Annotated in this window: 218 protein-coding genes, 4 tRNA genes, 1 other RNA gene, 2 pseudogenes and 1 other annotated feature (1 of these 226 only partly in view); of the genes and pseudogenes, 50 read left to right on the top strand and 175 right to left on the bottom strand. The window is 50.5% G+C overall.

Features of this window, described 5'->3' with window-relative positions; translation table 11 throughout:
• The 3 genes from GNP95_RS07790 to GNP95_RS07800 form a co-directional block, all read right to left on the bottom strand.
• A protein-coding gene (locus GNP95_RS07790) for a DNA repair helicase XPB (RefSeq protein WP_155610293.1) crosses the window boundary here: on the bottom strand, nt 1-1,070 show its 5' portion. It extends 664 nt beyond the left edge of the window; 1,070 of the gene's 1,734 nt are visible here — the first part of the coding sequence; the start codon lies at nt 1,068-1,070; its stop codon lies off the left edge, out of view.
• Between the two features lie 101 nt (nt 1,071-1,171).
• Nucleotides 1,172-1,594 (bottom strand): CBS domain-containing protein, encoded by a 423-nt coding sequence (locus GNP95_RS07795; RefSeq protein WP_155610294.1) that lies wholly within the window; start codon nt 1,592-1,594, stop codon nt 1,172-1,174.
• A gap of 55 nt (nt 1,595-1,649) precedes the next feature.
• Nucleotides 1,650-2,819: an amidohydrolase gene (locus tag GNP95_RS07800; RefSeq protein ID WP_155610295.1), complete on the bottom strand. Its 1,170-nt coding sequence runs from the start codon at nt 2,817-2,819 to the stop codon at nt 1,650-1,652.
• Between the two features lie 221 nt (nt 2,820-3,040).
• On the opposite strand from GNP95_RS07800, the gene GNP95_RS07805 reads away from it, so the two are divergent.
• The gene (locus tag GNP95_RS07805) at nt 3,041-3,382 is read left to right on the top strand and encodes a YugN family protein (protein WP_155610296.1); all 342 of its coding nucleotides are present in this window, start codon (nt 3,041-3,043) and stop codon (nt 3,380-3,382) included.
• A gap of 10 nt (nt 3,383-3,392) precedes the next feature.
• Entirely contained in the window at nt 3,393-4,637 is a 1,245-nt protein-coding gene (ftsW, locus tag GNP95_RS07810; protein ID WP_155610297.1) for a putative lipid II flippase FtsW, read from the top strand.
• A 109-nt stretch (nt 4,638-4,746) separates the two neighbouring features.
• Here ftsW and GNP95_RS07815 read toward each other — a convergent pair whose 3' ends face one another.
• Entirely contained in the window at nt 4,747-5,109 is a 363-nt protein-coding gene (locus tag GNP95_RS07815; protein WP_155610298.1) for an Asp23/Gls24 family envelope stress response protein, read from the bottom strand.
• A gap of 152 nt (nt 5,110-5,261) precedes the next feature.
• Between GNP95_RS07815 and cax the strand changes: the two genes are divergently transcribed.
• The gene (gene cax, locus GNP95_RS07820) at nt 5,262-6,383 is read left to right on the top strand and encodes a calcium/proton exchanger (protein WP_155610299.1); all 1,122 of its coding nucleotides are present in this window, start codon (nt 5,262-5,264) and stop codon (nt 6,381-6,383) included.
• A 115-nt stretch (nt 6,384-6,498) separates the two neighbouring features.
• Here cax and GNP95_RS07825 read toward each other — a convergent pair whose 3' ends face one another.
• The 5 genes from GNP95_RS07825 to GNP95_RS07845 all read right to left on the bottom strand — a co-directional run bounded on the left by GNP95_RS07825 (nt 6,499) and on the right by GNP95_RS07845 (nt 11,520).
• On the bottom strand, nt 6,499-6,786 hold the full coding sequence (locus tag GNP95_RS07825; RefSeq protein ID WP_055107555.1) for an Fpa/YlaN family protein: 288 nt from the start codon (nt 6,784-6,786) through the stop codon (nt 6,499-6,501).
• Nucleotides 6,787-7,004: 218 nt separating this feature from the next.
• The gene (locus GNP95_RS07830; RefSeq protein ID WP_155610300.1) at nt 7,005-7,250 is read right to left on the bottom strand and encodes an HPr family phosphocarrier protein; all 246 of its coding nucleotides are present in this window, start codon (nt 7,248-7,250) and stop codon (nt 7,005-7,007) included.
• 83 nt (nt 7,251-7,333) lie between these two features.
• A complete protein-coding gene (locus GNP95_RS07835) occupies nt 7,334-8,449 on the bottom strand; it encodes an aminopeptidase (RefSeq protein WP_155610301.1) in 1,116 nt (371 codons plus the stop codon).
• Nucleotides 8,450-8,606: 157 nt separating this feature from the next.
• Nucleotides 8,607-9,446, bottom strand: a complete 840-nt coding sequence (locus GNP95_RS07840) for a hypothetical protein (protein WP_155610302.1) — start codon at nt 9,444-9,446, stop codon at nt 8,607-8,609.
• A 130-nt stretch (nt 9,447-9,576) separates the two neighbouring features.
• Nucleotides 9,577-11,520 (bottom strand): sensor domain-containing diguanylate cyclase, encoded by a 1,944-nt coding sequence (locus tag GNP95_RS07845; RefSeq protein WP_155610303.1) that lies wholly within the window; start codon nt 11,518-11,520, stop codon nt 9,577-9,579.
• 499 nt (nt 11,521-12,019) lie between these two features.
• On the opposite strand from GNP95_RS07845, the gene rpsD reads away from it, so the two are divergent.
• The 3 genes from rpsD to GNP95_RS07860 all read left to right on the top strand — a co-directional run bounded on the left by rpsD (nt 12,020) and on the right by GNP95_RS07860 (nt 16,428).
• Nucleotides 12,020-12,619, top strand: a complete 600-nt coding sequence (rpsD, locus tag GNP95_RS07850) for a 30S ribosomal protein S4 (RefSeq protein WP_155610304.1) — start codon at nt 12,020-12,022, stop codon at nt 12,617-12,619.
• 219 nt (nt 12,620-12,838) lie between these two features.
• Complete coding sequence (locus GNP95_RS07855; RefSeq protein ID WP_155610305.1) at nt 12,839-15,910, top strand: transglycosylase domain-containing protein; 3,072 nt, start codon at nt 12,839-12,841, stop codon at nt 15,908-15,910.
• A gap of 146 nt (nt 15,911-16,056) precedes the next feature.
• Nucleotides 16,057-16,428, top strand: a complete 372-nt coding sequence (locus GNP95_RS07860; RefSeq protein WP_155610306.1) for a hypothetical protein — start codon at nt 16,057-16,059, stop codon at nt 16,426-16,428.
• 38 nt (nt 16,429-16,466) lie between these two features.
• Here the strand turns inward: GNP95_RS07860 and GNP95_RS07865 are convergent, their stop codons facing one another.
• Both GNP95_RS07865 and GNP95_RS07870 read right to left on the bottom strand, forming a co-directional pair.
• The gene (locus GNP95_RS07865; RefSeq protein ID WP_155610307.1) at nt 16,467-18,284 is read right to left on the bottom strand and encodes a sensor histidine kinase; all 1,818 of its coding nucleotides are present in this window, start codon (nt 18,282-18,284) and stop codon (nt 16,467-16,469) included.
• A gap of 2 nt (nt 18,285-18,286) precedes the next feature.
• Nucleotides 18,287-19,018, bottom strand: a complete 732-nt coding sequence (locus GNP95_RS07870; protein ID WP_155610308.1) for a response regulator transcription factor — start codon at nt 19,016-19,018, stop codon at nt 18,287-18,289.
• Between the two features lie 206 nt (nt 19,019-19,224).
• Here GNP95_RS07870 and GNP95_RS07875 point away from each other — a divergent pair, with 206 nt between their 5' ends.
• Complete coding sequence (locus GNP95_RS07875; protein WP_155610309.1) at nt 19,225-20,190, top strand: M23 family metallopeptidase; 966 nt, start codon at nt 19,225-19,227, stop codon at nt 20,188-20,190.
• A gap of 87 nt (nt 20,191-20,277) precedes the next feature.
• On the opposite strand, the gene acsA is transcribed toward GNP95_RS07875, so the two are convergent.
• Entirely contained in the window at nt 20,278-22,002 is a 1,725-nt protein-coding gene (acsA, locus tag GNP95_RS07880) for an acetate--CoA ligase (protein ID WP_155610310.1), read from the bottom strand.
• A gap of 316 nt (nt 22,003-22,318) precedes the next feature.
• Here acsA and GNP95_RS07885 point away from each other — a divergent pair, with 316 nt between their 5' ends.
• Nucleotides 22,319-22,951, top strand: a complete 633-nt coding sequence (locus GNP95_RS07885) for a GNAT family N-acetyltransferase (RefSeq protein ID WP_155610311.1) — start codon at nt 22,319-22,321, stop codon at nt 22,949-22,951.
• Nucleotides 22,952-22,994: 43 nt separating this feature from the next.
• A complete protein-coding gene (locus tag GNP95_RS07890) occupies nt 22,995-24,176 on the top strand; it encodes an acetoin utilization protein AcuC (protein ID WP_155610312.1) in 1,182 nt (393 codons plus the stop codon).
• On the opposite strand, the gene GNP95_RS07895 is transcribed toward GNP95_RS07890, so the two are convergent.
• From GNP95_RS07895 to GNP95_RS07910, 4 genes are all read right to left on the bottom strand, one after another.
• Nucleotides 24,177-24,884 (bottom strand): 5'-methylthioadenosine/adenosylhomocysteine nucleosidase, encoded by a 708-nt coding sequence (locus GNP95_RS07895; RefSeq protein WP_155610313.1) that lies wholly within the window; start codon nt 24,882-24,884, stop codon nt 24,177-24,179.
• Between the two features lie 127 nt (nt 24,885-25,011).
• Complete coding sequence (gene ccpA / locus GNP95_RS07900) at nt 25,012-26,016, bottom strand: catabolite control protein A (RefSeq protein ID WP_055107543.1); 1,005 nt, start codon at nt 26,014-26,016, stop codon at nt 25,012-25,014.
• Nucleotides 26,017-26,123: 107 nt separating this feature from the next.
• Nucleotides 26,124-26,468 carry a bacillithiol system redox-active protein YtxJ gene (ytxJ, locus tag GNP95_RS07905; RefSeq protein WP_155610314.1) on the bottom strand — a complete coding sequence of 115 codons (345 nt, stop codon included), beginning with the start codon at nt 26,466-26,468 and terminating at the stop codon, nt 26,124-26,126.
• A 114-nt stretch (nt 26,469-26,582) separates the two neighbouring features.
• Nucleotides 26,583-27,026 carry a hypothetical protein gene (locus GNP95_RS07910; RefSeq protein ID WP_330163308.1) on the bottom strand — a complete coding sequence of 148 codons (444 nt, stop codon included), beginning with the start codon at nt 27,024-27,026 and terminating at the stop codon, nt 26,583-26,585.
• Between the two features lie 245 nt (nt 27,027-27,271).
• Here GNP95_RS07910 and GNP95_RS07915 point away from each other — a divergent pair, with 245 nt between their 5' ends.
• A complete protein-coding gene (locus GNP95_RS07915) occupies nt 27,272-27,799 on the top strand; it encodes a type 1 glutamine amidotransferase domain-containing protein (RefSeq protein ID WP_330163347.1) in 528 nt (175 codons plus the stop codon).
• A 91-nt stretch (nt 27,800-27,890) separates the two neighbouring features.
• On the opposite strand, the gene ptsP is transcribed toward GNP95_RS07915, so the two are convergent.
• The 6 genes from ptsP to GNP95_RS07945 form a co-directional block, all read right to left on the bottom strand.
• The gene (ptsP, locus tag GNP95_RS07920) at nt 27,891-29,627 is read right to left on the bottom strand and encodes a phosphoenolpyruvate--protein phosphotransferase (RefSeq protein ID WP_155610316.1); all 1,737 of its coding nucleotides are present in this window, start codon (nt 29,625-29,627) and stop codon (nt 27,891-27,893) included.
• 188 nt (nt 29,628-29,815) lie between these two features.
• A complete protein-coding gene (locus GNP95_RS07925; RefSeq protein WP_155610317.1) occupies nt 29,816-30,247 on the bottom strand; it encodes a CoA-binding protein in 432 nt (143 codons plus the stop codon).
• Between the two features lie 48 nt (nt 30,248-30,295).
• Entirely contained in the window at nt 30,296-31,585 is a 1,290-nt protein-coding gene (gene aroA, locus GNP95_RS07930; RefSeq protein WP_155610318.1) for a 3-phosphoshikimate 1-carboxyvinyltransferase, read from the bottom strand.
• 34 nt (nt 31,586-31,619) lie between these two features.
• The gene (locus tag GNP95_RS07935) at nt 31,620-32,132 is read right to left on the bottom strand and encodes a shikimate kinase (protein ID WP_230873725.1); all 513 of its coding nucleotides are present in this window, start codon (nt 32,130-32,132) and stop codon (nt 31,620-31,622) included.
• Nucleotides 32,133-32,278: 146 nt separating this feature from the next.
• A complete protein-coding gene (gene gndA, locus GNP95_RS07940; RefSeq protein ID WP_155610319.1) occupies nt 32,279-33,688 on the bottom strand; it encodes an NADP-dependent phosphogluconate dehydrogenase in 1,410 nt (469 codons plus the stop codon).
• Nucleotides 33,689-33,854: 166 nt separating this feature from the next.
• Nucleotides 33,855-34,451, bottom strand: coding sequence for a hypothetical protein (locus tag GNP95_RS07945; protein ID WP_330163309.1), 597 nt, complete (start codon nt 34,449-34,451; stop codon nt 33,855-33,857).
• A gap of 179 nt (nt 34,452-34,630) precedes the next feature.
• Between GNP95_RS07945 and GNP95_RS07950 the strand changes: the two genes are divergently transcribed.
• A complete protein-coding gene (locus GNP95_RS07950) occupies nt 34,631-35,254 on the top strand; it encodes a DUF1054 domain-containing protein (RefSeq protein ID WP_155610320.1) in 624 nt (207 codons plus the stop codon).
• 20 nt (nt 35,255-35,274) lie between these two features.
• Here GNP95_RS07950 and GNP95_RS07955 read toward each other — a convergent pair whose 3' ends face one another.
• Nucleotides 35,275-36,543, bottom strand: coding sequence for an MFS transporter (locus GNP95_RS07955; protein ID WP_330163310.1), 1,269 nt, complete (start codon nt 36,541-36,543; stop codon nt 35,275-35,277).
• Nucleotides 36,544-36,731: 188 nt separating this feature from the next.
• Here GNP95_RS07955 and GNP95_RS07960 point away from each other — a divergent pair, with 188 nt between their 5' ends.
• Complete coding sequence (locus GNP95_RS07960) at nt 36,732-38,207, top strand: aminotransferase class I/II-fold pyridoxal phosphate-dependent enzyme (protein WP_155610321.1); 1,476 nt, start codon at nt 36,732-36,734, stop codon at nt 38,205-38,207.
• A gap of 97 nt (nt 38,208-38,304) precedes the next feature.
• Here the strand turns inward: GNP95_RS07960 and GNP95_RS07965 are convergent, their stop codons facing one another.
• A complete protein-coding gene (locus GNP95_RS07965; protein ID WP_055107530.1) occupies nt 38,305-38,622 on the bottom strand; it encodes a DUF1292 domain-containing protein in 318 nt (105 codons plus the stop codon).
• Between the two features lie 126 nt (nt 38,623-38,748).
• Nucleotides 38,749-39,306, bottom strand: a complete 558-nt coding sequence (locus GNP95_RS07970) for a copper amine oxidase (protein WP_155610833.1) — start codon at nt 39,304-39,306, stop codon at nt 38,749-38,751.
• A gap of 184 nt (nt 39,307-39,490) precedes the next feature.
• Here GNP95_RS07970 and GNP95_RS07975 point away from each other — a divergent pair, with 184 nt between their 5' ends.
• On the top strand, nt 39,491-40,225 hold the full coding sequence (locus tag GNP95_RS07975) for an MBL fold metallo-hydrolase (RefSeq protein ID WP_155610322.1): 735 nt from the start codon (nt 39,491-39,493) through the stop codon (nt 40,223-40,225).
• A gap of 67 nt (nt 40,226-40,292) precedes the next feature.
• Here the strand turns inward: GNP95_RS07975 and GNP95_RS07980 are convergent, their stop codons facing one another.
• The 3 genes from GNP95_RS07980 to GNP95_RS07990 form a co-directional block, all read right to left on the bottom strand.
• Nucleotides 40,293-40,532, bottom strand: a complete 240-nt coding sequence (locus GNP95_RS07980) for a DUF3892 domain-containing protein (RefSeq protein ID WP_155610323.1) — start codon at nt 40,530-40,532, stop codon at nt 40,293-40,295.
• 89 nt (nt 40,533-40,621) lie between these two features.
• Nucleotides 40,622-41,068, bottom strand: coding sequence for a GNAT family N-acetyltransferase (locus GNP95_RS07985; RefSeq protein WP_155610324.1), 447 nt, complete (start codon nt 41,066-41,068; stop codon nt 40,622-40,624).
• 444 nt (nt 41,069-41,512) lie between these two features.
• On the bottom strand, nt 41,513-41,779 hold the full coding sequence (locus GNP95_RS07990; protein WP_155610325.1) for a hypothetical protein: 267 nt from the start codon (nt 41,777-41,779) through the stop codon (nt 41,513-41,515).
• Nucleotides 41,780-41,961: 182 nt separating this feature from the next.
• On the opposite strand from GNP95_RS07990, the gene GNP95_RS07995 reads away from it, so the two are divergent.
• Nucleotides 41,962-42,034, top strand: a tRNA-Val gene (locus GNP95_RS07995).
• A 193-nt stretch (nt 42,035-42,227) separates the two neighbouring features.
• Here the strand turns inward: GNP95_RS07995 and GNP95_RS08000 are convergent.
• The 10 genes from GNP95_RS08000 to GNP95_RS25715 all read right to left on the bottom strand — a co-directional run bounded on the left by GNP95_RS08000 (nt 42,228) and on the right by GNP95_RS25715 (nt 48,794).
• Entirely contained in the window at nt 42,228-42,803 is a 576-nt protein-coding gene (locus GNP95_RS08000; protein WP_155610326.1) for a hypothetical protein, read from the bottom strand.
• A gap of 21 nt (nt 42,804-42,824) precedes the next feature.
• Nucleotides 42,825-43,739 (bottom strand): DUF6731 family protein, encoded by a 915-nt coding sequence (locus GNP95_RS08005; RefSeq protein ID WP_155610327.1) that lies wholly within the window; start codon nt 43,737-43,739, stop codon nt 42,825-42,827.
• Between the two features lie 237 nt (nt 43,740-43,976).
• Complete coding sequence (locus GNP95_RS08010; RefSeq protein WP_155610328.1) at nt 43,977-44,687, bottom strand: N-acetylmuramoyl-L-alanine amidase family protein; 711 nt, start codon at nt 44,685-44,687, stop codon at nt 43,977-43,979.
• Nucleotides 44,684-45,004 carry a hypothetical protein gene (locus tag GNP95_RS08015; protein ID WP_155610329.1) on the bottom strand — a complete coding sequence of 107 codons (321 nt, stop codon included), beginning with the start codon at nt 45,002-45,004 and terminating at the stop codon, nt 44,684-44,686. Before GNP95_RS08015 ends, GNP95_RS08010 begins: the two co-directional genes overlap by 4 nt.
• 21 nt (nt 45,005-45,025) lie before the next feature.
• The gene (locus tag GNP95_RS08020) at nt 45,026-45,304 is read right to left on the bottom strand and encodes a hypothetical protein (RefSeq protein ID WP_155610330.1); all 279 of its coding nucleotides are present in this window, start codon (nt 45,302-45,304) and stop codon (nt 45,026-45,028) included.
• Nucleotides 45,305-45,353: 49 nt separating this feature from the next.
• Nucleotides 45,354-45,503 (bottom strand): XkdX family protein, encoded by a 150-nt coding sequence (locus tag GNP95_RS08025; protein ID WP_230873726.1) that lies wholly within the window; start codon nt 45,501-45,503, stop codon nt 45,354-45,356.
• The gene (locus GNP95_RS25705; protein WP_196427104.1) at nt 45,496-45,729 is read right to left on the bottom strand and encodes a hypothetical protein; all 234 of its coding nucleotides are present in this window, start codon (nt 45,727-45,729) and stop codon (nt 45,496-45,498) included. Before GNP95_RS25705 ends, GNP95_RS08025 begins: the two co-directional genes overlap by 8 nt.
• An 80-nt stretch (nt 45,730-45,809) precedes the next feature.
• Complete coding sequence (locus tag GNP95_RS25710; protein WP_196427105.1) at nt 45,810-46,004, bottom strand: hypothetical protein; 195 nt, start codon at nt 46,002-46,004, stop codon at nt 45,810-45,812.
• A 5-nt stretch (nt 46,005-46,009) separates the two neighbouring features.
• Nucleotides 46,010-48,613 (bottom strand): hypothetical protein, encoded by a 2,604-nt coding sequence (locus tag GNP95_RS08035; RefSeq protein ID WP_155610331.1) that lies wholly within the window; start codon nt 48,611-48,613, stop codon nt 46,010-46,012.
• Nucleotides 48,579-48,794, bottom strand: coding sequence for a hypothetical protein (locus GNP95_RS25715; protein WP_196427106.1), 216 nt, complete (start codon nt 48,792-48,794; stop codon nt 48,579-48,581). The genes GNP95_RS08035 and GNP95_RS25715 overlap by 35 nt, the downstream gene beginning before the upstream one ends.
• A 100-nt stretch (nt 48,795-48,894) precedes the next feature.
• Here GNP95_RS25715 and GNP95_RS08040 point away from each other — a divergent pair, with 100 nt between their 5' ends.
• A complete protein-coding gene (locus GNP95_RS08040; RefSeq protein ID WP_155610332.1) occupies nt 48,895-49,734 on the top strand; it encodes a DUF4393 domain-containing protein in 840 nt (279 codons plus the stop codon).
• Here the strand turns inward: GNP95_RS08040 and GNP95_RS08045 are convergent.
• The 5 genes and pseudogenes from GNP95_RS08045 to GNP95_RS08065 all read right to left on the bottom strand — a co-directional run bounded on the left by GNP95_RS08045 (nt 49,691) and on the right by GNP95_RS08065 (nt 52,825).
• A complete protein-coding gene (locus GNP95_RS08045) occupies nt 49,691-49,915 on the bottom strand; it encodes a hypothetical protein (protein WP_155610333.1) in 225 nt (74 codons plus the stop codon). The two genes, GNP95_RS08040 and GNP95_RS08045, sit on opposite strands and share 44 nt — an antisense overlap.
• Before the next feature lie 66 nt (nt 49,916-49,981).
• Entirely contained in the window at nt 49,982-50,749 is a 768-nt protein-coding gene (locus tag GNP95_RS08050) for a stalk domain-containing protein (RefSeq protein ID WP_155610334.1), read from the bottom strand.
• 63 nt (nt 50,750-50,812) lie between these two features.
• Nucleotides 50,813-51,271: a copper amine oxidase gene (locus tag GNP95_RS08055; protein WP_155610335.1), complete on the bottom strand. Its 459-nt coding sequence runs from the start codon at nt 51,269-51,271 to the stop codon at nt 50,813-50,815.
• A 452-nt stretch (nt 51,272-51,723) separates the two neighbouring features.
• Nucleotides 51,724-51,982, bottom strand: a pseudogene (locus GNP95_RS08060) (tyrosine-type recombinase/integrase); the annotation flags it as partial.
• 156 nt (nt 51,983-52,138) lie between these two features.
• Entirely contained in the window at nt 52,139-52,825 is a 687-nt protein-coding gene (locus GNP95_RS08065) for an MBL fold metallo-hydrolase (protein ID WP_155610336.1), read from the bottom strand.
• Between the two features lie 488 nt (nt 52,826-53,313).
• On the opposite strand from GNP95_RS08065, the gene GNP95_RS08070 reads away from it, so the two are divergent.
• Complete coding sequence (locus GNP95_RS08070) at nt 53,314-54,450, top strand: response regulator (protein ID WP_155610337.1); 1,137 nt, start codon at nt 53,314-53,316, stop codon at nt 54,448-54,450.
• A gap of 43 nt (nt 54,451-54,493) precedes the next feature.
• On the opposite strand, the gene GNP95_RS08075 is transcribed toward GNP95_RS08070, so the two are convergent.
• Nucleotides 54,494-56,512: a bifunctional diguanylate cyclase/phosphodiesterase gene (locus tag GNP95_RS08075; RefSeq protein WP_155610338.1), complete on the bottom strand. Its 2,019-nt coding sequence runs from the start codon at nt 56,510-56,512 to the stop codon at nt 54,494-54,496.
• 143 nt (nt 56,513-56,655) lie between these two features.
• Between GNP95_RS08075 and GNP95_RS08080 the strand changes: the two genes are divergently transcribed.
• The 3 genes from GNP95_RS08080 (at nt 56,656) to GNP95_RS08090 (ending at nt 59,278) form a co-directional block, all read left to right on the top strand.
• Nucleotides 56,656-57,321 carry a flagellar brake protein gene (locus tag GNP95_RS08080; protein ID WP_196427107.1) on the top strand — a complete coding sequence of 222 codons (666 nt, stop codon included), beginning with the start codon at nt 56,656-56,658 and terminating at the stop codon, nt 57,319-57,321.
• Between the two features lie 136 nt (nt 57,322-57,457).
• Nucleotides 57,458-58,534: a hypothetical protein gene (locus tag GNP95_RS08085; protein WP_230873727.1), complete on the top strand. Its 1,077-nt coding sequence runs from the start codon at nt 57,458-57,460 to the stop codon at nt 58,532-58,534.
• A 3-nt stretch (nt 58,535-58,537) separates the two neighbouring features.
• Nucleotides 58,538-59,278: a hypothetical protein gene (locus GNP95_RS08090; protein ID WP_155610341.1), complete on the top strand. Its 741-nt coding sequence runs from the start codon at nt 58,538-58,540 to the stop codon at nt 59,276-59,278.
• A gap of 53 nt (nt 59,279-59,331) precedes the next feature.
• On the opposite strand, the gene GNP95_RS08095 is transcribed toward GNP95_RS08090, so the two are convergent.
• Nucleotides 59,332-59,493, bottom strand: a complete 162-nt coding sequence (locus GNP95_RS08095) for a hypothetical protein (protein WP_154674770.1) — start codon at nt 59,491-59,493, stop codon at nt 59,332-59,334.
• A gap of 192 nt (nt 59,494-59,685) precedes the next feature.
• On the opposite strand from GNP95_RS08095, the gene GNP95_RS08100 reads away from it, so the two are divergent.
• From GNP95_RS08100 to GNP95_RS08105, 3 genes are all read left to right on the top strand, one after another.
• Nucleotides 59,686-60,465, top strand: a complete 780-nt coding sequence (locus GNP95_RS08100) for a polysaccharide deacetylase family protein (RefSeq protein WP_155610342.1) — start codon at nt 59,686-59,688, stop codon at nt 60,463-60,465.
• Nucleotides 60,466-60,588 carry a hypothetical protein gene (locus GNP95_RS26415; protein ID WP_269058948.1) on the top strand — a complete coding sequence of 41 codons (123 nt, stop codon included), beginning with the start codon at nt 60,466-60,468 and terminating at the stop codon, nt 60,586-60,588.
• A 192-nt stretch (nt 60,589-60,780) separates the two neighbouring features.
• Complete coding sequence (locus tag GNP95_RS08105; RefSeq protein WP_155610343.1) at nt 60,781-61,323, top strand: DoxX family protein; 543 nt, start codon at nt 60,781-60,783, stop codon at nt 61,321-61,323.
• A 97-nt stretch (nt 61,324-61,420) separates the two neighbouring features.
• On the opposite strand, the gene GNP95_RS08110 is transcribed toward GNP95_RS08105, so the two are convergent.
• Nucleotides 61,421-62,116, bottom strand: a complete 696-nt coding sequence (locus GNP95_RS08110; protein WP_155610344.1) for a PIG-L deacetylase family protein — start codon at nt 62,114-62,116, stop codon at nt 61,421-61,423.
• Between the two features lie 120 nt (nt 62,117-62,236).
• Here GNP95_RS08110 and trhO point away from each other — a divergent pair, with 120 nt between their 5' ends.
• A complete protein-coding gene (gene trhO, locus GNP95_RS08115; protein WP_155610345.1) occupies nt 62,237-63,130 on the top strand; it encodes an oxygen-dependent tRNA uridine(34) hydroxylase TrhO in 894 nt (297 codons plus the stop codon).
• 25 nt (nt 63,131-63,155) lie between these two features.
• Complete coding sequence (locus GNP95_RS08120; RefSeq protein ID WP_155610346.1) at nt 63,156-63,788, top strand: helix-turn-helix transcriptional regulator; 633 nt, start codon at nt 63,156-63,158, stop codon at nt 63,786-63,788.
• A gap of 100 nt (nt 63,789-63,888) precedes the next feature.
• Here the strand turns inward: GNP95_RS08120 and GNP95_RS08125 are convergent, their stop codons facing one another.
• Nucleotides 63,889-64,146 carry a YuzB family protein gene (locus GNP95_RS08125; protein ID WP_213590318.1) on the bottom strand — a complete coding sequence of 86 codons (258 nt, stop codon included), beginning with the start codon at nt 64,144-64,146 and terminating at the stop codon, nt 63,889-63,891.
• Nucleotides 64,147-64,340: 194 nt separating this feature from the next.
• Here GNP95_RS08125 and GNP95_RS08130 point away from each other — a divergent pair, with 194 nt between their 5' ends.
• Entirely contained in the window at nt 64,341-64,958 is a 618-nt protein-coding gene (locus tag GNP95_RS08130; RefSeq protein ID WP_155610347.1) for a superoxide dismutase, read from the top strand.
• Between the two features lie 90 nt (nt 64,959-65,048).
• On the opposite strand, the gene GNP95_RS08135 is transcribed toward GNP95_RS08130, so the two are convergent.
• Complete coding sequence (locus GNP95_RS08135) at nt 65,049-66,083, bottom strand: LacI family DNA-binding transcriptional regulator (protein WP_155610348.1); 1,035 nt, start codon at nt 66,081-66,083, stop codon at nt 65,049-65,051.
• A 112-nt stretch (nt 66,084-66,195) separates the two neighbouring features.
• Here GNP95_RS08135 and GNP95_RS08140 point away from each other — a divergent pair, with 112 nt between their 5' ends.
• Complete coding sequence (locus tag GNP95_RS08140) at nt 66,196-67,110, top strand: ROK family protein (protein WP_330163348.1); 915 nt, start codon at nt 66,196-66,198, stop codon at nt 67,108-67,110.
• Between the two features lie 31 nt (nt 67,111-67,141).
• On the top strand, nt 67,142-68,089 hold the full coding sequence (gene manA / locus GNP95_RS08145) for a mannose-6-phosphate isomerase, class I (protein ID WP_155610350.1): 948 nt from the start codon (nt 67,142-67,144) through the stop codon (nt 68,087-68,089).
• A gap of 92 nt (nt 68,090-68,181) precedes the next feature.
• Here manA and GNP95_RS08150 read toward each other — a convergent pair whose 3' ends face one another.
• The 6 genes from GNP95_RS08150 to GNP95_RS08175 form a co-directional block, all read right to left on the bottom strand.
• The gene (locus GNP95_RS08150) at nt 68,182-68,709 is read right to left on the bottom strand and encodes a DinB family protein (RefSeq protein WP_155610351.1); all 528 of its coding nucleotides are present in this window, start codon (nt 68,707-68,709) and stop codon (nt 68,182-68,184) included.
• A gap of 30 nt (nt 68,710-68,739) precedes the next feature.
• Complete coding sequence (locus GNP95_RS08155; protein ID WP_155610352.1) at nt 68,740-68,952, bottom strand: DUF3006 domain-containing protein; 213 nt, start codon at nt 68,950-68,952, stop codon at nt 68,740-68,742.
• A gap of 8 nt (nt 68,953-68,960) precedes the next feature.
• Nucleotides 68,961-69,860: a ComEC/Rec2 family competence protein gene (locus tag GNP95_RS08160; protein ID WP_155610353.1), complete on the bottom strand. Its 900-nt coding sequence runs from the start codon at nt 69,858-69,860 to the stop codon at nt 68,961-68,963.
• 206 nt (nt 69,861-70,066) lie between these two features.
• Nucleotides 70,067-72,295 (bottom strand): hypothetical protein, encoded by a 2,229-nt coding sequence (locus GNP95_RS08165; RefSeq protein ID WP_155610354.1) that lies wholly within the window; start codon nt 72,293-72,295, stop codon nt 70,067-70,069.
• Nucleotides 72,296-72,422: 127 nt separating this feature from the next.
• Nucleotides 72,423-73,097, bottom strand: a complete 675-nt coding sequence (locus GNP95_RS08170) for a uracil-DNA glycosylase (RefSeq protein WP_330163349.1) — start codon at nt 73,095-73,097, stop codon at nt 72,423-72,425.
• 151 nt (nt 73,098-73,248) lie between these two features.
• Nucleotides 73,249-73,334 (bottom strand) — tRNA-Leu (locus GNP95_RS08175).
• A gap of 225 nt (nt 73,335-73,559) precedes the next feature.
• Here GNP95_RS08175 and GNP95_RS25720 point away from each other — a divergent pair.
• The 5 genes from GNP95_RS25720 (at nt 73,560) to GNP95_RS08190 (ending at nt 75,918) form a co-directional block, all read left to right on the top strand.
• Nucleotides 73,560-73,709, top strand: a complete 150-nt coding sequence (locus tag GNP95_RS25720; protein WP_196427143.1) for a hypothetical protein — start codon at nt 73,560-73,562, stop codon at nt 73,707-73,709.
• A gap of 28 nt (nt 73,710-73,737) precedes the next feature.
• Complete coding sequence (locus tag GNP95_RS08180; protein ID WP_155610356.1) at nt 73,738-73,959, top strand: DUF2905 domain-containing protein; 222 nt, start codon at nt 73,738-73,740, stop codon at nt 73,957-73,959.
• 84 nt (nt 73,960-74,043) lie between these two features.
• Complete coding sequence (locus GNP95_RS08185) at nt 74,044-75,114, top strand: hypothetical protein (protein WP_155610357.1); 1,071 nt, start codon at nt 74,044-74,046, stop codon at nt 75,112-75,114.
• A 12-nt stretch (nt 75,115-75,126) separates the two neighbouring features.
• Nucleotides 75,127-75,288 carry a hypothetical protein gene (locus GNP95_RS25725; RefSeq protein ID WP_196427108.1) on the top strand — a complete coding sequence of 54 codons (162 nt, stop codon included), beginning with the start codon at nt 75,127-75,129 and terminating at the stop codon, nt 75,286-75,288.
• Between the two features lie 69 nt (nt 75,289-75,357).
• Nucleotides 75,358-75,918 carry a 5' nucleotidase, NT5C type gene (locus tag GNP95_RS08190; RefSeq protein ID WP_155610358.1) on the top strand — a complete coding sequence of 187 codons (561 nt, stop codon included), beginning with the start codon at nt 75,358-75,360 and terminating at the stop codon, nt 75,916-75,918.
• A gap of 30 nt (nt 75,919-75,948) precedes the next feature.
• On the opposite strand, the gene GNP95_RS26720 is transcribed toward GNP95_RS08190, so the two are convergent.
• Complete coding sequence (locus tag GNP95_RS26720) at nt 75,949-76,428, bottom strand: ASCH domain-containing protein (RefSeq protein WP_413773739.1); 480 nt, start codon at nt 76,426-76,428, stop codon at nt 75,949-75,951.
• Between the two features lie 106 nt (nt 76,429-76,534).
• Here GNP95_RS26720 and GNP95_RS08200 point away from each other — a divergent pair, with 106 nt between their 5' ends.
• Nucleotides 76,535-76,831 (top strand): phosphatidylinositol kinase, encoded by a 297-nt coding sequence (locus tag GNP95_RS08200; protein ID WP_155610360.1) that lies wholly within the window; start codon nt 76,535-76,537, stop codon nt 76,829-76,831.
• A 576-nt stretch (nt 76,832-77,407) separates the two neighbouring features.
• Here GNP95_RS08200 and GNP95_RS08205 read toward each other — a convergent pair.
• From GNP95_RS08205 to GNP95_RS08235, 8 genes are all read right to left on the bottom strand, one after another.
• Nucleotides 77,408-77,481 (bottom strand) — tRNA-Ile (locus tag GNP95_RS08205).
• 20 nt (nt 77,482-77,501) lie between these two features.
• A tRNA-Met gene (locus GNP95_RS08210) sits at nt 77,502-77,575 on the bottom strand.
• Between the two features lie 69 nt (nt 77,576-77,644).
• Complete coding sequence (locus GNP95_RS25730) at nt 77,645-77,809, bottom strand: hypothetical protein (protein ID WP_196427109.1); 165 nt, start codon at nt 77,807-77,809, stop codon at nt 77,645-77,647.
• Nucleotides 77,810-77,920: 111 nt separating this feature from the next.
• Nucleotides 77,921-79,423: an ABC transporter substrate-binding protein gene (locus GNP95_RS08215; protein ID WP_155610361.1), complete on the bottom strand. Its 1,503-nt coding sequence runs from the start codon at nt 79,421-79,423 to the stop codon at nt 77,921-77,923.
• Nucleotides 79,420-80,313 carry an ABC transporter ATP-binding protein gene (locus GNP95_RS08220; RefSeq protein ID WP_155610836.1) on the bottom strand — a complete coding sequence of 298 codons (894 nt, stop codon included), beginning with the start codon at nt 80,311-80,313 and terminating at the stop codon, nt 79,420-79,422. Before GNP95_RS08220 ends, GNP95_RS08215 begins: the two co-directional genes overlap by 4 nt.
• Before the next feature lie 7 nt (nt 80,314-80,320).
• Nucleotides 80,321-83,218, bottom strand: a complete 2,898-nt coding sequence (locus GNP95_RS08225) for an ABC transporter permease (RefSeq protein WP_155610362.1) — start codon at nt 83,216-83,218, stop codon at nt 80,321-80,323.
• Nucleotides 83,218-84,324 carry an efflux RND transporter periplasmic adaptor subunit gene (locus GNP95_RS08230; RefSeq protein WP_155610363.1) on the bottom strand — a complete coding sequence of 369 codons (1,107 nt, stop codon included), beginning with the start codon at nt 84,322-84,324 and terminating at the stop codon, nt 83,218-83,220. Before GNP95_RS08230 ends, GNP95_RS08225 begins: the two co-directional genes overlap by 1 nt.
• Complete coding sequence (locus GNP95_RS08235) at nt 84,287-85,150, bottom strand: ABC transporter ATP-binding protein (RefSeq protein ID WP_155610364.1); 864 nt, start codon at nt 85,148-85,150, stop codon at nt 84,287-84,289. The genes GNP95_RS08230 and GNP95_RS08235 overlap by 38 nt, the downstream gene beginning before the upstream one ends.
• A gap of 259 nt (nt 85,151-85,409) precedes the next feature.
• On the opposite strand from GNP95_RS08235, the gene GNP95_RS08240 reads away from it, so the two are divergent.
• A complete protein-coding gene (locus GNP95_RS08240) occupies nt 85,410-87,029 on the top strand; it encodes an S-layer homology domain-containing protein (protein ID WP_230873728.1) in 1,620 nt (539 codons plus the stop codon).
• A gap of 57 nt (nt 87,030-87,086) precedes the next feature.
• Here the strand turns inward: GNP95_RS08240 and GNP95_RS08245 are convergent.
• Nucleotides 87,087-87,525, bottom strand: a pseudogene (locus GNP95_RS08245) (orotate phosphoribosyltransferase); the annotation flags it as partial.
• Between the two features lie 277 nt (nt 87,526-87,802).
• On the opposite strand from GNP95_RS08245, the gene GNP95_RS08250 reads away from it, so the two are divergent.
• Nucleotides 87,803-88,414, top strand: a complete 612-nt coding sequence (locus GNP95_RS08250; RefSeq protein ID WP_155610365.1) for a hypothetical protein — start codon at nt 87,803-87,805, stop codon at nt 88,412-88,414.
• A 122-nt stretch (nt 88,415-88,536) separates the two neighbouring features.
• Entirely contained in the window at nt 88,537-88,773 is a 237-nt protein-coding gene (locus GNP95_RS08255) for a hypothetical protein (protein ID WP_155610366.1), read from the top strand.
• A gap of 291 nt (nt 88,774-89,064) precedes the next feature.
• Here the strand turns inward: GNP95_RS08255 and pyrE are convergent, their stop codons facing one another.
• The 10 genes from pyrE to lspA all read right to left on the bottom strand — a co-directional run bounded on the left by pyrE (nt 89,065) and on the right by lspA (nt 101,114).
• Nucleotides 89,065-89,703: an orotate phosphoribosyltransferase gene (gene pyrE, locus GNP95_RS08260; RefSeq protein WP_155610367.1), complete on the bottom strand. Its 639-nt coding sequence runs from the start codon at nt 89,701-89,703 to the stop codon at nt 89,065-89,067.
• Nucleotides 89,697-90,434, bottom strand: coding sequence for an orotidine-5'-phosphate decarboxylase (gene pyrF, locus GNP95_RS08265; RefSeq protein WP_155610368.1), 738 nt, complete (start codon nt 90,432-90,434; stop codon nt 89,697-89,699). The genes pyrE and pyrF overlap by 7 nt, the downstream gene beginning before the upstream one ends.
• 85 nt (nt 90,435-90,519) lie before the next feature.
• On the bottom strand, nt 90,520-93,732 hold the full coding sequence (carB, locus tag GNP95_RS08270; RefSeq protein ID WP_155610369.1) for a carbamoyl-phosphate synthase large subunit: 3,213 nt from the start codon (nt 93,730-93,732) through the stop codon (nt 90,520-90,522).
• Between the two features lies 1 nt (nt 93,733).
• Nucleotides 93,734-94,870: a glutamine-hydrolyzing carbamoyl-phosphate synthase small subunit gene (carA, locus tag GNP95_RS08275; RefSeq protein WP_155610370.1), complete on the bottom strand. Its 1,137-nt coding sequence runs from the start codon at nt 94,868-94,870 to the stop codon at nt 93,734-93,736.
• Between the two features lie 86 nt (nt 94,871-94,956).
• Complete coding sequence (locus tag GNP95_RS08280; RefSeq protein WP_155610371.1) at nt 94,957-96,240, bottom strand: dihydroorotase; 1,284 nt, start codon at nt 96,238-96,240, stop codon at nt 94,957-94,959.
• Nucleotides 96,241-96,319: 79 nt separating this feature from the next.
• Entirely contained in the window at nt 96,320-97,234 is a 915-nt protein-coding gene (locus GNP95_RS08285; RefSeq protein ID WP_155610372.1) for an aspartate carbamoyltransferase catalytic subunit, read from the bottom strand.
• 1 nt (nt 97,235) lies between these two features.
• Complete coding sequence (gene pyrR, locus GNP95_RS08290; protein WP_155610373.1) at nt 97,236-97,778, bottom strand: bifunctional pyr operon transcriptional regulator/uracil phosphoribosyltransferase PyrR; 543 nt, start codon at nt 97,776-97,778, stop codon at nt 97,236-97,238.
• A gap of 399 nt (nt 97,779-98,177) precedes the next feature.
• Nucleotides 98,178-99,446 (bottom strand): LL-diaminopimelate aminotransferase, encoded by a 1,269-nt coding sequence (locus GNP95_RS08295; RefSeq protein WP_155610374.1) that lies wholly within the window; start codon nt 99,444-99,446, stop codon nt 98,178-98,180.
• A 226-nt stretch (nt 99,447-99,672) separates the two neighbouring features.
• Nucleotides 99,673-100,578: an RluA family pseudouridine synthase gene (locus GNP95_RS08300; protein WP_230873747.1), complete on the bottom strand. Its 906-nt coding sequence runs from the start codon at nt 100,576-100,578 to the stop codon at nt 99,673-99,675.
• Nucleotides 100,579-100,616: 38 nt separating this feature from the next.
• Nucleotides 100,617-101,114 (bottom strand): signal peptidase II, encoded by a 498-nt coding sequence (gene lspA, locus GNP95_RS08305; protein WP_155610376.1) that lies wholly within the window; start codon nt 101,112-101,114, stop codon nt 100,617-100,619.
• A 209-nt stretch (nt 101,115-101,323) separates the two neighbouring features.
• On the opposite strand from lspA, the gene GNP95_RS08310 reads away from it, so the two are divergent.
• Nucleotides 101,324-102,067: a TraR/DksA C4-type zinc finger protein gene (locus GNP95_RS08310; RefSeq protein WP_155610377.1), complete on the top strand. Its 744-nt coding sequence runs from the start codon at nt 101,324-101,326 to the stop codon at nt 102,065-102,067.
• Between the two features lie 18 nt (nt 102,068-102,085).
• Here the strand turns inward: GNP95_RS08310 and GNP95_RS08315 are convergent, their stop codons facing one another.
• The 38 genes from GNP95_RS08315 to GNP95_RS08500 form a co-directional block, all read right to left on the bottom strand.
• Entirely contained in the window at nt 102,086-102,430 is a 345-nt protein-coding gene (locus GNP95_RS08315; protein WP_155610378.1) for a DUF5665 domain-containing protein, read from the bottom strand.
• Nucleotides 102,431-102,589: 159 nt separating this feature from the next.
• Nucleotides 102,590-105,685, bottom strand: coding sequence for an isoleucine--tRNA ligase (ileS, locus tag GNP95_RS08320; protein ID WP_155610379.1), 3,096 nt, complete (start codon nt 105,683-105,685; stop codon nt 102,590-102,592).
• A 91-nt stretch (nt 105,686-105,776) separates the two neighbouring features.
• Nucleotides 105,777-106,057: a binding site (T-box leader), on the bottom strand.
• A 66-nt stretch (nt 106,058-106,123) separates the two neighbouring features.
• Entirely contained in the window at nt 106,124-106,642 is a 519-nt protein-coding gene (locus GNP95_RS08325) for a DivIVA domain-containing protein (protein WP_155610380.1), read from the bottom strand.
• A 104-nt stretch (nt 106,643-106,746) separates the two neighbouring features.
• Nucleotides 106,747-107,529: a YlmH family RNA-binding protein gene (locus GNP95_RS08330; protein ID WP_155610381.1), complete on the bottom strand. Its 783-nt coding sequence runs from the start codon at nt 107,527-107,529 to the stop codon at nt 106,747-106,749.
• A 9-nt stretch (nt 107,530-107,538) separates the two neighbouring features.
• Nucleotides 107,539-107,811, bottom strand: a complete 273-nt coding sequence (locus GNP95_RS08335; RefSeq protein WP_155610382.1) for a YggT family protein — start codon at nt 107,809-107,811, stop codon at nt 107,539-107,541.
• Between the two features lie 7 nt (nt 107,812-107,818).
• Nucleotides 107,819-108,268 carry a cell division protein SepF gene (locus GNP95_RS08340; RefSeq protein WP_155610383.1) on the bottom strand — a complete coding sequence of 150 codons (450 nt, stop codon included), beginning with the start codon at nt 108,266-108,268 and terminating at the stop codon, nt 107,819-107,821.
• Nucleotides 108,268-108,960, bottom strand: coding sequence for a YggS family pyridoxal phosphate-dependent enzyme (locus GNP95_RS08345; RefSeq protein ID WP_155610384.1), 693 nt, complete (start codon nt 108,958-108,960; stop codon nt 108,268-108,270). The genes GNP95_RS08340 and GNP95_RS08345 overlap by 1 nt, the downstream gene beginning before the upstream one ends.
• 8 nt (nt 108,961-108,968) lie before the next feature.
• A complete protein-coding gene (pgeF, locus tag GNP95_RS08350) occupies nt 108,969-109,817 on the bottom strand; it encodes a peptidoglycan editing factor PgeF (protein WP_155610385.1) in 849 nt (282 codons plus the stop codon).
• Between the two features lie 105 nt (nt 109,818-109,922).
• Entirely contained in the window at nt 109,923-110,231 is a 309-nt protein-coding gene (locus tag GNP95_RS08355) for a YlmC/YmxH family sporulation protein (protein WP_155610386.1), read from the bottom strand.
• 135 nt (nt 110,232-110,366) lie between these two features.
• On the bottom strand, nt 110,367-111,149 hold the full coding sequence (sigG, locus tag GNP95_RS08360) for an RNA polymerase sporulation sigma factor SigG (protein ID WP_155610387.1): 783 nt from the start codon (nt 111,147-111,149) through the stop codon (nt 110,367-110,369).
• 78 nt (nt 111,150-111,227) lie between these two features.
• Nucleotides 111,228-111,950 carry an RNA polymerase sporulation sigma factor SigE gene (gene sigE / locus GNP95_RS08365; protein WP_155610388.1) on the bottom strand — a complete coding sequence of 241 codons (723 nt, stop codon included), beginning with the start codon at nt 111,948-111,950 and terminating at the stop codon, nt 111,228-111,230.
• Nucleotides 111,951-111,966: 16 nt separating this feature from the next.
• A complete protein-coding gene (gene spoIIGA / locus GNP95_RS08370) occupies nt 111,967-112,932 on the bottom strand; it encodes a sigma-E processing peptidase SpoIIGA (protein WP_330163314.1) in 966 nt (321 codons plus the stop codon).
• Between the two features lie 218 nt (nt 112,933-113,150).
• The gene (gene ftsZ, locus GNP95_RS08375) at nt 113,151-114,263 is read right to left on the bottom strand and encodes a cell division protein FtsZ (RefSeq protein ID WP_155610389.1); all 1,113 of its coding nucleotides are present in this window, start codon (nt 114,261-114,263) and stop codon (nt 113,151-113,153) included.
• Nucleotides 114,264-114,313: 50 nt separating this feature from the next.
• Nucleotides 114,314-115,567 (bottom strand): cell division protein FtsA, encoded by a 1,254-nt coding sequence (gene ftsA, locus GNP95_RS08380; RefSeq protein ID WP_155610390.1) that lies wholly within the window; start codon nt 115,565-115,567, stop codon nt 114,314-114,316.
• Nucleotides 115,568-115,811: 244 nt separating this feature from the next.
• On the bottom strand, nt 115,812-116,567 hold the full coding sequence (locus GNP95_RS08385; protein WP_155610391.1) for a cell division protein FtsQ/DivIB: 756 nt from the start codon (nt 116,565-116,567) through the stop codon (nt 115,812-115,814).
• A 72-nt stretch (nt 116,568-116,639) separates the two neighbouring features.
• Nucleotides 116,640-117,920 (bottom strand): UDP-N-acetylglucosamine 1-carboxyvinyltransferase, encoded by a 1,281-nt coding sequence (gene murA / locus GNP95_RS08390; protein WP_155610392.1) that lies wholly within the window; start codon nt 117,918-117,920, stop codon nt 116,640-116,642.
• 16 nt (nt 117,921-117,936) lie between these two features.
• Complete coding sequence (gene murB / locus GNP95_RS08395; protein WP_155610393.1) at nt 117,937-118,842, bottom strand: UDP-N-acetylmuramate dehydrogenase; 906 nt, start codon at nt 118,840-118,842, stop codon at nt 117,937-117,939.
• 218 nt (nt 118,843-119,060) lie between these two features.
• Complete coding sequence (gene murG, locus GNP95_RS08400) at nt 119,061-120,179, bottom strand: undecaprenyldiphospho-muramoylpentapeptide beta-N-acetylglucosaminyltransferase (protein WP_155610394.1); 1,119 nt, start codon at nt 120,177-120,179, stop codon at nt 119,061-119,063.
• Between the two features lie 6 nt (nt 120,180-120,185).
• Nucleotides 120,186-121,283, bottom strand: a complete 1,098-nt coding sequence (spoVE, locus tag GNP95_RS08405) for a stage V sporulation protein E (RefSeq protein ID WP_155610395.1) — start codon at nt 121,281-121,283, stop codon at nt 120,186-120,188.
• A gap of 49 nt (nt 121,284-121,332) precedes the next feature.
• Nucleotides 121,333-122,757 (bottom strand): UDP-N-acetylmuramoyl-L-alanine--D-glutamate ligase, encoded by a 1,425-nt coding sequence (gene murD / locus GNP95_RS08410; RefSeq protein WP_155610839.1) that lies wholly within the window; start codon nt 122,755-122,757, stop codon nt 121,333-121,335.
• 4 nt (nt 122,758-122,761) lie between these two features.
• Nucleotides 122,762-123,727: a phospho-N-acetylmuramoyl-pentapeptide-transferase gene (gene mraY, locus GNP95_RS08415; RefSeq protein WP_155610396.1), complete on the bottom strand. Its 966-nt coding sequence runs from the start codon at nt 123,725-123,727 to the stop codon at nt 122,762-122,764.
• 26 nt (nt 123,728-123,753) lie between these two features.
• Nucleotides 123,754-125,151 carry a UDP-N-acetylmuramoyl-tripeptide--D-alanyl-D-alanine ligase gene (locus GNP95_RS08420; RefSeq protein WP_330163351.1) on the bottom strand — a complete coding sequence of 466 codons (1,398 nt, stop codon included), beginning with the start codon at nt 125,149-125,151 and terminating at the stop codon, nt 123,754-123,756.
• Nucleotides 125,151-126,641, bottom strand: coding sequence for a UDP-N-acetylmuramoyl-L-alanyl-D-glutamate--2,6-diaminopimelate ligase (locus GNP95_RS08425; RefSeq protein WP_155610397.1), 1,491 nt, complete (start codon nt 126,639-126,641; stop codon nt 125,151-125,153). The genes GNP95_RS08420 and GNP95_RS08425 overlap by 1 nt, the downstream gene beginning before the upstream one ends.
• A gap of 83 nt (nt 126,642-126,724) precedes the next feature.
• Nucleotides 126,725-128,674, bottom strand: coding sequence for a stage V sporulation protein D (locus tag GNP95_RS08430; protein WP_155610398.1), 1,950 nt, complete (start codon nt 128,672-128,674; stop codon nt 126,725-126,727).
• Between the two features lie 82 nt (nt 128,675-128,756).
• On the bottom strand, nt 128,757-131,003 hold the full coding sequence (locus tag GNP95_RS08435; protein WP_155610399.1) for a penicillin-binding transpeptidase domain-containing protein: 2,247 nt from the start codon (nt 131,001-131,003) through the stop codon (nt 128,757-128,759).
• Between the two features lie 21 nt (nt 131,004-131,024).
• Complete coding sequence (locus tag GNP95_RS08440; RefSeq protein WP_155610400.1) at nt 131,025-131,453, bottom strand: hypothetical protein; 429 nt, start codon at nt 131,451-131,453, stop codon at nt 131,025-131,027.
• Between the two features lie 22 nt (nt 131,454-131,475).
• Nucleotides 131,476-132,429 (bottom strand): 16S rRNA (cytosine(1402)-N(4))-methyltransferase RsmH, encoded by a 954-nt coding sequence (gene rsmH / locus GNP95_RS08445; RefSeq protein WP_155610401.1) that lies wholly within the window; start codon nt 132,427-132,429, stop codon nt 131,476-131,478.
• 20 nt (nt 132,430-132,449) lie between these two features.
• Complete coding sequence (mraZ, locus tag GNP95_RS08450) at nt 132,450-132,887, bottom strand: division/cell wall cluster transcriptional repressor MraZ (protein ID WP_155610402.1); 438 nt, start codon at nt 132,885-132,887, stop codon at nt 132,450-132,452.
• A 304-nt stretch (nt 132,888-133,191) separates the two neighbouring features.
• Nucleotides 133,192-134,460 (bottom strand): adenosylhomocysteinase, encoded by a 1,269-nt coding sequence (locus GNP95_RS08455; protein ID WP_155610403.1) that lies wholly within the window; start codon nt 134,458-134,460, stop codon nt 133,192-133,194.
• Between the two features lie 54 nt (nt 134,461-134,514).
• A complete protein-coding gene (gene bshC, locus GNP95_RS08460; protein ID WP_155610841.1) occupies nt 134,515-136,155 on the bottom strand; it encodes a bacillithiol biosynthesis cysteine-adding enzyme BshC in 1,641 nt (546 codons plus the stop codon).
• Between the two features lie 146 nt (nt 136,156-136,301).
• On the bottom strand, nt 136,302-137,237 hold the full coding sequence (locus GNP95_RS08465) for an ABC transporter ATP-binding protein (RefSeq protein WP_196427110.1): 936 nt from the start codon (nt 137,235-137,237) through the stop codon (nt 136,302-136,304).
• A complete protein-coding gene (locus GNP95_RS08470) occupies nt 137,234-138,229 on the bottom strand; it encodes an ABC transporter ATP-binding protein (RefSeq protein ID WP_155610404.1) in 996 nt (331 codons plus the stop codon). The genes GNP95_RS08465 and GNP95_RS08470 overlap by 4 nt, the downstream gene beginning before the upstream one ends.
• Nucleotides 138,230-138,240: 11 nt before the next feature.
• Nucleotides 138,241-139,191 carry an ABC transporter permease gene (locus GNP95_RS08475; protein WP_155610405.1) on the bottom strand — a complete coding sequence of 317 codons (951 nt, stop codon included), beginning with the start codon at nt 139,189-139,191 and terminating at the stop codon, nt 138,241-138,243.
• A 3-nt stretch (nt 139,192-139,194) separates the two neighbouring features.
• Nucleotides 139,195-140,127 (bottom strand): ABC transporter permease, encoded by a 933-nt coding sequence (locus GNP95_RS08480; protein WP_155610406.1) that lies wholly within the window; start codon nt 140,125-140,127, stop codon nt 139,195-139,197.
• Between the two features lie 180 nt (nt 140,128-140,307).
• A complete protein-coding gene (locus GNP95_RS08485) occupies nt 140,308-142,008 on the bottom strand; it encodes a peptide ABC transporter substrate-binding protein (RefSeq protein ID WP_155610407.1) in 1,701 nt (566 codons plus the stop codon).
• A gap of 248 nt (nt 142,009-142,256) precedes the next feature.
• The gene (locus tag GNP95_RS08490; RefSeq protein ID WP_155610408.1) at nt 142,257-142,640 is read right to left on the bottom strand and encodes a DUF3397 domain-containing protein; all 384 of its coding nucleotides are present in this window, start codon (nt 142,638-142,640) and stop codon (nt 142,257-142,259) included.
• Nucleotides 142,641-142,707: 67 nt separating this feature from the next.
• Nucleotides 142,708-143,661: a ketopantoate reductase family protein gene (locus GNP95_RS08495; RefSeq protein ID WP_155610409.1), complete on the bottom strand. Its 954-nt coding sequence runs from the start codon at nt 143,659-143,661 to the stop codon at nt 142,708-142,710.
• Between the two features lie 116 nt (nt 143,662-143,777).
• Nucleotides 143,778-144,431 (bottom strand): RsfA family transcriptional regulator, encoded by a 654-nt coding sequence (locus GNP95_RS08500; protein WP_155610410.1) that lies wholly within the window; start codon nt 144,429-144,431, stop codon nt 143,778-143,780.
• A gap of 347 nt (nt 144,432-144,778) precedes the next feature.
• Here GNP95_RS08500 and GNP95_RS08505 point away from each other — a divergent pair, with 347 nt between their 5' ends.
• Nucleotides 144,779-145,015 carry a DUF2626 family protein gene (locus GNP95_RS08505; RefSeq protein ID WP_110932156.1) on the top strand — a complete coding sequence of 79 codons (237 nt, stop codon included), beginning with the start codon at nt 144,779-144,781 and terminating at the stop codon, nt 145,013-145,015.
• Nucleotides 145,016-145,160: 145 nt separating this feature from the next.
• Nucleotides 145,161-146,252 carry a coiled-coil domain-containing protein gene (locus GNP95_RS08510; RefSeq protein WP_155610411.1) on the top strand — a complete coding sequence of 364 codons (1,092 nt, stop codon included), beginning with the start codon at nt 145,161-145,163 and terminating at the stop codon, nt 146,250-146,252.
• A 22-nt stretch (nt 146,253-146,274) separates the two neighbouring features.
• Here the strand turns inward: GNP95_RS08510 and GNP95_RS08515 are convergent, their stop codons facing one another.
• On the bottom strand, nt 146,275-147,543 hold the full coding sequence (locus GNP95_RS08515) for a sugar ABC transporter substrate-binding protein (protein WP_155610412.1): 1,269 nt from the start codon (nt 147,541-147,543) through the stop codon (nt 146,275-146,277).
• Nucleotides 147,544-147,706: 163 nt separating this feature from the next.
• Complete coding sequence (locus tag GNP95_RS08520) at nt 147,707-149,038, bottom strand: PhoH family protein (protein WP_330163315.1); 1,332 nt, start codon at nt 149,036-149,038, stop codon at nt 147,707-147,709.
• 109 nt (nt 149,039-149,147) lie between these two features.
• Between GNP95_RS08520 and GNP95_RS08525 the strand changes: the two genes are divergently transcribed.
• The gene (locus GNP95_RS08525) at nt 149,148-149,801 is read left to right on the top strand and encodes a YhcN/YlaJ family sporulation lipoprotein (protein WP_155610413.1); all 654 of its coding nucleotides are present in this window, start codon (nt 149,148-149,150) and stop codon (nt 149,799-149,801) included.
• A 40-nt stretch (nt 149,802-149,841) separates the two neighbouring features.
• On the opposite strand, the gene GNP95_RS08530 is transcribed toward GNP95_RS08525, so the two are convergent.
• From GNP95_RS08530 to GNP95_RS08555, 6 genes are all read right to left on the bottom strand, one after another.
• Nucleotides 149,842-150,294, bottom strand: coding sequence for a pyridoxamine 5'-phosphate oxidase family protein (locus GNP95_RS08530; protein ID WP_155610414.1), 453 nt, complete (start codon nt 150,292-150,294; stop codon nt 149,842-149,844).
• Between the two features lie 70 nt (nt 150,295-150,364).
• Nucleotides 150,365-151,453 carry an LCP family protein gene (locus tag GNP95_RS08535; protein WP_155610415.1) on the bottom strand — a complete coding sequence of 363 codons (1,089 nt, stop codon included), beginning with the start codon at nt 151,451-151,453 and terminating at the stop codon, nt 150,365-150,367.
• A 102-nt stretch (nt 151,454-151,555) separates the two neighbouring features.
• Nucleotides 151,556-151,870: a YlaH-like family protein gene (locus tag GNP95_RS08540; protein ID WP_155610845.1), complete on the bottom strand. Its 315-nt coding sequence runs from the start codon at nt 151,868-151,870 to the stop codon at nt 151,556-151,558.
• 61 nt (nt 151,871-151,931) lie between these two features.
• Nucleotides 151,932-153,773, bottom strand: coding sequence for a translational GTPase TypA (gene typA, locus GNP95_RS08545; RefSeq protein ID WP_155610416.1), 1,842 nt, complete (start codon nt 153,771-153,773; stop codon nt 151,932-151,934).
• 156 nt (nt 153,774-153,929) lie between these two features.
• Complete coding sequence (locus GNP95_RS08550) at nt 153,930-154,439, bottom strand: hypothetical protein (protein ID WP_330163316.1); 510 nt, start codon at nt 154,437-154,439, stop codon at nt 153,930-153,932.
• A gap of 87 nt (nt 154,440-154,526) precedes the next feature.
• Entirely contained in the window at nt 154,527-155,180 is a 654-nt protein-coding gene (locus GNP95_RS08555) for a TerC family protein (RefSeq protein ID WP_155610417.1), read from the bottom strand.
• Between the two features lie 125 nt (nt 155,181-155,305).
• Between GNP95_RS08555 and GNP95_RS08560 the strand changes: the two genes are divergently transcribed.
• The gene (locus GNP95_RS08560; protein ID WP_155610418.1) at nt 155,306-156,034 is read left to right on the top strand and encodes a TerC family protein; all 729 of its coding nucleotides are present in this window, start codon (nt 155,306-155,308) and stop codon (nt 156,032-156,034) included.
• 98 nt (nt 156,035-156,132) lie between these two features.
• On the opposite strand, the gene thiI is transcribed toward GNP95_RS08560, so the two are convergent.
• The 5 genes from thiI to GNP95_RS08585 all read right to left on the bottom strand — a co-directional run bounded on the left by thiI (nt 156,133) and on the right by GNP95_RS08585 (nt 160,266).
• Nucleotides 156,133-157,365 carry a tRNA uracil 4-sulfurtransferase ThiI gene (thiI, locus tag GNP95_RS08565; protein WP_155610847.1) on the bottom strand — a complete coding sequence of 411 codons (1,233 nt, stop codon included), beginning with the start codon at nt 157,363-157,365 and terminating at the stop codon, nt 156,133-156,135.
• A gap of 4 nt (nt 157,366-157,369) precedes the next feature.
• Entirely contained in the window at nt 157,370-158,521 is a 1,152-nt protein-coding gene (locus GNP95_RS08570) for a cysteine desulfurase family protein (RefSeq protein ID WP_155610419.1), read from the bottom strand.
• Nucleotides 158,522-158,695: 174 nt separating this feature from the next.
• Complete coding sequence (locus GNP95_RS08575) at nt 158,696-159,439, bottom strand: lytic transglycosylase domain-containing protein (protein ID WP_155610420.1); 744 nt, start codon at nt 159,437-159,439, stop codon at nt 158,696-158,698.
• 160 nt (nt 159,440-159,599) lie between these two features.
• Nucleotides 159,600-159,998, bottom strand: coding sequence for a hypothetical protein (locus tag GNP95_RS08580; protein WP_196427111.1), 399 nt, complete (start codon nt 159,996-159,998; stop codon nt 159,600-159,602).
• Between the two features lie 40 nt (nt 159,999-160,038).
• Nucleotides 160,039-160,266, bottom strand: a complete 228-nt coding sequence (locus tag GNP95_RS08585; protein ID WP_155610421.1) for a DUF1540 domain-containing protein — start codon at nt 160,264-160,266, stop codon at nt 160,039-160,041.
• A gap of 146 nt (nt 160,267-160,412) precedes the next feature.
• Between GNP95_RS08585 and GNP95_RS08590 the strand changes: the two genes are divergently transcribed.
• Together GNP95_RS08590 and GNP95_RS08595 are read left to right on the top strand one after the other, a co-directional pair.
• Nucleotides 160,413-162,338, top strand: coding sequence for a S8 family peptidase (locus GNP95_RS08590; protein ID WP_155610422.1), 1,926 nt, complete (start codon nt 160,413-160,415; stop codon nt 162,336-162,338).
• Between the two features lie 264 nt (nt 162,339-162,602).
• Nucleotides 162,603-163,631, top strand: a complete 1,029-nt coding sequence (locus GNP95_RS08595; protein WP_155610423.1) for a hypothetical protein — start codon at nt 162,603-162,605, stop codon at nt 163,629-163,631.
• Nucleotides 163,632-163,898: 267 nt separating this feature from the next.
• Here GNP95_RS08595 and rnpB read toward each other — a convergent pair.
• The 26 genes from rnpB to GNP95_RS08725 all read right to left on the bottom strand — a co-directional run bounded on the left by rnpB (nt 163,899) and on the right by GNP95_RS08725 (nt 197,946).
• Nucleotides 163,899-164,309: RNase P RNA component class A (gene rnpB / locus GNP95_RS08600), an RNA gene on the bottom strand.
• A gap of 98 nt (nt 164,310-164,407) precedes the next feature.
• Complete coding sequence (locus GNP95_RS08605; protein ID WP_155610424.1) at nt 164,408-165,523, bottom strand: Nif3-like dinuclear metal center hexameric protein; 1,116 nt, start codon at nt 165,521-165,523, stop codon at nt 164,408-164,410.
• Nucleotides 165,499-166,278, bottom strand: a complete 780-nt coding sequence (locus GNP95_RS08610) for a tRNA (adenine(22)-N(1))-methyltransferase (protein ID WP_155610425.1) — start codon at nt 166,276-166,278, stop codon at nt 165,499-165,501. Before GNP95_RS08610 ends, GNP95_RS08605 begins: the two co-directional genes overlap by 25 nt.
• A gap of 188 nt (nt 166,279-166,466) precedes the next feature.
• A complete protein-coding gene (rpoD, locus tag GNP95_RS08615; RefSeq protein WP_155610426.1) occupies nt 166,467-167,594 on the bottom strand; it encodes an RNA polymerase sigma factor RpoD in 1,128 nt (375 codons plus the stop codon).
• A gap of 45 nt (nt 167,595-167,639) precedes the next feature.
• Nucleotides 167,640-169,460, bottom strand: coding sequence for a DNA primase (gene dnaG / locus GNP95_RS08620; RefSeq protein ID WP_155610427.1), 1,821 nt, complete (start codon nt 169,458-169,460; stop codon nt 167,640-167,642).
• 43 nt (nt 169,461-169,503) lie between these two features.
• Nucleotides 169,504-169,965, bottom strand: a complete 462-nt coding sequence (locus tag GNP95_RS08625) for a YaiI/YqxD family protein (RefSeq protein WP_155610428.1) — start codon at nt 169,963-169,965, stop codon at nt 169,504-169,506.
• 33 nt (nt 169,966-169,998) lie between these two features.
• Complete coding sequence (gene glyS, locus GNP95_RS08630; protein ID WP_155610429.1) at nt 169,999-172,074, bottom strand: glycine--tRNA ligase subunit beta; 2,076 nt, start codon at nt 172,072-172,074, stop codon at nt 169,999-170,001.
• Entirely contained in the window at nt 172,067-172,954 is an 888-nt protein-coding gene (glyQ, locus tag GNP95_RS08635; protein WP_155610430.1) for a glycine--tRNA ligase subunit alpha, read from the bottom strand. Before glyQ ends, glyS begins: the two co-directional genes overlap by 8 nt.
• Nucleotides 172,955-173,316: 362 nt before the next feature.
• A complete protein-coding gene (gene recO, locus GNP95_RS08640) occupies nt 173,317-174,066 on the bottom strand; it encodes a DNA repair protein RecO (protein ID WP_155610431.1) in 750 nt (249 codons plus the stop codon).
• Nucleotides 174,067-174,087: 21 nt separating this feature from the next.
• Nucleotides 174,088-174,240 carry a YqzL family protein gene (locus GNP95_RS08645; RefSeq protein ID WP_155610432.1) on the bottom strand — a complete coding sequence of 51 codons (153 nt, stop codon included), beginning with the start codon at nt 174,238-174,240 and terminating at the stop codon, nt 174,088-174,090.
• Nucleotides 174,241-174,334: 94 nt separating this feature from the next.
• Nucleotides 174,335-175,237 carry a GTPase Era gene (gene era / locus GNP95_RS08650; protein WP_155610433.1) on the bottom strand — a complete coding sequence of 301 codons (903 nt, stop codon included), beginning with the start codon at nt 175,235-175,237 and terminating at the stop codon, nt 174,335-174,337.
• 33 nt (nt 175,238-175,270) lie between these two features.
• The gene (locus tag GNP95_RS08655; protein WP_155610434.1) at nt 175,271-175,678 is read right to left on the bottom strand and encodes a cytidine deaminase; all 408 of its coding nucleotides are present in this window, start codon (nt 175,676-175,678) and stop codon (nt 175,271-175,273) included.
• 62 nt (nt 175,679-175,740) lie between these two features.
• A complete protein-coding gene (locus GNP95_RS08660; RefSeq protein WP_155610435.1) occupies nt 175,741-176,112 on the bottom strand; it encodes a diacylglycerol kinase family protein in 372 nt (123 codons plus the stop codon).
• Nucleotides 176,112-176,609: an rRNA maturation RNase YbeY gene (ybeY, locus tag GNP95_RS08665; protein ID WP_155610436.1), complete on the bottom strand. Its 498-nt coding sequence runs from the start codon at nt 176,607-176,609 to the stop codon at nt 176,112-176,114. Before ybeY ends, GNP95_RS08660 begins: the two co-directional genes overlap by 1 nt.
• Before the next feature lie 29 nt (nt 176,610-176,638).
• Complete coding sequence (locus tag GNP95_RS08670) at nt 176,639-178,870, bottom strand: HD family phosphohydrolase (protein WP_155610437.1); 2,232 nt, start codon at nt 178,868-178,870, stop codon at nt 176,639-176,641.
• Between the two features lie 52 nt (nt 178,871-178,922).
• Complete coding sequence (locus tag GNP95_RS08675; RefSeq protein ID WP_155610438.1) at nt 178,923-179,894, bottom strand: PhoH family protein; 972 nt, start codon at nt 179,892-179,894, stop codon at nt 178,923-178,925.
• Nucleotides 179,895-179,900: 6 nt separating this feature from the next.
• On the bottom strand, nt 179,901-181,082 hold the full coding sequence (yqfD, locus tag GNP95_RS08680) for a sporulation protein YqfD (protein ID WP_330163317.1): 1,182 nt from the start codon (nt 181,080-181,082) through the stop codon (nt 179,901-179,903).
• Between the two features lie 5 nt (nt 181,083-181,087).
• A complete protein-coding gene (gene yqfC / locus GNP95_RS08685; protein WP_155610439.1) occupies nt 181,088-181,375 on the bottom strand; it encodes a sporulation protein YqfC in 288 nt (95 codons plus the stop codon).
• Between the two features lie 1,139 nt (nt 181,376-182,514).
• Nucleotides 182,515-182,958, bottom strand: coding sequence for a GatB/YqeY domain-containing protein (locus tag GNP95_RS08690; protein WP_055107420.1), 444 nt, complete (start codon nt 182,956-182,958; stop codon nt 182,515-182,517).
• Nucleotides 182,959-182,973: 15 nt separating this feature from the next.
• Complete coding sequence (gene rpsU, locus GNP95_RS08695) at nt 182,974-183,147, bottom strand: 30S ribosomal protein S21 (protein ID WP_005547957.1); 174 nt, start codon at nt 183,145-183,147, stop codon at nt 182,974-182,976.
• A gap of 130 nt (nt 183,148-183,277) precedes the next feature.
• A complete protein-coding gene (locus GNP95_RS08700) occupies nt 183,278-183,643 on the bottom strand; it encodes a histidine triad nucleotide-binding protein (protein ID WP_155610441.1) in 366 nt (121 codons plus the stop codon).
• A 299-nt stretch (nt 183,644-183,942) separates the two neighbouring features.
• Nucleotides 183,943-187,428: an AAA family ATPase gene (locus GNP95_RS08705; protein WP_155610442.1), complete on the bottom strand. Its 3,486-nt coding sequence runs from the start codon at nt 187,426-187,428 to the stop codon at nt 183,943-183,945.
• A complete protein-coding gene (locus GNP95_RS08710; RefSeq protein ID WP_155610443.1) occupies nt 187,425-188,609 on the bottom strand; it encodes an exonuclease SbcCD subunit D in 1,185 nt (394 codons plus the stop codon). The genes GNP95_RS08705 and GNP95_RS08710 overlap by 4 nt, the downstream gene beginning before the upstream one ends.
• A gap of 25 nt (nt 188,610-188,634) precedes the next feature.
• A complete protein-coding gene (gene addA / locus GNP95_RS08715) occupies nt 188,635-192,792 on the bottom strand; it encodes a helicase-exonuclease AddAB subunit AddA (RefSeq protein WP_155610444.1) in 4,158 nt (1,385 codons plus the stop codon).
• Nucleotides 192,789-196,313 (bottom strand): helicase-exonuclease AddAB subunit AddB, encoded by a 3,525-nt coding sequence (gene addB / locus GNP95_RS08720; protein ID WP_155610445.1) that lies wholly within the window; start codon nt 196,311-196,313, stop codon nt 192,789-192,791. Before addB ends, addA begins: the two co-directional genes overlap by 4 nt.
• Nucleotides 196,314-196,575: 262 nt before the next feature.
• Entirely contained in the window at nt 196,576-197,946 is a 1,371-nt protein-coding gene (locus GNP95_RS08725; RefSeq protein ID WP_330163318.1) for a class I SAM-dependent rRNA methyltransferase, read from the bottom strand.
• Nucleotides 197,947-198,103: 157 nt separating this feature from the next.
• Between GNP95_RS08725 and GNP95_RS08730 the strand changes: the two genes are divergently transcribed.
• The gene (locus GNP95_RS08730) at nt 198,104-199,144 is read left to right on the top strand and encodes a Na/Pi cotransporter family protein (RefSeq protein WP_155610446.1); all 1,041 of its coding nucleotides are present in this window, start codon (nt 198,104-198,106) and stop codon (nt 199,142-199,144) included.
• Here GNP95_RS08730 and GNP95_RS08735 read toward each other — a convergent pair.
• The 7 genes from GNP95_RS08735 to GNP95_RS08765 form a co-directional block, all read right to left on the bottom strand.
• Nucleotides 199,141-199,572, bottom strand: a complete 432-nt coding sequence (locus GNP95_RS08735; protein WP_155610447.1) for an NUDIX hydrolase — start codon at nt 199,570-199,572, stop codon at nt 199,141-199,143. The two genes, GNP95_RS08730 and GNP95_RS08735, sit on opposite strands and share 4 nt — an antisense overlap.
• Before the next feature lie 160 nt (nt 199,573-199,732).
• Nucleotides 199,733-201,073, bottom strand: coding sequence for a tRNA (N(6)-L-threonylcarbamoyladenosine(37)-C(2))-methylthiotransferase MtaB (gene mtaB, locus GNP95_RS08740; RefSeq protein ID WP_155610448.1), 1,341 nt, complete (start codon nt 201,071-201,073; stop codon nt 199,733-199,735).
• 3 nt (nt 201,074-201,076) lie between these two features.
• Nucleotides 201,077-201,841: a 16S rRNA (uracil(1498)-N(3))-methyltransferase gene (locus GNP95_RS08745; protein ID WP_155610449.1), complete on the bottom strand. Its 765-nt coding sequence runs from the start codon at nt 201,839-201,841 to the stop codon at nt 201,077-201,079.
• A 91-nt stretch (nt 201,842-201,932) separates the two neighbouring features.
• Nucleotides 201,933-202,616, bottom strand: a complete 684-nt coding sequence (locus tag GNP95_RS08750; RefSeq protein ID WP_155610450.1) for a site-2 protease family protein — start codon at nt 202,614-202,616, stop codon at nt 201,933-201,935.
• Between the two features lie 6 nt (nt 202,617-202,622).
• Nucleotides 202,623-203,591, bottom strand: a complete 969-nt coding sequence (gene prmA, locus GNP95_RS08755; protein WP_155610451.1) for a 50S ribosomal protein L11 methyltransferase — start codon at nt 203,589-203,591, stop codon at nt 202,623-202,625.
• A 265-nt stretch (nt 203,592-203,856) separates the two neighbouring features.
• Complete coding sequence (locus GNP95_RS08760; RefSeq protein WP_155610452.1) at nt 203,857-204,027, bottom strand: YfhD family protein; 171 nt, start codon at nt 204,025-204,027, stop codon at nt 203,857-203,859.
• Nucleotides 204,028-204,059: 32 nt separating this feature from the next.
• The gene (locus GNP95_RS08765) at nt 204,060-204,428 is read right to left on the bottom strand and encodes a hypothetical protein (RefSeq protein WP_330163319.1); all 369 of its coding nucleotides are present in this window, start codon (nt 204,426-204,428) and stop codon (nt 204,060-204,062) included.
• Nucleotides 204,429-204,620: 192 nt separating this feature from the next.
• Between GNP95_RS08765 and GNP95_RS08770 the strand changes: the two genes are divergently transcribed.
• Both GNP95_RS08770 and GNP95_RS08775 read left to right on the top strand, forming a co-directional pair.
• The gene (locus GNP95_RS08770) at nt 204,621-205,076 is read left to right on the top strand and encodes a hypothetical protein (protein ID WP_155610454.1); all 456 of its coding nucleotides are present in this window, start codon (nt 204,621-204,623) and stop codon (nt 205,074-205,076) included.
• Between the two features lie 3 nt (nt 205,077-205,079).
• A complete protein-coding gene (locus tag GNP95_RS08775) occupies nt 205,080-205,358 on the top strand; it encodes a YxcD family protein (protein ID WP_155610455.1) in 279 nt (92 codons plus the stop codon).
• Nucleotides 205,359-205,488: 130 nt separating this feature from the next.
• On the opposite strand, the gene GNP95_RS08780 is transcribed toward GNP95_RS08775, so the two are convergent.
• The 13 genes from GNP95_RS08780 to GNP95_RS08845 all read right to left on the bottom strand — a co-directional run bounded on the left by GNP95_RS08780 (nt 205,489) and on the right by GNP95_RS08845 (nt 221,338).
• Nucleotides 205,489-206,604 (bottom strand): slipin family protein, encoded by a 1,116-nt coding sequence (locus tag GNP95_RS08780; protein WP_155610456.1) that lies wholly within the window; start codon nt 206,602-206,604, stop codon nt 205,489-205,491.
• 614 nt (nt 206,605-207,218) lie between these two features.
• The gene (dnaJ, locus tag GNP95_RS08790) at nt 207,219-208,337 is read right to left on the bottom strand and encodes a molecular chaperone DnaJ (RefSeq protein WP_155610458.1); all 1,119 of its coding nucleotides are present in this window, start codon (nt 208,335-208,337) and stop codon (nt 207,219-207,221) included.
• 151 nt (nt 208,338-208,488) lie between these two features.
• Nucleotides 208,489-210,336: a molecular chaperone DnaK gene (gene dnaK / locus GNP95_RS08795; protein ID WP_155610459.1), complete on the bottom strand. Its 1,848-nt coding sequence runs from the start codon at nt 210,334-210,336 to the stop codon at nt 208,489-208,491.
• Between the two features lie 47 nt (nt 210,337-210,383).
• A complete protein-coding gene (gene grpE / locus GNP95_RS08800) occupies nt 210,384-210,941 on the bottom strand; it encodes a nucleotide exchange factor GrpE (RefSeq protein ID WP_155610851.1) in 558 nt (185 codons plus the stop codon).
• Nucleotides 210,942-211,053: 112 nt separating this feature from the next.
• Nucleotides 211,054-212,088 (bottom strand): heat-inducible transcriptional repressor HrcA, encoded by a 1,035-nt coding sequence (gene hrcA, locus GNP95_RS08805; protein ID WP_155610460.1) that lies wholly within the window; start codon nt 212,086-212,088, stop codon nt 211,054-211,056.
• 106 nt (nt 212,089-212,194) lie between these two features.
• On the bottom strand, nt 212,195-212,662 hold the full coding sequence (locus GNP95_RS08810) for an N-acetyltransferase (RefSeq protein WP_155610461.1): 468 nt from the start codon (nt 212,660-212,662) through the stop codon (nt 212,195-212,197).
• A gap of 71 nt (nt 212,663-212,733) precedes the next feature.
• Nucleotides 212,734-213,939 (bottom strand): radical SAM family heme chaperone HemW, encoded by a 1,206-nt coding sequence (gene hemW / locus GNP95_RS08815; protein ID WP_330163352.1) that lies wholly within the window; start codon nt 213,937-213,939, stop codon nt 212,734-212,736.
• Nucleotides 213,940-214,072: 133 nt separating this feature from the next.
• On the bottom strand, nt 214,073-215,890 hold the full coding sequence (lepA, locus tag GNP95_RS08820; protein ID WP_155610462.1) for a translation elongation factor 4: 1,818 nt from the start codon (nt 215,888-215,890) through the stop codon (nt 214,073-214,075).
• A gap of 181 nt (nt 215,891-216,071) precedes the next feature.
• Nucleotides 216,072-217,031, bottom strand: coding sequence for an acetylxylan esterase (locus tag GNP95_RS08825; RefSeq protein WP_155610463.1), 960 nt, complete (start codon nt 217,029-217,031; stop codon nt 216,072-216,074).
• 92 nt (nt 217,032-217,123) lie between these two features.
• A complete protein-coding gene (locus GNP95_RS08830) occupies nt 217,124-218,146 on the bottom strand; it encodes a glycoside hydrolase family 130 protein (RefSeq protein ID WP_155610464.1) in 1,023 nt (340 codons plus the stop codon).
• A 35-nt stretch (nt 218,147-218,181) separates the two neighbouring features.
• Entirely contained in the window at nt 218,182-219,015 is an 834-nt protein-coding gene (locus tag GNP95_RS08835; RefSeq protein ID WP_330163320.1) for a carbohydrate ABC transporter permease, read from the bottom strand.
• 2 nt (nt 219,016-219,017) lie between these two features.
• Nucleotides 219,018-219,893, bottom strand: a complete 876-nt coding sequence (locus GNP95_RS08840) for a carbohydrate ABC transporter permease (protein ID WP_283925242.1) — start codon at nt 219,891-219,893, stop codon at nt 219,018-219,020.
• Between the two features lie 107 nt (nt 219,894-220,000).
• Nucleotides 220,001-221,338 (bottom strand): ABC transporter substrate-binding protein, encoded by a 1,338-nt coding sequence (locus tag GNP95_RS08845; RefSeq protein WP_330163321.1) that lies wholly within the window; start codon nt 221,336-221,338, stop codon nt 220,001-220,003.
• Nucleotides 221,339-221,699: 361 nt separating this feature from the next.
• Between GNP95_RS08845 and GNP95_RS08850 the strand changes: the two genes are divergently transcribed.
• From GNP95_RS08850 to GNP95_RS08865, 4 genes are all read left to right on the top strand, one after another.
• Nucleotides 221,700-222,734 carry a substrate-binding domain-containing protein gene (locus GNP95_RS08850; protein ID WP_155610466.1) on the top strand — a complete coding sequence of 345 codons (1,035 nt, stop codon included), beginning with the start codon at nt 221,700-221,702 and terminating at the stop codon, nt 222,732-222,734.
• A 198-nt stretch (nt 222,735-222,932) separates the two neighbouring features.
• Nucleotides 222,933-223,886 (top strand): glycoside hydrolase family 113, encoded by a 954-nt coding sequence (locus GNP95_RS08855; protein ID WP_155610467.1) that lies wholly within the window; start codon nt 222,933-222,935, stop codon nt 223,884-223,886.
• Between the two features lie 3 nt (nt 223,887-223,889).
• On the top strand, nt 223,890-225,101 hold the full coding sequence (locus tag GNP95_RS08860) for an AGE family epimerase/isomerase (RefSeq protein WP_155610468.1): 1,212 nt from the start codon (nt 223,890-223,892) through the stop codon (nt 225,099-225,101).
• A gap of 18 nt (nt 225,102-225,119) precedes the next feature.
• On the top strand, nt 225,120-226,307 hold the full coding sequence (locus GNP95_RS08865) for a glycoside hydrolase family 130 protein (RefSeq protein WP_155610469.1): 1,188 nt from the start codon (nt 225,120-225,122) through the stop codon (nt 226,305-226,307).
• Between the two features lie 92 nt (nt 226,308-226,399).
• Here the strand turns inward: GNP95_RS08865 and GNP95_RS08870 are convergent, their stop codons facing one another.
• The 4 genes from GNP95_RS08870 to gpr form a co-directional block, all read right to left on the bottom strand.
• On the bottom strand, nt 226,400-227,485 hold the full coding sequence (locus tag GNP95_RS08870; protein WP_196427112.1) for a LacI family DNA-binding transcriptional regulator: 1,086 nt from the start codon (nt 227,483-227,485) through the stop codon (nt 226,400-226,402).
• A gap of 130 nt (nt 227,486-227,615) precedes the next feature.
• A complete protein-coding gene (locus GNP95_RS08875) occupies nt 227,616-228,014 on the bottom strand; it encodes a hypothetical protein (RefSeq protein WP_155610470.1) in 399 nt (132 codons plus the stop codon).
• A gap of 22 nt (nt 228,015-228,036) precedes the next feature.
• Nucleotides 228,037-229,329 (bottom strand): stage II sporulation protein P, encoded by a 1,293-nt coding sequence (locus tag GNP95_RS08880; RefSeq protein WP_155610471.1) that lies wholly within the window; start codon nt 229,327-229,329, stop codon nt 228,037-228,039.
• Nucleotides 229,330-229,573: 244 nt separating this feature from the next.
• A complete protein-coding gene (gene gpr, locus GNP95_RS08885; protein ID WP_155610472.1) occupies nt 229,574-230,587 on the bottom strand; it encodes a GPR endopeptidase in 1,014 nt (337 codons plus the stop codon).
• Nucleotides 230,588-230,686 lie beyond the last annotated feature (99 nt).

Consider the following 230,686-nt stretch of genomic DNA (forward strand, 5'->3'; position numbering starts at 1 on the left):
TCCCGCTCGCAGCCGTCTTCCCGGACGAGCGTAGCCGTCAGCCCGAGGCGCCGGGTCGCTTGAATATCAGCCGTAGCCCGGAATACGGGAGCCGGGAGCAGGTGCACCTCATCATAAATGATCAGTCCCCAGTCTCTTTCGTTGAATAAGCGCATATGCTGAAAATCGCCGTCTTTTTTCGTGCGGTGGGTTAAAATTTGATACGTTGAAACGGTAACCGGACGTACCTGCTTCTTATCGCCGGAATATTCCCCGATCTGTTCGGACGTCAGCGTCGTCTTCTGGCAAATCTCAGTTATCCATTGCCGTACGGAGGTGACATTCGAGGTCAGGATCAGCGTTTCGCATTGCAAGCGCTCCAGTGCGGCAAGCCCTACTATCGTCTTTCCAGCCCCGCACGGCAGCACGATCACTCCGCTTCCGCCATGACTCGCCTGCCCTTCGGCCGGATTCACCCGGCCGGCAAACGCCTCAACGCCTGCTGCCTGGTAATCCCTCAGTGCAAATGGTTGGCCATCCCCAATCACGCTCCTTAGAGCGACCGGCAATGTATGTCCGCGATGGTACCCCGCTTCATCGGTGATGGGATAACCCAGGCGTGCCGCCTCCTGCTTCAGCAGGCCGCGAAACACCGCTGGAAAGCACAGCCGGAAGCCGTCCCGCTGCAGCCTGAAAGAAGCCAGCGACGGTTCCCTCTCCAGCTCATCCAGCAGGGCCGGGTTCGAGCGACGCTGCTCAATATAGAGCATGCCTGGGGCACCGTCTGTTTGAATTAAAGCCAGAGAGCCGTAGCGAGACATCCACATGCGGATGTCGGAAAGCACCTTGCCCGGCACCTCCCATCTCGACAGGCAGCGGAGCATCTCCACAACATCGTCCGCCGTTTGGCCACCCGCTGCAGCATTCCATAAAGACAGCGGCGTAATTCGGTATGTATGAAACATGGCCGGACTTTTGACGAGTTCTGCAAAAAGAGCCAGCTTGTTTTTGGCCTGTTCGAAACCGGGATGCCCCTTCTCCAGAAGAACCGTAAAATCACGCTGCACGATGCAAGCTCCCATTCCGTTCATCCATTAAAGCCTCCTTATTCCTTCCAAAAGTCTGTAATATGGAAAAGAAGAAGCCCGCAAGCATGATGCGAACCTCTTCTCTTAAATTGACCTTAGCATGACTAGTGGACTTGGTGGGAAATATCGCTCAGCGCGTCGCCGGCTTCATCGGCAAAATTGTTGCGTACAGCCATATCTCCAATCGACACGATCCCGATGAGCCGTTCTCCTTCCGTAACCGGCAGGCGGCGAATTTGCTGCTCCGCCATCATATCCGCAGCCTCGTCAACCGGCGTGTCCGGCGATGCGCAGCGGATGCCCCGTGTCATAACCGTCTCTACGGCTGTAGATCCCGGATGCTTCTCCGCAATCGCCCGAATGACGAGATCACGGTCGGTAATCACTCCGATCAGCCGGTCTCCATTTTCGACGACGGGAATGAAGCCCGTATCATTGTTTTTCATTTTTACCGCAACCTCATAGATATTGTCCTTTGGCGATACGGTAACTACTTGGTCAGTCATGATATCTTTTACTTTTCTCATTGCCATCCCTCCATCATCTAGATTTCCTAGGAGGGAGCCATATTATGCATGGCCCTTAAATGCTGCTTTCTTGGTAAGCTTCCGCCATCGCGATCAAGAGGCTTGCCGCATGCAGCATCGCTTTTTCATCGATATCAAATTTTGGATGGTGATGCGGATAGATCGCATTCTTCTGCGGATTTCCGGCTCCTACAAGCATGAAGCAGCCGGGAACCCGCTGCAAATAGTAAGCAAAATCCTCGGCAGGCATAATTTGCGGTGAGAGCTCGCTCGACAGCCCGGTCTCCCGCTCCGCAACCTCCCGAAACCTCTCATACTCCTCCGGATGATTGACCAGGCTCGGATAGCCGGTCATATAATCGATCGTTACGCCCGCCCCGTAGGCCTGTGCCGTCCCTTCAGTCAACCGCTCGATCCGTTCGCGGATTATCCTGCGGGTCTCCTCCTGGAAGCAGCGGACCGTACCGGCCAGGCGGCATGTGTCGGCAATAACATTCTGAGCCGTCCCCCCGTGAATAGAGCCGATCGTTACGACAGCGGGATCCAGCGGGTTGACTGAACGGCTGACGACACTCTGCAGCTGGAGAACAAGCGCCGCTCCGGCAACAACGCTGTCCACCGCGGCATGCGGCATGCCGCCATGGCCGCCGCGGCCTGACAGCTCGATGAAGAATTCGTCGGTCGAGGCCATCATCGGCCCGGGCCGGCTGGCCGCCGCGCCTACCGGGATCGGCGTCCATAAATGCACGCCGTAAATCACGTCCACGCCGTCCAGCGCCCCTGCCTCAATCATGGATAGTGCCCCGCCCGGACAGACCTCCTCCGCCGGCTGAAAGATGAGCCGGATTTCGCCCTGAAGCGTCTCTCTCCGGGTGCTGAAATATTCGGCAACCCCGAGCAGAACGGCCGTATGGCCGTCATGTCCACAGGCATGCATAACGCCGGGAACCAAAGAAGCATATTCGCACGTCTTCTCGTCCTGAATCGGCAGTGCATCCATATCGGCACGCAGCGCAACCGACTTCCCCGGCAAATGGCCGCGAATGGTGCCTACAACTCCGTTCCCTCCGATCCCGACCGCTGCATCAATGCCCAGCTTCTTTAGCTCATCAGCGATGTATGCCGCCGTTTTCTGTTCCTTGAACGACAATTCCGGGTGGCGGTGCAAATACCGTCTCCGCTCCACCATAGCCGGAAACAACGATTTTAGCGTTTCCTCTCTCATGGACTTCCACTTCCTTCTTCGTCAATCACGCATCAAACTGCCGGCAGCATGCCCGCCGACATACGATATGTATTATTGTAGCAGAAAAATCAGCGCCCTCAATATAGGGCATATCACCATAAACGGCGTCCCTTCACCCTTTTGAAGCGTTTCCTATGCTTGCACAAGTGGTGGAAACATAATATCATGGGAGAAGAACTTTTAAGGAGGCATTTTACACGATGATTCTCGAAAATACCGGTTTGAACGGATTAAAGAGCGACTTGTCCTATCTGGACGAATCCGCAGAGAAAGTCGGGTTTATTCGCTGGCAATGGGAATATTACCGGGCTACATACGATTACAAAATAGAAGCAAATGATAACGAGTACTTCCTTCGCATTAACACGCGGGCTGTAGAGGGCAAATTGGAGCGTCCGGACACGGTTCTGGAAATTGAAGCGGTCTATATCGGACGGGCTACATTCCCGCACGGGCTGGAATACGAATCGGAAATCCCGTCATTCGTACAAAAGACGGCCAACCTTAAGCTAGCCGAACTGAAGCAGCTTCTAGAGGCATAAGGAATTTGGCATGAGAGACAGCAAATCAGAGCCCAAACGCGGAGCTCCCGATTTTCAACTGCTCATCCTCACCTTGTTATTGGTTGGCTTCGGGATCGTCATGGTTTTCAGTTCCAGCTCCAGCATTACTTTGGTAAGCGAAAAATTTGGTTATGATTTGATGTACTTTACGAAACGTCAAATAGCTTTCGGAGGAGTCGGCCTGATCCTCATGTTCATTACGATGAACATTCCTTATAACAAATTCAAGAAGCTTTTTGTTCCGGTTTTTATTGTAACTATTATTATGCTGATGCTTGTTCCATTTTTAGCTGACGATATCTTTGGGGCAAGAAGCTGGTTTATGATCTTCGGCCTGGGCGTTCAACCTACCGAGCTGGCCAAGATTGCTACGATCCTTTATCTGGCTGCTCTGATTTCAAAGAAAGGGGATCGCTTTCGGGATTTAAGAACAGGCTATATTCCCGTGATGGTCATCGTCGGCTTTGTGGCTGGTCTTATCATGATGCAGCCCGATTTTGGCTCATGCATGATTCTGGTCGCTACCGCAGGCCTGATTATATTTGCCGGCGGAGCAAATTTGAAACATATTTTAGGTTCTATCGCTTTGCTTATCCTAGGAGCCAGCATCGTACTCGGTGCCGGCGCCCTTTTAGAGCAAATTAATCCAAGCGAGAAACAAGCAGGCAGCAATTATAAAGTAGGACGAATTACATCATTCATTAACCCTTGGGAAGATCCGCAGCACACAGGCTATAACATTATTCATTCCTTAACCGCGCTAGGACATGGCGGCTTAACAGGAGCAGGATTCGGCCAAGGCATTCAGAAGCTGCATTATTTGCCCAACTCGTACAATGACTTTATCTTTTCCGTCATCGGCGAAGAGTTCGGGTTTATCGGCAGCATCATTTTCCTATTGTTATACATCTATTTTATATGGAGGGGACTGCTGGTCTCACTCCGCTGCTCCAGTACGTTCGGCTTGCTGACCGGCGTCGGGATTATGGGGCTTATCGCCATCCAGGCCTTCGTTAATATCGGAGGCGTAACGCGGACGATTCCCATTACCGGCGTAACCCTGCCATTCATCAGTTACGGCGGCTCCTCCCTGCTGGTCATGATGGGAGCAATGGGCATTGTCCTCAGCATCTCGCGCGACTCCTCCCTGCCTGCAAAGCAGGAACGAACCAAATCGGTCGTTGTAAAGGATCCATCGTATGAGCTGAGCCATCCGAGACGCCGCCATTTATAGCAAGAAAGAAAGAAAGAAAGAAGACTACGGGCTCCCCGTAGTCTTCTTTCTTTCTTGCCGGTTCGGTTCTGAAATTCTCGAACGATCTATGTACCGTCACGCTGCACGATCAGATTTCATCATCCTTGAATGCAACGCCTTCAACTTTCACATTGACTTCCACGGTTTTAAGTCCTGTCATGCTTTCGACCGCTTCACGAACATTTTGCTGAAGCATCCGGCACACCTCGTGAATCGGCGTCTCGTACAGCACAATAATACGGAGATCAATTGCCGCTTCCAACTGACCGACTTCTACGGTGACGCCCTTTTGCACATTTTTGCCGCTTAACCGCTTTGCCCAGCCTTCGGACAAGCCGCCAGACATAGCCGCAATTCCCGGCGTTTCCAGGGCCGCCATCCCGGCGATTTTTGCAACGACGTCGTCTGAAATTCGAATAAGCCCATTATCTAACTGTAATTGTTCGGTCATGGTCAATTCCTCCTTCAACCTCATTATATTTATTGTAATTCCTATGCTGCTGTAAAGCAAATGTGGAATATTCTTTTGTGGTGTATCGTTTTTATTTTACCCAAATTGGTTATATTGAGTTTGATATATTCACGCAAAGCCGAGGTGCCAATATGCGAAAATATGTATCGCCAAGCCTGTTGATCATTTTCTTTATTTTAAGCGCCGCAGGGCATTACGCACACTGGCCGGCCACCCTGCAGTTTATCATTTCCGCCGTTGCTGTCATCTTTGTTGCCGGATTTCTGGGAAAAGCGACCGAAAGCGTAGCTCATTATGCCGGACAGCGCCTGGGCGGATTTCTTAACGCAACCTTCGGGAACGCTGCGGAGCTGATTATCGGCATTCTGCTCGTTCGCGAAGGATTATTCGACATGGTCAAAGCGAGCATTACCGGCTCGATTATCGGAAATCTGCTGCTTGTCCTCGGTTTAAGCCTGTTCGCTGGCGGATTAAAGCATAAAATACAACGGTACAACGTATCGCTGGCGGGCATGAACGGCTCGTTGATGATCGTGGCGATTATCGCCTTGTTTGTACCGGCTATTTTCCTGCAGACGCATGTCCTCCATGAAGAGGACCGGACCGCGCTTAGCCTCGTCGTCGCCGGAATCCTCATCGCTTCCTATTTGCTATGGCTCGTCTTCTCCATGATTACGCATAAGGATTATTTGGCCGATGTCACGGAAGCCGGCAAAAGAGCGGACAATGGAGCTGCCGCCGAATCAGACGGCATCGCCCTGGCCACCGCAGGAGGCTCGCATGAATTGCCGCCCGCATGGTCCAAAGGCAAATCGGTCACGTATCTCGTCCTGGCAACGGTCATGGTCGCTTTCGTCAGCGAATGGCTCGTAGGAACATTGGATACGTTCACAGAGCGTTTCGGTCTTAGCGAAATATTTGTCGGTGCCTTCGTTGTCGCTATCGTCGGGAATGCGGCAGAACACAGCGCAGCCATTTTACTCGCCATGAAAAATAAGATCGGCGCCTCCGTAGAAATCGCCGTGGGCAGCAGTCTGCAAATCGCTTTGTTCGTTGCTCCGGTGCTGATTTTTATCAGTCACCTCTTCGGCCGGCCGATGGACATCGTGTTCACCGTAATTGAGCTTGCGGCCATTGGCGTGTCCGTCTTCATCGCCAAATCGATTACTCAGGACGGACAGACGAACTGGTATGAGGGCCTGCTCCTGATTGCTGTCTATGCGATTCTGGGGGTCTCGTTCTACCTCGTATAACGCCGTAAGATCGTCAGGTCGGCCACACAGCGATACAAACAAAGAAAGCGTACATCCCGGCGATCACACGGATTGTACGCTTTCTGTGGTATGTAAGCCTGTTTCTATTAACAGGCTACTCTTTATTATTCATCGCTTCGTATAACAGGGCCAAATTCCGCTCGAGCTTGTTCAAAATTTGTTTGCCTGTTGACTCTTGAATGAGCCCGACACGAACCGCGTAGTCAACCTGTCTGGAGAAACCATACATCTGGGTATCCAATACTTCCTCATAGAGAGGGCAGTAACGCGTAGCCAGGTTCTCCATCTGCACTTCGATCAGCTTCTGTATTTTATCCGCATCTTCCTGCAGAAGATTTAATGCTTTCAGATTCAGTTGCTCCTGCAAATCAGATGAAGTCATGTTTCTTCCCCCCTATGTCCCTAAAGTCGATCACTCATCTACTCTATTCTTAATATTAGACGAAATCGAAAGCCAATACAAGAACCTCTCTAAATAATCCCTTTCCCAAGTCTCCCCAATTGGGTATGACGTTTCGCACATCCCGGAATGATACTTCTAAATATGTTCAAAAAAGCACCCTTGCCTGTATCGGCAAGAGTGCTTCTTCGAATGAGCAATTATTCGGCAACTACCTTCACATTCAAGCCGTGCTTTGCAAACACTTCAGATACGGCAGCCTTCGCAGCGTCTGCATCTGGTCCGTGAACATGAAGCTCATAGCTTTGCGTGTTTACCAGCGTTGTGAAGAGACCCAAAATACTTTTTACATCGATGTACTTATTATCTGCTTGAAGAACGATGGATGATGAAAATTTGCTCGCGGTTTGAGCAATTTCAACTACCGCTTGATTGTTGTTCGCCATTTCGAATCCCTCCGCGTCTAACTTTGGAATAAATATATTACCATGATACATTGAATCCGCTTCCCTAGCAAGGTATATTCTCTCTATTTCAGGTTCTCCGGATTCAACGCCTCCAGCTCAGGCACTACAAATATTCCGTCTTTGCGGATGAGCACGTCATCGAAATAAATTTCCCCGCCGCCGTACTCTGGACGTTGGATAAGCACCAGATCCCAATGAATGGAGGATTTGTTCCCGTTAAATGCCTCTTCATAAGCCTGGCCCGGCGTAAAATGAAGGCTGCCGGCAATCTTCTCGTCGAACAGAATATCCTTCATCGGGTGCAAAATGTACGGATTGAAGCCGATCGCAAACTCGCCAATATATCGTGATCCTCCGTCCGTATCGAGGATTTTGTTAAGGTTTTCCGTATCGTTGCTCGTTGCCTCTACGATTTTTCCATTCTCGAAGCGGAACTTGATATTCTCGAACGTAATCCCGTTATACAAAGTAGGCGTGTTATAGCTGATCGTACCGTTTACCGAATCTCTGACTGGCGCCGTATATACTTCGCCGTCCGGGATGTTGCGCTCTCCCGAACATTTGATGGCGCCGATTCCTTTAATGGAGAAGGACAAATCAGTACCAGGGCCGGTAATCCGGACTTTATCCGTGCGCTTCATTAAATCGGCTAATGCATCCTGCGCCCGATCCATTTTAGCGTAATCCAAATTGCATACATCGAAATAGAAGTTCTCGAAGGCTTCGGTGCTCGTGTTCGCCAATTGCGCCATGCTGGCGTTCGGATAACGAAGGACGACCCATTTCGTATGCTTTACCCGCTGCTCGCTATGTACAGGATGGGAATAAAGCGAATTGTACAGCTTCATTTTCTCCTCAGGGACATCGGACAACTCGTTCACATTCGCGCCGGCCCGGATACCGATATAACAATCCATCTGTTTCATCCGGTTAAGGTCAATTTCTGCCCAGGTTTTCATCTGTTCCTCGTTTGCATATTTGAACAGCGAACGCTGCACTGTCCGGTCAGTCAGCTCCACAAAGGCATTCCCTCCCTTCCTGCCAACCTCTTCGACGATCGCGATCAGCAAATCCCTTTCATTGCCGATCATCTCTACAAGCACGTTTTCTCCCGGTTGAACGTTAACTGAATAGCCCACCAAATTTTCCGCCAATTTCTGTATTCTTGGATCTCGCATACAGACTTACGCCTCCTCTAATTTAGATAAGCAGCATTCCCATCTTGACAGGAAAGCTGCTCCGTTAGTTGAACGCTGGTTAATTCGTTTTCTATTGTAGCACGGTCTGCCGGTCTCTTCCAAGAGATTAGGAGATATTCGGAAAATAACCAGCTTGCTATTTATAATCAGCAAATCGGTTATCTGTACGCAGCATCTCCTGCTGCGGAGCACCTTGCGGGCTTAAATACGCTATTCTCGATTCAGAGGTCAGGCGCATCGGAAGCCCTGTCTTCGAATTGAGGGTCAGATGGTATACGGCTTGAATCTCAGCTTGATTCAGCATTTCGGCAAGCTGTTTATTTCCCGCATTCCAGATCTGCTCCGACTGGCTGGCCAGCTTCGCCCGTTCCGCATTCGGCAGCTTGGCAAGCTTGCTTTCCCATTTCTGCCTTACCTGCTTCATCTCTTCCTCCAGCTCACTGCCAATCAAAGCCTGTGCATCCGCGGCATCAAGTTCAATCCGCAGCACCTTCGTTCCTCTGGCTGCCCCGCTCTCCAGCTTGATCGATTTCCGGGCATTGCGGATATGCTCCAGCTGTTCCAGCGGGTTAAGCCGTGCGAGCCCCTTGCCCAGCGACTCTTCGTCAGAAACAATATGCCAGCGCCGTCCCTGCGCCACAAGCTTCGTTTCATATTTTTCCCCCGGGCGCGTCCCCGATGCCAGCAGGCTTCCCTTGCTGCCGGACGCCCCTTCCGCAATGACGGTCCGCATGGTCAAGCGGTGATGGTCATCCAGCCTGCCGCTATAGCTTAAATTTTGCTCCAGTACCCCCTGCTCTCCGCGCCATAATGCCGCTTTGCCCTGAAAGGTCAAAGCATCAACGCCGGCCAGGCCAGACCACGCGTGATTAAACCATTGCTCGCCGGTTCGCGCCTCCTGCAGGCGGCAGGACGACATCAACACTGCAGCCATCAAGCAAAAAATCGCTAAGATGAACCTGTGAAGCAGACCCATGATGCTGATTCCTCCCTTAGGATAAAGCCTGTTAGCTGTAGGCTGTCCCTGCCCAAAAAAACTATGCGTCAGCACAGCAAAAAACTGCCTCACGACGTGAGACAGTTATCATGAAACAGCACTATATTATTTAACCAGCCTGCGTTTGATTTCTGCCGTTATTTTTCGCTTTGTACAGCGCCATATCCGCCTGGTAGAACAATGATTCAACACTGATCCTGTCATCATCCCGGGTCCACTCGGCAATGCCGCACGACACAGTCACCTTCGGCTCGGTCTCCTGTTCTACGCGCAAACGAATCATCTCCGCGATTTGCAGCCCGTGCTCCATGCTCGCTCCCGGCAAGTACAAGGCAAGCTCTTCCCCGCCCCAACGGGCAGCGATATCCGTCTTGCGTATCGTGCTCCTGATAATCGAACATACCTGCTTTAGGATCTTGTCTCCGGTTTGATGCCCGTACGTGTCATTGATCCCCTTAAACTGATCGATATCGACGACAATCAATGAGCCGTTGGTGTCCTTCTTCTGAAACTCCTGAATCGTATCATCCAAATAATGCCGCGCATACAGTCCTGTGAGCATGTCCCGATTGGCCATTCTACGTACTTCCGCATGCAGAGAAGCATTAGCGATGGCTAGGCCGATATGGGAAGCCAGCACCTGCAGCAGCTTGTAATTTTCATAAGAGAAAAACCGTTCTTCCCGGTGGGACAGCATAATAACGCCATTCACCTCTCCCCTGACGATTAAAGGAGCGGCAATCAGGGAGCGGGAGTCCGTGATCTCCATCATTTTAGAAGAAAACTTGCCATAGGCCTTGTAATCTGACAGAATAATCGGCTCTTGCGTCGAGTAGACCAACCCGCTAAAGCCGTAATCCTTCGGAAAAAACTCCTTGGACAACGACGGCACATTGCTGGACATGATTTCGAAATGCTCGTTTTCTTTGGTGATTTGCGAGATGCAGCAAAATTCGGCTTTAAAAATCGACAGCAGCTCTTCCGTTGCGAATTTAAAAACCTCTTTGGGACGGAGACTTTGATTGAGCCGTTTAGTCAATTCATTGATGAGCCGCAGCTCGCTGATCAACAGATTGGATTGCTCGTACAGCTTCGCGTTCTCGAAGGCAGTCCCCGCCGTATCGGCCAGCATGCTGATGAGCTGTAAATCGATTTCCTCTACCTGATCCTTAGGCAGCAGCAAATGAAACACCCCGTAAACGCCCTGCTTGCCAATGAGGGGAACCGCAATTTCTATGTAAGGCTCGCCCTCTGTACTCTGCAGCTCTTTGCGCAGCATCCTGCCTTCCATAAAAGCCCTAACGCAGATATGCTCCTGCTCTCCGTGCAGCAGAAGCGACTTGACCCTCGGATCGCGGCTGACGTGATCCTGTGACATGAGCAGCTCGACCTTCGCATCTGGATACATGCCGGCAATTCTCTCGAACACTTCCGACAAAATGGAATCGACGTCGATTTTGCCATGCAGCTTCTGAACGACCTGGAACAAAATGGAGCGACGATGCTCCTCGCGTTTGGTCTGTCTCTGAATGCTCAGCAAATCAAGCACGAACCAGGAATGGAATCTCTTATAGAAGCAGGCCCGGAAATAATGGGCGTTCATTTTTGCCAATATGAGCGAAGCATCAGCACTTATGCCTTCATCCAGCACGCAGCCGAACACGGCGAACAATTGCCCGTTACTCCGCGTTAAGACCGGTACGGCAATGCAGCTGAAGCATTCGAAGGAACGGACGGCACATTCGAGGCTTTGTACGGTGGCGGCGATCGTCTCGGCCACGAGCTCCGGGATCGGCATGTCCGCATCGATGATCGTCCCGGTATGATTGGCCACAAACCACCATCCCCCGTCAAGTTCAAGCAATCCGGAAATCTCCTGCTTCCAATCCGCGTAGCCTTTCTGTATGAACGGTTCAATATATGAGTAATCATGCTCTGTTATATCGAGTTGTTCCAGCCAACTCATATGCTCACTTGCTTCCTCAAATAGCACAGACAGCGAAGAATTCGGAATTGTATCTATCATCGGGTCGTCTCTTGATTGTTTGGCCATAGGAAAACTCCTTTTCGTCGCACTTGGAATACGGCGATTTATTGGTAACCTAAGCTATTCAACTCTGTCCATGTATAACAGCTGATCATGTTCGTCTCGTCCGTCCAGTCAGTTTCGCTCCTGCGATTCTTTTTTGTGACTATATGTTTATTTTACTATCTTCCGTCCCTTTTTGCATTAATTTTACTCTATTCTGCCACACTTTTTTAGGCCGAAAGCCCTATCGACATAAACCACGGTTTTTAACGCTTTTCATACAAAAAACCCATCTTGACTTTATTCGATGATTTCATATAATATATATTGTTGAAGAAGACTGGATAGGTCTTTGATTGGGGCGTAACGCATGCGAGCACCCTCTGGATTTTGTTGCTGTCGGGACAGCGGCTGAACTTTCCTGACAGATAAGCGTAATTATCTCTATCCTTCGCTTACTAAACAAAGTCCGCGCAAGTAGAACCCTAGCGAAAATTTCAAATTAAAGGAGTCTACCTATACAATGGCACGTTACACTGGTCCTAAATTTAAACTTAGCCGCCGTCTTGGCATTTCCTTGAGCGGCACTGGAAAAGAATTGAAGCGCCCGTTCCCTCCGGGGCAACATGGTCCAACCCAACGGAGAAAAATCAGCAACTACGGTATGCAGCTTCAAGAAAAACAAAAGCTTCGCCACATGTATGGTCTTGGCGAAAAGCAATTCCGCACTTTGTTCAACAAAGCTCAAAAAATGAGCGGTATCGCGGGTGAGAACTTCATGTTCCTCCTCGAGACTCGTTTGGACAACTTGGTATACCGTCTGGGCTTTGCCAATTCCCGTGCAGGCGCACGTCAATTGGTATCCCACGGACACGTTACCGTTAACGGCAAAAAGGTTGACATCGCTTCTTACTCCGTAAGCACTGGCGACGTAATCGGTCTTCGCGAAAGAAGCCGCGGTCTTTCTTCTATTAAGGAAGCCCTGGAGAACCGCACTCACGTTCCTGCTTACCTTGAGTTCAACGACCAAGCGCTGGAAGGCAAATTCATCCGTTTGCCAGAGCGTTCCGAGTTGTCCCAAGACATTGACGAGAAGCAAATCGTCGAGTTCTACAACCGTTAATAAGCTTCACAAAACCGACTCGTCCGCAAGGATCGGGTCGGTTTTTTTATTTTCTGCAGAGCAATGCATTTTAGCAAGTTATAAAATACATACTTTTTACAAGTCCAGAACGGTGATTCTCAGGCCAGAATCATTTTTTTCTGTGCGGCCAATCTTTGAAAGAGCATTCAAATCCCTTAATTTATGCTATAATGTTGCTGTTAAAAAGGAGGATATTTCATGGCTCGCGATAACGATACAAGCTCCAACAAAAAGCAACAGAAGAACAAGGCAAAAGCGCCAAAACGCTCGAAATGGCGCTGGGTCTGGATGACGCTGGGCTGGCTGACCCTGTTCGGATTCGCTGCCGTTCTCTTTGCCGGAGGCGCCGTATTCGGGTACGTCACCTCGATCGTGAAGGATGACCCCGTGCGGTCCCGTGCCGATATAGAAGCGAAAATCAATCATAACGAGATGACAGGCTTCGCCTATTTCCGCGACGGCTCAGGCATCGGCCAGCTTCGTTCGGAAGAAGACCGGCGGCCGGTCAGTTATGATGAAATTCCTGCTTCCGTCATAGATGCGGTAATCGCTATCGAGGACAACAACTTCTACCGCCATATCGGCGTCGATTTCAATGGAACAATGCGTGCGGTCAAACAACGGCTTCTGAAGGAGGATGTACAGACCGGGGGCAGCACACTGACTCAGCAGCTGGCCAGACGCGTATTTCTGAGCCTCGACAAAACCGCTAACCGGAAGGTGAAGGAAATTTTTCTTGCTGTACGTCTGGAACGCTTTCTCTCCAAACCTGAAATCATTACAGCTTATTTGAATAAGGTTCCTTTTGGCAACGGCTCAAACGGATATCAGGTCTACGGCATCAAAGCTGCCGCCAAGGGGATATTCAACGTCACCAACCTAAACGAGCTCAATATTGCCCAGACGGCTTATCTGGCGGGGCTGCCTCAGCTTCCTTCCTCCTATTCCGCCTTTAACGGCAAGGGTGAGTTCAACGAAGAAGCATTTGCGCGCGCCATCAAGCGGCAGCAGCTCGTGCTGTCCCGCATGCTGGAAGAAAGCAAGATTACCAGAGAGCAGTATGACGAGGCTTTAGCCTTTGACATTAAAGGCTCTTTGGCAGCACAAACAAAAAAAGCTTACGAGACCTATCCTTATCTAATGCTGGAAACCGAACGTCAGGGCGCTCTCGTCATCGCCATGATGAATAATCCGGAGATGACCAAAGAGGAGCTGCTGGGCAATCCGCAGCTGCTCGAAGAAGCGCGGCAGCAGCTTCTGACGGGAGGCTACCGGGTATACACGACCATCGATAAGCAAGTGTACAATGCCATGCATAAGGTGTCGGAGAACGCTGACAATTTCAGTCCTTACAGCGAGAAGAAAGGGCTTGAGCAAGTCGCTGCCATCATGCTCGACAACCGTTCTGGAGCCATTCTCGGCATGATTGAAGGCCGGGACTTCTATACGGAGCAAATGAACTATGCTACACAAATGAAAAGGCAGCCCGGCTCCACAATGAAGCCGATCGCCGCCTATCTGCCGGCAATGGAACTCGGTCTGATCCAGCCGGCCAGCATCATCGATGATTCGCCGATTATTTTGCGGGATTACTCCAAGGGCTATCATATTCCGGTAAATTCAAGCGGCGGGTATAAAGGCTTGGTTACAGCAAGGACCGCGCTGAATGAATCGCGAAACGTACCGGCGCTGAAGGTGTTTAATCAAACTGTAGGCATCGAGCAGGCCTGGGAGTTCACCAAGAAGCTCGGCATTACCACATTGGTCGAGGATGACTACGGGGCGCAGACTGGCGTCCTTGGAGGCCTTAAATACGGCGTCACTGTTGAGGAGCTTACGAACGCGTATAGCACAATCGCCAATGGCGGAGAATTCACCGATGCCTACATGATCGAGAAAATCACCGATTTTAAAGGCAATGTCGTCTATAAGCATCAGGTAGATCCTGAACCGGTCTTTTCCAAACAGACCGCCTATCTGATGACAGATATGCTTCGCACGGTCATTACCGACGGAACAGCCAGATCACTCAAAAGTGACTTCAAAAGCTATGGAAAAATCCCGATTGTCGGTAAAACGGGCTCTACGCAAAATTATGCGGACGTATGGTTTATGGGGTATACTCCCGACGTGTCGCTAGGCGTCTGGATCGGTTATAAAGAACCGGTTAATACGCTGTCTAATGCAGGCAAGTCGAGAGCTCGCTCCATCTGGGCCAAAGTGATGAATGAAGTGACCGACAGCAAGCCGGAGCTGTTTCAAACGAAACAATTTGAGAAGCCGGACGGCATCGTAACCAAAACCGTCTCAGGCTATAGCGGCAAGCTGCCGACTGCCCTTACACAGCAGGCCGGAAAAGTGGTTACGGACATGTTTAACGCGAAATACGTGCCTACCGAGCCTGATGACGTGCTCGTTCGGACGAAATATATTACGTATGAAGGCGTGAACTATATTCCGCATGACACGACCCCCTCCGACATGGTGCTGGAGAAAGTCGTCATGAAGCGCGAGAAGCCGATTAAGGAGCTTGTCGACGAGCTTCAAAAGGCCTTTTCCGGCATGAAAGGCGGTCATAAACCGCTTAGCTTCTATATGCCGAAGGATGCTGGCGAAGATGCTCCAACCAAGCTGGATCCAAGGGAAGACGATGGCAAAGATCCATCACCGCCAAGTGATATCCATCTGACTGCGGCAGGCGGCGCAGCGAAAATATCTTTTGCCAAAAATCCAGAAAATGATGTCGTCGGCTATCGCCTGTACCGGTCGGAAGGCGGAGCTGCCTTCAAGGGAACAGGGAAAGTCGTGCTGACGGGTCAAGACACCTTGTTCACGGAATCGGGCTCCGGAGGGAATTACGCCTACTACATCACAGCGGTAGACGTTGCTGGAAGAGAATCCGCGCCAAGCGCGATCGTCAGCTTCGATAGCTGGAGTGGCATTCATAATCCAGATGGCTCGGATCAGGAGTCATTGCCGGATATTGATTTGGATAATTTAGCCCCGCCTAACGCACCAGGGCAAGTTGGTGTGCAGCTCAACGATCAGGAAATTACGGTATCCTGGGCAGCCAATGCGTCCGAGGAACATATTACGAAATACCAGATCTATTTATCGGATACAGCAGATGGAGTGTATTCCAGACTAGGCTCGACCCCAGCCACGCATTTCTCGTTTAAAACGGATGCTCCAAGCGGTTGGGTCAGGGTCACGGCGATCAATGGGCTGGGAGAATCCTCGCCTTCAGGTTCGGTGCAGTTCAAGAAATAACCGCGAACACCAAAAGCTTCCATGGAACATTTCGTTCCGATGGAAGCTTTTTTCTATGAAACTTGATTTTGTTTGTTTTCAATGGGATTTATGTCCAAGCAGCCGAATTTTGAGATTCATATACTGTTCGCGAAGGAGGTGACAGCATGAGTAAAGCAATGATCTCTCAAGCCGTTTTTCCAAGACTTCGCTTGTTTCGAGAGGAGAATTTCAGAGGACGCAGATTCGTCGTTCGCGGTAATGTCGGAATACGGAACCTAGAGCGGACATTTGGCGACATCGAGAGCCTGCGCTTCTTCTCTCCGAACGCGGGGGCTACCTTAGTTCTGTTCTCCCGTACGAATTTCAGAGGAAGATTCCGGGTTTTTCGGGGCTTAACCAATATCGCCGATTTAGACGACATTATTGCAGGCAGCGAGCCAGAATCGATCATCAGCTCCAATAGGCGTCTAAGCCTGGCGGAAATTCGGGCGATTCGCAGAACAGGCATTTTGCCTAACGGCTTCAGATCTATCTAATATCCTCGAGGCCTCCGGGACATTCGGCTAGATCGTACTTAGATCTGCCGGATGTCCTCTCTTATTCCGCTGAAGCTTGCCGTAATTAATGTTCCCTGCCCCACCGCACTTCGCACCTCAACCGTCCCCCCATGCGCTTCGGCGATTTCTTTAGCTATCGCCATGCCTAGTCCACTGCCTGACGTTATGCGATCCGTGGGCGTTCCCCGATAATACCGTTGAAACAAACTGTTTAAGGTAGCCTCATCCATGCCGTTACCGTTATCTTCGAAATGTAGGGTGAAGCCGGATCCAGGGCCTTTCTGCAACTGAATTTTCAATTGCGTCCCTGGCGGGTTATGCAGCATGGCGTTGACCATAATATTATCCATCATTCGGCGAAATGCAAGAGGATCTACATGATAATAAATATCCTCGGAGGAAGAAATCCATTCGCATTCATACGGCGACCAGGCAGGATCCTCCGCAATGCGCGCAACGGCTTCCCCCGCCACCACGTTCACATTGCGGTATTCCAGATGCAGCGCATCAGAGGCATGCTTGAGGCGATAAAGCAAATTTAAATCCTGAATCAGGCCATCCATATATTCTGCCTTTTCCACCATGATTGCCGCAAAGTCCGTAACTTCCTCTCTGTCCCACTCGTACTGCCCGGATCGCAGCAGTTGGGCATAACCGTATATGGAGGAAAGCGGCGTCTTCAGGTCATGGGACAGGCCGGCAATCCATTCTTCCCGCATACGCTCATTCTGCCCACGTTCCAACTCATGCTGCTCCAGCTGCTGAGATAATTCCTCAACAGAATAAACGACTTCAGCATACGCTTTATACCTGTGCTTCAGGCGGCCGGAACGCCGTCTGCTGCTCGGTCTGCCATGCCGGTCGGCCGGCTCCTTGTAATACCGCTGCGCAAGTTGCTCCAGCCATCGCATTACATGAAGCATTGGCAGCCCGATTCTATTCCCCTGCCACAATGCCAATCCGCCGCAAGCAAGCAATAGGATCAGCACGAGACTGCCGAACCCGTACATTATGAGCTGACTGTCACTAGTGACAGTAGGGCCAAACGGTGTTAAGCCGATGCCAGGAGCAGCATCATATGGAGCATGAATCAGCCACATCCTTCCGCTGTCCTTCTCCGTTCTCATTTCCGTGCGCATGCCATAGCGTTCCGGGTATTGCCATCTTAATACGAGCTCCTGCGGAGAGTATTGATGCGGGACGCCTGAAGGCAGACGGTACGACAATAGCTCTTTTCCCTCAGCACTCAGCAGCTGTATGCCGGCCTTATATTCCTCCAGGGAGTATCTAATCTCCTCGGGCCATACGATGGTTCCAGAGGCCGACTCAGTTTGCCGCGCCTCCCTGATTAAATGTTCAAACGCCGCACCTCCCTCGGCTAGTACAGACGCCGCCGTGTCCAGCGGCTCCTTGACGCCATACAGAAGCGTAACCATTTCTCCTTCAATAGGGCGAATCAATATATAGAGCCGATAAGGAAATGGCTGTTGACGGTTAAAGTAGTCGATCAGTTCACCAGGCTTATATATTCCGGGAACATCCGGGGGTGTAAAATAGGCGCTCGTTGCCTCCCCATCCTCATTTAGCACTTGAAGCCAGCCGCCATTAGCTTCCACCTGCTTCAGCAGCCTGGGCGAAATGTGCGGAGAGCCGTCCTCACGGACCGAATAAGCGTCCATGATGGATTCCAGCGCCACGCGGGAGAAATTCCGCTTTAAATCCAGTTCCGTCATTTTTTCTGCGATCCAAAGAAACATCATCACAATGCAAATTGCCGTAATAACTCCGACAGTCAACCACTGTCTGATGAACATCCAGACAAAACGGCGGCGCATGGTCACGGTTCTGCTCCTCTGCGGACCAGCTTATAGCCCAGTCCCCGCACAGTCAGCAAAAATTCTGGTTTGGCAGGATTCCGCTCAATCCGCTCTCGTATACGGTGAATATGTACCATAACTGTGTTGTCATCCCTGAACGCAGACTCGCCCCAAACCCGTTCATAAAGCTCGTCTTTTGAAAATACACGATTAGGATGGCGGCATAAAAATAAAAGCAGCTGAAAGACTTGGGCCGGGCAGTCAACAGCACTACCGTTTACCGTAAGCTCCTTGGCGGTCCCATCCACAATGAAGTAGCCAAAATCATATATTTCTTGAATACTCGCCCTCTTTGCAGGCAGAGATCCTGGCGATCCGGATCCAGTGGTCCTTCTAAGATGAACCTTCAGTCGAGCGATGACCTCAAGAGGATTGAACGGCTTAATGATATAATCATCCCCTCCTATCGCGAAGCCAGTCAGCTTGTCCAAATCTGTCGAACGGGCCGTCAAGAACAGGATCGGCGCAGCTGTCCATTCGCGAATGAATGGGGCTGCCTCGAAGCCGCTCTTACCCGGCAGCATCACGTCTAAGATAATAAGATCGTATGATTTGGAGCGGCAGGCCTCTATGGCCTCCTCTGCGCTCTCGACGGAGTCTACTTCGGTATAGCCTTCCTTGGCCAATACCGTCTGCAGCAATTTAAGAATTGCCTTCTCGTCATCCACCAGCAGGATTTGGGGCTGGCTCATTCTTTAGTCCTCCCTGTGCTTCCATATAGTTGTGCTCATTGTAACATATCCTTGCTGTCTCATGGCTTCTGGAACCTTAACAGCACCTTAACAGAAGCATAATAAATTTAAGCAGCTGTTAATCCCCTGTTTTTCTAGCGTTCAACTCCGGCGGCTATAATTACAGACAAAGAGATCAACTCGATGTAGAACAGGAGAGACGCCATATGAAAGCAAAATTGTTAATTTGCGCAGTAGCATTATTCATTTTCACAGGGTGCAGCCTGCCAGATTCACAAAATTCACAATCATCAAAGGATACCCAGCCATCCCCCGATATCCTGGATAGTATCGATCTGCTCCCCCAGGCTTTGCAGAACGAACATTATAAGCAGGTGTACAACACGCTTAGCCCCGATTTTCAAAGCCAAGTAACCATCCAGCAAATCAAAGAGCTGTCGCAATCTTTCTTTGGGGCTAATGATACGTTTGTGATGCAATCAAAGATAGCAGTCAACGGCATGACGGACTATGTATGGATCGATCCTTCCTCCAGCAAAGGAATTTCCGCTGTAACAGACCAGAACGGAGTCATATGGGGGCTGCAAATTGTAAATCTGTCCTCTTATCCCGCAGCGGATAATGATTACACCAAGCAAGAATACAGTTTACCGTTTACAGGGGAATGGCTAACCTTCTGGGGCGGCAGCAACGTGCTCTTCAATTATCACTACGCTTACGAGACCCAGCGCTATGCTTACGATTTCATCGTCGTTGAGGAAGGCGGCAGCTATGAAGGGGACCCGGCGGAAAATGAAAGCTTCCATGCTTTCGGAGAGGAGGTGCTGGCTCCAGCGGACGGCATCATCATGGAGGTCGTGAACGATGTGGAGGATAATGCCCCTGTCGGCACCATGAACGAGCAGCAGGCCGCCGGTAACTACATTATCATCAACCATCAAGGGGAGTACAGTATTTTGGCGCATTTCAAACAAGGATCGATCAGCGTGCAGGAGGGGCAAAAGGTCAAACGAGGCCAGACGCTTGGACTGGCCGGCAATTCCGGAAATTCCAGCGAAGCGCATATTCATTTCCAGGTGTCCGATCAACCAAGTCTGGGGAAGGGCAAATCGATTCGCATAAAATTTAAAAACGATCTTGACCCCATCAAGGGGCAATTCGTTGAAGGCTGACTACGAGAAAAACGCCGGGGCTGACATGGTTCATCCCGGCGTTTTTCTTGTATTAAATGAATATCGCTTCATGCCTAAAGCGTGTTATCAATCCTCAATCGTCGACAGATCCCCGGTTGGAAGATTCAGCTCCCAGGCCTTGAGCACGCGGCGCATGATTTTACCGGAGCGCGTCTTCGGCAGCTTATCCTTGAACTCGATTTCGCGTGGTGCCGCATGAGCCGACAGCCCTTCCTTCACGAAGCGGGCGATGTCTGCCTTCAGCTCCTCTGAAGGCTCGTATCCATCCAGCAGCGAAATGAACGCTTTGATGATTTCTCCCCGCGTCGGGTCAGGCTTGCCGATTACGCCCGCTTCCGCAACGGCCGGATGCTCCAGCAGCTTGCTCTCCACCTCAAATGGGCCGATTCGCTCCCCGGAGGAATTGATGACGTCGTCAATCCGGCCCTGGAACCAGAAATAGCCGTCTTCGTCCATATAAGCCGTGTCGCCGGAAATGTACCACCCCGGAACCCGGAAATACTCCTCATATTTTGGAGCGTTGTTCCAGATTAACCGCATCATGGCCGGCCAAGGTGTACGGATGGCCAGATTTCCCATCCGGTTAGGCGGCAGAATCTTGCCGTTATCGTCGATAATCGCGGCTTCGATGCCCGGAACCGGCTTGCCCATGGAGCCCGGCTTCAGCGGCATCGATGGGTAGTTGCAGATCAGTTGTCCGCCGGTTTCCGTCATCCACCATGTATCATGAATGCGCAGCCCGTATACTCTGTGTCCCCAGCGTACGACCTCAGGATTCAGCGGCTCGCCGACGGATAGGACATGTCTCAGCGAAGACAGATCGTATTGGCCGATGATGTCTTCCCCTGCTCCCATCAACATCCGGAATGCCGTCGGCGCACTGTACCAGACTGTTACTTTGTTCTGCTGAATCGTATCATACCAGTCACCGGGACTGAAGCGTCCTCCGCGCACAACATTCGTAACCCCAAGCAGCCAAGGTGCGAATATCCCGTAGGAGGTCCCCGTCACCCAGCCCGGATCGGCCGTACACCAGTAAATATCGCCTTCCTTCAGATCCAGAACAACCCTGCCTGTATGATAATGCTGAATCATCGCGTTATGAACGTGGTATACACCCTTAGGTTTTCCCGTAGAACCCGATGTATAGTGCAGGATCATCCCGTCCTCGCGGTCGACCCATTGGATTTCGGTCTCCGGTGCGGCCTTCTCCAGCTCGGCCAGCAGGTCGATCAGCCCCGCTTCCTGCGGAAGATCCTCGCCGACCAGGAACACATGCTTCAGCTCGGGCAGCTCGTTCCGCTTGACGCGATGCAGCAGCGCAGGCGTCGTGACGATGGCTACCGCGCCGCTGTCCTCCAGCCGGTCCTTGACCGCCGTTTCCATAAAAGCTTCGAAGAGCGGCCCTACGACCGCACCTACCTTGAGTGTACCGAGTACGGAGATATACAGCTCAGGGCTTCTCGGCATAAAGACGAAAACACGGTCGCCCTTACCAATGCCATAGCTGCGCAGTACATTCGCAAATTTGTTGGACAGCGTACTCAGTTCTTCATACGTATAGGATTCATTCCTGTTCGAATCACTGAACAGCAGAGCCGTACGGCTGCCTTTTCCCGCATCCACGTGGCGGTCGATCGCTTCATAAGCCATATTGACGCGGCCCGTATCATACCAGGAGAATTGCTTCTCCACTTCGGCCCAATCGAATTTGGCGTAAGCCTCCTCATAGTTCCCCAAATTGGACGAGGGGGCTACCTCCGAAATAATCTCACCTTGCAGCTGACTCATTGTTTCATCCTCCCTTGAATCTGTCTTTAAGCACCCATTAATAAGCAAATTCAAATCATGAAAACGGATACACGTCGGCGGATTTCATAGTGCGGATTAATGCTGTCAACCTAATGGCATAGTTTGAAGCGGTATCCACTTGTTCATGAGGGCCAGTGTGTAATTAGTCATGCAGTGTGCAGCGGGATGTCAAGAGTTAATTATGAATGTTTTATGTCGGAATACATTATATCACACGCTTTTATGAGGGGCTATACTTTTCAAATTTTCATTTTTCTGTTATAAGTGAGGGGAACGAGCAAAGGAGGCGGCGAAAATGGAACATCGGAAAACGCATATCCGCCATACCGTATCTAGTGGAGGCCGCGAAATCGTCATTGAGGGCCCGGTTTCGCCGGAGCTCCTGCAGCACTTTCAAATGCATGAGGAACTCGATGCTTTTCGCAGACCCAAGGACCAGCATGAGGCGTTGATCGAAATCGCGGGACTCCCGGAAGGACGCATTATCATCGCAAGGGAGCAGGACACAATCGTCGGTTACGTCACGTTTCATTATCCGGATGAAATGGAACGCTGGTCTCAGGGAAATATGCCCGATCTCATTGAACTGGGGGCGATTGAGGTAGCCAACGACTACCGCTCGCTAGGACTCGGCTCGAAAATGATCCGGACAGCATTCGAGCAGGAGCAGATGGAGCGCTACATCGTATTTACGACCGAATATTACTGGCATTGGGATTTGAAAAGCAGCGGACTTAGCGTATGGGACTACCGGAAAATGATGGAGCGGCTCATGAAAACGGTCGATATGGTCTGGTACGCTACCGATGACCCGGAAATTTGCTCCCATCCGGCAAACTGCCTGATGGTCCGCATCGGAAAAGATGTCCCGCTGGAATCTGAAGAGCAATTTGACCGCATTCGCTTTCAGCAGCGGTTCATGTATTAATGCTCATGCAGATGATGACACAAGAGCAAGGAGAGTGGCGCCCATGACTGGAAGCGCTTTATTGATTCATCACGATAAAGCCATGAATTATCATTTTCACGACAGCCATCCTTTTCATCCCCTCCGGCTTAGATTAACGCTCGATCTTCTTGCCGAAGCGGGTGCGCTAGCCCCTACAGCGATGCTGACGTCGCGGCCGGCCACAGAAGAAGAGCTGCTGCAGGTTCACCAGCCGGCTTATATAGAGGCTGTAAAAGCGCTAAGCACAAATCCAGGTCCTGATTGGCTGGAGCGGGCAGCGCAGTACGGGCTGGACGACGACGATACGCCCTTCTTCCCAGGCATGCATGAGGCTGCTGCCTATGTTGCCGGGGGCTCGATTACGGCCTGCGAGGCGGTCATGTCCGGACGCTGCGATCATGCCCTGCATCTGGGCGGCGGCCTGCATCACGCCCTCTCTGCTAAAGCAGCGGGCTTCTGCGTCTACAATGACGTCTCCGTGGCTATCGCCTATGTTCGGCAGCGCTACCAGGCACGTGTGCTTTATATCGATACGGACGTGCACCATGGTGACGGGGTGCAGTGGAGCTTCTATTCCGATCCTGAAGTATGCACCTATTCCATCCACGAGACCGGAAAGTATTTATTCCCGGGAACTGGCTTCGTGCAAGAGAGGGGCGAGCACCAGGGCTATGGAACCTGCGTCAACATTCCACTTCAGCCGTATACGGAGGATGCCTCCTGGATGGAATGCTTCGAGCAGTCGATCCTCCGCTTGACGGAATATTTCAAACCGGATCTTATCATCAGCCAGCATGGCTGCGATGCGCATGCGCTCGACCCGCTCTCTCATATGCAGTGCAGCATGGCCATCTATAACGAAATGCCCGCCATCATACACAGCCTGGCCCATACGTACTGCAGCGGGCGCTGGGTTGCCGTAGGCGGCGGCGGATATGACATCTGGCGCGTCGTTCCCCGGGCATGGAGCCTGCTGTGGCTGGAGATGACCGATCACCCGCTAAAGCGTTCCCTGGAGCAGCGTCCCCGCACCCGGCTCCCCCAAACGTGGATTGAGCGTTGGCAGGAACAGAGCTCGGTAAGCCTTCCGGCCGAATGGCTCGATGATTTGACCCATTGGGAAGGGATTCCCCGCAGGGCCGAAATCACGGCAAAAAACCGCGAGAGCCTCGCGGTTGCGCTGCAGGATTTCCCTGAAATCTAATTAACGGTTCAGGCCGGCGACCATCTCGTTTAAAATTTCAAACGAATGCCGGGCAGCGAGCACCGTAAATTCGGCGAAATTGACGTCCGCCGTACCATCGGCCTTGTCGGACATCGAGCGGAGAATGACGTAAGGCACTCCATTCATATGGCATACTTGGGCTACAGCCGCCCCTTCCATCTCCACGCAGGCGCCGTCCATCGTCTCGTGAAGCTCGCGGACATAATCATAATCGGAAATGAACTGGTCGCCAGACAGCACCTTGCCTACGATAAAGTTGTTGTCCTCGCACAGTTTGGAGCAGGCCTCTTCCGCCAGACGGATCAATTTCTTGTCTGCCTGAAAATCCGAAACGTCCTGATAAGGAATCATGCCGCGGGCAAAGCCGAGCGGAGTAACGTCCATGTCATGCTGCTGGCATGAAGAGGAAATCACGATATCCCCGATGTTAAGCTCGGGGTGAACCGCACCTGCCACTCCTGTAAACAGTATCGTGTCAGCTCCGAACCGATCCACCAGCACCTGCGTCGTTGCAGCGGCATTGACTTTGCCGACGCCCGACTTGCATACGACAACCTCTTTGCCGTGCAGCTGTCCGGTCACAAAGCTGATTCCGGCATGTATGACCGTGTTCTGCCCCTCTACCTGCTCCAGCAGCAGAGCGATTTCTTCATCCATGGCGCCCATCAGCCCGATTGTTGCGGCCATAACGATCTCCTCCTCTTTTTTTCCCCTAAAAAAAGCTCCTGAGCAGGAGCTTTTTCCGTATAACCTTTTTCATATATTTGTCTTTAATCTTCTTCTCTATCTATAATTGATGAATCAGTCCAGCCGATTATACATGGCTGACCGACAAGCGAAGAATCGTTTCATGCGGCAAAATGACCTTCGAGCTCTCCACAGTCTCTTTCTTCATCAATTTCGTCAACAGACGCATCGCTACCGCACCAAGGTCGTACATCGGCTGTGCCACCGTAGTCAGCTGCGGCCGAACCATCGAAGCCATGCGAATGTTGTCCACACTAATAATAGAGAAATCCTCCGGCACTTTGAGACCTTCGTCCTGAATGCTGTGGATCGCTCCAATCGCCATTTCATCCGTGGCGGCAAAGATTGCCGTCGGGCGCTTCTTAAGACCCAGGAAATACTTCATCGCTTCGACACCGGATTCGTAGCGGTAGTTGCCAATCCGCACCAGATCCTCCTGGTACTGAATGCCCGCAGTTTCGAGCGCGCGCTTGTAACCCTGGAACCGCGCATATCCGTTAGCCGGATCCTGCAGCGTTCCACTGATCATGGCAATCTCGCGATGGCCATGGCGAATCAGCGTGCTGACGGCATCGAAGGCAGCAGCCTCATGATCGATATCAACGGAAGGAATTGTCCCGTTCTCATCGCTCGTCGCACACAACACAACCGGAACAGAGGAGGTCTGGAAAGCCTGCATATGCTCTTCCGTCACTGCTCCGCCCATAAAGAGAAGCCCGTCCACCTGCTTCTCGAGCAGCGTGTTGATGACGCGGATTTCCTTCTCCTTCTTCTTGTCCGCATTACATAAAATAATGTTATAGTGGTACATGTTAGCGATGTCTTCAATACCCCGGGCGATTTCAGCGAAAATTGAATTTGAGATGTCCGGAATGACTACGCCAACCGTAGTCGTCTTCTTGCTCGCAAGGCCTCTTGCAACCGCATTCGGACGATATCCCAATCGTTCAATTGCTTCGTATACTTTTTTCCGGGTTTGCGGTTTCACATTGGGGTTGTTGTTGACAACCCTTGAAACCGTGGCCATTGAGACGCCTGCTTCACGTGCCACATCATAAATGGTAACCGTCACATTCTTCTCTCCATTGCCAATAGATTTTCACTCATTCATCCCGTAATTTTCAAGCTCCAATTAGGTTTATGATACGACAAAATTTTACTTTGTGCAATGTTCGCGCTTCATTCGGCTAGAATTCCCTCTAGGGCTTCTAAAGTTATGTCGGAATGGGAAGTGTGCCAAACGGCTTGTCCGTTTTTGACCAGTATGGCTTGAGGGGATTCATGCTTCACTCCAAGGCGCTCGGCAGCCGCATCGGCGACGGCCCTGTCTTCGACAACGTATATCACACCGTAGTTTACAGCTTCGTTGGGATTATGATTTAAGTATGCATCGAATTCCCGGTGTGCTCCCGAACTGATGGGGCAACGGGTACTATGTTTGAATAACAAAAACGGCCTGTGCGCTGAATCTTCCATAGCCTGGGCAAGCTCTTCTATGGAAGTTATTCTTTTCAAAGCAGCCATAATATATCCATCCCCTTTTTCCGACAAGGCATACTTAACATTACTCTTTTGTTATCTTAACAAAAAAAAGACGTTAAACACAACTCATTGCAGTACTTTTGCCAGGAACCGCCCTTAATTTGTTCTTGAAAACTGACTGTTATTTACAAAGTCAGATATTTGAGCCAATCTTTTGGAAATGTCCTCCATCCAATCCTGGTCTTCCATTCCTTTGGCGCATCCATACACATCCAGCAGCAGGTTGATGCGCTCCTTGCATTTCTGGTCGAGAAGCGATTCAAAAGATGGTGACTCGGTCTCGCTCCATGTCCGGTAAATGCCGTACATTACGTCTGCCAGTTCGCTCACTTCATTAAAAAGCACGAGCCCCTGCTCCCGGCTCGCCTTCAGTTCCGCCAGCAAAGCAAGCAGATCCGGTTTTATGGCTGGAAGCACCTCGTAATGACTGCATTGCTCGCATTCGAATACCGGTACTCTGTCAATCTCGATAATCCCTTCAAAAATGAGCACTCTAAAATCGAGGCTCATTTCTTGCCCGCAATGACACAGCTTGCGCACAGTACCACCTCTTCTTACAAATCATTTTCAATTTACTTTTACTTGCCCGCCGTCCGTTGAATGATGTATTCGACCCTTAAGGGATATTCTCCTTTTCGGGGATGTAAATGCTTGTAATTTCCTTGACTGGCAAGGAATCTCGCCTAGGCTGCGGCGATGGCCATATGAAAAATAACTTTATTTTTGATACAATTAAAATATCGAAAACGATTTTCGTCAAGACCGATCGAGAACAGGAGGCGTCCATATTGAGACTTACTGGTAAAAGAGTTATCGCTTTAGTAGATGAGGAATTCGAGGATTTGGAGCTGTGGTACCCGATTTATCGGGTTCGCGAGGAAGGTGCCGAGGTTCATCTCGTCGGACCGGAGAAAGGCAAAAAATACATCGGCAAGTACGGCGTGCCTGCCGAAGCGGAATATAGCTTCGAGGAAATCGATGCCAAAAACTACGACGGCATCCTCGTTCCGGGCGGCTGGGCCCCGGACAAGCTGCGCCGTTATGACAAGGTGCTGGAAATGATCAAAGAACTTCATGCGGCCAAGAAGCCGATTGGCCAAATCTGCCACGCCGGCTGGGTGCTGATATCCGCTAAAATTCTACAGGGCGTTACAGTTACGTCGACGCCGGGAATCCGCGACGATATGGAAAACGCAGGCGCGATTTGGAAGGATGAAGCCGTCGTCGTGGACGGGCATATCATCTCAGCCCGCCGTCCGCCGGATCTGCCGCCGTACGGCAAAGCATTCGTCGATGCGCTGGCGAAAGCGTAACCCATTCCCCTGACCCTAAAGTGCTGCTGAAGACAAAAAAGAACCGCAAGGGAAGGAGCCCGCTGCTCTCCCTATGCGGTTCTTCTTGTATTTAATGGTTCTGCCACACACAGCTTTCGGCAAAACGCGTCAGCTCTGCCTCCACCTCGGCGCCGGTCGCAAGCCGGAAGCAGTTCGCCCCGGCTTCCCGCCCGGCGGAAGCTTCGGCATTCAATATCCGGTGCTTCACTCTTAACAGCGATTGCGGGGACATGCTCAGATCGCGGACGCCCAGATATAGCCAGATCGGGATAGCTTTCTCGTCTCCGGCAAGTTCTCCGCAGACACTGACCGGAATCCCCGCGTCCTGCGCCGCCGTAATCGCCTGGCGCAGCAGGCGAAGCACCGCAGGATGAAATGGCTGGTACATATGGGCGATCGTCTCGTTCATCCGGTCGACAGCCAGAACGTACTGCACCAGATCATTCGTGCCAATGCTGAAGAAATCAGCTTCCTTGGCCAAAAGATCGGCGATCGCTGCCGCAGCCGGTACTTCAATCATGACGCCGACCGGTATGCCGTCGTCGTAGGCGATGCCGCGCTGGTCGAGATCGGACTTGGCCTCGGCCAAAATTTGCTTCGCCTGGCGCACCTCCTCCAGCGAGGAAATCATCGGCAGCATGATTTTCAAGCTTCCGTAGGCGCTGGCACGAAGGATGGCGGTCAGCTGGGTTTTGAACATTTCTTTGCTGTTCAAGCTGATGCGGATGGCCCGGTAACCGAGGAAGGGGTTATCCTCCTCCGGCAGCTCGAAATATTCCAGCTGCTTATCTCCGCCAATGTCGAGCGTGCGAATCACGACGGAATAGCGGCCTGCCTTCTCGGCAACCTGCCGGTAAATATCGAACTGCTCATCTTCCGATGGAAAGCTGGGACGATCCATATAGAGGAACTCCGTGCGGAACAATCCCGCACCTTCGGCGCCGTAATGAAGCACCTGCTCCAAATCCTTGACGGAGCTGATATTGCCCGCCAGCCGAAAGCGGACGCCGTCCCGTGTAATAGCTTCGACCGTTGCCAGCAGCTGCAGCTGCTCCTTGCGCTTCCGCTGGATTTCGGCCAATTCCGTGTAGCGGTCTATAATTTCCTGATCAGGTTCAACATAAATAAGTCCTTCGTCGCCGTCAACGACAAGCATATCGCCCGTCTTCAGCGGCGTTCCAAGCTTCTGCTCCAGTCCGGACACAAGGGGAATCCCTAGAGCCCGGGCCATAATCGCCGAATGCGAGGTCTTGCCCCCAGCCATCGTAACCATGCCCAGCACATTATCTGGATTCATATGTACAAGCTGGGAAGGCGACAATTCCTTGGCCACCAATATATAGGGCTGGGTATCGGCCGGCAGCGTAATGTCGGGCGTACCGAGCAAATGCTTCAGCAAGCGATTGCCGACATCCTTGATATCAAGCGCCCGCTCCTTCATGTACTCATCATCAAGCAAATCAAACATGGTGACAAAATGATCCGTTGCTTCTTTGACGGCAACTTCCGCCGCCTTGTACTGACGTTCGATGATCCCGCGGATTTCGCTCATGAATACGGGATCCTCCAAAATGGCCAAATGGGCGTCAAAAATGCTCGACTCCTCAACCCCTACCGCTTCCTTGACTTCATTTTTCATCACTTCGATTTCCGTCTTGGATGTACGTATGCCTTCATACAGTCTCTCAAACTCTGCGGCCAAATCCACCTTATCCATCTGGCGGTCCGGCAAATCCCATTCCCAGGCAGGCAGCACGAATGCCTTGCCGATGGCTACGCCCGCTGCTGCAGCGACGCCCTGTATCATGTTTAGACCCCCTATATCCTGCTCTGTTATAGGATACATCTCTCTATAATATTTATCTTTATTCACGAAGTAATTCGGGTTCGCACTATTATGGTAATCCTAGGCTTGCAAATTTGTCAAAGGAAATTAAACCTGTCCAGCTAAAACAAAAAAGAGGACCCGCAGAATTCAGGTCCTCTCCTTAGGGATTATTGCCGGCTCTTGCCGAGCAATATGCTGTCCTCTACCTTGATACACCGGTCCATGATCACCTTCAGGCCGCCCTGCTCGGCGATCTGCGCCGCCTCCTCGCTGATGATTCCCTGCTGGAGCCACAGCACCTTGGCACGGGCCGCAACCGCTTCACGGGCCACCTCCGGCGTATGTTCGCTGCGCCGAAATACGTTTACGATGTCGATCGGCTCAGGAACGTCCGCCAAAGAAGCATACACCTGTTCGCCGAGAATCTGCCCGCTTACCGCCGGGTTCACTGGAATAATGCGGTAACCGTTGCTTTGCATCGCTTGGGCTACCATGTAGGACGTGCGGTCCGGCTTGTCGGACAGCCCGACGACGGCGATATTGCCCGCATGCTCCAAAATTTCCTTGATTTCCTCGCGGCTGGGATTTTCAAAAGCCATGGCTGAATCCTCCTCTCGAATTTCCATAGTATGCCCTGCTCTATCTTGTTATACCCATTCTACCTGAGCGCCAAGCGCCTTCATATGATCGAAAAATTGCGGATACGATTTGGCGACGTGATGGGCGTCCTTGATGACCAGCGGCTCGCGGCAGCGCAGGCCGACAATAGTCAAAGCCATAATGACGCGGTGATCGTAGTGGGCGTTGATCTCGACGCCCCCCTCAAGCCCGCTTGGACGGCCGTGCACGATGATCTCGGCCTGGCGCTCCTCTACGTTCGCGCCGGCTTTCCTCAGCTCGTTCAAATAATCCGTAATCCGATCGCATTCCTTGTACCTTAAATTCTCTACGTTATAGAAACGGGACGTTCCTTCGGCAAACACTGCAGCGGCCACCATAGCCAGCACCGCATCGGTCGCTGCATCACCATCGAACTCTACCGGACGCAGGCGGCCATTGCCTTGAACGTGAACTGTATCGTTCACATGGGTCAGCGGTACGTCCATCATTTGCAGGACATCCACAACCGCGCGCTCGCCCTGTTTGCTGCGCTCGGCGAGACGATGCACCTTCACATCGGACTTCGTTACCGCAGCTGCCGCCAGAATGGCCGCCGAGCCCGGATAATCGCCCTGAACCGTGTAGGTCTTCGCCTGATAGCTCTGGCGGCCAGGAACCTTGAAGCTCATGTAATCGTCGCTGGCATGGATGATGATTCCCGCCTGCTCCAGCACTTCCAGCGTTTGGCCGACAACGACCTTCGATTTCAAATCGTCCAGCACTTCAATTTCGCTGTCCTCCTCCAGCAGAGGGGTCAGGAACAAGAGGGCGCTCAAATACTGCGAGCTGACCGCGCCAGATACGGTGATCTTGCCGCCCTTCGGATTGCCGCCGCGAATAGTGATCGGCAGCCGTCCTTCCTGATGGTCGACCTCGACGCCAAGCTGCTTCAGAGCCGTAATCAAATCGTCATGCGGACGTTTGCCCAGGGAATCAGGATAAGTGTTAACGAAGGTCACCTCAGGACACAGCGCGGCGATGCCCATCAGAAACCGCAGTACGGCTCCGGCGTTGCCTACGTTCAATTCCTTAACATCCTTCGGCTTCCGGCCAAAGCCCGTAATGACGATTTTCTCCTCATCCTCCTCCAGCACCGCCCCAAGGTCGGCAATACAGCGGCGCATAGCATCGCTGTCCTCGCTGTGCGCAGGATAGTATATGGTGCTCGTCCCTTCGGCTAGCGCGGCAACGAGCAGATAGCGCGTTGTATAATTTTTTGATGATAGCGCCCCGATTTCGCCGCTAAGCTCGGGCGTTGGTCTAACGATAACGTCCATTTATATTCTCCTTTTTCATCAAATGTTATTTTGATTAACCGCGGTAATGCATTAAAATCTCAGACGCTAAGACGTCCGGAGTTTTACCCGTGGTATCGATTTTGACGTGAGCGAAATCATAAGCATGCTTGCGCTCTTCCAGGAGGACGGTCAGTCTCTCCCTCGCCCCTCCGGCAAGCAGCGGCCTGCCCGGATCCTCGCCAACGCGCCTCAGGATGCTCTCCAGATCGGCGGTAAGGGCAACAACCCAGCCCTTTTCCAGCATGGTGGAGCGGTTCACTTCGCGCAGGACGGCCCCGCCGCCAGTCGCCAGCACTACCCCGCCTTCTTGCAGAACCCGGCTCAGCAATGCCGACTCCATATCCCGGAAGTAGGGCTCGCCGTAATTGGCAAACAATTCGGGAATTGTGCACTTCGCCTCCTCTTCGATCTGTTGATCGAGATCGATCAGGCGATAGCCGGCCATTTCGGCAAGAACGGCTCCTACCGTCGACTTGCCTGTGCCCATCATTCCTACCAGTATAATATTGTTTCTCTTTCCACTCAATATTTCACCTACTTTATTCCTGTGCTGATGGCAAACTTTTTCATATCATAACACAGGAGCCTGCATTTCGGCACATCTCATCGCTAAATATTCAAAAAAAGGCGCCAAAGAGCAACACCGCTCTTGACGCCTTATGAATCAGTTGATTAGAACCATTGATGATGGAATACGCCTTCTTTGTCGACGCGTTTGAACGTATGCGCCCCAAAGTAGTCGCGCTGCGCTTGCAGCAGGTTGGCTGGCAGGCGCTCCGTACGGTAGCTGTCGTAGTAGGACAATGCGCTGGAGAAGCCCGGAACCGGAATGCCGCGGGAGACCGCTGCCGAGATCACTTGGCGCCATGCATCCTGATATGTTTCCACGATGTTCTTGAAGTAAGGATCGAGAAGCAAGTTCTTCAGGCCAGGATCACGGTCGTAAGCTTCCTTGATGTTATGCAGGAACTGGGAACGGATAATGCAGCCGCCGCGGAAAATCATCGCGATGTTGCCGTATTTCAAATCCCAGCCATACTCGTCGGAAGCTGCTCTCATTTGTGCAAAGCCTTGAGCGTAGGATACGATCTTGCTGGCGAACAGCGCTTTGCGAACATTTTCAATGAACTCCTGTTTGTCGCCGTCAAAAGAGCTGGCAGCCGGACCGCTCAAAATTTTGCTTGCGGCAACGCGCTCTTCCTTCATCGCGGACAAGAAGCGGGAGAATACAGATTCTGTAATCATGGACAACGGCACGCCAAGGTCAAGAGCGCTTTGGCTTGTCCATTTGCCTGTTCCCTTCTGTCCGGCAGCGTCTAGAATGACATCGACCATCGGTTTGCCGGTCTCTTTATCGTATTGCGAGAAGATGTCCGCAGTAATCTCGATCAAGTAGCTGTCCAGTTCGCCTTTGTTCCACTCGGTGAAAATTTCATGCAGTTCCTTGGCATCCAAGCCAAGCACGTCCTTGAGCAGGTGGTAGGCTTCGCCGATCAGCTGCATATCGCCATACTCAATTCCGTTATGCACCATCTTGACATAGTGGCCTGCACCGTCTGGACCGATATATGTACAGCATGGATCGCCGTTCACTTTAGCGGAAATGGCCGTAAGAATCGGCTCGACTAATTTATATGCACTTTCCTGGCCGCCAGGCATGATCGAAGGGCCGTTCAGTGCGCCTTCCTCACCGCCGGATACTCCTGTGCCGATAAAGCGGAAGCCTTTGGCTTCAAGCTCTTTGCTGCGGCGCTGCGTATCCGGGAAGTAGGCATTGCCTCCATCGATAATGATATCGCCTTGATCCAGGTAAGGAAGGAGCTGCTCGATCGTTGCGTCGGTAGCTGGACCTGCTTGTACCATGATCAGGATTTTACGGGGAACTTCCAGGGAGTTGACAAATTCTTCAACCGAGAATGTACCAACCACGTTTTTGCCCTTCGCTTCGTTCGCGAGCATATCGTGAGTCTTCTCAGGGGAGCGGTTATACACCGAGACGGTGAACCCTCTGCTTTCAATATTTAGGGCAAGGTTCTTACCCATAACGGCAAGGCCGATAACGCCAATTTGTTGTTTCGACATGGTCTCCATCCTTTGCATTCTATATTTTTTTCAATAATATCATTTTAACTCTTTGAAGTACAGAAGTGAACCCCTTCATCCAACTCTCATTTTATATTTAAAAACGGCCCTTCCCCTAATCCGAAAGAGCCGTTTCAATCCTTGTTTGATATTCGCATTGTCTCTGTTACCACTCCAGTTGGATTAATTGAATACGAAGCTTGCGCAGCTTCTCTTTGCAGTCCTCGATCAGCTTTTCGTCGCCGGATTTCATAGCATCATACAAATGATCCAGTTCTTCGTCCAGCTTCTTCTGCAGGCTCTCGATCTGCTGCTCCGCTGATTGCGAGGCCAGCAGCTCCGCGACTTGCTCCATGTCAAGCATGGGGCCTTTTTGAAAAATAACCCGATGCTCCATCCCGGTAATTTCCACCAAACGGATGACCTCGCCAAACAAGATGCTCTCGATTAATATTTGCCGGTCTTTGAACCGTTTGACGACCGCATGGCCGCGCAAGTCCCCGATCAGCTTCTCGAACCATTCCGCCAGCTTGGCATCCTTAATGACATAATCGCCTGCCAGCTTGTATCCTTTCGCGAGACGCTGAAAACGCAACTTGGTCAATTTGCGTCCAGTGCGTACGGAAATAATAAAGATCGATTCGTTCTCACTCCAGTACAGCGAATATCCGTCCTGAATCAGATCGCGAATCAGCTGCTGAATGTGCCGGCGGTCGAAACGGAGTTCCAGATTGCAGTATTCTACCTCGTAACTTTTATTCACGGCACTCCCTCCTTACCTTATCTTATACTTCATCTTATGTAGAGGTAACTTGGATTATTGATTATTTTTACCCGCTATAGGCCCATTGTGAAGCAGAATGGGCTGAAAAAGTGTTATACTGCGAGTAACGGCCGATAGTGGCCCATAGAAAAACAAGCTTTCTGCTGGAGGTTACCATGATGAATTTTACCGGCTTTCACAGCCAAGATTTCGATAGCTTGACCGTACCAGGGCTTGAGCCGCGGATGGAAGCGATCATCGCGAATATCCGCCCCAAGCTCGAAACGCTTGGAGGAACGCTTGCTCCTTACTTGTCGGCCCTGTGCGGTGAAGAGATGTTCCCGCATGTCGCGAAGCACGCGAGACGGACAATCAATCCGCCCGAGGATACGTGGATTGCCTGGAGCAGCAGCAAACGCGGCTACAAAGCGCTGCCGCATTTTCAGGTAGGGATGTTCTCCACCCATCTGTTCATCATTTTTGCGGTTATTTATGAAAGCCCGAACAAGGAAACGATCGCCCGGTATTTGGAGAAGCATACAGCCAAAGTAGACAAGCTTGTGCCGGCTGATTTCTACTGGTCGACCGACCATATGAAGCCTGAGGGGACGCTCCACGGGGAGATGAATAAGGAGGCCCTGCTGCAAATGGCCGGCAAGCTCAAAACCGTGAAAAAATCCGAGCTGCTGTGCGGACTGCGCCTCGATCGCGATCACCCCCTTCTTCAAGATGGCGAGGGGCTTACCCATAAGATCGAACAAACCTTCGAGACGTTACTGCCGCTCTACAAAGGATCCTTCTAAAACGTAAAACAGCCTTCCCCTTACACTCGGGGAAGGCTGCTTTTATGCCGGGATATGATAATATGGACAAAGAACAGGATGCCCATCACAATGGCGCTAGCCATAAACGGCGCTGAAGGGCCGAGCATGTCCCACATTTTGCCGGAGACGATCGGTCCTACGACCATCCCTGATCCCTGCACTGTTAAGAACAGGCCCCACACGGTCCCCTTCTCCCCCTCGGGAAGCATATGAGAGATCATCGTATCCCATGTCGGCAAAATGCACGCATAGCTGATCCCGATGAGAATGACGAGGATCCAGACGAGAGAAATGGAGCGGGTTACGGCAAACAGCCCGATCGCTACGGAAGAGAGCGCGAAGCCGATATGCAAAAACCATTTTGTCCCGAAACGGTCCACCAGCCGGCCGATCGGAATTAGGCCGATCACAGTGATCCCCCCTCCGGTAACGAGCAGGGCGCTGAAGGCTTCCGGTGATAAATCAAGCTCTGTCCGCACGTACAAGGTGATGACCGGGGTCAGCAGCCCAATCGCGAAGGTCTGCAGGAAAAGCGCCGGGAACAATAACCGGCTGACATGGAGATTCTCTTTAATATGGCGGATCGATTGGCGGACATTGTTGAGCACTCCCTTGATTCCGCCTTCCCAAGGAGAAGGCTCCTCCGATGGTTGTCCCGCCGCATCCGGCCTGCTCTTCATCTTGCTTTTCCCCGGCAGGAACAAAGACACAATGACCACGATTCCCATCAAAGCAAGCAGAACCCAGAAGACCGGCCGATACGAGCCGTCCACGAAAAAATTAATAATGACCGGGCCTAAGCCTGTCCCGCCTAAGCTGGAGATTTGAATGACGCCCATCGCTGTGCCGAAATTGTTATTCTCGCGCGTAACGGCGGAGATGCCCATCAGAACGCATGGCCATAGCGGAGCGGTGCCGATGCCGATCAGCGCGCACCCCAGGACAATCATGCCCACTTTATCCGCCATGGCGATGATCAGGACGGCAAAAAACGTCAGCAAGAGCCCCAGCATCATCGTCAGCCTGAAACCGACCCGCTCAATGAACCAGCCAGCCGGGCTGCGAAACACGTTGTCGCCGATATACTGAAGCGAGAAGGATAATCCGATTGCGAACGCGCTAAGATGCAGTACATCCCCCATGTACACAGGTAAAATTGATACGATTAATGCTCCCTTTACGAACTCCACCAGGAACATAATGATCCATAGGCTAATGAAAGTCGGAGTCAGCAGTTTCTTGCTTACGAGTTTGGTCGTTATTTCCACAGTCGTTCTCCCTTATCTTCTCTTTATAATCGTAAAGTTATTTCTAGTTTATCCTTTTGGGACGGTAAGTTACACCCGGATCCGAGATTATCTGCATCTTGCGTCCAATCTTTACTTGCAATCCATTCTCTTTTTGCTATACTCAACTTTGTTTAAAAATTTTGCATGGAAAGGCAGGGATGGCCTTCATGGATCATCAAGTCACACCGCTGTTTACCGCGCTCAAGAAGCACGCGGCCGGCAATCCCGTTCAATTTCATATTCCCGGGCACAAAAAAGGGCTTGGTACCGATAAAGAATTTCGAGAATTCATAGGTGATAATGCCCTCTCGATCGATTTGATCAACATTGCACCGCTCGATGACCTGCACCAGCCTACAGGCGTCATCGAAGAAGCGCAGAAGCTGGCAGCAGACGCGTTCGGCGCCGATTACACGTATTTCTCCGTTCAGGGCACAAGCGGCGCGATTATGACGATGATCCTGTCCATTTGCTCCCCCGGCGACAAAATCATCGTGCCGAGGAACGTACACAAATCCGTCATGTCGGCCATTATTTTCGCTGGCGCCAAGCCGGTCTTCGTCTCCCCTGCACAGGACGAGAACCTGGGGATCGATCACGGCATTACCACTTCTTCCGTAAGAAGGGCGCTGAAGCGCCATCCAGATGCCAAAGCGGTAGTGGTTATCAACCCGACCTATTTTGGCGTCTGCGCCAATTTGAAGGAAATCGTCGACCTTGCCCACAGCTTCAATGTCCCTGTGCTCGTGGACGAAGCGCACGGCGTGCACATTCATTTCCATGAGGAGCTTCCGATGTCGGCGATGGAGGCCGGCGCCGATATGGCCGCGACAAGCGTGCACAAGCTGGGCGGATCGATGACACAGAGTTCCGTGCTGAATCTGAACGTAAAGAACGGATATGTCAACCCGCAGCGCGTTCAGACGATTATCAGCATGCTGACTACGACGTCGACTTCATATGTGCTGCTTGCTTCGCTGGACACGGCAAGAAGGAATCTTGCGCTTAACGGGCGGAAAATGATACAGCGTGCACTGGACATGGCGCATCATGCCCGGCATGAAATCAATAAAATCGAAGGCTTGTACTGCTTTGGGCGGGAGATTCTCGGCAGCGAAGCTGCCTACGATCATGACCCGACCAAGCTGACGATTCACGTCCGCCATCTGGGGATCACCGGCTATGAGACGGAGAACTGGCTGAGAGATAACTATAACATCGAGGTAGAGCTCAGCGACATGTACAACATTCTGTGCTTCATTACCCCGGGTGATACGGAAGAAACCGTAGAAACGCTGCTCACGGCGCTGCGCGAATTGTCTAAAATGTACTATAAAGAAAATAATGCCAACGAGCTAATCGTAAAAATACCGGAAATTCCTCAGCTCTCGCTTATTCCGCGTGATGCGTTCTATGCAGATACTGAGGTCGTTCCTTTTAAAGAATCGGCAGGCCGCATCATTGCCGAGTTCATCTATGTGTACCCGCCGGGCATTCCGATTCTCCTCCCTGGAGAAGTCATATCCCAGGACAATATCGACTATATCGTCGATCATGTGGAGGTAGGGCTTCCCGTAAAGGGACCGGAAGACCGGTACATCAATCAGGTGAAAGTCATCGTCGAAGCCGACCCGATTTTCTGATGATTGAAACTTATCATCGAGGCGTGCATATCCAAAGAAGCTCCCCTAGGCGGGGAGCTTCTCTTCAGTTCAGGTCATGGATCTATAGACAAGCATGCTACACTTCATCTTGACCGGAGACCAGCTCGTTGTAAGCAGCCTCCACTTGACGCCATTCGTCCTCATCTTCAATGTTGTAAAGAACCATTTCCTCGTTCTCTTCTTCCAGACGAAGGATGATTCCGTCCGCTTCCGGATTGTTCCGCTCAAGCAATAGCGCATATACTTTCTCGGCTACGTCGAACGTTTCGACGAGAACCATTTCCACGTCGTTGCCTTCTTCGTCCGTCAGCGTGAGCACAAACTCCTCGTGCTCATGGTCATGATCGTGTCCGCAGCCGCACGCTTCGCCGTGTTCATGCTTGTGATCGCTCATTGAAATACCTCGCTTTGAATGTTTTGTTGGTTTGTTTGGATGAACCTGTCAGTTTCCTCTCGTATCGTATCATTTTTTTACGGGGCAGGTCAATTCAGTAACGAGGCATTCCAGAGCAAAAATGAATTATTTCAGCACATTGATGCTTTTCTCCGACACGAGGACGAAATCGGAGTTGCCGGCCGCCGGCTTCATGTAGAAACCAAGCGTATATTGGCCCGCGGTTTTGAAATCATACGTATAATCGTCAGTGACGAAATAAAAGTTGCTGCCGGTATCTTTAACATCTTTGGTCTGAATCGTTCTGGAGGTGCCGTCCGGTGCCGTAATCGCAACTCTAATGGCGGATATTTCCGTCCTCAGATTGTCGATTTGCGAGAATACGCTGAACTTAAGCTTGCCGGTCTTCTCGATATCGGAGAACACATCCTTGCCTTTAAATAAGAAAATATGCACGTTAGGCTTATAATAATTAACCTTTTTCGTTGCTTCGTCATATTCGACCAGTCCCTCGAGCTCCCGGACCGGGACATAAGTTTTGCCATCGATCACATAACCGCCATCTTCCACTTCACGGCCGTCCATATACAGCTTTACTTTCTGCGTTGCTGAATCTGCAAACAGCATGGATCCGCCCGCAAGGGAGAATGCCAACACTAGTACCGCTACTCTTCTCCAATTCAAGTTCATCAATAGCCCTCCAATTGATTCATGTTGATGTTAATGTATACTCCTGCAAACGGCCCAAGTTGCGGTATTTTCTGCAATTCACTCTTATTTTTTGCGAGAATGCAAGAGCTCCTTTCTCTCATGAAAGAAATCGTGTAAATTAGAAATGTATGCCAAAAACGTTAAGGAGGGAATCCTTTTGTCGCTTCGCCTTCAGATGCTTGGTACAGGCGGCGCTTTTGCCAAGCAATATTTCAATAACAACGGACTATTGTATGCAGACAACTTTACGCTGCTGATCGATTGCGGAATTACGGCTCCGCTGGCGCTTCACCGGATCGGCAAGCCGATGGAGGCCATCGACGCCGTTCTGATCACCCATATTCATGGCGACCATGTCGGCGGATTGGAGGAATATGCTTTCCGCATGAAATACGGCCATGGACGAAAGCCTGTGCTTTACGTTCCCGAGCTGCTGGCAGAGCCGCTATGGGAGAACACGCTGAAAGGCGGACTGGGTCAGGACGGCATCGAAAAGCTGGAGGACGCCTTCCACGTCCATCTCCTTCGCGAGGGGCAAACCTCGGAGCTAGCGCCAGGCCTCACGCTTGAAATCATTCGCACCCCTCATATTCCTGGGAAGAACAGCTACTCTTTATACTTGAACGGTGAAATTTTTTACAGTGCGGATATGATCTTTCAGCCCGAACTGCTGAAGGAGCTCGTATATCGGCGCGGCTGCCGCAAAATTCTCCATGAAGTGCAGTTGACAGGACCGGGTCAGGTTCACACCACTCTGGCAGAGCTTCTGACCTTGCCTGCGGACATCCGGACGAAAATCTCGCTGATGCACTACGGCGATGAAATGGAAAGCTATATCGGCCAGACGCTCGAGATGGATTTCCTTCTCCAGCATGAAATCTATCAGTTATAGGGATAGCTTCTCACGATACGACAAAGCCGCCTTGGGAATCCTTCCCAGGGCGGCTTCTGTGCATCTTCTATTCGAATGTGGGCAGCGCGTCCAAATTGTTGGTTGGATCTCCGTCCGCATCGCCGCGGATATACATCTCGCCGTCTTTTCCCTTGAATATGTTCACGCCCGCAATGGCACCGGCATTTACCTCACTCAGCGCATCCTCATAGTTCAATATACGGCCACTGGAGGTTTTGAACCGGGTCAGGTTGCCGTCCCCGTTTCTTTGAACCGCGATAAAAGTCTCTCTGCTGTCAACAGCCATCCTTCATCACATCTCCTTAATCTACTGAGATTCCCAGCAGGGATGCCTATAGTGTTGCCTGCTTCGGCCATTTATATGAGGGGTGATGCTTATAACGGCTTTTCCATGCGTACGTGCAATATGCCTGCGTCATAAAACGGTTCCGTGGAAATCGTCTCATAACCCAGCTTGGCGTAGAAGCCCTCGGCCTGGCACTGCGCATCAAGAACGGACTTCGTCAGTCCAAGCTCTCTGGCCCGCTCTTCCATGGCGAGCAGCAGTATTTTGCCCACGCCTTTCGATCGGAATGGCTTCCGGACCGCAATCCGCTGCATTTTGGCGCTGTTATCTTTATAGTACGTAATTCTTCCCGTTGCCGCAGCCGCGCCTTCCATCTCGATCAGCACATGAACGGCGTCCGGGCTGATCACATCATATTCATCGATTTCCAGATCGATCGGCACCTTCTGCTCCTCTACGAAAACTTCCTTGCGAATGTTCAAACATTTCTCCAATTGCTCTTCCGAATTAACGGCTATAATTACAGCAGCAGCCATTGATACCCCTCCCATGTTGCTTTATTACTCTGCAAACTGCATCATTATACAAAAAAAAGCTTTTCGTGTATAGTTGTAAAGTAACTACTACGCTTCTATATAAGTTGAACAATTGAAATGAATGTAGGGCAAGTACGTAAAATGTTCCTACGATCGCTGTTGCTCCCGGATTTCTTAGATTATATAGATTCATAAAAGGAAGAAATCCAGTCACAAAGGCGACCACTGACGTTTCTTCGGAATCATTTTTCTCCCTCGCCATGCATCCATTCTTCAGTTCATCTTATATATATGAACATCTACCCCGGAAGGAGTCACTACACCATGGTCACGTTGACGATTGTCGCAGCAGTACTAGTATCCGTCATACTTATCGTTCCCATGTTCTACACCATCAAAAAAGGGTATTCCCGGAAATGGGAGGATGACTGAGTTAAACCCTTCTCACGGGGGCGTGATGACCTCTTTCGAGTAGACGTGCTCCCGTACAGATTTGCCGTATACCTTGTCGCGTACGGATTGGCCGAACCAGGAAGGAAGCTGCTGCTGCCGCTGCATCGTCTCTTTACTCGGCTCCAGTCCGCATCCGCTGCCCAGCAGCAGAAGGCTGGCCGCGCCGACGGCGAGAACGATTTTACAAATAGCTTTACGGGGGAATCGCGCTGCTGTCGTTAGCTTGTTGTGCTGCACATTGTTCATCCTTTCTGTCATGTTCCTCAGTGCTTTGGCTTTGGCTATGGCATTGTGCCTGCTAACTTCATTTTCGTCTGCATCCGCACCCTTTATACGCCAGAAAGGCTCCTATCTGTGAACTCTCTAATTATATTTAAAAAAGGGTTTGACAGAGTTCGCTTAACCTGGTATGATATTTCTTGTCTTCACTAATTGAATCTGATCTGTTAGCTCAGCTGGGAGAGCACCATCTTGACAGGGTGGGGGTCAGTGGTTCGAGCCCACTACAGATCATAGCCGAGAGCCCTTGTGTATCAAGGGCTTTTTCTTTTTTCATCATTCTCTCCATCCGAGCTTTTGAAGGCATTGGGGACAAAGTGGGGACAAAAGGCTTGGATTAGGTATCTTATTGGACTGAAATGGACTTATTTCTACACACAAAAAAAAGACCTCCGTCGAATTTACGTTTCGGAGGTCTTTATAATATTTAAGATAAATTTTTATCACCCGTTTCTATTTCAGTAAGAGTCTGGTTCGATATCAACGCCTTATCTTCTTTCTTTTTAACCGGTATGTTATATGTGATTTTCTTTTGTTTATTTTCTTTGTTTTTATCATCGCCACTATCTAAATCAGATTTAAAAAGAATCTTCATTAATAATGAGATAATCCTGTAAGAAGAAAACAAAAACAGTGACAAAGAAAACATCCAGATAAAGAATATGATTCTTACAAAAGGTCGAATATCATCAATTAAAACATGCATAATTGTTGAAAAAATAATAACAATAAAACCACTACCGATAGATTCAAAAAAGTAAGATTTGAGCAAAACATCTTGTTTTTCATCATATATTCTTTTCATTATACTTGAACCCTGGATCGTGATTAGAATACCAAGTAAAGCAGATAAAAAACCTAAAATAATTGACCCAAATGTTATTACTGAATCAAGGACCTTGTCAAACTTAGGTAATTCATAAGTGAAGCCTAAAAGGAGAGCTGCCAGTACAATAATACAACAAAAACACCATGGAATAATAAAATAGAACTTACTGTTCATAATCTGCAGCCCTCCAATTAATTAGCTTAAATAACCTGTTATTTCACTTTGCCTATTGTTATTTTCCGGATGGTAAATCTGCCACATCGCTTCGGCCAATGAATAATGATTTAGTGATCCTCTCGTTTCTAACCGAAATGTAGCGTAATCATGTGCTTTACTATCAAACAGATCAATAACTTCTACTGGAGCGTCATCGTGATCTTTTACTGCCAGCTCCGCTTTGGTGAATAAACTCTGATGTTGCTCGATATCGTCAATTGTTGCACTAACTGTTTCTTCATCCAAATTTAAATCCTTTAATTGCCCTACAGTGATTGTTATTTGGGCATTTATACCATTGTACTTTCCAAAAGAATCAACAATTTTAGCAAGTGGCGATTTTAATGATGCTATAATTCCTTGGTCAAGTGCTTTGTGAACATTAGCCAACCGTAAATTTAACCTTCTATAAATAGCAGGCTTCCTCGCAAGCGTAAAGGAATTCGGAACCGCGATAGGACGTAAATACACTCGCTCGTCTTGATCTATCCACAAAAGATTTATGTAATCCTCAATCCCGCTAGGCCCCAAGCTAAATTTGTTTCTTTGTAACATTAAGACATGATTGGATTGATCATATAGTGCTGACACTTCCTCACCTAGAAATTCATCGTCTTCTAACTCAAATGGTTCTACATTTGTATCTAATTTTGCCTTTGAAGGAATATTAGTGGCCCGCAATCTTACAAAATGTAAAAAATGAAAATTAAAGTCCGTATCCAAATAAGCTTCCTCTAATCGTGCTCTCTCTGATCTGTAATCTTTAGCTCTTTTTTCTAGTGACATCGACGAAACATGACTCATCCATTGTTTTAAATCAAAAAGAGACTCCTTTCCAAATTTATTCTTGATCCATACTTGATAGTACTCGAACTTTACTCTTCTATAACTCATGTAAACCCCTCCTTACTTTACCTATATTTCTACAAGAGGGTGATATTTCCTTTTAAGGAATTTATAAATACTCGATTGCGCCCATATAAGAACACATGTTCCTATTTAATCATAACATACTCATACAAGAATTACCAGAAAAAAAGAGCCTCGCCAGCAAAATGCCAGCAGAGCTCTTTTCACCGATGCTATCGGATTGCATATCAGGGGTGCTGATATGTAACCACATTATACCATTTACTTAATCAACCTTCCAAGTATAGTCCCCAGTGTCCCGACATCGACCGGATCGGTTGCCTTCCAGTCCGGACTGATTTCCGCATTCTTGATCAGCCATTCCCGGCCCTTCTCTTTCCAAGCTGGCGCTTTACTGCCGTCTGTCACGGGAGCCGACTCTTTTCGTTTCAGCCCCAAGTATTTAGCGATCCCGGACACATGGCCGGCTATGATCGCGTCGATGACCTCTGTCCGCTTAAGCCTGGCCGAGTCGGCCGCAACATCAATGAACAGGTTCTCCGTCAACACAGCCGGCATTTTACTTTCTCGGACCATGTGCAAGTTCTTAGTCTTCTTACCTCGATCTATGACGCCATAAGGCTTAAGCGCGGCCATGATCTCGCCATGCAGCACATTCTGAAATGATGTACTCGCAGTTGAAGCATTAGTATAACGGAACGTCTCATAGCCGCCAGCACCGCCGCCAGCATTGCAGTGGATACTAACCAGGAGGTCGGCGCCAGCTGCGTTGGCTTTGTCAGTGCGCTCCTTAAGCGTCAAATAAATGTCTGTGCTACGGGAGAACAACACCTGAACGCCGTCATACTGCGATTCTAGCTGCCTCTTAACACCAAGGGACACCGCAAGCACGATGTCTTTTTCCTTCAGGGCGTTAGCCACAGCTCCCGGATCCTTGCCGCCATGACCGGCATCAATCCATACCTTTTTCATTGCTCGCCAGCTCCTTTCTTTTCCCCTGGAGGATTTAACGCCTTGTTCTGCATCTGACCGGCTGCAGCCGCCACCAGGAAGGCGTTGGCTAGTGCTAGAGCATAGACGCGCCAATCCACTACTGCAGAGCTATCGACGGCTAGTTGAGCCATAATCAGCACAATCCAGGCGACAACAACAGCTAATAAATCGGTGGGTAATTTGGGGGCTATCTCGTCAATAAGCCCTTTTGTATACTGCACTACGAAGTAAACAAGCAAAGAAGCCCCGGCCATAGTCCCCAGGGCTTCCCACGTAAAAAGCTGTCCTGTTTCCATTTGAAATCATTCCTCTCAATATTATTCTTCCAAGCGATCAATTCGCTTGTGCGCCTGCTTGGTCGACTCTTCTACCCGCGTCACGCGTTCGGATACAGTCTCTAAGCGTTGCCCTTGCATCCGCACGTCAACCCTAATGTCATCAACGCCGCGTTTGATATATTCGACGTCTGTCTGCAGGGTAGCTCCTGCCCCCGCTTCTCGTGCTGCGTCTTGACGTATTGTTCGAGTGCGGCTTATCCAACCGAGTGCTATACCGCTAACTGCTGTGATGATAGAGATGATAATCGTGAACTCCATTCATTTCCTCCAATCAAAATAGCCCCCGGAAATCCCCGAGGGCCGCGCCTTATTTGTACTTGTTGCCGGTGATGGCCTTAAACTCCGTCGTGTTGATCACACCAAATTGAACGTAGAGCCGGAGCTGCGCTTCACTGACCCATTTGTACTTGTAAAAGTAGATCAGGCGGTCATATTCGCTATTAAACATTCTACTCATCGCCTCCTCCTCTATTTGTAACATCAAGGAGCTTCAGCTCCAGCGCTACCATCGATTTGCCCAATGCCTCGTACTGCGTAGATAAGTCACGAATCAGCAACTCCTGAGCAACAACCTGAGCGCCCAGTGTGGTGTTTTGCTGCTTAAGCTCTAATACCTCCAACTCGCGCCGAACTGACTCAGCAGCCAGCACCCTCTTCGAAGTGATTACATCCTCAGGCTCCATAAGCTGTTCAATTTCTTTTGCCGTTATGTCTTCAGTCCAGTAGGCTGTAGGTTCCAGGGAGTTGTCCTTGCCCCACGCCGCTAGATCAAAACGCGGACGAGACCCTGCGGCACCGGCACACCGACGACGTAACCGGCAACCTCGGGCAATTCACCGTCTAGTTCCTCCGGCTCCGGCAACGGTACATAAAAAGGGACGACACCCGAAAAGGCATCGTCCACTAATTCGACCCCCTGATAGAGGCCGTCTGTATTTACTTTAGGTACTGCTTTCAAACTTCTCACCCTTTCGCTAAATACGACCCTCTAAAGATCAGAATCGCATTGTAATAAGTACCGTTACCACTTGTCCCGATGCGCACTAAACCATCGGTAGTAAACTCAATAAGTCCCGACGCATTCGCCGATCCGTTGGCAGAGTAGCACTTAATCTTTTGCATAATATCAGGCTTGTAGCCGTCAGGCATTGACGCTATTTGTGTTCCTGTTGCAACGGCACCCGATCTAATAACGGCTTCAAAATTTACCCTACCTGACGCGTCTTTATAATACCTAAATGTCGGATTTTCTGCTGAGTGTCTAGCCCATCCGTTTAAGAGCGGGGATTCAATCCACCCGGGTGCATCTTTCTCGGCTTTCTTCTGCTCAACTACACTTACCCGCTGTAATGCTTCGGCCACTCCTGCAGTCAGATCGCTGATCTGTGCTTTTTCGTTCGCTGCCAGACTGCCTGTGATCGGGACGATGGGCGACTTGTCCAGTTTGGTATAGGTGAAGGAATAAGCTGCTGATTGAACGTAATTCGCGTTCAAAATGTATGCTTGCTCCGTTCCCCAGGCCCCGATTACCGATTCTTTAACCCATTTATAATCAAGACGAGAGTTTCGATATATCGCTTTTATGGCTGCAGCCATATTGGACAACGACGTCCCAACACCCATATTATTGATTATCCAGTTTGTATTGGCGTGCTGCTTCGGTTTCACACTCTCACGCAACACAATCCCCGTGCCAACTTCAACCATGTTATCCCCTTCGGCAAGCGTCAGGCTGCCTTCCACCATAACTGGTTCGACGGTTTCTTTGGCGAGACGGTATAAAAGATTGTATAGCGCCTGATTCGGGGCTTGAGATGTCGGCAAAGTAGCGGTATCTGCTACCCCCGTCTTGCCCACTATCTTCCAGTATTTTGTCCCGCCGCTCCAAGGTACAGAACCATCCTGATTACACATCGTCCATCCCCAAAAATACGCTTTAATTTCATATTGTGTCGGGTTATGACTGTCCGCCCAACCACTGTCGGTGTTGGCTATAGAGATTTCTAATATGCTAGCTCCCGGAGATATAAAATATTGATCCCCTCCAGTATAAGCATCGATAACTCGTGCCAATTGAGTACCATTAAATTTTGATACATATACATTTTCAGTTAGCCCAGACATAACCGTATAAATCTTTTTAAACCCAATATCAAAGCCAGGCATTAAGTTCCAAGACATCCCACCATCCAGCACAACCTTTTTCCATTTCGCAAGCTTTAAATATTGCCCATCCTGTTCAAATAGTACGTCCGGATCGCTGCCGTATTCTGGATTCGCGTGTAATTCCGTTTGAAAGGCAAGCATTGATTTTTGTTGAGGCTGAAACGGTTTGGGTTTGGTGCCGATTGTTAACATTGGGCTCGATAATGTGAATGTACCTATCGGGTAGTTCGGTGATTCTGGTGATTCTCCGTTTTCTAGTGTCAAGAACACCGTCATGTACGCAGTTCCCGCTGGTGCTGTAAACGTACCTTCAAAGTGCCTTACATTGTCTATTCTAACTTTGGACGAATCCAAGAAGTAAACAAATGCACCTTTACGAGCCTGCCCCTCCCAGCCGGTGCCTTCTACAGAAAATGAGTAAGTCAACCCTTCAAAAGCTGTTATGGTGCAGGTTATATGACGCGATGCTACGCTACCGTCACTAGTTCCCGAAACGCGATAATCCCCATCAATTTTTAACAACATGGTAGATGGCTGGTCCCATTCGTAAACCGGAGGCAGCAAATTTCTAGATGTGGCAATCGCATACGGATTCTCGACGCCGATTAGTCCGATCCGGCCTTGCGTGCTGATCTCTGTCTTGCCTCGTATCTCGTCCAACTTAAAGCGTGCGCCCTTAGCAGCGTTGACCATCTGTAAACCAGGCTGCAAGGTAACATCGGCAGCCTCCGCTGCATCCAGACGGTCCTCCAGATCTGTTATAGCCGCAGCGTGCTCATCTAGCAGCTCGCCATGGGTGATGATCTCCGCAAGCTGGGCAGCTGACAGCAAACCGCCTACGGTTAGTGTGGCTGTGGGAATCGGGTCTGCTCCGTGTTCGGTGTGGGTTATGCCGTGCGCCCCTGGAGCGGCCGACCCGGTAGCCGTTACGGTAATCTCGCCAGTATTCGGGTTAGTAGTTACTGTTATCCCAATCCCGCCGACGATATAAAACTGAGAGGACGGATCCGCTGCCTCGATATCATTCACCTTGGCAAAGGCGTTCTGGTTAACCTGGGCGCCCGTTTCGATGCTGCCTAGCTTGTCGTGATCAGCCTGGGTAACGCGCACCTCCTGATCGGCAATGTGCGCAGCCAATTCGGTAGAAGTACTACCGTCGGCCTTCGCGTCCCATTCAGCCTTTTGGGCCGATGTAACGTGAATATCCGTATTCGCTAAGTGGCCGTCCCAGCTTACTTTTTTTGCCCCCGTTACATGGACGTCTGTATTTGCGATATGGCTATTGGCGGTTGATTTATTCGCATCCATTTCCTGTTGGACTTTATCGAATCCAGCATCGATTGTTCTAAAATCCTGACTAATGTCCTTACTTGCAGTTAGGTTTGCGTACCGGTTCGCCATGAGGGTCAACTCCTTTCAGTTGCTTAATCCCGATACTGACTTCATCCTTAATGCCTTCCAGAATAGATTCACGTTCAATAGGGGGATAAAGAGAGAGTATGGCCTGAATTACTTGGGTAATCTCCGGTACGGGCCTATTCGGATCAAGCTCAGCCTTGAGTACATTTTGTATTTGAGCCAAGGGTAATCACCTACCTTGTTGAAATAAGAGGGAAAACCTCCCTAATTGTCGAAGATATAGGCGGTCAGGCCTATCATCGTTAAAAAGGAGGTTTTCATAATTGAGTTTAGAAGATATTGTTAATGTAACTAAAGCTGCAAAGGATGCAGGAGTCCCCGTTGATAAATTAGCCTACAACGCCTTAGAAAAGCCTACAACTGAATTAGGAGAAGGACTTGGAAATTTATTTTGGTTAGTATTTTCCCCTATACATGCTGCTAGAGCTTCCCTAGAGCCTAGAATAAAGCAGTTCAGGCAAAATCTCGAAAATAAGCTATCAACTATTCCTCCAGAAAATCTGGTTGAGTCACCACTGAATATTGCAGGGCCTGCTCTTGAAGCAGCCAAATACTACATAGAGCATGAAAGTATAAGAGAGATGTTTGCTAAACTGATAGCATCTTCAATGGATAATCGAATTCAAAATAGGGCTCACCCTTCTTTCATTGAAATTATTAAACAGTTATCACCCTTCGATGCTGAAAATCTACAATTTTTGTTTGATAACCAAGGTAAATTCGGGATTATCAATATAGATGTAGATACTAAGCATCCCGCTACTAAGAGGCGAGGGAGTACGACTGTCGCCTTTAATACTCTGCCTTTTCCAAAACTCGATGCTACAAACCAAAGCTCTTATCTTGCTTCAATCGAGAATTTAGAGCGCCTTAAGATAATTGAAATAACTTATGAGAGGTATTATCTTGAAGATTTAAAGTATAAAATTTTTGAAACCCACCAATTTTGTCAAGCGGTAAGGGACATGATCGGAAGTGCTGTAATGAGTGATGGCTCTGAAATAATTAGTATTCAAGATAAAAAGGGCATTTGGGAATTCACCTCCTTTGGTAAAAACTTTACCCGATGTTGTCTTGGATTACGCTCAGACTCGCCTCTCTAAACGCTTCTTTGTAGTCGTTAAGTACGCGATCCAATTCCATGGAAAAATTAGCGCCCATTAGCTCAACTGCTTGAGTCACATGTTTTTTGGTCATAGCTAAATCGGATTCAAGCAGTTGAATTCTTTCCTGCAAAGGTTTTGTAGCTTCAGAAATCATGAGTAACACCTGTTGTTCATCCATTCCATCTTCACCCTTTCAAGGCATAATAAAAGGCCCCGCTGATCAGCGAGACCTGATTTATGGTTATTATTTTGTTTTGAACCAAACCCCACCAGTTCCGTCATACTTTCTCTCAAACACAACCAGTGGCGATTCATCATTCTTCTTAACTTGGAAAACTACCCATCCTTCACTAGACGACCCAACGTAAATACTAGCATCGAGTTTTGGTTCAGGCGGGACAACCGACGGATACTCATAAGCAGTTCCCGAAGTAGAAACCAGCGTAAAATCACCACCCCAGAGGCGAACGGCAGCATCTGGTTTAGCATTTCTAGAAATTGTAACTTTAGCTTTGATCAGCAAATATTCGTGTCCAGCATCTGGCTCGCTATTGAACATATTAGCCTCTTTTATCATTTGCCAGGCTTGCTCACCTCGAATGACTTGCGAGATATTTACACTGCCGCCGTAATCACTAATAATGTCCTTCACAGTAAACGGAAGCGTTGTTCCGATTTCCGCCGGATTAGATCTACTATTTGTACTCGGCTTCGTATTTTCAGTAGCTTCTTGACTAGGAACACTTGGAGTATTAGGAATAGTAGCATTCCCAGCACTGTTGATCGTAATCGTACTCGAAGCACTATCATACGATACTGTTGCACCTAACATTTCCGATACTGCTCGCAAAGGTACGTATGTTGTGTTGTTAATTGTTTTCACTTCTGCTGTTGCCACCTTGCCATTAACAATTAACTTCAGCTTCCCTGCTCCGTAAGCTCCAGCGGCAAATGACGATAGGGCTATCGCAGCAACACTCAAAGACAATAATAGCTTATACCTTTTAGTCACCTAATCCCCTCATTCCTTAAAATATAGGAATATAGTACCATGATTTGGTAGATAGGTTAAGGATTAATTTTCCAGTGCTTGCAAAGCTTCGTTTATCAGTTCAAGCTCTTTGGTGTATTTCTGAATGTCGGCGGCTTTATAAGTAGCTAAGTTCTTCTCGGCTGACTCTATAGTTTTTTGAGTCAATTCTCCGCCGCTCGAAGCTTTTAACTGATCAATCCCTGCCTTGATCTCGTCTCTTTCAGATTTGAGCAGTTTTAAAGTATCGTTTTCCAAACCCGCCTTAATCTTTTCAAGCGATGCTTTGGGTTGCCCTATATAAGGATTGTCTATTGATTCAGATCCAGAACCAACAATAGGCTGTGCATCGTCAGTAGTAACATAAATTGTCTTTCCACTCACCTGTATATCAGCCCCTAGCGCATCAGACAGGGCGCGAACTGGGGCATTAGTTCTGCCATCAATTACCGCGCCTTTATCTTCTTGCGTTTTTCCATTTACTATTAGCGTCGATTTGGGCACGCCCGGTTGTCAACGACTAGCGATATTTACGTGCACGTTACCAAAAAAGTAAAGAAACGTACCGCGGGCAAATTTGATAAGTTTGCACGATAAAATGATTAATCTAATACTTGCTTTTAACTCGGCTGACTCTGGGGACAAAGTGGGGACTGAATGTAAGCCTATGTATAGAATTGAGTCCAAATGAGAACAACATGCGAACACTCTAAACCCTTGATCTTACTGGGTTTTGTGAAATTGTTCCATTTAAAATACTAGGCCCATCGCCTTTGACAGGGTGGGGGTCAGTGGTTCGAGCCCACTACAGATCATACTTAAGAACCCTTACAATTGTAAGGGTTCTTTGTTTTCTCAGTGCTTTTTCCGGCATGACAAATAAGCCATATTGATTCAAATGGTCAAAAGGGTCTTATTGGGGTCATTGCATCAAAATCTTCGAACCTCTGATTAGCTCAAATAACCTCCTCTACTTCTTCCTCAAATAGCATTTTACCAAACATAATCGCCGTTACTCGGAAGTAAATGAGAATAGGTATCTAAGCTAATTCTTACGTCAGCATGACCCAACTGCTCACTAACGATCTTCGGATTGACTCCTTGTAGTAGGAATGTAGCATGGGTATGTCTTGTATCATGGAATCGAATTTTGGGAAGTCCCAGCATTTTGATCTGAGCGTTGAAAACTCTCCTGATATTGCTTTTGTTTGTGGGATTCGCTTCTTATGCATTTCCAAATATTCCAAATATGAGGATGATTACGGTCAGTAAGAATGTACCCAAATAAAAAAACTAACTCCTCTTTATATTTTATCGAGGAATTAGGCTTTTGATCTGCAACATTCGCTCCCGATTACAGAAAACAAAATACTATAAGATAAATTTGCCACCATGGTAACAGTAATAAGTGTCTGCTTCGAGTTCTTTGATCTTTGTCAGAGACTGTTCTGCCTTATCAATGTCTAAGCAAAAATACGGATTAGCTATAACTAATTCTTGATTTTCTATTACGGATGCATCACCTGTGATTACACTTTTCAAACTCGGAAAATATAATGAAATATGTCCCGACGTATGTCCTGGTGTTGCTATTACTTTACATTTGTTATCTAATATCCTATCACCATCATGTACCTTTTCATCAATTGGTACATGTTTTAAATTCCTTAGTTGCTGTACAAACCATTCTCCAAACTCTTTTTCTTCATCCGACATGGTTGCTAGCATCTTTTCAGCTTGAACTAAGCGTTCTGACTTCGCTTCACCACTAATATATTTTGATTCAACTTCACTAGCTATGATGTTAATCCAAGAAAATTTTTCTTTAAAATTATATAAAGAGCCTATATGATCATCATCATAATGAGTAATAATTATGTTTTTCAGGTTTTTCATTTCATAGCCATTTTTCAAAATTTCATTTTCGATTAAAGTTAAGAAGTTTGTATACCCCGTATCGACTAAAGTTAGTTCATTATTCAATACGATTAAACTAGGGAAAATCCAATTTGTCTGTCCATTGAACTCAAATTCAATTGGTAGCTCTATTATCTCCATTTTCTCCCTCCATACTGGTTATTTACTGTTTATATTTTTATCAAAAATTGTTCAATTATTTGGCCCGGTTGTTGAAAATCGATCTTGTAAATTATACTTCATAAGTTAATTTTAACACATACCCATAGCGTAAGTTCTCACTAATCCGAACCCATATTAGTTCTGAGATATAACGTTAAACCAAGCCTGCCATGTAATTTTTGAACTTGATCCTTTAACTGTTCGTTCTCTTCTTCTAGTGCCTTTATACGGCTAAGCTCGATTATCTCAATTCCCTATTGCTGAATAGTAAAGAATAGCAGTAAGGTTAATCATAGATTAAAATTCGACAAAAAACCTCCCTACACTGCAGGATCTTCCATATCCTGCCGATATTTCTTCCAGTAAAGAGACAATTTGTTCAGAGATTGTATAGATTCATGGTCTATAGTATTTATTTGGAATTGTTAGATTGTTACAGATGTTATTACACATGTAGGGAGAGCGCGATGAAAGTTATTCTTCTGGATGATGATAGAATTGCACTGGACTATTTGGAACAACAGCTGCAGCAGATTCCCGGAATTGAAATTGCGGGGAAGTTTACAGATCCGGCAGCAGTCAGGAAAGAAATCATTAATCAGCCGGTCGACCTGGTTTTTCTCGATACCCAGCTGCCCGATGTGGATGGGATTCAGCTGGCGGAGGAAATTTTACAAATCAAACCTGATTTAAAAATCGTGTTTGTGACAGGCTACGAGGCTTATGCGGTAAAAGCCTTTGAGCTGAATGCGCTGGATTATTTGCTCAAACCTGTGAAATCGGAAAGATTGATGAATACGCTCCAGCGGATTGACTGGTCGCAGACGGCGTTTGATTTGGACCGGCTGGCGCAGCAGAATCAATCACTGCAAATTAAAATGCTGGGCCATTTTCAGATGATCCTTGACGAAAAGCAGCTGCCCCCGCTGCGCTGGCGGACGACCCGGGCTCAGGAGCTGTTCCTGTACATGCTGCAGTGCCGCGGCCAATTCATCCGCAAATCGACCTTAATCGAATTGCTGTGGCCCGAATACGAGCCGAACCGGGCGTTTTCTTTGCTGTACACGGTCATTTACCATATTCGCAAAACTCTCGAGCAGTACGAGGAATATTTTTCCCTTACGAACTCTGTTGATGGATATATTCTAAATTTGAACAATGTTCTCGTTGATGTCGAGGAATGGGAGAACTTCATTCTATCCAGCCCGCCCGTAACGAACAAAACAATCGGCGAATATATCGGCATGATGAAGCTGTTTAAAGATGACTACCTGAAGGAATACGATTACTGGTGGGCGGAGAGCGAGCGCCAGAGATTAAAGATGCTATGGCTGCGCACCTCGTTCCGGATGGCCGAATGGTACATGTCGAGCCACCAGCAATCAAAGGCCGTGGAAAAATATTTGGAAATCTGCCATCAGCATCCAATTGCGGAGGAAGCGCATTTTGCACTGATGAAAATTTTCGCGGCAAATAAAAATTCATTGGCTGTCCACCGGCAATACCGTCTGCTGGTCGCTATTTTACTGGAAGAGTTCAATGAACAGCCAAGTACATATATTACGGATTGGTATGATGACTGGAAACAGGAGCACGAAGAATAACGCTTACAACCATTTTCCAGCCGGCTTTGCAATTTTGGGGCATTCAGACTAAACTCATGTAGTATTCATGCTTTTTAAGCCATTCGCCGATCTCGTTATCTCGCATGGGCTTGCCGTAATAATACCCTTGCATCACATGGCAGCCCAGTTGGGTCAGGAACTCGATATGCTCCCGCGTCTCGACGCCCTCGGCAATGACGTCAAGCTGAAGATGGTCGGCCATCATAATGATTGCGTTGATGATCGCCCTTTTGCTGGGGCTCTCCAAATCATTCGTGAATAAGCGGTCCAGCTTCAATGTATCGATGGGGATTCGATCCAGCAGCCCGATCGAGGAATATCCGGTTCCGAAATCATCCATGGATACCCGGACGCCAAGCTCACGCAGGCTTTGCAGCTGGCGGATGATATCGTTGATATCATACAGCACCATCGACTCGGTGATCTCCAGTTCAAGCAGATGAGGCTCTAGCTCCACTTTGTCAAGCACGTTCCGGACAATTTCCTGCAAGCTGTCGGTTTGAAAGAGACGCACGGACAGGTTAACGGAAACCGGCTGTTCCAATCCTTGCAGCTGCCATCGCTTGCACTGGCGGCAGGCCTCCTCCAGCGCCCATCTTGTCATCGGCACGATCAGCCCGGTTCCTTCGGCGATTTGGATGAACTCCCCGGGGCTAACCAAGCCAAGGCGCGGATGTTCCCACCGGATCAGCGCCTCGAATCCGACCAGACTGCTCGTTTTTACGTTCCATTTCGGCTGGTATACGATAAAGAACTGCTTATTTTCTAAAGCTAGCTGCAAATCTTTTTCAAGCTCCATTTTGCGCACCAATTGCAGGCCCATTTCATGGCTATAGAAGCAAAACTGGTTTTTTCCAAGCCCCTTTGCCTTGTACATTGCCGTATCCGCGGTCTTGAGCAAGACAGAGCGGTCGGAGTCCTGAATCGAGCCAATGCTGATGCCGATACTGCCGGTGACGTACAACTCGTTGCCTTCAATGTGATAGACCTGTTTAATGCTCTGCAAAATTTGATGGGCCAGCTGCTCCGCCCGCTTTGGGGTACAGTGCTTGATAATGAACAAGAACTCGTCCCCGCCGATACGGAACGCCTGCTGATCCTCGCGGATGTACTGGCGAAGCCGGATGCCGACTTCCTGAATGAGCAAGTCCCCGATATTATGGCCAAGCGTATCGTTGATGGCTTTAAACTGATCCAAATCGAGGAACAGGACGCCGAGCTTCTCGGTGCCGACATGAGAATCGAAAAACCGGTTCATTTCGTTGCGGTTTGGCAATCCGGTAATCGAGTCCAGGTAGGCCAGCTTCTCGAGCACATGGCGGTCGAAGAAGATCGCTCCCCAGGACACGACCAGAATGATGAAGATGACGATGGTCACGCCAAACAACAGAAACAGGTCTGCGCCTGTCGAAGCTTCTACCACCATATCGGTGGTCGCGGAATACTCCATCTTCGCGGCCTCCATCCCCGTGTAATGCATGCCGCAAATCGCGGCGCCCATCGTGGCGGCCGACAGCCACTTGGACCAGCTTGCCGAGGATTGGCTGCGAAAGCGCAGGAACAGCAATAACGCTGCATAGGATGCAATTAAAGCGATGACCGCCGAAAGCACCCAAAGCGTTTTATCATAATAAATGTCAACAGGCATGATCATGGCTTCCATTCCGGTATAGTGCATCGTTACGATCCCGCTGCCCATGATGAAGCCGCCGACGGCCATAGTATACCATTTAATATTCCGAGGGATCGTGATGTAAAATGCAATAAACGAAGAAATCACGCTGGCCAGCAGCGAACCTATGGTCAGCCAGATATCATAGCTAACTGTCATATGTATATGAAAAGCTAGCATGCCAACAAAATGCATCGACCATATGCCGTTGCCCATGACCAAAGAGCCCGCTAGCAGCCAGAAGAACCTGGTTTTCCCGTTAGCGAGAGAGATTTTTGCCGCTATACTCAGAGCGGAGTATGATGCCAGTACTGCAATTATTACTGAGAGTGCCACAATATAGTAATTATAACTGCCTTCTATGTTCATTGATTCCCCCCCTTACAAATATATTAAGCGTACCGGCTCTACAAAAACTTGACAGCCTGGGAATCGCTTCGTGTATAGGTATTGTAGAGTTGTCTTTGTTGTAATCGAATATGCAAAATAAAGAGAGAGGAGATTCATTATTCATGGAAGGTTCGGCAATCATTGAGTTTTGGAAAGGCCAGCTGCTCGAGCTTCAAACCCCTGAAGGAGTCATGTATAAAACGCAAATCATCCAATTGGCGAACAACCGACTTTACATACAAAAACCAGTCAACCGTATGAACCGTTATCTGTCCTTCACCGGCAGTATGTCCGTAACGATCTTCTTCCATAGCGAGGAGCGGGTGCTGTACTCTTTTGATACCGAGATAAGCTTGCAGCTTAACCAGCTGTCATTCCCCGTCCCGCCCGCAAGCCGCATCAAAAAAGCACAAAGACGCCGCTTCTTCCGGGTACCCGTTGAGGTCGAATTAAATTTGAATCTCAAACCAGCCGGACAACCAAACGAAGATGAGTTTATCAAGGTAACGACAAAGGATATCAGCGGGGGAGGACTGTCCTTCCTGTGCAGCTTTGAAGTGGAGTCAGAGAAGCTGGTTGCGGGAGTCATGCATCTGGAGACGAACAATTCCCAGAATACGATCGAGTTTCATGGAAAGATCGTCAATTGCGCGGTACTCCCGGACAATAACTATAAAATTTCGCTGGAATTCGTTCAAATGAAGGAATCCATCCGCTCCGATATTATTAAATACTGCTTGTTCAAACAGGTTGAGGCGCGAAACAAGCTTAAAAATTATTCGCTGTAGCCGATTCTCGCATAATCCGGTAATGAAGAAGGATTTAGTGTATTTTTGCCGAATAGTTCTATTTGCCTACAACCGACAGACTATACTTTATAGAACTCTGAGGTGAACGAGAGCGATGAATGGCTCCATGACAAACGTGAATTTTTTTGAAGATATTACTTTTGACCATTTAAATGACCGTACGCTGCCCCTCGACAAATGGGATTGGATTATGATGGTGCTCAGCGGCAGTGTTGGCGCATTATGCGACCTGGTCATCGGACATCCCAAAGGCATGGAAGAGCCGAAAATTACGAATAGTTCCTTCGGAGGACTCGGAGAGCAGCTCAAGCAGTATGATTTAAAAAATAATCCCATCGACTATCAGGAACCTGGAGCATTTGGCGGGGATCACCGGCTGTATTCCTACGGGCATGATCTGTTTCGCTTCTTCGAAGGCGTAAGGCAAACGATGTTTGGCGAATATGCCGGAGTCTCGTCCGTGGGATGGGGCGAACTGGTCAAAGAATTTCCAGAGTACGAGCAGCTGGACTTCGGGACAGCCGTAATCGTCAATTTGCTTCACTTGTTTAAGGATTTTTGTACGGTACGCTCCTTGCCCCTTCCCGGTATGACGATTCTCGCTAATTTGAACGGCGATCAAATGCCTGCCTTTGCAGAGAAGCTGTATATTGATCATGGTTTCAATTTGCGTATCGTTACAGGTCAGGCTTTAAGCGTTGCGGCCATTGAAATTATGCTGAGAGTGTATCTGTTCCTCCGCTACTTTAATGCAGACGCGCCTAAAGAAGCAATCCGCTCCAAACGGAGCAAAATGCTGCTGTTCACGCATTCCTTCGCCATGCTGTTCAATCTCGGCAAAGTGGCGGTTACGAAGAATCCGTTTATGCTCAATGTCCCGCAGCTCCTGATGATTGCGAAGTACTGCTTCCAAATTGCCAGGGATAGCATGGATTTGCGCAAGCAGCTTGTTAGCGCTAAGCAGCTCTCCTTCACCGGCCAAGAGCGTGATATGCTGGCCTTGTATGATAACGCAGCCACGATGAACGAGATACACAGCGCCTATGAGGAGTCTATCCAGGACTATGCGGACATGAGAAATGACCAGAGCATTATAATCTTAAACAACAACAAGATAGCAGAACGAATCGATGATGTCGCGGATACCTACTCAGAGGTTATTCGGCTGCTAGAACGACGCAAAGGTGAATAACTGATGAGCAAGCAAATGACTGTACTTCAAAGTGAAATCGAAGATTTGGCGAAAATAAAAATAACCGATGATATGCTCAGCAAAGTGGATATTTCCTCGCTTATTCCTAAAATTACCGAAGTCGTCGGGCATCTGGACGATGCTCAGGACTCTTTGGACAAGCTCTCCGAGCAGGGCATGTTTAAAATGTGGTGGGGCTCTTTTACCGGGGGCAATGACAAAGTGCTTGCGAATGCCGAAAAGACGCTGATCGAAAGCTCGAAAATGAATATCGGACTGGCCATGCTAACGACGATGTACGCTAAGGTGATCAAGGACCAGCAGAACGTGCTGCAGCAGCAGCAGCGAGAGCTTAAAGAGCAGAACGACGCGATCCGGGAGCAGCAGGAGCATATTGAGCAGCTCTGGGGCATCAGCCATGACCAGGCGAAGCAAATCCTGGCCGTCATACGGGATCAGCAGACGATGATCGATGAAGCCGAGCAGCGGCTCATCCTACAGTTCAGGCAGGAACAGGAGCTCGGAAACGAGAAGCTGCAGCAGGAAATGAAAAAGCAGCGCGACGTTTTGGAGATTTGGAGAAAGGAGCTGCTGGAGCAGCTCAGACAGGAAATTGCCGAAGAGCAGCAGATGCAAGCCAAGACGGCGGAGAAGCTAATATTCCGCAAATTGCTGTGGTGGGTCGGCGGCGCTCTGCTTGTCTCCCTGTCCGCCTCATATTTGATCAACACCATAAACCCTTGAAGCCATTGGCTCCAAAGGTTTTTTTGGTTTTGTTACGTCCGAAGGAAGAATGATTACACCAAATACCAGACAAGAGCGCTGAAACTGTTTCCTTCCGCCGCATACTGAATGGACTGGACGGTAAATCTTCTATTTTCATACAGCCAGTCGTTGATCTCCTTCTCAAGATCACCAATATTTGTGTTGAAGAATGTTTTTACACTATTTCTCTTCATCCTCATCACCTCCCCACAATCATCTTATTCGACATTCTATCCTTGCAAGCCTGCTTGCACGCTAACATTGCTTAATTGCCTGCCTCTCCTTGCTTCTCATCCAGGAAATAAGCCCGGCAGGGATAAAATCATCAAATTGCAGCAAAATAACTAAACGTTGGTTAACGACCGCAAAATGGAGGATAGCTTCAGATGTCTAAATACACCCGATGGTTCATTCCGATTCTGATATTAACCCTTGTTTTTCCCCTGATCCCGCACCCCATGTCGGCCCACCCGGCGTCCCAGTTCAAAGACAGGGCTTATTATGAGGAGCGAGGCGATATCGTATGGGAGGTGCCCACCGAAGACAAATGCATTGCCTTTACGTTTGACGACGGTCCGGATCACCGCCAAACGCAGCAAATTCTGGACGTATTGGACCAGTACAACGCCAAGGCCACCTTCTTCGTCGTTGGGGAACGGGTTGAGAAACACCCTGAAATCGTTAAAATGCAGCTTGCCAAGGGCCATGAGATCGGCAACCACTCATACCGGCATCCATCCTTTCAGGGCTTAAGCAAAGGCAATATGCATAACGAGCTCAGCAAAACCCAGCAGGCCATTTACCAGGCTACAGGATACAAGGCCGTGCTCTTTCGTCCTCCCGGCGGATTTTACAACGAAACGCTTATCAACGTCTCTAAAGCAAACGAGTTGAAATTTATCCTCTGGTCCTGGCACCAGGATACGAAGGACTGGCGATCCCCGGGCGTAAATAGAATCGTCAAAAAAGTACTGACGAACGCACGCAGCGGCGATATCGTCCTCATGCATGATTATGTGGCTAACAGCACACAAACCGTCGAAGCCCTTAAACAGATTTTGCCCGAGCTCAAAAAACAGGGCTATTCCTTCGTTACCGTAACCGAGTTACTAACCCATAAAGCTAAAGCCCAGCCTGATCATCAGCTGAAAAAAGTCATACATTAAATGCTCAAGATTCTGCCGTCCCATAGTCATCTGCTGATGTCCGGCTTGCCTCTTCTCAACTCATTTGCGATCAACGCCTCCGACGTCGGCGTCGTAAGAACGGACATCTCGCCAAAATCCTAAGGCAAAGCGGAGAAGCTCACACTTCTCCGCTGCTTTATTTTCAGGCGCTTAAAAATTAATTTATTTAAAATTTAATAATTGTGATTTAAATCACATATATTGTGAAAATTATCACTTATAATAAAGACATCAAAGATGATCATCCTTCAAACAAACACTAACAAAAGAACATCACAATAAGGAGTGGTAATTATGTTTAACAACTTCCTCAGAACAAATAAATTTGCAATGTGGTTCCTGACCATCGTCCGGATTTATCTCGGCTTCGAATGGATGAAAGCAGGATGGGGCAAAATTACGGGAGGCTTTGATGCCGGAGGTTACCTGGCCGGAGCCATCGCCAAGAGCACCGGCGACCATCCGGCAGTGCAAGGCTGGTGGGCAGCATTTCTAGAACATGTCGCACTGCCCGGAGTAGACATCTTCAACATCCTCGTCCCTTACGGAGAGTTTCTCGTCGGCCTTGGCCTCATTCTCGGTACCTTCACCACCTTTGCAGCGCTGATGGGACTTGTGATGAATGCGGCGTTCCTTTTCTCGGGCACAGTGAGCACGAATGCGCAAATGCTCTTGCTTGAAGTACTGATTGTCGTAGCAGCCGCCAACGCCGGCAAAATCGGACTTGACTACTACGTACTCCCTTACCTGCGCGGGCTGTTTAACCACAAAAAAGCGGTAACCAAGACCGAAGCGCCTATCGGCAAACCACATTTAAAAGTCAAGCACGGCGCATAAATATAAAGCATGAGAAACAACAAGGCTGTTCCTCTTACGAGGAGCAGCCTTTCCTTTTTGCCTTTGCCTTGACAGCCAATAGAAGGACCTGACCCATTCAGTTCACCAAGCCATCAAAGATGGAGCGCTCCTGCTTTGCAGGATTAAAGCTCTCCCGTTCCCATACAAGCTGGAATAATTCCGGCGCGAAGTGCCAGGGCGGACCGTCATCGAGCTTACCAAATACCCGTTCGATCGATAAAATCTGCGATTCGTGCGCTGCGAGTGCTTTGGCTTTCGTCTCATGCAGCCCCTCCTCCCCCTTAAGCTCCAATACGGCTCCGGCCCCCTGGCTCCCCATCACGTTATAATACAGCTTCTGGACAGTGCTGCACGCCCCGCTGAACACCGCTTTATTTACCGCATGATGAATGGCGATATGATCGGGATGGCCGGAAATGCCGTCCGCGGGAAAAGTAACGACCACCTCGGCCCCATGCTTGTTCAGAAACGCAGCAATTGTATCGACCAGTACTTCCTGCTTCACTTCACGCAGCTTGCCGTCTCCCAGATCCAGCTGCTCGATTTCCGCGATGCCTAGTATGTCCCCGGCCCGCTGCAGCTCCTGATCGCGAATCTCTGCCAGCTGCTCCCTAGTCATGGCTCCGAGCCTGCCGCTTTTCCCCGCTTCTCCTCTCGTTGCCGTCAGCAGCACCGCCTTATTGCCGCTATCAGCGATCTGCCGAATCAGATAAGAGCAGCCGAAGGTTTCGTCGTCGGGATGGGCATAAATAAAGCCAACCGTTCTTGTCATATACTCGTCTCCTTAAATATCCTGTAGATTTTCGTTACTATACTTACTATACTTTAATATTGACTAAGTAGTTAAAATTCACTACAATGCAGAAGAATCCAATATAGATAGGTGATCATAATGAGCAAAACCGCATACCGCGTGTTACTATATTATAAATTTGTTCACATCGAATCTCCAGAAGCATTTACCGCGGAACATTTACAGTACTGCAAAGACCTCGGCCTGAAAGGGCGTATCCTCATCGCTTCCGAAGGCATTAACGGAACGGTGTCCGGAACGGTGGAACAAACCGAGAAATATATGAACGATTTACGGGCCAACCCGCTATTCCAAGACATCGTCTTCAAAATCGATGAAGTAGAAGGACATGCCTTCAAAAAAATGTTCGTCCGCCACAAAAAAGAACTGGTTACTTTCCGTTACGAGCATGAGCTAGACCCGAACAAAATCAGCGGCAAACGGCTGTCTCCCGTCGAATTTCACGAACAATTGCAGCAGGAAGATGTCATCGTCATCGACGGCCGCAACGACTACGAATACGATATCGGCCATTTTCGCGGCGCCATCCGTCCGGAAGTGGAGTCCTTCCGCGAGTTCCCGGAGTGGATTCGCGAGAATTTAAGTGAGTATAAGGATAAAAAAATTTTAACTTATTGTACAGGGGGAATCCGCTGCGAGAAACTGACCGGCTTCCTGCTGCATGAAGGTTTTACGGATGTAGCCCAGCTAGAGGGCGGAATCGTCACTTACGGCAAAGATCCTGAGGTACAGGGACATTTGTTCGACGGCAAATGCTATGTGTTCGATGAGCGGATTTCCGTGCCGATCAACCGTACCGACGAGGATATCGTTATTGCGAGCTGCTACCATTGCGGCGAGACGAATGACCGCTATATCAACTGTCCCGTGTGCAATCTCCAGCATGTCTGCTGCGAAGCCTGCGAGGAAGAGCATCACGGATTCTGCAGCAGCGAATGCAAGGAAGCCGCACTCACTGCAAGCAACGGCTAATGTCATTCTAGCAAGGAGTGTCACGATGAACCAAATCAAAGAGCTGCCGACGAGGGAACGGATTTTGCACATGATGAAAACATCCGGCCCTCTCAGCGCGAAAGAAATTACGTCCGAATTGCAAATTACGGAAATGGCGGTCAGGCGCCATCTCGGCACGATGGAGCGCGACGGGCTGATCGAATCTAAAATGATCCGGCAGACGATGGGAAGGCCTACCTCGGTATTCGGGCTTACGGAGTTGGCCGAAGGCCTGTTTCCTAGAAACTACCATACGCTGACCCTCGATCTGCTGAGTGAGCTTGAAAATGAAAGCGGCGAGGATACGATTAGACGGCTCTTCGAGAAACGCCGGGATAAGCTGAAGCAGCAGTACCAGACAAGCATGGAAGGGATCCCCTTTGCCGATAAAGTAAAGAAACTGGCGCAAATTCAGAACGAAAACGGCTATATGACCGAGTGCGAGCAAAATGATGATGGTGATTTTGTGCTGAAGGAGCACAACTGTCCGATTTCGCATATCGCAAACCGTTACAACCACGCCTGTGACTGCGAATTAAGCTTATTCAAGTCGCTCTTGAAGACAGAGATTGAACGTACGGAATGCCTGGCGCAAGACGGAAAAAGATGCATTTATATCATTTCCAATCCCAAATAAGGAAGTAGAACAGCAGTAATATAAAAACCTTCGGAGCCGCCGATTGTCAGCGCCGAAGGTTTTCTTTTGCCTGAAATTGGGTATGATTAAACAGGGAATATCACTCTATATCATCAAAAGCTCGAAGCTCCTCCTCAATCGTCTGCCGGATCAACTGTACGCACTCTTCGACCGTCTTGGCAAATACCCGCTTGCCATTGACCATCGCATAGGGCCTTAGCTTGCACAGGCCGCACAAATTGAGGCAGTCGAGGCGGAGAACGGCTATCTCGGGATATTCTTCTTCCAGCTGCTCCAGCTCTACCGAGCTGAGCAGGTTGCTATCGCATACTTCCACAACGACGATTCCCAAGCCCACCACATGTCACCTCAAATTTACGTTATCGTTACAGTTCAATTATTATGATAAACGTCCTACCATTTGTCAATACAAACTACCCATTTAATATACTTAACATACATATAAGTTGACTAAGTGTGCGTAAATATTTATAATGATCATTGTGAGAAATAAAGGGCACTACATATACACTAGAGAGGATGATTTAAATTATGGCACACCAATTACCTGCTCTACCTTACCCGAATAATGCACTCGAACCACATATCGACGAACAAACGATGATGATCCACCATGATCGCCATCACAATACTTATGTAACGAACCTGAACGCGGCGCTGGAGTCCGCTCCTGAGCTTCAGTCCAAATCTCTGGAAGATCTGATCGCCGATCTGGACAGCGTTCCTGAGAGCATTCGCACAGCGGTTCGCAACAACGGCGGCGGACACGCCAACCACTCCCTGTTCTGGGAAACGATCGGACCAAACGGCGGCGGCCAGCCTTCCGGCAAGCTTGCTGACGCAATCAACAACGAGCTTGGCGGCTTCGACAAGTTCAAGGAAGATTTCACGAAAGCAGCTACGACTCGTTTCGGCAGCGGCTGGGCATTCCTTGCGGTAGACAAAGACGGCAAATTGTCCGTATACAGCCTGCCTAATCAGGATTCCCCAATCATGGAAGGCAAAACTCCAATCCTCGGTCTGGACGTTTGGGAGCATGCTTACTACCTGAAATACCAAAACAAACGCCCTGACTACATCGCAGCTTTCTTCAACGTTATCAACTGGTCTGAAGTTGAGAAACGTTATGAAGCGGCTCTTAACAAATAATTGAGTTATTGCAAACACAAGACGGACATCTCTTCACCGGGATGTCCGTCTTTTTATGGGTTTGTGGATGTTTATTCAATTCTATTTATTTTATTGTACGCCCTGCTTCCTCTTTACGGATTCGCGGACGATCAGCGTTGGCGCGATACTCCAGCGAACCGCTTCCCGGGAAGGTTCAGACAGTGATAGCAGCAGCTCTGCAGCGGCATCGCACATTCGCTCCTTCTCTACGCGTACCGTAGTCATATTCACCCCCGAGCTGCTGTCATACCGGAGATCATCATAACCCGCAATCGAAATGTCCCCAGGCACAGCAATGTCCTGTTTCTGAAGCACCTCGGCCAAAATATAGGCAATTCGGTCGTTCCCGCAGAAAAATGCGCTTGGCAGCTCGGTCAGTCCAGACAGGAAGGAGGAAATTTCCTCTTCCGTATAATCATAGCCTTCTGAAGACGTTAGGCAATACTCTCCCCTTATCTTCAGTCCTCCGCTCTGCATTGCCCTCCAGTACCCCAGCCAGCGCTCTTCATGGCTTGTCGTCAAATTGACGGGGCCGATGAATCCGATTTCGGCATGTCCGCACTCCATGAGATAGGACACCGCTTCATATGCCCCCTCCATATTCGCCGAGGTGACAGCCGGACAAGGCAGGTCCCGGTGATAAGAATCCATCATGACAAGCCGGACCTGCTGCTCCCAGACAAGACGCGCATATTCCAAGCTCGTAATTCCAAATAATATAACGCCTCGATAAGAAATATCTGTGAACAGGCGCGGCAGCTTAAGAAGCTGCTCGGATTCGCGGTCAATCGGCGCGATGACGGCGTTGAAGCCTTTGCTGCGAATGCTCTTTTCGAGCCCCCAAATCATGTCATGATAAAATTGAAAATGATCATTGTCCTGGTAGCTCATAATCCGCTCTGGCACAAGCACGAGAATATTGGATTGTTCGCTGTCGCTGACGGCATAAGGGCCATATCCCATTTCCTTGGCTGTATGCATAATACGGCTGCGCAATTCCTCGCTTACCCCCTTCTTGTTGGTCAGGGCCAGCGATACGGCATTTTTGGAAATTTCCAGCCTGTCGGCAATATCCTGCATGGATATTTTCTTTTTACGGGCCATTCTTTTCAACCCTCTCAAAACATGATAAACTTAACCTAAATATACTTTACAAAAATTAATTTTGTCAAGTTTGTAAAGTTAACATAGAATACAGGAGGTATTCGACTTGGAAGTGAAATACGCGATAGGCATCGATATCGGCGGTACCAAGACAGCGATCGGGATCATCGATTCGGATGGAAAGGTATGCGCCAAGACCTCCCTGCCTACAGATCTAACGATTGATCCGCACGTGATGGTCAGCCGCATAGCCGATGCCGCCAAGCAGCTGCTTGCGGAACAAAGCCTAAACGAAGCCCAAATTGCAGGTATTGGAGTCGGGGCTCCCGGTCCTTTAAATACGAAAACGGGCCATATCGTCAAGCCGCCCAATATGCCGGCTTGGCATGGCTTCCCTTTGCTTGAATCCTTGAAGCGGCATTTTGTGCTTCCGATTGCATTCGAGAACGACGCCACGGCTGCTGCACTGGCTGAGAAATGGCAGGGAGCCGCGCGGGACGCCGACCATTTCATCTTTATAACGATCAGCACCGGTATCGGCGCCGGCATATTCTCGCACGGCAAGCTGATTACGGGCTCGACCGGCAATGCTGGCGACGTGGGGCATATCGTTATTGATCCATCCGCCGGGGACTGCGTATGCGGCCAGCAGGGCTGCTGGGAGTTCGTCGCTTCCGGCACGGCTATTGCCAGACAAGCTTCCCGGCTGCTTGACAGGGACGTCAGCTCCAAAGAGGCGTTCGATCTTGCCAGGGAAGGGCATGCCGGCATGAAGGCGCTGATCGATCAAGTGTTTCGCTACATCGGCATCGGCTGCGTCACACTGATTAACACCTTCGACCCGGAGAAAGTAGTCATCGGCGGCGGCGTCTCGCAGGTCGGTAACCCACTGTTTAGTGCCGTGCAGGATTATGTGAGCAGTTGCGCCTTGAATCCTTCAGGGCAGAGCACCCCGATCGTTCCTGCCGCATTAAACCAGGATGCAGGTCTGATCGGCGCTGCCGCATTGATCCATATGAAATATTAATCACGCGATAAGAAGGGAAGATAACATCTCTATGAATCAACAGCCTATTTTTCTCAAACCTGTATTTCAAGAGCGCATTTGGGGCGGAAGCAAGCTGGCAGAGCTATTCGGCTACGATATACCTTATGCGAAGACCGGAGAGTGCTGGGCGGTATCGGCTCACCCCAACGGACAAAGCGTTGTCAAGGCCGGGCCCTACCAGGGACTGACCCTCGGGGAGCTATGGTCGTCCCATCCCGAATTATTTCAATCGGAATCACCGGTATTCCCCTTGCTGACCAAAATTTTGGACGCTTCCGACGACCTCTCCGTTCAGGTTCATCCAGACGATGAGTATGCTGGAGAGCATGAGAACGGCGAGCTGGGCAAGACGGAGTGCTGGTATATCATTGACGCCGAGCCGGGCGCAGAGATCATTTATGGCCATGAGGCCAAATCCAAGGAGCAGCTCGTGCAGTGGATCGAGGAAGGAAATTGGGAGGGGCTTCTTACCAAGGTTCCGGTTCATCCCGGCGATTTCTTCTACGTGCCTAGCGGGACGATTCATGCTCTCGGCAAAGGAATCGTTGTGCTTGAGACCCAGCAGAGCTCAGACACGACCTATCGTGTTTACGATTATGATCGTAAAGACAAGGACGGAAATACCCGGGAGCTTCATCTGGACAAGGCCATTGACGTCACCACGATTCCCCAGTCGTACAAGAAGGAGACCTATGATACATTTACGCAAGAAGGACTTACTATAACCTCCTTTGTATCAAACGATTTCTTCACCGTACAAAAATGGGATCTCGATGGCCAGGCCCATCTGGAAGCTGGCAAGAAATACATGCTTTGCAGCGTAATTGAAGGACATGGACAGTTGACTACCGGAGACAATCAATACCCGCTAAACAAGGGCGACCACTTTATTCTCCCTGTCCCCTTTGGCCCGTATGAACTGAACGGTTCGATGAATTTGATCGTGTCCTCGGAATAACGGAATAGCAAAACCACACAAGTCCTAACGCCGAATAAAAAACGGGCTGACTCTAGTTAGAAGCATCTAACTTCGAAGTCAGCCCGTTTCGTTTACATTTGTCCGATTAAATACCGTTCACGAATGATCCGGAAATGATGAATCGCATGACCGGCAATAATATAAGCAAGCGCCCTGCTGGATACAGGTCCCCCGCTCGCAGTTCCGACCCGCTGCCAAGCTTCATCATCCAATTGCCGGATAAGCGACAAGGTCGCTTTCCTGACCATCGTGAAATCCTTCAGCAACTGCTGGATCGACAACCGTTCAAAATTAGCATGGTTCACAAACAGCTCCTCGTTAAAACCCGGCAGCGGCGTCTTATCTCCCCTGGCAATCCGCAGCAGCCGATAGCTCATCACACGCTCCGTATCCGTTATATGCCCCAGCACTTCCTTCAGGCTCCATTTACCTTCTGCATACTTATAATTGCCGGCTTCGTCCGAGAGTGTTCCTAGTTTAAGCATTGCTTCCTCCGGCTGAAGCTCAAGCAGAGAAATTAACTCTCCTTCCGGCACTTCACGAATATACTCCCCGAAATGCTCCAGATACTCTCCTGGCTGTGGTTTAGACAACGTCATAACTCATCCCCCAAACATAGATATAGATCTTTAATCATCCCATACGTCATCCATCAGAGACTTCATATACTCGCTTCTTTGCTTCGTCTTCCCAGCGTTTGCATTCCACCGGGTTCCGTCCCATTCCACGACATCTCCGGTCTTTACATCGGCACCTACCAGCTCGCGAGGCACGTCCCTTGTCTGGCCATCTACCTCTATAATACAATACTCACCTTCAAAGCCTTCAATGATCCCAACCATCGTTCCACTCACCTCTCGGTCGTGATTCGGTATGTATGACCGTCTGAAGCAATTTCCACGGTGCCATGCAGGTCATTGCGGTATACTTCAATCCCCTGCTTACTCAGCCTATCCAATACGGTCGAAGTAGGATGCCCATAATTGTTCTCCCCAACCTGGATCACCCCATATTGCGGAGCAGCCTTCTTCAAAAAGCTTAACGTAGTAGAAGATTTCGAGCCATGATGTCCTATCAGCATTACGTCGGCCTGCAAATCCGCCCCGGATTCGATCATATCCTTCTCACTCTGACGCTCGGCATCACCGGTCAGCAAGTAGGATGTATTACCGTACACCACTTTGACTACGGCGCTCATATTGTTCTTGTCATCGTAGGTTTGGACGGGGGCAACCATGGTCACCTGAACGTCTTCATCCCACTCAAGCCCAAGCCCTGCCTTAGCCGTCTTGACCTTCAGGCCCTTATTCTTAATCGAGAGCAGCAAAGATTCAAAGGTCTTCGTATTTGCTTGAATCTTCGGCATATAAATTTCCCCGATGTCAACATGGTCGATGACCCGGTCCAAGCCGCCGATATGATCTGCATCCGGATGCGTACCGATCACGATATCCAAGCGGTTAACGCCATACTCCTTTAAATAATCAAGCATCGCCTGCTCTCGGTCATTATTCCCTGCATCGATCAGCATCGTCTTCCCGGAAGGGCTGATCAGCAATTGGGAGGCCCCTTGACCCACATCGAGAAAAATAACCCGCAGACGGCCCTCATTCTGCCTGGAGCCGCTGCTTGTATCGGCAGGACTCCCCAGTTCCAATTCCAGAGCACAGCCAGATAACATCAGCACGACAGCCAGAATACTAACGAACATTCTTAACTGAAACTTAAAAATCGAATGACACTTCTTCATGGATGATCATTGTCCTTTTCTAGTTGCTCTAACCTTGCGCCATGACAACGAAACAATTAGAACATTTGTTCCACTTATTATATTAAATGCTCCAGCCAGAATCAACCATTAGCTTGTAACCTTTATTTGCGAAAATAATGCAAAAGCACTTCAGCCAAATCGCTGAAGTGCTTTAAAATTGGAGAATACGGGATAAATGAGACTTATTATTTCACTGTTACTGAAATGGTAACCGTCTTGCCACCGAACTTTCCTTTGATCGACGTCGTGCCTTTGCCTACCGCCTCGATTTTGCCTCCGGTCACTTTAGCTACAGACGGTTTGGAGCTGGTCCATTCTGCGCTGCCGGTTACGATGGCCGTCGCACCAGTGTCATATTCGGCTTTGACAACAACCGTTTTGATTCCTCCAGGAGCTAGTGCAAGCTTCTTCTCGTCTACGGTCAGCTTGGTCAGCTTAGGAACAACCTTCACGTTGACGCTGACGTTATGACCCTGATAAGATCCGGTCAATGTAGCCGAGCCTTCACCAACCGCTTTGACGGACGTGGAACTGATTGTGGCTACGTCCGTATTCGAGGATTGCCAGTTCATTTTCGAGGACAGGGTTACTTTCTGGCCGTTCGAATAATAACCAGTTACTTTAATCGACTTGGATTTCTTCAGGTTAAGCTCGATATTCAGCGGCTCTACGACAACTTTCGTAATTTTTTGCTCGACTGTCATCGGGATGCTGATTGTCTTGTTCGAGTATGTCCCTTTTAAAGTCGCCGATCCCTTGATCAGGCCTTTGATCGTTTTGCCGTTTGCGGAATCTTTGATCACCGCATTGCTGTTCGAAATCGTCCAAGTAATTTCGCTGGCGATATCTTCCTCTTCATTTCCGTCCTCGTATACGACAGCTACTTTAGGAAACGGGCTTTCCTCGCCAACGACCAGGTTCAGCTTCTCTTCCTCGCTGATCAGCGCCAGAACCTTTTCCTTGACCGTGACTTCCACCTCAACCGAACTATTGCGAACGGAGTGGGCCGATCCGGCTGTAACCTTGGATTCTGGAAGCTTTGCCGTAATCGTTACCTTGCCTGCATCCTTCGCTACGATTTTGCCATCCTCAATCTTGACGACATCCTCATTGCTGGAGGACCAAATCACTTCCTTGCTGAAGTCTATTTCCTCGTCGTCCAGCTTGGTTGCTTTGATTTTCGGTACGTTCAGCGATTCATTCTTGAGCAATTCCAGCTCGCTCTTGTCTGCCTCAAGCTTCGTAATAGTCGGTTGAACCGTCACATTCATGCTTCTGCTTACGCCACGATAGCTGACTTTGATTGTGGATGTTCCGACTGCTTTTGGAGAAATAATTCCTTTATCCACCGTTACAGCCAGAGGGTTAGAGGATGTCCACTCAGCTGCAGCGGTAACATCATCCGTCGAATTGGCCCCGCTTCTAACCTCTGCCTTTGCCTCCAGCTGCTCGCCGATGAACAGGAATTGCTCGGACGAAGGGTTCAGGATGATCACTTCATACGGTGTACGTACATAGACGTCCACTTGACCCTTGGCTCCGAGATATTCGGCTGTAATCGTCGCTTTACCGATGGCTACAGGTTTGATCTTGCCATCCTCAACGGTAGCGATGCTCTTGTCGGACGTCGACCATTCAGCTTTATCGGATACATCCACTGTCGATTGGCTGCTCGACAAAGTGGAAGTGGCTTTCACCTCAATCTCACTATCGCCGACAAGCAATTCGATATCCTCCGCCTTCTCATCATTGCTTGCATATACGAGATTCAGCTCCGAGTACGGGGAAGAGACTGTGGCCTCGAAAGAAGCCGTCAATCCGGAGTATTTGGCCGTAATCGTCGCTTTACCTTCTGCAACAAGCTTAATTTTACCTTTATCGATCGTGAGCACGGACGTATTGGAAGAAGTCCACTGCGCATCTTGAGTTACATCCGCCAGCGTACCGTTCGTATTCTCAACGACGGCCTGGGCTTTAACATTCAGATCCGCTTCATCCGCTCCAAGCTTATATTTACCATTCAGCGAATACTCCAAAGTCAAATCCTTGTATGTATCCACTGCTTTGACGGTAATCGTATCTACCGCGGAATTGTTATAGACAGCAGTAATTGTAGCGGTTCCGCTCTTGAGCGGCGTTAGAAGACCATTATCTACTTTAATGGTATCCGGCTGATCCGATGACCAGCTAACGCCACGGGTAATGTCCTTTTTGACCGAGGACCCCTCGACCGTCGCCCATACCTTCAATTGCTTCGTTCCTTTGCCAACCGTAAGTTCTAGCGTTGCACCGGAGCCTTCAATATCAATCGATAAGACATCGCCGGAGGCAGCAAAGACGCTAGTCGGGAATACAGCGGCAATGAGCAGCACCATGGTCAGGAGCCACTTCGTCATTTTCCTGTTCGGAATCATCCATTTCTCTCCTTTGTTGTCATTTATAGCCGGAAATCTAAACCAGCTCTACTGAAATTATATCGACATCTAGGATTAATTTCGTAACCTTTTACCAGAAAAATAATTCGTTTGTCCTACTTCCCTATCATTTATGGCTATGAATTACATTCCAATCGATCGGTTGTTTGCCTTGCGCTTTCAAAAAAGCATTGGTCCGGGAAAAAGGACGGCTTCCAAAAAAGCCCCGTCTCGCCGCCAAAGGACTCGGATGAGCCGATTCAATGACAAGATGGCGGTCCGTGTTGATTTGCTCTCCTTTTTTCTGGGCATGGCTTCCCCATAAAATGAAAACCACAGGCTCTTCCCTTTCATTTAACGCTGCTACGACCGCATCCGTAAACTTCTCCCAGCCCTTGCCCTGATGGGAGCCGGCCAGTCCTTCGCGTACGGTCAGCACCGTGTTCAACAGCAGCACCCCCTCTTCGGCCCATGAAGTCAAAGTGCCTTCAGAAGGAACAGGAATTCCAAGATCGCTGGACAGCTCCTTATAGATGTTCCGCAGCGATGGCGGAATCTTTACCCCAGGCAGCACAGAGAAGCTTAAGCCATGGGCTTGGCCTGCGCCATGGTATGGATCCTGCCCCAGAATCACCGCCCGTGTCTGGCTGTAGCCCGTCAGTTTCAAGGCCTGGAACAAATACGGCCGCGGCGGAAATACCGTATGCTCCCTGTACTCCTGATCCAGCCAATCCATCAGCTCATGGTAATACGGCTTGTCCATCTCCGCTGCAAGCACCTGATCCCAATCGTTGCCGAATATCTCCTTACTCATGTTGTTGTCTCTCCCTTTCCAAGCTTCTAGCATTATATACTATTCATAAACTCATTTTAGCAGAAATCCCTTAAGCGGAACCGACAAAAAAATCGCACAGCCTTCGCTTTCGCGAGAGCTGTGCGATCTTTGGTTGTAATGCCGAGGACCGGGATCGAACCGGTACGGTAGTCACCTACCGCAGGATTTTAAGTCCTGTGCGTCTGCCAATTCCGCCACCCCGGCATAATTAACATGCCAGTTAAAAATCTATGCCGAAAAAATTCCTGCGTTATTGATTATAACATGATATTGGACAGAGTTTCAAGACCAAATGTAAAATTTATCGCCCGGTGGCCTTTTGCAGATTTTTTTGGTAGGTTAAAGATAGGTAATTCATGCCCTTACATCAAGTCGGTTTGTCTGGATACACTACATGATGTATTCCATTTACGACAGGAGGTCATGCATGTGGATATCACGACAGACACTTACCAAATTGCCCCGTTAAACGATCAGAAGCAAGCCGTTGAAATTATCAAAGAGGCCGAGGCGGCTATAGCTGAAGCAACCGGGAATGAGGTTACCTTAATCGCTTACGAAAAGTCAAAGAACCGATAATCTTTACTTTATAGAGGAGGGAACTCCAATGAACAACATGCCTAAGATATTGATCATCGCCGGGGCAGTCCTCATTATTGCGGGCTTGCTCTGGTCTTTTCTGGGCAGGTTTATCCATCTCGGACGTTTGCCAGGTGATATCATGATTGATAAAGGGAATGTTAAATTTTATTTTCCCATCGTGACCTGCATTCTGATCAGCGTCGTACTGTCATTGATCAGCTATATCGTCCGCTGGTTCATGAAATGATTCGAGCCATCCAATTTGTATTAATTCACGACGACCCACAGCAAGTTCCTCAGCCTATGGGGATGTGTCAGGAGCCTTCAGCTAATGAAAAAAATTGCTATTATTTTTGCTATCATCTCACTGCTAACCGCATGCGGCGGCAGGCCTTATTCCAAGCATCCAGAGTCTGAACCAAGTGTTCAGGCGAGCAAGCGTGTAACAAATTTCACTACATACCAAGGAGAGGCTTACTCCTTTTCTTATCCCTCTTCATGGGAAAGAAATGAAGACATAGGCATAGGTGATAATATTGAATACGTAGTTTCTTTTGCCTTTCCAGATCCGAACGATTCTAAATACAATATTCTTGCGCAAGCCTTTATTTCCCCTACCGACAGGTTAGTAGATGTTAAATCAGCTAGCGATGCTCTCATCGAGTCTTTTAAAACCAACATTGAAAATTTCAAAAAGACCGGATATACCGAAAAACAATACAAAAATTATATCGGCGGGATCTTTACGGGGAAATTTGAAAGCAATGGCGAAGACTTCACGATGGTACAGTACGCAATCCCAACCGAGAAGTATATATTTTACCTGAATATAACCTATTTTCAGCCTCTCTATGAAAAATACGGTATAGAGCAAACAAAGCAAATTATCGATTCAGTAGAGCTGCATCTCGGACAGGAGCAAAATAGAGCCAGATCAAACGATAGTATCGCTGATAGAATGGTTGAGGTTGTTCCGGTCTTTACGAATAAAGAATTAACTCCGGCATCCTATGAGTTTCTGGATCGCACAAAGCAACTTTTCCCTGCAGACTCCCAGGAATCCATAGACGAGGTCAAGCGTTTATTGAACCCTAAAGTGACGACCAGGCATTTGGACAAAAACATCAATGACTATTTAGACACCTTCGTTAAGATCCAAGGAAGGGTATTAAAAATTGATGAGATGGTATTAGATGATAATACGATCACTATAGCCGTAATTTACGATAAATATAGTAATGTCATATACATTTGGTATCCAGGTACGGCGAAGGACTTGTTCAAAGACGATCAAGCACTTGTGGTGGGTGTTCCTACGGTTAACTTTTCTTATAATGACACAGCTGGCGGCATTACATACGCCACATTTATTGCCGCTGCCGTATTAAAAGAAGTAAAATAAGGAGGCTCACATATGAGCACTGGAAACAAAGAACAGTTTTCTGGAACCGGATTAGCGGTGGGAGTCGCTGTTGGTGTCAGCGTTGGCCTGGCCATGGATAATCTCGCCGTCGGAATCGCCATTGGCATATCATTAGGCGTCTCTCTTAGTTTAATATGGAAGAAAAAGAGTTAATAGCCTCCCTAATGTCCGTTACAACCATTACTAAACCATTATATTTACTGTTAGGAGAACAACATTATCATGAGCAAAAAAATTGTGGCCATCGACATGGACGACACCATCTGTCATTTAATACCCAAAGCGCTTTATTATCATAATATGCAGTATCCCGGACTTCAATTGATGATGGAGCAAGTTACCAGCTTTGACCTAAGCGGAATCTGGCACCCAGAATGCACGGAGGAAGCCTTTTTCGGGAGACCCGGCCTTTACGAGGAACTGGATATCTTTGATCAATATACAATCGAAGAAATACGTAAAATGACCGAAAAATACGATGTCATCGTCATTACTGCGGCTCGCCCTTCCTCCGTTCCCGAGAAATGGAACTGGATGCAGAAGCACCTGCCCTTCATTCCTTTTGAGAACTTTTTTGTAGCGAAGCGGAAGTATTTGGTTGGCTTTGATCTGCTGATTGATGACGGACCTCATAACATTATCGCCGCAAGCGAGGCCGGCAAGGAGACGATCCTGATCCCCCGCCCATGGAATGCGCATATACAGCATCAATACCAGCTTAAAGACAGCTGGCAAGGAATGAGCGATTTGGTCGATCAGATGCTGGCATCCAAGACGGGATGATCATAGCATGAATATTGGTTATTCACACGGTTACTCTGCCTCTTCCCAATTCCACAGGCCCTGCATGCCCTTTGCCAGTAAGGGCTTCTCCAGCAATTGGACATCCGTCATTTCCCAAGCATAACGGCCGTCGCGGTAATCCCCAAAGGCATATTCATGCCCCTCCTGCGCGGCAAGCGCCACAAGTCTTGGGGCATCCCATATGACTAACTTTCCCTCTGCCTCGAGCCATACGTCCCCTTTTTCCCCACACGGTCTAGTTACGGCATAACAGCTCTGCAAATTCGCTAGGGCAATAACCGCCCCTGTCGGAAGATTGTCCGCTGTGTAGCCGTGCTTCGCCAGAATACTGCGAAAGGGTTCCTCCCGGCAAATCCTCTTATCGACTTTCTTCCCGGCGTGGATCGCGATTGATCCGCGATGCCTTGTTGCCCAGCTGCGTGTTTCAAAACGCTTCTCCTCAAGGGCCAGAAATGTCGCCCAAGGCTGGATGATCGTTATTGCCTTTATGAGTATCCTCTCCTTTTATTATAGGCTAATATAGGCTAATGCCGTGCCACTCTGGGTTAAAGTCCATAGACTAATGTCAGGTACATTAACCTTAGGAGGTACGTTTATGAACGCAAATGAGTATCAGCAAATCTGTTGGAGCTGCATGAATAAATATGTCGGGATTGAAACGGCCGACGGTCATGCATACGATGGTTTTATCGCCCATGTAGATCAGAACTATGTGACTCTTGCTGTTCCTAGCAATGAAATGATCCAGCGCTTAGACGGCTTACCAGCGAATGAGTCAACCTACAGACAGTTTGGTTTTTTCCCTGGCTTTTTCCCTAGACGCCGGTTTTTCTATCGCCGTTTTCCCTTCTATGGCATTCGGAACTTATTTCTGCTTCCTTTTTTCATCTGATTTAACTGTTGGTATGGTAACACGCTGTATTTGTCAGCTGCTCCGCTGCCCGTTAGGCAGCGGTTTTCTTCTGTCTAAATTGTAACAACTGGAGGATACGAGCGAAAACACATTAGGACAAAAATTATATTAACTTCCTTCAGGGCCAGGGCCTTTTACTCCTACAACCAAAGGAATGATATATCGAACATGGGGAATGAATAATCCAAGACACATTGCATATCTCCTCTTTGCTTAAAAATCCTTTCTGCTTTCTGAAAGTGGCGATTATTTTGAAATCTAATATTAATACTCTTCCCAAGAATTCTGCCTGCAAAATAAGATATTGTAATATTTTCAGATTTAATTAACGAAACCTTTATTTATAAGAAAAAGCGGCAACCTAAGATTTATTCGAATCTTAAGGTTGGCCGCCTTTTTGGTTAAATCTTAAAAATCCTTATTATCCTGCCTCACTTATCTACCAGCGAAGTTAGCAAACTGTTGTAAATGGTCCATTTGCCGACAAAACTACTACCCTATAAACTTCCTACTAACAGCAAAAACCCCTTGCTGCGCAAGGGATTCTCTTATCTATGGGCCCTGAGGGACTTGAACCCCCGACCAGTCGGTTATGAGCCGACCGCTCTAACCAACTGAGCTAAGGGCCCGGGAACGGGGTAAAGATAAATTGCGGGGGCAGGATTTGAACCTGCGGCCTTCGGGTTATGAGCCCGACGAGCTACCGGGCTGCTCCACCCCGCGTCAGTAAATAGCGACAACTAATAATATACACGATACCCCTGCCAGGCGTCAAGTATTATTTTATAAAAATCAAGGAATAAAACGGACACCGTATTTCCCCTTCCGCGAACGGAATATCTCCACCTCCCTCATCTCATCGAAGCCGTAAATCCAGCCGTCCTGAACAAGCCTTTTGGCCAAGCAGCCTGCCTGGAATTTTGTTCGGTACAGCTTGTTAAAATACACCCATTTCATCTGATATTCCTGCCCTTCAAAGATTTTGTCGATGAACCATTACAACTATAGAATACCCAACAACGTACAAAAAAAAATCCCGCCGGTTCAAAATCCGGCGAGATTTTATTATTAATGCATTTCAAATACCGAGCCATCCTCATTAAACTGGGCTTTCGGGTTCTTTTTCAGCTCCAGCAGCATTTTATTCCCCTTCTCTTCCCATTCCTTCAGCGCTTCTGCCACTGATTTCTTGTCCTCAAGCACTTCCTGGAAATGCGGTCTTCCTGAGTTCGTGATGTTATACAGCCCAGGGATATCACGCGCAAGTTTTTCTTCGGCGGCGCTAGCTGGCGGTACAGGCTTCAACTGATAAAATGCATCAATATTATAAGACTGGCCAGCCTTAGGTGTAATAAAGGATTTGCGGGACACCATTTCATACGAGTTGCTGCGGGATCTCAGCTTTGCGAAATCCTCCCCGTTTACAAACTTAATGAAATCCCAAGCAGTCTCAGCGTTTGGAGCAGCACTGTTGATCGAGAACGTATTTCCGATCCAAATATTGCTGCCAATCCCCGGCTTCTCCGGATGCACAGGCATCGTCACGATATCCCAGTCCACCGGGCTGTAATTTTTAATCTTATCTGCATTGTTATTGGCTTCTACGATCTCATTAATGTAATAGCCGTCACTGATCATCATGGCGAGCTTGCCCGACAAGAACAAATCGCCGTTGATCGGACTGTAATTGTCTTCCGAGTAATACTCTTCCATGTTCATATTTGCTGAACTCGGAATGGTTTTATCCTTCGCCAGCTTGCTGATCGTATCCCACACCTTTTGCCATTGCGGCGAATTGACCGTCATCAGTTCAGCTTTCTCGTCGTACACTCGAAGTTCAAGCGGGGTTACATAACTGTGCATATCCCAATAAGGATCACTGCCTAAATAACGGTTGAAGGAGAAGCCGAACACCCGATCCTTCCCTTCTCCCTTGGAGACCATACGAGCTTTATCGAACACCTCATCCCAGGTCATTCCGTCTGTCGGCGGTTCGATTCCTGCATCCGCAAAAACTTTCTTATTATAAAATAACGCGGACGAACTGAAGGTCGGCGACAGTCCGTACAGCTTGTTGTCTCCGCCAATATCCTTAAGTGTATCGATGACTACCGGCACGATATCGGAGGTATCGAACTTATCCTCCTGAATCATCGGATCCAGCGGCTTAAGCAAATTCTCCTCTGCCAGCCGTTTCAGGGTACCGGTATCCGCTATGATGATATCCACCGGGTTGTTCCCCGTCATCAATTTCTTCATGCCTTCGAAGTAATCCGGCTCGACGTACTGTTCATTGTTGCTGTAATCTCTGTAGCGAAATTCGGACTGGTCTACGGCCGGTACGATTTCGATCCTTACGTTGTTATTGAATTCATAAATATCGGTGTATTGCTGCCGAAACCAGGAATCATCGTTGGAGCCGTACAGCATACCGATGCGCAGCACCTTTTCTTCCTTGCTGTCCTTGACTTTGCCGGCGCTGCTGCAGCCGGCAAGCAGGCCGACGGTTAAGCTCGCAGCCAAAGCAAAAGTCATTACTTTACGGATTTTTCCACTATACCTGTTGTTCATTGCTTATCCCCCTCTAAAGGTTTCGGTGCTGTAATTACAATTTTCTCCCCGTCGAACTCCATGCTGGCCCGGCCTCCGATACCAACAGCCTCCAAGTATTCCTTAGGAACCTGCAGGCGGCCCACCCGGTCAACCACGACGAAGGCTTCGTGAACCTCCTGAAGCCCGCCGCCCTTAGAGCCAGGCTCTCCGCTCGCCTGATCCAAATTCGGATTGCGTTTTACGAACTCGGTGCTCGTTAAGCCATCCCGAATCGCGACGACACGGTCAACCTTCCCGGCCAATTCTAAATCATGCGTGACGATCACGATCGTAATGCCAAGCTCCTTGTTCACTTCCCGGAAGATTCGCATAATTTGATCGGAGGTCGCCGTATCGACCGAGCCCGTAGGCTCATCCGCCAGCAGCATCTTCGGCCGGTTCGATAGCGAGATGGCGATGGCTACGCGCTGCTGCTCGCCCCCAGACAGCTGATGGAGCTTGTTATGCATCCGGTCCTTGAGCCCAACCCATTCCAGCAGCTGCTTCGCGTAAGCGCGGTCCAGCTTGCCGGACAGCAGCATCGGCATTTCAACGTTCTCTAGCGCCGTCAAATACGGGAGCAGATTCCGCGCATTATTTTGCCATACAAAACCGACGGTATTTCGTTTGTACTCCACTAATTGGTCGTCCTGAATCTTCAGCAAGTCCCAGCCCCCAACGTGAACCTGACCGGCAGAAGGCCGGTCGAGACCGCCTAGGATATTCAGCAGCGTAGATTTGCCGCTGCCGCTGTTCCCGATAATCGCCATCATTTCCCCTTGCTCTACGGTCAAATTCAGCCCTTGAAGAGCAACGACTTCAATTTCCTCAGTCTTAAAAATTTTAACGAGTCCTTCGCAATGAATCATTGCCATCTTACCGCTCCTCTCCCATCTTGACCGCTTGATGGACCCGCAGTCTGCGAATTTGCCAGAACAGTAGACCGGCCCCCAGCGCCAGCATGACAAATACTACGACATAGAGCTGGAACGTGTCCTTGGAGTCGAAAATAATTCTGAACGGCGGAACCTGGGTCGTTACGTTATCGGCGGTTTGCAGGAACGGCAAATACAGTTTGCCGACCACCTTGCCAATGGCGATGCCAAGCACAATGGATAAGCCTGCGGTCAATATTTGTTCGGCCAATAGCATCAATGTAAGCTGCTTCTTCGACAATCCCATCGCCCGCAAAATGCCGAATTGCACGACACGGCCCGACAGATTGAAGAACCAGTACAGCACATAACCGATCAAAGACACGATAACGGATACGAGGAACCCGAGGCTAAGGATGCCGAACACCCCGCCGCGGGTAGGATGCTTGCTCTGCACGGATAATACGGTGCGCACATCCTCCACGGAATAAAGTTCGATTTGCTTCTCCTTCAATTTCTCCATCAGTGGAGCCACTTTCGCTCCCTCCTCCATCTTAAGCCATACCTGATATGGAATAAGCGGAAGCTGATCGTTGATGTAGTCCAAATTGGCGATAATAAAAGGCTTCTCGTCAGGGTACTGGCTCGGCCAGTAAGGCACAATGCCATAGACGGCCAATTCAATGGCGCCATCCGTTAACGATACGGAGAAAATATCGCCCTGCTTCAATTTATGCTTCTCGGCAAAATTGGACGGAATAATCGCAGCGGCTTCATTCATTCCTAATAAATTCAAATACTGAAATGGATGTGCCGGGAACAAATCGTTCCGGAACCAGGCAACCTGTGCAAAATCCGCGTTGTCGATCCCCATTAAAGTTCCCTGGCCGGCCGAGCGCCCCGAAACGATGATGTTCCCTTTCGTTTGCAGCACGCGAGCGGCATGCATCACGCCATCCAGTTCACGGAAGGCCTGAAACGGCGGTTCTTCATTATATACCATCTTCGCTGGCGGGGTATTTCCGCCTTGACCGCCGCCAGGTCCGCCAGGTCCGCCAGCTCCGGGATTTCCTCCCGGCTGTCCGCCGCCCTGGCCCCCGCCCTGTCCTTGGTTTGGAGGCGTTGTCGTTTTCTCTGGCGTTCCTGTCCAGACGGCCTGCATAATTACATCTGTCCCGTATTTATAAAGCGTCCGTTCCGTCGAATTCACATCGATCGTCCGGGCGGCCGAGGCGTTATAGACCCCGAGGCCCAAAGTCAGAACGAGCAAAATCATGAGCGGGTAATAGGATGTAGACGAACGTGATAACTGCGTCAGACTTAAATAATAGGGCACCGGCAGCCACTTTTTCCCGACCCAGCCGATCAGCTTGAGCAGCCACGGGAATACACGCAGGAAAAACAAACCCATTGAAAATATCGCTATAGCCGGCACGAAAAACAGGAACGGCTGAACCTGCAGCTCATCCGTGGTCATCCCTGTCTGAAACGTGATCATTTGACGGTCCATGAACAGGTAATATCCATAACCCGCAATGCCAAGCAGGGCGATGTCCAGAAAATACCGCTGCCAGCCGGGCTTCCGGTCCGAGCGGGCCTGCTTTTGCTTCGCATTGACAATCGAAGACCTCGCATATGAAATAGCTGGTATCAGCGTGGCTAGAATAGCAATAATGACGGCAGCGCCGCCTAGAGCCAAGGCGTCCATATTAAAGCCCACGGGAATCGACTTGCGGTTCACGAAGGCCAGGAAGCCGTCAGCCGCCCCGATGCTCTTGGACATGAACCAGCCAAGCAGCGGACCAATAATCATCGCCGCCAGCCCAAGCAGCAGCCCTTCCAGCAGATAGATGAATACGATCTGCCTCGTCGAAGCTCCGCGGCTGCGCAGCACGGCAATGTCGCTTTGTTGTTTGTCGAGCGATTGGCGCGCATTCATGACGATATAATAGAACACCATAGCAATCATCGGCGCGGCCAATGTGAATAGCAGCGTTTGCATCTGCAGGCTTTGTTTGCGGAAATCATTCAACAAACCGCCGAAGGAAATATCCACCTTTGTATCCTTCAGCTTCTGATACAGCTCCACATTCAGGCGATCCAGCGTGCTCTGGAGCGGTGACAACTGGCTCGTCTTGATCTCCCTAAGATCGAATGCGTAGTACCACCCGGAGTTGTGCAGCGGCACCGTTAATTTTGTAAGCAATCCTTCATTAAAAGCTTTCTCACTGACGTAAAACTGGTTCATCATGCCTTCGAAGCCTTGATACCAATAAGGATCTCCCTCTTGCAAAGGCTGGAATGTGCCCACGATTCTTACCTTAAGAGTCACGTCTGATTTGCCGATCACGGGATATTCCATCACCACGCCGACATGCAGATCTTGGCGGAACATCGCTTCTTCCAGCATCAAGGCATCTATATATCCGTCCTCGACTTGATCCGAGAACACTTTCCCGTTTGTGATTGAGATATGTTCCGGCATACCGCTCATCGAAACGATGGACATCGCCCTTTTCCGGCTGGCATCCACCTTTGTCGGATCTTGAGGGTACACCTCAGACGTACGAATGGAACGTGTATTTACAAAAGTTTGCTGCGGGAATCCGATCTCCTCAGGCACTTCATTTACGATATACGAGTGAACGTTCTCCAGACCGGCAAAATCCGTCTTTGCTCCGCCCGCAGCCTGATAGCTCATCAGCAGGGATCCGGCAGGCAAACCTTTGCTTTCTTCCTTCAAAGAATTTGAGACAACCCGCTTCAATGCCCCATCCGAGTACATCGGTATGCTTACTGTGAATGAGACAGCGACGACAAGTCCCAACAACGTACTAAGCGTCAACCATTTCGTGTTCCACATTTTGCGGAACAGCAAGCGTAATAAAGGAACACCCATTAGCGACCCACTACTTTCTGCCCCGGCTCTAGTCCTTTTACAATCTGCACATCAGTCGGAGTTTGAACTCCTACCTCAACGTCCGCTTCGCGCTTTGTTCCGTCCGGCTCGATCACCTGTACGTAAGTACGCGACCCTACTGTCCGCAGTGCCGAAATCGGAATCACCACCGCATCCTCAATACGCTGGGTGACGATCCTAACGGTCAGCATCGCACCACGTCCCAGATCTTCAGGCCACTTATCCAATTCAACGATCAGGTACTTATCAATAGAGTCCTTCTCCGGAGGGGTTCCATTTTGACCTCCGCCGTTATTGCCCCCATTGTTGCCGCTATCCGTTGAGGAAGGCATAACTTTGACCTTTCCGTCGAATTTGCCAAACGTATTAATATCAACGGTGGCCTTCATCCCGACGGCAAGCTTCTGCAGATCATCCTTGCTGAACGTGGCGCCAACTACAAGCGCCGAAGTATCGGAGATGACGCCGAGTGATTCATAGGCCTTGATCGTACCGCCCTTCTCTGCCTTCAAGGACACGATTGTGCCCGCAAACGGCGCCCGCAAAGTTCCGTCCGCAATTTGCTGCTCGAGATCGACCAGCTCCTGGCGCGCTTCCTCGAACACGATGGCGGATTCCTCGAATTCATATTCCTCTTTCTCGTCCTTCGTGCGCAGCGCTTCCTTCATCGCGATCTCCTGCTTGCGGAAATCCAGGCGCTTCTTGCGAAGCTGCTTCTGCAGCTCTTCGACGTCAAGTTCGATCAGAATGTCGCCTGCGGCAACCTTATCACCGGCCTTCACCCGGACGTTCTTAATATGCGTGGCTCCTTTATCATCGGAGAAATACAGTTGCTCTTCCCGCTGGCTCAGCACTTTCCCCGTCCCTTTCACGTCCAGCTCAATCGGTTCCTTCCGGACCTCGTATTCCGGCTTCTTCGAAATCGTTGGCGGAGTAATCACCGGAAGATCCTCTTCCTCCTCTTCATTTGGCAGCAATCCGCAGCCGGACGCGCCAACTAAGACAATACATAATGACACTAGGCTCAGCGTCCGGAGCCATGCCCTTTTATTCGATAAATTTTCCATCCACCATTTCATAAACATGGTCTGCTACCTCCAAGATTGTAGGATCGTGAGTCGTCATACAAATCGTCACTTGTTCCGTATGTATGATATTTTTGAATACTGACATCACCTGTGCACCCATTTGGGAATCCAGGTTGGCCGTCGGTTCATCTGCAAGAAGCAGCTTGGGGCGATGGGCAATCGCTTTGGCGATCGCTACGCGTTGCTGTTCTCCCCCCGACATCTCGAACGGGCGGTGAAACATTCTCTTGCCGAGCCCTACCAGCTCAAGGCACTGCGTTACGCGCGGCTTCCATTCCTGCGGGGGAACGCCGGCCATCCGAAGCGACAGCTCTACGTTCTCCCATGCCGACAGCAGCGGCAGCAATGCATAGGCCTGAAAGATGAAGCCAATCTGGTCGCGGCGCAATATCGTACGCTTGTCATCGCTAAGCTGATGCAGCGGCTGCCCGCGGAACAGGATTTCCCCTTTCGTTGGCTGGTCGAGTCCGCCCAGCATGTTGAGCAGCGTCGTCTTTCCGGAACCCGATCGGCCCTTAAGCATCACAAGCTGGCCGGATCGAACCTCCATGTTAATGCCCTTCAGCACATGAAGTTCGGTCCCGCCTACCGGAAACGTCCGGTGAACTTCCCTTACCGACAGAATGGGCTCCGAAGATTTCGGGGGCGCCACGTTATTCTCAGGCACTGCGTCCATCTTCGCGGCAGCAGCTTCCTCAAGCCCCTGTCCCGCATTATCAAGCTCTCGGACGGGTTCCACTGGTGAAGCATTATTCGAGATAACGCTCACATCTTGATCATCGGATTGTTCTGATTTTACCGTTTTGCGAAACCATCGCATCATTGTGTATCGGTCTCCTATACTTCCTATTTTTACGCGTCCCTTAATTCATCACGTCTAGCATTATAAACGAAATCTCATGGCAAAAAGTTACAACATTTTTTACGATATTGAGATAATATTACCATTATTTATTCACTGAACTGCGGCTGTAAGTCTGTTAAGATGACAAAGACTCGTAATATAGCAGAAATTACGGCATGCTTCAGCGCTGCTGATAGTTTATAAATTCTAGCAATTCTGAAAAAAGGGAGGAGAAGTGATGAAGCGGCGCGCAAAACTATTTCTTCTCATTACTATGACGCTTTTTGTTTCCATAAGTTGCAATCTTCAGACACCAATCATAGCTCTGACTCAGGGAACACCGTTTCAGGACATTGGCGACAGCTATGCCAAAACAGAAATCGCCGCCCTTTACCGGGATAATATCATGGCCGGAATCAAACCCGGATTTTTTGCTCCCAAGCAGCCGATGACCCGGGCAGAATTTCTCACGACGCTCGTTCGCCTGCTTCGCCTCACTCCGGTTCAAGCCAAGGTGCCCGCATATAGCGATGTTGCTTCGTCTTCCTGGTATTACGGCTATATCCAGGCCGCCACGGAAATCGGCCTTGCCTCAGGAACAGGCGCGGGTACATTCAGTCCGGACCGGCCGCTGAGCCGCCAAGAGGCGGCGGCTTGGATCGTTCGTGCATTCAAGCAGCAGCCGGGCTCAGCAACAGCATTAGCCCCGTACCGCGATCAATCGGAAATCGCCCCATGGGCGCTGCCTTATGTTAATACGGTCACGAAGCTGCAATTCATGGGTGGATACGAGGGAATGTTCCAGCCAAACCAGCCGTTATCCCGCCAAGAGGCAGCCTCACTATTGTATCGCATACATGCACACAAGCCTTGGATGAACGAAATCGGCAAAGAGATGAGCCCAAAAATTCAAATAGGCTGGCAATACGGACAGACTACACAGCAATATGAACATAGCGTTCTAAACTCTAACGTAAATGTCTTGTCACCGCGCTGGTTTTTCTTGGAAAGGGGAGGCGAGCTGCAGGACTATTCAGATCCTTCTCTCATCACATGGGCCAAGCAGCATGACAAAGCAATATGGGCTATGCTGGGGAACCGCTTCGATATGGAAGCGACCCATGAGCTTCTGGCGTCACCGGCCGAAACGGCCAACTTTACCCGCAGTATCGTGTCCACCGTGCAGAAATACGGCCTTCAGGGAATTAACGTCGACTTTGAAAACGTAAAACCCGAAGATCGTCCCTATTTCACCCGTTTCATCAGACTGCTGGGCGAGCAAATGCATAGCGCCGGCGCCGTCCTATCGGTGAATGTCTCGCCAGAGTTAGGCAGTGACTGGACAGCGGCCTTCGATTACGCGGCCATCGGCAAATATGCGGATTACGTCGTGCTAATGGGATATGATGAGCATTGGGCAGGCGGCAGCTATGCGGGATCCGTCTCCTCTTTGCCTTGGGTACGCAGCGGTCTTGATACGCTGCGGCAGGACGTGCCTGATCATAAGCTCATTTTGGCTCTGCCTTTCTACAATCGAGACTGGACCACCAAAGGAAGCAGCTCGAACGCAGCTCTTGCTTCGACGGATATCACCCTGCAGGAGCAGACTGATTTAATGGTGCGCTATAAATTCCGGCCTGTATGGAACGAGACCCTTGGCCAGTACCACGCTGCGTATAACAATGGAGCAGTCCATCGGATATGGCTGGAGGATTCCCGGTCTCTATCGCTTAAATATCAGATGGCTGCGAGCCGGGGCGTGGCTGGCTATGCATACTGGCACATCGGCGGCGAGACGCCGGATGTTTGGACAAGCCTGAGCAATGCGGAACGTTACTCCACGTACTCATTTGACTAATCATACTTATAGAAAAAAGGGCCATTCCCTACTACAGGGAATGGCTCTTTTGTTTGATTAAACTCCAAAGGATGCCGGATTTTCTCGCCAAGATTGCAGCAGGATAAATCATCCGGCTTCACGATACCCTTCTCGACGGCAACTTCGATAAGCGCTCCATAGTTGGACAGCGTCTGCAGCGGGATACCAGCTTCAGCAAACGCCTGCGCAACTTTATCCAACTGGTAGTTGAAGATGGCCAGCACGGCCAGCGGTTCAGCACCCGCCTCGCGTACAGCTTGTGCCGCTTTGATCGAGCTGCCGCCAGTCGAGATCAGATCCTCGATGACAACGACCTTCTGCCCAGGTTTGACCAAGCCTTCAATCAAATTTTCCTTGCCGTGGCCCTTCGCCTTGTCGCGAACATAATCATCGGCAACCCAAGCTTTTGGGAAACGAAGGCCGCATGGGGAATCCCCGCCGTAGCCGTACCCGCAATGACCTCTGCCTGTGAATAAGAGACAGTCCTTACGGAGTCCTAACGAAAGCAATAGTACAAGGAGATGATAAGATCATCAACTAGTCTTGCTAATCGCTAACTTACGATTATTTACCACTTTTACCTAAAATAGTAAGAATATATAAATATTGTTTACATATTATGTACTATGTGGTAATTTAATGGTATAAATCATTATATTTCATATTTTGGTCATTTTACAATAATTGTAGAGCTGGCCAGCTTACAATATAAACAGATTTTGTGCTTCTAATAAAAAGAAGAGGATGATAACATGAGAAAAACTTTTATTTTAGCAATTTTGAGTATAATTTTAATTTTCTCAGGGGCAATATCAGCGTTCGCAGCACCAATTGACCAACTTAATAATAGTGATAGTATTTTATATCATAGTAAGAGCATTCAATTACCATCAAACCTGACGAAAAAACAAAAGGAAATTCTTACATCACAAATTCGAGAACTGGAACGCAGCGAAAACAGTGGAATAAAACCAGCATTGGTACCAACTCCAATTTTCATTCCGTACGTCGTATCTTCATATGAATATGATAAAAAGAAATTAGGTACCTTTTTGGAGAATAAATCCGACATCACTCAAAAAATTAGCAAGACAGTTGAAGTATCATTGAGTATGTCTGGAAGCGGTACACTCGCAAAAACACTTGCGATACAATTAGGATTTGAAGCATCCATAAAAGCATCATATACTGCAGAGGCATCCGTCCCTGCAAAAACTACTTATTATGTCGACCAGATTGATCACTGGAAACACGTTCAAGGAAAATACGACATATATTTATTAATAAATGGTGTACTTACTCATCAAGGTAGTGGTGACTGGTCTGTTGAAGTTCCACAATATGTTGGTTGGAGTATAAGATAATAAGGTATATTCGTATAATTACTATAGATTTGACAATAGAATTAACTGTAGAATGATAGTGAAATGATCACTTAAATACATTTCATTACATTCTACAGTTTTTAATATAGGAGAGATTATTCATGAAAGATCGTTTTTATTTAATCATTGCTGTATGTACTTTTATTACTGGTAGTTTTTTTAGTCTGCTACTAAATTTCTTAACAGTAATTGTTCATGAGTCGCAGCCAAACAAACCATTAACAGATTTATTTCCGTTCTTGGCACTACCGTTTTATTTAAGGTTACTAGAAATTGGTTATGTGGCTCTAATTATTATCTTTCTTGTTAAATATAATCGTTCAAAAAGTGAAAAATGATATTAATTAAATATGTGTAAATTTACAAAAAAAACACTTCGTAATAAAAGTCTATCTGCATATCCTGCTATATGTCAGAAGCATTCTTTGGGATTCCTCAATGTCCCGATTATCCCAGTTTCCCCTGGGTTTCGAAAAGTGGAACTGCCCAACAGACGCACTTTTTGTGAAATCTCTATTCAAAAGACCACTGAGAACTTTACAAATAATGCAAAAATATAACTATAGCCAATACTAAAAATAATTAAAGAACGAAACATTTACGGAGACAAATGTTTCGTTCTTTGGGTTTCACTTTAACGACGCCGGGTTTTGCCGCCATGACTTTAATAGTTCCAGGTCTTCCGGCTGAATGTCGCCGCGCTGTACGGCCACATCAATTAATGTCGTATAGTTGGACAACGTCTGCAAGGGAAATCCCGCCTCTTTGAACGCTTGCGTCCCCTTATCCAGCTGATAGCTAAAGATGGCCAGCACGGCCAGCGGTTCAGCACCCGCCTCGTGTACAGCTTGTGCCGCTTTGATCGAGCTGCCGCCAGTCGAGATCAGATCCTCGATGACAACGACCTTCTGCCCAGGTTTGACCAAGCCTTCAATCAAATTTTCCTTGCCGTGGCCCTTCGCCTTGTCGCGAACATAAATCATCGGCAACCCGAGCTTTTGGGAAACGAAGGCCGCATGGGGAATCCCCGCCGTAGCCGTACCCGCAATCACCTCTGCCTGCGGATAAGTACTGCGAATTATGCCTGCAAACGATTCGGCAATAAGATCGCGGATTTCCGGATAGGACATCGTCAGGCGGTTGTCGCAATAAATCGGTGACTTGAGGCCCGAGGTCCAAGTAAAGGGCTGGTGCGGCCGCAGAGCGACCGCCTTAATGTCCAGCAATTTCCCTGCTACCTCTAAAGCGATTTGATTTGTATTTACCATGCTTCCTTCATCTCCTCTATAATAAGCTCAGCAGCACGCCGCGGATCTTTGGCTTCCGTGATCGGCCGTCCGACCACGATGAAATCCGTCTCTTGACGCATCGCGTCTCCTGGGGTAAGCGTACGGAACTGGTCTCCGGCCGCGCTGCCTGCCGGGCGGATGCCCGGCGTTACCGTTTTGAAGCTGTTCCCGCAATGCCTTTTGATCGCCTGTACCTCAATCGGGGAGGCGACAACTCCATGCAATCCTGCTTGTTTGGCCAAGGACGCATAAGCGACAACAGCATCCTCCATCGTTCCAGGAATACCGATTTCCTGGTTTAGGGTCTCCTGACTGGTGCTCGTAAGCTGAGTGACCGCAATGATCGTGGGCATAGCCAGCGACGGGTCGCCGGCCAGAGCAGCCTCCGCGCCGGCCAGAGCGGCAGCCATCATTTTCAACCCTCCAGCAGCATGTACATTGAACATGTCTACGCCGAGCCGGGTTACGCTGTTGGCTCCGCCCCTCACGGTATTCGGAATGTCATGCATTTTTAAATCCAAGAACACCCGATACCCCCGCTTCTTCAGTTCCCTTACAAAATCAGGACCAACTGCATAGTACAACTGCATCCCGACCTTCACGTAACAAGGGATGCCTTCCAGTTGAGTGATGAGCCCCCGCGCCTCTTCCGCAGTCGGATAGTCAAGCGCAACCATGAGGCGCCCGGCAGCTTGTTCAAATGTACTCATTTAATGTCCCCCCGTCATACTTGCGGCTCCGAAGCTAAAGCTTCCGGAGCCGCGTAAATTTCTGAATTGCTCAATTATATCAATCTTACAGGACCGGCATCGCTTGAGACGAGAAGTTAATCGTCTCGAGCATGTTAAGCAGCGCGCGTACCGTATCCAGCGAGGTCATGCAGACGATACCGTTCTCGACCGCTTCCCGGCGAATGCGGAAGCCATCACGCTCCGGCTCTTTGCCTTTGGTCAGCGTATTGATGACGAAATGAGCTTCCCCGTTGCGGATCAGATCCAGAATGTTCGGGGACCCTTCGCTTAGTTTATTAACCGTTGTAACATGGATATTGGCTTCCTGTAACGCAGCGGCCGTACCGCCCGTCGCCAGTATTTTGTAGCCCAGTTTCGAGAAGCCCCGAAGGATTTCCACGGCCTCCTCTTTATCTTTATCCGCGATTGTCGCAATAATTGCACCTGTGGTTGGAATTTTCATGCCTGCGCCGACAAGCCCTTTATACAGCGCTTTGGCATATTGCGGATCGCGTCCCATAACCTCGCCCGTCGATTTCATTTCAGGACCCAGCGTCGGCTCCACGCGGCGAAGCTTCGCGAAAGAGAAGACTGGAACCTTAACGGACACGTATTCGGCCTCAGGCCATAGTCCGTCTGTATATCCAAGATCCTTCAGCTTGGAGCCAAGAATACACTGTGTAGCGACATTGGCCATCGGAATGTTCGTCACTTTGCTCAAGAACGGAACCGTCCGGGAAGAACGAGGATTGACCTCGATCACGTAAACCTCGTTGTTGTAAATAACAAACTGGATGTTAACGAGACCCACCGTTTTCAGTTCACGAGCAATTTTAATCGTGATGTCAGCAATTTTGCTCTTCAATTCGTCAGATACATGCTGCGGCGGATATACCGCGATGGAGTCTCCAGAGTGCACGCCCGCTCTCTCGATATGCTCCATGATCCCCGGAATGAGCACCGTCTCGCCGTCGCAGATCGCGTCGACCTCGACCTCTTTGCCCAGCATGTAACGGTCGATAAGCACCGGATGCTGCGGATTGATGTTGACGGCCTCCTCCATATATTTCAGCAGTTCTTGGTCAGAGTATACGATTTCCATGGCGCGTCCGCCGAGCACGTAGGATGGGCGGACAAGTACTGGATAGCCTAGCGATTGCGCCGTCCCCACGGCTTCATCGACAGAGGTTACCGTGCTGCCTTTCGGCTGGGCGATTTGCAGTCTGGACAGCAGCGCCTCGAACTTCTTCCGGTCCTCTGCCTCATCAATGCTCTCCAGCGATGTACCAATGATGCGCACGCCTGCCTTCTGCAGCGGCGCTGCCAGGTTAATCGCCGTTTGGCCTCCGAACTGGACGATGACGCCAACCGGCTTCTCCTCTTCAATAACGTTCATCACATCCTCGAAGAAGAGCGGCTCGAAATAGAGTCGGTCAGACGTGTTAAAGTCTGTCGATACCGTCTCTGGATTGTTGTTAATAATGACCGCTTCATACCCAGCCTTCTGAATCGCCCAGACGGCATGCACTGTGGAGTAGTCGAATTCGATGCCTTGGCCGATCCGGATCGGTCCGGAGCCAAGCACAACGATTTTTTCTTTCTTCGTCTGCACAACTTCGTTCTCGGTCTCGTAAGTAGAGTAATAATATGGAGTGGATGCTTCAAACTCCGCTGCGCAGGTGTCTACCATTTTGTATACCGGGCGCAGGTTGTGCTCTTTGCGGAAGTGAGTCACGCTCTCTTCCGTCAAATGCGTTCCCCCTGGCTGGCCCGCCGCCCGCAGCTCAGCGATGGCCCGGTCTGTAAAGCCAAGGCGTTTAGCCTCATATAGCGTTTCGTAGGTCAACGATGGCTCGGATGCAATCTTGTGCTCGAATTGCACGAGGCGCTCGATTTTATCCAGGAACCACCAGTCGATTTTCGTTAAATCTTGAATTTGCTGCAGCCTGTAGCCGCGGCGGAACGCTTCGGCAACCAGGAACAGCCTTTCGTCATCGGCCTGAACGAGCCGCTGATCGAGCGTCTCTTGGCTCAGTTGTTCCGTGCCTTTCAAGTACAAGCGGTGCGTGCCGATTTCCAGGGAGCGAACGGCTTTATGGATCGATTCTTCAAATGTCCGGCCGATTGCCATAACTTCGCCTGTCGCCTTCATTTGCGTTCCCAGCTTGCGATTCGCATGAATGAATTTATCGAACGGCCAGCGCGGAATTTTGCTGACGATATAGTCGAGCGTCGGCTCGAAGCAAGCGTAAGTCTGCCCTGTAACCGGGTTGACGATTTCGTCCAGAGTGTAGCCGAGCGCAATTTTAGCGGCCATTTTTGCAATCGGGTAGCCCGTTGCCTTGGAAGCCAGAGCGGAAGAGCGGCTGACACGGGGGTTAACCTCGATAACATAATATTGGAAGCTTTGGGGATCAAGCGCGAACTGTACGTTACATCCGCCTTCGATGTTCAATGCGCGGATGATTTTAAGCGATGCGGAGCGCAGCATTTGATACTCGCGATCCGACAGAGTCTGGCTTGGAGCCAGAACGATGCTGTCGCCGGTATGTACGCCGACAGGATCAAAGTTCTCCATATTACATACGACGATGCAGTTATCGTTAGCGTCGCGCATAACCTCGTATTCGATTTCCTTCATGCCGGCGATCGATTTCTCAATCAGGCATTGCCCGATCGGGCTGTAGCGGATCCCGGATGCAACCGTCTCCTTAAGCTCTGCTTCCGTCGCGCAAATTCCGCCGCCCGTACCGCCAAGCGTATAAGCCGGACGAACGATAACCGGGTAGCCGATCTCATCTGCGAAGCGCAGCGCCTCTTCAACCGTTGTGATGATGGTGCTTTCCGGAACCGGCTGCTCCAGCTCACGCATCAGTTCACGGAACAGATCGCGGTCCTCCGCTTTCTCGATCGATGTAAGCTGCGTACCAAGCAGCTTCACGTTCTCCTGCTCGAGAACTCCCGCACGGGCGAGTTCAACCGCCATATTCAAGCCGGTCTGTCCCCCGAGGGTCGGCAGCAATCCGTCTGGACGCTCCTGACGAATGATCTGGGTAACGAACTCCAGCGTAATCGGTTCGATGTATACTTTATCCGCCATATTCGTATCGGTCATGATCGTAGCGGGATTGCTGTTGATAAGGACGACTTCCACGCCTTCTTCCTTCAAGGCTTGGCAAGCCTGGGTACCAGCATAGTCGAATTCGGCCGCTTGACCGATCACGATTGGACCGGAACCAATGACGAGAATCTTCTTGAGGTCTTTATTGATCGGCATATTAAAGCTCTCCCTTCGCAGCGGCCATGATTTCAGCCTGACGTGATTTTTGCGGATTATTCTGCTTATGTTCTCTGATCATATCCAGGAACTGGTCAAACAAATAATTGTTGTCCTGAGGACCTGGCGACGCCTCCGGATGATATTGCACTGAGAAAGCCGGATATTTCTTATGTCTGACGCCTTCGATCGTTTTGTCGTTGTTATTGATGTGTGTAATTTCCAATTCCGTACCGGCAATCGAGGATTCCTTCACCGCGTAGCCGTGATTCTGGGAGGTAATGTAGCATCTTCCCGTAGCGAGCTCCTTAACCGGGTGGTTACCGCCGCGATGGCCGAATTTCAGCTTCTCCGTATCTGCCCCGCAGGCCAGGGACAGCAGCTGATGCCCTAAACAGATGCCGAAGATCGGATATTCGCCGAGCAGCTCAGCGATCATCTTCGCAGCATGAGGCACGTCTTTCGGATCGCCAGGGCCGTTCGACAGCTGAATGCCGTCTGGGTTAAGCCGGCGAATCTCCTCAGCAGTCGTATTATGCGGTACGATAACCACATCGCAGCCGCGCTTGTTCAACTGGCGCAGGATTCCGTTCTTCGCCCCGAAATCGACAAGTACGATCCGCTCCTTCGTTCCCGGATTATGGTACAGGAATTTTGTCGAGGTGTTGGCCACTTGATTATGCAGCTCTTCAACCTTCACGTTCGACATCATCGCTTTCAGCTCCTCTACCGATTTGGCCGAAGTTGTGATGATTCCCTTCATCGTACCGTTCTGGCGAATTTTTCTCGTGAGCATACGCGTATCGATATCTGAAATCCCTGGAATGCCGTGCTCTTTAAGTAAGTCGCCCAGACTGTATTCAGCGCGCCAATTGCTCGGAATCGGCTCGTAGCGGCGTACTACGAGTCCATGAATCGCTGGAACGAGCGACTCGAAGTCGTCCCTGGAAATGCCGTAGTTGCCGATCAGCGGATAAGTCATCGTCACGATTTGACCATAGTAGGAAGGATCCGATACGACTTCCTGATAACCTGTAACTCCCGTATTAAAAACGACCTCACCCGTGAATTCGCCCTCTGCCCCGAATGACTTTCCGGTAAACAGCGTGCCGTCCTCCAATAACAATCTTGCCTGCATTTCCCCGCACTCCTTTATGCTCGACTTTTGTATCTATATCAATAATTTATAAAAAAAGTTCTGCCCATGTTGCCGTTTCAATAAATTTATTGTTCCTGCCAGACTACTTTGCCGTTAACGATGGTCGTCACCGGCCAGCCTTTGAGCTTCCATCCGCCAAAAGGAGTATTGCGCCCCTTCGAAGCGAACGTTTCCGGGTTAACCTCCTGTTCCTTATCGAGATCCACAATCGTCAAATCCCCAGGTGCTCCCGGTGCCAGTCTTCCGGCGGTTAACCCGAATACCCGGGCCGGATCTTCCGTCATGCGCTGAACAAGCAGGGACAGCTCCCACTTCCCCGTCAAGACGAACTTGGTATACAGGAGTGGAAAAGCCGTTTCGAAACCGACGATACCAAACGGCGCCAGCTGCATTCCCTTGGCCTTCTCCTCTTCGCTATGCGGAGCATGGTCCGTTACGATCATGTCGATTGTCCCGTCCTCCAGCGCTTGAATACATGCCTCAACATCCCGTCGGGAACGAAGCGGCGGATTCATTTTCCAGTTCGCATCAAGGCCCGGAATGTCGGTCTCCGCGAGCAGCAGGTGATGCGGACATACCTCCGCTGTCACGCGGATGCCGATCTCCTTCGCTTGCCGAATCAGGCGGATCGATTGCTCTGTGCTGACGTGGCACACATGATAGTGTACGCCTGTCGCCTCCGCAAGCAGGATGTCGCGCCCCACGTGAATCGCCTCGGATTCGTTCGGGATGCCTTTCAGGCCATGGCGCTTCGCGAACTCACCCTCATTGACCGGAGCCCCTTCTACGAGCGAATTGTCCTCGCAGTGAGCGATAATCGGCATGTCCAGCGACTGGGCAAGCGCCATGGCGTCCTTCATCATTTGCGCGCTTTGTACGCCGACCCCATCATCCGTAAAGCCGATGGCTCCAGCTTCCTTCAGCGCCGCAAAGTCCGTCAGCTCGCGGCCAAGCTCGCTTTTTGTAATCGCAGCGTAAGGCAGGACGTTGACCAGTCCCGCTGCTTCAGCTTTGCTCTTCACCAGCTCGATCGTTTCCGGGGTGTCGATGACCGGGCGCGTGTTCGGCATGCAGGCGATCGTCGTAAACCCGCCTTTGGCTGCCGACCTGGAGCCCGTTTCGATCGTTTCTTTATGCTCATAGCCCGGCTCTCGCAAGTGGACATGCATATCGATAAAACCCGGCGTTACCAGCTTGCCTCCCGCATCGATCGTCTGATCCGCGGGCTTTGATCCTTCGCTTCCCGCTTCCGCAAGCTTCTCAATCACTCCGTCGCTGATATAGATATCCTTTAGCTGAAGCTGGCCGTTTCCGTGCAGTACATTGGCATTCGTAATTTTGAGTAGCATAACTTACCTCCGCTCATTGAATTGCTATATTCCGTGCTAGGTTATTTGTTCTAATAAGCTGTTCAGCCAGTGAGCAACACTAGTGCTTCATCGCCCGTTCCATAACTGCCATTCTGATCGGAACCCCATTCTCCATTTGCTTGAAAATGCGGGACTGGTGATGCTCCACGACGCTGTCGTCGATCTCTACGTTCCGGTTCACTGGCGCAGGATGCATGATAATCGCGTGCGGGTAGAGATTCCGTGCCCGCTCCTCCGTCATCCCGTAGTTTAGCCGGTATTCTACCGCGGAGTTCATGAACCCTCCTTCATGGCGCTCCAGTTGTACGCGAAGCATCATGATCACATCGCTGCTCATCGCCTCGTCGATGGACACATAAGGAGCATGGCATTCGAGCTCCGGCGCCTTCATGCTGTCCGGTGCGCAGAATTTCACCTGCGCTCCTAATTTCTGCAGGGCCCACAAATTCGAGCGTGCTACCCGGCTGTGCTTGATATCGCCGATAATGGATACCTTGAGTCCTTTCAGTTCGCCAAAATGTTTTCTCATCGTATATACGTCAAGCAGCGCTTGCGTCGGATGCTCATTGTTGCCGTCCCCGGCATTGATGAGCGGAATCGACACTTTCTCGGCGATCTCTTCCAAGACGCCGATTGGCTTGAGGCGGATAACTCCGGCATCGATGCCCATCGATTCCAGCGTGCGGACCGTATCGTAGATGGATTCGCCTTTCTCTACGCTGGACGAAGCCGCCGTAAAGTTCATCACTTCGGCTCCCAGGCGTTTCTCAGCCATTTCGAAGGAGAATCGCGTCCGCGTACTGTTCTCAAAAAACATGTTAGAGATGAAGCGGTCCTTCAAAATCGGAACTACCTTCTCCTTCTGGCTATTCCAGTAAGCGGCCCGGTCAAGAATCCAGTTGATTTCTGCACCGCTTAAATGCTTTAATCCCAGCAGACTGCGCTCTTTCAATGCGGAAGCTGTCATCGCCATATCAGTTCTCCTCCCGATGGTGCAAAATCCGAACAACGTCGCTTCCATCGATTTCCTGAAGCATGACCTCAATCTCTTCGGACTTGGAGGTTGGAACATTCTTGCCGATGTAATCCGGCCGGATGGGAAGCTCCCGGTGCCCGCGGTCAGCAAGCACGGCAAGCTGGATGTTCTCCGGACGCCCGCAGTCCATAATCGCGTCCATTGCCGCACGAATCGTGCGTCCCGTATAAAGAACGTCATCAAACAAAATTACTTTTTTGCCATGTACCGGCAGGCTGAAGGTGTTGCTATTCGTTCCTTCCGTCTTGTTCCGGTCATCCCGGTAGAAGGTTACATCCAGCTCTCCCCAAGGGATGCTTGCCCCTTCGATTTCTTCCAGACGCTCGGCAAGCCGTTTCGCCAGGAAAACACCCCGCGTTTTGATGCCTGCAAGTACGCATCCTTCAATCCCCTTGTTTCGCTCCAATATTTCGTGCGCAATTCTGGTAAGTGCCCGCCGAATTGCAGTCTCATCCATAATGACATGTGTGTCAATGCTCATGGTATTGGCCTCCTAAGATGATAAATTCACCTGGTTCCGTGATAGCGCACAAAAAAACTCCTTGCCTGATACAGGCAAGGAGCCGTTAGCCACAGTAAATGACCATGACTATCTGCGGGCGAGTATCGGGAGATCACCGCGCAGAAAAGCGCAGGTCTCCCCATAACGACCCATTCACGTTACCTTGCCAGCCTCACGGGACTGATTTAAAGGTGCTATTGATTTAAGTGAATTATGACAGAAAGCACCTTATCTTGTCAAGAAGGCAACCTAGAAAAATAGGATGAATATTTTGGAACGCGAGATGGATGGAAAAAATGGCCTTGCATACCCCATCGCGTTGTTTTTAATAATTATACATACAAACTAATAATTATACAACACTTTATACAATCGCCGTTAAAACACGAAAGAAATATCTTCGAGGCGCCGTTTGATTTCCGCAACGACTCTTCGCTCTTCCTCCATTCCATCAGCCGCAAACGTTACCGAGAAGCGCACAAAAGCGCCGGCCTCATCCCACGGTACCGTCGAAATCAACTTGTGGCGAATTAAATACTGGGAGAATTCCTCCGCTGATCCGAAGGCCTCTCCGCCCGCTATCTCCTTAGGTGCCTTTACGTATAGAAAAAAAGAACCCCTAGGCTTACTCGCTTCGAAGCCAAGTTCATTCAGCGCGCTTACGAGGAGCTCGTGCCGTCTTGAATACTTAGCAGCGATGGCCTCCGTTATTTCCGGCCTGGATAAAGCATAAGCGGCCGCCTTCTGAATCGCGATAAATTGCCCCGAATCGCAATTGTCCTTTACATCGCTGAACGCTTTGACGATTAGCGGGTTCCCGGCGACGAAGCCGATGCGCCAGCCCGTCATGTTATACGACTTGGATAAAGAGTGCAGTTCTACGCCGACTTCTTTGGCCCCCGGAACGGACAGGAAGCTCAACGGCTTCTGCCTGTCGTACGTCAGAGCTGCATAAGGGGCGTCATGAACGACGATGACATCGTATTTTTTAGCCCAGCAGACAACCTCCGCAAAGAAATCATAACTCGCACATGCACCCGTCGGATTATTCGGATAATTTAAATAGAGCAGCTTTGCCCGCTGGGCAACCTCTTCCGGAATTGCTGCAAGAACGGGGAGAAAGCCATTCTCCTCCATGAGCGGTACATGATATACTTCCCCGCCCAAATATTTCGTATGAGTTCCCAGTACCGGATAACCCGGAACTGTCATAATCGCCACATCCCCCGGGTTGATGAAGCAATATGGCAGCATCGCCAGGGCCGGCTTGGAGCCGATTGAATGCACGATTTCTGTCGCAGGATCAATGCCCTCCACCCCGAACACATTTCCCAAATATTGTGCCGCAGCTTCCTTGAACTCAGCTATGCCATTATCGGCATAACCTCTGTTTTCCGGCTTGGCCGCCTCCGCCGCCAGCTTCAGCACGATGGCTTGATCAGCCATTTCGTCGGGCTCGCCTACGCCCAGATCAATCAATTCTATATCGGGGAATTCTGCCCTGGCAGCAGCTTTTGCCCGTTTGATTTTCTCGAATTTATAGATTGCTGTATCCGTCCCGTAACCCGCGCCGCCAATTCTCTCTGCAAACTGCCGCTGAATATAAGTGTTTTTATTTGGTTCCGAATTTATTGTTTGTACTGTCATGTTCATCCATCTCCTTCATCGGTCTATCGTTATATGATGCTTGAAGCCCACCGGCCATGGAATGGATAAATCGAGCTATCGTTTGCACTTTTATGCTGTATAGGTGAATCAGAGCAAAAAAAACCTCCTGACTAATCTCGGGCCCGAAGCCCGATATCTTGTCAGAAGGTGTTATTGTATTAAATATTTGTCCAGCCGCTTCTAGCTAGCCACGTTCGGCGGCAATTTAGCGGCTTCGGAGCGAATGAAGCAAATCCTCCATATCCGCTGGCAGCAGAGCTGTGAATTCCTTATACTCGCCCGTGGAAGGATGCACGAATCCAAGAACCGCCGCATGGAGCGCTTGTCCATTGAATTTCGGGCCTTTGCTTCGCCCGTACATTGGATCGCCTACCAACGGATGGCCGATGAACTTCATATGCACGCGAATTTGGTGAGTTCTCCCGGTCTCCAGCTTCAGCTCCAGCAGCGTGTAATCCCCGAAGCGTTCCATGACGTGAAAATGGGTCACCGCATGCTTGCTATTGCGATCAATGACGGTGTACATTTTACGGTCGTGAGGGTCACGTCCGATGGGAGCATCCACGGTGCCCTGATCATGGCTAAGATTGCCATGAACGACCGCCAAGTACCTCCGTGTCACCGAATGCTCCTTCAGCTGAGCCGCCAGCGAAGCATGGGATTTGTCATTTTTCGCCGCCATGATCAGCCCTGATGTATCCTTGTCAATCCGATGAACAATCCCCGGGCGCAGCTCGCCATTAATGCCGGACAAATCCTTGCAATGCGCCATCAGCGCATTGACAAGCGTACCGGAAGAATGCCCGGGAGCAGGATGGACGACCATGCCCCGCGGTTTGTTGACAACGATGACATCGCTGTCTTCATAGTAAATATCCAGCGGGATATCCTCCGGGACAATTTCTACGGATTCTGCCTCGGGGATAGTCAGCGTAATGCGGTCTCCCGCCGCGAGCTTGTAATTGGTCTTTACAGTTGTACCGTTAACCAGCACGGCTCCTTCTTCAATCCAAATTTGGATTTGCGTACGCGAGGTATCCTCGCCGAGCTGCTCTTTGACAAATTTATCGACCCGGGCCTTGGCTGCCACTTCGTCAATCAGCCATTCCATTTCGTTATCCTCTGCATGTTCGTAAGATGTCAATTCATTCATGTCTTATCCTCTTGCTCAGCCACAACAGCCGAGGCCTGCTTCTCCCGCTTCATTTCCAGGAACGAGTCCAGCACGATCATCCCGAAGCCGATCACAATCGAGGAATCAGCCACGTTAAAAATCGGGAACGTATAGCTGCCGAAATTGAACTGCAGGAAATCAACAACTTCCCCGGTGAGCAGCCGATCCAGGAAATTGCCCAGCGTTCCGCCTAAAACGAGCGAAAGCGCGACAGGCAGCAATTTGTTGGAGGACTTTTTCACTTTTTGCAAATACCAAATAACGCCGATTACGACGATGACCGTGAATATGATAAAAAACCAGCGCTGGTTCTCCAAAATTCCAAAAGCCGCGCCACGGTTGCGATGCGAAGTGATCAGAAAGAAGTCTCCGATAATGGGAATTTGCTCCCCAATGGCCATACGCGTAGCTATCAAATACTTCGTACCCTGATCGACCAGGAAAATAATTAACGCTATCAAAAAATATATCATGCGGCAAAGTCACCTCGTTTTTCATTTCCCCCGCATCAGCCGGCGGTAGGATTAACCACATGCAAGCCCTGTATATTGTAGCACAGCAGGAATTAAGTCGTCCATGTAAGATAGTATTTTCCGTAGGTAAATCGTCGTACTTTGACGCAAAATAAAGCTATGAACAATGCCCATGCGACTATCCGGGCCGAAAGGAGACCTGACCTTATATGCCTCATCCTAACCTTACCAAGCAGCTCCTCGAGGAGCTTGAAGCCCAGCTGCGCTCCGAGCAGCAGTCCATTGAAACCAAGCTGTCCGCCAATGACCACTACGGCTTAGAGGGGAGCGTCCGCGACAATACAAGCGAGCTTAGCACGATTGACAATCACCCTGGCGATATCGGGACAGAAGTGTTCGAGCGCGGTAAAGACGTGGCTCTGACCAATCATGATGAGTTGCGGCTAACCCGCGTAAAGGACGCACTGGATCGGATGGCTGCAGGAAGCTACGGCTATTGCTTAACATGCGACCAGCCAATTGATATCGAGCGGCTAAAAGCTCTGCCCGAGACGGCTTACTGCAAGGATCACAGTCCACAGTCCAAGGTGTCGAGGGACAGGCCTGTAGAGGAGCTTGTGCTGTATCCGCCGTTTGGCCGAACGAGCCTGGATGAGCGCGCCGACGAGACCGAGTTTGACGGCGAGGACGCCTGGCAGATCGTTGAAAGCTATGGTACTTCGAACTCTCCAGCCATGGCGGAGGAGGACGAAGTCGATGATTACAATGATATGGAAATTGAAGCCAGCAACGAACTAGACGGATTCGTCGAACCATACGAAAGCTTTGTTGCTACAGATATTTACGGCCGTAACGTTGTTTTTTACCGCAATGGCCAATACCGTAAGCATATGAGCGCCACGGAACATCTGGATAGCGAGGATTCGCTTGGCGATGGACCGAACATTTACTAATCACGCTTGCTGCATTGGCTAAAATGTTTTAAGCTCCAGCTGGCGCTGTACGATCCGGACGATATCGGCGATATAATCTCCGATGATCGGCAGATTGAGCGCCCCCAGGATTTGCAGAATATAAATGATCGTGGCTGCAAAAAAAGTGAACCCGATCGCAATTCCGACGCCCCTCGCCATACCGGCCAGAACGTTGCGCCAGATGAGGCTCCATGGATGGTACAACAGCTCGGCATACTCAATGATCCGGGATTGCTCGAGCTGCTGCGCCCATTTCAGAGTCATGTCGTACATGACGTTTACTTTCTCTTCTGCTGTATCAGATAATTTATCATGGCCTGCTTCCGGTTTCTGCTGAGTCATATGGGCTATCCATCCTTTACTGAAGGCGGCGCTAAGAAGCCAAATAGTGTTGAATTGAACGCAAACGAGCCAGGCTCCCTTGAATAAGGGATTTACCTGAGCTCGTTTGCGCTTGGGTTCTAGATATTATGACCTTCAGTCAGGGCTGCCATACAGCGATTAGCCCTTGATTTGGATTCCGATCTTCTTCGTGCCGAGATCTGCGGTTTCAGCTTCGCCCTCTGGCTTGCCAAACGTAACGTCCGTGATCAGGACGTTATCGCGCAGCACCTGTTCAAATGCCTCGATCGCCGCTTTCAGCTCATCGTCCACATCGAGGACAAGATGCACTCGCTTCTCGATCGGCAGATCCAGCTTCTTGCGGGTATCCTGAACGGCCCGAACGACCTCGCGCACCCAGCCCTCCTGCTCAAGCTCCGGTGTAATATCGGTGTTCAGTGCTACCGTAATGCCATAACCTGATGCGGAAGCAAAGCCAGGCTTCGCCTGCTTGTCGATCAGCAGCTCATCCGCCGTAATCTGCAGCTCTTCCCCTTCCGGAGAAGTAACATGGATCGCTCCGCTTTCTACTGCCCGGCGGGTATCCTCTGGCGCCAGTCCTTTTAGAAAGCCTTGCAGGAATCCTACGTTTTTACCGTATTTCTTACCAGCGACTTTCAAGTTCAGCTTCAGCGTAAAATCAACGAATCCGCTGTCGCTTGTCTCCAGTTCAATCTGCTTGACGTTAATCTCGTCCTTGATAATTCCCTCGTATTCACTCACCGCAAAATCGTGATCCATCGAGACGATCAGGCTCGTTAGCGGCTGGCGTGTTTTGATTCCGGTCTCATTCCGCACGTTGCGGGCCAGTTCGACGATCTGACGCGCTGCCTCCATATCCTTCTCCAGCTTCTCGTCGATCAGCGCTTCGTCAGCCTTCGGATAATCATCCAAATGCACGCTCTCGCCACCGCCAAGATTCGTATAAATATCCTCTGCCAATAGCGGCGTGTACGGCGCCATCAGCTTGGAAAGCGTCAGCAGCACGTTGATTAGAGTCTGATAAGCGGATACCTTATCCTCTCCGAGACCGCTGCCCCAGAAACGGTCGCGCGAACGGCGGATATACCAGTTGCTCAGCTCATCGATAAAGCCTTCGATCGCTTTGGCCGGGTTCAGGAAATCATTCACGGCAAGTCCTTTGCCTACAACCTGGATCAGGCTGTTCAGTCTGGATAGAATCCAGCGGTCCAGCTTGCTCTTCGAAGGGCGGAATTCATGCTCCTCCGGCTTGAAACCGTCGATTGCCGCATATAGCGTCAAGAAAGAGTGCGTGTTCACCAGCGTGTCCACAACTTTGGATTTCGCCTCAGCCACGATCCCCTTAGAGAAACGCTTGCTGTTCCATGGCGCGCTGTCGGACAGCAAGGCCCACCGGAAAGCATCCGCTCCGAATTCATTGATGATATCCCAAGGATCAATGACGTTCCCTTTGGATTTAGACATCTTCTGTCCATTCTCGTCAAGAATATGCCCCGTCGAAATGACTGCCTTATAAGGTGCCTTGCCATTAAAGAGCGTCGATACAGCAAGCAGGCTGTAGAACCAGCCGCGCGTCTGGTCGATCCCTTCGCAAATCATATCGGCCGGGTACTGCTCCTCGAATACTTTCTGATCACCAAACGGGTAATGATACTGGGCGAACGGCATCGAGCCGCTATCGAACCAGACATCGATCACCTCGGATGTGCGCTCCATAATTCCGCCGTCACAGTGCGGGCAATGGAGCTTCACCTCATCCACGTAAGGCTTGTGCAGCTCAAGATCCTCGGATATATGACCAACGGCATGGTCGCGCAAATCCTTATGGCTCGAAGGAGCGTATTCGCCCTTACAGGAGCCGCACACCCAGACATTCAGCGGGGTGCCCCAATAACGGTTGCGGCTGATGTTCCAATCAACCAGATCCTCGAGGAACTTGCCAAAGCGGCCTTCGCGGATATGGCCCGGGTACCATTGCACGTTATTGTTGTTGGCGATTAGTTGATCCTTAACCGCGGTCGTCTCAATAAACCAGCTCTCCATCGCATAGTAGAGCAGCGGCGATTTGCAGCGCCAGCAGAATGGATAGCTGTGCTCGTATTTCTCTTTAGAGTACAATAGTCCTCGTTCAGAGAGCCATTTGACAATGTCGAGATCGCAGTCCTTCACGAAGCGGCCAGCAAATTCTGTCACTTCGTCCGTATAGCGTCCTTGCGAGTTGACGACGCTGACGAATTCTACCTTATTCTCGCGGCACACTCTATAGTCGTCTTCACCATGAGCAGGGGCCATATGAACGATCCCTGTACCGCTCGCATCCGTGACGAAGTCTGCGCCAAGTATGACGAGCCCATTCTCGGGCGAAACGTAGTTAAATGGCGGAGTATAAGGCTTGCCAACAAGCTCGGCTCCCTTTAACGTGGACAGGATCTCGAATTCGCCTTTGAGCACGTCGTCCGCCAGATTTTTGGCAACGATATAAACGCCGTCGTCCTGCTTCGCACGAACATATTCCAATTCCGGATTCACGGCTAGGGCCACGTGCGAAGGCAGCGTCCAAGGCGTCGTCGTCCAGGCAAGCACATATTCGCCGCTGTCCTTAAGCTTGAACTTCGCCGTAGCGCTCAAATCCTTGACGTCCTCATAGCCTTGAGCTACCTCATGTGAGCTGAGTGTCGTTTGGCAGCACGGGCAGTACGGGCTTACGCGATGACCGCGGTACAGCAGCCCCTTCTGGTGAATGGTGGACAAAATATTCCACACGCTTTCGATATACGAATTTTGCAAGGTGATATACGGATTATCGAGATCAGTCCAATATGCGATCCCTTCCGTTAATTCACGCCATTGCTTCTCGTATTCGAACACGCTATCCTTACACTTCTTCACGAACTTTTCGACACCGTATTTCTCGATTTCCTGCTTGCCGGAAATGCCGAGCTGCTTCTCGACGCCAAGCTCAACCGGCAATCCGTGTGTATCCCAGCCGGCCTTGCGGACCACGCGGTAGCCGTTCATCGTCTGATAACGGCCGATAAAGTCCTTGATTACACGGCCTAGAACGTGACCGATATGCGGAGCGCCGTTTGCGGTAGGCGGGCCTTCATAAAATACATAGTTCGGGCGGCCTTCACGGTTTTCCATGCTGCGTTTGAACGTATTTTCCTGCTTCCATTTGGCCAGGATACGCTGATCGCGGGCGCGCGCTGGTTCTTTGACATCTACTTTTCTCATTTTGTAGCGACTTCCTTTCAATGCATATTATTAGCTTTAAAATCTAACAGGCTGCAGCAACCTCTATAGGCAACAAAAAAAGCCCCGCCCCAAAAGGGACGAGACTCCTATCTCGCGTTACCACCCTTGTTCCACACTGCTTCCTGTCCGGAATGCTCCGACTCGGCAGCATGGCACTCTGATCCCATACGCTTCATATGGAGCCGGTATAACGGCCGGCAGCCGGATATAGCTTACGCTTTCCACAGCGGAAATCTCAGCTCATCTTCTCCGGGATGATATTCCGTCTGTGTCTTGAACGTTGACTCGCAGCAAATCGTCAACTCTCTGAGAACAAAATCACAGCGTACTGGTTCCCATCATCAAATCTATATACATAATTTAATATGTCTATAGTTATAACTTATGATGCCCCGCTCTGTCAACAAGGCAGACGTTTTAGTAAATCTCCTTAATTTCACGCTCGCGTTCACGGTCGCGATCCTCAAGCCGTTCACGGTCTTCAAGCGACTCCCAGCCGTCGTTGCTGAGCAGATCGAGCTGGGCCTCGACCAGCGTACGGAAACGGGCGCGATAAATCGAAGCCTGCTTCTTCAGTTCCTCGACTTCCATCGCGATCTTGCGCGACTTCGCCAGCGATTCATTGACGATCCGATCGGCGTTCTTCTCAGCTTCCTTTACGATGAGCTGCGCTTCCTTCTTGGCGTTGTTCTTCACTTCATCCGCCGCTTCCTGCGCCACGATGATCGTCTTGCTGAGTGTTTCTTCAATATTTGCAAAATGATCCAACCGCTCCTGCACGGCCAGCAGCTGGCTCTGGAGCTCCTTGTTCTCCCGGATCACGATCTCGTAATCTTTGATCACCTGATCAAGAAATTCATTGACTTCATCTTCATCGTAACCGCGAATACGTCTGGAGAATTCTTTATTATGTATATCCAGCGGCGTTAATGGCATGTTGCGCACCTCCTAGAAAATTCGAAGCTTCTGTTAAATAGAAGCATTACAGCACAAGTGTTGTTGTTAAATTCGACAGGAATCCCCGAACTCCTGCAAAGCCTTCACACAAATTTACCAATTCGGACACGGTGTCTGCCCTTTTTCGTCATGCCGTCCGCCTCCAACACCTTGAATCTGCCGAATCCTTGGAGCGCTACAACGTCGCCTGGTTTTAACGGTTTGGACGGATCCTCCTCCGTCTTCCAATTCACCCGGCAGCGGCCCGCCTTGATTGGCACGACGATTTTGCTCCGGCTCAAACGGAACACGTCGCTTGCGATCCCGTCCAAACGTAAAGAAGCCACCGTGATATCCAGCGGCTCCAGCACAGCATCTGCCGTTCTAAGCGCCTCGAGTCCCAGCACTTCGGTCGCCACGCTGACCCGGTGTACCTGGCGCAAATTCATATCCAAAAAGGCGGATATTTCCTTCGCCACAATAACATGGCATCCGTCTTCACGGACATGAATGTCGCCGACTTTATCCCTTTTGAGCCCGAGCCCCAGAATGGCTCCCAAATAATCGCCGTGCTGAAGCGAAGCCAGCTTCTGGTCATCCGACGTGATGCTGAGCACCTTCATATTCATCGGCTCCGCCTCAATTTCCCGGTAATCGGGTGCGATCAGCGCCCGCTTCCGTTCCGCCTCCGGGAACCCGCCATCCAACCGGATACGGACATCCGCATGGCGATTCGCCAGGCTCTCCACGATGTGGCATTGCCGCGGGTCCAGGAAGTCGCTTAATTTCGCTTCATGATAATCCCCTGCATTCACAACCCACTCCCAGGCCCGGTCAACGAACGGGCGCTCTTCCGGAAGAAAATGTTCATGGATGTTAGACCGCATACGCTACCTTTACCCCAGCACGTAGCTCAGCACGCCAATCAAGCCGAAAACGGCCATCCGCAGTACGAAAATAGCGACGATCGGCGAAATGTCGATCATACCCATAATCGGCGGAATAAAGCGTCTGAACGGGGCCAAAAAAGGCTCGACCACCTTGCCAAGCAGTTCTCCAATAAAGCTCTCACGGGCGTTTGGCACCCATGACATCAAAATATAAATCAAAATCATGTAAAAATATATATCATGCAGCGTCCAAATCAAGCGATAAATATCAAATCCCAAGCTGCCTTCACCTCATTCTGTTATATTCATGTTCTTCAGTCAGAATTTCCGTAATCGAGCCTTGTATTTCTACCGTATCCGGGGTACAGAGAAATATGTTTCCGCCGATTTTGGAAATGCTGCCGCTGAGCGCGTAGATCGTGCCGCTGAGAAAATCAATAATGCGCATCGCCTGATCGTTGCGGACCCTTTGCAGGTTCACAACGACAGACCGGTGCGAGCGCAAATGATCCGCGATTTCCTGCGCCTCATCGTAAGACCGCGGCTCATACAGGATAACCTTAACGTTCTTCTGGGAATGGATACTGACCACATTGTTCAACTTCTGATTCCGCCGAGCCTCGAAGCTAGGGGCTTCAAACTCGGCTTCCTCTTGCTCCTGAAGCTTCTCGCGCTCCACGATTTCTTCTTCTTCCTGAAGGCCCAGAAAATTCATAAACCGATTCATAACTCCCATTACATCTCCTCCCCTTTCCCTACTAGAATTGTACCCAAGCGCACCCATGTCGCTCCTTCCTCAATCGCTACTTCAAAATCTCCCGACATCCCCATCGACAACTCGGTTAACGGTTCATTCGTAATTTTCTGGGCATTCAGCCGATCCCTTAGCTCCCGGAGCCCCCGGAATACCGGCCGTGTCAGCTCCGGGTCATCCTCGATCGGTGCCATAGTCATAAGTCCAATTATTCTGATGTGAGGATAAGAGGCGATTTCCCTCAGCAAATCAGCCGCCTCTTCAGGGCTAACTCCATGCTTGGACGTTTCCCCGGATACGTTCACCTGCAGAAACGCAGAAACGGTAATCCCTTGAGCTGCTGCCCTCTTCTCTAGCTCCTTGGCTAAGGAAAGACGATCCAAGGAATGAATATATTGAAATTTGCCAATGACGTCCCTAACTTTATTGGTCTGCAAATGGCCGATGAAATGCCATACTCCCCGTCCTTCCAGCGCCTCCCATTTAGGAACCGCGTTCTGCGGACGGTTCTCGCCGATATGAACAATGCCTTCATCCAGCAGCAAGCCTGTCGTCTCCAGGCCTACATACTTCGTCACTGCGACGACGTTGACGTCGTCCCGCCGGCGGCCGCTTCGTTCGCAAGCTGCTTGGATGCGGTGTTCCACCTGCTGTATCCGATCTTTGAGCGACAAAGAAAGGATCACCTCTCTTTCATGCCAATCCAGCTCGCCATCCTGCCGGTTACTCCGTTCTGTTTGCGATAAGAGAAGAACTTATCAGGATGGCAGCTTGTACACCATGTTGTACATTCGATATGAGTCGGCAATATTCCTGCTTTTATCATAATGATTCGATTCAATTCTTTCAAGTTCAGCATGCATCGGCCCGGTTTAACGGACGGCGCTGTGAACGCAGCGACCGTCTTGCCTGCCGGAAGTCCGGCTCTCACCTTGGACATGACCGCTTCATCGACCTCGTAGCAGCATTCCCCGATCGACGGTCCGATGGCCGCCCGAATATCCTCTCTGCGGCTTCCATACTCCTTCTCCATCGTCTCTATGACCACGGCCGCGATTTGACCTACCGTACCTTTCCAGCCGGCATGAGCCAAGCCTACGGCTTCCTGGACAGGGTCAAGGAAGTAGAGCGGAACACAATCGGCATAAAACGAGGTCAGCAAAACTCCGCGAACGTTGGTGACTAGACCGTCCGTATTCTGAAAGGCGCTTTCCCGCTCCAAATAACCTTTGCCTGCATCGGCGTGTTTCACTATAGCAACATGCGTCCCATGAACCTGCTCGCCACAGGTCCACTGCCCGGGCTCAAAGTCCAGAAACTCCGCTAGGATGTTACGGTTATCCAGCGCATCGGCCTGATCATCGCCGACATGATAGGCCAGGTTCAGCGAATCGTAAGGGGGGCTGCCTACCCCGCCATTTCGGCCGCTAAAGCCGGCGCTTAGTCCGGGCAGCATGCCGTTCCAGCTCTCCAGCATAAACGTTTCGGGCTGGCCATTCCTTTCTATAGCTTTCCATTTAAACGGCTCCATCATCCACCTCTTTATCATTTCATATCCTGAAATGGTACTGTAAACTCAAGTTTACCATAAGGCGAACCGCTTTTCGAAGAGGCAGCCCGCCGAATTCCGTGAATTCTAGCCTCGGCGTTCTGCTCTCCCGTCCCGGTCGATATAGACAGTCGTCTCAAATTGCTGGACGCCGCTTTGGGCCAAGCCGTCCATTTTGACCAGTACGACGTCCGAGCCGATCTTCACGATGTTTTTCCAGGGGATGATGAGATCGCTCCCTCCCCCAAACAAGCCCATAAACTTCGTGTTGACCGGAACCACGATGGCTTCAATGACACCCTGCTGCAGATCAAGCTCTAAATCGCTAATATGCCCCAGCCTTTTGCCGTCAACAACATTGATGACATCCTTCGTTTGAAAATCAGATATTTTCATGCCAGCCTCCCGCCAACCGTTTGTAATATGTATATGATAATCGTCCGCAAAACATTTAAAGAACCCGACGGACAAATAAGAAAAAGGTTCCTTTCCTTTAAATCCAAAAAAAGGGCTCCCGAAGGAACCCATAATTTAAGACTTAACGTGCTTCTGCATTTGTAAAATAGCGGATTTCTCAAGCCTCGAAACTTGCGCCTGAGAGATGCCGATTTCATCGGCGACCTCCATTTGCGTCTTTCCTTCGAAGAATCGCATTGATAGAATCATCTTCTCGCGGCGGTTCAGCCGCTGCATCGCCTCACGCAAGGCGATCTCTTCGATCCAGGATACATCCTTGTTCTTATCGTCGCTAATTTGATCCATAACATAGATCGGATCGCCGCCGTCATGGTAAATGGGCTCAAACAAAGAGACTGGATCCTGGATGGCATCCAGGGCAAATACCACATCCTCCTTCGGCAAACCCAGCGCTTCGGAAATTTCGAAGATCGTTGGCTCCCGCGAATTCTGGTTGGTCAGACTGTCGCGCATTTGCAGCGCTTTGTAGGCAATGTCGCGCAGGCTGCGGGATACCCGGATCGGATTGTTATCCCTTAAATACCGCCGGATTTCCCCGATGATCATCGGTACGGCATAAGTAGAGAATTTAACGTTCTGCGATAAATCGAAATTATCGATGGCTTTCATGAGTCCAATGCAGCCGACTTGAAATAAATCGTCTACAAACTCCCCCCGATTGTTGAATCGCTGGATGACACTCAGCACTAGCCTAAGGTTGCCATTCACTAACTTTTCTCTGGCTGATCTTTCATTGTCCTGCTGCAGGGAGCGGAACAACTCGCGCATTTCCACATTGGTTAGAACGGGCAATTTTGCAGTATCTACACCGCAAATCTCGACTTTGTTTCGGGTCATCGTGTCTTTACCTCCCAAGGAGAAACTTAATGATCATTATCTCCCGGGGCTGTATTTTTATTCCTTTGTTTATGACCTCTAGACCATCTTATTAAACTCCTTACGGAGACGTTTGATAATCCTTTTTTCCAGCCGGGAAATGTAAGATTGCGATATTCCCAGCAAGTCAGCCACGTCCTTCTGCGTCTTCTCGTCGCCGTCAACGAGGCCGAAGCGCAGCTCCATAATCAGCCGCTCCCGCTCGCTCAGCTTATCAAGCGCTTTGTGCAGCAGCTTGCGGTCAACCTGTTCCTCGATATTGCGGTAAATCGTATCATTCTCCGTGCCAAGCACGTCGGAGAGCAGCAGCTCATTGCCGTCCCAATCAATGTTGAGCGGCTCGTCGAAAGATACTTCTGTGCGTATTTTACTGTTGCGCCGTAAATACATTAATATTTCATTCTCGATGCAGCGGGAAGCATACGTTGCCAGCTTAATCTTCTTCTCCGGATCGAACGTATTGACGGCTTTGATCAGTCCGATGGCCCCAATGGACACGAGATCTTCGATGTTGATTCCGGTATTTTCGAATTTCCGGGCGATGTAAACGACCAGACGCAGATTTCGTTCGATGAGCATGGCTCGAATTGCGGAATCTCCCGAGGAAAGGCGCTGCAGCAAATATTCTTCTTCTTCCCTCGTCAAAGGAGGCGGCAGCGCCTCGCTCCCCCCGATATAGTAGATTTCCTCGCTCTTGAGTCCGAACAGGAACAACAGCCGATAATACTGTAATTGCAGCATCAACTTCCATCTAACACGCATTTTATTTCCTCCTATATCACGATCCTGATGTACTGACAAGATACTCCTCTTCCCGCCCCGTCATCCCTTCGAGCAGCACCGGATGAATGATCGCACGGTAGGCAGATTCCATGGACAACCGCCCCCCGTCCAATCCAATTAGCACCCGGCCCGTCGTCACCGTCCGCCCTTCCTGAACAATCGACACTTCATCCGGCTTCAGCGCGATCATAAACTGAGAGCCTTTATTAATTCCCCGGTAAGGAACAAGCCGCAAACGGTCCCTCCATCGAAACGAATCTTCGTCGCTCCACTCCATGATGAGGTTGTCCGCTTGCTCCGCAGCTAACCGGCTTAGAAAAGATCCCGGCAGCATCTGATCCCATAACGAGGCCTCCATGACCATGACGGGCCATCTCGTCAACGGATCCTTCAGTTGATTGCCCGTATCGACAAGCCCCATGCACCGTACCGTCGTCTCATCGATGCGTACTTGTACTTCGGCCAGACAGCTTTCTACGCGCTCCGCTGTACGTCTTGAGGAGACAACCGCCTTAAACCATAGAACCACTATAAAAAAGACAATGATTGTAAATATTGAACCTACTTCGAGCGAAAAGCCAAGCCCCCCGGAAGCAGAATACCAAATTCCACTCCACACTTCCCCAGAATTCTGCAGCAGATAATGAATGCCCAAAATGCCGCCAGCCGCTGCAAAATTCACCATGTAGAAGGCTCCCATATTCCGTAAGTAGTTTTGCAGACTAGCATAACCGAATGCGATCCATAGCATGACGACGGAGAATAAAAACTTGACCAGGAAGGTAAATAGAAAAGATAGCTCCGGAAGAAACATCATCAGGACATAAGCAGCTCCCACAGCCGCCGAGGCCGTGATCCGCCATGCCCTCACCCGCTGCCTCCTGATCCAGGCCGTCATCAGCAGCAAGCTCGCATCGATCAGCAGGTTCATAAGAAATATGAGATCGAGATAAACGACCACTTCGGTTCACCTGCCCTAGCCCTCCCTAATCTTCTTCTTGTGATGATAGAAGAGCCTTCCTAAACCCACAGGAGTTGCTATCAGTATAAAGATATGGCATCGTAAAGTCTGTCTAAAATTGGGTGAAGATAAGTACTAGTTTTGTCGAGCAATGCAAAAAACCTCTATTCCACGATACGTGGAATAGAGGTTTAGATTTTGGGGAGATTTGGTCAAACTTAATCGTTATTGTGACGGGAACGGTTGCGGAGGAAGGTTGGGATATCCAGTTGATCACCACTTGGCTGGTTTCCAAAAGGTCTCAACGAGGATGCCGCACGGCTATCTTGCGTTTCGGCTGTGTCTGCACCCGGCTTGCGGACAGGCACTGCCGAAGACTTATGCTCGAATCCGGTCGCAATGACCGTTACCTTAATCTCTTCCTTCAAACTCTCATCGATAATTGCACCGAAGATCATATTAACTTCCGGATCAGAAGCAGAGATGACGATCTCAGCTGCCTCATTAACCTCGTATAGGGACAGGTTCGATCCACCTGTAATATTCATAATTACACCTCGAGCGCCTTCAATCGAAGTCTCGAGCAACGGACTCATGATCGCTTTGCGAGCAGCTTCTGCCGCACGATTCTCGCCCGTAGCTTCACCAATTCCCATCAGAGCGGATCCGCGTTCAGTCATAATCGTCTTCACGTCGGCAAAGTCAAGGTTGATCAGACCCGGTACAGCAATTAGGTCAGAAATGCCCTGTACCGCTTGACGCAGCACATTATCCGCCTCGCGGAACGCTTCCAGCATCGGCGTTTTCTTATCTACGATCTCAAGAAGACGATCATTAGGAATAACGATAAGGGTATCTACCTTCTCCTTTAATGCTTCGATGCCATGCTCGGCATGTGAAGAGCGCTTGCGTCCCTCGAAGGTAAACGGCCGGGTCACTACGCCTACAGTCAGTGCGCCGCACTCTTTGGCGATTTCCGCAATGACCGGAGCAGCTCCCGTCCCCGTTCCGCCGCCCATACCAGCTGTTACAAACACCATGTCCGCACCCTTCAGTGTGTTGGCAATCAACTCGCGGGACTCTTCTGCCGCTTTCTTGCCCACCTCAGGGTTCGCACCCGCTCCAAGTCCGCGGGTCAGCTTATCTCCGATTTGCAGCTTATGCTCGGACTTAGCTAAATGAAGGGCTTGAGCATCCGTATTCACCGTAATGAATTCGACTCCCTGCACCCCGTTCTCGATCATTCTGTTCACAGCGTTGCTACCGCCACCGCCAACACCAATGACTTTTATTTGAGCCAAACTCTCCATTTCAAAATCAAATTCCAACATACTCTTCCATCTCCCCCTCATTGTGCATGGATGCCCCGTCCATTTAGAAGTTAAATGAATTCACTGAATAGACTCTTCAGACGTTCCATGATCCCTGGTTTGCTCGCGCTCTCCTGGGTAGTTACCGGTTTATTCCGATTGGTTGTCTTCTTTGCACCGTTGCCGGTATTCCGGACGCGGATATTTTTGATAACCTTGTATAATATGCCAACGCCTCCCGTGTATCCAGGATCACGGACACCGATATAGTCCGGTACAGCGACCCTTACGGAAGCAGCCAGTTCCTCCTGAGCAACTTTGAGAAGCCCGGGCATAGACACGGTTCCTCCCGTAAGTATATAACCTCCGGGGAGCTCGTTGTAACCGAGCCGTTTGACTTCCTGCCGGATCATTTGAAATATTTCCTGAACGCGAGGCTCGGCAATGGCTGCCAAATCCTCTTGGGTAAATTCCTTGTCTACATTGCTGCCGATCCTCGTAACTTTGAAGGTAACGTCCGCCGCCGAGTCCTCGATAGAGGCGCAGCCGTACTTGAGCTTTACCTTTTCTGCTTGGTCCGTTAACGTGCGAAGGCCATATGCAATGTCATTCGTTATAAATTCTCCCCCTATCGGAAGCGTAGATGTCGCTGTAATTGTCCCGCTCTCGAACACTGCAATCGTCGTGGATCCCGCGCCGATGTCTATCAGCACAGAGCCCATCGTCTTCTCATCCTTGGATAATGCAAGCTGGCCTGCTCCAAGAGACAGCAATACCAAATCGCTTACTTTAAGCCCGGATTTCTCCACGCAACGAAGCAAATTATGTATCGCCGTCTTTGCGCCGGTAATTATCGTTGCTTCGACCTCCAGACGAACCCCGATCATGCCGCGGGGGTCTTGGATCCCTTCAAGGCCGTCCACAATGTATTGCTTGGCGACCACATCAATAATTTCCCGCTCCGGAGGCAGCGCAATCACTTCCGCTGCTTTCAACACACGGTCGATGTCGTCTTCACCGATTTCGCGGTCTTCGTTCTGTACGGCTACTACCCCGTGGCTCGTCTGGAGTCCGATATGATTTCCCGAAATGCCGACGTATACTTCCGATATTTGAATACCTACCATCCGTTCCGCATGATCAACAGCGCTGCGGATCGATTGTACGGTTTGGTCAATATCTACAATCGCGCCTTTACGAATTCCTTCCGAGTCGGCCGATCCAACTCCAATAATATTAAAGGTTCCATTACTAATTTCCCCAATAATAGCACGAACTTTGGATGTACCGATGTCCAAACTAACAATGATGTCATTGTTGCTCAAGCTCTGGCACCTCCTATTTCCCATTCAAAATTGTTATAGCCTAATAAAACACACACTCTACATATTCAACATCGTTTGACCTTTCCCTCTTTTTTCTACAATTTTTTTGAATTCCATCTTTTGCATAAAGTAGGATAAAGGTAACGATAGAATAGGTTCCTGGACCTTTATGTCCAATGCTATAAAATTAGACAAAAAGGCTTCTTAAAAAACTAGCCCATAAAATGTATTTTATCATTGTTTCTCATTCATGAGTAGTATCATTTTGTCCGTCATGCGGCTCGTAAGGGACATAGGAATCCGCCTCAAGCATAGTAAGTATTCCGGGATCCTGAGACTCCAAAATGGAATTCATGTACTCAAGCTTCTTCGAAAGGAGCGAAATGGCTGTCACCACCTCAAATTTGGAGCCGGTATACAGCTTGATCCGATCCGGATATGACAAGGTCGGTGAAGGTACGATTTCTGAAATATCAGATACCTGGTCATCCGGGATTTGCGCCAGAACTTGGCAAAGCTTGGACAAATTCGGATCATCCGCCTTCCATCCCGTCAAAATCGGCTTCTCCATCGGCATTGAGCCGATCCCCAGGCTGATCTTTGTCCCATTGGCTAGAAAACCCTTCAAACCTTCATCCACGGTCAGTTCATAGGCTGCAAGCGGATATTCCTTAACCCTGATCGTAATCCCTCCGGGAAAAGATTTGTTCACCTCGACATCCTCAATGGACGGAATTTTCGTCATACGCCTCGCTATCGTATCCGAGCTCGTCCCAAAAAAAGGAGCGCCAACCTCGAGGCCACTGATTTCCAGTAAATCCTCATTTGGCGTATATGAGCTTCCTTCAAACGTAATGCTGGAAATTTTGCTTAAAGACGAACGAAAAAAAAGCACCGCGAGCAAAGACAAGCACAGGAGAATTAAAATCCCGGCTACTTTTTTGCTGCTTCTTCTTTTCGATTTTGGTTGCTTCAACACTGGCATATTGGCTTTAGACATAACTTTTCTCCGTATTATTGTAATGTGCAAAGCCTTTATCCCCTCCGGCGGAGGGGATAATTCAAGGCAACATTAGGCCAGATCCAGCTGCTTGAGTACAGGAGCATCGCGTCTCACGACGCCTCCAAGCCGCTGAAACATCACTTCTATCCGATCATAACCACGGTCAATGTGATATACTCGCTCAACGATCGTCTTGCCTTGCGCGGCTAATCCGGCAATCACGAGTGCGGCACCGGCTCTCAAATCGGTTGCCTCCACGGTAGCGCCATATAGTCTAGGCACTCCGCGAATAATCGCTGCGTTCATATCAACGGAAATATCCGCACCCATCCGTACTAATTCATCAACATGCTTGAATCGACCTTCGAACACCGTTTCCTTCATTAAGCTAACACCGTCAGCCAAAGATAGAAGCACCATAACCTGGGACTGTAAATCTGTAGGAAAAGAAGGATAAGGTGAAGTAATGATACGTTCTACCGCTTTAAGACGGCCTATGCTGCTTACCGTTATTATATCATTGTAGGTGCTTATTTGAACACCTGCCCGGCGCAGCACATGAAGCAGAGAGACCAGATGGGAAGGATTGCAGTGCGTCAGGGTGACCGTTCCTTTTGTGGCTGCTGCCGCAATGAGCGCTGTGCCCGCCACGATCCGATCGGGAATGATCTCGTAATCGCAGGGGCTGAGCCGCTTTACCCCCTGGATCGTAATCGTGTCGGTACCGGCCCCCATGATGCTCGCGCCCATGCAATTAAGAAAATTTTGCAGGTCCTGGATTTCGGGCTCCCGTGCCGCATTCGTAATTACGGTTGTTCCTTCAGCCAGCGCCGCAGCCATCATAATGTTCTCCGTAGCGCCGACGCTCGGAAAGTCAAGATGAATATCGCTGCCCACAAGTTTGCTCGCCCTGCACCAAATCTGATGATCATTTTCCTCGATTACGGCTCCAAGAGCCTGTAATCCTCGTAAATGCAAGTCGATTTTCCGTTCACCGATTGCGCAGCCACCGGGTTGATATATGCATACTTCCTTGAACCTTGCCAGCAGCGGCCCCATCAAAAAAATAGAAGAGCGCATCTGCTTCATCAAATCCTCAGGCACATGGCTGGAATCCGCTCCGCTGGCATCGACCATGACGGTGTCGTCCTTATGAACCGTTTTACAGCCTAATCGGCTCAAAATGCCAAGCATAACATCAATATCGAGCAAACGAGGAACATTTCGAAGTTGCACCGCTCCCTCAGACAGCAAGCTGGCAGCCAAGATAGGCAGTGCGGCATTTTTCGCTCCATGGATTTGAATGGTTCCTGATAGGGGTCGCCCGCCTTCAATCACCAATTTGTCCAATGTATCACCTCCGAGTTTACCGTTCACCCACGAAGTAAACTTCCGGCACCAAAGCGATATCATATTTCGAGGCTATGGTATCCTTGATTAGCTCCATGAGCGCGAGAACGTCCTCTGCTGTCGCTTGCCCCGTATTGACAATGAAATTGGCATGCAGCTCGGATATTTGCGCTCCGCCTATACTCCTCCCCTTAAGTCCTGCCGCTTCGATCAGCCTCGCCGCATGGTCCTTTGGCGGATTACGGAATACGCTGCCCGCGCAGGGCTGCTGCAACGGCTGAGTCTTGCGGCGGCGATCCTTATAGGTAGCCATGGCAGCTGCGATCTCCAAACGATCCCCTTCCTTCAGGGTGAAGATGGCATTGGCCACTACTCCGCGGCTCCCATGCAAGATGGAATGGCGGTACGAGAAATCCATATCCTGCGCATTGTAAGTCACCAACTCACCCGTCTCCAGAACAATTTCAGCTGATTTAAATATGCGTGACACATCAGACCCGTGAGCGCCAGCGTTCATATATACGGCTCCACCGACGGTTCCCGGAATCCCCCCAGCAAATTCCAGACCGGTCATGCCTTCCTTACCCGCCATAATGCTCAATCTCACGAACGAGGCGCCTCCCCCCGCTTCGGCCTCGGTTCCCCGAAATTGGATCTGCTCCATTTCCCTGCCCAGCTTAATTACCGCACCGCGAATCCCCTTATCGGATACGAGCATGTTGGAGCCCTTGCCTACCATTAACCAAGGAATTTGCTCTTCATGAAGCTGGCGAATCAAATTTGCCAGCTGCCGCTTGTTCTCTGGGATGATTAGAGCGTCGGCCGGCCCTCCTATTTTCCATGTCGTATACTTCGACATCGGCTCGTTTGGCAAGACCTTGCCCACTTCCTGCTCTGACAATTTCGATATCCATTGCTGCATCTGAAAATCCCTCCTTGACTAACATGCCGAATCCCGTCCGGTAGTCAGGCCGTCCGATGATCGGTTATATCCGTATACTTCCACCGGCTGCATGGGTTCGCGGAGACGACGCAGGATGACGTCTTTCCTTCTGGTCCCCGCATGGATTGTCACGATTTATATGGTATATTATGCCCTCTGAAGTAAGAGTGTGACAAAGGCCCAGCACCGGCAATACTCTATCGTTTTCCTTGACTTCGAACAAGCCGCCGCATTTCCTCCACGATCAAATGAGCCGATTCCGGCTTGCCGAGCTTCCTTGCTGCTGCTGACATTTTTCCATGAAGGGAAGCTTCCGTCATAATTCGTTCTACCGCTGCAAACAATTTGCCGCCGTTTAATTGAGGCTCGAGGATCACCTCGGCCGCTCCCGACGTCTCCAGCGATCTCGCATTTTTCTCCTGATGATTGTTCGTGACATTCGGCGACGGAATCAGGATGGACGGGATGCCTAGGGCGGTAATCTCCGCCAGGAAGGACGCCCCGGCCCGGTTTACAATCAACGAGGTACAAGCCAGCACCTCCGGCATATTATGCACGTAAGGCAGCACCCGCAAGTTCCCCGGAATCTCGCCTAGTTTGGCAGCGATTGCCGACTTTGTAGTTTCATAGTAGCTTTCGCCGGTAACATAAATAAAAGAAATATGCCCCAGCTTAGAGATAAAAGGCGCCATATCGATCATCGCTTCGTTGATCACTTTTGCCCCGCGGCTTCCCCCGACAATGAGAACGATCGGGCTGTTCGGCGGAAGCCCGAGCGAAGCATATCCCTTGTTTTTATCCGCTTCAAAAACAGTCGTGGCCCGAGGATTCCCGGTATACAGAATTTTCTTCGCCGCCGGAAAGGCAGCACCTGATCCTTCGAAGCTGACTGCTACCGTAGATACGTATTTGCTCAGAAAACGATTCGTCAGTCCGGGTACCGCATTCTGTTCATGGATAATGCTCGGAATGCCGAGCTTCGCCGCTGCATATACGACAGGACCGCAGACATATCCTCCCGTTCCAATCACCACATCCGGCTTGAACTCTCTCAGAAGCCGTTTGGAAGTACGCACGCCCTTTACGAAACGAACAATCGTTTTAACGTTATCAAACGACAATTTCCGGCGAAAGCCGGTAATATTAATAGCTTTGAATGGTATGTTCTCTTTGGGCACCAGAGAGCTCTCAAGCCCCCGTTCGCCGCCAATATATAGAAATTCGGAATCAGGATATTCCGCACCGCATTGTTTTGCGATCGCCAGAGCGGGATAAATATGTCCCCCCGTTCCGCCGCCGCTTAGCACGACGCGCATACTTGTTCACCTCGCATAACGGGATAAATTCAATAGAATACCTAGCGCCGTCAGCATCAGCGTAAGCGATGAGCCCCCGTAGCTGATCAGCGGCAGGGTAATGCCAGTGACAGGCATGAGACCGATGACGACGCCGATATTGATAACAACCTGTACAGCTACCATACCGACAATTCCGACGGCAAGCAAGCTTCCGAAGCTGTCTTCTACTGTCATCGCCACTCTCATGCCCCTCCACACTAAAATGAGAAACAGTAATAAAACTAGCAATCCGCCGATAAAACCAAGCTCCTCAGCCAAAATTGAGAAAATGAAGTCCGTCTGTGGCTCGGGAACATAGCTGTATTTCTGGCGGCTCATCCCCAGCCCCAGACCTGCCAGTCCACCGGGACCAATCGCATACAGCGATTGAATGATTTGATATCCGGCGCCAAGCGGATCAGACCAGGGATCGAGAAAGGCGGTAATCCGCTGCAAACGATACGGCGCAGCCAAGATAAGCCCGACGAAGCCGACTGCTCCGATCGCAGCCAGTCCGGCCAAATGCCTGATTCTTGCCCCGGCGGTAAAAACGATCAGCAAGGATGCGCCCATCATGACCGTGCCGGTTCCTAAATCCGGCTGCAGCATGATGAGGCCAAACGCTAGTCCCATAATGCCCAGCGGCGGCAGCAGCCCTTTTGTAAATATCGTAATCTTGTAATCTTCCTTGCTTAGCCAGTAGGAAAGGAACAAAATCATTCCAAGCTTCATGAACTCGGAAGGCTGAATCCCAAAGGAACTGATGCCAAGCCAGCTTCGCGCACCGCCCCGGACGACGCCTATGCCGGGAATAAGCACAATAACGAGCAGGACAAAGCAGACAAGCAGAGCAAGCTTGGCATATTTACGCAAATGGCGAAAATCGAAGTTCATCATGAAGAACATAGCCACAAGACCTAGCACAGCAAACAACAGCTGTCGTTTGACGAAATAAAAGGAATCTCCGTAATCATGGAAAGCGAGTACAGAGCCCGCACTGTATACCATTACTATTCCGATAGCCAACAGTCCCAATATGCTGGACAGCAGCCAAAAATCCGGCGCCATGCGATTTTTGCCCATCGTGGAAGCCACCTCTTAACCAAAAGTAGGGGCTTTTCCACCCCCCTACTTAAAGGGTATGCACCGCCTCTTTAAAAATGCGTCCCCGCTCCTCGTAAGAAGCAAACATGTCCCAACTAGCGCAAGCAGGCGACAGCAGGACGATATCCCCCGGCTCCGCCAGACCGGCAGCTTGGAGGGTTGCGGTTCGCAGCGTCTCGGCAGCACTGTCTCCAGTATCGACAAGCAATGCGTCCGATAATCCAGCCAGCTCGGCGACGCGGGCTATTTTCTCCTTCGTCTCTCCCAGCGCCACAACAGCTTTAACCTTGTCCCGGAATACGGGAACCAGCTCCATGTAATCGGAGCCTCGGTCCAGCCCCCCAGCGATGAGCACAATCGGCGCCTCCAGCGCCTCGATAGCCATCGTCGTCGCCTTGGAGTTCGTCGCTTTCGAGTTGTTATAGTAAGTCACGCCCTCTTTAACGGCAACGTACTCCAGCCGGTGCTCCACGCCACGGAATGCGCGCAGCGGCTCGGCAAGCTGCTCAGGGTTTGCTCCTGCTGCAAGGCATGCGGCAATCGCAGCTAGAGCGTTCTCTGTGTTGAAGCGGCCCGGCAAGCCGATCTCGTCCACTCGAATAATCTCGATGACAGCATCCTCGGCATTCCTGTAAACGATCACTCTTGACTGGGAATCCGCACTTTGCGGCAAATACGGAGGTTCGACGTAAATTCCCTCGGCCTTTAGCCGCTCCGTCATCGAGAACGGTAATAGCTTCGCCTGGATATAAGGGACAAGCTCCCGGCAGATCGGATCATCCCAATTGATTACGGCGGTGTCCGCTTCCGTCTGATTGGCGAACAGCTTCGCTTTCGAGGAAACATAGTCCTCCATCGTGCCGTGATAGTCCAAATGGGTCTCGGCGACATTAAGCAGCACACCAATTGCAGGGCGGAACTGCTGCGTCCCTTTAAGCTGGAAGCTGCTCAGCTCTACAACCATCCAGTTGTCCGTGCGGGCTGCCTCGGCTGCTTCACAGAGAGGCGTTCCGATATTGCCGGCGACGATCGGGTTAAGGCCCGCGTTTTGCAGCATGCTTCCAATCCAGGTGGTCGTCGTCGTCTTGCCGTTTGAGCCCGTTATGCCTATCATTGGCGCAGCGCATAAGCGGTAGGCAACTTCGACTTCGGTCACGACATCAATCCCCAGCTCAAGCGCTTTGACGACGGGTGGCGCGCTGTAAGGAATGCCTGGATTTTTTACGACCAGCTCGATTCCCTGATGTATCAGATCGTCCGGATGCCCCCCGCATAGAACAGAAATTCCCAAAGCCTCTAATTCAGAAGCTTCGGGACATTGGTCTCTGTCCTTTTTATCATTAACGGTTACGATCGCCCCTTGGCGATGCAGGGTTTTGGCAACTTGAACACCGCTTCTTGCCAGGCCCAGGACGACAATCTGCCGTCCCCGGTATTGTTCTGGATGCTTCATCATATTACAACCCCTTGTTTAAATAAAGTCCAACCCCGGCCAGCAGCAAGCCAACGGCCCAAAAAGTAACGACGACCCGCCATTCCGACCAGCCCGACAGTTCGAAATGGTGGTGAATCGGACTCATCTTGAATATTCGTTTGCCACGAGTCTTGAAAGAAATAACCTGCAGTACGACGGACAGCATTTCAATGACGAAAACCCCGCCGATTACAAGAAACAAAAGCTCGCTCTTCGTAATAATCGCAATGGCTGCAATCGCGCCCCCGATGCCAAGCGATCCGGTGTCCCCCATGAACACTTTTGCCGGATGGGCATTGAACACGAGAAAACCCAGCACCGCACCGATCATCGCTGCCGCACAAACCGCAGCCGGTATCGATGTAGCCTGCATCGCGATGACGGCATATGCCCCGAGAGCGATGGCGCTCACGCCAGACAGCAATCCATCCAGTCCGTCGGTAAAATTCACCGCATTACTGATGGCAAGCATCATAAGGATAATAAACGGATAGTAGAACCACGCTCCCCAGTCAAAGGCTATCGACGTACCCGGAATGCCCAGCGCGGTGCTGTGTCCTTCGGAAATCAGCAGAGCGCAGACGATCCCGGCGAACAGCAGCTGTCCGAACAATTTCTGTCTGGGCGTCAGTCCCAAGGAACGTTTAAATACGATTTTGATGTAGTCGTCCAGAAAGCCGACCAGTCCGAAGCCAAGCGTCGCCACGAGCAGCACGTAGAAATCCGTATTGATCACCGAGAATTTCAGAAATGCCAGCGTGAAGGCCAATATAATGACGATACCGCCCATCGTTGGCGTCCCTGCCTTCTTCTGGTGGCTCTGCGGTCCTTCGTTTCGAATCTGCTGCCCGAACTTCATCCGCCGCAAAATCGGAATAAGCAGCGGAGCCGAAATGACGGCCAGTATAAAGGATACTCCTATCGTTAACAATATAAGTCCAAAATCCATGGGATCACCCCCTTATTAGCCGGTATTTATTGAGGAAGCTCACTATTTTTGAGGGCCTCCACGACTTCTTCAAGCTTCATGCCCCGAGACGCCTTGACGAGCACGATATCCTCGGGATGCAGAATCGCCAGAAGCCCTTCTATAAGCTCAACTTTATCAGTATATGCATGAATGCTGCTTTGGTCCAAATGCCCTGCGGCACCTGCCGCGATCATCGCGCCTAGAGTTCCATAAGTGAACAGCAGGTCCACTTTACCGCCTTTCATAAAGGCACCGACCTCCTGGTGCAAAGCGTCCTCGGCGTCCCCAAGCTCCAGCATATCGCCCAAAACAGCAATTTTGCGTCTATACCCCTTCATGTTCTCAAGCACGCCGATCGCCGCCTTCACGGCTGTGGGACTTGCGTTATACGCGTCATTCAATATCGTGATACCGCTGCGCCCCTTCACGATCTCGATCCGCATGCCCGTCAGCTTGATTTGGGTCAGCCCTTCCTTGATCGCGGCCTCCGTTACCCCGAAATATCGGGCGACGGCGATGGCTGCAAGACAATTGATGACGTTGTGCTGGCCGAGCAGCGGCAAATGAAGCGGTTCGTTGCTTCCAGCGCTGGACGTGAACACCGTCCCGTCATCCAGGAACATCAAGTCGACAGGATAATCATCGTTATGCGGCAGCAGACCAAAGGTTATTGTATCGAAATGATCCGGTTTGAGCGTCGCCGGTTCCGACAGAACCTCTTGAATAAGCGGCTCGTCACCGTCATGGACGAACGTCCCCCCCGGCCTGAGCCCTGCCAATATTTCCAGTTTGGCCCGGGCGATTTCCAGCCTGGACCCGAGCTGCAGCAAATGCGCTTCACCAATGTTGGTGATAACCGCTACTTCCGGTTCGGCCAGCTTTGAGAGCAGCTCGATTTCATGGCGCCCGCTCATGCCCATCTCCAGAACGGCAATTTCCGAATCTTCCGGCATGGCAAGGATCGTTAATGGCAGGCCGATATGATTGTTGAAGTTCCCTTGCGTTTTATGCACATTGTACGTCGTAGACAGCAGTGAGAAAACGATATCCTTGGTCGTCGTCTTGCCGTTGCTTCCGGTAATTCCAACTACCCTGGCTTTGCTCTGCTTGAGGTAGTTTTGCGCCAGCCGCTGAAGAGCTGCCAGAGTATCATCTACGATCACAGCCGGCCCAGGAGGCGAGCCTTTGGCTTTGTCCCACAATACAGCCGCTGCGCCTGCTGCGAGGCAATCTCCGGCAAAATCATGGCCGTCAAATTTCTCGCCCACCAGCGGTATGAACAGACAACCCTCTATAATGCTGCGGGAGTCTGTCGTAATCCCTTGTATAATTAATTCGGCATCCTCCGGGCTGCGGAGTTCGCCGCCGCACATCGCCGCTACTTCTCTCAATTTTCTCTTGATCACTTGTTCAAGCCCCTTATCGCTTCTTTCGCAACGATCCGATCGTCGAAGTCATGCACTTCCGTGCCGATCAGTTGATAGGTCTCATGACCTTTCCCCGCAATCAATACTACATCTTCATTGCTTGCCATTTCAATAGCCTTCCGGATTGCCTCCCGCCGGTCGACAACCAGCTCATAGCGCTTCTCGTCGACACCATCCTCCACAAGCCCGGCCGCAATATCATTCAGGATCGCCACAGGATCCTCCGTACGCGGATTATCAGACGTAACGATGACATACTGCGCATATTTGGCAGCTATTTTTCCCATGACGGGCCGTTTCGTCTTATCGCGGTCCCCGCCGCAGCCAAATACGCAGATGACCCGTCCTTCGGCAAACTCCCCTACCGTGCGCAGCACGTTTTCGAGCCCGTCCGGCGTATGGGCATAATCGACAATGACCGCAAACGGCTGCCCTTCATCCACAGCTTCGACCCGGCCGTCCACCCCTTTTACAGCTTCCAGGCTCTCTTTGATACGATTCAGCGGAACACCCTCAAGCAAAGCTGCAGCTATCGCTGCCAGAGCGTTGTACACATTAAATTTGCCCACCATCCGAAGCGCAATGTCGGCGCTGCCCTGAAACGTATCAACATGGAATGTAGTTCCCCGGGCCGTAATGGCGATGTCCGATGCCCGGATATCGGCCGCATGCTCAACGCCGTAGGTGATGACCTCCGCCGCCGTTTGCTGTGCGAAATAAGCGGATACCGGGTCGTCTGCATTTATCACTGCATAGCTGCGCAGATCAGGATCCTCCTCATAGATATTCCCAAGCCGTGAGAAGAACAGTCCTTTGGCGGCGCGGTATTCTTCCATCGTGTGATGGTAATCCAAATGATCCTGCGTCAAATTCGTAAATATGGCGGTACGGAAGCGCGTTCCTTTGACCCTTCCCTGTTCAAGCGCGTGTGAAGATACCTCCATAACGCAATAATCTACATCGCTTTGCACCATTTCAGCTAAATAACGCTGCAGATCCAACGACTCCGGTGTCGTTCCCGGCATCGGGAAGGTCTGCCCCCCGTATTTCCGTTCAATCGTGCCAATCAGCCCCGTATTGCTGCCCTGATCCGCAAGAATACGTTCAATGAGATAAGTCGTTGTCGTCTTGCCGTTCGTCCCGGTCACACCGATGACTTTTAGGCGAGAGCTCGGCGTCTGGTAGAATACATTGCTTAATATCGCCATCGCCAGCCTGCTGTCCTTCACCTGAAGCTGAGGCAGATCGACATGCTCCAAATACCGCTCTACAACCAGCGCCGCAGCTCCCCGCCGAGCGGCTTCCGGAGCAAAATCATGCCCATCCACCGTATGGCCTGGCAGGCAGACGAACAGGTCGCCAGCGTTCACTCGCCGGGAATCGATGGCGATACCCGCGCACGCCGTCTCTTTATTACCATGTATTCTCGATGTAATTAAATATGTAGCCAGCTCTGTCAGCAGCATGTAAGACCCCTCCGTCAAATTGTTACGTTCCTTTTCAATGCACTCACTTATATTATCACCAAGAGCATGGTTTTTCAGGAATATTATTCACTATGGTCATGCTCGATGCCTGCCTCGGATTCTTGGCCCATGTAAATCCGGATGATTGAACCGCTCTCCACCCTCGTTCCCGGCTTCGGCGCCTGATTAATGACGATATTGCCAACCCCTGATTTAGCCAAGGAGAAGTTCAAGTTCAAGTCTTCATAGATTTCCTGCACGCTATGCCCGATCAAATCGGGAACGGTCACGATTTTCGTTTCTCCGTATTTGTACTTCTTAGTCATCTGATCCTTACGGGGAGGGACTTCCATGTACTCCAAGGCATCGGTCAATATATTGCGGACGATTGGCGCAGCGACAACGCCCCCGAATTGAATGCCTTGAGGATTGTCGACCGCGGTGTATACGACGATTTTTGGATCGTCTGCAGGGGCAAAGCCGATAAACGAAACGATATGCTCGCTTGTCGAATAACGGCCGTTCACAACCTTCTGGGCCGTTCCCGTCTTGCCGCCGACCCGGTACCCGTCGATAAATGCGTTCCCCCCTGTACCGTTCGCAACGACGCTCTCCAGCGCGCTCCTTACTTGCTTTGAAGTCGCCTCGGAAATGACCTGCCGGACAACAGTCGGCTCTACCTCGTCGACAATCTGGCCGGTGTCGGGATTGGTCCATGATTTCGTCACATGGGGCTTATAGAGCTTGCCGCCGTTAATGGCGGCTGACACGGCTGTAATCTGCTGGATCGGCGTAACCGAGACCCCTTGCCCGAACGATGTCGTCGCCAGCTCTACGGGCCCAACTTGAGACAGCTTAAACAAAATGCCGTTCTCTTCCCCGCTCAAATCTATCCCTGTTTTGCTGCCAAAGCCGAAATCCTTAATGTACTTGAATAGAGTCTCTTTGCCGAGCCGCTGTCCAAGCGTTACAAATCCCGGGTTGCAGGAATTTTCCACGACCTGCAGGAAGGTCTGGCTTCCATGACCGCCCCTTTTCCAGCAGCGAAGCGAGGCGCCAGCCACTTTAATAAAACCCGGATCAAAAAAACCTTCGTTAAGATTGACTTTCTTCTCCTCCAAAGCCGCTGCCAGGGTAATGATCTTAAATGTTGACCCCGGTTCATAAGTCATCCAGATCGGCAGGTTGCGGTTGTACACCTCAGCGGTGTATTCCTGATAATTTCCCGGGTCATATCCCGGGCGAGAGGCCATCGCCAGTATTTCTCCGCTATTGGGATCCATCGCGATGGAAATCGCCGAATTCGCCTGCAACCTAGCCATCGCCTGATCGAGCTCCCGTTCCATGATGCTCTGAATCGTCTTATCGATCGTAAGCTGCAAATTAAGCCCATCCTTCGGCTCGACGTATTTCTCCGACGAGCCCGGCATCAGCCTGCCGCCCGCATCGGACAAATACGAGATACTGCCGCTCATTCCGTTCAGCTGGCTGTCGTATTTCTGCTCGACACCGGTCAGTCCCTGATTGTAGCTGCCGGTAAAACCAAGAATATGGGCAGCCAGCCCTCCATAAGGATAATACCTTTTGTTATCCTCAGCAACAACAATACCCGGGAGAGCCAAATCACGAATTTGCTGTCCTTTTTCCATCGTAATTTTGCGTCCGCCGGGCTGCAGCCTGACTATCGATTGTCGCTTCGTGATCGTCTTGAGAATCTGTTCTTCGCTCATCCCGAGGAGCGGCGCCAAGCTGCGCGCAGTAGCCTTCGGGTCCTTGATCTGCACCGGAATCGCCATCACCGTTGGCGTAGTTATATTATAGGCGAGCGTAACCCCGTTGCGATCGCTGATTTCCCCCCGCTTAGCCGAGAAAGGGATGTTACGCCGCCAGGAATCCTCCGCTTTAGCCGACAGCTCCGCTCCTTGCCCTAGCTGTACGTAAGCGAGCCTGATAACCAGGGCCGCAAACAGCATAACCAGCAGCAACAGCAGCAGCAGCAATCTTCGCCTGATGGTAATCTTGGATACTTTCATAGTTTGACCCCCTGTTCGTTCCTCGCAAGACATGATCGTACTGCTATCATGACTATTCAGGACAAACAGGGGTTAGAACAAGCTATGGGGATGGCTCGCCAGATTCCTCCAAATCAGACTCGTTCTTATCATCACCATCCTGGTTTTGATCAGAAGCGTCTTCTCCCGCCGCCTCCTGGTCACCCTCCTTGCTAATAGGCTCCAGCACAAGCGTAACCTGCCTCTGGCCTTGAACTTCCGTCACCTGTTGATCAACGACATACCCTTCGCCTACAGTCCTTACGGATACCTGGAGCACAGACAACAGTTCCATCGCATCGCGCAAAGATTGCCCCTTCACATTAGGGATGTTCAAATGCTGGCCTTCTTCCGTGAGAATGTACATATGCTGGCCAGGCTTCATATAAGTCCCGGCCTTCGGAAATTGGGAGACGACCTTGCTTCCGTTACCCAGCGTCGCATAGGAAATTCCCTTCCCTGCAAGCAAATCCTTGGCTTCCTGCACACCCAAGCCGCTAAGCTCCGGCGCCTTTGCGCCAGTTGCGGCCGTAGAAGAGTTCGATGCCTTATCGATCTGCTTCGGCACTCCCATATATTGCAGAGCCTGGTTCATTATTTTTTTGACGATCGGCCCTGCCGCCGTACCGCCGCCAAGTTCGGAATTGCTAGGTTCGTCGATCAATACGAGGATAGCAATTTTGGGATCATCTACAGGGGCGTAACCCACGAAGGAAACGACCTGTTTCGTATAATCATACCCGCCCTTAGCCGCCTTAACCGCGGTTCCTGTCTTGCCTGCGATGCGATAACCGTCTATATAAGCATGCCGGCCGGTACCAATCTTTAGATCGGAGACCACCTGTTCTAGATATCCGCTAACTTCCTTCGCTTTCTCCGGCGATATGACTTGGCGAATGACTTTCGGCTGCGTTGTCACGGTCTCCCCGGTATGAGGATCCGTAATGGATTTGACAATATGCGGTTCCATCAATTTGCCGCCGTTCGCCACCGCAGCTACCGCGACAAGCTGCTGGACTGGCGTTACAAGCAGTTGGCCGTGTCCGTAGGACATGGCAGCAAAGTCTGCCTGGTATACCGGACTAACTATCCCCTTTGCTTCTCCGGGAAGCTCTATGCCTGTCTTTTGCCCGAAACCGAAATTGTCAACGTACTCTTTTAGCAAATCAGGACCCAGCTTCTCATAGCCAAGTTTAACAAAAGCAACGTTACTGGAGCGCTTGACTCCTTCCAAATATGAGATTGCTCCCCATCCCGACCGTTTTACGTCGTGAATCGTCTGGCCGGGTACGCGAATGCTGCCGGACATGAAGCTCTCGTTCGGATTGAACATGCCTTCCTGCACCGCTCCAGCCAGCGTTACAATCTTGAACGTCGAACCTGGCTCATAGACTGATTTGATCGCATGGTTGTAGAAATTCCTCTGGTCGACGTCTTTCCAATACTCGTTGGGATTATAAGTTGGCATGTTCGCCATGCCCAGAATCTCCATCGTTTTCGGATCAACTGCGACTACCGTCATGCTGATCGGCTTCAGTTCGGCGTAAGCTTCCCTCATCGCCTCTTCGATATAATACTGGATTGTATAGTCAATCGTCAGCTGTAAATCCTTTCCATTCCTTGCTGGCGTGAAAATTTCACTAGCCTTGGGGATCTCGATTCCACGGCCGTCGCTCTTATATTCAAGCGAACCGTCCTGGCCTCTCAGCTCCTCATCGTAGTATGCTTCGATGCCCGTGCCCGGTACAGCCTCGCCTTCGCGATTGACATAACCGAGCACATGCGCCGCCAGGCTGTTCTTCGGATAATATCGCTTTTGATCCTTAATGAGAATGATGCCTACATCTTCAAGTTCATGCTCTTTCATCAGATCATCTCTTAATTTCTCAACCTGTTCCTTTACGTCCTGATCGACCTTCCAGCCCTCTCTGCGCACTTCTCTCTGCCTATAGAACTCGCCGTCTTCGTTCTTGGCATTGACGAGCTCGCGCAGTTCATCCTCTTTCTTGCCGAGGATATCGTGAAGCCCCTTCACGATATCCTCCTGGATTCCCGCCTCATGAATCAGTTTGGGATTGATGGCGACGGTGTAAGCAGGAGCATCCACCGCCAGAATATCGCCGTTACGATCGATGATTTTGCCGCGGCTGGCCGGTATCGTCTTCTTCTTAGACCATACCTTTTCCGCATAGTCTTGCCAGAAATCCGCCTCAACGACCTGTATCCAAAACACTTTTCCCATCAATACAGCAAAAAAGAGGGTAATAACTCCCCCTATAAGCAGCGTCCGCAGTTTGATTCTTTTGATCATGGCTAGAACCTCTTTAATTCTTTATTTTCTGGCTACCTTGGCTGCGTCTTCTGAATTCGCAGTTTTGCTGCCGGACTCTGTCGAAATTTGTACGTGAAACCCTTCTTCATTCGACTCCGTATAACCGAGCTTGGCGGCCTCCTGAGGAATTTGCTCCTCTAGCTTTTCTTTCTGTATGGTCAGCTCATTCATCTCGGCGTTCAGCTTCTGCATGTCGGTATTTAGGTTATACATTTCGCGTTTCATGTTGTACAGATTGGCATTTTGCCACAGCAAACCACCCATCACGGCTACACAGAACATGATAGTGAACATATATAGCAGCTTCTCCCGAACAGGAAGAGCGGCTCTGCGGGTAACAACCTTCGTCGTTTCACGGTAGCGCTGCGACTGATTGCCGCGTTCATGAGCTTTTTCCTTTACTGCCAAATTTCCCCGTGTATAGGCCATATCTCGATTCCTCCGCTACAGATTACAATTTCTCCGCTACGCGCAATTTCGCTGAACGCGCCCGGGGATTATCAGCCAATTCTTCCTCGGAAGGAACCATCGGCTTCCGGTTAATCAGTTTGAGTTCACCCTTCCCTCCGCAAACACACATCGGGAAATCCGGAGGGCAAGTACACCTCTCGACAAATTTTGCAAAAATTTGCTTGCAAATCCGGTCTTCTAGCGAATGAAATGTGATAACCGACACTCTGCCGCCCGGCGCCGCACAACGAATTGCAGCATGCAACCCGTCCTCGAAGGCGCCCAATTCATCGTTAACCGCGATCCGCAATGCCTGAAAACTTCGTTTGGCCGGATGTCCGCCCGTACGGCGCGCAGCGGCTGGAATCCCTTCTTTAATGAGTTCAACCAGTTGACCGGTCGTCTCGATCGGATGCCCGGCACGCTTCTCGGCGATGACTCTGGCAATTCGTCTTGAAAATTTCTCTTCACCATACTGATATAAAATACGCGCAATTTCGCTCTCCGGCCATTCATTCACGATTTCTCTTGCAGTTAGACCGGCCGTCTGATCCATTCTCATGTCGAGCTGGGCGTCCGCATTGTAGCTGAAGCCCCGCTCGCCCTCATCGAATTGAGGTGATGATACGCCCAGATCGAACAAAATACCGTCAACCTGAGGCACGCCGTCCTTCTTAGGAACCCAATCGAGCTCCGACAGCTTCTCCTGCAAATATCGAAAATTGCTTCGCACCAAGGTTAGCCGCTCTCCATAAGAGGATAATTTGGCTTTGGCATTCTCATGCGCCCAATCATCTTGGTCAAAGGCGATTAGACGCCCTTCAGCTCCAAGCTTGGACAGAATTACCGAGCTATGCCCTCCGCCTCCCAAGGTACAATCTACATAAATACCATTCGGCTTGATGCGCAGCCCCTCTGTCGCTTCTTCCTTAAGCACTGTGATGTGATGAAACAAGCTGCAGCCCTCCAGACCGTCTACAAATCAAAATTAAAATCAACGAGTTTCTCCGCAATGTCATTGAATGTGTCCTCCGATTGCTGAAAGTATTGCTCCCAGGTGTCACGGCTCCAAATTTCAACCCGATTCGACACACCAAGTACAACGCAATCCTTCTCAAGCTTAGCGTACTGCCGCAAATTTGCCGGTAAATTTACCCTTCCCTGTTTGTCCCACTCGCATTCTGTCGCTCCTGAGAAAAAAAAGCGGGTGAATGCACGAGCGTCAGACTTCATTAAAGGGAGGGCCTTCAGCTTCTGCTCCAGCACTTCCCATTCCTGCATCGGATACACAAAAAGGCATTGGTCCAAACCGCGGGTCACTACGAAAGAAGCTCCGAGGAGATCACGAAATTTAGCCGGTATAATTATCCGGCCTTTGTCATCAATGCTATGTTGGAACTCCCCCATAAACATTGAACCGTCACTCCTTACCTCTTTCCCCCACTTTGCACCACTTTCCACCACTCATGACATTAGTTATTCTGCATTCTAGCGTAAAATCCTCCTACAATGCAAATTATTTTTCGAAGAAAGCGTATATTTTTGCGATTCTTTGGATACTTCCAGGTTTTACATAAAATAGTTAGGTATTAAGCACATTGACAAGGGACCTAAAGTCCTATCAAGCTTCTTTTTCCGTCACGTCAAAAAGACAGGCGGGAAATGTTTTCCCGCCTGTCTTTTTATAATAAATGCAATATACTGATACGTTATAATCTTAATGTTCTTGCCAGCTATCCAAATAAGCGCGTTGTTCTTCCGTTAGCCGGTCGATGCCGAAACCAAGGCTTTCCAGCTTGTAACGGGCAACCTGCTCATCCAGCTCATAAGGTACGTTAACTACAGTTGCGCCGATTTCTTTATAGCGCTCATTGACGTATTTCAAGGACAAAGCTTGCAGAGCAAAGGTCATATCCATAATTTCGGCAGGGTGTCCGTCGCCTGCCGCTAGGTTCACCAGACGGCCTTCGGCTAGAACGTACATTTTGCGTCCATCCTTAAGCTGATATTCCTCGATGTTGCGTCTTACGGTGCGTACGGAAACGGAACGCTCCTCGAGCTCCGGCTTGTTGACCTCAACATCGAAATGCCCTGCGTTGGACAGAATTGCTCCGTCCTTCATTACATCATAGTGCTCGCCGCGAATAACGTCGCGGTTGCCCGTCACCGTTACGAAGAAATCGCCTACTTTGGCAGCTTCAATCATCGGCATAACATGGAACCCGTCCATGTAAGCCTCGACCGCTTTGATTGCGTCGATTTCTGTTACGATAACATTGGCTCCGAGTCCCTTGGCTCGCATGGCAACCCCTTTGCCGCACCAGCCGTAGCCAACGACAACAACCGTTTTCCCTGCAACGACAAGGTTCGTCGTCCGGTTAATACCGTCCCAGACCGATTGGCCTGTTCCATAGCGGTTGTCAAACAAGTATTTGCAGTAGGCATCATTGACCGCAACCATCGGGAACTTCAGCTGGCCTTCCTTATCCATCGCTTTGAGGCGCAAAATACCGGTTGTCGTTTCTTCGGCGCCGCCGCGAACGTTCTCCATCAGGTCGGGACGCTCGGAGTGCAAAATGCTGACCAGGTCGCCTCCGTCGTCAATGATCAGATCAGGCTTATTCTCCAGAGCGCGGATCAACAGCTCTTTATATTCCTTCGGATCGGGATTATATTTCGCAAACACCGTTACTCCGTCCTCAACAAGCGCCGCGCATACATCATCCTGCGTGGATAGAGGGTTGCTGCCCGTAATGGTAACCTCAGCTCCGCCCGCTTGCACCACTTTCGCCAGATAAGCGGTTTTGGCCTCCAAGTGCAAAGATATAGCTACCTTCAAACCTTTAAATGGCTGCTCCTGCTCAAATTGCTTGCGGATGCGGCTAAGCACCGGCATATGGGCTTCCACCCAATCGATTTTCAAATGGCCCTCTGGAGCCAGCTTCAAATCCGTAATTATGCTGTTCTGAATCGCTTTTGTTGTCAATGCAGTAACCTCCCAATCATAATCTGTGATCAAAATTTCGCTTGCTGAATGCCTTTACATGTAAATCATTCTATGATGCCCCATCATGTCGTACGGAACTTCCATCAGACGGTCAATCCAATCGAACCCGTAGCGATTTAAATAGGCAAAAATATTGAATACCCGCTCCTGTGGCTTGCGCTGTGGAAACAGGGACAGTTCAATACGGTCAAAATGGCGCAGGCCCGTTTCATTGCTTCTTTCGAGCGCATCCTTGACACGCGTCTGCATAAAATCCATCTGTTCGATGATTTTGGCTTTATTTGCACCGCCCAGTTTGAGCAGACCTTTTTCTACACTGCCAAGCTGCTCTATCAACGGATCGTACAAATCAGCGAAGGCTCTCTTCATATCCTCGAACCGGTCATCCAGCCGGAGCTGATCCTGACTTGCCAGCCAATCCGCCTTGATTCTGCCAAATACGGCATGATCCATTACATCTTCCCATGTCAGCCCATATTTGTCCATATGCTTTTGCAGTTTGTCGTCCATAACTGTAAACGACATTCTTGGCAGTAAGATCGGCATGCGCAGCTGCAGCAGCTCGAACGCCTTACCCGTTAGGGCCCAATATGCAATTTCCCCGTGGCCCAGCACGGAACCGAGCACAGGAAGCAAATAATCCTGCATCACAGGCCGGGTAAGCACGTTGTTGCTAAAGCGCTCAGGATGGCGATGAAGCTCGTCGAGCAGCTCGCTCGGAGTAAAGGAAACCAAACCTTTTCGGTCAACAAATCGGCCGTCACGCTTAAATAAGAGCAAACGCTCTCCTTCAGAGACGTAGAAAAGATTTGCGCCTCCCTCGGCAACCTCAGCCTGCTGAGAGAAGCCTTGAGCGGCAATCTCTCTGGAGGCCGCGTGATACGCGGATTCCAGTTCATCGTTGCTACGGATCATCGCCTCAAACATCGGTGCTTCCAGCCGCCGCAGCGCCGGATCCGCGGAATCCAGCAGGATGAGGCCATACTTTCCGAACCAGGTGCCGAGCAGCCTTGCAAAGGCATCAGTCAATGAACCGGATACGGCCAGCGTATCCCTCAATTGCTGCAGCAAATCGGCTTTGAATTCGCTATCCGGGAGCAGTCTCTCCAGCTCTTTAGCGGCATGGTTCCACTCCTCCTCGCTGACCGTAGTATGGCTGACCGGTCCCCTGCAGCCTTCCTCGCGCGGAATGCGGATACGGCTTACCTCAAGACTTGGCGAGAGCACATATGTATGATTTACCTCATCCCAGTCATGATCCTCCCCGGCAATCCAGAATACGGGAACAACATCCCGCCCTAGCAGGGAAGCCGCCCGCTCAGCCGCTTTAATAATCGTTGCGGCTTTGTATATAACAAGCAAAGGCCCCGTGAACAAGCCGCTTTGCTGTCCTCCAGCAATAACGACAGTTCCCGGCTGCTCCAGCCTGCTCAACGAACTCATCACGGCAGCCTCCGGATTAAGCCGTTCATTATATTCGCGAAGCCGGCTGACAAGTTCCTTTCGTCCGGCCCGTAAATGCTCTGTCTGATCCAGCCACTGCAGTCTAGCCGTCCAGCTTCGATCGTTTGCCGGATATCCTCCGCCGTACAAATGCTCTACTGCCTCATAGTCCGACAGGTAGGACTCTGCCAGCGGTTGACCGGATTGTAAAGGCTCTTGAACAACGTTCATCAGGTTCATATCCTCCTGTTCCTTATCGAAAACCTCCATTCGATTGTACCGAATGTACTCCTTTCCCGTCAAAGCGAATCTATGTTTTCAATAAATAAGCTCTCCCAGGCGGCGAAAGCGGCGCTGAGAGAGCTCATCGGTTTTTGTTATTTTTTCGGCATCGATACCCAGTGTCCCTTGGTTACCTCAACCAGTTCGGAATTTTCCAGATCAAAGGCACCGCCGCCGGAACCGCCTTTGGCCGAATGGATTGGACCATTGGCATCGTCCTCCAGCAAAATGCGCTTCTTATTAGCCTCGATTTCCGGATCAGGGATCGGGATCGCGGACAGTAGCGTCTTCGTATACGGATGCATTGGATTAGCATACAACTCTTCGCTCTCCGCAAGCTCCACGATGCGGCCAAGGTACATCACCGCTACCCTGTCGCTAATATGCTTGACCATGGACAGGTCATGCGCGATGAACAGGTATGTTAATCCCAGACGATCCTGCAAATCCTTGAGCAGGTTAACGACCTGTGCCTGAATCGATACGTCCAGCGCGGAAATCGGCTCGTCGCAAATGATGAATTTCGGATTGACGGCAAGCGCGCGGGCAATCCCGATCCGCTGGCGCTGACCGCCGGAAAATTCATGCGGATAACGCGTCGCGTGATCCGGGTTGAGACCGACCATATCGAGCAGTTCCTCGACCCGTCTCTTCCGCTCCGCCCGGCTGCCGGCCATATTGTGGATGTCCAGCGCCTCGCCGATAATATCGGTAACGGTAAATCTTGGATTCAGCGATGCGTACGGATCCTGGAATATCATCTGCATATCGCGGCGCATCGCCTTCATTTTCTTCGGAGGGAGCTTGCTGATATCTACTCCGTTGAACTTTACACTGCCTCCAGTAGGTTCGTATAAACGGAGGATAGTCCGTCCTGCCGTCGATTTGCCGCAGCCTGACTCGCCAACCAGTCCTAGCGTCTCCCCTTCCGCAATGGAAAAGCTGATATCGTTAACGGCCTTGAGTACGTTGCCGCCGCCAACATTAAAATACTTCTTGAGGCCTTCGACCTCGATTAGATTTTTATTCAAGACGACTGCGCCTCCTTCGCCATCGGATGCAGGTCCCAGCACCGTGCAGTATGCGTGTCGCTAAACACGGTCGCTTCTGGATCGATCCGTTCACAAATCTTCATCGCCTGATCACAGCGGGCTGCAAACGGGCAGCCTAGCGGCGGCTTAATCAAATCGGGCGGAGTGCCGATAATCGGAATAAGCGGCTCGCTTTTCTTCTGGTCGAGGCGCGGCATGGAGCGAAGCAGTCCCTTGGTGTAGGGATGCTGAGGATTTTTAAAAATCTCCCATTTGGTCCCGGTTTCCACCACTTCTCCGGCATACATAACGATTACGCGATCGCACATGCCGGCTACGACGCCGAGGTCATGCGTAATCAGAATGATTGATGTTCCAAGACGCTGCTGCATGTCCTTCATAACATCCATAATTTGCGCTTGTATCGTCACGTCTAGGGCGGTCGTCGGCTCATCGGCGATCAGCAGTGCTGGCCGGCAAGCGAGCGCAATCGCGATCATCGCGCGTTGACGCATCCCTCCGGAAAATTCATGAGGATATTGATTAAAGCGGGCTTCCGCGTTTTTGATGCCGACAAGCTTCAGCATTTCGATCGCTTGGTCCTTAGCTTCAGCCGCTGACATATTCTGATGTTTGGTTAACACTTCAGTAATTTGCTTGCCGATTTTAATCGTCGGATTCAAAGAGGTCATCGGGTCCTGAAAGATCATGCCAATGTCTTTACCGCGAATAGCTTCCATTTCCTTATTGCTTTTCTTGAGCAAATCCTGTCCTTGAAACAGAATCTCGCCTTGCTTGATGATCGATGGAGGGGACGGGATCAGGCGCATGACTGTCTGGGCCGTGACGCTCTTACCACTGCCAGATTCGCCGACGATAGCAACCGTTTCCCCTTTTCCTATTTCAAAGTTCATGCCACGAACGGCCTTTACTTCTCCGCCTTTAACCTGGAAGGATACATGCAGATCCTTAACTTGTAAAATCGGTTCCATCATTCCACCTCCTATTTCTTCAGTTTAGGGTCCAGCGCGTCGCGAAGACCGTCGCCGAATATGTTAAACGACAGCATGGTTAAGCTGATTAGAATGGCTGGGAACAGCATCCGCCAAGGGTAGTACAGCCAGCCGGTAAGCGCGTCACTGATCATGGAACCGAGAGATGCGATTGGCGCTTGCACGCCAAGTCCGAGGAAGCTAAGAAACGCTTCGGCGAAAATAGCATTCGGAACAGACAGAGTCACAGTAACAATAATCGGTCCGACAGCGTTCGGGAGCAAGTGACGGAATAACAGGCGTCCCGATCCTGCCCCCATAGAACGGGAAGCAAGTACAAATTCGCGGCTTTTGAGCTGCATAATTTCACCGCGTACAATCCAGGACATATTGATCCATCCAGTAATCGTCAGGGCCAAAATAATCGTGCCCAGACTCGGCTCCATAACGACAAGAAGGAGAATGGTTACTAGAAGGTAAGGGATGGAATACAAAATTTCCGAAAACTTATTCATGATTTCATCCACACGGCCACCAAAATAACCCATGATACCGCCGTAAATAACGCCTATCAGCAAGTCGATACAGGCAGCGGCCAAACCTACGACCAGGGAAATTCTAGCCCCCATCCAGGTACGAACGAACATGTCGCGCCCGAGGTCATCGGTTCCGAACCAATGCTCCGCAGACGGCGGCGAATTAGTATTCAGATAGTCATTAGAATAATAGTTATATTCTGAAATCCATGGTCCAACAATAGCCGCTAGTGTGATTAACAGCAGCATGATCAAGGCCCCCATCGCTAGCTTGTTGCTGCGCAAGCGATACCATGCATCTTTCCAAGCTGAAATACTTTCACGCTGAATGACTTCCGCTTCCTTCTCGTCCGTGCCGATTTTACGGAAATCTTCCGGCTTCAGGTCAGCAGGGGCCGGCATTACTTTCATCGGTTTTAAATCCATCCGTTACCCCTCCTTTCCTTTGTTTAGTTTAATGCGGGGATCTACGAACATATATGCAATATCCGTAACAAAACGGGCCAACATCAGTAGGATGCCGTAGAAAATCGTAATGCCCATGATGACCGGATAATCGCGGACGCTTATCGCCTCAACGAACTGCTTACCAATACCGCCGATCCCGAAAATCTGCTCGATGACGACGGAACCGGTGACAATATTCGCAGTCATTGGCCCTAAATAAGTGATAACCGGCATAATACCATTTCGAATAACATGGCGGAACAATATGGCCATCCAGCCGAGTCCCTTAGCTTTAGCCGTCTTGATATAATCGGCATGCAGCACCTCGAGCATGCTTGAACGGGTCAATCTCGCAATGAACGCGATCGGCTGAGCTGTCAAAGCGGCAACCGGCAAAATATAGTACATCGGCCCATTAAAGCCCATCGTCGGCAGTAATTGAAGTTTTGAAGAAAAGACGTATTGAAGCAAAGTTGCAACAACAAAGCTGGGAACAGCAATGCCAAGCACCGCTAACACCATCGCCACGTTATCGATCAGCTTGCGATGATACAGCGCTGCCAGCATTCCGAGCAGTACGCCCACAATAACCGCTACGATGATGGCAACCAACCCGAGCTTCAATGAAGTCGAAAACGTCTGCCCAATGATGTCGGAGACATCCTGGTTGATCTTCTTCATCGAAATTCCGAAGTCCCCCTGGACGATATTCCCCAAATATTTTAAATATTGCTCATAAACGGGCCTATCCAAACCTAATTGTTCATACAGGCGCTCCTTAATCGCAGGCGGAACCTGTTTTTCTGAGGTTAGTGGATCCCCTGGAATTGCTTGCATCAGAAAGAAGGTGGCCGAGATTAGAATGAACAATGAAACCAACATGTAGAAAAACTTATTGGCAATATAACGAACCATGCCCGTTAGCACCCCCTTTGATAAATTTCGACATAAATCGATTTTAGGATAATTCAATCACAATGTCTATTCAATATAATTGCCATAAGTACGCAATGCTTGGAAGTTTCCTGACCGCATACAAAAAAACGGGATATATATGGAATACCCACATATATATCCCGGTGCAGCTATTCAAAATTACTTACGCGCGTCGGTAATGTAAGCGCGAGTATAGTCGATCGCACCGCTGAAATCGAGCGATACGCCTTTAAGCCATGGTTTTTCTACCGCTACGTTTGTATAGTAGTAGATTGGCATAATAGCCATATTGTCCTTAACAAGGATTTCCTCAGCCTTTTTGAAGTTTTCGTTACGTTTTGTGTTATCTTCGATAGCCTTAGCTTCAGCGATCAGCTTGTCGAATTCTTCATTTTTAAAGCCGATATCGTTATTACCGCTGTTGGAAGTCCACAGGTCGATAAATGTCATCGGATCGTTATAGTCCGCGCTCCAACCAGCACGTGCCACTTGATAGTTCAAGTTTTTGCGGTTTTCGATAAATACGGCCCACTCTTGGTTTTCCGTTTTCACGTCAACACCAAGGTTTTTCTTCCACATATCAGCTACGGCAAGAGCGATTTTCTTATGCGCTTCACTGGAGTTGTAAGTCAAAGTGATATCAGGCAATTTCGTGTAGCCTTCTTCTTGCATACCTTCTTCAAGGAGCTTCTTGGCTTCTTCTACATTCTCGGTGAAGTAATCGTCTTTAACCTCAGTACGATATTCATCGTTTACCCCTGCGATACCTGGAGGAATGAAGCCGAATGCCGGAATTTGCCCGCCAAGCGTTACTTTGTCGACGATAATCTGACGATCGATCGCCATGGCGAATGCTTTACGGATTTTAGCGTTGTCAAACGGTTTAGCTGTAACGTTAAACTGATAGTAATACGTACTTGCAATACCTTTTACTTTATATTCATCTTTCAATTCTTTTTGAACAATCGGAATTTGGTCGGTAGGAATCTCTCCGTTCGGATGTCCTGCACGATCCAATTCATTGTTTCTGTAACTGGTGATTTCAGTTGCTCCACTATTTACAAGGGACATCGTAATTTTGTTCAGCTTGATGTCGTCTTTGTCCCAATAATTTTCATTTTTAGTTACTTCGATCGTTTGCCCTTTAATCCAAGTCGTCAAAGTAAACGGACCATTTACGATCATTTTGCTTGCGTCTACTGCCCATTTCGCATCATCTTTAACAGATTGGTGGACAGGGTAGAAAGTATAGAAAGAAGTCAGACCAAGGAAGTATGGCGTCGGTGCATCCAGTTCAACTTCCAATGTGTAGTCATCAGTTGCCTTTACACCAACTTGACTGAAATCTGTAATTTTGCCTTCATTGTAAGCTTGAGCATTTTTCAGGTAGTACAATTGGTAAGCATAAGGTGCAGCCGGCTGTGTGTTCGGGCTAAGTACGCGCTCCCATGCGAACACGAAGTCATTAGCCGTTACAGGGTCGCCGTTGCTCCATTTTGCGTCTTTGCGCAGGTGGAATGTATATTTCGTACCGTCTACATCCCATTTTTCCGCTGCAGCAGGAACAGGTTGCCCGTGCTCATCCATACGAGCCAGACCTTCGTACATTGTTTTGAGGACAGTGTTAGCTTGGCTATCTTGCGCTTGGGCAGGGTCGAATGTTGGAGGCTCAGCGCTCAGATTAACTCTAAGCGTTTGATCCGCTGCCAATTTTTCCTCACCGCTGCTTGCATTCTCGGCAGGTGTATTGTTCTTGCCGCCGTTAGAGGCGCCTTTGTCATTGGAACCGCAAGCAGCAAGCAATGTGCTGAGTGCCAATACCAATGTCAAAAGAAGCAAGAGACTCTTATTCTTCTTCATCTAGCAATATCCCCCTTAAAATTTGTGGTATATGTTTTTAGATTATACAACCAGCGGTCAAAAAATCCAATACATAATTTCAGAAATTGAACTATTGTTAATAAAATCCTTTGCATTTTCTTAACAAAATAGTCCTTTCTACATTATTGGCTTCTGCTTATGCCACCGATTTTGCCGCTTTTGACCGCCATTTGTGTCAGCTTGTTGTCAGCTTGTTATAAGGCTCCATCACACGCATTTATGTAAACTCATGCTGTCCAAATATATGTAATAAAGCTGATTAGGAATAAGAGGACGTAAGCAACACCCGTTCCGGCGAACGCGAGACGCCATACCGCACGAAGCAGCCGCTTGATATCCACTTTCCCTTTCAAGCGGTTTTGCGCGCCACCGATAAGTCCGGCAGCAATGAGCAGAATCAGCACAATGAGGTAGAGTCCGAATCCGGATTTGAAAACGATGTTGAACAGGGCTGCAGCCGCTAGAATGAAAAATAGCGTCGATACGTCCATTGCGAGCAGCAGCGCCGCTTTCTTATCTTTTTTCAGATAAAGATGAATGAAATAGACGAGCAAAAATGGAATGATTGGCACGATAGCGAGTATGGTCAAAGTATCACTTAACAGACTCATGGTTCCACCTCCTGCAAATATTTCAACAAATGGCATTTCCTCTTTTAATTTGCCACAGTTCGGTTAATCACTTATGTAGTCCGCGAACGAGCCGCCATAACATTTCGTGGCCGGGAGCCGAAACACCAGCCTGTTTGGCCATTTCTGCGAGCCGGCCGTTAATATAGTCGATTTCCGTCGGCGTTCCTTGCAGTACGTCCTTCAGCATCGAGGAAGTATTGCTCGCCGTCAAGCGGCATACCTCCGCTACTAACTCGTAAGCATCCCCTTCAAAAGGAATGCCCCGGGCCGTGTAAACCGCCGCTGCCTCATCGCAAAGCTGCTTCAGCAGCGCTCTGCGCTCTGCGGAATCCAAAAGTTCCCCGTTGGGGATTCGCCAAATCGCGGTCAGCGGATTAATCACAGCATTAATAAGCAGTTTTCTATAAATTTCCCTATCGATGTGTTTCGACAGAAGTGCATAAAATCCTGCCATATTAAGGGCATCAATTAATTTTTCTGCGGCATTTTTTGAGCATAAACCCGCTGATTCGCCGCTCTGTTCTGCCATGCCGATCGTGGTCGTCCCCTGCCCAGAACGGACGACCTGCCATGGGAAAGGACGATTCGCTCCTTCGGTCGTAATAGCCGCATAAATCGGGGTGCCTGGAAAGCTTGCTGACAAATATTCCAAATGCCCGACTCCATTTTGAAAGCACAGGAGATGTGTATTAGGCCCAAGCAGTGACTGCAGCTCTTTAACTAGGCTGCAGTTGATATGCCGTTGCTTTGTTACCAGCATAACCCAATCGGCATGTCCATCCGGCCGTGCCATGGCGGCGGCATCTTGCAGTGGATGGGCGGCCGGAACTGCAAGGGCGGCCGGATTTCCTTCTCCTTCCTGCAAAACAATCCCCTTCTGAACCAGCAGCTCGGCCTGCTCCGCCGTTCTTGTCCAAAACCGGACCCCTTGACCAGAAGCAGCCAGTTTGCTTCCAAAGAGCAAACCGAGTGCGCCCGATCCAACGATCTCGAATTTCATCCTCTCCACCCTTTCCGCATTTCTGTTATTTCCTTTATACCAGACCTCGTCCCCACAACACAAAGAAATTCCGGCATCAAAATACCGGAATTTCTCAATTAGCGCTTAAAGGTGGTCTATTCGATTCGCTCCAGGTTGCCGTTCGCATCCATTTTGAATCTCGTCTTTAACTCTTCATCCTCTTCATTCAGAAATGCAAGCCGCCGCGCCCGGTCCATAATTTGAATCAGCGCTTTGTAATCATCGTTTACCACCCTGTAATCAGTCTGTACTTCGTTGACCTGATCGGACAAACGCTCTTTCTCTTCGCGCAGCACGGCCAGCTCTTCATCCTTCTCCCGAAGTTCTTTCTCAAGCTGCTTTACATATCTGTTCGTTTCCTGAACCGTATTCTTCCACCCCCGCAAAAACCGGATGACTGCATCGATGGAAATCGTTTCTTCCGTAATCCCTTCACTTTTATAGAGTCCTTCTTCCAGATCTACAGAAGCCAAGGAAGCGATCGAGGTTTGGCTGGCGATCGACCCCTGCTTTTTCATATAGTTCCGTTTCTGCCGCTGCGCCTTGGCAATGCCAATAGCCGCCTCGTACTTTTTACGGACACAGCTGTTCCAGCGGAAACCGCAAGCTGCTGCCGTTCTCCCAATTCGTTCCCCCACCTCTTCAAACGCAGTCAGTTGGGTGCTCCCTTCGCGGATATGGCGCAAGGTTACCTCGGCCAGGATCAAGTCGTCCTCCGCGCTCCATGCATCTTGTCTCACAGCTGTCATGCTATAAAAACCTCCTAACGACATCCTAATATAACCGTCTTCCGGGCACGATTCCGGGCCGGTGTAATCGGTAAAAAAGCTTCATATTCCATCCTATGCCTCTCATAGAGTTCATAGAATCTATTTGATACTATTTTGTATGTCCAAAATAAAGGGCTGTCATACCTCGTTCGATAAAATGCGAAAAATTCTTAATCCGTAAAAACAATACTCCATAACATGAATCACTTGTCTGGGAATCAATCGTTAATCTTTGGTGACTTTTCGTTTACAGTTGTTAGGGTTACGGGTATAATGAGGTATAGAAAATTGGATGTCGCCGATACATACGAAAGGGGGACTTATTTGTGGCACGCATGTACCGCGTCCTTGGCTTCTTCACATTAACCATTGGACTTATGGCCTTTGCCGGTAACCATATCGAAATGGCCCTGCTATTTTTCCTGCAAACGGCTTTTTTCGTCATCTTTGGTTACTTGAAGTTTACGGAGAGAACGTATATCCTGCTGTTCTGGGGATACATGATCGTCGCTTTTACGGGCTTCAGTTACTGGACGATCTTCCAGATGGGACTGCCTCTCTAATCCATAGGTGTGCTGAACGAGTAGGATTAACTCACTCTTTCAATCAAGGGCGATTCGGCCAAGGCCGAGTCGCCTTTTTCATTAAGACTATTTCTTGTCCTGATATCATATATATTTATAGACCAACCCAAGGAGAGGAACGCTCTTGAACAGACGTCTCATATCCTTCTGCTCCTCCTGCTTGCTGGCAGCATCGCTAGTTGTAGCTCTAATCTTCCCGTTAGACCATGCCCATGCATTCCCATTATCGGAAGAGGAGCAGGAGATTTTGGAGAAGAGCTTATCCATCGTAGAAATTGACCGGGAAATTGCCCGAGTCGAAATGAAGCAGCAAGACACGGAACGTTCAATGCTTAACCTGTCCAAGGAGCTTGCCGGAAAAGAAGAAAAATTGCTGTTCGCACAGGAACGTGCCGGCGCCCGGCTTAGGGCCTACTATATGGGGGAACGTGAGGATTTGCTTGCGGCTCTTCTGTCCGTAAACAGCTGGAAGGACTTCTTTACGGTGCTAGATTACTACCAGTTGATCATGGAGCGGGATCGCGATGTGCTAACGGGCTACAGAAACGAGCTCGCCAAGCTGAATAGATCCCGGAAGCAGCTGGCGGCGATGGCCGATGAACTGGCGCACATGAAAGACGATCTGGTAATGCAGCGCGAACGTGTGATAGAACTGCAGCGCAGCGTAGACGGAAAGCTTGGAGCGAGCGCCGATCCCGAGCACCTGAGGGCGATGATCGAAGAGCTTACAGCTTATTGGGAAAATGTAGGGTTACACGAGGTGCGCCGGTACTTCAAGGCTCTCGCTTCGGCGATGATGGATTTTCAAGAATTTCTGAAGGATCATCAAGACAGCCTGGTCTCGGAAAACGGAGGATATGTCCTTGTAATTCGTGAAGAGGATTTGAACGCCTTCCTGCGCGGTAAAAATGATCTGCTAAGCAATATGGCATTCCTTTTCGAAGAGGATAAAATTGTAGCTACGGGAAGCCGGGAAAGCCTTAATCTGCGGGTAGAAGGCCATTATACCGTAGAGGACGTTCCGCAGAACGCCATCGTGTTCCATGTTGACCGGCTCGTGTTCAACGGGCTGGAACTGCCGGACACAACGCGCCTAGAGCTGGAGAAAGATTTTGATCTCGGATTTTATCCGCAAAAAATAGTTCCCTTCGTGAAGGCCGTCGAAGCGGACATTCAGAAGGGAACCTTGACCGTCAAGCTGAAGCTCTCTCTCTAGAGGGCTTCTTGCTTGCGCTTATTTATTTGTCGCGCCCAATCTGTGCGATTTCCTTGCCGTATTGCTCGAGGGTGAGCCGGTAGTTCATGAAATCCGTCGTCAGGCGGGCGAACTGCTCCATTTGCTCGGGGAGAAGGCTGCCAACGGGCAGTGCGTCCGGCTTGCTTCCCACCAGCGAGGCCGGAACCCATGCCGGTATTTTATTTCTCTCAAATTCGAAATACAACGATTTAAGGACAGGCAGATGCCCTGTAGTTTCATGCCACTCCCGTTGCCTGCCGGCTCCGGTCATTTCCTCAATCCACGCTCCTGCAGCTTCGGCATTTGGGCTCTTGGAGGAAACTACGAAGCTGCGCCCATAGCTCCACATTGCAGTGCCCGTATTCCCCGAATCGGGTATGAACGCCTCCATTCGCGGATGCTGCCCGTCTCTGATCTGTGATGCACGGGTAAGGCAAATCGCCACCTCGCCGTCATAAATACGCTTCCAAACGTTTGATGCAGATTGGGCTTCCGTATCATAACGAAGCAAATAAGGGCGAAGTTCTTCGAGGTACCGAATGCCTCGCTGCATCCCCTCAGACATTTCAAACGGCGGGCTTCCTGCCGCCGCATTCCCGCCAAACTGCCAAAGCAAGGATAGAGCCGCGTAAGGCTCGCTAATATCCGCCGCTAAAAGACTGGGGATGCGGCTCTGTTTCTTGAATGAGGATAAAAGCTTCTCCCAGTCGTCGGCCGATTGAGGAGGATGATCCAGCCCTAATTCCTTGATTAATGCGGGATTGTATGCGAATACATAAGGATCGGTATCAAAGGGGACTCCCCATAAGTAGCCATTCCATTCATTCTGGCCCAATGTTACGCTCAGTACCTCTCCTGATAAAGGGCTGGAGTAGTAGCGCTCGGCAGGCAGCAGATACCCGCTGGACGCGAATTTCCGTATCCAGTCATTGTCCAGCAGCAGGACATCTGGAGATTCCCCCAATTCGAACTGCTGCAGTAAATCGCGGTACGATTCACCGGATGGCAAATTCACCAGTTCTACCTGATCCGCAAACTGATTCATATATTCATAGTTCCATTGCTGCAGACGCAGAAATTCTCCTTCATTCATTTGTACAGCAACTCGAAAATGCCCCGGCTCCTGAACCTCTTTTGGGTTCGGAAGAGATACGGGCTCAGGAATGACACCTTCCTCATTGCGGATAAGAGTCGACTGCTTACTTGGAGACAAGTTAATTAAAGCAAGTAAAAGGATAGCAAAAAGCACCCAATAATTTCTACGCTTCACACCTGTTCTTCCTCTCTGGCGTTCCGATCGCCGTCCGGCATCCAATCAACCCTTATTGTAACAAATTACCTCATACTTTGTCCCCTACAAAACATGGCAAAAACCGCCGAATCTAAGTCCGGCGGCTCATTTTTAAATATTTTATTTTCAGAAATATACAAAATTACAGCAAATCCGCGGCGGCCTGAGCCAATTTGGATCGTTCCCCCTTTTCCAAGGTGATATGGCCGCTCAGGCTTTGTTCTTTGAAGCGCTCCACCAGATAAGTCAGACCGTTGCTGGCGGAATCCAGATAAGGATGGTCGATTTGCTCAGGGTCACCGAGCAGTACAATTTTACTACCTTCTCCGACCCGAGATACGATGGTTTTCACTTCATGACGCGTCAAATTCTGGGCTTCATCCACAATAATGAACTGTCCTGGAATGGAGCGGCCTCTTATATAAGTCAGCGCCTCAACCTGTATGCTCCCGAGACCCATGAGGATCTTCTCGATATCCCCCGATTTCTTCGTATCAAATAAATACTCCAGGTTATCATAAATAGGCTGCATCCATGGCCGAAGCTTTTCTTCTTTCTCTCCGGGCAGGTATCCGATATCCTTCCCCATCGGAACGACGGGACGGGCAATCAACAACTTCTTATATTTATGCTCATCCTCTACCTTCAGTAATCCGGCGGCCAGAGCAAGCAAGGTCTTTCCAGTGCCGGCTTTACCTGTAATAGTCACAAGCGGGATTTCGTCATTTAACAGCAGCTCAAGGGCCATTCGCTGCTGGGCATTGCGTGCGCTGATCCCCCAGACGGGTTCATTGCTGAGAAATAGCGGAGCAAGCTTTAGGCTATCCTCGCTGACCTTGAGCAGAGCTGACTTTCCACTGCCCATTTCATCCTTCAGGATAACGAATTCATGTGGATACAGCGGATAGGTTAGTCCCAGCGGCTTGATGGGTAGAGAGCGGTAGGAATAAAACTCGTCAATTACGCCGGGATGGACTTTGACGGTGGAGTATCCGCCATACAGCTCGCTTGGACCCGCTGTGCGGTCGGAGAGGTAATCCTGGGCTGTTAGACCAAGTACGTCAGCCTTAATGCGGACAAGGACATCTTTACTTACCAGCACGACTGTTTTAGAGGAGCCGAGCTCGGCTTCCTCAAGGTGGTAGTTAAGCGCGACAGCCAGAATCCGGTTATCGTTTGAAATATCCCCGAACATCTCCTGTACTTTGGCGAAGCTGCGGTGGTTTAGCTCCACCTTCACCGTCCCGCCATTATGCAGCCTTACTCCATCGTGAAGATGTCCTGTTTCGCGAAGTCCGTCAAGCAGCCTGGAGACTCCCCGTGCATTTCGGCCCAGTTCGTCAGCGTTCCTCTTCTTAGAGTCGATTTCCTCCAGGACGATGGCCGGAATGACGACCTCATGTTCCTCGAAGGCAAAAATCGCATTGGGATCATGCAGCAATACATTCGTATCCAATACAAATATCTTTTTCACAGTTATCCCCTCCACCGCTTGTCATTGCAGCCTATTTCATTTACATACATATTTCTTCCCGCTAGCGGGAAGCTTAAAGACAGACATTATTCCCGAAAGGACGATTAACATGCGAATATGGCTGTGTTTGTTACTGGCGGCTATTCTTCTTGCAGGCTGTAATACAGCATCACAAAAGGCATCACCCTCTCCCCAAGGTCAACCTAACAACAACCCGCGGGCTCAAAGCACCGCACCAGGCAATACACCGTCGGCTCAAAACGCCGGCAACCAAAATCAAATTAATAAGCAAGCCCATCTGGAACAGCTCGTTAAGCGGGTGCCCGGTGTAAAGGGAGCTCGCTGTGTTGTTTTGGGCAATACAGCCGTAGTCGGCATCGATGTCGACGGCAAGCTGGAAAGAGCCCGCGTGGGTAATATCAAGTACACTGTTGCCGAGGCTCTGCGCAAGGATCCGCATGGAGCCGGTGCGATCGTCACCGCAGATGTCGATTTGAACAATCGCCTTGCGGAAATCGGCTCCAAGATCAGGCAAGGACACCCCGTATCCGGGTTTGCAACAGAGTTAGCCGATATTATCGGTCGAATCATGCCGCAAATGCCGAGGGATACCGTTCCGAGAACCGAAAACGATGTCCAGGGCCGCAAGCCGGGGGCTTCGGTAAACCAGCCTTCCACGCAAAGCCATACCTACAAATCCAAGGCAAACCAGAACAAACAAAGAAATAACAATATGCAAATGGCTCCGCAAGGAAATCGATAGTTAGATGAGAACGAAAAAAAGCCCGGCGAAAAACAATTCGCTAGGCTTTTTTCATGGCTTCAAACACTTGTGCGTCCAGCATGTCCGCTGCACGGCGATCATAAACTTTATTGTACACAGGAGCAGCAACAAGCTGAGCTCCATAGAACAGAGCATTGTGAACCGCCTCGATATGCACGTCGAAGCAGCACATCTTGAAAGGGACACTTTCAAGCGGGTCTTGAGCTACGGCCGCTCTGCCGTTAATGGCATAGATCGTCCCTTCGCCAAAGACAGTAATCGTTACCTTCGGGTGAGCTTTGATATTGGCGACCAGCCGCGAACGATGGTCAAGAGCAAGGCGAAGCGTGGAATAATCCAGTGCGTAGACCCAGGAAATCGCGCTTGAAGTCGGCCCGCCGGACTCGATATCTACGGTGCTCAATAATACAAACATCTCGGACTGGAAAGCGGTGTATAAAGGTTCGGATAACTGCGTAACGATATCAGACATGAACCAGCCCTCCTATACAATCCTTCTATATGATTGTATTATAGCATGCTGCAAAACTTGCCTTCAATCATCAGTTGCCTGCTACCGCGGCCTCCGCATCCCCGGTTTCACTGGCCGCCGGCCTGTTGCCCGAGAGCTCATCCTTCAGGGCCTGCTTAGCCTGCTCGAACTCGTCCTTGTTCAAATAAACGTATGGGCTCTTCCATTGGCCGGTGACCGGCATGAACGCCACATTTTCCTTGGATATGTTCCAATAGGCTGAAATGATGTTCTTCATTTGTTGGGATTCCAGATCCGTCTCCATATTCTTACCGACCGACTGGATTACTTTCCCGGCACCAAGCACACCGTCAAGCGATTTAGCCTGGTCGATGAGGGCATGCAGCACTTCATTCTGGCGGCGGTTGCGGTCGAAGTCATCGGAAGCCTTCGTTCTTGGACTGCAGTTAGATTTGCGGTACCGGACATAGCCGAGCGCATCCTCTCCCGATAAATGCTGTTGTCCCTTCTTCAGGTTGATGTTCGTATTATCCGCACGGTCGCGGTAACACATATCCGCATCAACATTGATATCGACGCCGCCAAGCGCATCCACAACATCACGGAAGCCCTGGAAATTCAATACGGTGACGTAATCGATGTCCAGATCGAAATATTTACTCATCATCGTTTTCATCTCATATTTGGCTGTAATTCCTGACTTCTTCTCCTGGACGAGAAAATTCGGATAATAAGCATTCAGTTTGTCAGGCTTGTATCCCTTAAGCTCCAGCAGCGTATCACGCGGCAGCGATACTACGGTAGCCGATTTTGTGTCGGGATTCATGGCGATGACCATCATCACGTCGGTAAGATGCGTCTTCGTCTCCGGACGGTAGTCTGTCCCCAATAGCAGCATCGTCAGTGGTTTGACTTTGGCCGACTGCTGCGGCGCAACCTTCTCGTCGGTTCCGGTTTCCTCAATGACCTGATCGATCGTGACGGACAAATAGCCGATGTACACGCCTACGCCGAGTGCCAGTACAACCATCAAGGCCAGCAGCGTTCGCAGAAATATCTGGAATCCGCTGGCTTTCTTTTTCTTCTTGCGAGAGCCTTTTTTAGGTGACTTTCTATGGCTTTGCTCCCGAGGAGGCAGGCCACTACGTGTAGAACTCATGGATTAAAACACCTTTTTCATGTGAATTAGCAATTTGACCTACAATCCTAAAAACGTATCTGCACTTCAAATAGTTACAAGCCTTATCCCCGCTGCCAGTTATTACGGAGCATTTCCTCCGTCTCCCCCCACGGCGGATGAGCTGTTTTTCTTATTCCGGCGCCCCTCCACAAAATAGCGGATGCGCACCATGAGCATAAGAGCAACTGCTACGAGAAGACACTGGATGATCGGCAGCTTGTCGATTTGAAAAATGAGCAGCATGAAAGAGCCGATCGCCATCAACACGTACAAGATGACTTCTTTCCATAAGGGCAGCTTCTGCTGAGCCCGAAACACCTTATTGTACACGAAAGTAACCAATACAAAAATGAGAATATACGCGATCACCGGGTGATCGGCAAACCATTGTTGCAACATAGTTCCCTCCTTCGAGGCAGTAGCATCGTTATAGTTTTCTTACAGCCTTACTTTACCATTATAAGTTGGCTTCGGACATTTTGCGATGTTTTTCGGCACGCTCGCGTTCGCTCTTGTTCAAAACTTTCTTCCGCAAGCGAATGTTTTTGGGAGTAATCTCGCAATATTCGTCATCGTTGAGGTATTCCAGCGCCTGCTCCAAGGAGAAAATCCGTGGCGTCTTCATCTTCACCGTATCTTCTTTCGTCGCCGAACGAACGTTAGTCAACTGCTTTTCTTTACAAATATTCACGACGATATCATTATCGCGGTTATGCTCTCCGACGATCATCCCTTCGTATATCTCCGAGCCGGGCTCGAGGAACAGCACGCCGCGATCTTCGATCGACAGAATGCCGTACGTAGTCGACACGCCGTTTTCGCTGGAAACGAGAACCCCCTGATGACGTCCTCCGACTTGTCCGCCAACGAACGGTCCATAGCTGTCGAACGCATGGTTCATGATGCCGTAACCTCGGGTGAGCGTCAGGAAATGCGTGCCGTAACCGATCAGGCCCCGGGCAGGAATGAGGAACTCCAGGCGAACCTGTCCGTTGCCGCTATTGATCATGTTGACCATTTCCGCTTTGCGCGAACCCAGACTTTCCATAACCGTTCCCATATGCTCCTCCGGTACATCGATAAGCAGGCGTTCGATCGGCTCCATCTTAACTCCGTCGATTTCCTTCACGATCACTTCCGGCTTGGATACCTGAAGCTCATATCCCTCGCGGCGCATATTCTCTATCAGTATGCCGAGATGCAATTCTCCCCGTCCCGACACGATAAAGGCATCCGGGCTATCCGTCTCATCTACCCGGAGGGATACATCGGTCTCAAGTTCCTTCATCAGACGCTCCCGCAGCTTGCGGGAAGTAACCCATTTTCCTTCGCGGCCCGCAAACGGGCTATTGTTGACAAGGAAGGTCATCTGCAGAGTCGGCTCGTCGATTTTGAGCACCGGCAAGGCTTCCGGATGATTCGGGTCAGCGATCGTCTCGCCGATGTTGATATCTTTAATACCGGCAATCGCTACGATATCGCCTGCTCCGGCTTCATCGATTTCGACGCGGTTAAGGCCCTGGAAGCCGAACAGCTTCTCGATCCGGGCGGATTTTTTGCCGCCTTCGCGCGTCATGACCGCAACCGGCTGGCCTTGACGGATGACCCCGCGGTTAACCCGGCCAATCGCGATACGTCCTAAATATTCGTTATAATCCATCAGCGTTACAAGGAATTGCAGCGGCTCTTCCACGTTCTCCGTCGGCGCCGGAATATGATCGATAATCGTATCATACAGCGCCTGCATATTGCTGTCCTGCTTCTCCGGATCCAAGCTGGAGGTGCCGTTCAAAGCGGATGCATACACGACGGGGAATTCCAGCTGTTCGTCATTGGCCTCAAGCTCGATGAACAAATCAAGCACCTCATCGATGACTTCCGATGGGCGAGCGGCCGGACGGTCGATCTTATTTACGACAACGATCGGGGTAAGCTGATGCTCCAGTGCTTTGCTAAGCACGAATTTCGTCTGCGGCATGCAGCCTTCATAAGCGTCAACTACGAGCAGAACACCGTCTACCATTTTCATAATCCGTTCCACTTCTCCGCCAAAGTCGGCGTGTCCCGGCGTATCGACGATATTGATTAAATAGTCTTTGTACGTAATTGCCGTATTCTTCGCCAAAATCGTAATACCGCGCTCACGCTCCAAATCATTGTTATCCATCACGCGCTCTTGTACAGTTTCATTATCGCGGTAAATGCCGGACTGCTGAAGCAGCTTGTCGACAAGCGTTGTTTTGCCATGATCGACGTGAGCAATAATGGCTATATTGCGAATATTGTTTCTATCATGCATAAGTTTTCTCCAAATCCTTTCATGTCTGCGTCTTTGCAGTAAATTGACATATACCGACTGGTCCACCCAAAGAAGCGCCGGACGAAAACTTCCGACGCTAACCTATCCTTAATATTATACGCAAAACCAGAATTAATTCAAGAACTTTCCAGAGATCTACCAGATTCGGCGGCTATTCCCGCGGTTTACAATCAGCCAGATCCCAGCGGCGATCATTACGATCGCCAGCAGATAAACAAAGGAAAAGGCGAACAGGCTCCAGCCCAGTAAGAAGATGGAAACAGCAGCGAGCACAATGGCCGTCAACAGCATACCGCTCTGACGCTGCGTTGAATACGCATAATACTCAAACAAGCCTACCGCAATGCCAAGTATAAATGCCGGCCATAATCTGTAGAACAGGAACGTCCAGCCCCCAATGATGCCTATAAAGAACAGAATGGAGTATATGACAAGAATCCCCGCAGGCAGCAGCAATTCGGCAGAAGCTCTTCTGGAGATAACCCATATATGCAGCAGGATGCCGGGAATCAAAAGAATCAGCGGCCACAGCGCTTTTCCGAGAAAGCTGAATACTCCCCACTTCCCAAGCAAAATGATGACTCCCGCAGCTAAGATCAGTATGCCGGTCATAAGCTTGTTGTTGTCGGACATTCTGTCACTCACCTTCCAATTGACAATTACGGACAGGACTACCCTTTTTGTGCCATCCTTATTCCAGTTTATATGAAGAAGAGCGAAAACGCTACTCCCTCATGTCGCTTTATAATTGCCGATCCAACCGAACATAATAACAAGCGCAGCAAGAATGACCGGAATCCATCCGTGTACGGATGGCAGCATTTCTGTCAATAATACGCCTAATTTTGCATCCTTTATCAGCATTTCCCCGGCCGTATAACCTAATATGCCTGCGCCGGCGAATGTCAATATTGGAAACCGCTGCAGCCATCCTGTAATGATATTACTTCCCCAAATCACAATGGGTATACTTATGGCAATGCCTATAATCAGTATCGCAAGGTCTCCGTCAGCCAAAGCAGCAATCGCCAGTACATTGTCCAGACTCATGATAAAATCGGCCAACAGTATCGTTTGTATCGCCTTCCAAATCGTGTCCGCGTGGCTTCTTGTCGAATCGTTATCCCGGTGCTGGAGCAGATTAAAAGCAATCGTACCTAGCAGCACTCCCCCAATGGCTTGAATATAGGGAATTTTGAGCAAAATCGTCGCCAGCCATGTCAGGATGCAGCGCATCAGCACCGCGCCAAGCGCTCCCCACCATACGGCTTGCCTGCGCTGCTGAAGGGGAAGATTTCTGCTGGCCATGGCGATAACGACAGCATTGTCACCGCTAAGCACCAAATTAATAATAAGGATTTCGGTTAACAATATTACATGCTCCATAGGCTTATCCCTCCCATACACTTGTATGAGGGGATGTGCCAAGCTATACCCTTTCTTTTACAAAAACAACACTGGACAAAAACCATTTTTAGTGAATAAATAATAAAGTGCATGGCAAAAAATTTATGGAAGAAGTGACCGTAGTGGAACTATTTAGCGCTGCTTTTTTTATCGCTTTAATTAATATTATATTCATCGATCTAATTCTGGCTGGAGATAATGCCATCGTCATCGGCATGGCCGCCAGAAAGCTGCCCGCACATATCCAGAAGAAAGCTATCCTGCTAGGTACGGGCGGAGCGGTTCTGCTCAGAATCGCCGCGACGCTTGTTGTCGTATGGCTGCTCAATATTCCTTGGCTGCTTGCCATAGGCGGAGCTATGCTGGTTTACATTGCCTATAAGGTGCTGGTCGATGAGAGCGGCCATGAAACGATAGATGCGAAGGAATCCCTCTGGCCTGCAGTTAGGACCATCGTTATTGCCGATGCAGCGATGGGACTCGATAACGTGATCGCCGTTGCCGGAGCCTCTCAGCGGCATATGATTCTTGTCGTCCTCGGCCTGCTGATCAGCGTCCCGATCGTCATTTGGGGCAGCACACTTTTCATCAAGCTGTTAGGACGTTTCCCTTGGATAGCTTATGTGGGCTCTGCCGTACTCGCCTATACCGCTTCCCATATGATCACGGAAGAGCCGCGTTTAGCGCCGTTCTTTGCGGACAAGCCCGTGGTTAAATATGTGTTTATTATCCTGACGATTCTAGGCGTGCTTGGCGCCGGCTATGCAGCAAAACAAAGACAGCGGCGGCGTGAGCAGAACAATAAGCGCCCCTCGCGTCATGCTACACGCTAATCTGGGATGACAAACAACAAGGCTGCCTCACCATATTAGTGAGGCAGCCTTGTTGTTTATTCCGGAGCTATAACGAGTTGCGCCTAACCTTTACCCTCCTAAAACCACTTATCCTGTGCAACCGGTTCCCCTTGCGATCTTCTAATGACGGTTTCACCCGGTTTGATCAAGATCGTCTCGGTCTTGCTGACCGCTTCTTTAATTTGCTCATCCAGTTGAGGCAGGGATGCCTCGATTTTCTCGATGATATGCAAATTCGGGTTCGTCGATGGTGACTTCGGTACAAACAGGGTACAGCAATCTTCATAAGGCAGGATAGATAATTCATAAGTGCCAATTTGCTGCGCCAAACCGATAATTTCCTCTTTGTCGGTTGTCACTAACGGCCGAAGAATCGGCAGAGACGTAACCTTTCCGATAACGTTCATGCTGGCCAGCGTCTGGCTGGCAACCTGTCCGAGACTATCCCCTGTAACCAGGGCGAGCGCGCCGTTTCGCTCGGCCAGATTGGTAGCGATTCGCAGCATCGCCCGGCGCATGAGCGTAATCATGACGTTCTCATGATTGCCTCCGGCGAGCGTGGTCTGAATCTCTGTGAACGGAACGAGATGAAGCTTGATTTTTCCGTAAAATCCGGACAGCACCTGAGCGAGATCGATAACCTTCTCCTCTGCCTTTTTGCTCGTATAAGGATAACTATGAAAATGCACGCATTCGATTTCCAATCCCCGGCGCATCGCAGCCCATCCGGCAACCGGGCTGTCGATGCCGCCGGACAGCAGAAGCATCGCTTTCCCGTTCGTACCTCGCGGAAACCCGCCCGCGGCCGGCACGACCTCGGAGAACAGGTAAGCCCCCTGCTCGCGGACCTCGATCCGAAGCTCGATTTCTGGATGGCGCACATCGACTTTTAAATAAGAGCACGATTTCAGGATCGGCGAACTGATGATTTGGTTCATTTCCTGAGAAGATACAGGGAACTTCTTCCATACTCTTCTTGCATTGACTTTAAAGGTCGTTTCCCTGACGATATTCATGCTCTCGATGAAGCTGATTGCCTGAGTAATAATCTCATCGATCTCGGGTGCCGCTACCTTGACTGGACTAATCGACGTAACGCCGAATACATTTTTCAAAACCTCGATAATTGGAGCTGCAGGCTCTCCGTTCAAAACGACATAGATCCGCCCGTATTCCTTCTTGATTTCGGTCGCCGGGTAAATCTGCAGTAAATCTTGAACATGAGCTAAAGCAGCTTTTTCAAAACGAGAACGATTTCTGCCCTTAACGGTAATTTCCCCGAAACGAAGCAGAAGCATATCATATTGCAGCATTTTATCTGTTTCCACCTTTCACGATCTGCAGGCGCTCCATCATGCGCGTGACAGCGCCCAGCAATTGTCTGACATCCTCTTCGGTATGCTCATCTCCCAAGCTGACGCGGATCCCCGACAAAGCGCAATCCTTCTCTTTCTGCATAGCAAGCAGGACGCGGCTTGGTTCGCTTCGTTTAGAGGAGCAGGCAGACTGCGTAGAGACCAGGAAGCCCTCCTCCTCAAGCATATGAAGCATCGCCTCGGCCTTCATTCCCGGATAGGAGAAATGCACGATATGCGGCGCTCCATCGGGGCTGGAATTGACCACAAGGCCAGGCAAGCCTGCCAGTCCTTCATGGAGTTCGCGGCTCAGCTTGGACCAGTGCGAAGCAAGAGCAGGTTGGCGTTCCGCCGCCATTCTCATCGCCTTCGTCATACCAACAATGTACGGAATGTTCTCAGTACCGGAGCGCAGCCCTCCTTCTTGCCCACCGCCTGTCAGCAGCTGTGTCAGATGCACTCCTTCCCTGACATACAGGAGTCCGGTTCCTTTAGGTCCGCGGAATTTATGAGCCGATAAACTATACAGGTCAATCCTGCTGTCCCGAATGGACAGCGGCAGCTTGCCGAATCCTTGAACGCCGTCAACATGGAAGAGAACCCGGGGATGACGATTCTTCAAAGCTCTGCCGATTTCAGCGATTGGCTGAACCGCCCCAACCTCGTTATTGACATGCATGACGGACACAAGCACCGTGTTATCTGTTACCGCTGCTAGGACATCCTCGACCCGTACAGCACCGTTGGCCTGTACCGGCACATAAGTCACCTCGCACCCCTGCTGTTCTAGATGTCTGCAGGTCTCATATACGGAAGCATGCTCTACCGTGGTTGTCACGATATGATTTCCACGCTGGCGGTACCTGGCCATCGCGCCCCTGATTGCCAAATTGTTGCTCTCCGTGGCTCCCGACGTAAACACGATTTCCCCCGGATTAACCTGAAGCGCATGCGCGCACACTTCTCTGGCTTTGGACAACAGCTTCCCGCTGTCTTCTCCCATACGATGCAAGGAGGACGGGTTCCCAAAGTGTTGGGCCATCACTTCTCCAACGGTACGAATAACGTCTTCATAGGGCGGCGTAGTAGCTGCGTGATCAAAATACTTCATTTCATCCCCCCTAATGAACAATATAATCCTTGTCTATTGTAACGGATTCCTAACGATATCGTCATTGTCAAAAAAAAGACCAAATGGGAAATCGCAGCGAATCAGCGCTTTCTCAAATGATCTCTGACTTCTTGCTATAACGAATATAAGCCCAGCCACCTTGCTAGCAAGCCGCTAAGCCTGATACTTCAATTGAGCAGTTTCAATCTTTCTAATATAATTCTGCGTTTCCTTCGGGAGCAAATGCAGCTTCTCCATCAATTCCTGGTCATTGCTGATACCAAGCCGCTGGACACGCCCAGGTCCTGCATTATAAGCAGCCAACGCTGTCTTTACACCGCCGAAACGCTGAAGCTGATATGACAGGTAGCGCGTGCCTCCGTCAATATTCTGGGCAGGATCAAACGGGTTGCTTACGCCCAATCCTTTAGCTGTTCCATCCATGAGCTGCATCAGCCCTTTCGCTCCCGCTGAGGATACCGCATTGGCATTAAAGGAGGATTCGGTCTCAATGACAGCCTTAATCAAGCTCTCCGCTACACCGTAAGCCCGGCTGGCACGGCTGACGAGCTCGTCGATATCCCTTCCCGCGCCTGTTGGTGCCGATAAACCCGAAATTGGATTAGAAGCTTCAACCGGAAGCGATGCCATGTCCGCATCACTGTATGTAGTTTGCCCGACAAAATACCATAAGGCATCCTCTAGAGTACCAGGCAGCATCCCGCCGGCAGCAGGCAAGCCGCCCTGCGGCAATGTCTGCTCTTGTCCTTCCGCCACCATTAATTCTTTCAGCAATATATCGAATAAAGAACCTTCACTTCCGGAAGAGGTTCTTTGAACAGAAGTGCCTTGTAGGTCGATATCATTCATCATTTGGAGCTGAATCAGCTGTCCCATCGTACGCGTATCGATTTCCATCTCGTTCTTAACTCCTCTTTCTCCCCATGGAATGCTATATCCTATATTTTACACTTGAAATCCGACAATAACCACCTTTTTTCGAAAAATTATTTCGTTTACGCGAAAAGACCTTCGTCTGAATAGACGAAGGTCTGTGCCAATACGGAGAAAACTGAAATTAACGAGTAAAAGGAATCAAAAAGAAATAGCTGAGCGTAGCGATAGCGCCGAGACCGATCGCCCAGGCTCCTGAGGTTTTGCTTCCCTGGCTGTAGGCGTAAAATCCCATAATCGCGGCAAGGGGCCCGAGCACAATTGACCAAACAAATAAAGAAGCGATTCCTAAACCTACGCCAACATAGCCAACGGTACGGCCTGCCGTTCCGGTGTCTGCCGCTGCATCGTCCTGGTTCGCTTCACGGTCTGTCCGGGAGCTTTCGTACGTTCTTGTCGGAGCAACCTCGGCGGAATATTCCTCCTCGTGTGTTCGGCGAGGATAGTCCACCCGCTTCGGATCGCCCGTCAGTTCTTCATCATCAAGGATATTCTCCACATAATCCTTATTCTCATCCGTCATCTTCTGCACCTCCAAAAGTTATTATGATTTGCTTACCTTGTTACGATGATTTCGGCTTAAACGTATGACAGCATGTAGCGGCGGATGAACTTGCGGTATCCTTATGCTCGCTATCAAAAGCTTCGCCTGCGAATTCCGCATTATATTTGCGGTCTGCATGCTTGTCGATATCGATCATGATCAGATCCGCATTGCAATAATTCTGCTCCCCCCAATAAGCGCAATTCGATACGCTGCATCTGACAATTGGTTTATTTTCATTTGGCATATTGATCACCTCGCATACATTTTCCCCCGACAGTATGCCGGATATGCGGCCGAATTAATGTCAAATCGATACAGAAGCTCAGGAATAAAATGAAGGCAAAATCCTCAACCTACAGTTACATGAAACTACAGCAGGAGGGATGATCCATGAAATGGGGCAGATGGGTCGCTATTGGAGTGTCCGGTGTGGCAGCCATCACGGTCTTGACGTTGTTGCCGCAGTTTAACATTAGTCCACAGCCGCAAGCAGGGCAGCAGCGGACAAAACAGCAAATTATGCAAAATACGAAGCAGAAAGAGGTGCCCAGGCCCGCTGAAGAGAAGCAATTGAAGCAGTTGATGCTGCGCCGGGACGTCACAGCAACAGAAAGGCTGGCCAGACTTGATGCCAAAAGACATTTACAGGCGCTGGCTGAAGGTATCAAGGATTCCTCGTTATCAAAGCTGTCCACCGATATCCGGGAACTGCAAAAAGGGCATAAGCAGTTTCGTTCGATTATGCTGTACAGTTCTACGGGAAAGGATAAGCATTTCCGCGGCAGCAATGAACGAACCGCCCCAGATGTACAAGAACAGACAAATTACTATGTCGCCCTGGCGCGAAAAGCACTACGCAAATCTGAGCCCTATGAATCGCCAGTTTTTCCGGAAAAGAATCCGCATTTTTTTGTCATTGCCGAGCCTTCCAGACATAACAAAGATGGAATCATCGCCGTCATGGATACCCACATTCTAAGACGCGTCAAAGAGCATCAAGACAAAAATCTGCGCTTGATCCCTTATCCGAAGGAGGGCAAATACAAAATCGAATCGGTGCATACCGACACCCTTAAGGACCTTACTGTCAAAACCGGGCATGACAATGAAAAAGCAAGCCATTTTTATGAAAATGAAATCGTCGTGACCTTTAAAGAGCCTCCGTCCGACCAACAGCTCGCCCAAATCCAGAAGGATATTAAAGCAAAACATACGAATAAGCCGCGGTCGATTCGCAACACCTATATTTTTCAATCGGATAGCATGAGCATGGACGAGCTGAAAAAATATTTTGTCCAGAAATGGCGCCCGGCCTTTATCGAGCCGCATTATTTGTATATGACGAATGAAACAGCGCCCGCGGCCGATTCGCCGGAAATTCCTAATGATTTGCTGTTTTCCGAATACCAGTGGAATTTGCCCATCATCGAAACGAACCGGGGCTGGAAATTATCTAAGGGCAGCAATGACGTCATCGTTGGAGTTGTCGACACCGGCGTGGATCTGTATCACCCTGATCTGGAGGGACGGCTGCTGAAGGGATATAATGTCATCGATCCCGACAAGGATCCTACGGACGATGTAGGGCACGGCACGCATGTCGCCGGCATCATTTCGGCCAACGTAAACAACAATGAGGGCATCGCCGGAATGACGTGGGGCGGCAAAATATTGCCGGTTAAGGCGCTGGATCAGTCCGGCTCGGGTACGACCTACTCCGTTGCCCAGGGCATTATATGGGCTGTGGACAACGGGGCTAAAGTTATCAACATGAGCCTTGGCAACTACGCGGATGCCCAATTTCTGCATGAAGCCATCAAGTATGCCTTCGACAAGGACGTCGTTCTGGTCGCGGCCACCGGCAATGACAATACGGAGCGGCCGGGATATCCGGCAGCATATCCCGAAGTGCTGTCCGTGTCGGCTACCGACAACAACTTAAAGAAAGCGTCGTTCTCCAATTACGGCGACTATGTTGACGTAGTTGCTCCCGGCGAAAGCATTGCCAGCACGTATCCCGATAACCAGTACGCCGCATTGTCGGGCACCTCGATGGCTAGTCCGCATGTGGCCGCGCTTGCCGCTTTGATACGATCCATCAATCCGGATCTGAAAAATACGGAGGTCATGGACATTATCCGCAGCAACGTCATCGATCTCGGCGATCCCGGCCATGACAATATGTACGGATATGGACAAATCGACGTGTTCGCGGCGCTGGAAGCCGCCGGAGCCAGCGGGGCTCCGCTGCAGCTGTGGCCCCAGCATATCGACCAGAAGCTGAAGCGGCTGCTGGATGATACTCTGCAGCGCTAAGTCACGAATTCTGGAGTTGCATGTTTATAAAATATAAATAAAATGCCCGTTACCCAGTATGCTGTATGGAGTTACGGGCATTTCTCTGTAAATACATTCACATTTAATTCACCTATCACCCAGAAATTTAGGAATTCATTTTTATCGCACTTGTAAACAATAATATAAATTGTAATTTTATTGGTTAAAAGACATTTTTTATTGACGAAGATAATCTTCTGACTTATAATACAATGCAATTATCCAGAAGGAGGTTATATCTAAGTGAGGAAAGTCCTTGATGTCGAAAAACCTACTGTTGCAGTTTATAAAAGATACTCGCATTTTCTAGCAATTATGGAGAAGGATAAAGAAGCTTTAGGCTGGGTCATTAATCATTTTCTTCAATTACAGACGGAGAGACCAATAGAAGAGGACGTACATTGGCTAAGCTTTTACACTGGTCATAATTTATTGGCTCGGCATTGCAATAATCCATTCTTATATATTCAAGAAATAGAGACTAGGCTGGTGTCTTCCCTAACAGACTTAGCCCAATTTATTATCAATTGTATTAATAATGATCAATTCGTTTACATAAACTGCAACTCTTATTACATACCTAACTCTAGATCTTACTTAAAACACCATAGGCGCAGCCAAATATTAGTTACCGGATATCATTTGGAAGAGGGGCTCATCTATTATATGGACTACTCCTTAAGAGATCGATATGAATTGCTTTCATTGCCGATCTCCGACTTTACCGATGCTGCTATGCAAGGATTTGTTGGTGAACCGAACAACAGGGCTAAAATTCTCGTTATAGAACGGGAGAAGGACGTAAAGTACCAATTTAATATCCGGTTAGCTTATAATTTGCTCGATGATTATTTGCATGCCCGTAATACATACGAGAGGTTTTCTGTTTTTCCAAAACCACGGGATCATGCGTTATTTGGGATGGACATATACAATGATTTTTCCAGATTCATAGAACTTATCGGGGAAAACAATACCGAAGTAGACCAAACTATTCTGCCGTATCAAGTTTTGATGGAGCACAAACGTTGTTTATTACTGCTTATACAATATTTAACCGAGCATTCCTATATCGAACACTCAGACGATCTTATACTGGCTTTTGCAAAAATAGATGAGAAAGCTCGTATTTTAAGAAACATCTACATTAAATATCATCTGAGCAAGGATATATCGTTGAAAAAACGGCTGCTTCTTCATCTTTACGAAATAAAAAATATGGAGCTAGACTACATTCCGAAATTAATAACTATTCTCGAGAAAAGAATTTAATGAACGATTAAATTGAAAGGGCTTACAGGGAAAAGGTTCGCAGTGCCTCAAGGTAAACCGTGCCCCGAGAAGTTATTACGACATCGCATCATGTACATTAAAGAAGATGACTCCTAACAGTTTAGGAGTCATCTTCTAACAGCATAGTGTTTTTTTATTAACCGACCACATTAAGAACCACAGCTCCAAGGCCAGGCCCAGTGATCTACTTCAATTGGATTTAAAATTGGAACAGCGCTAGGACCGTTCATAAAAACTTGTTGCAGTGATGAAAGTTTGCCATAAGCCGGGTTCTGTACCGTTCGCGGTAATCGGGAACTACCCTCCCGCTAGTAAGTGACAATCATCTATCTAGGCCGTACATTACTGCACGGCTCCAGCGACCAACCTAGACGCGCTTCGGGCGAAAGCTGCCTGTGCCCGCAGGCGCAAGCTGCGTCTCATTAGGTCTTGCTCCAGGTGGGGTTTACCAGGAACGAAGTCACCAGCGTTCCTCGGGGTCTCTTACACCTCGGTTCCATCCTTGCCTGTGCACGCCTTGCGGCGGCCATCGGCGGTCCGTTTCTGTGGCACTATCCTTCGGCTCGCGCCGACTGGACATTATCCAGCACCCTGCCCTTTGGAGCCCGGACTTTCCTCCCGCGGCTAATAGCCGCCGGCGATTGTCTGTCAAACTTTCGAAGGCAACATTAAATAGTATACAGGGATTACTCTGCAATCACAAGTATAAATCAGCGCCAATGCTGACGTTTTCTTCCAATGCCAGCAATTTGACCTCAGCGGAATGCAAACGGCTCTGTATCAATGGCCGAAGCATGGACCTTCGTCTCATACTTGTGCTCGGCAATCTTATCGGCAAGCCAGGCCGCCACTTTTGCTTTCATGATTTTCTCGGCGTTGTGCCCTGGATCGATCAAGGTAATACCCGCCATGAGCGCGTCCTGGGCGGTATGATAGTCGATATCGCCGGTAACAAGCACATCCGCACCCCGGAACTGGGCATGCCTCCAGTAGCGCCCTCCCGAGCCGCCGACGACAGCCGCCTTCTTGATCTGCCGCTCCAAATCCCCTACGACCCTTACGGCGGGAACATCCAGCTTCTCTTTAACCCGCTCGACAAATGCCCCCAGAGTGACAGGCTCGGCAACCCTGCCTACTCTCCCTAATCCAAGGCTCCGTCCCTTCAAATCCATTGGATAAAGATCATAGGCCACTTCTTCATATGGATGATTTTTGAGCATGGCCTGAATAACCTTATTCCTCACGCTGTCAGTGATAATCGTCTCGATGCGGACTTCCTCCGCCCGCTCCAGCTTGCCCTGCTCTCCCAGGTATGGATCGGTTCCCTCCCTAGGCAGAAACGTGCCGTATCCTTCAATATTGAAGCTGCAGTGGCTGTAGTTGCCAATCCATCCCGCCCCGGCATTCAGAATCGCATCCAGCACTTTCTGATGGTGGTTCTTCGGCACGAATACGACCAATTTGTACAGCTTGTCCGTATGAATATCTTCCAATGGGGCCGTATTCTCAATGCCTAGCGCCTCAGCCATCCAGTCATTCATACCGCCTTCCGTTACATCCAGGTTCGTATGGCTGATATAGACGGCGATGTCATTCTTGATCAGCTTCTCATAGACCTTCCCCATCGGCGTATCGGTTTGCAGACCCGCTAACGGCCTGTAAATAATCGCATGATGCGCGATGATTAAATCCGCGTCAAGCGCAATCGCCTCATCGACCACCTCTTCGTTTACATCCAAGGCGACGAGCACATTGCGGACTTCCTTCTGCAGCGTCCCAAGCTGCAGTCCGATTTTATCGCCCTCCATGGCGACATGCTTCGGAGCCAGCTGCTCCATATACTGGATTACGGTTTGACCTTTGGCAAACATGCCAGCACCTCCTTAAGCTGCTTGATTAATATACTTAACTCCTGCTCTTTCTTCTGGGAGGACGGAAGCTGGGAACCCGCAACAGAACGCTGGATTTTCTCCAATTTGGAGATTTCGGCATTCCATTTATCGAAGAACACCTCTCCAGCCTGCGCAGTTAATCTCGGTCCCATCATTAACAACAATTCCTTCGTTAACGCTGCGCCGCTATTGGCATCACCCCGCACTTGCTGCAGCAGTCTTTGAGAATACAGCTCATCATTCAGACCTGCTGCACCGGAAACGGCATCCGCCGTAATGATCTCGTATATTTTTCCATCCTCCGCCACGATCACCTCATCCGAAACATACCAATCATGCTCCAGCAGCCAGCGCCTGACGAACTCCTCCCCAACATTGGGCTGCAAAATGAGCCGTTTAACACCTGCAAGCTTATCTACTCCCGCCTCTAATATGGAGCTGATTAAGGCGCCTCCCATACCCGCAATCGTAATCGCGTCCACTTCGCCGGGAGCAATCACCTCCAAGCCGTCTCCCTTGCGGACGGATACCGATTGACTTAGTCCCGCTTCCGCTACCTGTCTTCTCGCAGCCTCCAGCGGCCCGTCATTGACCTCTCCAGCAACGGCAGATACCGCTGTCCCGTGCTTTACTGCCCATACCGGCAGCAGCCCATGATCAGAGCCAATATCCGCAAAACGGCAGCCCGGAGGCAATCTGTCCGCGATATGCTGTAATCTTGATGATAATTTCATCCGAGTAATTACTCCCTCCATCCAACAAATATCCGCACCATTTTCATTTGCATTGGGCCAGGAAAAAAGCTAAAATAAAATCAGCAAGAAAAAATAGGAAAAAAGTAAAACTAATGTAAACCATATGCCGCTTTCCTGAAAAAAAAGACCTTTCTGCTGCTGCAGAAGGGTCAGGGTAGCACGACGACCTATTCCAAGAAATCCTTCAACCGTTTACTGCGGCTAGGATGGCGAAGCTTGCGCAATGCTTTCGCTTCGATTTGACGAATTCTTTCCCGTGTCACGCCAAATACTTTGCCAACTTCCTCCAGCGTTCTCGTCCGGCCGTCATCCAAGCCGAAGCGCAGGCGCAGGACGTTCTCTTCCCGCTCGGTCAACGTATCCAGCACATCCTCCAACTGCTCCTTCAGCAGTTCATAAGCCGCGGCATCCGCAGGGGCCAACGCCTCCTGATCCTCAATGAAGTCCCCTAGATGCGAATCATCTTCTTCGCCGATCGGCGTTTCCAGCGATACGGGCTCTTGTGCTATTTTCATGATCTCACGAACTTTTTCAACGCTAAGCTCCATCTCCGCTGCAATTTCTTCCGGCGTCGGTTCGCGCCCCAACTCCTGCAGCAATTGACGAGAAACGCGGATTAGCTTATTGATCGTTTCTACCATATGCACCGGAATACGGATCGTACGGGCTTGGTCAGCGATGGCCCGCGTGATGGCCTGGCGAATCCACCATGTCGCATAGGTACTGAATTTAAAGCCCTTCTTGAAGTCGAACTTCTCCACTGCTTTGATCAAACCCATGTTTCCTTCTTGAATCAAATCCAGAAAGAGCATGCCGCGGCCTACATAACGTTTCGCAATGCTGACCACGAGTCTGAGGTTAGCTTCAGCCAGACGGCGCTTCGCTTCCTCGTCGCCATTCTCAATGCGTTTAGCCAGCTCAATTTCATCATCGGCCGAGAGCAGGGGCACCCTGCCGATTTCCTTTAAATACATGCGTACCGGGTCGTTGATTTTGATACCGGGAGGCAATGTCAAATCATCATCAAAGCTGAATTCGTCGCCGTCGCTGCGACTTTCATCATCGCCGCGATGGCCGAGCTCATCATCGCTGTCATTTACAACATCTATCCCCAAATCCCCTAAATGCTCAAAAAACTCGTCCATTTGCTCAGGATCCTGATCGAAAGGCGAAAGCTTCTCCATAATTTCTTTATATGTTAACGAAGATCTTTTCTTGCCTAATTCCACCAGTTGATCTTTGACCTGGTCCAATGTCAGTTCTGTTTCAGATTCCGTATGCTGATCATTCGCCATACTTGACTCCCTCCTCCCTAGAAACATCCGCGAAAATTCATCCAGCTATTGTCTCTCTAGGGCTATAATCTCACTTGCAATTTGTGCCGCTCGCAGAAAATCCCCGGCACGCTCTGCCGAAACCATTTCTTCCTTCTTACGCTGAATTTGGGCCTGCAGCGGAACACGCTTAATTTCCCGGATACAGTCGTCAAGCTCCTGAGTCGTCCATTCCTCCGGAGTATCCATCATCGCGATAGATGTGACGGCCTGCTCCAGCCGTTCATCCTGCAAAGATGAAATAAAACGGCTGACATCCGGCGCTTTCCCCCCTGCGTAATAGGCGTATAGATAAGCAGCAATCGCCGCATGATCATTGATGTTAAAACTATCTCCAAGACGATCGCCAACATAACGGGCGACTTCTTCATCCTGAAGCATGAAGGATAACAATCTCCGTTCCGCGACATGATAAGCAGGCAGTAAAGTCGGCATGGATGCCTTGCCTTTTTTATGCCTAACATTATTCCACCTTTTGGCGTTATTATCCCCATGGGATGACCTTTTTTGCATGTCTTGACGGAATTGATTGCATTCCTGTTTCAAGCTATCAAATGAAACCTGCAGTTCGGCAGACAATTCCTTCAAATAAATCTCCCGCTCTGTCGGCGACGGCAGAGGCGCGATGACTTCCAGAGCATCTTTGATGTATGCGACCTTTCCATCTTCTTCTAGCAGTATATGGTTTTTTTTCAGATATATAAGCTTAAATTTAACCGCTGAAACAGCGCCATCCAAGACTTGCAATCTGAACCTCTCGGCCCCGTATTTACGAATGAACTCATCAGGGTCAAGTCCTTCACTGAGCAGTGAAATTTTAATTTGGAAGCCTGCGGCCTCCAGTATCGGGATACTCTTCAAAGCTGCGGCTTGTCCGGCATTGTCGCCGTCATAGCAGACGATGATTTCGTCCGCGAGTGTTCTCATGATGCTGGCGTGACTTTCGGTAAGCGCGGTTCCCATCGTAGCAACACCGTTATGGACCCCAGCCTCCCAAGCACTAATGACGTCGCCGTATCCTTCGAATAATACGATCTGACGCGACTTGCGGATTTCCGTCTTGGCCTGATGAAGATTATAGAGCGTTCGGCTCTTGGTAAATAACCTGCTCTCCGGAGAATTTAAATATTTGGGCTGGCCTTCCCCAAGTATCCGGCCCGCAAAAGCGATCACTTTGCCGCTCCGGTTGTGCAAGGGAAAAATGATCCGGTCGCGAAAGCGGTCAACAAATCCTGATCCGTCTTGCTTGGACGATAATAAACCGCCTTTCTCCATGGCACTGAGATCAAACGAGCGCTTCTCCAGAAACTGGACAAGCGTATCCCAGCGTGCCGGGGCATAACCGATTTGGAATGTGTCGATGGCCTTATCGCTAAACCCCCTTGACTTCAAATAGTCCATGGCCGGTTTGCCATGCTCTGTATTGTTCAGTAGAAAATGATACAGCTTGGAAGACCATTCGTAGGCCTGCAGTAATTGTTCCATCTCCCGGCTTACAGGGGCGCTCCCTGTCCGGAAGGCATTGTCCTGAAAGGGGATATGAGCCTCTTCCGCCATGACTTTGACAGCTTCGGGAAAGGATAATCCTTCGATTTCCATCCTAAATCTGATGGCATTTCCGCCTTTGCCGCAGCCATAGCAGTGGAACATTTGCCGTTCGGGCGTCACCGTAAATGACGGCGTCTTCTCCGAGTGGAAAGGACAAAGACCTTTCATATATTTGCCCTGTCTAGTTAGATGAACGTGCTTGCCTACCGTATCGACGATATCATGCTGCTGCAAGACCGCCTCGATGATCTCCTCCGGAATTCCTCGTCCGGTACTCATCCAAACCACCTTCATCTCTATATAACACGTAAATAGTAATTCGCTAAAATTGTACATTCTCCTGCATATCTCGCAAAACTTTTGACAACGCATCTATAAACTTCTTGCGGTCATCGTCCGTAAAAGGCTTTGGCCCTTTGAAATACCGCCCGCCGCGCCGTGCTTTGGCATGATGGTGACGACGTTCCAGCAAATAATCTATATTGCCGGGATGATACTCCTCGCCTCTAGGCGACAAGATCCGGCACGATTTGGCTAAAGCCAAGGCAGCAAGTCCATAATCCTGAGTAATGACGATATCATCCTTGGCAATATGGTTGGCAATGTACAAATCCGCGCTTTGCTGACTGCGGTCAACCTGAACAATGGTAACCCCCGAGACCTGCTTAATCACATGGTCATAGGAGGATACCATCAATACGCCAACTCCGAACTTTGCAGCTGTAGCAGCGATTTCAGCCTTGACGGGACAGGAGTCTCCGTCAACGACGATCCGTGTATTCATCAGACTCCCGTCCTTCAAAACCGTATTATGCTATTATGCCCAAACCAGCTTGCTAAAATCAGCAAACATGCTTAATTCCTCGTCAATTGCCTTAAGCAAGGCCAGTCGATTCGCACGAACCGTCTCGTCCTCAGCCATAACCATAACTTTGTCAAAGAATAAGGTGATGCTCTCCTTCAAGCCGGAGATCAGCTTCAGGGCCTGCGCTGCGTCCCGCTGCTCCAATGCTTCGCGATATGCCGCAGTAACCGACTTCCAGGCTTCGTATAGCTGAGATTCCGCCGGATCATTCAACAGGTCTGAGCGAACCTTCTCCGCAGAAGCCTTGGCAGCGAGATTGCTCACTCTTCCGAACGACTCGACCGTCGTCTTAAAATCATCCTGTTTCACCGCAGCCATCAGCGTCTCGCCTCTGGACACGACGGAAACGACATCATCATAGCCTGCGGAAATGACGGCGTCTACAACATCGTAACGCACATGATCGGATAGAGTTTTCTTAATGCGCAGTCCGAAGAAATCGGTAAGATCCTTCAGAATCTCGTCCTTCGTCCGTTTCAGCTCATGGAAATGCTCATGCGTTTCAAGTGCGATATCGAACAGCACCGGCAGAGCAAGCGAGAGCTTGTGCTCCAGGATGATCTGCACGATACCGGCAGCCTGGCGGCGAAGACCATACGGATCCTGCGATCCCGTTGGAACGATGCCGATAGAGAAGCAGCCTGCGATCGTATCAATTTTGTCGGCAATGCTTACGATTGAACCTACCTCGGACGCCGGAACCGCATCCCCGGCAAATCTCGGCTGGTAATGCTCGAAGATCGCTTTGGCTGCAGCCTCGGGTTCTCCCGCTTTGCGTGCATAGTCTTCGCCCATTACGCCCTGCAGCTCTGGGAACTCATAAACCATTTGGGTAACGAGATCGAATTTACAAATTTCCGCGGTCCGGTTAACCGCTTCCGTCGTACCGGCATCCGTTTTAAGCACGGCAGACAGTTTCTCCGCATTCCGCCGAATCCGCCGCACTTTGTCGCCGACCGTCCCTAATTCTTCGTGGAAGACGATACTCTCCAGCTTGGACAAGGCATCCTTGATCGCCAGCTTCTGATCCTCTTCATAGAAGAATTTGGCATCCGACAGCCGGGCGCGCAGCACCTTCTCGTTGCCTCTAGCAATAAGCTCCAGATGCTCGGCATTGCCATTACGCACCGTTACAAAATAAGGAAGAAGCTCTCCTTGATCGTTCAGCACCGGGAAATAGCGCTGATGTTCGCGCATCGAAGTAATCAGCACCTCTTGCGGAATATGCAGGAAGGATTCCTCGAACGTCCCGTACAACACTGTTGGCGTCTCTACCAGGAACAGCACCTCCTCTAGAAGGTCATCCTTCACGGAGATATTCCAGCCTTGCGCCTTGGCCAAGCTGTTAATTTGCTGCACAATCATTTCCTTCCGCTCATTCACGTCGGCGATGACATACCCGCTGCGAAGGGCCTCCACATAATCCGCCGGCTGACCGATTACGATCTCGCCGCCCAGAAAACGATGTCCGCGCGTTACATTTCCGGACTTCACGCCAGTAATTTCAATATCGATAATCTCGCTGCCGAGCAGGGCAACAATCCAGCGGATCGGCCGCACGAATTTAAAATCATAGCTGGCCCAGCGCATATTTTTCGGGAAGTTCATCGCATGGAGAATACTCAGCAGGCCTTCGGCCACGATCGAGGACGTCTCTACGCCGTTACGGCTTTTGCTGATATAGACATACTCCGTGCCCCCGAGCTCCTTGAAGGTGAATTGCTCCGGGTCGGCGCCTTGGCTGCGGGCAAAGCCGAGCGCAGCCTTGCTCCATTGCCCGTTCTCGTCCAGAGCGATTTTGCGCGAAGGGCCTTTCACCTCTTCGTGAACGTCCTCCTGCTTGTCCGCCACTTCTTTAACGAGTACGGCAAGACGGCGAGGCGTGGCGTAAACAGCAACTTCTCCATGCCGGATCAGCTGCTCGTCGAGCCATTTCACCGTCCGGTCCTTTAACTGCTCCATAGCACCGCGAATAAAGCGAGCCGGCATTTCCTCAAGCCCGATTTCAAATAGCAGATCTTTAGCCATGGATTTCGCCCCCTTTCTTCAGCATCGGGAATCCAAGCTTCTCCCGCTCCTCCAAATACGTCGCTGCCACCTGGCGGGCCAAATTCCGCACCCGCGTAATGTATCCGGTGCGCTCGGTCACGCTGATCGCGCCCCGTGCGTCAAGCAGGTTGAACGTATGCGAGCATTTCAAGACGTAATCATAAGCCGGAAATACAAGATGCTGCTCCATCGCTTTCGAAGCTTCCTGCTCGTACATATTAAATAAAGTAAACAGCATTTTCACGTCCGAGGTCTCGAACGTGTACTTGGAATGCTCGAACTCTGGCTGATGGAATACATCGCCGTAAGTCGTACCGTTCACCCATTCCAGATCGAACACGTTCTCCTTCTCTTGGATGTAAGAAGCAAGCCGCTCCATACCGTACGTGATTTCAACGGCGACCGGGTTCGTCTCAATGCCGCCGACCTGCTGGAAATACGTAAACTGCGTAATCTCCATTCCGTCAAGCCATACCTCCCAGCCGAGTCCCCAGGCGCCAAGCCCAGGATGCTCCCAGTTATCCTCAACAAAACGGATGTCATGCTCAAGTGGGTTAATGCCAAGCCGCTTCAAGCTCTCCAGATAAATCTCTTGAATGTTGTCAGGGGAAGGCTTCATGATGACCTGGAACTGATGATGCTGGTACAGACGGTTCGGATTCTCCCCATAGCGTCCATCCGCCGGTCTGCGGGAAGGTTCCACATATGCGACATTCCACGGTTCCGGACCGATTGAACGTAGAAATGTCATCGGGTTAAGTGTACCGGCACCCTTCTCTACATCGTAAGGCTGCACGACGATACAATTCTGCTCCGCCCAGAACTGCTGCAGCGTTAGAATCATTTGCTGAAAATTCATGACCACAACTCCTTTACACATGTTCGTGTTCAGCCGGCGTGCAATGACGTGCAAAAAGCCCCCGTCACCTACGCCTGCTGTTCAGACGTAGGGACGAGAGCTGTTACTTCCCGCGGTTCCACCCTACTTGATTTGCATTATAGCAGCGCAGACTACAAATGTCGCTTGCCGCTGATGCAAAATCCGCTTTTCACGATCGTTTCCGTGCTCCAGGGCCGCCATTTTCATGAGTTTCTCCGGCTCGGGCTTCCACCATCCCCGACTCGCTAATCCGGTTTAAGAACGCATTACTTTTCCCATTCAACGCACGGGTCTCTATTAAGAGAAATCTTTTTTATAATACATGAATAATGAACATAAAGTCAAATTTCATATTTGTCTAATTGATCCAGGAAGTTTCTGGATTTGAGCTGCAATCCCAGCTGCATATCAATAAACGCGCGCATCAGTTTTTTCAGTTCCGCCTTCGTCGCGTCCTTCACCTCGACATTGCCTAGACGGCGAAGGTCCATTCGCTCAAATAGCGACAGCAGCTTGAATGTGCCGGGAGCAACCATCATGGCGGCCGGATCATGATGCCTGCAGCTTCGGCACAGCCTTCCCCCGAGACGTGGACTGATGAAATACGAATCATCCTGCCGGCCGCAGGACAGGCACTCCGCAAAAACGGGCCCGTATCCGGCCGCCTGCAATATTTTCATCTCAAATAAGCGAAGAACGATTTCCGGATCCTTGCCTGCCGACAATCCGTCCAAGCACGCCTTAAGCTGATTAAACCAGAAGCTGCCGACTTCTTCGTCCTGCAGCGTCCGGTCCAGAAGCTCGCAGGCATAAGATGCGTAAGCCGCCAAATACAGATCTTCACGTAAAGAAAAGTGAGATTCGATAATCTCACCTTGATTCAGCGTTCCAAGGCCTTCCTTCTGCCTGTAGAACGTATATTCACCATAAGTAAACGGCTGGGTCAGAGCAGCATGTCGACTCTTGACCTTCTTAGCCCCGCGGGCGAGCACCCCGATCTTGCCATGCGTTGCCGTGCACAGCGTAATGATTTTGTTCCCCTCGCCATAATCCATGCTGCGGATGACGATACCTTCCACCCTGTATAGCATGTCTCTCCCCCAAGCGTGATGTTACAGCGGAGCGGCGTCTGCATCCTGCTCCACAGCTTCCAGCTCTGCCGCAGCTGCGGCCTCCTCTTCACAATTGCTGCAAGCTTCCTTGTACAGCATGTAAGCATCGACATCTCCAGTCATCGCAAAATACTTCCACGAAAAATCTCGCAATCGTATTCACCCTTTCTTCGGAAATGAAGCTGCGTTTATGAAGAATAGGATGGCCTAGCTAGCTTAGAGTATGTGATGAAATTACTGCCATTCGTTAAGCGTCCCGGTGAAAACCGAGATCCTTCAAAATCCGCTCCTGGTTGCGCCAGTCTTTTTTCACTTTGACCCACAGCTCAAGAAAGATCTTCGAACCGAGCAGGTTCTGGATATCCTGTCTGGCCAGTTTCCCGACTTCCTTAAGCAGCGCTCCTTGCTTGCCGATAATGATCCCTTTCTGGGAATCGCGCTCGACGAAAATGACAGCGGAAATATAGACGACCCCATTGTCCTCAACACGCATATCCTCAATCGTCACGGCAATAGAGTGCGGCACTTCCTCACGGGTTAAATGCAGGATCTTCTCACGGATCAATTCAGCGCAGACAAACTGCTCCGGATGGTCCGTAATTTGATCCTCGGGATAATATTGCGGCCCCTCCGGCAAATACTTGCCGATTTGCTCCAGCAGCGTAGTGACGTTGTTGCCAAGCATGGCGGAGATCGGCACGATCTCCGCAAAGTCATATAGCTCCCGGTATTGCCCGATCAGCGGCAGCAGCTGCTCCGGTTCGATCCGGTCGATCTTGTTCATGACCAGGATTACGGGAGTGTTTACATCTTTTAATCGTTCGATAATGAACCGGTCGCCTCCGCCCAATCCTTCCGAGGCGTCAACAAGGAATAATACGGCCTCTACTTCCCCTAACGTATTCAATGCAGTCGTGTTCATGAAATCCCCGAGCTTGGATTGGCGTTTATGGATGCCCGGGGTATCCAGAAAGACAATTTGCATGTCTTCCGTCGTATATACACCATGGATTTTGTTCCGCGTTGTTTGCGGTTTATCGGACATGATTGCGATTTTTTGCCCGATGATGTGGTTCATCAGCGTCGATTTGCCGACATTCGGCCTGCCGACGATCGCCACAAATCCTGATTTGAAAATTGTTTTTGCCATTTCGTCTAGTCCTTTCTGTCTTCCGTAACGATGCTAAGTTTTCTGCAAATCTGCAGGACCAAAGGCATACGGCAGCAGCTCCGCCACGGTCGTCTCTCTGACATCGCCTTTCATGTTGCCGAGAATCACCGGCATGTCCGGGCTGCACAGCTCCAGTATGACCTGGCGGCATACGCCGCATGGCGCGATGGGGTCATCCGTCTCGCCGATAACGGCTAGCGCCCGGAAGCTGCCTGGAGCAAGTCCGTCGGCTACAGCGCGGAACAGCGCGGTTCGCTCGGCGCAGTTTGTTGGCCCGTATGCCGCGTTCTCGATGTTGCATCCATAGTGGACATGCCCGTTCGCATCCAGCAGTGCGGCGCCGACGGCAAAGCCGGAATACGGCGTATAGGCAGCAGCCCGCGCTTTAATCGCTTCTAACAGCAAACTCGTGTTATCCATTGTCGTCATCTCCTCAGGCAATATAGTGGTAAGCCTTGCTCATTCCCTGTGCTGTGGAATAGTTACTGTCGAAAATAAGCCATCACCGGCTCATAAAACAACAAACAGCCTACGCATACCGCAATAATTGCCGCAACAAGCACGGCTCCTGCCGCCGTATCTTTTGCCGTCTTCGCAAGCGGATGCCAGTCGGGCGAAACAAGATCCACGACGGCCTCCAGCGCCGTATTCACCAGCTCTGCCGCGATGACGAGGCCAATGACGATCAGGAGCAGGGCGACGTCGCGTCCCGGAAGGCGAAAATACGCTGCGGCCAGCAGAACAGCGACCGCGGCCAGCAAATGTATTTTCATGTTCCGCTCAGATTTCAGCGCCGTTACGATTCCTTCCGCCGCATAGCGGAATGTGTCGCTCCATTTGGATGCAGGCTTCATTAACGGGTTAGCCCCACCTGGGCCAGGACGGCTTCCTGCTTGCCCATCATCTCTGCCTCGCTCGCCTCATCCTGATGATCATAGCCCAGCAGATGAAGGAAGCCATGCACGAACAAAAATCCGATTTCCCGATTGAGGGAATGGCCGTACTCTTCACTCTGAGCCTTCGCCGTTTCCACGGAAATAATAATATCCCCGAGCATGTCGCCAAAGCCTTCCAGCTCTTCGCCTTCTTCAAGCTCATAGACGATTTCCTGCTCTTCTTCAACTGATTCGTTCATGGCAAAAGAGAGTACATCCGTCGGCCGGTCGATTCCGCGATACTCGCGATTGAGCGCATGAATTTCTTCGTCGGTTACGAACGTCAGGGCAACCTCGCCGTCAGTTACGCCTTCGGCCTCTCCGGCTTTTTGCAGCAGTGTATGCAATAGCTCTATTAAATCTTCCCCAATTTCGATGATTTCTTGCTCATTACTGTATTCGAGCTGTAATGCCATAGCTTACTTGCCCTCCCGTCTTTGCTCCATTAGTTCGCTTTCTTGATTTCTTCCGGATATTCGATCCGCGAGTGGAAAATGCCCATCACGGTTTCTTTCAATGTCTGTGCAATGACATCGAGCTCTCTCATCGTCAGGTCGCACTCATTGAATTGATGATCGTCGAGACGGCTCTTGATAATCTTCTCGATCATTGTCTCCACCTGCTCCACGGTAGGCTTGCGCAAAGACCGCACCGCCGCCTCCACGCTGTCAGCGATACCGACGATCGCAGCTTCCTTCGATTGGGCTTTCGGCCCCGGATAGCGAAAATCTTCTTCCGTGAAGTCAGGCTCTACGCCCTGCTCTTCAGCCAATCTAAGCGCCTTATGATAGAAATAATGCAGAAAGGTCGTCCCGTGATGCTGCTCTGCAATATCCCGAATCGGCTTCGGCAGCTTATAATCCTTCTGCATCTCGACCCCGTCGCGAGCATGGGCAATAATAATCGACTTGCTCAGCTTAGGATCGATAAAATCATGCGGATTCTCCATATTGTTCTGGTTCTCTATAAAATAGCTCGGACGCTTGGTCTTGCCGATATCGTGATAATAAGATCCGACCCGGCACAACAGTCCGTTGGCCCCAATCGCTTCTGCAGCCGCCTCCGACAAATTGCCGACCATCACGCTATGATGGTATGTGCCCGGCGTCTCCGTCAGCAGCTTGCGCAGCAGCGGATGATTCGGATTGGACAGCTCGACGAGCTTCAGCGCCGACAGGATGCCGAAAGTGACCTCGAAGAACGGCATAAGGCCGATTACGAGGATCGTTGTCAATAGTCCGCCCGCCACGGCAAAACCGATCGCATACAGCGTGCTGGATTCCGTCCAGCCGTTGTTGTTGACCAAAATCAGCGTAAATACCGCCAGGGAGCCAAACAGCGTAATCATGATCCCTGCCTTTAGCAGGGTCGAGCGCTGACTGGCCCGGTGAATAGCGAAAATAGCTGCAAAAGAAATAACGACAGCAAAAAATCCGAACTGAAAGTCAAAAATCTGCCCTTTGTGCACATTTAGAATAACGCTGGCCAATATACTGAACAATATAGAGCATATATATGCCAAAGACATGTCAAGCAACAGCGTAATCAGCATGGCCCCTACCGCGACTGGCGCAATATAGCCGATATAAGGCCGCTGTTCATTTTGTACGATGTTGACCACATGCATCGACAGGATCGTTATCAGAATGATCAGCAGCAGCATAACAAACTGCGAATTGTTGTATTTGAAGCGGCTAACGCCTTCCGACTGGCGGATATACATAATCAGGCCCAGTGCCAATAGCGAAGACAGAATGATCAGGCCAAATTGCGGCCAGTAATTTACTTCATCCTTGAGCAGTCCGTTCTTTTCCAGCAAGGAGTACATTTCCGGGGTGATTTTCTCCCCTTTCTGCACCAATACATCACCCTGCTTGATGAACACGGTCGGCGTCTTCTCACGCGCTTCTACCTTCGCCGCTTTGGTAGCTTCCTCGTCGTAGAACTTGTTGGCCGTAATCGCCAGCCGGGCCAGTTCCTGAACAACTTCCCGCGATACACGCTTGCTCAGCGAGCTCGTGCTCACCTGCTCCGCAACCTTGGCGCGCGCTGTCTGAGCGTCCACGATTTGGTCCGTAGTCAGCCGGGCGACGATATCTGCCGCCACAGGCTTCATTTCATTAATATCCTCCGGCGTCAGCCTCGGTATTTTGATAAAAGTCTCCTCAGCAATATGATATGCCTGCTCGCTGATCTGCTCATTTACTTCTTCGAACAGCTTCTCCGAATAGTTCGGTGAATTTCGGTTGTTCCTGATAAAATTCTGGATATGATCCTGCGCCCTTTGCGGGAGCTCCTCGCGATAAATTTTGATTTTGTCCTCGGTCGACACCTGATCATCCTGATTCAGACGGAAAATCCGGTCAAGCATTTGCCCAACGAGCACCTCATTGCGCAGCGGAAGAATCGTGTAGACTTGTCCTACTTTTTCGGCCGCTTCTTCCTGAGCCTTTAATGTCGCTTTGGTATCCGGAATGTCCATCGGCGCCAGTATCTCCTTGTCGCTCGGCAGCCCGACGGCAATATCATAGGTTTCCGGCAGCAGCTTGGGTGCAAGACTGGCATAGAACATAATAATAAGCAGCGCAAACAGAACATAGCGTACAGATACGCTATGTTTCCATCCGGCTGTTCGGGATTGCAGCGTTTTACCTTTTTGCATTTCGTTTGAGGTCATAGTGCAGCCCTCCTGAAAAATTTAGAGCCCGGCAACCTTGTATTTAAGCAGATTAACCCTGATTTTCAGCGGCACGGTCATAAGCAACGATAATTTTCTGTACAAGTGAGTGGCGCACAACATCGGATTCCACAAAATAAACGAACCCGATTTCTTCAATTTGCTGAAGAATATTCTTTGCTTCGATCAATCCGGACTTTTTGCCTTTCGGCAAATCAATTTGCGTCACGTCGCCCGTAATCACCATCTTCGAGCCGAAGCCGAGGCGCGTCAGGAACATCTTCATCTGCTCTGGCGTCGTATTCTGAGCTTCGTCCAAAATAATGAAGGAATCGTCAAGCGTCCGGCCGCGCATATATGCAAGCGGCGCAATTTCGATGAGGCCGCGCTCCAAGGCTTTGGCCGTCTGCTCCGGCCCCATCACATCGTATAATGCATCGTACAGAGGACGTAAATAAGGATCTACCTTCTCCTGCAAATCGCCCGGCAGGAAACCAAGGTTCTCTCCGGCTTCTACAGCAGGCCGGGTAAGGATGATCCGTTTCACTGTACCTTCCTTAAGCGCAGTTATCGCGAGGACGACGGCCAGATAGGTTTTGCCCGTACCTGCTGGACCGACCCCAAATACGATGTCGCGCTTCTTGATCGTCGTTACGTAATGCTTCTGTCCGATCGTTTTGACCCGAATCGGCTTGCCTCGGTAGGTTAGAGCTATTTCCCCCTTATACAGATCAAGCAATTGATCGGCCCGAAGATCCTTTGCCAAATCGATGGCATAGAGCACATCACGCTCTGTCAAAATATATCCGTTGCGGATCAGCTCCAGTAAAACCTCGAATAACTGCTGGGCAATTTCCACCTGACGGGCTTCGCCACGAATCGATATTTCTGATTCCCGCAAAACGATCCCTGCATTCAGACTGCTCTCGACAAGCTTCAGGAACGAATCCTGCGGACCGAATAGCGACAATCCCTCAGAGGCACTTTGTAATGTAATTTTGGTATGCGAAATTTGTTCTGACAAATAGACTCATTCTCCTTGATCGTATACTATCGGAAGATCTTCCGCTATATTCTGCTCTACTTCAAAAAGCACTTTCATATAAACTTTACCATTGTCTGTCTTCTCATGCAAAATTTTTTGACTGACAATTTTCGATTCGACGCCCTGTTTCGCATAAATGTCGCGTAAAGCTCTGTCGATTCCGTCTTGTTTCGCTTGCTCCGCCGAAAGCTTCAATTGGATTACCGTCGTCTCCAGCAGCTTCTCGCTCATCCAGCCGAACGGCAGCTTCCAGCTTCTCCAGGTCAGCGGATCAAGCTCGCTCAAGGTTTGGAACTCGGCAAAGCCCGGCCTGCCGTATCCGGTGATCTGGACAGCGGTCTTGCCGAAGAACAGGTAGCCCCGCTCCTTTTTTTCTCCCGTATAGACATTCTGCTTTCGCACAAGCGGCACCTCGATGTTATATTCATGCCAGACGATCCCCTTAATCTCTCCCTTGGCTACGACAAATTCATTCCCCTGTATGCCGGCAATTAGCACTTGTCCTTTTCTCACCCGGTCATGCTTCTTCACCTGGGGTTGTCCCCGCTCGGAATAAATCTGCGTAATCACGGCATCGGAGCTGCTGACGAGATGGCTGGGGCTTCGAAGCTCCTGTTCCTTGGGGCGCGTAGCTTCGACGACCTGGATTGTGATGCGCGTCCCGCTGCGGGATACGCCTACCCAGGAAGATCCGGCCAGTTTGCGGGTTAGCTCTGCGGATAACTTGTCCTGTTTTTGAAGGCGGAATATCCATTGAAAAGGATAAATCCCTTCTTCGCGTGCAGCACGCAGCACGTCTTCGGTTGATATGTTCTCATTGCCCTGCACTTCAATATCCCACACAAGTGACGAGAGGGCAAATATAATCGCGATGAACAGGGCAAACCCCGCGATGAAAATTTTGCGGCGCCACAGCCTGGCGAGCAGAAAAGGCATGCCGCTGCGCCGCTTTACGGACATTCTGCAGCCTGTCCGCTTCAGCAGCGGACGGAGGGAGAAATAATCGCTTAGCTGAACATTCATCTCCATCTTCCGCTCCGGTAAGGAGCGCACATCCCATATCTCTATGCCTTCCTTGGCCAGTTCATTAATGAGCCTCTCGAGATTCCCGCCGCGCACAACAATCCTCACACTGCCGCGCAACCGGGATAAGACCGATGATTTCACGCGATTCACTCCTCCACTCCATGATATTTAATGCCGGAAATCCGGCCCTCAATAATAACTTCTTCAGGCATGATTGCCTTGATCACAAGCTCCGCTCCCTCGACCCTCAGCACCCCTTGCTTCAGTTCGAGATGAAGCTCCTCTGGTGAGAAATGAACCACCCCTTTGTGATTCTCCACCAGCAGCTGCTTGTTGCCAATCATGGTGAGCCTCGGTAAATCGAATACGAGATCCCCCGGCAAGTCGAGCGCTTCGACCGCCCATTTGCGGATTTTCCGTGATAGCTGGCTCATCTGAGGCAACCCTCCTTCCTCTACCCTACAAAATATGCGCCAGAAGCGGAATTTATGAGACCCGGGGCAAAAAGGAGGGCAAGGGGAGATTGGAGCGGATCTTGATATCCTTTTTTTCAAGGTGAATTAAACGGATTGTGGATGGCGGCCCCGTCAGGCGTGAGAACAACGAGCATTGAGGGCTGCAGGATGATGCGTAAAAGTGTAATTTGTGGTCGACCTGTCGACCCACTGCCCCATCGACCCACCGCTATTATGCAGCAGATTACTGCTCTCTTAGAGCGGAGCGGTGCGAAAAAGAATTTTAAGGTAAAGAATGTGAAGTGTGTGAAGTGCAGGAAGTGCGTGAAGTGCAGGAAGTGGTGGAGTGCAGGAAGTTGTGCCGCGTTGTAAAGTGAGAGATATGGTTGGCGAAGGCCCAAATACCAGAAAATCCTGCACTTTCCTCACGGTGCCTTAATAGAACTGAAATCTTTCTCTCCAATAAATTAAACTACGGATTTATGACTGTCCTAAATGGTCAGGACACAGATGATGACTAAATTGACTGTACCTAGATAGCAAGAATCAGGTAACTAAAAAGACAACTAGATGTAATTCATGCAGTTAGTTCAGCGGTTTTGGCCGTGTTAGAGGGAACTAACTGCATAACCTACACTTAGTTTTAAGCTATTTCGACGTATTCGCTCCATTCAAGCAAACTAACTGCATGTTTTCCATTTAGCGCATAGTTTTTTTGATAAAAGAGCTTAACTAGTTGTATAAAATACATTTAGTTTTAAATAATCAATGAATGGTTGCTTGAGTGTGGGTACAAGTTACTTGCCCCAGTGAACTTTGGAGAAACCGTAACCTCATCTTAGAGAAGAGCGAGCCCTATCGTCCTAGGGAAAGCAAATCCTATCGTTTGTGCAATGAGCCTGGCATCCTCCAGAAACAACGTAAGGAGAAAAATAAAAATCAATGTCGCTTTCCTCCAAAACGTCGATCGTGACAGGTCCTAACCAAACATAGCAATTGCATCGTTCGCCTCTAGGCCTTATATTTTTAGCCTCTAAATATAGGGCCTTTGATTCCCAACCCCCTCCGCCACACAAAAAACACCTTCTACATTCGTAGAAGGTGTTCATTTGCGTATGTTATTGCAAAAGCTGCTGAACCGCTTGATTCACGAGCTTCCCGTCCGCCCGGCCTTTGACCTTGGGCATTAGAGCGCTCATGACTTTCCCGATATCCGCCTTCGAAGAAGCACCGGTTTCCTGGATGGTCTGCTGTACAATGACTTTAATTTCTTCTTCTGTAAGCTGTTCAGGAAGGTATACGGCAATAATCTCAGCTTCAGCTTTGACATTTGCAGCAAGATCATCGCGACCTGCTTTTTCAAATTCTTGGAGGGCATCTTTGCGCTGTTTGATTTCACGACTTAGGATATCAAGCACTTCATTATCGTTCAAAGGTCTTTTCAGATCTATTTCAAGATTCTTGATCGTAGCACGAACCATTCGAATGGTGGAGAGTTTGAACTTGTCTTGACTCTTCATCGCTTGCTTCATATCTTCGTTCAATCGCTCGCTAAGATTCATGGTAGCTAATTCCTCCTAAAACTTTCTCTTACGAGCAGCCTCGGACTTTTTCTTGCGCTTTACGCTTGGCTTTTCATAATGCTTGCGTTTCTTCACCTCAGCCAATACGCCATCTTTTGCGATGGAACGCTTAAAGCGACGAAGTGCAGCATCAATTGTCTCGTTTTTGCGAACTTTAGTTTCAGACACCAGTTTTCCCTCCCTCCGACCAGACCGTCCAAGAGCATAACACGGTTCATCATTCTTCATTATAGGGGAAAAATAAATCGGGTGTCAACCAAACACCTAGTTTTTATCTTTCATTTTCACCATTAAATTTTTAAATGGCGTGAGAATCGGAACTTTGCACCAAAGCGCCTAGCTTTGCTCCGCCTATCAAATGATAGTGAATGTGGTAGACGGCCTGTCCGCTGTCCGGGCCGCAGTTGTTAATCAGGCGATACCCTGTCTCGGCAACGCCAAGCTTCTTCGCGGCTTCTTGGGCTACCCGGTGGAGTTCCCCGATCATCGCATAGTCCTCAGGGCCCACGTCGTTCATTGTCGCAATGTGCTTCTTTGGAATAATTAAGACATGCGTCGGAGCGGCCGGCTGAATATCATGGAATACGAGAAAAGTATCGTCTTCGTACACTTTGTTTGAAGGAATTGATCCATTTGCGATTTTGCAAAACAAACAGTTTTCCATTTCCAAGCCTCCTACAAAATATATATGTACCATCATACCTAAAATTAGCAAAAAAAAGAAGCACCCTGCTTCCTCGAAGACGAGTTCGCTGGTCGCACGGACGTATTGGACCCAAATTCAAATAATCTCTGTCACCAATACGTCCGGCGGGGTGCTTGCAAAATGATGTCGGCTAACTGTAGTATAACAGCCGGGTGAAGCTGTATCTGTGATATGCATCACGGTCGCAAAAAATATCGGCCTATTTATAACCTCGAGAATTTCGGGCGTGTCGCCGAGGGCGCCCTTGTTCACAGCCCTTATAATCTTTCGAGCACCACCCGTGAGCCCTCCCCGCCGCTTTCTGCCGGGATGACGATCAGCTTGCGGGCTAATCTTGCCCGAAGCTCGGCCACGTGGCTTATAATCCCAACAGATAAATGATCGTGATGGAGATGCTCCAGTGAGGTAATCACCGTATCCAGCAGCTCTGGGTCCAGCGTGCCGAAGCCTTCGTCCAGGAAAAAGAACTGCAGCGGGTATTGGCCGCGAAGCTGAATCTGCGCCGATAAAGCCAGGGCGAGCGCCAAAGAAGTGAGGAACGTCTCCCCGCCGGAAAGAGTAGCTACCGGACGTTTTACCCCGCCGTTCGCATCGTCGCAAATGACAAAACCTCCGCCGGAATCGCATTCCAGCGCATATCTCTGATTCGTCAGGAACCTCAGCCTCTGCGATGCCGCTTGGCTGACGTTCATCAACTGCTCCTCCGCTACGTATTCCACAAACGCATTTCCGCGCAGCGAGGACTGCAGCTTGGCCAGCAGACCCGCTTCATGCTCCCGCTTCAGGCGGACTTTCTCGAGCTCCTGCCAGCGGACATGCCGTTGTCCGAGATCCTCCAGATCACGCTGCGACCTCGCCTTCAACTGCAAAGCAGCCTCATCCTGCTCCTTTGCAAGCCGCAGTGCTTCGCAGCATTCCTGCCACTCCGCCTCAGTCACCACCCGGCCTTCCAGCTTAACCTCGAGCTCCTTGAGGCTAATCAACAGCTCGCGTTCAGCATCCCGGTGGGATTGGATTTGCTCCTCCATGGAGCTCATCTGCTCCTTATCCATAATAGCTTCAGCAACTTGCTGCTCGCTATCGAACGGGGAAATCTTAAGCTCAGCCTGCCACTGCTCCCGCAGCCTCGCTTCCTGCTGCCGGGCCTCCATGGCGGCCTGCTGCGCGAGTACATCCGTCTGGCTGCAGCGCTGGCGCTCCGTCTCGGCTTCCGCTTGGCGGCGTTTGCCCGCCTCGGCCTGCGCCCGCAGCCAGTCGATTCGCTGGCGGGTGCTCTGCAGCAGCTCATCTGCCGATTCTTCGCCGATCCATGCCGTCAGGCGCGTCTTTTTGTCACGAAGCAACTCCTGTTTGCCCTGCTCCTGAAGCTCCCACTGCAGCAGCGACTTGTCAAGCTCGGCGATGTCTTTTTGCAGCTGGGTAATATTCGCTGTTTTCTCTTCAATAAAAGGAATGCTTAGAGACAGCCGCTGCTTGATATCGTCCGCAGCCTGATCCCGCTCGTGAAGCTGCTCCATGCGGATGACCGCCTCCTCCGGCGACAAGCCCGGATGCTCCAGCTCCCATTCCTTCATGAGCCTAGACAGCGCTTCGCGGCACTCGCGGCTATTCCCCTGGGACTGCTCAGCCAGTTGAGAAATCGAAGCCGCCTCCGCTGCCGCGGAAGCCCGCTTCGTCTGAATTTCGGCCAGCTTATGAGTCAAGGTCTTGACTCCTCGTTCCAAAGCTGCGAAGCCCTCGCGCCATTCGGCCTGCCAGCTCTTCAATTCCTCATATCGCTGTGCTAGTACAGCTATCGTCTGCGCTTTTCCGGACAGATCAGCCTCTAATCCGCCGGCAAAATCAGAGCCATCAGTATGGAGCGAGGGTACCGGGAAGGCTGCGGCTTGAGATGCGGCTGCTTCGCGGCGTGCAATCGCACCAGACGAATCCTCTTCAAGAACTGCCTCCAGCGTGCTGGCCAAGCTGCCCAAAGCATCGGAATCCCTCGATGCTGCATAGCGTAAATCGCGGGCTTGTACCAGCAACACGCCAGCCTGCTCCAGCTCCGACTCGCTGCTCAGCAAGCCCTGCTCCTCCAGCTCAGGAGCAGCCGGAGACGGATGCTCTGTCGAGCCGCATACCGGGCATGGATGGCCTTGGCTTAAGGCTTCGGCCAAGCGCAATGACCATTGGTGCTCATCCCGTTCTTTCGCGGTGCGCTTCAAAGCCGCTTCATAGCGCTCAATCCGCTCAGCCAGCCCGGCAGCCTCGGCAGCAAGCCCCGCCAGACTCGACCCGGCTTCCCAAGCCTTCTCCGACAGAGTCAACCGCTCACGTACCAATCCGGCTTCCTCCTGGGCCAGCGCTTCCGAGCGGGCGCTGGCTTCCCTCGCCTTCGCAAGCTGCTTGCTCTCTTCCGCCTCGGCCCTGTTCAACGCTTCACGGGCACTGTAGATCCCCTGCTGCCGGGATATCGCGTCCTGCAGGCTGCGCCGCTCGGAGGCTTTTACCTCGTTGCTCTTGAGCTGCTCCTCCAGCTCCTGCTTACGCTGCTGCGCTTTGACCAGCAGCTGCTCCTGCTTAACCAGCTCTTCACCGAGCTGCCGGTGCTGCGCGCTTGCCTGCTCGCGCTGGGCCGCAAGGCTCCTCGCCTCCGCAAGCAGCTGCTCGCACTCCGCCTGCAGCACCTTCGCCTGCTCGAGCTGGTCCAGCCGCAGCAGCAGCGCCGGCTCCTCGCGCCCGAGCTCAGCCGCAGCCGTCTCTGCGGCCTCTGTCGCGGCGCGGGCGCTGCTTGCCGCGGCCTCCGCCGCCTCGCGAGCCTCGGCAGCCGCGGCGGCACGTGCAGCGGCGAGCTGCTGCGCTTCTTGCCAGGCCGCTAGCGCCGGCCTGATCCGCTCGGCAGCAGCCGCGGCCGCGAGCCGCGCTTCCAGCTCGGCGACGGCGCCGTCCCGCTCGCGCAAGGCGGCAAGCTGCGCGGCACGCGCGCTGCGCTCAAGGCTCAGCTCGCGCACCTTCGCGAGCTGGTCGCTGCGCTGCTGCGCATGATCGAGCTCGCGCCGGCGCGTCGCCGCCAGCGCCGCAGCTGCTTTAAGCGCAGCCTCTGCCTCGCGCAGCGCTGCCTCCGATGCGTCGCCGAGCCCCTGCTGCTCCGCTGCGAGCTCTTTGAGCGCTTGATCGTTCTCCTTCACCTTACGGCTCAATTTCTGGGCCAGCAGATCGCCGTATTTCTCGAGATGGAACAGGCGCTGCAGCATCGCTCTGCGCTCCGCCCCCTTCAAGGAGAGAAATTCGGCGAACTTGCCCTGGGGAAGAACGACTGCACGGGTGAAATCATCCATTTTAAGGCCGATTTTCTCTTCGACGCAGCGCGTAACTTCGGCCAGCTTATCCGCCACGACCTTTTCTCCGTCGGGCGATATTTCAATGAAGCGGCTAACCGTATTGCTGACGGAAATATCACCTTGGCGCTTGAAGCGGCGCTCTACCCGGTAGCGCTCCTCGCCTTTTGCCGACATCAGCTCGAAGGTGAAAGCTACGAACAGCGAATCCTCCGAATGGTTCATAATCCCCTGTGTTCCCCCGGAGGCACGGCCGACTTTGCCATACATCGCCAGTGTGATGGCATCGAGAATCGTAGATTTGCCGCTGCCGGTCGGACCGAAAATGCCAAACAGTCCGGTGTCGCATAGCGTCGTGAAATCAATTTCCTGCATGCCCCGGTAGCTCTGCAAGCCCGATAACTTCAGCGAGATCGGCTTCATACTTCCTCCTCCTCTTCGATGCCGGCAGCTTCATCTTCGGCCACCAGCGACATAAACAGCTCCACCAGCTCCTCTTCCGGCTCCGCTCCGCCGCTTTGCCGCTGGTAAAATTTGCGGAACAGCTCGTGAACCGGCATTTGAGCGCGCGAGGCGGCCGCCGTCTCCTCGGACCGTCCCGGATACACCGGTCGGATATGTACAATTCCCTCGTGAGCCTTGCGGAGCGTCTGGATATCGCTCATCGACATCGCTTCGGTCAGGCTGATCTCAAGGTCGATGAAGGCGTTTTTGTCCCGCCCCTCATCAAGCCAGCGATGAGCCTCTTCCAAGCCGCCGCGGCATGTCCAGCGCACCAGCGGGCGGCCGCTGCTGAGAAACAGTTCTTCCATTCTCGGAATCTCACCAGGAGCTGTATCCAGCAGCATCACCGATTTTGCCTGCCCGGCCTCCGAGAAGCTGTAGGAAAGCGGAGAACCGCTGTACCGGATCAGACCGCTGCTCTTGACGAGCTGGGGGCGGTGCAAATGCCCCAGCGCCGTATACTGTGCTCCAACATCCAGAGCCGCAGGGTCTACCGTATACGCGCCGCCGACCTGGATTGGACGCTCGGAGTCCGATTCTACTCCGCCCAGCACATAGATATGGCTCATGGCCAGATTCACAGTGTCAGGCCGAAATTCCTGGGCCAGCTGCCGCATTAGCTTGCCGACCTTTGCGCTGTAGGCCGAGCGCAGCTCCCGTTCGTCCCCGTCCTCGGCCAGCAATTCGGATAATCTCGCTTCCGAGGGGTAAGGCAGGGCCGCGATAACCGCCCGTTCTTTCGTACGCGGCACGTCCACGATCACACTTCGAGGACTGGGCAGACCCACCAGCGTAATACCGCGCTGTGCGACAAGCGGAGAAACGGCAGAAATGCGCTCAGGCTGGTCATGATTCCCGGCGATAACGACAAGCTGGCAGCCGTTGTCATTCAGACGGGCCGCGGCATCGTAGAACAACCCCTCGGCAGCCGCAGGCGGGTTGACGCTGTCATATACATCACCGGCCATTAATATCATATCGACCTGGTGATCGCGGGTAAGCTGGATAAGCTCATCCATAAACATCTCCTGTTCCCTAAAACGGCTTCTTCCCTCCAGCGTCCGTCCCAGATGCCAATCTCCCGTATGCAAAATGCGCATTTCCTGTTCCTCCTCCAAATTGAAACTACTGCGATGAGTCCTGCAATTTGACCGCTTCCCCATGATCGAAAAAGTACAGCCATTTCTCATCGACCTTGCGGCCCATGATCTGTTCGATCGCTTTGGCGTACAGCTCGAGCTGGAAACGATAGGTTTCCGCCAGCGCCGGCACGCCTCCCTGGTGCTCCAGCACCCGGTCGCTTTTATAATCCAGCAAGTACAGCTTATCCCCGACAGCGAACAAGCAGTCGATAATCCCTTGAATCAGCACGGTCTCTCCGGCCAATTCCTCAATCGCCAGCCGTTTCCCGTCCGCTTCAGCTTCATCTGCGACGCCCGCTGTAGCCGAAGCGAACCGCGGGTAAGCTTCCTCTACAGACAGGCCGTAGCTAAACGGCATCTCCCGCCGAATCCAGTCAGCCTGGCGCAGCAAAACGCCCAGCGGGCTTTGCAAAAATCCGGCAACCCGTGCAGTATCCATTTCCGCGCTCTGCTCCCGGGACATGATCTGCAGCTCCACAAGCTGCTGCAGCGTCCGGCGAACCGTCTCTTCGTCCGCCTCCTGGTCAAAAGGAAGATGCTGCATGAGCAAATGATATGCCGTTCCCCGTTCGGTCGGCGTCATCCGCTTCTCCTCCATAAACTTCGGACGGCGCAAATGCAGCTTGTATTCGGCCTTATCTTCAAGAACGTTCCGCCGCTCCATGCGCGCTTCCTCTACGGCGAGCCAATCCATCGGCGGCTCCTCCTGCATGGCCAAAAGCGTCTTCATTTCGGTAACTGACGTCTTGGCCGAAATCCGGCCGGCCATTTCGTAAGGGTAGCGCCAGTCCAGCCTTGCCCTCACGGCATCTTCGAACCTCGTATCCTCCGCCGGGCGGACAGGAACAGGAGCGCCGGCTACCAGCGCCTGCAGCATGGCCTTCTCCTCCGGAGCCCAAGCTTTGGTTGCTGCCGCTTGCGCATAGGCAGTCACGAACTGCTCGGCGGCGATGAAGCCGACCACCCAGTCCGGACCGCTTCCCTGTCCATAGTCCGCTGAAGGCTCCGGTAACCCGGCGAATTCGCGAAGCTGTGCCGCAGCCGGGTGGCGGATTAACGAAGGCCCGATCCAATCCAGGTAACTGCGCCCCCGGGCAATCAAATAATCAGGAAGCTGCTCAGTGCGGCTCGCCAGAATGCTTCCCCATGACTCCACCGACTTGGCCAAATCTTTGACCGAGGAAATCAGAATGAGCTTGTCCTTAGGTCTGGTCAGGGCCACGTACAACACCCGTATTTCCTCGGCCAGCAGCTCCAGCTGCGCCCGGCGGCGAATCGCCAGATTCGGAAGCGTGGGATAGCTCACCCGCGTATTCTCATCGACGTATTTAGGCCCGTAGCCCATTTCCTTATGCATCAGGAACGGCGTATTCAAATCCTGCCGGTTGAACATTTTGGACAAGCCCGCTACAAAGACGACCGGGAACTCCAGCCCTTTGCTTTTGTGGATGGTCATAATCCGAACCGCATCCTCCTGTTCTCCGGCAGAAGCCGCCGCGCCAAGGTCACCGCCGTTCTCCCGCAGCCTCGTAATATATCTCAAAAACCTGAACAGGCCGCGCGCGGCTGAGGATTTCTCGAATTGTCTAGCCCGGTCAAGAAGGGCCCGCAGGTTCCCCTGCCGCTGAGCTCCTCCCGGCAAGCCGCCGACCCAATCCAAAAATCCGGTTTGCCGATAAATGTCCCTAATCAGGTCGCCAAGTTCACCCTCCCTGGCTTTATTCCGCCAAGCTTCGAGCTGCCCCGTATAGACGATTAGCCTGTCCCTTAACGAAGCGTGCTTTACTCCGGCATGAGCCGCCGAGTGCTCCGCGGCCCAAAGCTCGCCCGGCGCTGTTCCAGCTTCGCCGCCCTTTTCTCCTGAGGATGCAGCTGCAAGTGGACCTTTAGGTTCATCTGCCAGGGCTTCTGGCGCCAGCAGCCCGCTATTCCTTATCTCTGCTGTCGTCTCTTCCGCAGTCTCTGCCATAGCAGCTGTCGAAGCTTCAGCCGAAGCCCATGACGCAGCCTCCGCCCCTGCCATATCCGTCTTCTCCGGGTCAATGTAAGCCTGCACAGCCTCATAGAAATTGCCTTTTGGAGCAGCAAGGCGTATTTCAGCCAGCTCCTCCTCGGACAAATTGCAGAGCGGTGAACGTAGGACAGCGGCCAGCGGAATATCCTGCATCGGGTTATCAATGACCTGGAGCAGGGACATCATCGTTTCGACCTCAGAGGCGTCGAAATACCCCTGGCTCACTTCTCCATAGGCCGGGATGCCTTCCATCCGAAGCTCCTCCATCATGGCGGGAGCCCAGGTCAATGTAGAGCGGAGCAAAATGACCATGTCCCGGTATTCTACGGGACGCAAGCCCTTCAGATGTTTATCGTAAATGCGCAGAGGCTTCTGCCGCATCTCCCGAATTTTGGCCGCAATGGCCCGGGCCTCCAGACGAACCGCCTCCAAATCAGCAAGCTCCTCGTCGATTCTAGCTCCCTCTGACTCGCCCTCCGCTGCCGGCGTTTCACCCTCTGCAGCCGCATCGCCGCTCCGGTCGATCAGAAGCAGCTCAGGGCGGTAGTCCTCCCCGTCATTGTCAGGGTAGCCTTCCCCATACACGAGCTCCGAACGGGAATCATATGCAATTTCCGCAACGGTCTCATTCATGATTTGCCGGAAGACATAATTGACGGCATCGATCACTTCCCGCCGGCTGCGGAAATTGCGGGCAAGGTCAATTCTAAGCCCTTCCGCCGACGCATCCCCGCCATAGCTCCGGTATTTCTGCAGGAATAGTCCAGGCTCGGCCAGTCTGAACCTGTATATGCTCTGCTTCACGTCGCCGACCATAAAGCGGTTGCCCGGCTCCCGCCGGGAAATCAGCCGGACGATATCCTCCTGCACCGTATTCGTATCCTGATATTCGTCGAGGAGAACCTCTTCGAATTGCTGCTGATATTCCAACGCGGCATCGGAAGGCATGACCTTCTCCCAAGTTGACTCCGGATGCCGCAGAATTTGCAGACAGTAATGCTCAAGGTCAGAGAAGTCGAGCCAGCCTTTGGCCGTTTTCTCCTTGCGGTACCGCTCGGCGAATTCCATAACGAAAGAAGACAGCTCGGCCATCAGCGGAGCCATCTGGTTCATCTCGTCCAGAAACGCCTCGGGCGAGCGGCCGAACAGCTGCGTACGCAGCTCTGTGAGCGTCTTCTTTGCTTCCTCGCGAAGCGTTTTAACCCGCTCCTGCAGCGCCGGATCGGTCTGATCCTTCTTGCACGGCTTCAGCTTGCCAAACGCGACGGCATCGAATTTCCCATGCAGCAAAGACCACTGCCCTTCATGAACGTAAGCCAGCATCAGCTCGACCATCGCGATGTCCTCTTCCAGCGTGGCAGCGTAAGGCTGCGGTCCGCCAGGGGACATCGCGATCGCCTCGGCCTGCCGCAGCAGCTGAACAGCTCCTTCGAGGGTCAGCTTCGCATCGCTCAGTATGCTGCTGACCCACACGCTTTTCTCCAAAGCCTCCACGCCAGGAGCGGCAAAAGCCTCTGCGGCCTGCCGCAGCCAAAAGTCCGGCCACGGATGGCTCCGCGAGAAATCGTACAATTTCTGCACCAGGAAAAAGACAGCATCGTCGCTGCGTTCTCCGCCAAACCAGTCCACCAGACGCAAAAACGGGCTGTCCTCCCGCTCGAGAGCATATTTCTCCTCAAACAGCTCCTCGAGCACTTCCTGGCGAAGCAGGGCCGTCTCGCTTTCCGATGCGATGCGGAATCCGGGGTCAAGCGGGATCAACGTATAATAGCGCTGGATCACTTCCATGCAAAAAGAGTGAAGGGTCGTAATCGAAGCACGCCCCAGCATGGCAAGCTGACGCCCCAGATGCTCATTCGCAGGATTCCGGGACAGCTCCTTCTCTAGCGCCTCCCTGATGCGCTGCCTCATTTCCGTAGCGGCTGCTTTAGTAAAAGTCGCAACAAGCAGGCGGTCCACACTAAGCGGCTGATCCGTGCTGCACAGCTTCCGGATGATGCGTTCCACCAGCACTGCCGTTTTGCCCGAGCCGGCCGCTGCGGCGATCAGCATATTGCTTCCGGACAGCGATATCGCTTTCCACTGATCGTCGCTCCAGTAGCTGCCCGGCGGCTTCGGTATGCTCATCTTTGCCCCTCCTCTCTGTCATTTTGCTCGAACAGCTCCCACAGCTTATCCTTGCCGGGCTTGCTCAGTACCTGATAAGAAACGTCCTCCACTGTTTCATCAAAACGGCAAACCGGCTTAAAGGCGCAGTGCGTGCATGCCGTCTCGGTGCCCAACCGATACGGAGTGATCCGGACGTCTCCTTCCGTAATTCTCGTTCCGATTTCCGTTATGGTCCGCTTGGCCGATCGAAGCAGCTTGTGCCATTGCTCTTCCGTAGCGACAGAAGCGCTGCTGTAGAAGCCCCCGTCGGCTTTGACGGCGACCGGAAGAATATCGGAATACCCTTTATCCAAAACGCTGTCCATCTTGGAAATGACATCCCTATCCGCAAGCAGCAGTCCCTTCATCTTGAATCGTTTCAGCATCTCCTGTTCAGCTTGCTCCGGGCTCATGCCGTTGCTGCTCTGCAGCAGCGGGTTATGAACATGGAAGTACAGCGTGCCCGCGGGCATTGCCCTTTCCCCAAGCCACGATTCGCTGGACGCAAGCAGCACCTCAAGATAGGTCAGCATTTGCAGCGATAAGCCGTAATACACCTCGTGAAGCTTCAAATCCGTCTGGCTTGACTTGTAATCAATAACTCTTAGCAGCAGCCCCTGCTCTCCCTCCGCGACGTCAACCCGGTCGATCCGTCCGACGATTTCCATGACGCATCCGTTTGGAAGCTCAAAGGTAAGCGGGGGAAGAGCTTGCCCGGGACCGAAATCCAGCTCCAGGCCGATCGGCTCGAAGCTGCCTCTTCTGGAATGTTCTCCGAGAATGATAGAGGCACGGCCCACGATATTCTTAAGCTTGCGGGTAATGTACCCATACCGCTTCGAGCTCAGCAGAATTTCACCCTGCAGCTTTGGCGCAATCCGGTCAACCGCTTCCTCCGCCTCTTTCAGACATTGTTCGGGGGAAAGGCTGCCCCAGCTGCGATTCTGTTCCTTGAACGTAAGCGCCATCGAGCTTAACGCCGCATGGAACAGTTGGCCGATATCCGGCGCCTTCAGCCGGTAAATTTGCCGTTCCTTCAGCTTTAAGCCGTGAGAGGCAAAATGTGAAAACGGACAAGCCGAAAATTTCTCCATCCGGGACACGCTCGTCCGAAGACGCTTGCCGTATAATCGCCGGCTCGTCGCGGCAGATAGCCCCCGCACCTTGTTGCGGTATTCCAGCGAGCCAAGCAGGCGAGCAACTTTGCCATCCCATTCCGGGCTGGTCTTATACCAGCCCAGAACGTCCCACCATACCGGAGAGATCGGCTCGCCGTTTCTCCATTGCCGCAGTTGATCGATTAACCGGGACAACGTTGGCGCCGGACGGCTCACATATTCAAGCTGCTGTTGCTCGGGATCGCCCGCGGCTGGAGCTTCCGCCAGGAAGCGTTCCTGCAGACTCGGAAAAATCGTCTTTACATGCCGGATAACCTCGGAGGGCAGAAGGGCCTTGCCGTCTTCGTCAGCCAGCGGATAGCTTAGCCACAGCGAGCGGCTCGCCGCCGACAAGGCCTCGTAAATAAGGAAGCGCTCATCAAGGAGTCTTCTTGTCAGGCCAGGGGCGAGCCCGATGCCGATCTCGGAGAGCCGTGTCCGCTCCTGATCGTTGAGCACGCCTTCTTCCTGGAGGCTGGCAGGCATGATGCCTTCATTTATTCCAAGCAGAAATAGATGCTTAACATGGCTTGAACGCGTACGATCCGTGCTCCCGATCAATACCTGATCCAGGGATGGCGGAACAAGAGACAGCTTGAGATCCTGCAGCCCCGTCTCCATAATTCCAGCGAATATATCCAGGCTAAGCTCCTCTTCTCCCATCATTTCTACGATTTGATCAAGGAGGTCCAGGACGGCGCTCCATAGCTGGCGATGTTCCATTGCCTCCTGCGGCCTTCCCTGGCGCTGGGCTTCATGCGCCAGCTTGTCTAGACGGTGGGCAGCCTCGGTATCTTCGAGCAGCCTGTAGACCGCCGTGCACATTTCACGGGTATTGCGGCTCCGCTTCAATCTCGTCTCGAAAGCGGACAAAGGCGTTACAATCGCCTCGCGGCAGCGCTCCAGCAAGCGCATGGACTCGTTCTCCGCTTGCTCGGCCGGACGCTCAGGTCCTTCTAGTGACAGGCTGGGCGTGCCCTTCCATGGCCGGCCATCGTTCCAGCGATAGCCGTGAATCCCACTCGCCAACGCATAGTTTTCGAGCCGGTCCATATCGCTGCGCGTCAAGCTGCCGTCCAGCGGCAGTAGAAATTCGCTCTTGACGCAGCGGAATACATCCTCGTATTTCCAAAATTTCAACACAACGTCCAGGGCGCCCCGAATCAGCTCTACCATGGGATGATAGAGGACGCTCCGCTTCTGGTCGAAAAAATAGGGAATGCCGTATTCCTCAAATAACGGGCCGACGAGGTGGTCGTAGTCCTCCAAATTTCTAACAAGCAGAGCCATGTCACGCCATCTAGCCCCCTGCTCCCTGGCCAGGGCAACCATCGCCCGCGCGGCTCCTTCAATTTCCACGCGTCGGCTGCCTGCCGCTTGCAGAGACAATGCGGCCGATAAATTCTCCGGCGCCGCCGCGCCCTTCCACGGGGTCCGGTGTTCATAGGCAAACTCCAAATGCGATAATGTCACATTGCTCTTAAAGCGTGGAAACGGACGGACGCCGAGAACCTCCGCCGGCTTAACCTCCACTCCACATTCCTCCGCAAGCTCGCGAAGCTTCATGTAAGTTACCGCTGTGGAATGAAACAGATTCAGTTCATGCGGCAGAGCTCCGTCATCATAAGGACGGTCCAACGTAAGCGATACGGTCATCGACGAGGCCGCCGACATAAGCACGCCGATGGCTTTGTACTCCTGGGGGGTAAAGGACTGGAACCCGTCGATCCAAATGTCGGCCCCGCGAAGATAGGAAGAATTCGGAGCACCCTCGGCAAGCTTGACGACATGATCCTCAGCATCTATGTAGAGTTGGGATAATTCCTGGTCAAATTCACGATAGATAATGCTGAGATCATGCAGCTTATCCTTCAGGAGCGGCGATTCGCCATCGGACCTTTCGAGGATCTCCCCGTATTTGTCCAGAGCCGAGAAATCGGCATCATGTTTCTTCAGCTCGCTGTACAGCGCATTGATCCGGTCAATTACACCAAGCTGATCGCCCGACTGCTTATATAGCTTCAGCTCTTTGCGGTGCCTGCGCATAATTTTGTAGAGAAGCATCTTCTTGCCCTCTTCACTGATCGGTATAAGCGCCGATCCACCCGTTTCCTGCATAACCCGCAGAGCCAGACGGTGAAAGCCGAGAACCTGGACTCTGACGGTACCATATAATTGCTCCGACTGGACGATAGCCCGTTCAATCTGGAACGTCCCCTGTTCCGGGGCGATCAAAATAATCGGCGGACCCGCCGGGTCGGCTCTTAGCATCGAGGTAATCCGCTCCAGAATCAAGCTGCTCTTGCCGCTTCCTGAACGGCCGATGATCAATTGAAGTGACATGATGCTCCTCCTAACAGCAAAACTGCCATAAACCTAAATTTTATATCAAAGCAAGAAGCAATGCTGTCGCGGCTTCTTGTCACGGTAAAGTTGTTAATTTACATTATAGCATACAGATCTTAGCGATTAAGCCGCAAACAAGAATATATGTTCTGTTCATTGTAAACTAGTAAACGCGCAAAATACAACAAGACTTCTGAAAATAATCAGAAGTCTTTTAATGCAGCTGCCGTCATTTCCTTTTTTTGCCACCCTGGATAAGTTAAAACGTCTTGCTCCGCACCTCAAAGATTGCAAACTTCAAATAATGCCCTTCATTAACGCCTAAAATTTGCGGATGGTCTTTCCCGGCCGCCCGCCATTCAATCAGCCTGAGCACCTTGCCCGCGTCCATCGCCGCTTCCTGAATCGTCTGCAGGAACAGCTCCGGCTTCATATGGTAGGAACAGCTGGCAGTAACCAAATAACCGCCCTCGTTCACCAGCTTCAGGCCATGTAAATTAATGTCCTTGTACCCTCTGCACGCCCCTTTGACCGCCCCTTTCGTCTTGGCAAAAGCCGGCGGATCGAGTATGACGACGTCCCAGGTACGGCCACCGCCGGCCGTCATTGGCTGAGAGGTGTCTACTTTGCCGGTATCGGCAGCGCGCAGACGCCGTTCGTCCAGCCCCTTGACCTGGGTGCGCAAATACTCGAAAGCATCCGCCACGACGAACTCCACCCGGTCCTCAAAGCCGTTCAGCCTGACGTTCTCCTGGGCGCTTTGGATCGCGTGCTCGGAAATATCGAGGCAGGTTACCTTTTTGGCGCCGTACTTGCATGCATGAAGCGTAAAGCTGCCCGTATGAGAGAAACATTCCAACACGGTTGCCCCGTCCCAATAGGGAAAAACAACCTCCTTGCCCTTCCGGTTGACCGGAGCCATGCGGAATCCCCCGCCGTCCGCGGGAAGCTGCTGCAGCGTAACCCCGCTCCTTTCTCCCCAACCCGTCATCAGCGGTTCAATGGAAGCGCGGTTCTCACGCTGATCAAAGAAATACCCCGTCTTCTGGCCCTGCCAGATGTCGACTTGGATCAACAGGCCATTCTCCGTCACGGTCACATGCCGCGGCGGATCGCCGTACAGCGGACCTTTGACCTCCTCAAGACCTTCCAGGGCGCGGACGGATACGTCGCTGCGCTCATAGATGCCCGCCGGCCGAAGCACAGCTGCCAGAGCTTCAACAATGCTGTCGCGGCAGCGGTCCATCCCCAGTGTAAGCAGCTGTACGACAAGAACATCGCCAAACCGGTCTACGATCAGTCCCGGCAAGAAATCAGCCTCTCCGTAGACAAGCCGGTAGGCATCCTCCTGAAGAAATCTGTTACGGTGTGCAAGACACTGTTCGAAGCGCTGGATGAAGAAAGCGGTGTCCATCGCTTCAAGTGGTTGATAGGACACGACACGAACTGTAATTTGCGAATCGGGATTGTAGTAGCCTGTTGCCAGAAACTTGCCTCTCCAGTCCAACACGGATACTAGGCTACCCGGCTGCGGTCCGCCCTCTATTTTCTCGATTTCATTGCTGTAAACCCATGGATGCCCCTGTTCCAGCCGTTTCTTACGACTGCGTTGCAATATGACTGATGGCACGCTGACCCACTCCTCTTATTCTTAAATAGCTTCTCCTCAACTTGCACTGCCGCCCGGTATAGGCAACTGGCTTATAAAACCGGCCGGAGGCTCGGGCATGAGAGCTGCAAGTACTGCATATATGTAACTTGTACAGCTTTATCAGAGGAGGGAGCTCATGTTTCACGAAATTGTGTTCCCGGCGACGTTTGGCTTTGCTCTGTTTCTGCTTGGCATGAAAATTATGGAGGCGTCGCTTCAGGCCTGGGCCGGACCGAGGCTGATCAAACTGCTGCAAGCCTCGACGCGCACGCCATGGACGGGCCTGTTATCGAGCACCTTCGTTACGGCCGTGCTCCAGAGCAGTACGGCCGTAACGGTGATGACAATCGGGCTCGTCAATGCCGGGCTGTTGTCTTACGGCCGGACACTGGGCATCATCCTCGGCGGCAACATCGGAACCTGCCTGACTACCGAACTGATCGCCTTGAATATTTCGCGCCTCGGCATTCCGCTTATGATTGGCTCTCTCGTCATATGGGCTTGCGCCGTAATGGGCGAAGAAGCGTATGCCCACGGCCAGGATGGCGGACGCTGGGCGCGAAGGCTGCGGCCGATCCAGTTCGGATCGCTCGCTGCGTTCGGCTTCAGCCTTATTATGATCGCGATCAAATGGATGCAGTCGATCGGTCCAGCTCTAGAGAACCGCGGCGTGATCTCCTGGCTGCTGATGCACGCGGACGACAGTCTCCTCTGGGGGGCCATCGCCGGAGCAATTCTCACGGCACTTATCCATAGCAGCGCAGCCGTTATCGCCATGACGATGGGGCTTGTAGCTGCCGGGGCGCTCCCGATTGAATTTGGCATTGCTATGGTCATCGGCTCTAACGTAGGCACATGTATTACGCCGCTGATCGCCTCGGTCGGCAGCTCCCGTTCAGGACAGTTCGTCGCCTGGTCCCACGTCATCCTCAACGTGCTTGGCGCAGTGCTCTTCATGCCCCTGGTTCCATGGCTTGAAGCGGCGGCAGTCTGGCTTAGCCCTGATCCCGCGGCACAGATCGCCCATACGCAGACGATTTTCAACGTGGTCTGTTCCTTGCTCGCGCTCCCCTTTTGCTATTTGCCCATCTGGTCAAAATGGAGCGGGCCGACGCATCGGCCCCGGGAATATTCCACGCGGCCGATGGCGCTGCCTCCTGCCAAAATGCGCGATTAAACCTGAACGCCCAGCAATTTTAACGCTTTTTCCAGTATAAAATCATTGTTGTCATAACCGGCATTGCACTGCCTCTCCCAAGCGACTGCAGGCTCATACCAGGCCACGCTGCGTATTTCCTCCGTTTGGGGTATCAGCATGCCGCCTTCGCTTTCAACAAGATAGTAGTGAACTTCCTTTTGGATATCTCCATGCTGCGGATGATGATAAGTATAGGCAATAATATCGATGGGCTCGACGATTCGGCCAAGTATTCCGGTTTCCTCTTTAATTTCACGAAGCGCGGTTTGCTCGATCGTCTCCCCGTTCTCCTGTTTTCCTTTAGCATAGGATATTTTGCCGTATCGGTCCGTAATGAGCTGTATTTGCAATTGTCCCGCTTCTCTGCGGTAGACAATGCCTCCTGCGGATATTTGCTTGGACGGCATAACATGATCCCTCCTTATTCGTAGCACATTCTCTAAAAAACGGATTCTCAGCTTGCCCCTACCGGGGATAATACCCAAATGGACAACAAGGATTTCACCCCGGGGTGAAATCCTTGAAGGCAGGTATGATATTCAAACACGCGATAAGCCGGACAGATTGTTAGGCCAATGCTCTGGAGGAATCCTCCAAAATGCGTACAAGCTGGCCTTCACAGGTGTTGACGCCCGCTTTTGTCAATTTGACCCGGCACACTTTTCCAGTCAAGTCACCGGAAGCCTCAAAGCGAATTTGCAGGTAGTTGTCGCTGAAACCGGCAGCGTAGCCTTCGCCTGCGACTCCCTTCTCATCCTTCTCCGGTATGACATCGACCACCTCGCCGACGAATTTCTGTGCATACGCCAGCTGCATCGATTCTGAGAGATCAATCAGCTCATGGACGCGTGCGTGCTTCACTTCCTCGTCCACCTGGTCCTCCATCCGCGCTGCCGGCGTACCGGTACGCTTGGAATAAGGGAATACGTGCATTTCCGAGAAGCCGATGCGCTTAATCGCCTCGAAGCCCTCCCGGAACAGTTCATCGGTCTCGCCAGGAAAGCCGACGATAATATCTGTCGTAATCGCCACATCCGGCATGAATTCACGAATCTTCTTAATCTTGAGTTCGAATTCTTCAATCGTATATTTCCGTCTCATCCGCTTCAGCACTTCGTTGCTTCCGGCCTGCAGCGGAATGTGAAAATGACGGCACATTTTGCTGGAGCCCTTCAGCACTTCCAGCATCTTATCGTCGATCTGGCTTGCTTCGATCGAACTGATCCGCACGCGCTCAAGCCCCTCGACCTTATCCAGCTCCCAGAGCAAATCGGACAGGCGGTAGTTTTCAAGATCGTCGCCGTATCCCCCGGTATGAATGCCGGTCAGTACGATTTCCTTGTATCCTGCGGCGACCAGCTGCTTCGCCTGATTCACGACGCTTTGCGGATCGCGGCTGCGGGACAAGCCCCGCGACCATGGAATGATACAGAAGGTGCAGAAGTTATTGCAGCCCTCTTGAATTTTGAGAAAGGCGCGTGTCCGGTCTGCAAAATCCGGTACGTCCAGCTCCTCGAAATCCCGGGTTTTCATAATGTTGCGCACGGCATTAATCGGCTGGCGCTGCTCCTGAAGCTGGCCGATCAGGGGCATGATCTTCTCCCGGTCCTGGGTACCGATCACAAGATCCACCCCAGGGATGTCCAATATTTCGGCAGGCGATGTCTGGGCATAACAGCCCGTAACCGCAACGATCGCGTCCGGATTGCGGCGGATCGCCCGGCGAATGATTTGCCGTGATTTTTTATCGCCAGTGTTCGTGACCGTGCACGTATTAATCAAGTATACATCTGCGGTCTGTTCAAAATCGACCTGCTCGTAGCCTTCGTTCTTAAAGAGCTGCCAAATGGCTTCTGTGTCATAGAAGTTGACTTTGCAGCCCAACGTGTAAAAAGCGACGGATGGCATTGTTTAAAACTCCCCCATTTCTCCGGTTTCATACATGATGCAGGTCAAGGCGGCCATACCAGCCGTCTCCGTTCTCAAAATCCTTCGGCCCAGCCCTATGGATACGGCACCTGCCGCTTCTAATTGCGTGATTTCCTGCTCCGTAAATCCGCCCTCAGGACCGATCGCAATCAACACCCGCGGCTTCGCCCCCTCCTCCATGCGCTCCGCAAAAGGCTTCAGCACGTCCCGCAGCTGCTGGCCGTGCTCCTTCTCATAGCATACACAGGCGAGGTCATATTCCGGCAGCTTGGCGAGCAGCTCCTTCCAGGCCGCCGGCGAATCCACCGTCGGAATCCTGCTGCGGTGAGCCTGCTCAGCCGCCTCTTTCGCGATTTTGCGCCAGCGGAGCGCCCGCTTCTCCTCTTTCCGCGGATCATATTGAACGACCGTCCGTTCCGACATGAAAGGCAGAAAGGAGGTGGCGCCGATCTCCGTGCATTTCTGGATGACGACTTCCATTTTATCGCCTTTCGGCAAACTTTGGGCGATCGTCACCTGAACACGGGGTTCTCCGGATGGCTCAAGCATTTCTATAATACGGGCTGTCACTTCCTGCGCTTCAATCTCCGTAATCTCGACAAGCGCTTCCCTAGCGATCCCGTCACTGACAATCAGCTTATCTTCAAGCTTGGAACGCATCACTTTGCCTATATGGCGAGCGTCCTCACCGGTTATGCTCACCGTCTTGTCCCCAAACTGTATCGGGTCAATAAAATAACGCTGCATTTCTCATCAACCTCACCTTAATCACCAAAGAACATCATACAACTTTTGAATTATGGATTCCAGTATTTATTCCTCGAAAAAACGGGCAGGACTACCCGCCAAACAGCATGAGGAAAAAACTGCCGAACTGAAAATAAATCGAACTGGCTGCCGCATATAAAGGTTCAATAATCACACTGCGGAGCTGGGGAATGATCAGGATGAGCAAAAAGATGAGTATAGACCACTGCTCAAATTGCTTCAATGAGATTCTGGCCCGGTCAGGTACGATATCCTCCAGAATACGGTAGCCGTCAAGCGGCGGCAGCGGCAATAAGTTAAATAGGAATAGAAAAAAGTTCCAGAAATTAAAAATCCCAAAAAAAGTATGAACGGCATTATACAAGATTTCATTCGAAATCATGTCGAGTATGCCGAACTTGGAAAGCGCGACATAAATCATCGTCCCGAGAAAACCGAGCAGCAAATTGCTCAGCGGCCCTGCCGCGGCGACGACGATCCCCATTTGCCGCGGCTTCTCGAAATTATCCCGGTTGACGGGAACCGGCCTCGCCCAGCCAAATCCCGCAATGAGGAGCAAAATCACTCCAAACAGGTCGAAGTGGACAGCCGGGTTCAGGGTGAGCCGCCCCTGCAGCCGTGCTGTCGGGTCCCCAAATTTATTGGCAAAATAAGCGTGGGAAAACTCATGCACGGTAAAAGCGATAATCAGCGTAATTAAAAAATAAGGCAGCTGATCCAGGGGAATCCGCAATATTTTATTTAAAAAATCCATGAACGGCTACCTCTTTCTCGCAACGAAAGCGACCCAATCCTCTTCGCGGGCAGTCTCCTCGATTTCGAAGCCCGCCGCAAGCAGCGCTTCCTTCACGGCTTGTTCTTTATTTTTGTATATTCCCGAAGCAATATAATATCCGCCCGGCTGCAGCGCCTGGTATACGTCATCGATGAATAACAGGATAATTTCCGCTAGTATATTAGCTACAACCACACGAACGGGAAGTTTAACGTCTAGCTCGGCCCCGGCTTCCTGCTTCAAAACGGATAACAGGTCGCTCTCCACGACCGTAATTTGCTCCTCCAGCTTGTTGAGCCTCGTATTCTCGATTGCGCTGGAAACAGCAACCGGATCCAGATCCAATGCTAGAACCCGGGATGCGCCAAGCTTAACCGCCCCGATGGCGAGAATGCCTGAGCCAGTCCCAACGTCAATAACCTCATCCCCTTCTTGAATGACGCCCTCCAGCGTACGGAGACACAACGAAGTCGTCGGATGCGTGCCGGTTCCAAAAGCCATCCCTGGATCAAGCTCGATAATTTTCTCCTGTTGCGATTGGGGGACGTAATCCTCCCAGGTCGGTTTGATCGTCAGCCTCTCGGACACGCGGATCGGCTTAAAATATTGTTTCCAGTTGTTCGCCCAGTCGTCCTCGCTGACATCCTTCACAGCGATTTCTGCCTTGCCCGGATCAATGTCGTAATTCGGCAGCTCCGCAATCCGTTCCTTTACGGAAGCTACCACCGCATCAATGTCCGTTCCTTCCGGGAAATAGCCGCTAATTCTTGCTTCCCCCTGGGGAATATCGTTGGGCGGTATTTCAAACCATTGTCCCAAGGACGTATCTCTAGGCTTATTGTTATCCACGTACTCTTCAATGGTAACGCCGCCAGCCCCCTCCTCATGCAAGAAGTTGGTAATCATCTCTACCGCTTCTTCCGTTGTATGTATAGATATTTCCTTCCAAATCATGTTGATTTATCCTCCTCGGTTCATACGCATACCGTTTATTGTACTATATAATATCCAGGGAAACAAAGGCCGCTAACGGCCTTATCTCGATCGTTCTAAGTCCGGTTGAAGGCTCATGAAAAAAGGGCAAAAGACGCAAATTGTCTTTTACCCTTAAACTTAAAGTTTCCCCGGCTGCTCTGTGCGCCAGGGATTCGTCGTTTTTCCGGAACTCCATGAACAGCGGCTGCCTGCGGCGCCTGCTGTACGGCTTCGCCCTGCTTGATCAGAAGCGCTGCTGCTGCCTGCGGTCAGCGCGTTCGCTGCGCTCCAACGCTTCCCAATCCTCCTGATCGGCCAAGTCTTCGGAGAACTCCACGTCCTCGTTGTGCCCAATGGACATTCTTGATGACTTTGCCGTATTGGAGCGCTTCGCGTCCTGCTTGTGCTCGCTCATCTTCCCGTTTCCCTCCTTCGGATAGTTGCAGGTTACATCATCCCGCCAAGTTCTTCAATGATCCGCAACGCTTGATGATGACTGGACTCGTCCACGACAACCGTCAGCAGGATATCGTGTCCGGTCGGTCCGCCTTGACCGCCATGACTCATCCCGCTTGCTGCAGGATCGGCAGCCGACAAAATGCCGGCCGACCTGTTGGTGATCTCCGCATCCTGAGTAATTGCCGCCAGGCTCGAAATTTTGCCGGTGACCGGATTTAGCGGGTCATAACCCTCGCCCGAATATCTGCTAAAACGGTCGATGGACAAGTCCACGACCCGAAGGGCTTGCAATTTTCTGGCCGCGCCCTCTGCCTCTTCCGGGCTTTTAAAATAAGCGAGTATGTTTTTTTCACCCACCCGTGATCGCCTGCCTTCCTTCGGCATGTATTGAACCTGCTTCTTCCGCAGCTTCTTAGTCTGTAGGATGCAAAAATGAATGGCATTTTATACAAATGATTCGTTCTTTTAAAATTTGAAACTATTATCGGGAGGTTTCGTATATACTCTTATATAAATACCATTTTTACATTAGGAGGGTTTACTTTTAGTATGTTCAAGAAAATGACGGCGCTCGTGATGGTATTCACTTTATTGTTTGCTTTCGCCTCTGCGGATTTCGCGGACGCGCGGCGCGGCGGTGGTTTTAAATCCGGGCCACGCAGTTACACGACAACACCAAAGAAATCAAGCAACGTCAATAAGTCGGATTCCAACACGACCAACAAATCGACTGCAACTCCAGGCGCTACGAATAATAGAACCGGATTTTTCGGCGGTGGCAGCTTCATGAAAGGCATGATGGTCGGCGGTTTGGCCGGACTTCTGTTCGGCGGACTGTTCGGGGGCATGGGCTTTTTCGGCGAGCTGCTGGGGCTCGCAGTCAACTTGATTGCCATTTACCTGATCGTAATGGTGGCGGTTGCCCTGTTCCGCAGGTTTAAGAAGCCTCAGGTGTATCAAGGCCCGCGTCATGACGACCATGACAATCGCGGAGGAAGATTTTAAGTTATGATTCTAAGCATGGATGAAATCATCAACGCCATTTGTATTCATACAGCCGAACGTACCGGCTTGCGGCCAACAGACATCCAAGTGGAGCTGAGCTGGGATGAAGATACAGGTTATACCGGCGAAGTCTGGGCTAACGGGCGCAGCCGTTACCTGATCGAATTGAATATTATAGAAGCGATTATCCAGTATGTGTACAAGGAATATGGTATTCGGGCTTTCAAAGACGATATTACCCTGGAGCTGGATGAAGAAATTACAGCGTCCATAAGGCAGTAAAGGTTGACTGCTGTAATATGCAAAGGCACCCTCTCGTTCTAGACGATAAGGGTGCCTTTTTATTGTCTCTGTTCGAAGAAAAGTGTATTCGTTTAATTTATAGCTAGTTTACCCTAACTCTCTTCAGACCTTAAGACTGATCTGCCCGCTTGCTTCCCAACAAGAAATTAAGCTGCTCCAGCAGGCTGCTGCCCCCGGTTAAGGAGATCGAGCCGATCTTCTCGCAAATCTTCTCCAGGAACTCAAGCTCTTTCAAACGGTACAGCGTCTCGTTCTCATCCATCAGCTTGGCTGTATTGAGCAGGCTGCGTGTCGATGCCGTTTCCTCACGGCGGGTAATGAGGTTGGCTTGCGCTTTCTTTTCGGCTAAGAGAACGGTATTCAAAATATCTCTGATATCCCCCGGCAGGATGATATCCTTCACCCCGGCTGATATGAAACGGACGCCATACTCCTGTTCCTTCTCCTGAAGGCGCGCCAGCACGAAAGCGGCAATTTCCTGCTTCGTTCTAAGCAGATCATCGAGCTTAAAGGCTCCGATATATTCACGCAATATCAATTGCAGCTGGATATAAATCTGCTCCTCGAAGGATTTGATAGCCAGAACTTGCAGCGGATGAATGACCTTGTATTGGCAAACGAAGTTCAGCCTTAGCGTAACCTTATCCTCCGTCATCATTTCCTGCCCCGTCATATCCAACTGCTGTTGCCGTAAATCGACCTTCTGCAGCGACACCGCCGTCGGCCCTCTCCAGAAATAATACTTCCCGGGCGCAAGCTCCCTTTGCATGACATGGTTGTAATATAGTATACCTGCTTCATGCTCTGCTACTTCCAGCATATGGTAATAGCCATGCAGTTTCGGCAAAACAACGGGATCGACCTCGGCCGGCAGCTCCGGATTGCGAATATCGACATGAACGAAGCTATGCTTCTTCAGAACGTTCCAAAAAGCGTATGTTCCCGGCTTAAGAAGCCCGCTGAACCGGCCATCCTCGTAATGCAGCACATATTCGTGATCCATCACCTGGACGACCTCTAGCTCCCGCTTGAGTATGTCGTCATGCATGAACAGCTGCAAATCCTGGCCATCTACTTCAAACGGCATGGCTGTATCGACAACGATGATATTGCTCTCCGTAAACGGGGACAGACGGTACGTACCCGGGTGCAGCATTTTTTCATAGTTCCCCTGCTTGAACAGCAAGCCGCGCTTACCCTTATGTATCGCAATTTTTTTCAGCATCTCATTCTTCCTCCTTCACGGCGGCTCCACCGCCGATTTATGGCCTCTTGCAGAGGCATCCTCCTGCCGCATCAACGGAGCTCTGTTTAAGAAATGCCGGCCGCCTGCGTCCCGCCGAAGCATCCATGAGCTTACCGCAAGACTCGTTTGCCTTCTTCCGGTCTGCCCGTTTCTCCTTCATGGGCAGCAATCAGCTAGCAATTTCGGTATCCACAAAGCTGCAAAGCATCTGCTGCAGTGTGCATAACAAGCCACCGAGAACCCTCCACCAGGCCATCATCTGTACCTTTGTCTCTCGATTAAAAGTCGAGCGCTCTACCACTGAGCTAATCCTTCTCTAAGGATAAGGGATTCGAACCCTTGCATTGGAGATTTCATGCCTCTGACAATACAGCATGCCAAGCATAGATGGTATGCCTGCACTGCGGAATGATCGGACATCCCAGCCTGGGTAAAGCCAGCTGTGCATGAACTCATAGCTATCATCGCTTATTATGGAAAGAACGAACATGGCGAAAGTATTACGAACCGGGAATTTCTTCTCTGAAAAAGAAAAAAACCGACGTCTTGATGACGTCGGTCGGCTACCCCTGTGTTTATTTAGCTTATGATTCTCAATCCCCGCGGAATGCCCGCTTCATCCGGTCGAAGAATGACTGCTCATTCTCGTGTGTATGCTCCCCGTCGAGCGCGGCAAATTGCCGCAGCAGATCTTTCTGCTCGTCGCTTAGCTTGCTTGGCGTTACGACGACCACCTTGATATGCTGGTCGCCTTGGCCGATGCCGCGAAGCCGCGGCACCCCTTTGCCTTTCAGGCGGAAATAAGTGCCGGTCTGTGTACCAGCCGGTACCTTCAGCTTCACCTTCTCCGTCAGCGTAGGGATTTCAATTTCATCCCCCAGGGCGGCTTGTGCAAAAGTTAATGGGATTTCACAGTAAATATCATCGCCTTCGCGATCGAAGAAATCATGCGGCTTCACGCGAATGACGATGTACAAATCCCCGGCCGGACCGCCCCGTAGGCCGCCTTCCCCTTCGCCGGTCATCCGCAATTGAGCGCCGTCGTCTACCCCGGCTGGAATGCGAACATGGATTTTACGCTGTTTTTTCACTTTGCCGCTGCCTTGGCAAGTCGAGCATTTCTCTTTAATAATTTGTCCTCTGCCCGAGCAATTGCTACAAGCACGGCGGTTCACCATACGGCCGAACGGCGTATTCTGAACCACTTCCTCCTGTCCTGTGCCACGACAGACGGAACAGGTCTCTGGCTTCGTGCCCGGCTTGGCTCCTGAGCCAAAACATGTGTCACAATTCTCCGTACGCGGAATCGTAATATCGCTCTCTTTGCCAAAGACAGCTTCCTTGAACTCGATCGTCATCGTATACTGCAAATCGTTGCCGCGCTGCGGCGCATTCGGATCGCGACGGCCGCCGCCGCCGAAGAACATATCAAAAATATCGCCGAAGCCGCCGAAATCCGCCCCGGAAAATCCGCCGCCCATCCCCTGATTCGGATCGATATGGCCATATTGGTCATAGCGGGCGCGTTTTCCCGAGTCGCTCAGAACATCGTATGCTTCCTTGACTTCCTTAAATTTATCCTCCGCATCCGGCGCCTTGTTCACGTCAGGGTGATATTGACGCGCCAGCTTGCGGTAGGCCTTCTTAATCTCATCGTCTGAGGCACTCTTGCCAACGCCTAGCACCTCATAGTAATCGCGTTTTTCAGCCATCCTTCCACCCCCACTATTGCTATAGCTCTGCTCTCTCCCGGATCATCCCTCAATCCGGCAAAAGGAAAGTCAAAGCACGGAATGCCCCGCGCTTTGACCTTCCCGGTTCACCAAAGTTGTATGGTTAACCAATCGCTGCTATCCAGCACGATTAGTCTTGCTTCTTCTCTTCGTCCACAACTTCGTATTCAGCATCTACGACGTTGTCTTTGCCGGCTCCGCCGGCAGCGGCGCCTTCAGCGCCTTCAGCTTGGCCTGCTTGAGCCTGAGCTTGTTCATACAGCTTCACAGACAACTGCTGTACAATCTCCGTCAGCTTCTCGGTAGCAGCCTTAATCTCGTCGATATTGTCACCCTCGAGCGCCTTTTTCAGCTCGTCTTTAGCCGCATTGGCTTTCTCTGTCTCCGCAGCGTCGACTTTGTCGCCAAGGTCCTTGATGGTTTTGTCCACACTGTAAATGAGCTGGTCGCCATTGTTTTTCGCTTCTACAAGCTCTCTGCGTTTCTTGTCTTCTTCTGCATGAAGCTCGGCGTCCTTCATCATTTTCTCTACTTCCTCGTCGCTCAAGCCGCTGGAAGAAGTGATTGTGATTTTTTGGCTTTTGCCGGTTCCTTTGTCCGTTGCCGATACGTTAACGATCCCGTTGGCATCGATATCAAAGGTAACTTCGATTTGCGGCACGCCGCGCGGTGCTGGTGGAATGTCGCCCAGCATAAAGCGACCCAGCGTTTTGTTGCCTGCCGCCATTTCACGTTCCCCTTGCAGAACGTGAATCTCAACGCTAGGCTGATTGTCTGCATAAGTTGAGAAGACTTGCGATTTGCTCGTCGGAATGGTCGTGTTCCGTTCGATCATTTTCGTAAATACGCCGCCTGCGGTTTCGATCCCAAGGGACAGCGGAGTAACGTCTAGTAATACTACGTCTTTAACGTCGCCTGTCAGAACGCCCGCTTGTACCGCAGCGCCAAGGGCAACAACTTCATCCGGATTAACGCCTTTGTGCGGCTCTTTGCCAGTCAGTCTCTTGATCGCTTCTTGAACGGCAGGAATCCGCGTGGAACCGCCGACCAATACAACCTTGTCAATTTCCGCCGGTGTCAGCCCGGAGTCGCTAAGAGCGCGGCGTGTCGGCTCAAGCGTCCGTTCTACGAGATGTGCGGACAACTCTTCGAATTTGGCACGAGTCAGGTTCATCTCCAAATGCTGAGGCACGCCGTCGGCTACCGTGATAAACGGAAGGGAAATCGTCGTCGTCAGGACGCCGGACAATTCCTTCTTCGCCTTCTCGGCAGCATCTTTAAGACGCTGTACAGCCGCTTTGTCCTTGCTAAGATCAATACCTTGGTCTTTCTTGAATTCGGCTACGAGATAGTCGATGATCACTTGGTCAAAGTCATCACCGCCCAAGCTGTTGTCCCCGCTGGTTGCCTTAACTTCGAAGAAGCCGTCCCCAAGCTCCAGAATGGATACGTCAAACGTACCGCCGCCTAGGTCATAGACAAGAATCGTTTGATCTTCTGCTTTCTCCATACCGTACGCCAGTGCTGCTGCCGTAGGCTCGTTCACAATACGCAACACTTCGAGGCCCGCGATTTTACCCGCATCCTTCGTCGCTTGGCGCTGGCTGTCATTGAAATAGGCCGGAACGGTAATAACCGCTTGGGTTACCGGTTGGCCAAGGTAAGCTTCGGCATCGGATTTCAGCTTCTGCAGAATGATCGCCGAAATTTCCTGCGGCGTCATTTCTTTGCCGTCGATATTCTCCTTATGGTTCGTTCCCATATGTCTCTTGATCGAGATAATCGTGCGATCCGGGTTCGTAATAGCCTGGCGTTTTGCCGTCTCGCCGACAACGCGCTCACCGTCTTTCTTGAAGCCTACAACGGATGGCGTCGTGCGCGCGCCTTCCGGGTTAGGGATAACGACCGCCTCGCCGCCTTCCATAACGGCTACGCAAGAGTTTGTAGTTCCTAAGTCAATACCGATTACTTTGCTCATATAAGTAATGTCCTCCTTAATCGATTGTGCTTATGTTTGTCCTTCCTCTAACCGCTGACCTTGACCATCGCCGGACGAAGTACCTTATCCTTCAACATATACCCTTTCTGTACCTCTTCGACAACGATGCCTTCTTCATGCTCATCCGATTCCACCTGCATGATTGCCTGATGGAACTCTGGATTGAACGGCTCGCCAACGGTCTCCATCGCCTTCAAACCTTCATTGCCCAGCACGCCTTCGAGCTGACGGAAAATCATTTCCACGCCCTTGGCATAGGAAGAGACATCTGTACCCTGCTCACCGCTGGCGATTGCCCGCTCGAAATTATCGATGACCGGCAACAGCTCGGTGATCAGCTTCGCGGAAGCATATTTCCCCAGCTCTTCCTTCTCTTTCTGTGTACGCCTGCGGAAGTTATCAAAATCCGCCTGAGCTCTCATCAGCCTCTGCTGCTGCTCTTCCAGTTCAGCGCGAAGCGCCTCTGCCTCTTTATTGCTCTCTTCGGCCGAGCTAGCCTCGGAAGTCTGCTGCTCGTTAGCCGCAGTTTCCTCCGCAGTGCTGTTCTCGTCCGTTGTATGTTCTTGATTTACGTTATCGCTCATTTCCAACTCTTCCTCTACATTCGTATTGATGTTGTCTTGAATCGGTTCCTGCTCCTTCAAGATGTTCACCTCCTTAACATGCCGTGCAACATAAATATCATGCTCATTCTTATTAATGTAAGCGGGACAGGAATTCTGTCAAATCCTTAGATAACATATCCAAAATCCGCATGACCCGGGCATACTCCATTCTGGTTGGACCTAAAATACCGATCGTGCCCACGGCTCCGCCATCGATGGCGTAAGTCGCCGTAATCAGACTGCAGTTGGCAAATGCTTCATGCTTGTTCTCAGTACCGATACGCACCTGAACGCCTGACCCCTTCGAAGCCGCGGTCATCATCTTCAACAACGTCGGCGTCTCCTCCAAGAGGTCAAGAATGCTCTTTACCTTCTCGACATCCCGGAATTCCGGCTGCGTCAGCATGTTGGTAGTTCCGCTGAGGAACAACCGCTGTCCCTCGGTTCCGTCGCTGTCGAGCGCCTCGTCCAGCACCTTGATCAAATCTTCGAAATGGTCGATATGCCGCTGCATTTCTTGACCGATTTCGTTATAAAGGGCCGACTTCAGTTTATAGATCGGCACGCCGGCCAGCCTGTGATTGAGCAGGTTAACGACCTTCTCTATTTCCGATATGGACACCCCTGGCGGGATCGAGACCGTCTTGTTCTCTACCTGCCCGGTATTTGTCACAATAATGGCAACCGCCGTAGTATCATTCAGCGGCAGCAGCTGAAAATGACGAAGTGAAGTGTGGAATACTTCCGGCCCAAGCAGAATAGAGGTATAGTTCGTCATATGCGATAAAATCGTACCTGCATGCTGGATGACCTGCTCGGTCGCGTTCAGCTTCTCGGCAAAAAACGACTTCATCGTTCCCAACTCATCCGAAGTTAACAGATTGAGCGGCATCATATGATCAACATAATATCGGTATCCTTTGTTAGATGGTATACGGCCTGCTGAAGTATGAGGCTGCTCGAGGAATCCGAGCTCCTCCAAATCTGCCATTTCATTACGAATCGTTGCCGGGCTGTAGCCCACATCGCCTCGCTTGGAAATGCTTCGGGATCCCACCGGCTCCGCCGAACGAATATAATCATCTACAATGGCTGTCAGTATCATTCTTTGGCGTTCCGTTAACATGAAAATCCCTCCTAATTAAGACTATTGACCGCGTTCGTTAGCACTCACTCATACCGAGTGCTAATCGCTAATACAAAAATACCAAACCGACAAGACGATTGTCAAGTCAGTTCAGTATCTTAAGTACTGCTATTTCATCACAGGCGTGCTGCTTCGGGCAGTGAATGCAGTCCGTCCAGACTTTCTCCGGAAAAATATCCTTCTCTACGACCGTAAACCCGTTTTTCAAGAAAAAAGAAACTTCATAAGTCAGAGCCATAACCTTCGGTATGCCGAGGCCCTTTGCTTCCTCTAACAGCTGCTCCACAAGCAGAGAGCCGAGACCGCGCCCCTTATATCCTTCTGCTATACCCAGCGACCGGATTTCCACAAGCTCTTCGCCTAAACGGCAGAGGGATCCGCAGCCAACGACTATACCGTCAATTTCAGTTACGACGAAGTCATTAATCTGCCTGCTCAGCACCTCTCTCGACCGCGGCAGCATGATGCCCCGCTGGGCATACCCATCAATCATTTGAAATAGAGGCTCTACGTCTTCCAATTTTGCTCTTCTGCATACAGCTACAGCAGGCATGCTGATCCCTCCTCGAATCCGGCACAATAATATGAATAAATATACAACAAAGCGTATATAAGTTCAATATATTATTTTCCGTCCAAGGCACCTACAAATTCGGCAAATACTTCATTGCCAAACAAGATCCCCTTCCGGCTCAGCCGATAGCCTCCTGCTGTTGCGGTTCTCTCCAGCAATCCGGCATCCAGCAATTTGCTGAACTGCCCCCCGAACACTTCATCAAGCGAAAGCCCGAACTGGCTCCGGAACCGTTCATCCGAAATGCCCTCCAGTACGCGCAGACCGACCATGACGAAATCCTCCATCGCTTCCTCGCGGGATATCTCGAACCGCTCGAGAATCGGCCTTCCCTGCTGAGTTGCTTCATTATATGGGTTAACGCCCTTAATGTTGACATGGCGCCAGCGATTTACGTATCCGTGGGCGCCCGCCCCAAGGCCGTAGTAATCTTCGTTTCGCCAGTAAGTCATATTATGCCGGCTCTCGAAGCCGGGTTTGGCAAAGTTGCTGATCTCATATTGCTTGTATCCGGCTTGCTCCATGCGTTCCATCAGCAGCAGATACATGTTCAATTCGTCCTCTTCCGCCGGCAGGGGAAGCTGGTTCTTCTGATACATCGTATGGAAAAGCGTATTCTCCTCGACTTTGAGGCTGTATATGGAATAATGCGGGAGACCGAGCTCCAATGCTCGGGATACACTGTAATCCAGCATTTCGATCGTCTGGTTCGGCAGACCGAACATCAGATCGATCGATAGATTGTCCAGCCCGGCCGCTCTCGCGTTCTCCAAGCTGCGAAATACGTCGTCGGTGTTATGGATTCGCCCGATTCCGCTGAGCAGCTCGTTCTGGAACGCCTGCACGCCGAAGCTGACACGATTGACGCCCCCCGCTTTCATGACGGCCAGCTTCTCCCGGTCCGTCGTACCGGGATTGGCCTCCATGGAAAATTCGATATCCGCTGCCCAATTTGGAAAGTGGCGTCGTACGGAGGACAGGAAAAATTCCATTTCATCCGGCTTGAGCACGGTCGGCGTACCGCCGCCAACGAATATGCTCTTAATCTCTCCGGGCGGCGTCTCCTGCACCGTTAGCTCCATCTCCAGATCTAGCGCCCGCAAATAATCCATCACCGGCTGATCCTTGAGGACGTAAGAGTTGAAGTCGCAATAGAAGCATTTATTCGTACAAAACGGAATGTGAATATATACGGCTTGGGGAGCCGTTTTCGTGCATGGCGAGGAACCCTGCGGCTCCCTGCCTTCTAATTTTATTTGATGGCTCACGCTGGTGCCCCTCCTTCATATGTTTTACTGCTAAATTTGATGACTTTCCAATGATAGTACGGAAAAAGGAAAGCCCTCCGGCTTTCCTTATTTATCCCTATGCATGCGGCAAATGGTTCGGTTAATTGTCGTCGATTTTCAGCACCGCCATAAACGCCTCCTGCGGCACCTCCACGTTGCCTACCTGCTTCATGCGCTTCTTGCCTTCTTTTTGCTTCTCGAGCAATTTGCGTTTACGGGAGATGTCCCCGCCGTAACATTTTGCAAGTACGTTTTTGCGCATTGCTTTGACCGTCTCTCTAGCTACGATCTTCGTACCAACGGAAGCCTGAATCGGCACCTCGAACATCTGGCGTGGAATCAGCTCGCGCAGCTTCTCGCAAATGGCGCGTCCACGGTGGTAAGCCCGGTCTCTGTGAACGATGAAGGACAACGCATCGACCTGCTCCCCGTTGAGAAGGATGTCCATTTTGACCAGGTTCGATTGACGGTAGCCGGAAAGCTCGTAGTCAAAGGAAGCATATCCCTTCGTGCTGGATTTCAGCTGGTCGAAGAAATCGTACACGATTTCGGACAATGGGACCTGGTACGTAATCGTTACCCGCGTCGTATCCAGGTACTCCATATTGATAAATTCCCCGCGTTTGCTCTGGCAGAGCTCCATGACTGTGCCCACGAAATCATTCGGTACGATGATGGAAGCCTTGACGTAAGGCTCCTCTACGTGATCAATCTTGCCGACCTCCGGGTAGTTGGAAGGGTTATCGATCGACACCGTCTCTCCGTTCGTCAGGGCCACTTTGTATATAACGCTTGGCGCGGTCGTAATGAGGGGAATATTGAACTCCCGCTCGATGCGTTCCTGAATGACGTCCATGTGCAGCAGGCCGAGGAAACCGCAGCGGAATCCGAAACCAAGCGCACTGGAGGTCTCCGGCTCGAAGCTGAGTGAAGCATCGTTCAGTTGCAGCTTCTCCAGCGCCTCGCGCAAGTCGTTGTAATCGGACGTGTCGATCGGATACAGGCCGCAGAATACCATCGGATTGATCTTGCGGTAACCCGGGAGCGGCTCTGCCGTCGGATTCTTCGCATCCGTGATCGTATCCCCGACTTGGGTGTCGCCCACCGTCTTGATGCCAGCGACGATAAATCCTACATCACCGACATTAAGCTCGTCTACCATCGTCATCCGCGGCATGAAGGCGCCGACCTCAATAACCTCAAACGTCTTGCCGGTCGCCATCATTTTGATCTTCGAGCCCGCTTTGATATGCCCGTTAATAACGCGGACATACACGATAACCCCTTTGTACGGGTCGTAATGCGAGTCGAAAATCAGCGCCTTCAGCGGCTCGTCGGGATCTCCCGTCGGAGCGGGCACCTTCTGGACGACCTGCTCGATAATTTCCCTAATGCCGATCCCCGCTTTGGCCGAAGCGTGTACCGCCTCGCTGGCGTCCAGGCCGATGACATCTTCGATTTCCTGCTTCACGCGATCTGGATCTGCACTCGGCAGATCGATCTTGTTAATGACCGGCAAAATCTCAAGATTGTTATCCAATGCCAAGTAGACATTAGCCAGCGTTTGAGCTTCGATCCCTTGTGCGGCATCGACGACCAGAAGCGCTCCTTCACAAGCTGCCAGGCTTCTGGATACCTCATAAGTGAAGTCGACGTGTCCTGGCGTATCGATCAAATTAAGCACATATTCTTCACCGTCATCCGCACGGTATGAGAGACGGACTGCCTGTAGCTTAATCGTAATTCCGCGTTCTCTCTCCAGATCCATCGTATCAAGCACCTGCTGCTGCATTTCCCGCGAGGTTAACGCCCCGGTGTATTCCAAAATGCGGTCAGCCAACGTTGATTTGCCATGGTCGATATGTGCAATAATACAGAAATTCCGAATTTTTTGCTGCCTTGCTCTAATATCTGTCATTGTTACCCCCACCACAAATCCTTAGAAGTATAATCAATTTATTATATCAGGTATGGAAAGCATCAGCAATGTTGGCCTTGGCGTCAGAAAAATAAAATCCCGATTGGGAGGTTGTTCTCCAACCTCCCAATCGGGATAATTGCTTCTATATTATATAGAAGCAACTGCTTAACTTTAACGTTTACAGCTTCAGGAACGCCTGCAAAGTATGGTCACTCAAGTATGGCAAATACTCATGCCCGTATTCATGGTAGACCAGCAGCTCTTTTTCCGCGCAAATCTTGTTATACACCGCAAATTGCGTGGACGGCGGGCAGATCGTATCGGCAAGTCCGGTAACGAACAGCACCTTGGCCTTAATCCGGCTGGCCAGATGTTGAATGTCAATATAACCTAGCTTCGTGAAAAACTCTTCCTCACGCAAATGGTGAGGATCGAAGAACCGAAAATAATAATGAATTTCTTCATAAGCCGAAGTTGTAACATTCAGTTCAAAGGCTCTGCGGTAATCGCACAAGAACGGATATACGGGCACAGCCAGCTTAACCCTTGGCTCCAGTGCAGCGCAAGCTGTTGCTAGGGCACCTCCCTGCGAGAGGCCGTGCACACCAATCCGCTCTGGGTCTACATGTTCCATGCTCATCAGAATCCTCACCGTCTGCACCGTATCGAGAAAGACGTTCCGGAAATACAGCTTATCCGTATTCAGGTCATCGATTCCCCGGATAATATGGCCGCGAATCGTCGTCCCCTGTACCGTCAAGTTATCCTCGGACAAGCCGCCTTGGCCGCGGCAGTCCAGCGCCAGCACCGTAATGCCGTGAGCCGCATAATTCACCTTATCTGCCCAGTCCCCGCTATCACAGGAATAGCCATGGAACATCGCCATAGCTGGGCCTTGACCCTCCGGTTTCTTCGGTTTTACGTATTTTGCATGGATTCGCGCTCCGCCTGTCCCGGTAAAATATAAGTGATAGCAATCCGCTAACGGGCTGCTGAATTCAGCCGGAACCAGTTCATAGTCCAGTGATTGCCCTTCCAGCTCCTGTAGCGCCCTCGCCCAATATGCATCAAAATCAACCGGCCGCGGGCTGCTTCCTTCATATTGCTTCAACTCCGCTAACGCCATGTCACTGCCCATCCGTTACGCCTCCTCAAATAAGAGGACGAAAACCGCTTCTTAATAACGAAGGATTCCGTCCTCTGCCTAATATGGTGATCGCAAATCTCAAGCTACATCATGCCGATCCCGGCATCGTCGGCCACTTCCTCGCTCGTCTCCTTTACGTACTCTACAATTTCCTGTACCGTCGTATAGGCTACGCCTACGTAAGTATCCGCAGCTCCGTAATAAATGGCAATTCTGCCCGTTTCGGCATCATGCAGAGTGGCGCACGGGAACACGACATTGTTGACAAACCCCCGTTCCTCGTACCACTCTTCCGGCGTCAGCACATAATTCGCCGAGCGATACTTCACTTTGGAAGGCTCATCCCGGTCTAGAATGACAGCGCCCATGCTGTATACGAGCCCATTGCACGTGCCGGTAACGCCGTGATAGAACATAAGCCAACCTTCCGTCGTCTCGATCGGGGCCGGTCCGCCGCCGATTTTCACCGATTGCCACCAGCCTTGCCCGCCCTTGGACATGACATGGCGATGCTTGCCCCAATAGACAAAATCAGGGCTTTCACTAAGGAATACATCGCCGAATGGCGTATGCCCGCTATCGCTAGGGCGGGACAGCATCACATAGTTGCCGTTGATTTTGCGCGGGAAGAGCACTCCGTTGCGATTGAATGGCAGAAACGGATTCTCCAGGCGCACGAACGTTTTGAAATCCTGCGTCTTTGCAGCGCCAATGGCTGCTCCGTAAAAATCAGTACACCAAATAATAAAGTATGTCCCGTCTACCTTGATGACCCGCGGATCATAGGCATAGTTCGGCTGAAACGGCTTGCCTGCCTCGTCGACAAAAACAATCCGCTCTTCTTCAATCGACCAGTTCAGCGCATCGTCGCTCCATCCGAGATGAAGATGCGGGCGCCCGTTAACCGTTTCTGCACGAAACACTCCGGCGAACCGCCCTTCGAAAGGAACCACCGCGCTGTTAAAAATACGAGCGATCCCCTTGGCCGGATTTCGCTGAATCACCGGGTTATTGCTATGTCTCCACACCGGGCCTGCTGTACCTGCCGGTTTTTCCTGCCAAGGCATGTTTGTTAGTTTGTCTCCAATAATACGCACTTCTGTCATGTGGTATGTCTCCTTCCAATGCATTCATCAATGAATTATTTCACGGAACCCTGCGCAAAGCCGTTATAGATATATTTCTGCAGTGCAATGAATGCGACCAGAATAGGAATGATCGTAATCATGATCGCCGCGCAGATGACTTCCCATTGCGAACCATAGGGCCCTTTGAATTTGAACAAGGCGGTCGATATCACTTGCAGATTCTCGCCCGGCATGTAGAGAAACGGCGTATAGAAATCATTGTAAATGTTAACGCCCTTGACAATGATGACCGTCACGATCGCAGGAGCAAGCAGCGGTAACACGATTTTGAAAAAAATCGTAATATAGGAGGCACCGTCCAGCATCGCCGATTCATCCAGAGATTCCGAGATGGAATCCAGAAACTGCAGAAAAATATAAACCGCGATAATATCCGTTCCCAAATAGAGAATGATCGGCGCAAAGCGGGTATTGACCATATCAAGCGTATCGATAATACGGAACGTAGCCACCTGTGTCGTAACGCTGGGAATCAGCGTAGCCAGGAGGAAGGCCCCCATAAGCAGCTTGCTGCCCCGGAATTTGAAGCGGCTAAGCACATAAGCGATCATCGATCCGATCAGCGTGGCTCCTATAATGGAAATGGCGAGAATAAAAAGCGTATTGCCAAAGCCGAGCAGCATTTTCCCATCGACGAAAGCTTTCGTATAATTCGAGAAGTTCATCCAGTTTTGCGGCGGATCGAGCGGACTGGTCGCACCATATTCGGCATTTGTTTTTAAGGATGAGAAAAATACGACAATGATCGGAATGAGGGCCGCAAAGGTGCCTAGAATGAGCGTAATATATTTGAACGTACTGCCTGCCGCATATTTGAGTCTGTACACGATCAATCATCCCCCTTAATCAGAACCCGCTGAAGCAGCGTCACGAGAATGACGATGATAAGCAGCACGACAGCCATGGCCGAAGCAAGGCCTAGCTTGCTGTATTTAAATGCAACGTCAACCGTTTGAATAACAAAGGTATTACTTCCGTTGGAGCCCCCGGTCATAATATATGGTATATCGAAGGCGCTGATCGCACCGCTAATAGCCAAAATTAAGTTGAGCTGCAAAATCCGCTTAATGCTGGGCAGAATGATATGCCTGAATTGATGCCAGCGATTTGCGCCGTCAATGTCAGCAGCCTCATAAATGTCCTTGCCGATGGAAGAAATCGCTCCAAGGAAAATAATGAAGTTGAAGCCCATATACCTCCACAAGGACGCGCCTGCAAGCGAAATGTTAATGATGTTCGGATTCAAAAGCCAGCCCTGTGATAAATGCCCAAGGCCGATAACCTGAAGCAGCGTATCCAAGGTACCGTCCGGCCGAAAGAAGACGAGAAAGATGAATCCGATGGCGACCCCATTGAGCAGATAAGGGAAAAACAGCACCCCTTTAAAGAAATTTTTGAAGCGGACATTGAAACTAAGAATGGTAGCAAAGTACAAAGCCAATCCCATCTGCACGAAAGTCGCTCCGAAATAGTAGAGACTGACCTTGAACACGGAAAAATACTTTGGATTCGTAAAAATCGTTTGATAATTTTCAAATCCGACGTAATCGAAGCTTTTACTGTAACCGTTCCAGTTCGTAAAGCTGTATTTGAACATGTTGAATACAGGGAGATAGGCAAACGTGAATAATAAGACGACCGGAATCAGCGAGAAAGCGATAATTATGATTCGTCTTTGCGTCTTGTAGCTTAGGTTTGCAAACACCACTCACACCTCCAGGCCTTGTCTCTGTCTTGATTTGGTATAGAGAAGAAAAACGCGCAGAGGCGTTTTTCTTCGAATGGTTCCAACCCGCAAGATGTCCGGATCGTTTACTTCGTTACTTTTGCCCGGGATTTCACCCATGCATCGTTAAGCTCCTTCATGATGTCATCATAAGATTCCTTGCGGTTGCCAATGGCGGCTTCTACAATCCGTTTCTTGAAGTCAGGCTGCCAAAGGCCGATCTCGGCGTCTTTATCGATCTTGTCGACCCAGCCCTCCTGGCCCGGCTGCGCCGGAGTCTGCAGTTCGAATTTGATGTCCGTGCCTTCGAATTGCTTCAGCGTTTCCGGCAGCGGCGCACCGATGACAGGGCTCATGCCTCCGCCCTCCACAGTGGGGTAACCTGATTTATGAATAAACCAGTCCACCCAGGCTCTAGCCGCATCCTTGTTTTTGCTGTGCTTGCTGATCCCTAATGTATAGTCGTCCGCAAGCGGCATAATAACTTCTTTGGCATTCGTCGGGAACGGCATGTAGGCAATATCGTCCGGATTGGCCGCCAGCTCCTGTACTTGTCCGATCGCCCATGAACCAAGCACCATCGCACCGATTTTGCCGTTAGCCAAATCGGACTTGGACGCTTCCCAGTTCGTCGTCGTCGGATCTTTCTCGATTAAGCCCTGCGCCACCGCGTCATACATCACTTTGTACAGCTCATAGTGAGGCTGTCCCGGCACAAAGTTATCATCCGTGTTCGGCTGAGTTACGTTGACGTAATCCACATCGCCCGCCACGGTCGTAAGCACGGCTTCCCATTGGGTTAGCGGCCAGCCGTCGGCGTAGTTCGTATACAGCGGGATCGCGTCGCCCTTCTCTTTAATCGCTTTCAAAGCAGCCATGAACTCATCCGGAGTTCTGGGCGCCGCCGTCACGCCAGCGTCTGCAAACACCTTCTTGTTGTACAGGACACCGGAAAAGTTAACGGCAATCGGAATACCGTACGCTTTGCCGTCAACCGCTCTTTCCTCAAGACCGATGTATTGCTTGCTCATTTCCTCCAAATCGCCAAGCGGTTCAAAAAACTGCGGCGTATCCTCGAGTGGAATGCTCGTCGGCAGCAGAAGGACATCCCCGTAATCATCGGAGCTCATCCGCACCGTGATTTGCCCTTCATAATCCGACAGAGCCTGGAAATTCACCTTGACATCGGGATATTCCTTGTTGAATTCTGCAGCATACTGCTTGAAAACCGTATCCACAATATCTGTTCTTTGCGTGATTACGGTAATTTCGCCTTTAACAGCGCCTCCTCCATCTGCCGAGCCGCCGCCAGCGTTCGCTCCACTGCCGGATTCCCCGTCACCGCCATTGCCGCTGCAGCCAGCCAGCATGCCAAGCACGAGCATTAAAGCCATTAACCCCAATACCAATTTGCTCTTCTTCACCCTTGCAACCCCTCTCTATAAAATTAGGTTATCGATAACTTACAATTCAGATGGTATACTGAATGCGCTTTCCCGTCAATCATTTAATTTTGCTTTTTTTGTCTCTATAGTGCTTAGATCACCTATCTTCACTGAAATAGCAATGTTTTTTGTCCCTTCGACTTTTTCTCCAGAAATCTTTTGTGGAATATACTGATAACTTTCATACTCTAGCATAAAATTAAATTATTAGGTTATCGATTAGCTAATTTAGCAAGTCTATTTAAACTTTTCTTTATCTTTAAAAAATATAAATGTATACTACCTGTAGGCTGTTGCATTAAAGTTATGGTTTAGTATGACGCGAAAGCAGGTGATTTTCATGAAGAGCAACATTACAATGCGGGATATCGCAAATAAGCTCGGTGTCAGCAGTGTGACGGTATCCAAAGCACTTAACGATAAAGAAGGCGTTAGCGAGGAGCTTAAGCAGAAGATCAAAGCTTTGGCCGGGGAAATGGGCTACCGTTACAACTCTGCGGCCAAATCCATTAAAGACGGTTTATCGAAAAATATCGGCGTGCTTATCCCCGAACGGTTCACCGGAATGTCCCACTCGTTCTATTTGCGCGTATATCAGCAAATTTCGCTGCTTCTGGATCAATACGGATATTTTGGCATTCTAAATATTCTGAGCAACGAGGATGAGGAGCTGCTGAATTTCCCCCGGGTTTATAGCGAAAAAAAGGTCGACGGCATCATCGTCCTTGGCCAAATCAGTAAAAAATATATCGAGACGGTCCAAAACATGAATCTGCCGAAAATATTTCTTGATTTCTATGACGAGCATGCCGATATCGATTCCATTGTAACCGACAACTTCTACGGGGCTTATGAGATGACGAATTATTTGATCCGCAACGGTCACCGCAGAATCGCCTATGTCGGGAATATTTATTCGACGAGCAGCATCCAGGACCGTTATCTTGGCTACTATAAATCCTTGCTGGAGCACGGAATGCAGCTGGATCACTCCTTGATATTGAGCGATCGGGACGATAAAGGAAAATTCATCGACATTGCGCTTCCGGACCCGCTGCCGACCGCCTTCGTCTGCAATTGCGACCAAATCGCTTATCTGCTGGTAGACAAGCTGAAGCTGAACGGTTACAGCATCCCGGAGGACTGCTCCGTCGTCGGCTTCGATAACGACATTTACGCCACTTTAACCTCGCCCCAGCTTACAACAGTCGAGGTCGACATCGAGCAAATGGCCAAATCGGCCGTGAAATTCATCATGGATAAAATCGAGAACCCGCACCGCAAGTTCGGACGCGTTATGGTTCAGGGCAATATTATATACCGGCAATCGGCCAGACAAATAGATGCCGAAGCCAGAGAGATTTCCAGCACTTGACACTGATCAAATCCGCCCCCGGGGCGGTTTTTTTATTTTTGCCACAATTTGCGGTTGATTTATTTAACGAAAACATCTATAAATTAGTTATATAACATCATAAATTTTATGATAACAAATCTAACAAATGACTTTGTTATCTTTTCAGATGATGGGTTTTCACGTTCCACCATTCACTAACAAAGAGAGGCTGATACGATGAACAAGCCGGATTACATTGCCGGAATGACCTGGGGATTCATGGGCGTTCGCGGAACATGGGCAAATGATGAAGCCAAGCATTCTATGGAACAGATGGCTGCCGCAACCGGTGCAAACTGGACGGCCATTGCCTTCTCGGCCATCCAGGCTACCGCTCATTCCACCGAAATTCCTTATTGGGACGCCCCTACGGTGACGGATGAGGAAGTAGCATGGGCCGTCCGGGAAGCAAAAAGCTTAGGATTGAACGTATGCCTTAAGCCGATTGTGAATTGCGCGGACGGTACCTGGCGGGCGCATATCAATTTTTTTGATAAAGATGTTCCTTGCGAGCCCAAATGGTCGGACTGGTTCCGCTCTTACAGCGCTTATATCCTTCACTTTGCCAAGATTGCCGAGGATACGGGCTGCGAAATGCTATGCATCGGCTGCGAAATGGTGCAGGCGGATCGCCGGGAGGCCGAATGGCGGCAGTTGATTGCCGAAGTCCGTAAAGTATACACCAGACTGATTACCTATAATTGCGATAAATATCAAGAGGATAACGTTGGTTGGTGGGATGCGCTGGATATCATCTCCTCCAGCGGCTACTATCCGGCAAATGATTGGGAGAATCAGTTGAATCGCATCGAGAAGGTCGTTCAGGCATACGGCAAACCATTCTTCTTCATGGAAGCCGGCTGCCCGAGCCGCAGCGGCTCCGCCGCCATTCCTAACGACTGGACGCTTGCCGGTACAGCAGATCAGGATGAGCAGGTTAAATTCTATAAGGCAATGTTCAGCGCCTGCGACAGTCGGGAGTGGATCGGAGGCTTCATGCTGTGGGATTGGCCAGCAAAGCTCTATTCGCGTGATGAGGCGGCGGCGGATGACGGTTATTGCGTTTATGGCAAAAAAGCCGAATCGGTCATTTTCGATTATTACATTTCCAAGACAAGAAATGGGGAATAAGCATTGAACAAGCAAGTAGATGCAGCTGCCTGGCTGGAAGAAATCGAAGGCGAGCTGAACAATAACATTTTGCGCTTCTGGATGGAGCGTACTGTAGATGTGGATCATGGCGGATTCATCGGGGAAATGGATCATGCCGGAGCAATCCGCCCTCAGGCTGCAAAAAGCCTTGTCCTGAATGCACGCATCCTCTGGACATTCTCGGCAGCCCATCGCGTTTATCCGCATGCCGGATACTTACGCATCGCCGACAGAGCGTACAGTTATCTTCAGGACAAATTCATAGACCACGAATTCGGGGGGCTGTACTGGATGGTCGATTACACCGGCCAGCCGATTCAAGACAAAAAACAGGTATACGGCCAAGCCTTCGTTATTTACGCGCTGTCGGAATACCATCTGGCCTCAGGGCGTCCCGAGCCAGTGCAGCAGGCCATTCGGCTGTTTGAGCTGCTGGAGAAGCACAGCTACGATTCCATCCATCAAGGCTATATCGAGGCTCTCGCCCGCGATTGGCAGGTTACCGACGATCTGACCTTAAGCAACAAGGATCTGAACGAGAAAAAATCGATGAACACCCATCTGCACGTGCTCGAGGCCTACACCAATCTGTACCGGGTATGGAAATCAGAAACTTTAGAACGGAAGCTCAAGGAGCTGATCCACGTCACGCTGGATCATATCGTCAATGCGGAAAATGCGCATTTCCACCTGTTCTTCGACGAAGAGTGGAATGTAAAAAGCACGCATATTTCCTACGGCCATGATATCGAAGGCAGCTGGCTGCTCATGGAAGCGGCAGAAGTGCTGGAACATGACCACGCCCTGCTGGAGCAAGTCAAGCAAACGGCCATCGCCATGGCCGAGGCGACGCTTGCCGAAGGCGTAGATCAAGACGGCGGACTATGGAATGAAGCCGATGAGCAAGGGCTGACGGATACCAACAAGGATTGGTGGCCGCAGGCGGAAGCCATGGTCGGCTTCTATAATGCCTATCAGCTTACCGGAGACAAAAAATTCATGGCGGCAGCCCAAAATTCCTGGCAATTCATTCGCCGGTTCATCTCCGACCCCGCGCATGGCGAGTGGCACTGGGCCGTACACCAGGATGGCACTCCCATTAAGACGGAACCCAAAGTGAGCGCCTGGAAATGCCCTTATCATAACGGAAGAGCTTGCCTGGAAATGATCTCCCGTTTGGATGCACTAATTTAAAAAATGGAGGCAATTCGTATGAACATTCAATTTGCGGAAAGAAAAGCAGCATTAACTAAGAAGTATGAATCTCTGATCGCCCGTCCCAACGAGAAACTTCCGTTCGGTAACGGCATTTATGACCGCTATCGCTATCCGGTGCTTACTGCCGAGCATGCGCCCCTGATTTGGAAATATGATTTCAACCCGGAAACGAACCCGTTTTTCGCGGAAAGGCTTGGCGTTAACGGCGTTTTTAACCCGGGAGCCATCGAGCTTAACGGCAAATTTTATCTGGTCGCCCGGGTAGAGGGAGTCGACCGCAAGTCCTTTTTCGCCGTCGCCGAGAGCGAAAGCGGTGTAGACGGCTTCCGGTTCTGGGATCATCCAGTCGTCCTCCCGGAAACCGAAGATCCCGATGTCAACGTCTATGATATGCGTCTCGTGAAGCACGAGGACGGCTGGATATACGGCCTGTTCTGCACGGAGCGTAAAGACCCGAACGCGCCCAAAGGGGATTTGTCCAGCGCGATCGCCCAATGCGGCATTGCCCGCACGAAAGACCTCGTGACCTGGGAGCGTCTGGCGGATTTGAAGACGAAATCGCCGCAGCAGCGCAACGTAGTGCTGCATCCCGAGTTCATCGACGGCAAATATGCCTTCTATACCCGGCCGCAGGATGGATTCATCGACGCCGGCTCCGGCGGCGGGATCGGCTGGGGACTGTCTGCATCGATCGAGCAGGCTGTCATCGATGAGGAAATTATCGTCGATGAACGGCAGTATCATACCATTAAAGAAGTGAAGAACGGCCAGGGACCCGCCCCGATCCGCACGGATGCCGGGTGGCTCCATATTGCGCACGGGGTGCGAAATACAGCAGCGGGACTAAGATATGTGCTGTACGCATTCGTTACCGATTTGCAACAGCCGTACCGCATCACTCACAGCCCAGGCGGACATCTGATTGCCCCGGATGGCGAAGAGCGGGTCGGCGACGTCTCCAACGTCGTATTTTGTAATGGAGTTATCGCCCGTGAAAACGGGGAAGTGTATATTTACTATGCCTCCTCCGATACACGCATTCATGTGGCTACGACCACGGTCGGGCAATTGGTCGATTACGCTCTGCATACGCCGGAAGACCCGCTTCGTTCTTATGCATGCGTCGAACAAAGAATCGGGCTTATCGATCGCAATATTCGTTTCATGGCTGAAAACGTATAAATTCTATCATCTTAATAAACAGCAAAAAAACCTCGCCCTGCGGTGAGGTTTTTTTTATTTTGCCCGAGCCCTTGCAGGCTCTAACTTACTGTTCAAATTGATGCATGCGCTGCTGCTCCTGGTTTCGAGGCTGATTGCCGGTACAGCAGTTCTACCGAAATAAGCCATTTCTCCACCGCCCTGTTCGAATCGGCCAGCCGATCCAGCAGCTTCGTGACCGCGCGGCTGCCAAGCTGCTCCTTCGGAACACTCACCGTCGTAATCGCAGGCTCAAAACGGGCGGCATCGTCAATATTGTCAAAGCCCGTAACGGTAATATCCTCCGGCACGCGAATTTCCAGCTCCCTTAGGATGCCAATGGTATGCAGCGCAATCGAGTCGTTCGCACACACCAATGCGGTTGGCAAAGCCGCCGGCTTGGACTGCTTTCTGGCCTGCAGCCATTCCTTCAGCCCCGGGCCGAATCCGCCGGTCTCCACGCTGTCCAAAAATAGCATCGGGTCATTATGCGTCTGCACATCAAGACCATTCTCCTCCAATGCGCTGCGGAAACCGATCCATCTGTCGCGAAAGCTTCTGGAGAAATTCAAATTGCCGAGAAAATGCAGCTGCCGATGGCCAAGCCCAATCAGATGGTTAGCCATCCGGTAGGTTCCATCGACGTTGTTCGCAAAAATTGAATCCGCGGGAATCAAATTATCCTCATGGTCGACAAGCACCATCGGCAAGCCGGTGCGATGGACTTCCAGCAGCAGGCTCGTGGCGATTTGGCCTACGCCAATCATCCCGAGAATGCCTTCAGGGTTGATGATATTCATCATTACTTCCGTTCTCGGCTCGGAAACGATGATCATGCCAAGGTTCTGTTCCTCAAGCTCGTCCGAAATCCCTTCCAGTACTTTGCCCCAATACAGGGATTCCTTGTTCTGCGAGCGGATATTTGGCATCAGCACGAGTACCGATTGCTTCCCCGGGGGAATGACCGCCGTTCCCATGGTCGGCCTGACGTTCTTAACATAGCCGTTCTTTTGATTGAAATAACCGAGCTGCGACGCGGCCTGAATGACCCGCTCCTTCGTCATTTCGTTAACGCCTCCCTTGCCGGACAAGGCTTTGGAGACGACAAACTTGGATACGCCGAGATGATCGGCGATTTGCTGCATCGTTACCTTCTTCAATGAATACTACCTCCGGACATACACCCTTATAGTGAAATCGCTTTGTTATATAATTCAATAACAAATATAACTTCATTATAACAAATTTATCCCTGCCCATGCATTGGTGTTTGTCCGATATATTCATGATTTAATCGCCGGAATTAAACAATGAGGCTACCCAGTAAATGCTTCGCTGAGAAACCTGCTGCAGCAAATTCGCGGCCTTATCGGCGAAGCGGTCTACCGGCGCTTGCTCGGGCTCGGGCAGCAGCAGGCTGTCCGGAGTTTGCAGACGCTCGGGGGTTTCAAGGGGGGGAGCTGCCGCCCTTGGTGGCTCATTTTCCTGGGGCCGCCTCTCCCAAAGCCCTTCCCGGTCAGCCTGAACCCGCCCGGTTTCTTCATCAACCTGGTCATACTGCCGGCCGCTTACGGCAGAGACAGGATTGTATATGCGGTTCGTCCCCGTCTCCGCCAGCTGCATGCCAAACGTTATGCCCGCTACGAGCAGTAATCCGTAGAACAATGCTTTTCTCGTCGTACGTGACAATGAGATCCCCCCTTACTATTTCTCACCCCGCGGGATGTTTCGACGCGGCCTGCTTCTGCCCGTCCTTCTGCGGCGGCTGTCCCTTTGTCAGCGAGCCGGCCTTCTCCGCTTCCTGGCCTTCCCAATAAATATCCGCGATGATCCCGGCCAGCACTCCGGCGGTTCGCTCCAGTTCCTCCCGGGTGTTGTCGATCCCGCCAATTTCGATTAGTACGCTTTGCGGCGAAAGCGACTGATTGTATTCCCCGTTCCCTTGGGAAGAAGTCTTGCCCCATATCCCCCTGGATATTCCGGGATAGGATCTCTCAAGACGCTCGTGGATCGAGCTGGCAAAAGCCTCATTTTCCCGCCAATTTTCGTTCCCATGTCCGATAATGAAATAAACCTGCGCATAAGACACCCCGTCGATCGTCGTCGTCGTTTTATCATGCCGCTGCGAATCCCGGTGGATATCGATAAAATATTGCAGCTGCCCGTTTTGGGACATCGCTTCCTTCACGGTCTGCCTCGAGTATTTATAAGAGTAGTTGTAACTGTAATTTTGCACGGTTGCCGCGTAATTCTCATAAGCATGGAGCGTAGCCACACCCTTGCGTTCCAGCGCTTTGGCCAGTGCGTCTCCGACCAGTCCCACGTTCATCATATCTTTAGATGAGCTCGGATTGGTTGAATCTATGCCGAGAACCGGGTTAAACGATTCCTGCGGGTGTGAATGATAGACCATGACGATATTTTTATGGCCCGGCTGAATCGGCGGCTCGTCCTCCCCCTTAGCATCCGCTTCCGGGGCTGACGGCTGAACCGGCTCCACATCGGGCTCCTGGCCGTGATCTGCCTCGGGATGATCCGGACCGCTCCCGTCCGCGCCAGCCCCTGGCCGATAATCCTCCGGTGCCTGTACCGTCTTATTCCCCGATCCTGTGCGCAGCAGTATCGGACTATCTGCGCCAAGGCCTGGCACTTCGCGGGCTACCAGACTCTTGGGATCGGACGGATTCACATCCGTCAGCAGCTGGACTACGAAATTCGTCATCTGTTTACCCGAAAATGAGCTCATTTCTTTTTCTGGCACCATATGAGGCAATTCCATGCCCACCATACTGATAAAGAACCGGCTTGATAAGGAAGAAGCCAGTCCTTTCATGGATGAGACCGGAGAAGTATTCAGCTGTTTTTCCGCAATTCCCCCTACGCCAAGCAGCAGGAAGAAAATGACCGACAACACCGACAGTAGCAGAAATGTCTGTCCCATAGCAAGCATGCGCATCAGATTATGTCGCATTCGGCCGACATTCCAAGTTCTAAACCATCTCATTTTGTGAAGCCCTCCTTTAGCCGAAACCACTTTCTATATTCCAAATCTATGAACCTATCCCGGCAAGTAGAACTCTTACTCTCACAAAAAAATAAAGTCCGCTAGATTGCGAACTTCATAGGATCGGATTAGTACCGGACACAAAAGAAAACCCCACTTGAAAGGAACCGGCCATCCGCCCATGAACGGGCGGATTTCGATCCGTCTTCCAAATGAAGCATCTCTCTTTGCTGCGTATCAGCTTTTAATGAGTATGTGCAGCGACATTATCTTTGTCTACGGCCTGATGCAAGGAAATATTCAGTCCGGTGGCAATAACGTTGGCGATGTCCTCGATAAACTCATCAATTTCCTTTGGCGTCACAATAAGATCATGGCCCAATGGTTCAAGCACCTCTTTGACTAATCCCAATCGCTCGCCTTCGTTAAGCTCTGTCAGCAGCCCCATGATCCGTTTGGTGTTGCTCTGTTCGCTTCCATTCTCTGCGTTGAAATGGGACATCATCATATCGAGCGCGTTATTGACGATCGTCGACGCATAGCATACGGTTGGAACCCCAATCGCAATGCAGGGAACGCCGAGAATTTCCTTCGTCAGCCCTTTGCGTTTATTGCCGATGCCCGAGCCCGGATGAATGCCGATATCGGCGATTTGAATCGTCGTGTTGACCCGCTCCAGGGAACGGGAAGCCAGCGCATCTATGGCGATGATCACGTCGGGTTTCGTACGGTCGACGATCCCTTGTACGATTTCGCTGGATTCAATTCCCGTGATGCCCAGCACACCCGGAGCGATCGCACTAACCTCGCGGTACCCTGGGGCCACCTGGTCCGGCGTCAGCTCGAAATAATGCCGGGTCACGATGACATTCTCCACAACCAGTGGTCCGAGAGCGTCGGGCGTAACGTTCCAGTTGCCCAGACCGACAATGAGGATCGTAGCACCGGGGCCGATACCGATTTTACTCAGAAAGGCAATGAATTCCTTGGCAAAAGCGGCGGACACCCTTTCCTGCAGCTCGCTGTCATGACTGCGCAGACCGGGAACCTCCAGGGTAACGTAATGGCCGACCAGCCGGCCGATTTGACGTGAAGCCCGCTCGTCCTCCACGTCCAGACGAGTGATTTTAATCCCGTTTTGCTCTTCAACATCTTCATGAATCCCGGTCACCGGCCCGCCGTGAACCGTCTCTGCGAGCTCTTTAGACTCTACTGCCAAATCCGTACGAACCGAATATTTCCGTAAATCCAGATTCATCTGAGGAAGACCTCCCTTTTACGTTATCATCTTATATTGTGCGGGAGGATGATAGACATTATGCAGGTCTTTTCTTTACAATGAATTTATTGCATTTTG

This window comes from Paenibacillus woosongensis (assembly GCF_009725165.1).
GTDB classification, from domain to species: Bacteria; Bacillota; Bacilli; order Paenibacillales; family Paenibacillaceae; genus Fontibacillus; species Fontibacillus woosongensis.

What these genes read in the sequence shown, in the direction of transcription:
- GNP95_RS07795 (WP_155610294.1), bottom strand. Translation starts at nt 1,594, where the DNA reads ATGAGAAAAGTAAAAGATATCATGACTGACCAAGTAGTTACCGTATCG.
- GNP95_RS07800 (WP_155610295.1), bottom strand. Translation starts at nt 2,819, where the DNA reads ATGAGAGAGGAAACGCTAAAATCGTTGTTTCCGGCTATGGTGGAGCGG.
- GNP95_RS07805 (WP_155610296.1), top strand. Translation starts at nt 3,041, where the DNA reads ATGATTCTCGAAAATACCGGTTTGAACGGATTAAAGAGCGACTTGTCC.
- ftsW (WP_155610297.1), top strand. Translation starts at nt 3,393, where the DNA reads ATGAGAGACAGCAAATCAGAGCCCAAACGCGGAGCTCCCGATTTTCAA.
- GNP95_RS07815 (WP_155610298.1), bottom strand. Translation starts at nt 5,109, where the DNA reads ATGACCGAACAATTACAGTTAGATAATGGGCTTATTCGAATTTCAGAC.
- cax (WP_155610299.1), top strand. Translation starts at nt 5,262, where the DNA reads ATGCGAAAATATGTATCGCCAAGCCTGTTGATCATTTTCTTTATTTTA.
- GNP95_RS07825 (WP_055107555.1), bottom strand. Translation starts at nt 6,786, where the DNA reads ATGACTTCATCTGATTTGCAGGAGCAACTGAATCTGAAAGCATTAAAT.
- GNP95_RS07830 (WP_155610300.1), bottom strand. Translation starts at nt 7,250, where the DNA reads ATGGCGAACAACAATCAAGCGGTAGTTGAAATTGCTCAAACCGCGAGC.
- GNP95_RS07835 (WP_155610301.1), bottom strand. Translation starts at nt 8,449, where the DNA reads ATGCGAGATCCAAGAATACAGAAATTGGCGGAAAATTTGGTGGGCTAT.
- GNP95_RS07840 (WP_155610302.1), bottom strand. Translation starts at nt 9,446, where the DNA reads ATGGGTCTGCTTCACAGGTTCATCTTAGCGATTTTTTGCTTGATGGCT.
- GNP95_RS07845 (WP_155610303.1), bottom strand. Translation starts at nt 11,520, where the DNA reads ATGGCCAAACAATCAAGAGACGACCCGATGATAGATACAATTCCGAAT.
- rpsD (WP_155610304.1), top strand. Translation starts at nt 12,020, where the DNA reads ATGGCACGTTACACTGGTCCTAAATTTAAACTTAGCCGCCGTCTTGGC.
- GNP95_RS07855 (WP_155610305.1), top strand. Translation starts at nt 12,839, where the DNA reads ATGGCTCGCGATAACGATACAAGCTCCAACAAAAAGCAACAGAAGAAC.
- GNP95_RS07860 (WP_155610306.1), top strand. Translation starts at nt 16,057, where the DNA reads ATGAGTAAAGCAATGATCTCTCAAGCCGTTTTTCCAAGACTTCGCTTG.
- GNP95_RS07865 (WP_155610307.1), bottom strand. Translation starts at nt 18,284, where the DNA reads ATGCGCCGCCGTTTTGTCTGGATGTTCATCAGACAGTGGTTGACTGTC.
- GNP95_RS07870 (WP_155610308.1), bottom strand. Translation starts at nt 19,018, where the DNA reads ATGAGCCAGCCCCAAATCCTGCTGGTGGATGACGAGAAGGCAATTCTT.
- GNP95_RS07875 (WP_155610309.1), top strand. Translation starts at nt 19,225, where the DNA reads ATGAAAGCAAAATTGTTAATTTGCGCAGTAGCATTATTCATTTTCACA.
- acsA (WP_155610310.1), bottom strand. Translation starts at nt 22,002, where the DNA reads ATGAGTCAGCTGCAAGGTGAGATTATTTCGGAGGTAGCCCCCTCGTCC.
- GNP95_RS07885 (WP_155610311.1), top strand. Translation starts at nt 22,319, where the DNA reads ATGGAACATCGGAAAACGCATATCCGCCATACCGTATCTAGTGGAGGC.
- GNP95_RS07890 (WP_155610312.1), top strand. Translation starts at nt 22,995, where the DNA reads ATGACTGGAAGCGCTTTATTGATTCATCACGATAAAGCCATGAATTAT.
- GNP95_RS07895 (WP_155610313.1), bottom strand. Translation starts at nt 24,884, where the DNA reads ATGGCCGCAACAATCGGGCTGATGGGCGCCATGGATGAAGAAATCGCT.
- ytxJ (WP_155610314.1), bottom strand. Translation starts at nt 26,468, where the DNA reads ATGGCTGCTTTGAAAAGAATAACTTCCATAGAAGAGCTTGCCCAGGCT.
- ptsP (WP_155610316.1), bottom strand. Translation starts at nt 29,627, where the DNA reads ATGATACAGGGCGTCGCTGCAGCAGCGGGCGTAGCCATCGGCAAGGCA.
- GNP95_RS07925 (WP_155610317.1), bottom strand. Translation starts at nt 30,247, where the DNA reads ATGGCTTTTGAAAATCCCAGCCGCGAGGAAATCAAGGAAATTTTGGAG.
- aroA (WP_155610318.1), bottom strand. Translation starts at nt 31,585, where the DNA reads ATGGACGTTATCGTTAGACCAACGCCCGAGCTTAGCGGCGAAATCGGG.
- gndA (WP_155610319.1), bottom strand. Translation starts at nt 33,688, where the DNA reads ATGTCGAAACAACAAATTGGCGTTATCGGCCTTGCCGTTATGGGTAAG.
- GNP95_RS07950 (WP_155610320.1), top strand. Translation starts at nt 34,631, where the DNA reads ATGAATTTTACCGGCTTTCACAGCCAAGATTTCGATAGCTTGACCGTA.
- GNP95_RS07960 (WP_155610321.1), top strand. Translation starts at nt 36,732, where the DNA reads ATGGATCATCAAGTCACACCGCTGTTTACCGCGCTCAAGAAGCACGCG.
- GNP95_RS07965 (WP_055107530.1), bottom strand. Translation starts at nt 38,622, where the DNA reads ATGAGCGATCACAAGCATGAACACGGCGAAGCGTGCGGCTGCGGACAC.
- GNP95_RS07980 (WP_155610323.1), bottom strand. Translation starts at nt 40,532, where the DNA reads ATGGCTGTTGACAGCAGAGAGACTTTTATCGCGGTTCAAAGAAACGGG.
- GNP95_RS07985 (WP_155610324.1), bottom strand. Translation starts at nt 41,068, where the DNA reads ATGGCTGCTGCTGTAATTATAGCCGTTAATTCGGAAGAGCAATTGGAG.
- GNP95_RS07990 (WP_155610325.1), bottom strand. Translation starts at nt 41,779, where the DNA reads ATGACAGAAAGGATGAACAATGTGCAGCACAACAAGCTAACGACAGCA.
- GNP95_RS08000 (WP_155610326.1), bottom strand. Translation starts at nt 42,803, where the DNA reads ATGAACAGTAAGTTCTATTTTATTATTCCATGGTGTTTTTGTTGTATT.
- GNP95_RS08005 (WP_155610327.1), bottom strand. Translation starts at nt 43,739, where the DNA reads ATGAGTTATAGAAGAGTAAAGTTCGAGTACTATCAAGTATGGATCAAG.
- GNP95_RS08010 (WP_155610328.1), bottom strand. Translation starts at nt 44,687, where the DNA reads ATGAAAAAGGTATGGATTGATGCCGGTCATGGCGGCAAGGATCCGGGA.
- GNP95_RS08015 (WP_155610329.1), bottom strand. Translation starts at nt 45,004, where the DNA reads ATGGAAACAGGACAGCTTTTTACGTGGGAAGCCCTGGGGACTATGGCC.
- GNP95_RS08020 (WP_155610330.1), bottom strand. Translation starts at nt 45,304, where the DNA reads ATGGAGTTCACGATTATCATCTCTATCATCACAGCAGTTAGCGGTATA.
- GNP95_RS08025 (WP_230873726.1), bottom strand. Translation starts at nt 45,503, where the DNA reads ATGAGTAGAATGTTTAATAGCGAATATGACCGCCTGATCTACTTTTAC.
- GNP95_RS25705 (WP_196427104.1), bottom strand. Translation starts at nt 45,729, where the DNA reads ATGGAGCCTGAGGATGTAATCACTTCGAAGAGGGTGCTGGCTGCTGAG.
- GNP95_RS08035 (WP_155610331.1), bottom strand. Translation starts at nt 48,613, where the DNA reads ATGGCGAACCGGTACGCAAACCTAACTGCAAGTAAGGACATTAGTCAG.
- GNP95_RS08045 (WP_155610333.1), bottom strand. Translation starts at nt 49,915, where the DNA reads ATGGATGAACAACAGGTGTTACTCATGATTTCTGAAGCTACAAAACCT.
- GNP95_RS08065 (WP_155610336.1), bottom strand. Translation starts at nt 52,825, where the DNA reads ATGGAGATAATAGAGCTACCAATTGAATTTGAGTTCAATGGACAGACA.
- GNP95_RS08070 (WP_155610337.1), top strand. Translation starts at nt 53,314, where the DNA reads ATGAAAGTTATTCTTCTGGATGATGATAGAATTGCACTGGACTATTTG.
- GNP95_RS08075 (WP_155610338.1), bottom strand. Translation starts at nt 56,512, where the DNA reads ATGAACATAGAAGGCAGTTATAATTACTATATTGTGGCACTCTCAGTA.
- GNP95_RS08080 (WP_196427107.1), top strand. Translation starts at nt 56,656, where the DNA reads ATGGAAGGTTCGGCAATCATTGAGTTTTGGAAAGGCCAGCTGCTCGAG.
- GNP95_RS08090 (WP_155610341.1), top strand. Translation starts at nt 58,538, where the DNA reads ATGAGCAAGCAAATGACTGTACTTCAAAGTGAAATCGAAGATTTGGCG.
- GNP95_RS08095 (WP_154674770.1), bottom strand. Translation starts at nt 59,493, where the DNA reads ATGAAGAGAAATAGTGTAAAAACATTCTTCAACACAAATATTGGTGAT.
- GNP95_RS08100 (WP_155610342.1), top strand. Translation starts at nt 59,686, where the DNA reads ATGTCTAAATACACCCGATGGTTCATTCCGATTCTGATATTAACCCTT.
- GNP95_RS26415 (WP_269058948.1), top strand. Translation starts at nt 60,466, where the DNA reads ATGCTCAAGATTCTGCCGTCCCATAGTCATCTGCTGATGTCCGGCTTG.
- GNP95_RS08105 (WP_155610343.1), top strand. Translation starts at nt 60,781, where the DNA reads ATGTTTAACAACTTCCTCAGAACAAATAAATTTGCAATGTGGTTCCTG.
- GNP95_RS08110 (WP_155610344.1), bottom strand. Translation starts at nt 62,116, where the DNA reads ATGACAAGAACGGTTGGCTTTATTTATGCCCATCCCGACGACGAAACC.
- trhO (WP_155610345.1), top strand. Translation starts at nt 62,237, where the DNA reads ATGAGCAAAACCGCATACCGCGTGTTACTATATTATAAATTTGTTCAC.
- GNP95_RS08120 (WP_155610346.1), top strand. Translation starts at nt 63,156, where the DNA reads ATGAACCAAATCAAAGAGCTGCCGACGAGGGAACGGATTTTGCACATG.
- GNP95_RS08130 (WP_155610347.1), top strand. Translation starts at nt 64,341, where the DNA reads ATGGCACACCAATTACCTGCTCTACCTTACCCGAATAATGCACTCGAA.
- GNP95_RS08135 (WP_155610348.1), bottom strand. Translation starts at nt 66,083, where the DNA reads ATGGCCCGTAAAAAGAAAATATCCATGCAGGATATTGCCGACAGGCTG.
- manA (WP_155610350.1), top strand. Translation starts at nt 67,142, where the DNA reads ATGAATCAACAGCCTATTTTTCTCAAACCTGTATTTCAAGAGCGCATT.
- GNP95_RS08150 (WP_155610351.1), bottom strand. Translation starts at nt 68,709, where the DNA reads ATGACGTTGTCTAAACCACAGCCAGGAGAGTATCTGGAGCATTTCGGG.
- GNP95_RS08155 (WP_155610352.1), bottom strand. Translation starts at nt 68,952, where the DNA reads ATGGTTGGGATCATTGAAGGCTTTGAAGGTGAGTATTGTATTATAGAG.
- GNP95_RS08160 (WP_155610353.1), bottom strand. Translation starts at nt 69,860, where the DNA reads ATGAAGAAGTGTCATTCGATTTTTAAGTTTCAGTTAAGAATGTTCGTT.
- GNP95_RS08165 (WP_155610354.1), bottom strand. Translation starts at nt 72,295, where the DNA reads ATGATTCCGAACAGGAAAATGACGAAGTGGCTCCTGACCATGGTGCTG.
- GNP95_RS08180 (WP_155610356.1), top strand. Translation starts at nt 73,738, where the DNA reads ATGAACAACATGCCTAAGATATTGATCATCGCCGGGGCAGTCCTCATT.
- GNP95_RS08185 (WP_155610357.1), top strand. Translation starts at nt 74,044, where the DNA reads ATGAAAAAAATTGCTATTATTTTTGCTATCATCTCACTGCTAACCGCA.
- GNP95_RS25725 (WP_196427108.1), top strand. Translation starts at nt 75,127, where the DNA reads ATGAGCACTGGAAACAAAGAACAGTTTTCTGGAACCGGATTAGCGGTG.
- GNP95_RS08190 (WP_155610358.1), top strand. Translation starts at nt 75,358, where the DNA reads ATGAGCAAAAAAATTGTGGCCATCGACATGGACGACACCATCTGTCAT.
- GNP95_RS08200 (WP_155610360.1), top strand. Translation starts at nt 76,535, where the DNA reads ATGAACGCAAATGAGTATCAGCAAATCTGTTGGAGCTGCATGAATAAA.
- GNP95_RS25730 (WP_196427109.1), bottom strand. Translation starts at nt 77,809, where the DNA reads ATGAAATGGGTGTATTTTAACAAGCTGTACCGAACAAAATTCCAGGCA.
- GNP95_RS08215 (WP_155610361.1), bottom strand. Translation starts at nt 79,423, where the DNA reads ATGAACAACAGGTATAGTGGAAAAATCCGTAAAGTAATGACTTTTGCT.
- GNP95_RS08220 (WP_155610836.1), bottom strand. Translation starts at nt 80,313, where the DNA reads ATGATTCATTGCGAAGGACTCGTTAAAATTTTTAAGACTGAGGAAATT.
- GNP95_RS08225 (WP_155610362.1), bottom strand. Translation starts at nt 83,218, where the DNA reads ATGGGTGTTCCTTTATTACGCTTGCTGTTCCGCAAAATGTGGAACACG.
- GNP95_RS08230 (WP_155610363.1), bottom strand. Translation starts at nt 84,324, where the DNA reads ATGTTTATGAAATGGTGGATGGAAAATTTATCGAATAAAAGGGCATGG.
- GNP95_RS08235 (WP_155610364.1), bottom strand. Translation starts at nt 85,150, where the DNA reads ATGATGCGATGGTTTCGCAAAACGGTAAAATCAGAACAATCCGATGAT.
- GNP95_RS08240 (WP_230873728.1), top strand. Translation starts at nt 85,410, where the DNA reads ATGAAGCGGCGCGCAAAACTATTTCTTCTCATTACTATGACGCTTTTT.
- GNP95_RS08250 (WP_155610365.1), top strand. Translation starts at nt 87,803, where the DNA reads ATGAGAAAAACTTTTATTTTAGCAATTTTGAGTATAATTTTAATTTTC.
- GNP95_RS08255 (WP_155610366.1), top strand. Translation starts at nt 88,537, where the DNA reads ATGAAAGATCGTTTTTATTTAATCATTGCTGTATGTACTTTTATTACT.
- pyrE (WP_155610367.1), bottom strand. Translation starts at nt 89,703, where the DNA reads ATGGTAAATACAAATCAAATCGCTTTAGAGGTAGCAGGGAAATTGCTG.
- pyrF (WP_155610368.1), bottom strand. Translation starts at nt 90,434, where the DNA reads ATGAGTACATTTGAACAAGCTGCCGGGCGCCTCATGGTTGCGCTTGAC.
- carB (WP_155610369.1), bottom strand. Translation starts at nt 93,732, where the DNA reads ATGCCGATCAATAAAGACCTCAAGAAGATTCTCGTCATTGGTTCCGGT.
- carA (WP_155610370.1), bottom strand. Translation starts at nt 94,870, where the DNA reads ATGCAGGCAAGATTGTTATTGGAGGACGGCACGCTGTTTACCGGAAAG.
- GNP95_RS08280 (WP_155610371.1), bottom strand. Translation starts at nt 96,240, where the DNA reads ATGCTACTCAAAATTACGAATGCCAATGTACTGCACGGAAACGGCCAG.
- GNP95_RS08285 (WP_155610372.1), bottom strand. Translation starts at nt 97,234, where the DNA reads ATGGCGATGACAGCTTCCGCATTGAAAGAGCGCAGTCTGCTGGGATTA.
- pyrR (WP_155610373.1), bottom strand. Translation starts at nt 97,778, where the DNA reads ATGAGCATTGACACACATGTCATTATGGATGAGACTGCAATTCGGCGG.
- GNP95_RS08295 (WP_155610374.1), bottom strand. Translation starts at nt 99,446, where the DNA reads ATGACAGTACAAACAATAAATTCGGAACCAAATAAAAACACTTATATT.
- GNP95_RS08300 (WP_230873747.1), bottom strand. Translation starts at nt 100,578, where the DNA reads ATGGAATGGCTGATTGACGAAGTGGCAGCCAAGGCCCGGGTCGATAAA.
- lspA (WP_155610376.1), bottom strand. Translation starts at nt 101,114, where the DNA reads ATGATATATTTTTTGATAGCGTTAATTATTTTCCTGGTCGATCAGGGT.
- GNP95_RS08310 (WP_155610377.1), top strand. Translation starts at nt 101,324, where the DNA reads ATGCCTCATCCTAACCTTACCAAGCAGCTCCTCGAGGAGCTTGAAGCC.
- GNP95_RS08315 (WP_155610378.1), bottom strand. Translation starts at nt 102,430, where the DNA reads ATGACTCAGCAGAAACCGGAAGCAGGCCATGATAAATTATCTGATACA.
- ileS (WP_155610379.1), bottom strand. Translation starts at nt 105,685, where the DNA reads ATGAGAAAAGTAGATGTCAAAGAACCAGCGCGCGCCCGCGATCAGCGT.
- GNP95_RS08325 (WP_155610380.1), bottom strand. Translation starts at nt 106,642, where the DNA reads ATGCCATTAACGCCGCTGGATATACATAATAAAGAATTCTCCAGACGT.
- GNP95_RS08330 (WP_155610381.1), bottom strand. Translation starts at nt 107,529, where the DNA reads ATGCGGTCTAACATCCATGAACATTTTCTTCCGGAAGAGCGCCCGTTC.
- GNP95_RS08340 (WP_155610383.1), bottom strand. Translation starts at nt 108,268, where the DNA reads ATGGGAGTTATGAATCGGTTTATGAATTTTCTGGGCCTTCAGGAAGAA.
- pgeF (WP_155610385.1), bottom strand. Translation starts at nt 109,817, where the DNA reads ATGGAGCCGTTTAAATGGAAAGCTATAGAAAGGAATGGCCAGCCCGAA.
- GNP95_RS08355 (WP_155610386.1), bottom strand. Translation starts at nt 110,231, where the DNA reads ATGAAAATATCTGATTTTCAAACGAAGGATGTCATCAATGTTGTTGAC.
- sigG (WP_155610387.1), bottom strand. Translation starts at nt 111,149, where the DNA reads ATGACCCGAAACAAAGTCGAGATTTGCGGTGTAGATACTGCAAAATTG.
- sigE (WP_155610388.1), bottom strand. Translation starts at nt 111,950, where the DNA reads ATGCGTGTTAGATGGAAGTTGATGCTGCAATTACAGTATTATCGGCTG.
- ftsZ (WP_155610389.1), bottom strand. Translation starts at nt 114,263, where the DNA reads ATGTTGGAATTTGATTTTGAAATGGAGAGTTTGGCTCAAATAAAAGTC.
- GNP95_RS08385 (WP_155610391.1), bottom strand. Translation starts at nt 116,567, where the DNA reads ATGTCTAAAGCCAATATGCCAGTGTTGAAGCAACCAAAATCGAAAAGA.
- murB (WP_155610393.1), bottom strand. Translation starts at nt 118,842, where the DNA reads ATGCAGCAATGGATATCGAAATTGTCAGAGCAGGAAGTGGGCAAGGTC.
- murG (WP_155610394.1), bottom strand. Translation starts at nt 120,179, where the DNA reads ATGCGCGTCGTGCTAAGCGGCGGCGGAACGGGGGGACATATTTATCCC.
- spoVE (WP_155610395.1), bottom strand. Translation starts at nt 121,283, where the DNA reads ATGGGCAAAAATCGCATGGCGCCGGATTTTTGGCTGCTGTCCAGCATA.
- murD (WP_155610839.1), bottom strand. Translation starts at nt 122,757, where the DNA reads ATGAAGCATCCAGAACAATACCGGGGACGGCAGATTGTCGTCCTGGGC.
- mraY (WP_155610396.1), bottom strand. Translation starts at nt 123,727, where the DNA reads ATGGATTTTGGACTTATATTGTTAACGATAGGAGTATCCTTTATACTG.
- GNP95_RS08425 (WP_155610397.1), bottom strand. Translation starts at nt 126,641, where the DNA reads ATGCTGCTGACAGAGCTGGCTACATATTTAATTACATCGAGAATACAT.
- GNP95_RS08430 (WP_155610398.1), bottom strand. Translation starts at nt 128,674, where the DNA reads ATGAAAGTATCCAAGATTACCATCAGGCGAAGATTGCTGCTGCTGCTG.
- GNP95_RS08435 (WP_155610399.1), bottom strand. Translation starts at nt 131,003, where the DNA reads ATGATCAAAAGAATCAAACTGCGGACGCTGCTTATAGGGGGAGTTATT.
- GNP95_RS08440 (WP_155610400.1), bottom strand. Translation starts at nt 131,453, where the DNA reads ATGGCCTATACACGGGGAAATTTGGCAGTAAAGGAAAAAGCTCATGAA.
- mraZ (WP_155610402.1), bottom strand. Translation starts at nt 132,887, where the DNA reads ATGTTTATGGGGGAGTTCCAACATAGCATTGATGACAAAGGCCGGATA.
- bshC (WP_155610841.1), bottom strand. Translation starts at nt 136,155, where the DNA reads ATGAACGTTGTTCAAGAGCCTTTACAATCCGGTCAACCGCTGGCAGAG.
- GNP95_RS08470 (WP_155610404.1), bottom strand. Translation starts at nt 138,229, where the DNA reads ATGGAACCGATTTTACAAGTTAAGGATCTGCATGTATCCTTCCAGGTT.
- GNP95_RS08475 (WP_155610405.1), bottom strand. Translation starts at nt 139,191, where the DNA reads ATGGATTTAAAACCGATGAAAGTAATGCCGGCCCCTGCTGACCTGAAG.
- GNP95_RS08480 (WP_155610406.1), bottom strand. Translation starts at nt 140,127, where the DNA reads ATGGTTCGTTATATTGCCAATAAGTTTTTCTACATGTTGGTTTCATTG.
- GNP95_RS08485 (WP_155610407.1), bottom strand. Translation starts at nt 142,008, where the DNA reads ATGAAGAAGAATAAGAGTCTCTTGCTTCTTTTGACATTGGTATTGGCA.
- GNP95_RS08490 (WP_155610408.1), bottom strand. Translation starts at nt 142,640, where the DNA reads ATGAGTCTGTTAAGTGATACTTTGACCATACTCGCTATCGTGCCAATC.
- GNP95_RS08495 (WP_155610409.1), bottom strand. Translation starts at nt 143,661, where the DNA reads ATGAAATTCGAGATCGTTGGATCGGGCGCACTCGGTTTGCTCTTTGGA.
- GNP95_RS08500 (WP_155610410.1), bottom strand. Translation starts at nt 144,431, where the DNA reads ATGACAGCTGTGAGACAAGATGCATGGAGCGCGGAGGACGACTTGATC.
- GNP95_RS08525 (WP_155610413.1), top strand. Translation starts at nt 149,148, where the DNA reads ATGCGAATATGGCTGTGTTTGTTACTGGCGGCTATTCTTCTTGCAGGC.
- GNP95_RS08530 (WP_155610414.1), bottom strand. Translation starts at nt 150,294, where the DNA reads ATGTCTGATATCGTTACGCAGTTATCCGAACCTTTATACACCGCTTTC.
- GNP95_RS08535 (WP_155610415.1), bottom strand. Translation starts at nt 151,453, where the DNA reads ATGAGTTCTACACGTAGTGGCCTGCCTCCTCGGGAGCAAAGCCATAGA.
- typA (WP_155610416.1), bottom strand. Translation starts at nt 153,773, where the DNA reads ATGCATGATAGAAACAATATTCGCAATATAGCCATTATTGCTCACGTC.
- GNP95_RS08555 (WP_155610417.1), bottom strand. Translation starts at nt 155,180, where the DNA reads ATGGAGCATGTAATATTGTTAACCGAAATCCTTATTATTAATTTGGTG.
- GNP95_RS08560 (WP_155610418.1), top strand. Translation starts at nt 155,306, where the DNA reads ATGGAAGAAGTGACCGTAGTGGAACTATTTAGCGCTGCTTTTTTTATC.
- GNP95_RS08570 (WP_155610419.1), bottom strand. Translation starts at nt 158,521, where the DNA reads ATGAAGTATTTTGATCACGCAGCTACTACGCCGCCCTATGAAGACGTT.
- GNP95_RS08575 (WP_155610420.1), bottom strand. Translation starts at nt 159,439, where the DNA reads ATGGAAATCGATACGCGTACGATGGGACAGCTGATTCAGCTCCAAATG.
- GNP95_RS08580 (WP_196427111.1), bottom strand. Translation starts at nt 159,998, where the DNA reads ATGACGGATGAGAATAAGGATTATGTGGAGAATATCCTTGATGATGAA.
- GNP95_RS08585 (WP_155610421.1), bottom strand. Translation starts at nt 160,266, where the DNA reads ATGCCAAATGAAAATAAACCAATTGTCAGATGCAGCGTATCGAATTGC.
- GNP95_RS08590 (WP_155610422.1), top strand. Translation starts at nt 160,413, where the DNA reads ATGAAATGGGGCAGATGGGTCGCTATTGGAGTGTCCGGTGTGGCAGCC.
- GNP95_RS08605 (WP_155610424.1), bottom strand. Translation starts at nt 165,523, where the DNA reads ATGTTTGCCAAAGGTCAAACCGTAATCCAGTATATGGAGCAGCTGGCT.
- GNP95_RS08610 (WP_155610425.1), bottom strand. Translation starts at nt 166,278, where the DNA reads ATGAAATTATCATCAAGATTACAGCATATCGCGGACAGATTGCCTCCG.
- rpoD (WP_155610426.1), bottom strand. Translation starts at nt 167,594, where the DNA reads ATGGCGAATGATCAGCATACGGAATCTGAAACAGAACTGACATTGGAC.
- dnaG (WP_155610427.1), bottom strand. Translation starts at nt 169,460, where the DNA reads ATGAGTACCGGACGAGGAATTCCGGAGGAGATCATCGAGGCGGTCTTG.
- GNP95_RS08625 (WP_155610428.1), bottom strand. Translation starts at nt 169,965, where the DNA reads ATGAATACACGGATCGTCGTTGACGGAGACTCCTGTCCCGTCAAGGCT.
- glyS (WP_155610429.1), bottom strand. Translation starts at nt 172,074, where the DNA reads ATGGCTAAAGATCTGCTATTTGAAATCGGGCTTGAGGAAATGCCGGCT.
- glyQ (WP_155610430.1), bottom strand. Translation starts at nt 172,954, where the DNA reads ATGAATTTTCAGCAAATGATTCTAACGCTGCAGCAGTTCTGGGCGGAG.
- recO (WP_155610431.1), bottom strand. Translation starts at nt 174,066, where the DNA reads ATGCTATACAGGGTGGAAGGTATCGTCATCCGCAGCATGGATTATGGC.
- era (WP_155610433.1), bottom strand. Translation starts at nt 175,237, where the DNA reads ATGGCAAAAACAATTTTCAAATCAGGATTTGTGGCGATCGTCGGCAGG.
- GNP95_RS08655 (WP_155610434.1), bottom strand. Translation starts at nt 175,678, where the DNA reads ATGGATAACACGAGTTTGCTGTTAGAAGCGATTAAAGCGCGGGCTGCT.
- GNP95_RS08660 (WP_155610435.1), bottom strand. Translation starts at nt 176,112, where the DNA reads ATGAAGCCTGCATCCAAATGGAGCGACACATTCCGCTATGCGGCGGAA.
- ybeY (WP_155610436.1), bottom strand. Translation starts at nt 176,609, where the DNA reads ATGGCATTACAGCTCGAATACAGTAATGAGCAAGAAATCATCGAAATT.
- GNP95_RS08670 (WP_155610437.1), bottom strand. Translation starts at nt 178,870, where the DNA reads ATGACCTCAAACGAAATGCAAAAAGGTAAAACGCTGCAATCCCGAACA.
- yqfC (WP_155610439.1), bottom strand. Translation starts at nt 181,375, where the DNA reads ATGAGCCAGCTATCACGGAAAATCCGCAAATGGGCGGTCGAAGCGCTC.
- GNP95_RS08690 (WP_055107420.1), bottom strand. Translation starts at nt 182,958, where the DNA reads ATGAATCTTAGCGAGCGATTGAACGAAGATATGAAGCAAGCGATGAAG.
- GNP95_RS08700 (WP_155610441.1), bottom strand. Translation starts at nt 183,643, where the DNA reads ATGGAAAACTGTTTGTTTTGCAAAATCGCAAATGGATCAATTCCTTCA.
- GNP95_RS08705 (WP_155610442.1), bottom strand. Translation starts at nt 187,428, where the DNA reads ATGAAGCCGATCTCGCTGAAGTTATCGGGCTTGCAGAGCTACCGGGGC.
- GNP95_RS08710 (WP_155610443.1), bottom strand. Translation starts at nt 188,609, where the DNA reads ATGCGCATTTTGCATACGGGAGATTGGCATCTGGGACGGACGCTGGAG.
- addA (WP_155610444.1), bottom strand. Translation starts at nt 192,792, where the DNA reads ATGAGCATACCGAAGCCGCCGGGCAGCTACTGGAGCGACGATCAGTGG.
- addB (WP_155610445.1), bottom strand. Translation starts at nt 196,313, where the DNA reads ATGTCACTTCAATTGATCATCGGCCGTTCAGGAAGCGGCAAGAGCAGC.
- GNP95_RS08730 (WP_155610446.1), top strand. Translation starts at nt 198,104, where the DNA reads ATGTTTCACGAAATTGTGTTCCCGGCGACGTTTGGCTTTGCTCTGTTT.
- GNP95_RS08735 (WP_155610447.1), bottom strand. Translation starts at nt 199,572, where the DNA reads ATGCCGTCCAAGCAAATATCCGCAGGAGGCATTGTCTACCGCAGAGAA.
- mtaB (WP_155610448.1), bottom strand. Translation starts at nt 201,073, where the DNA reads ATGCCATCCGTCGCTTTTTACACGTTGGGCTGCAAAGTCAACTTCTAT.
- GNP95_RS08745 (WP_155610449.1), bottom strand. Translation starts at nt 201,841, where the DNA reads ATGCAGCGTTATTTTATTGACCCGATACAGTTTGGGGACAAGACGGTG.
- GNP95_RS08750 (WP_155610450.1), bottom strand. Translation starts at nt 202,616, where the DNA reads ATGGATTTTTTAAATAAAATATTGCGGATTCCCCTGGATCAGCTGCCT.
- prmA (WP_155610451.1), bottom strand. Translation starts at nt 203,591, where the DNA reads ATGATTTGGAAGGAAATATCTATACATACAACGGAAGAAGCGGTAGAG.
- GNP95_RS08760 (WP_155610452.1), bottom strand. Translation starts at nt 204,027, where the DNA reads ATGAGCGAGCACAAGCAGGACGCGAAGCGCTCCAATACGGCAAAGTCA.
- GNP95_RS08770 (WP_155610454.1), top strand. Translation starts at nt 204,621, where the DNA reads ATGTTCAAGAAAATGACGGCGCTCGTGATGGTATTCACTTTATTGTTT.
- GNP95_RS08775 (WP_155610455.1), top strand. Translation starts at nt 205,080, where the DNA reads ATGATTCTAAGCATGGATGAAATCATCAACGCCATTTGTATTCATACA.
- GNP95_RS08780 (WP_155610456.1), bottom strand. Translation starts at nt 206,604, where the DNA reads ATGCTGAAAAAAATTGCGATACATAAGGGTAAGCGCGGCTTGCTGTTC.
- dnaJ (WP_155610458.1), bottom strand. Translation starts at nt 208,337, where the DNA reads ATGGCTGAAAAACGCGATTACTATGAGGTGCTAGGCGTTGGCAAGAGT.
- dnaK (WP_155610459.1), bottom strand. Translation starts at nt 210,336, where the DNA reads ATGAGCAAAGTAATCGGTATTGACTTAGGAACTACAAACTCTTGCGTA.
- grpE (WP_155610851.1), bottom strand. Translation starts at nt 210,941, where the DNA reads ATGAGCGATAACGTAAATCAAGAACATACAACGGACGAGAACAGCACT.
- hrcA (WP_155610460.1), bottom strand. Translation starts at nt 212,088, where the DNA reads ATGTTAACGGAACGCCAAAGAATGATACTGACAGCCATTGTAGATGAT.
- GNP95_RS08810 (WP_155610461.1), bottom strand. Translation starts at nt 212,662, where the DNA reads ATGCCTGCTGTAGCTGTATGCAGAAGAGCAAAATTGGAAGACGTAGAG.
- lepA (WP_155610462.1), bottom strand. Translation starts at nt 215,890, where the DNA reads ATGACAGATATTAGAGCAAGGCAGCAAAAAATTCGGAATTTCTGTATT.
- GNP95_RS08825 (WP_155610463.1), bottom strand. Translation starts at nt 217,031, where the DNA reads ATGGGCAGTGACATGGCGTTAGCGGAGTTGAAGCAATATGAAGGAAGC.
- GNP95_RS08830 (WP_155610464.1), bottom strand. Translation starts at nt 218,146, where the DNA reads ATGACAGAAGTGCGTATTATTGGAGACAAACTAACAAACATGCCTTGG.
- GNP95_RS08850 (WP_155610466.1), top strand. Translation starts at nt 221,700, where the DNA reads ATGAAGAGCAACATTACAATGCGGGATATCGCAAATAAGCTCGGTGTC.
- GNP95_RS08855 (WP_155610467.1), top strand. Translation starts at nt 222,933, where the DNA reads ATGAACAAGCCGGATTACATTGCCGGAATGACCTGGGGATTCATGGGC.
- GNP95_RS08865 (WP_155610469.1), top strand. Translation starts at nt 225,120, where the DNA reads ATGAACATTCAATTTGCGGAAAGAAAAGCAGCATTAACTAAGAAGTAT.
- GNP95_RS08880 (WP_155610471.1), bottom strand. Translation starts at nt 229,329, where the DNA reads ATGAGATGGTTTAGAACTTGGAATGTCGGCCGAATGCGACATAATCTG.
- gpr (WP_155610472.1), bottom strand. Translation starts at nt 230,587, where the DNA reads ATGAATCTGGATTTACGGAAATATTCGGTTCGTACGGATTTGGCAGTA.